This window comes from Microbacterium sp. RU1D, from assembly GCF_900156435.1.
Taxonomy (GTDB): Bacteria; Actinomycetota; Actinomycetes; order Actinomycetales; family Microbacteriaceae; genus Microbacterium.
Genome location: NZ_FTPQ01000001.1, coordinates 856379 through 1087064, shown reverse-complemented (window position 1 = coordinate 1087064; position 230686 = coordinate 856379). Strand labels below are relative to the sequence as shown.

The window sequence follows — 230686 nt, the reverse complement described above, 5'->3', positions numbered from 1 at the left end:
GGCGAGCGGCCTCCGCGTCGAGCTGCAGCGTCGTCACGCCCGGTTCGATGAGCCGGCGCACGGCGTCCAGCGCATCGGCCGTGATGAGTCCCGGCTCGATCATCGAGCGCAGCTGCGCCGGCTTTTTGTAGATGGAAGAACGAAGTCCCACGTCAGCGTGCCGAGATACCGCGTGCCTCGAGCGCCGCGAAGATGCGCGTCGTGACCTCGTCGAGGCTGCCGACGCCGTCGATCTCGTCGACGATGCCGCGCGTGCCGTAGACGTCGAGGATCGGCGCGGTCTCGCGCTCGTAGATGCCCAGGCGCGTGGCGATGGCTTCCTCCGTGTCGTCGGCGCGCCCCTGCTCGGCGGCCCGCGCGGTCAGGCGCGACAGCGACTCCTCGCGGGGCACGACGAGCGCGATGACGGCGTCGAGGGCCTCGTCGCGACCCTCGAGGAACTCGTCGAGGTGCATGACCTGGGCCAGGTTCCGCGGATACCCGTCGAGGAGGAAGCCCTCAGCGGCATCCGGTTGGGCCAGACGGTCACGGACGACGGCGCTCGTGAGCTCGTCGGGCACGAGGTCGCCCCCATCGATGATCGACTTCACCTGCAGCCCGAGCTCGGTGCCGTCCTTCACGTTCGCGCGGAACACGTCGCCCGTCGACACGACGGGGATGCCGAGGGCTTCGCCGATACGGACGCCCTGCGTTCCCTTTCCGGATCCCTGGGGTCCGACGATCAGAAGACGCGCGGTCATCGCAGCAGCCCTTCGTAGTGACGCTGCTGGAGTTGCGCGTCGATCTGCTTCACGGTCTCGAGGCCTACACCCACGATGATGAGGATCGAGGCCCCGCCGAACGGGAAGTTCTGGTTGGCACCGACCGTCGCGAGGGCCACGAGAGGCAGCAGCGCGATGAGGCCGAGGTAGATCGAGCCCGGCAGGGTGATGCGGGTCAGGACGTAGTCCAGGTATTCCGCCGTGGGGCGGCCCGCGCGGATGCCGGGGATGAAACCGCCGTACTTCTTCATGTTGTCGGCGACATCGACCGGGTTGAACGTGATCGCGACGTAGAAGTACGCGAATCCGATGATCAGCAGGAAGTAGATCAGCATGTACAGCGGGTGGTCGCCGCGCGTGAGGTACTGCGAGATCCACGTCACCCACGGGGCCGGCTCCTGGCCCGCCTGCGGCTGGTTGAACTGCGCGATGAGCGCGGGGATGTACAGCAGCGACGAGGCGAAGATGACGGGCACGACGCCGGCCATGTTGACCTTGATGGGGATGTAGGTGTTCGTCCCGCCGTAGGTGCGGCGTCCGACCATGCGCTTGGCGTACTGGACCGGGATGCGGCGCTGCGACTGCTCGACGAAGACGACGAGCGCGACGATCACGATGCTCACGGCGAGCACGAGCAGGAAGACCTCGACGCCGCGGGCGTTGAGGATGGAGATCATCGCGCCGGGGAAGGTCGCGGCGATCGAGGTGAAGATGAGGATCGACATGCCGTTGCCGACACCGCGCTCAGTGACGAGCTCCGCGAACCACATGACCAGGCCCGTACCGGCGGTCATCGTGATGATCATCAGCAGCTGCGCCCACCAGATGTCGTTGGTGAGCAGCTGCTGGCATTCGGGCACACCGGCCGAGCCGAAGAGCTGGCCCGAGCGGGCCACGGTGACGAGCGTGGTCGACTGCAGCAGTGCCAGCGCGATCGTCAGGTAGCGGGTGTACTGGGTGAGCTTGGCCTGACCGGCCTGGCCCTCCTTGTACAGCGTCTCGAAGTGAGGGATCACCACGCGCAGCAGCTGCACGATGATGGTCGCCGTGATGTACGGCATCACGCCGAGAGCGAAGATCGACAGCTGCAGGAGCGCGCCACCCGAGAACAGGTTGACCAGGGAGAGCAGTCCTTCGGTGCCGCCCGACTGGTTCAGACACTGCTGAACGTTGGGGAAGTCCACGAAGGGCGTCGGCACGTGGGCACCCAGCCGGTAGATGGCAATGATGCCCAGCGTGAAGGCGATCTTCCGCCTCAGGTCGGGCGTGCGGAAAACCCGCGCGATGGCGCTGAACAAGGGAGATTCCTCCAGAACGATCTCGGCGCGCGACGGGGCGCACACCAAATCAGACTAACCCAGAAGGGGCCGACGGCCGTAAGGCCGCCGGCCCCTTCGGGGTCGGGCGTCAGTTGACGGAGCCGCCTGCGGCGACGATCTTCTGCTCAGCGGAGCCGGAGACCTTGTCGACCGAAACGGTCAGCGCGACCGAGATGTCGCCGGTGCCGAGCACCTTGACCTTCTCGTTCTTGCGGACGGCGCCCTTGGCCACGAGGTCGGCGACGGTCACGTCGCCACCCTGCGGGTAGAGCTCGGCGAGCTTCTCCAGGTTGACGACCTGGTACTCGACGCGGAACGGGTTCTTGAAGCCGCGGAGCTTCGGGGTGCGCATGTGCAGCGGCATCTGCCCACCCTCGAAGCCGACCTTGACCTGGTAACGGGCCTTGGTTCCCTTGGTACCGCGACCGGCGGTCTTACCCTTGGAGCCCTCACCGCGACCGACACGGGTCTTCGCGGTGTGAGCGCCCGGGACGGGACGCAGGTGGTGGACCTTGAGCACGCCGGGGCGCGCCGCGGGGGCTTCCTTCTTGGCGGCCGCCTTGGCGGCCGTCGACTTCTTCGGGGCGTCGACCGTAGCGGTCTCGTCCTTCTTGGCAGCCATTAGTCGATCTCCTCAACCTTGACGAGGTGGGCGACGGTCTTGACGTAGCCGCGCGTCTGCGCGTCGTCGGGACGGACGACCGAGTCGCCGATCCGCTTGAGACCGAGCGAACGCAGCGTGTCACGCTGGTTCTGCTTCTCGCTCACCTTGGACTTGATCTGCGTGACCTTCAGACGCTCGGCCATCAGGCACCTACCTTCTGAGCGGCGGCCTCGGCGCGCACGAGGCGGGCCGGGGCGACCTGGTCGAACTCCAGGCCACGACGGGCGGCCACGGCGCGGGGCTCCTCGAGCGCCTTCAGAGCCTCGACGGTCGCGTGCACGATGTTGATCGTGTTCGACGAACCGAGCGACTTCGAGAGGACATCGTGGATGCCGGCGCACTCGAGGACGGCGCGGACGGGACCACCGGCGATAACACCGGTACCGGCGGCGGCGGGGCGCAGGAGCACCACACCGGCAGCGGCCTCACCCTGGACGGGGTGCGGGATGGTCGAGCCCGAGCGGGGAACGCGGAAGAAGTTGCGCTTGGCCTCTTCGACACCCTTCGAGATGGCGAGGGGCACTTCGCGGGCCTTGCCGTAGCCGACACCGACCACGCCGTTGCCGTCACCCACGACGACGAGCGCCGTGAAGCTGAAGCGGCGACCGCCCTTGACGACCTTCGACACGCGGTTGATCGTCACGACGCGCTCGAGGAACTGGCTCTCGTTGCGGTCGCGCGAACCACGGTCGCGCTGGTTGGTGTTGCGCTCGCGACCACCGCGACGGGGCTCGCGCTCGCGCTCGGCGGGGGCCTGAGCCGCAGCCGCACCCTCAGCCGGTGCAGTCTGCTCGGTCACTTCGGTCTCCTTGTTGTCACTCACAGGTTCAGCCCTCCTTCGCGAGCTCCGTCGGCGATCGCGGCGACGCGGCCGGCGTAGCGGTTGCCGCCACGGTCGAACACGACGTCGGAGACGCCCACGGCCTTGGCGCGCTCGGCGACGAGCTCGCCGACCTTGCGGGCCTTGGCGGTCTTGTCACCGTCGAAACCGCGCAGGTCGGTCTCGAGGGTCGAGGCGGAGGCCACCGTGTGGCCCTTGCTGTCGTCCACGACCTGGACGAACACGTGGCGCGCGGAACGCGTCACGACGAGACGGGGGCGCAGCTCGGTGCCGACGACCTTCTTGCGAAGGCGCGCGTGGCGACGAGCACGAGCGACAGACTTTGTCTTGACAGCCATGGTCACTTACCACTCTTTCCGGCCTTGCGACGCACGACCTCGCCCGCGTAACGCACACCCTTGCCCTTGTAGGGCTCGGGCTTGCGGATCTTGCGGATGTTGGCGGCGGCCTCGCCGACGGCCTGCTTGTCGATGCCACTCACGGTGACCTTGTTGTTGCCTTCGACCGTGAGGGTGATGCCGGCGGGCGGGTCGATCAGCACGGGGTGCGAGAAGCCGAGGGCGAACTCGATGGAGCTGCCCTTCTGCGCCACGCGGTAACCCGTTCCGACGACCTCGAGGCCCTTGGTGTAGCCCTGGGTGACACCGATGATGTTGTTGTTGATGAGCGTGCGGGTCAGGCCGTGGAGCGACCGCGACTCGCGCTCGTCGTCGGGGCGGGTGACGAGAACCTGGTTCTCCTCGACCGACACCTCGAGGGGCTGTGCGATGGTGAGCGCGAGCTCGCCCTTCGGGCCCTTGACGTTGACCTCCCGGCCGTTCACCGAGACGGTGACTCCGGCGGGGATGTCGATGGGAAGACGTCCAATACGCGACATGTCAGATCACCACACGTAGGCGAGGACTTCCCCGCCGACGCCCTTCTGCTCGGCCTGACGGTCGGTGAGGAGACCGGAGGAGGTGGACAGGATGGCGACGCCGAGCCCGCCGAGGACCGTGGGGACCTCGGTCGACTTCGCGTACACGCGGAGGCCGGGCTTGGAGACGCGCTTGATGCCGGCGATCGACCGCTCGCGGTTCGGGCCGTACTTCAGCGTCATGTTGAGGGTCTGGCCGACGCGGGCGTCTTCGACGCTCCAGTCGGCGATGTAACCCTCCTGCTTGAGGATGGCGGCGATGTTGGTCTTGAGCTTCGAGCTCGGCATCGACACGGAGTCGTGGTGCGCCGAGTTCGCGTTGCGCAGACGGGTCAGCATGTCTGCGACCGGGTCTGTCATCGTCATGTGTTGCTTCTTTCTTTCATGAGGTTTCGGCTGCCGTTACGCGACAGCCGACCTTCGATGACGGGCCCCCGGAAATCCCGGGGGCCCGAGGCGTCAGGCCTGCTGGTCGGCCGACTGGAAGGGGAAGCCGAGCTGGCGGAGCAGCGAGCGGCCTTCGTCGTCGGTCTTGGCGGTGGTGACGATGGTGATGTCGAAACCACGCACGCGGTCGATGCGGTCCTGATCGATCTCGTGGAACACGGACTGCTCCTGGAGACCGAAGGTGTAGTTGCCGTTGCCGTCGAACTGCTTGGCCGACAGACCGCGGAAGTCGCGGATGCGGGGCAGGGCGAGGTTGACGAGGCGGTCGATGAACTCCCACGCACGGTCGCCACGGAGGGTGACGTGCGCGCCGATGGCCTGGCCCTCGCGCAGCTTGAACTGCGCGATGGACTTGCGGGCCTTGGTGACGACGGGCTTCTGACCCGTGATCTTGGTGAGGTCGTCGACCGCACCATCGATCACCTTGCTGTCGCGAGCGGCCTCGCCGACACCGGTGTTCACGACGACCTTGACCAGGCCGGGGATCTGCATGACGTTCTCGTAGCCGAACTCGTCCTGCAGCGCCTTCTTGATCTCGGCGTTGTACTTCTGCTTGAGGCGGGGCTGGATCTTGCCAGTCTCCGCGGCAGTCACGGTGCTCATGTTCAGAGGTCCTTGCCTGACTTCTTCGCGTAGCGCACACGGACGGTGCGCTTGACGCCGTCCTTCACCTGCTCCTCGACACGGTGACCGACACGGGTCGGCTTCTTGGTCGAGGGGTCGACGAGCGCGACGTTGGAGATGTGGATCGGGGCTTCGAACGTCTCGATGCCACCGGTCTTGGTGCCGCGCTGGGACTGGCCCACGCGGTTGTGCTTGGTGACGTAGTTCACGCCCTCGACGATGACGCGGTTCTGCTCGGACAGGACCTCGAGGACCTTGCCCTGCTTGCCGCGGTCGCCGCCGCGCTCGGGCTTGGCGCCCGAGATGACCTGAACCAGGTCGCCCTTCTTGATTTTCGCCATGATCAGATGACCTCCGGGGCGAGCGAGACGATCTTCATGAACTTCTTGTCACGAAGCTCACGACCGACCGGTCCGAAGATACGGGTGCCGCGGGGCTCCCCGTCGTTCTTCAGGATCACGGCGGCGTTCTCGTCGAACTTGATGTACGAGCCGTCGGGACGGCGGGTCTGCTTCACGACGCGGACGACGACGGCCTTGACCACGTCGCCCTTCTTGACGTTTCCACCGGGAATCGCGTCCTTGACCGTGGCGACGATGACGTCACCCAGGCCGGCGTAGCGACGGTTGGAGCCGCCGAGCACGCGAATGGTGAGCAGCTCCTTGGCGCCGGTGTTGTCAGCGACCTTCAGCCGGGATTCGTTCTGAATCACTTTTTACTCCTTGGGTTCCAAGCAAGCCGCGAGGCTTACTTGGCCTTCTCGAGGATCTCGACCAGGCGCCAGCGCTTGGTGGCGCTGAGCGGACGGGTCTCGTTGATGACGACCAGGTCGCCGATGCCCGCCGAGTTGGTCTCGTCGTGCGCCTTGACCTTGGAGGTGCGGCGGATGACCTTGCCGTAGAGCGGGTGCTTCACGCGGTCCTCGACCTCGACGACGATCGTCTTGTCCATCTTGTCGCTGACGACGTAGCCACGACGCGCCTTGCGGTATCCGCGGGCGTTCTCGTCGCGGACGTCGTTCTCGGCGTGCTCGTGACCGGCGACCTGCGCCTCGGCCTTCTTCGCGGTAGCCATTACTCCGCCTCTTCCTTCGCGGCGTCGTCAGCGGCATCCGCCTTCTTCGCCTTGCTCTTCTTCGCCTTCGCCGGAGCCTCGACCGGAGCCGGGGTGGCGCGGATGCCGAGCTCGCGCTCACGGATCACCGTGTACAGACGCGCGATGTCGCGCTTGACTGCACGGATGCGACCGTGGCTCTCGAGCTGGCCGGTAGCCGACTGGAAGCGCAGGTTGAACAGCTCTTCCTTGGCCTTGCGCAGCTCCTCGACGAGGCGCTGGTCTTCGAACGTGTCGAGCTCGCTCGGGGCGAGCTGCTTGGTGCCGATCGCCATTACGCGTCGCCCTCCTCGCGCTTGATGATGCGTGCCTTCAGCGGCAGCTTGTGGATGGCACGGGTGAGTGCTTCACGAGCGAGTTCCTCGTTGACACCCGCGACCTCGAAGAGGACGCGGCCCGGCTTGACGTTGGCAACCCACCACTCGGGGGAACCCTTACCGGAACCCATGCGGGTTTCGGCCGGCTTCTTGGTGAGGGGACGGTCGGGGTAGATGTTGATCCACACCTTTCCACCACGCTTGATGTGACGCGTCATGGCGATACGAGCGGACTCGATCTGACGGTTGGTCACGTAAGCGGGGGTCAGAGCCTGGATGCCGAACTCACCGAACGACACCGTGGTGCCACCGGTGGCCTGACCCGAGCGACCGGGGTGGTGCTGCTTCCGGTACTTGACCTTACGGGGGATGAGCATTACGCCGACGCTCCTTCTGCCACGGGGGCCTCGTTGCGCGGGCCACGACGACGGTCGCCACCGCGGTCGTCACGACCGCGCGACTTGGGCGCGTTGGCCTGCTCGCGGGCGAGCTCCTTGTTGGTGAGGTCGCCCTTGTAGATCCAGACCTTCACGCCGATGCGGCCGAAGGTCGTCTTGGCCTCGTAGAAGCCGTAGTCGATGTTCGCGCGCAGGGTGTGCAGGGGCACACGGCCTTCGCGGTAGAACTCGGAGCGGCTCATCTCGGCGCCGCCGAGGCGGCCCGACACCTGAATGCGGACACCCTTGGCGCCGGCGCGCTGCGCGCCCTGCAGACCCTTGCGCATCGCGCGACGGAACGCCACACGAGCAGAGAGCTGCTCGGCGACACCCTGCGCGACGAGCTGAGCGTCGGCCTCGGGGTTCTTGACCTCGAGGATGTTCAGCTGGATCTGCTTGCCGGTGAGCTTCTCGAGGTCGGCGCGGATGCGCTCGGCCTCGGCGCCGCGGCGACCGATCACGATGCCCGGGCGGGCGGTGTGGATGTCGACGCGGACGCGGTCACGCGTGCGCTCGATCTCGATGTTGCTGACACCGGCGCGGTCGAGCGACGTGGTCAGCAGGCGACGGATCTTAATGTCCTCGGCGAGGTAGTCGGCGTAGCGCTGACCGGCCTTCGTCGAGTCCGAGAACCACCGCGACACGTGGTCGGTGGTGATGCCGAGGCGGAAGCCGTACGGGTTGACCTTCTGTCCCATTACTTGCTCGCCTTCTTGTTGGCGCGAGCCGGGGCCGCGTCAGCGGTCTCGGGCGTCGCGAGCACGACCGTGATGTGGCTCGTGCGCTTCTTGATCTGGAAGGCGCGACCCTGAGCGCGGGGCTGGAAACGCTTCAGCGTCGTGCCCTCGTCGACGTACGCGTTCTTCACGTACAGGTCGGCGTCATCCAGGTATTCGTTCGTCTTGTCGGCGGTGACGCGAGCGTTCGCGATCGCCGAGGCGACGAGCTTGTAGATCGGCTCGCTCGCGCCCTGCGGCGCGAACTTCAGGATGGCGAGGGCCTCTTCGGCCTGCTTTCCCTTGATGAGCGCGACGACACGACGAGCCTTCTGAGGGGTCACGCGGATGTGTCGCACACGTGCGATGGACTCCACCATTTCTCTCTCCTCCTCGGTCGCCTTAGCGGCGACGGCCCTTCTTGTCGTCCTTCACGTGGCCGCGGAAGGTGCGGGTGGGCGAGAACTCGCCCAGCTTGTGGCCGACCATGGTCTCGGTCACGAACACGGGGATGTGCTTGCGACCGTCGTGCACGGCGATGGTGTGTCCCAGCATGGCGGGGATGATCATCGAACGGCGCGACCAGGTCTTGATGACGTTCTTGGAACCGGCTTCGTTCTGCGAGACGACCTTGCGAAGCAGGTGCTCGTCGACGAAGGGGCCCTTCTTAAGGCTGCGAGGCATCTTCCTCTACTCCTACTTGCGCTTCTTGCCGGCGGTGCGACGGCGGACGATGAGCTTGTCGCTCTCCTTGTTCGCGTGGCGGGTGCGGCCCTCGGCCTTACCCCACGGCGAAACAGGGTGACGACCACCGGAGGTCTTACCCTCACCACCACCGTGCGGGTGGTCGACCGGGTTCATGGCGACACCACGCACGGTCGGGCGGACGCCCTTCCAGCGCATGCGGCCGGCCTTGCCCCAGTTGATGTTCGACTGCTCGGCGTTGCCGACCTCGCCGATCGTGGCGCGGCAGCGCACGTCGACGTTGCGGATCTCGCCGGAGGGCAGACGCAGCTGCGCGTAGGGGCCGTCCTTCGCGACCAGACGCACCGAGGCGCCGGCCGAACGGGCCATCTTCGCACCGCCGCCGGGACGCAGCTCGATCGCGTGGATCACGGTACCGGTGGGGATGTTGCGCAGCGGCAGGTTGTTGCCGGGCTTGATGTCAGCGCCGGCACCCGACTCGACGACGTCGCCCTGCGACAGCTTCGCGGGGGCGAGGATGTAGCGCTTCTCGCCGTCCGCGTAGTGCAGCAGCGCGATGCGCGCGGTGCGGTTGGGGTCGTACTCGATGTGAGCGACCTTGGCGTCGATGCCGTCCTTGTCGTTACGACGGAAGTCGATCAGACGGTACTGACGCTTGTGGCCACCACCGATGTGACGCGTGGTGATGCGGCCCTGGTTGTTGCGGCCACCGGTCTTCGACAGCGGGCGCAGCAGCGACTTCTCGGGCGTCGATCGGGTGATCTCGGCGAAGTCGGCCACCGACGAGCCGCGGCGACCGGGGGTCGTGGGCTTGTACTTGCGAATAGCCATTGTTCTTGTCCTCTATCCCGACCGTCAGCCGACAGACGTGAAGATGTCGATGGTGCCGGACTTCAGCGTGACGATGGCACGCTTGGTGTCCTTGCGCTTGCCGATGCCGAAGCGGGTCCGACGGGCCTTGCCCTGACGGTTCAGCGTGTTCACCGAAGCGACCTTGACGCCGAAGATCTTCTCGATCGCGAGCTTGATCTCGGTCTTCGACGAACGGGGGTCCACCAGGAAGGTGTACTTGCCCTCGTCGATGAGCGAGTAGCTCTTCTCGGAGACGACCGGCTTCAGGATGATGTCGCGCGGGTCCTTGTTGACGGTGGTCATGCCGAGACCTCCTCGGTGGCAGCGCTCTTCGACGCGACGAACGCGTCGTAGGCGGCCTTGGTGAAGACGATGTCGTCGGAGACGAGCACGTCGTACGTGTTGAGCTGGCCGACGGTCAGCACGTGGACGTACGCGAGGTTGCGCACGCTCTTGATCGTCAGCTCGTCGTCGCGGTCGATGACCACCAGGACGTTCTTGACGGCACCGAAGGCCTTCAGCGCGGCAGCGGCGGCCTTGGTCGAGGGAGCACCCTCGATGGCGAAGCTGTCGACGATGTGGAGGCGCTGCCCACGAGCACGGTCGCTGAGCGCACCCAGGAGGGCGGCGGCGATCATCTTCTTGGGGGTGCGCTGGCTGTAGTCGCGGGGCTTGGGCCCGTGGACGATGCCACCACCGGTCATGTGCGGCGCGCGGATCGAGCCCTGACGGGCGTTACCCGTGCCCTTCTGCTTGAAGGGCTTGCGGCCGGCACCGGAGACCTCGCCACGACGCTTGGTCGAGTGCGTGCCCTGGCGAGCCGCGGCGCGCTGCGCCACGACGACCTGGTGGATGAGGGGGATGTTCGTCTTGACGTCGAAGAGCGCGGCGGGCAGCTCGACAGAGCCGGCCTTGTTGCCGTCGGCCTTCACGACGTCGAGCGCGAGAGTCGAGTCAGCCATGATCAGGCACCCTTCACTGCGTTGCGGACGTAGACGATGCGGCCACGAGCACCGGGGACGGCGCCCTTGACGAGCATCAGGCCCTTCTCGGCGTCGACGGCGTGCACCGTGAGGTTGAGGACGGTCACGCGCTCGCCACCCATACGGCCGGCCATGCGCATGCCCTTGAAGACGCGGCTCGGGGTCGACGAGGCGCCGATCGAACCGGGCTTGCGGTGGTTGCGGTGCGCACCGTGAGATGCGGAGACACCCTTGAAGTTGTGACGCTTCATGACACCGGCGGTGCCCTTGCCCTTGCTGGTGCCGACGACGTCGACCAGCTGGCCGGCCTCGAACAGGCCGTCGACGGTGAGCTCCTGGCCCAGCGAGTAGTCGGCGGCATCCGCGGTGCGCACCTCGGTGAGGTGGCGGCGCGGGGTGACACCGGCGGCGTCGAAGTGAGCCGTGAGGGGCTTGTTCACCTTGCGGGGGTCGATCTGGCCGTAGCCGATCTGAACGGCGTTGTAGCCGTCCTTCTCGAGCGAGCGCAGCTGGGTCACGACGTTCGGAGCGACCTCGATGACGGTGACGGGAACGAGCTTGCCGTTCTCGTCCCACACCTGGGTCATGCCGAGCTTGGTGCCGAGGAGGCCCTTGGAGATCTTGGAGTTGATGTCAGCCATGTCGAACCTCAGAGCTTGATCTCGATGTTGACATCGGCCGGGAGGTCGAGGCGCATCAGCGAGTCGACGGCCTTGGGCGTCGGGTCGATGATGTCGATGAGGCGCTTGTGGGTGCGCATCTCGAAGTGCTCGCGGCTGTCCTTGTACTTGTGGGGCGACCGGATGACGCACACGACGTTCTTCTCGGTCGGAAGGGGAACCGGGCCCACCACGGTGGCGCCGGCACGGGTCACGGTGTCGACGATCTTGCGCGCCGACGAGTCGAGCCCGGCGTGGTCGTACGACTTCAGGCGAATGCGGATCTTCTGTCCCGCCATTGTCTGCTCTCTCTCTTTCAGCGTCTTACCCGACCTGGGGCATTGGACGCACGGTGGTGCTGACGCACCCTGGCACTTCCCCTCGCTTGCGCGAGAGATGCTGCACCGCTGTTCAGCTGTCAAACCGGATTCCATGTCATGGCATCCGGCCCGCCCCGCGCACGCACGCGTGCGAATCCCGTGAAGGATGAAGGGGTTCGGTGTGGTGTTCTGCTGCCCGCGGCCCAGGACCCTGCGCTTCCGCGCCGCCTGTGCACTGCCGAGACAGTGATCCTGGCGCGCGCCGAGCGCACGCCGGAATGTGGAACTGGACTAGTCTACGGACCCCCGGCACGTGTCGCAAACCCGGGCGTGTCGCGTGCGGCGGATGCTCAGCATCCCTTCCCCAAACGCGATGACGCCGCCCCCGATTCCCGGGGACGGCGCCATATGGAGTCGCGCGTCAGGCGTTGCCGATGTTCTTGTCGACGTTCTGGCGGATCTCGTCGACCTTCCCGTGCTGCTCGGCCGGGACGATCTTCTTGATCGCGTCGGCCGCACCGTCGAGGACCTTGTCGCTGACCTGTTCGGCCTTCTCACTCTTGAGCGCCGCTTCGATCTTGTCGCGGTTCTCATCGAGCAGCTTCTTGCCCTTGTTGATGATGTCGTCCACGCCGCTCATGCGCATCTCCCTCGCTGACCTGTGCCGGCGGGATGCCGACGGGTGAGGTTCATTGTGGTGCGGGCGCCGCGGGGAAGGGAAGACCTTGCTCTCCCCCGCGAGCGCGTCGTCTTATTCCGCGAAGCCCGCCAGAAACGGGTCGCACGACGTATCGATCGTGACCGGGGTGTCGCTTGCGGTCGGCGTGTGGCGCAGATCGAGCGGTCCGAGCGGGCCGGAGGGCAGCTGCACGGTGTACGAGACGGTGCGCGTCTCGTTCTGGCCGAGCGTGACCATGCGACTCTCACCCGTGTTGCCGTTCTCGTTGCCGCTGCGCGAAAGCGAGGGGATGTCGCCCTCGGAGGGGTCCATCGCCGTGATCGTCGCTCCGGGCGGAGCGAAGAACAACGTGTCGAGCATCATCGTGGTGCGCGGCAGACCGTACGTGCCGTTGCGCGCGCCCAGCGTGTAGGCGTTTGTGATGTCATCCGTGATGCTGTTGCGCATGTTCATGCTGACGTTCACGGTGCGATCGGCCGCGTTGCACGAGGCGAAGACCTCGGTCGAGAGGTGGTACTCGAGCTTGCCGACCGAGAAGTCATTCAGATAAATGCCCAGCTGGGTCGACGCGGTGTTGTCGCCGCGCAGACCGCCGTCGAGGCCGACCTCGCTCACCAGGGCTTGAGCCTGCTCGTCGGTGAACCACAGGTTGACGCGCTGCTCCTGGGCGCTGCGGCTCAACTGATCGAACATCGCAATCGGGTTCCACTGTCCGGCAGCAAGGCGCGAGAACACGGTCGACGACACCGTGGCGAAGAACTCGTCAGACGATCGGCCGTTGTCGCCGGCATCCCCGTACCGCTGGTACGCGTCGCTGAGGACGAGCTTGACCGCGTTCTCGGCGGTGATCTGCTCACCGGTCGGCAGGTCGACGGGGCCCAGCACCTCGAGCATGTGGGCGAGAACGACGGGGTCGATCGACATCACACCGTCGAACTGCGAGCCGTCGGTGCGCTTCCAGAGGGATTCGAACAGGCGGGCCGTCGTGGGGAAGTCGGGGGTGAAAGTGAAGTCTTGCGAGTAGCGCGTGAACGTGTCGGGGTAGAGGGCCGTGGTGCTCTCGGGGAGATCGAGCGCAGAACGGCCGGCCTGACCCGCGGCGTAGAACGCCATCGAGTCGGACTGCTCCTTGAGCTCGATGCGCCCGTTGTCGACCACCATCACGCTGGATGCGGCGGGGTTGCCGCCGGTTGCGCGGATCTCCGCGTTGTTCTGGAAGACGACGAGGTAGGTCTTGGGCCCGTCCGCGCCCGCGGCCGCCAAGAGCGACGGAAGGTACTTCTGCACCAACGTGAGCGAGGGAGCGGCCTGGTCGACGATCTGCGCGACCTGGTCGAGCGGCTCGGTGACGAGCGGCAGCAGGTTGGTGCGATCGATGCCGTCGGTGACGACCTTGGCGTCGGTGAAGGCAGCCGTGATCTCGGGCAGCGCGCCCTCGGCGGCACGGAAAGGCTCGAGGTTGATCCCCCCGCCCTCGACGGCGAGAGAGGAGAAATCGGATGCGGACAGCAGGGCGACCGTGGGCGGCAGCGCCCTGCCGGTCAGCTCGCGCGTCATGGCGGTGAGGCTTTGCACCGCCTCGGTGTTGTCCTTGACGAGGGGAATGGAGGATGCCAGGTCCCACAGCGGTCCGGACGAGTTCTCGTCCGCACGATTGGTCTGCTCGAGAACCTCGTTCGAAACCTGGTTGAGGCCCGCGATGTCGCGGTTGGCGACGATCTGCGGCACGAAGGAGAGCTTCGACTGCGCCCCGAGAAGGTCGGTGCGCACGACGCCTGCCTGGTGCGCGAAGGCGAGGGCGACGGCAGCCGCGCCGAAGACGGCGAAGCCGAGGGCGCCGAGGGTCCATCCGGTGATGGTGGCGGCGAGCGAGGCGCGCGTCGAGGATGTGGGCGCGTCGTCGTCGCGAGAGCGTCGGGAGCGGTCGCGACGCGAACTCGAGTCCACGGTCACGAGCTGGTCCCCGTGCCGTCATCGGTGGCCGGAGGATCGACGATGATCGGCGGGAGGCTCGGCTCCGTCGTCGGAGGATCCGTCGGGGTATCGGTGGGCGGATCGGTGGGCTCCGTCGGAGGCGTGGACTCCGAGGGCGACGGGGCGGGAGCGGGCGACGGGTTCGTCGAACCGCCTCCCGTGTTCGACCCACCCGAGCCGGGGTTGCGTGTCGGCTGCTGCGTGGGTGTCCGCTCGCGCTCAGCTTCTTCGAGCGCGAGGACGCGCTGGTTCTCAGCGCGCAGGGCATCCACGGCCGCAGCGTAGACGGGCATCTCGGCGAGACCATCGCCGCCCGCCTGCTGCGCCGCGGTCACACGGCCCGCCGCATCGGTTACCGCCGTGCGGAAGCTTTGGGTCGCGGAGTCGTTCTCGACGACCAGCCTGTCAGCCTCCGCCCTGATCGCCGAACCGAGGTTCGCGAGCTCCGTGCGGAACGCTGACACCGCCCCGGTGACCTGCGACCGTGCATCGCGCGCATCGGTGATCAGCGTGGGGAGCGACTCGCGCGCGAGGCGCACGCCGTCGATCGCCTTGCCCACGTCGGCGAGCGACTCCTCGTCGATCGATGCGCGCTGGTACTCGGGGATGGACACCGAAACCGCCGTAGCAGCCGCCTGAAGAAGCGTCCCTCGTGCGGCTTGCGCCGCCGCCAGCGCGGCCCCATCCACGCGCCCGTCGAGCGCCGCGAGAACCGACTCGCTGGACTGGGCCAGAAGCGTGGCCTCCTCCACCGAGGCGTCATACAGATCGGCCGCCGTCTGCAGGACCTTCGTGTCATTCGCGAGCTCCGCCTCGCGCTCACGGAGGCTCACCATCGCGTCGTCGGCGGGATTCGCCGTTGCGCGTTGCACCACGGCGAAGGACGCTGTGCCGACGATCGCCACAACCGCGAGGACGGCGGCGGCGAGGCTGAGGTAGTTCACAGCTCCGGCCTTGCGGCGGCCGTTGAAGATGGGGCGCTTGCCAACCTGGGCGAGCTCGGGCGCCCGCCAACCGGCATCCTCCGCGGACTTGCCGCCCGCACCGACGAGCGACGAGAGCGCGGCGCGCGAGTCCGGGGAAGACGCAGGGCGGGAACCGCCGACCAGCGCCGACAGCGCGTCCCGGGAATCGGTGGCCGGCGCCCACGCAGAACCGCCGGTCAGGTCGGTGAGCTTCTGCGAGCGCGATGTCGAAGAGCTGGACGCGCCCTCTCCGACGAGAGCACGCAACTGCGATTTCTCCGACGCAATTCGCGGGTCAGCCGAGAGGGCGGCCGAGGCTCCCACGAGGTCGCGCAAAGCGGCCGCGTCCGTCGGCGCCTGTGCCGCCGAACGCGCATTGCCATTCGATTCGGTCGAGGATGCGACGAGCTTTCTGAGATCGTTCATGGCGTCTCCTCGGCGCATCTCCGGCGCCGTTCTGCGAATGTCGTAGGGTAGTCGAGGGGGCGCCGGGTACGGCGCGGATTGTCTCGGGCAACAATAGCCGCAGAAATCCCGCGTATCCGCCGGGCACCCACTCACCTACACGACGGGCGAATGGACGAGGCTTGGAACTGCGCGACTATCTCCGGATCCTGCACCGCAACTGGATTCTCATTCTGGCGCTGACCATTCTCGGTGGCGCGGGCGCATATGGGTACTCGTTGGTCCAGACGCCGACGTATGAAGCAAGTACGCAGTTGTACGTTTCTGTGCGATCGGACAGTTCTGGCGTCAGCGAGCTGGCCCAGGGCACCAACTTCGCTCGTCAGGCCGTGGTGAGCTTCGTCGATGTCGTCGACAGCGCTCTTGTTCTCGATCGCGTCATCGACGACCTGGACCTCGACACGACGGCGCAACAACTCGCCCGTTCCATCGACGCGTCCTCGCCGACCAACTCGGTGATCATCTCGATACGCGTGTCGGACGCGAATGCCGAGCGCTCCGCAGACATCGCGAACTCCGTCGGCACCAATTTCGCCAACGTCGTCGTCAACCAGTTGGAAAAGCCCGACGGCAACGCGGCGAGCCTGGTCAAGGTCGAGACGATCGAACCCGCTCTCGTCCCGGTCACCCCGGCGGCGCCGCACACCCTCCTCAATGTGGTTCTGGGCATCATCATCGGCCTTGCGCTCGGCCTCGGTATAGCCATCCTGCGGTCGATTCTCGACACTCGCATTCACTCGCTGCACGACATCGAAGCCGCTACCGAGGCGCCGGTCCTGGGTGGAATCGCCCTCGACCCGGATGCCAAGAAGCGTCCGCTCATCGTGCACGCCGACCCGCGGAACCCTCGCGCCGAGTCCTTCCGAAGCCTTCGCACCAACCTGCAGTTCATCGATGTCGACGGCTCTTCGCGGTCTTTCGTCGTCTCGAGTGCGGGCCCCGGCGAGGGCAAGTCCACGACGACGGCAAACCTCGCCATCGCTCTCGCGGAGACGGGAGCCCGTGTGGCGCTCGTCGACGGAGACCTCCGTCTGCCCCGCGTGGCCGACTACATGGGCATCGAGGGTGGCGTCGGCCTCACCGACGTCCTCATCGGACGCGCTGAACTCGTCGACGTCCTCCAGCAGTGGGGTACGGGCAAGCTGTTCGTCCTCCCCTCAGGTCGGACGCCCCCCAACCCGTCGGAACTGCTCGGCAGCCAGTCCATGCAGCGGACGCTGGAAGCCCTCGCCGACGCGTTCGACTACGTGCTGGTCGACGCTCCCCCGCTCCTGCTCGTGACGGACGCCGCCGTGATCTCACGCTTCACCAGTGGCGTCCTGATGGTCGCGGCCTCGGGCACCACGAAGAAGCCGCAGCTCACCGCCGCCGTCGAAAAGCTGAACGCCATCGGGAGCCGCCTCTTCGGCGTCATCGTCACGATGCTGCCCTCCAAGGGTCCGGACAGCTACGGCTACGGCGCGTACTCCTACAGCGCCCCGGAGGAGAGCACCACGGCAGGCACCCGGGAGCGTCGGTCGCGCCGCGAGCGAGCGGACGAGAAGTGACCTTCTCGGTGCTCTCGGTCTGCACGGGGAACATCTGTCGCTCACCTGTGGCCGAGCTCATCCTCGCCGACGCGCTGCGCGCCGTCGGCGAGGTGCGGGTCGAGAGCGCCGGAACAGGTGCACTCGCCGGAAGCGGAGTGCCCGAACAGGCGCAGAAGCTTGCGGCGACGCGCGGTGTCGACACGACAGCGCATCGCGCTCGCCAGATCGAAGTCGGGATGATTCGCGGCGCCGACCTGATCGTCGCCATGTCACGCGAGCACCGTCGTCTGATCGTCGAGTCGCTTCCGGCGGCGATGCGCCGCGCCTTCACTCTGCGCGAATTGGCTCGAATCGCCGACGAGTTGGAACCGGGTCTCGCGCAGGCCGTCGCTGCATCGGGCGCGCAGACGCCCGAAGACGGAATGCGCGCCGCAGTGGGTCACGCAGCGGCGCTGCGCGGCACGGTCGCGCCTCCGGCGAGCCCGGATGAGTTCGACATTGTCGACCCCTACCGCCGCTCGGACGAGACGTACGCGCGGTCGTTCTCCGAGCTCTCCCCCGCGGCCGACCGCGTCGCCGCTTATCTGTTGGCCGGCGCCCGCGCCGTCTCGACCCGCTGACCCGCTACGCGGACGAACCTCAGCGCAATGCGCGGACTCTAGGTGACTGAATCGCAACGACGACCCGGAGGGACGTACGGCGGGCCCTTCTGTGAGCTGCAGGCCACCACCTATACTGCGGCGCGCTGCCTCGCCATGTCCGCCAATGTGCGCAGTTATTGAAGAGCTGGCCACAGAGGACCGAATGAGAGACGCGGTCATCAGCTATCGAACGACGCAAATTGGTAGCGGGTGTGCCTTCCAGCCCGACGTACTGTTAGCCTCCTCGTACATACAGGTGGGGGCAACTAGCTGATGCGTGCGGTACTGACATTTACGACTTTGGTTACTGCGGGAGCGCTAGTACTTTCGGCGCAGCCGGCCGTCGCGGAGACACCGACAATCTCTGCGGCATCGGCGACGGGCAGCTCTGCAACCTGGCAACAATCCACAAATACACCTGACTCAACGGCCACCACACCGCCATCGACTACCGGGCCAATAGACGAGGCGCCGAACGCTTCAGCGTCCGTGAGCTACGGCACCGCCGGCTCGCAGACGGCGGCCGCCACTAGCGTGGCCGGGCCGGGCCGGTGGGAGAACGGGAACCCCCTTGTCTCCTTGAACGGAACATGGCAAACAACCACCAATTCTAAAGACAGCGGCGGAAGCACCGCGTTTGCGAAAATCACGGGCGATACAGCGCAAATGACGTTCGATGGCGCTTCGGTCAAGTGGATTGCCCGTACGGGACCGGCACTCGGAATCGCGAGCCTAACGCTTGACGGAAAGACGCTTCCCCAGGTCGATCTTTTCAGCGCGGTGCAAGCCCAGCAACAGGAGGTCTTCGATTCGGGCACCTTGGCGGCCGGAACCCACACGTTGACTGTGACCCGCACCGGGACCCGAAACTCGGCTTCGCGGGGGAACGACATCGTCTTGGACGCCCTCCTCGTCGCTGCCCGCCAGGGGCCCGAAGCCCCGTCAAACGTGAATGTGACGAGTTCCGCGGCGGTAGTCACGACCACATGGTCCCCCTCGACGACATCCAACGTCAATGAGTATCGCGTGTCGCGCACCGTAGACGGTGAGTCAACAGAATCGATTGCGTCCGTGCCCGCGTCAACCCAGTCATTCGATGATCCCGATGCTCGCCTTGATGTCAATGTCGTATACGCCGTGACCGCGATAGACGGTACTGGTTTGGAATCGACTGCCGCCTCGGCAGAACCAATCCTGCTGGCGTCCTCGAGCGCTGCCCCGTCAGGCTTATACGAAGAGACCTCTGCGTTCATTGACCGTGTAGGAACCTGGACCGACCTCGTGCATTCCTCCGATTCTGCGCGCGGTAGCGCGAACGCAAAAGCGATTGGCAATTACGCGCAAATTCTATTCACCGGCACCGGCGCGCAGTGGATCGGCAGAAAGGGCCCATCGCTCGGCAAGGCGGACATCTACATCGACGGCGCCAAGACCGCAACGATCGACCTCTACAGCAAAGACCAGATCCATCAGCAGACTCTCTACTCGGTGTCAGGGCTGTCGGATGCGACACATCGCCTCCGCGTCGTGAGGACGGGAGCGCAGAATTCCGCTTCCAAGGGTAAGGACATCTCCCTCGATGCCATCCGGGTGGTAGACACAACCCCGCCCCCCGTCCCATCCGGTGTGAAGGTCACCGCCCAACGCGAAGGCCTTCTGGTCGAGTGGGCCTCGAGCCCCACTAGCGATCTCGCGGGGTACGTGGTCTACAGAGCCAAAGGATCCGGCTCGTTCGACAAAATCACAGTGGGTAGCCTGCTGACGGAGACGAGCTTCCTTGACATTGGCCTGGATTACGGCGAGTCCTATCGGTTCTCCATCACCGCCGTGGACACGTCCGGGAATGTGTCTGGGCGAAGCACCGCAGTCACGCGCACTCAGCCAGCAGCAGTGGACCCGCCGACGCGTGCGTCCGATTGCCCCTCCGGCGGAAAGACGGTCTCGACGCTGACCGCCCTCCGAAGCGAGATTGCCTCCGCGAAACCCGGAACGGTGATCCGTCTCGCCCCGGGCACTTACAGAGGCGGGGTGACAGTCGCCAGAAGCGGCACCGCGGAAGCTCCGATATGGATCTGCGGCCCGAAGACGGCGATCCTCGACAACGGTAACTTGCAGTCCAAAAACGGGGTCCTGCTCCAGGACGTCTCGAACGTCAACGTCGCTGGGTTCAGCATCCGTAACTTCCGAAAGGGCGTAGTCGTCACCGGCTCCACCTCGACCAGCGTGGCGGATTTGGACATCAGAGAAATAGGCGAGGAAGCGATCAAGGTTCGTTACAACTCGGTCTCCACAGTCGTGCAGTACAACGCCATCCGTAATACGGGCCGGGCGGTCGCCACCTACGGCGAGGGGGTCTACCTGGGCACCTCGCCGCAGAATTGGTGCGAGCTGCTGGATTGCCGGCCTGACGCCACGACGCTCAGTCAGGTGATCGGGAATGACATCAGGGGCACCACCGCCGACCCGATTGAGGCGAAGCCGGGCACAACCTCCGGCATCATCCGCGGGAACATCCTGGACGGCGCCGCCCTGACGGACGTCACCAACGTGCTGGCGGTGAAGGGAAACGACTATCTCGTGACGGACAACGTGGGTAGCAACGCAAAGGGGTCCGGCGTCATCGTGATGGAGGGCGAGGTCTCAGGCAACGGCAGCAACAATTTCCTCGCACGTAACTCGATGCAGGTCCCCTCGGGCCAGTACGCGATTTTTCTCGGCAACGGGTCGGGTAACGTCGTAGATTGCACGAACCTCGCGCCGAGGTCAGGCTCCCTTCGCAGCAACGCATCATCCTGCCAGAAGTGACCATCCTGCTGCTCGGCCCTCTCGATCAGGGACGCATCAATGAGAACGCTCATTTTCACTATCGCCCAGAACGGGTACGCGACGGCATTTTTGCCCTGCATCGCGAGCCAGCGCGCCTACGCCAAGCGGCTCGATGCCCAGTTCGTGGCCATCACCAAGCCCGCTCGAGTGTCGAACACAGCCCTGAGCGCATGGCTCAAGATCCCCGTGATGCTGCACGCACTAGAAGCGGGCTACGACTGGGTGATCTACATAGATGCAGATTGCGAGGTGCGTCGCGACGCACCTGATTTCCGAGAGAATCTCCGTGGCCACATGGGGGATGTGTTCATGGCGGAGGGGCGGAGCGGCCGAGTCAACTCAGGTGTCATGATCGCTCGTCGATCAGACCAGTCCATCGAGTTCTTCCGTCGTGTACTCGACAGCGTGACAGAGCCCGTGCCCGAGGAAGACCGCGCGTCTCTCAAGTACGAGAACGGGAATGTGATCTACGTAAACCGCGTGCACGGTGGCGTTTCGCCCCTGGAGGCCCGGTGGAACAATACGAACGAGCCCGACCTGGACGACTACATCCGGCACTACACCGGTCGGCTCCGCCCGCTTTTAAAGAGGTCCCCCTGGCGCGAGGCGCAATATCAACTTCTGAAGAGGGTAGGAGCGCGTCAGCTTCTGAAATTTCAGAGGCAACCGGAGCGACGGGATGATCAATTCCTGACGGCTCTCGACGAGGTCGAGTCTGCGGCCAGAGCTGCCTTTCCGGCGCTCGCCATCGCGCGATGAGCATGACGGCCCACCGTCAGCAAAAATGGCTCACGGCCGGCGCCGGGACTTTTGTCGCCATCGCCGCTTTGGCCCTCACGTTCGGAGCGTTGATGCTTGCGTCGCGCGTGGGCCATCCCCTCGTTATCGCGCTGACAGTCTTCGCTCTTGCCGGCCTGATGACGTTCCTACTTCCTGTCGACGTGCTGCCCGCGGTCGCGCTCGTCGCGTACATCTTTATTCCGCGGACGTTTCTCGCCCTGCAAAGCATCACGGATGTCTTCACACCTTCCTTCATCGTGCTGCTGGTGTGGGCGATTCGTTCCTACAGTCGGCGCACCCACCCGAAAGAGGTCTTTCGCGCACCCGCGGCGGCCCGAGTGTTGGCCGTTGTCTTCATTGTCTGGCTCATCGTTGTGATGCTGCTCAATCGGGTCATCCCCACATCCTTGGTTTGGATGCTGGACTTCGCCGTTCTCGTCCTGATTCCACTGTTCGTTCCTTTCACCAGGAAAACGGTCGAGAATGTGCAACGCGCCTTCCTGACGTGTGCGGCCATCCTCGCGGCCTACTGCATGATCGAGTTCGCTCTTCAATTCAACCCGGTCCAGCCCATCCTCGCGACCTTCGGCATTCCCGATGTTCAGCACTGGTCCGTCTACCGCTCTTATGCCACCCTCGGGCACCCCCTATACGCTGGCCTGTTCTTCGCAATCGCATTCTCAATCGCCCTCGGTCGCAAGCTAGAATCACGCGGCAGGTTCAACCTCGTCGTCGCGGGTCTCTCGTTGCTCGGGCTCCTCACGACGGTCTCCCGCAACAGCATCGGGGCCGTCGCCATCGCTTCCGGAGTTATGATCATTGCCAGCCTGGTCACCCGCTCCAGACTGAGTGGGGTGACCAGGGTGACGCTGGGTGCGATCGTCGGCGCGGCCGCGATCGGCGTGACCCAGGCCCCGGTTTTTCAGGACCGAATCGATTCTTCCGAAGCCGCAGGCTCGACCGCAGCCCGCGACGCGATCGTTTCGATCGCCATGCGAGCGGCCGAGGCTGATCGCTGGCTCGGCGGCGGGCCGGGAAACTCACTCATCATTGCCAAGCCGTATAACGTGCGCGAGACCATCATTGAGAACGCGTACCTGCAACTCCTCATCAGCGTGGGCCTCCCCGGGCTTTTGATCTTCTGTCTCATCTTTGCTGGCGGCGCTTTCTGGGCATTCCGGACCGGCTCCTTGGTGGGACTCGGAGCGGTCGCCGCCTATGCCTTCTCCATCGGTTTCTTCAACATTTTGGAAACGAGCGGGGGGTCCCTCGTCCTAGGCGGCCTGGTGCTCCTTCTCGCATGGGGGGGCGCAGCCACCAAACCGTCACCGGAAGGCATCGGAGACGCGTCACTCACCGATGCCATCCAGACAAAGGGGCGCTTCGCGTGAGGGACGACGCTGCGTTCAGAAGAAAAGCGGTATCCGGTGCTGGCTGGGTTGCCGCTGACAAATGGAGCAATCGCCTTACTAGTCTCGTCATACTCACGGTGCTCGGTCGGCTACTCACTCCGGCCGACTTCGGCGTCGTCGCAATTGCTACGGCGTTCCTTGCCTTCGTAGCGGTTTTCGCGGATCAAGGGTTCGCGCGTGCCCTTGTTCAGCGCTCCGAATTACCCAACGTCTACCCCACTACCAGCTTCTGGGTCTCTCTCATCTCCTCGCTGATTCTGGGCACGCTGGTCGCACTCACCGCCCCATTCGTCAGCGCTATCTTCAACGGCGGAGACACGCTGACTCAGGTCATTCAGTTGTCCTCCATCGCACTGGTGCTCAACGCAATTGCCTCGACGCCGGCAGCATTGCTCGAACGCAACTTCGATTTTCGCGCACTCGCGATCCGCAGATTTACGGGGACAGTCACCGGAGGCGTTGCCGCGGTCATCGCCGCCTTCGCAGGCCTCGGCGTGTGGAGTCTGGTCCTGCAGACCCTGGTCACGGCCACCGTCTCGCTTGTGACGCTGTGGCTCGCGAGCAGCTGGCGTCCGTCCTTGAGCTTCAGCCTTACTGCTCTGCGACACCTTTGGGCAGTCGGGTCCAGCATCATTGGCATGGAGCTCGTGAGCTTGGTCAACTCGCAGGCGGATCGACTTCTCATTGGCGCCGCCCTGAGCCCGGAAGCAGTTGGCTACTACTACCTCGCCATTCGAGTCGTCGCCATCATGGTCGACCTATTCTCTGCAGTTTTCTCCGGCGCCTCCCTGACGACGTTCTCCCGGTTACAACATGACCGGCCCCGACTCCTGGCGTGGTTCTACAAACTCACGAGCATGAGCAGTACGACAGCCATACCCATTTTCGCGTTGGCGCTTGTCACCGCGCCGGTCATGATTCCGTTTATTTTCGGAAGCCAGTGGGGCCCCAGTGTCATCCTCTTCCAAGTTCTTTCCCTTCTGGGTGCTCTCAATGCCGTCGCCTACTTCGATCGCAGCGTCCTTATCGCAATCGGCAAAGCGAAAGCGGCGTTCCTTCTCACGCTCGGGCAGGCTGTACTGGGCGTCGTGCTCGTGGTTGTAGCAGTACCCTGGGGAGTCATGGCCGTCGCGATCGCCGTTACGACTCGTCAGTACCTGTACTGGCCGATGCGATTGATCACGTTGAAACGGAACGTCGGCGTCTCCCCAAGAAAGTACCTCGGGCAGTGGCTCAGGCCATTCCTTACTTCAGTCATAGCGATTATCCCTTCAGTCATCCTCGCTGTGGTTTGGCCAGATTTCGCGTCGTCGGCTCCCATCGGGTTCGTAGGTCTGAACGTCGCGCTCGTCTCACTCATCTACGGTCTGGGCGTCTGGCTGCTGAACAGGGACTACTTCCACGACGTCCGCAGGATTGTCCAAAGGAAGTTCTGATGCTCAATAAAGGAGGCTCAACGGAATGACTGTGGAGGTTGTCCACTTCAATCCCCGCCGACGTCGACCCGGCTTGCTCGGGAGAATTCTTCCGCGACGCCCCCTCAACAACTTCGGCGACCTCCTCGGCCCACTGATAGTGGACCGGATAGTAGCCGAGCGCGGTCTGATCGAGCCCGCGGAGCACAAGCGTCTCGCCTGCGTCGGGTCGATCATGAGGCTGACCGCGCCTGGAGATGTCGTCTGGGGGTCGGGTATCAATGGAAAGACGATGAGCCTCGGCGCCGCGCCCCACCTTGATGTTCGAGCCGTCCGCGGGCCCCGCACGGCGGAGGCATTGAGAGAGGCCGGGGTTTCGGTGCCGACGGTGTTCGGCGATCCGGCGCTCCTCTGGGCACGTTGGTGGCCACGGGAATCGTATCTAACTGGCGAACTACTGACGCCCGTATCCGTCGTGCCGAACCATAATGAGCGGTCGAGCTACCGTGGCTCCAACGTTATCGACCCCCTCGGCGAGCCGCACGAGATCATCGGGAAGATTGCCCGCAGTGAATTTGTGTGCGGTTCTTCGCTACATGGCATCGTCCTGGCGGAGGCGCTCGGGATCCCTGCAAGACTCGTCCGCTCGACCGCGGAGCCTGCATTCAAGTACGACGACTACTACGGGGGTACAGGGCGTCCTAACTACTCGGCAGCTTCTTCGGTAGAGGAGGCGATGGCAATGGGAGGTGAATCACCACCCGTTTTCGACGACGCGGCGCTTCTCGAAGCGTTCCCCGCCGATCTATGGCATGGAAACACATGACCGACCCCTTCTCAGGAGCGCCGCCGCGCAGAATGCCGAATAGTTCGACCCCCTCGAAGAGAGCGCCCTTAGTGAGCAGATCACCGATCGGCCGTCCTACCATCCGTGTCTACGAAGCGGTACCTGGTCCCGGCGCCACCGTAAAATTCATCGATGAGATCGTTCGATACGCACCGGAAGACATAGCATTTTCTTTCCATTCGTGGTCACGAGCCGTCTTTGGTCGTTATGACGTTGCGCACGTGCATTGGCCGGAATTTTACTTACGAGACCCCTCGCGCGCGCGACGGATCATCAAGAGGTTCTTGTTCCGGGCCTTCCTCGCTCGCATTCGGTTCACTCGCACCCCAGTTGTTCGCACTGTTCACAATGTCAAACCGCACGATGCGGGCGACGCAGGCGAAAAGCGGCTTTTGCAAGCGCTCGACAAGCTTGTGCGTAAGCACGTCGTGATGAGCAACTGCACACCCGTCACCAATCCGTCGACGCGTGAGCTCATTCCCCACGGAGATTTCGTCGAGGTTTTCGCTGACGTAGCACGGGAACAACGCGTCGAGGGCCGGGTGCTACTGTTCGGCCGAATCCATCCCTACAAGGGCGCCCTTGAGCTCATACAGGCGGCTTCAGAAGTCGCTGATGCCGGTGTCGAGGTGCGCATCGTCGGCTCGCCCACGAAGGATATGAGGTCGGCTATTGAGGAAGCGCTCACCGATTACGATGGCACAGCCCAGGTGACAACAGACCTGCGGAGCGTCAGCGACGAGCAGATGGTAGAAGAAATCACGCGAGCAGAAATTGTCGCCCTTCCCTATCAGGACGCGGGCAACGGCAATTCGGGCGTCGCCATGGTCGCGCTATCCCTAGGGCGTCCCGTCCTGGTATATCGCAGCTGCTTGATGGAGGAACTCGCGTCAGAGACAGGGGCGCAGTGGGTGCAAATGATGGACGGCGAGCTCACCGGCGGGGAGCTCGAACGCGCATTGCGCAACGTCCGAGGGTTGGACCCAAGCACTCAGCCGCGACTCATCGACAGAGACTGGCAATCGGTCGCGTCTGCTTATGCCGGTGTATTTCGCGATCTCACAAGGAGCCGATAATGCCCAAGGTTTCAGTCATTACAGGATTTTACAACCGCGCGCATCTTCTCGATCGCACAATCGACTCGATCATGAAGCAGACGCTGACCGATTTCGAATTGATCGTCTTTGACGACGCGTCTCGCGACGGCACCGCGCAGCGTCTGCTGGAGAAAGCCGCAGAACTGAATGATGAGCGGTTCACCTTCGTGACGCACGCGCAGAATCAGGGTTTCGTGCGAGGGCTAATCGATGCGATCTCGCGCTCAAGCGGCGAATACATCGCCATCCAGGGGTCCGGTGACTCCTCGCTGCCGCGTCGGCTGGAGCTTCAGAGCGCGCTTCTTGACGCCCGACCGGAGGTGGGTGTCGTAGGGGGCTGGTATTACAACGTCCAGGATGACCTCGGCACCGAACGACTCCGTCGCCCCGACGCCAACGACATGACGCTGAAGTCACTCCTGCACGGTAACAAGTTCTCGCACGGCGAGGTAATGATCCGGCGCTCCGCTCTCGAGCGTGCCGGCGGGTACCGCGAGGAGTTTACCTTCGCGCAGGATTACGACCTCTGGTTACGAATCGCCCGGGATTTCCGCTTTGCAACGGTGCCCGAGCCTCTCTACCGGCGTCACGTGCAATTCGACGGCGTCTCTTACGACCCAGCAAAAATCATCCGCCACGCAAGCTACTCTCTGTCGGCTCGAAGGCTCGCACTGATGCCCAGTGCACAAATGAACCAGGCTCTCAAATCAATTCGCGAGAATGGGCCCGAGTCGGTGGTTCCTGCCGACGACCCGGATGTGCAGAAGAAAGTCATACAAGCTGTCCTCCGGCTCGTAATCTTTGGTTCGCCTGAAGCGGGGGAACGACTCGCGCGGACCAGCATGACGTCGACACCAAGGCGCATCGTTCTTCAAACGTTCGCGCGAATCTACGGTTCAAAGCCGGCACGCCTATTCACGCCGCTCGTTCGGAGAGCGGTCGGCATGACACGCGCGGCTGGGGCGAGGTAGACACGCCTACGCGTGCGCAGGCAGCGAGTCGCCTCCTGACGTGCCGCCGGGCCAACGCTGTTGCGCGGCTTCGTGGGCCGCGGAAACTTCGCCCTGTTTGTTGACGTATCGAACTTCACAGTCCATCGCGAATCCGGTTGCCTGCATCACATCGCGACGGATCTTTGCGATGAGCCAGAGGACGTCGTCGGAAGTTGCGCCCCCCGTGTTCACGATGAAGTTCGCGTGTTGCTCGGATATCTGCGCGCCACCCCGCCTAAAGCCTTTTAGACCGACGTCTTCGATTGCACGGCCAGGGGGGCCCACGGTGGCATACATCTCCGGGTCGGACAAGAAAGTCGAGCCACAATTCGGAAGGTGCTCCGGAAATCGCGACCGCCGGGACTCGACGACGGCGTCCATTGACCGGTGAACCACCGCGGCATCAGCGCGATCCAGGTTCAGGTCCACCTCGACGACGACGACATTCATTTCCTGGAGTACAGACCTGCGATAGGCAAACCGACACTCTTCCTGGGAAAGCTCGCCTCGACGGCCGTCGGAATCGATGTAGACGACTCGTCCCACGTGCGAGCCAATGCCCCTACGCTGACTACCGCCATTCATAGTGACGAGTCCCCCGAGAGTCCCGGGGATGCCAACTGTGTGCTCGAGCCCGGACAACCCAGCATCCGCGGTCAGCCGCGCCAACTGTGGAATGGATATACCGGCCTCGGCACGTACGGTCGTCTCCTGGATCTCGCAATGGTCAAACCCACGTCCGACTCGCAAAATTACTCCGTCGAAGCCTTCGCTGTCGAAAAGCAGATTCGAAGTCTCGCCCACAACGAGGAACGGGTCTCGACGATCGCGCATCGTTCTTAGTGTCTGCTCGACCCCTTCTGCCGTGACCGCACTCACCACCGCGCGTGCAGGACCTCCGATTGCCCATCGCGAGATCCCGGCGAGTGACACGTCAAATGCGATCTTGACGCCCCGTATGGCCGCCAGATCCATCCGCAGGTCGTCCGTGTCGTCAACCACGTGCAGCGAGCAGGTCGGCAACCTGGGACGGTGTGGGCGCGTCTTCATACACGGCAATCTGCGATCCGAGCCGACGGAGCTTGGCCTCCAGATCGTTGTAGCCCCGCAGCGCCATCTGCGCGTTCTGGATGACCGAACGACCCGGTGCGCACAATGCGGCCATAACGACCGCCATCGAGCCGCGGAGATCCGTGGAGTTGGCGACGCCGGGAATGAACCGCGCTGGCCCTTGAACCGTAATTTTGCCTCGCTCTGCTGCGAGGTGATCGCCGTCAACTAGCTTCGCGAGCTCACCAACGAAGGCGATTCGTTCGGGGTACCGGTAGTCATAGATGCGGGATGTACCCGAGCCCACGAGCCCCAGCATGACGTAGAAAGCCTGCATATCCGAGATGACGCCGGGATGCGCACCACACGCCAACTCGAAAGGTTCAACCCGACCAGATTGCAAGCACTCGGGCGTGACATGGACGGAGTTCGAGTTCCTGAAGAGGTCGATCCCCGCCTGCTCAATGTGAATGAGAGGAACCTCCATGGACTCGAATGGCACGCCCTCGATCGTGAGGTTCCCGCCTGACAGAATCGCGTACACAATCCAGGTCAGCGCCTCAATTCGATCGCTCATCACGTCCATGCGAGCTCCGTTGAGCGCGGATCCCCTACCGTCTACGACGATGTGGCTCGACCCGTATACGGTGATGGACGCTCCCATGCGGCGAAGTAGCGCGATCAGATCGTTGACCTCCGGGGTGATGTACGCATTGAGGATGGAGCTCCGACCTTGCGCTACCGCAGCACAGAGCAGTGCGTTCTCAGTCCCACCCACGGTCGAGCTCGGGAAATTGATCTCACCTCCTACCATGCCCTTGGGCGCGGAAATCTCAATGTGGTCTTCCAATTCACGTACCGACGCACCCATCCGCTCCCACACCATTATGTGGAGGTCGTATCCCCGGGAACCCGACGTCCCGCCACCAATCGGGCATCCGCCCGGATAAGGGATGCGAGCAATCCCCTCACGGAGCAACTGAGCCGCGGCCAGCAAATAGGTTGTACGGATCGGAAGGTCGTACTCGTCTCGCGTCAGCACGCCCGCAGTGAGACTCGCCGCATTGACCGCAACCATTTCGTTGATGTGGTCGACCTCTACCGTCGCCCCCACGTTCCGCGCGAAACTCACCTTGTGGCCTACGTCCACCAGCTTGGTCGGGAAATTACCCAGTTCGACCGTCTCGTCTGACAGCAAAGCTGCGGCCAGCAGTCGAGTCGCAGAGTTCTTTGCACCACTGACCCGCACGTGTCCGGCCGGCGCCGTGCCACCATCTACTACTGCATACATTCGATCCTCATTCCCCCACCAACTTGGGAGCGGTCGTCGACGGCCGCTCAACGTTTGTCAGCTCTGCGGCTGCGAGTAACTGGTCCGCCTGAAGCTCAGGAGCCTCCGCGACCTGCGCAACTCCCAGAGATTGGACGAGATGCCCGATCTGGAGCTGATGGTCATCGACATGCTCATTTCGAATGCGTCGCCGCGGAACCACTACGGGGTGCACTCCCCATTCCAATAGGTTCAGTATTGTTCCCACACCGGCGTGGGTGACGACAACGTCCGCACCAAGCGCCAACGAACGGAACTCATCTGCCGATACCTCGGGCACGGCGCGACCCGGGAGGTCGGACCGCGACGTCTCTCCGAGCTGCCACACGGTCGATGAGTTTGCCAACCCGGTGCGCAACATCGCGTCGATCATTGCATCGAAGCGGTACGGCTTGATCGTGCCGAGAGTGACGAAGATCTTCAGCGGCCCGTCTCCGCTTCGCGTACGAGGTGCGGGCGCGAACTGCGCGAGAACGCTGGGGTGTTGTTTCCAACGCCCGCCAGACCACGTCCGGTGCTGAGTGTTCAGTTCTGTGAGGTGGGACGCGCTCAGAAGTCGCCCTGTTAGGGAGGGTCCCTCCACGCGAGACACGCTCTCGAGGTAACTAGCGGGAACTCCCCGTGCAGCGGCCACGGGAAGCACGCCCATAGCAAGCGCAGCGCCTGTGCTCACCGCGATATCGAAACGCTCCCGCCGAAGAAGCCGCGACATGCCGCGCGCAACGCGACAAGCCCCTGCAATGTCGCGAGGTTTGACGTAAGGCACAAAAATTACTCGCCTCCCCTCCAGCAACGACCTACTTTGAGGGGTATCAAAGGTCACCCACAGCGAATCGCCCGTAGTGTTCCAAGAGCGCTCGAACCTAACGAGCTGCGCCAGGTGGCCCCCGGTCGACGCTGCTAACAAGGCTTTGACTGGCGTGGAAGATTGACGCAGGTCGTTGATCGAGAGCTTTTCCTGCAGCCGAAAACCCACTGTGCACCCTCTCCACGAGCGGGCGATGCCCCACCCACCTTCGTAGACTATCAACCCCTCCACAAATGCCTTCGTCCGATCGCCGCAGAAGGCCCAGGATTCACACGTGACAGACACGCGATCTTCATACAGCGGACATCTCCCAACCGCCTCCGGTGAACCGGGGGCGGGGACGATCGGCCGTATCCTCCTCACACTCACCCGACTCCGACTCGCGCCGATTGCCCTCTTCGCTGCCGCCCTTGTCCTGACAGCAGGCTCCCCAGCTCCAACGTCGTCGCCGGCGACGGCGCCCACATTCACTGTCGATGCGCTGTCCGCGTCCACCGGCCTGCTTTCCGGAGGGCAACGCCTGACAATCACGGGCTCAGGTCTGACTCAGCCCATGTCCGTGTCCTTCGGAAATGCAGCCTCGACCGACGTCGGGCCTGTCGAGAATAGCCCAGCCGTCTACTTCGGGGCGACCGATGGGTCTGGGAATCCTCACTTCCAGAAGATCGCTGGACGGCAGGTTTCTGTAATGAACAAATTCTCGCGATGGTCAGGCGACTCGGCCGCTGACTTCTTAGATTTTCCGCGATCATGGGTGGAGTCGGTGGACGCTCAGGGTGTCATCCCGATGCTCACCTGGAACCCCACCTACATCGACAAAGAAAGTTGCGCGCGTTATCGATCCCTTTGCGGGTACGACCTTAAAAAGATCGCCGAGGGGTCGTACGACGACTACATCAAAAAGTTTGCCGGAGAAGTTAAAGCGGCGGGGATACCTATCTTTCTTCGAACGATGCACGAGGCGAACGGGGACTGGTACCCATGGAATGTGCAGAAAGGGTCGTCGCGCTCTTCCTATATCGCCGCATGGAGGCACATACACGACATCTTCCGGGAGACAGGCGCGAATAATGTCACGTGGGTGTGGTGCCCGAATGTAAAGCGCACGTCGGGCGCAACCGCGAACGTGCCTCTTTCGTCTTTCTATCCGGGAGACGACTATGTCGACTGGATTGGTCTGGACGGGTACAATCGAGGTACGAACATGTCCTTCTCGGCGATATTCGAGACGAGCCTGAAGCAGGTTTCCTCCTTCTCAAAAAAGCCCATTATGATCGCTGAACTAGGAACCGCGAGTTTTCGATCCAGCACGACCAGAAGCAACTTTCTAACCAAAACCTACGCCATCGATTTACCCAAGAAGTTTCCGCAAATCAGGGCAATTCTCTATTTCATGAATACCAAGGACGTTGATCTGTCTCGCGATGTAAAATCCTCCAAGGCGCTTGCGCAGGCAGTCTCGGGCGGTTACTACGCGGGCCCGCATCTGGCAAATATCGTCGATGCGAAGATCGAGCCACTGAGGCACGAGGACGCGATTTCCGTCCTGACCCCACCTCACCCGGAAGGCGTCGTTCGAGTGACGGTGACGAATTCCTCCGGCGAGGCTGTGGTCGCCTCCCAGACCTTCACCTATCGGGACCCCGCCGCGGAGATCGCAAGACTAGTGGGAACCAGCGCTCTTGCGGCGGTGGGTTTCCTCATACTCCTCGCGGTCGCCTCATTCATCCCCATGGTGCGGAGGCGAGCAGAGAAGATAATGGAATGGACGTCCGTCAACCCAAGGGGCGGGACGTTGTGTGATTGAGACTACGCCAGAACCGAAACCCCACCGCCTCCCCATCTAATTCGTAAGACGAAACCACCCACGGCGCCAAGCCCGCGAAGTAAGCCTTCTCTACCGGACATGCGATCGAAATCCCGCAGGACAGCGGAGACTCCACTATCAGCGCCGGGGGGAAGGCCATCACGTCTGCCAGGTACTGCGCCGGGAGACCTCCGTAGCCTTGCTCGACGGGCAGAGAATAGGTGATCGCGGTGGGCGACAGCCGCTGCGAGGCCGCAAGGATCCACGTCTCGGCTCCGTGCACTAGCACACGGTCGTCGGGGCTCGTCTCCGCGAGGACACGGTCGACGATCTGCGCCTGATAGGAGCCTGCGATGAAGACTCCGGCGCCGAGCGTGGTGCGGAGTCCTTGCAGGGCGGTCGCGCCAGAGCTCGACAGCACGAACGCGGCGAGAGCAGCGATCCCGACGACCCGAATCGTACGGCGTCGAGCACGCCTCTCGCGTCGCCACCACTCCCCGACCGCCGGCTGCACCTCGGCTCCGGCTGCCGCAGCCGCGACCGTGAAGCCGGCGACCGCCACGACGAGGTAATGCGGATATGGCCGGCCAGACGCCATCTGCGAGAGCGCGTCAATCGCTCCGACCGCGAAGAAGACGACCAGGACGGACATGGCCGGAGACCACGTGCCCGTCGCGACCGTTCGCGTCATGAAGGCGGCGCTGAACATGACGAGTGCCACGCCGACAATCGCGCCCGCGACGAGCAGCTGGGCCAGCATCGCGAACGAGGCGACGCGTTCGCCCAGGGCCGTGCCCTCGGAGTAGAAGAGGTTGTACCGTACGTACTGGTCCACTGCCGCGCGCAAAGCGTCGCCCGTCCACAGCCACAGGGTGAGCGCGATCCCGACGACCGCGATGACGCCGACGACGGAGGCGGAGAAGACGAGGCGCCGCCGGAAGAAGACGACGCAGATACCCGCCAGCACCAGCAGGCCCGCGACATTGTTCATGCGGGTGAACAGCCCGACGGACACGGCGAGACCGATCGTTAGGCCCGCTCCGACGACGATTCGGGTGGGGGCTTCCCGGCCCGAGCGAAGCGCTGTGTCGGCGATGAAGCTGTAAGCGACGAGCTGGAACGGGAACAACCACGTCTCCGTGAAGTTGCCGCCCTCGAACACGCCGAGATAGGTCACGCCGACGAAGAGGACGAGAACGGGCGCCCACGCGCGGATCCACCGCGACCACATCAGTCCCGCGACGGTGAGCCCCGAGAACAGAACGAGCGCCTCCAGGATCGGAGCACCGACGATGCCGCCCCCGAGACGCCACGCGAGGGTCTCGATCACCGCGAGAAGCGGACCCTTGTGATCCCACGAGTCGACATAGGGCATTCCCCCGCGCGAGACGGCCATTCCCGTGTAAAGGAAGACTCCGGAGTCACGCGTGATGTGACCGCTGACGATCATCGGCACGTAGGCAGCCAGGCTCACGATGAGGGCGGACGCCGCCGTGAGCAGCGCGAGGCGCACGGTCAGGCGCGTCATCCGACGGACTCGCAAACACCGACGACGTTTCGCTGACGCCACTTCTGCAGCACGCGCCGGTCCCGCGCATGAACGGCAGCCACCGTCAGCGCCGCCGCGGCGACTCCCACCCAGCCCCCCACGGTGTTCGCGATCACGTCGTTGACGGTTGCGAAGCGCGCCGGCAGCACGAAGAACTGCAGCGTTTCGAGCGCGACCGACAGGGCGGGCACGAGGGGCAGCGCCAGCCACAAGAATCGCGTCGGGAAGACGAGGGAGAGGAAATACGCCAGGGGGACGAACATGGCAATATTCGCCGAGAACTCGAGCCAGCGGTAGCCGAACCACTCCGGAACACCGTTGCGATGCAGGATCGACAGGACGCGCTCGATGGCGCTCTCGTATCCCTGGTCGATGGGTGTCGGCGACAACGTGGCCGCCAGCACGACGGCGAGGCAGAGCCCCAGACCCGTCCAGGCGAACAGGTGACGCACGATCAGCCGCGCACGGTCGCGTCGTGCGGAACCCCGCGCCGAACGGAGCCGAGGATGTCGACCCGCCACAGTTCACCGAGCGCTCGGGCGGCGAATCGCACGAGACGACGGGGAGGCAGTACGGCACGCGCACGCCCGCCACCCCACATCGTGCCCTGAGCGACCGCGCCGCGACGGGGGATGCTGGCGACGGAGACGTACCGCACCCGCAGCCGTTCGCGTGCTTCGGAGATGGAGAAATGCACGTGAGGGACGAGGGCGTCCGCCGGGACACCGTCGACGAGGCGGCGCAAAGCCGCCTGCCCGTAGGCGCGGAGAGGCGTATTGACGTCGGGGACGGACCTCCCGCACAACAGGAACACCGCGAACCGCACCAGCCCACTCAAGGCGCGCCGGAACCAGGGATCGGTGCGCCCGCGTCGCACGCCGTGCACGACATCGGCCTCGGCGTGGTCGAGAGCCGACGCCACGCGGGCGATGTCGTCTCCGTAGAACTGCCCGTCGCCGTCGACGTGCACGATGATCCCGGCTCCGCTGCGGAGGCCCTGTTCGTACGCGGCGAGCGCCGTGGGGCCGTGACCCTGATTGCGCGGGGAGCGGATGACGTCGGCGAGGGGAGCGGCCGCGTCGCTGGTGGCATCCGTGGACGCATCGTCGACCACGATCACGGAAACGGAGACACCGATGCTCTCGAACGAGGCGTGGATCTCCGCGAGGAAGGACGGCAGGGCCTCGGCCTCGTTGAAGGCCGGTATCACGACCGCAACATGGTCTTGCGCCTGCACCCTGGCATCCCCGCTCTCAGCCGGGACGGATTCACCCGGCAATTCCCCCGAACATGTAGCGTATGACACTCGTGGGGCGCAGCCGGAATCTTCGTCGTGCGGGCGCTCTGTCTGCCCGCTTCCTCATCGTGGGCGCGATCAGCACCGCGATCGAGATCGCCGCCTTCAATCTGCTGCTTCTGACGGGGATGGGTCCCGTCGCGGCAAAGATCGTCGCGTCGCTCATCGCCCTCGTCAACGCTTACATCGGCAACCGCGAATGGGCTTTCCGCTCGCGCGCACGAACGGGTGCCGGGCGGCAGATGGTGAAGTTTCTCCTCGTCAACGCCGCCTGCACGGGTCTCGGTGCGGCTGCCGTCTGGCTCGGAGCACGCGCGCTCGAGACCGTGTTCGGAGCGGCTGACCCCGTGGGTCTCAATGTCGTCAACCTGTTCGCGATCGGCGGGGTGACCGTCATCCGGTTCGTGCTCTATCACTTCGTCGTGTTCCCACCCACGCGGGCGATTCCAGCCGCCGAAAGCCCCTCGGGTAGGCTCGCCCCGTGAAAACCGCCCCCCGCGTGCTCGGCACCTTGTCTCTGCTCGCCGCGCTCGCCTCCATCGGGGTGCAGCTCGCGGTCGTCGCGCGCCTGTGGGCGGCCTTTGTCGAGACACTGTCGCTCATGGGCACCCTCGCCTTGAGCGCCGCGGGTGCGGTGCTCGGCCTGGCCCTCGCCGTCGTCGCGGTGATCCTGCGACGCGGCTCGGTGGGCGTGCTCGCCCTGATTGCGGGACTGATCAACCTCGGCCTTCTCGCGGCATACGCCTACCTCTTCGCGGTGCTCTGAGTCACCCCGCGGACCGGCGTCGCCAGGCTCCTGACAAGCCGCTGTAGCCGATCAGCCGCATGCCGTCTCGGTCACACTGGTGCGCACCGGGTTGACCATGGGGGTGTGCACGAGCGACACCTCGCCGCCGTCTTCGGGCGCGCCCTCGAAGGTCATCGTCAGCGTGTGCGCCTGCTGCAGCCCATTGACGACCCACATGCGACCCACGGGGCGGCCGAGGTGTTCACCATTGGTGATCTCGACGTCGGTTCCGTCGATCGTCGCCTTGACGAAGCGCGAACCGCTGGGGCCGTAGAACTGGATATCGGTCCCGATGGTGCCCTTGGGGTAGTGCCGCGCGCCGTCGACGTACTTCACGAGGCCGTCTGATGTCGCCTGATCGAGCGCATTCACGAAGGTCACCGTCGTCGTGTACGTGGGCACCGCGGAGCAACGGTCGGCAACGACGTCGGCCGACATCCACGTGTAGAAGCTCAGCTTGCCCTCGGTGAGGTCGTTGACGAACACACCGAGCGTCGTTTGATCGGGTCCGTCGCTCTCGGGCAGCGGTCCCGACAGGCGCGACCCGTCGAAGGCGGACTTGATGCCCTCGTCGAAGGAATGGAAGTAGACGCGATTCTCGTCGACCGCCTGCACGATGGCCGTCGCGAACGGGACGGGTTTGAAGTCGCCCGAGGAGACGGCGTCGAACACCTCCACCGCCGCGGAGGCGAAGAAAGCGTCCTGGTCGTCGTTATTCGGGTACCTGGCGTACACATCGCTCAGCAGGATCTTCACCGCGTCGTTCGAGGTCAGCTTGTCGCCGGTGGCCAGCGTGATCGGACCGGTCGCTCGCAGGATGTACGACAACACCACGGGGTCGATGGAGATAACCCCGTCGACCTGCGTGTCGAAGGATTCCGTCCAATACGCCTTCGCCAATTCCGCCGACAGGGTGAAATCGGGCGTCGACGTGATGTCCTGCGAATAGCGGCCGACCTTGTCGTCGTAAAGCTTCACGACTCCGGGGTCGAGCGGGATGATGGGCGACTCGCGTTTGTTCGTGAAATCGCGGCTCGTCGCCTGTGCGGCGATCTCGAGCTTGCCGCCGTCGAAACGGAGCATGACCACGGATGCCGGGATGCCGCCGGTTCCGCGGGCCTCGGCATTGTTCTGCACGAGGAGGAGATAGTTCTTCGGACCGTCAGCGCCCATCATCGTCGACAGGTGCGGCATCACGGCATTCGCGCGCGACAACGCTGGCTGCAACGCATCAACGGCGCCCGTGAGCTGTGAGAGCGGCCCACGCAGCATTCCCGGCGTGTCGGCGAGGTCGACTTCCGAGAGGGCATCTGCAGCCCGCTCCCCGGCATCCGCTGCCGTCGACACCGGTCCGGCGAGCGAGGACAGGGCCGCGACGTCGAACACTCCCCCGGTCGGGCGCAACAGGCTCGGGTCGACGTCGGACAGCGCGGGGAGGACGCCCTGCGCCAGCTCGTCGATCGCGACGGTGGACTCCCGGACCGCGTGGAGGGTGGGACCGACGAAGGGAGCCTGCTCCGCCACCCACCACAGGGGGGTGTCGGCCGCACCGCGCGCCGCGGCGGCGTGCCCCTGGAGCTTTTGCACGGACGCCTGGACGGCCGCGGGGTCTTCGCCGCCGAATTCGTCTTGCAATTGTGAGACGACCGGTACAGCCGCGCGCAATTCCTTCTGCGCGATGAAGGCGCCGATTCCGACCGCCGCGGCGAGGACGACGAGAACAGCGGCCACGACACCGAGCGCGATCCACGCGATTCGCGTCGGGCTCATCCGGCTGAGGGAGATTCGCGACATGACATTCCGTTCCCGCCGCGAGTCGGGTGTCCGGCGTCGTTCGCGACAAGGGCTCGCCGCGCAAATCGGTATGCTAGCGGAGTCGGATGGAAAGACGGTTGATGCGCAAAGCGCTCACCCTGGGGGCTTCATTCGATTCCTGCCCGCCGACAGACGAGGAGCCGCGTGGGATCCGACCGCACGCCATCCGTCGCCATCATCGGCACTCGGGGATATCCGAGCTATTACGGCGGATTTGAAACCGCGGTTCGGCGGCTCTCGCCGTATCTCGTCGACCACGGGTGGGACGTGACGGTCTACGGGCGGCCCGGGGCGATCGAACTCGACGATCCGGAGCGCGATCAGCGCGTCCTCTCGCGGCAGACAAAGGGCGTCGATTCCCGTGCCTTGAGCACTCTGTCGTACGGCTTCACCTCGACCTTCGACGCCGTCCGTCGCCGGCCGGACGTCGCCCTCATTATGAATGTCGCGAACGGCTTCTGGCTGCCGATGCTGCGCGCGCGCGGAATCCCGACGATCGTCAATGTCGACGGTCTCGAATGGGAGCGGGAGAAGTGGAGCGCACTGGGCAAGGCCGTCTTCAAAGCGGGCGCGCACGTCACGGCGAAGTGGTCGACCGAACGGGTCGTCGACGCGCGCACCATCGGTGACGCGTGGCAGACGCGTTTCGGTGTCGGAGGGGAATTCATCCCCTACGGCGCCGATGTACCGGCTCCCCTGCCCGTCGAGCCCGGCTTCACACACCGCGGTTACGCCTTGCTCGTGGCGCGCTTCGTCCCGGAGAACACCGTCGGCCCCTTCTTCGACGCCGCTGAACGTCTCGCCGAGACGCACGACGTCATCGTCGTGGGCTCCGCCGGCTACGGCGGGGAGCTCGACGATCGGGCGGCAGCCCTCGCCGCGCGGCTCCCGCGCCTCCACTGGTTCGGCCACGTGCACGACGACAACCGCCTCAACAGCCTGTGGCAGCACGCGGGCGCCTACTTCCACGGACACAGCGTGGGTGGAACCAACCCCGCTCTCGTGCAGGCGATGGCCGCGGGAGCTCCTATCCTGGCGCGCGACACCGTCCACAGCCGCGAGGTGCTGGGAACCGACGCCGGTGACTTCACCGGGCCGGCTCCCACGGACATTGAGAGCGCGCTCCGTCGTCTGCTCGACGACCCCCAGCGACAGCAGCAGCTCAGTGCGGCGGCCGTGCAGCGCGCCCGCGCGGCCTACTCGTGGGAGAGCGTCAACGCCGCCTACGAGCGACTGCTGCGCTCGCATCTGTCCTCCGCGGGCGACCGCATGAACGAAGCGCAGGAACGGGAACGCTGACGCCATGGGCATCGCCGGCAAGATCATCCACGAGCAGCGCGAACGCCTGCGCGAGGCCGGTAGTGAGCGGTGGCGCATCGTCAGCGCACAGCTGGCGGGGAAAGTCGGTCCCATGGCCGTGCGCGGTGCGCTCCTCGCCCCCCGCCTCGGGACCTCGCACGGTCTCCCCCTGATCGGACGGGGAGTCCGCGTCCGCAACCCGCACCTCGTGCACGCCGGTCGCGATCTCGTCGTTGAGGACTTCGCCGAGATCCAGGGCCTCAGCCGCGATGGCATCCGATTCGGGAACGGCGTGTCCATCGGGACGGGGACGCTCATTCGCCCCAGCAGCTACTACTCGCGCGCCATCGGCGTCGGGCTCGTAATGGGCGACGGCAGCAGCCTCTCACCCGGGTGCTACATCGGATGTTCCGGCGGGGTGACCATCGGCGAGAAGACCATGCTCGGCCCCGGCGTGCGCGTCTTCGCAGAAGACCACGTGATGAGCGATCCCTCGCTCGACGTGAAGTCCCAGGGCGTCGAGTGGTCGCCGATCGCCATCGGATCGGGATGCTGGATCGCCAGCGGCGTGACCATCACTTCCGGCGTGACGATCGGCGATGGCGCCGTGGTGGCCGCCGGCGCGGTCGTGACGCGGGATGTGCCGGCGGGGGCCGTCTACGGCGGCATCCCCGCGAGAGAGCTGAAGTCGCGGGGCGTCGAGTGAGCGTGCGTCGCCGCTGCATCGTCATCCACCCCTCCGACGAGATGTACGGAGCCGACCGTGTGCTCCTCGAGGTGCTGCGGACGGCCCCCGCCGACCTCGACGTCGAGGTCTGGCTCCCTACCGACGTGGACTACCCCGAGCGCGAGCTGTCGCGAGCGCTTCAGGATGCCGGCATTCGAGTGCGTCATCTCGCCCTTCCCATCATGCGCAGGGCCTACCTCCGCCCCGCGCGGCTGCCGGGCCTGGGATGGAGGACGGTGACCACGAGCCTCCGCCTGCTGGCGGCGCGACCCCACCTCGTCTACCTCAACACCGCCGCTGCCGCCCTCGCCGCGCCTGCCGCGCGGGCTTCGCGCGCGCGCGTGGTGCTGCATCTGCATGAACACATCGACGAGCGCTCGCGCGCCGTCGTACCCTTCCTCCGCTTCGCCCACCGCATCATCGCGGTGAGCCGGGCCGTCGCCGATGTGCTCCCCGCACCGTTGCGGGCACGGACCCGTGTGGTGAACAACGGCTTCTCCGCGGCGGCGCCTCGCGACCTGCCCGGCTTCGCCGACGGCATCCGTCTGGTCGTCGCGAGCCGCTGGAACGCCTGGAAGGGCCATGGCGTGCTGCTCGCCGCCTGGAACGAGATGCGGCGCGACGACCTGCATCTGACCGTCTTGGGTGACAAGCCCCCGAGCGGGGAGGCGATCGACGTGCCCGCCCTGGCCGCCGCCTCACCTCGGCCGAGCACCATCACCATCGTCGGGCCGACGTCCGACGTGCGGGCCCACCTCGACGCTGCGCACGTCGTGGTCGTGCCGAGCATCCTCCCCGATCCCCTCCCCACGATCGCAATCGAGGCCCTCGGCGCCGGGCGAGCGCTGCTCGCCAGCGACGGAGGCGGGCTGCGGGAGATCGCGGGAGACAGCCCCCTGCTCGTCACCCCGGGTGACGAGGCCGCCTGGACCCGCGCCCTCGAACAGCTCGACGAGGACGCCGTCCGCGCGGCCGCGGGGGCCGCCCGCGGTCGCTTCGAGCAGCTGTTCTCGCGTGAAACCTTCGACACGCGCATCCAGGAGGAGTTGTGGAGCGAGGTGTCACGGTGAGGTTCTCTCCCGTCGACGCTTTCGCGCGCCCGTCGCTGACGGGCCGGACGCGCCTGATCACACTCGTCCTCATCGCCGCGGTCGTGGTGAGTTCATTCCTGGGGCGGTACGACGCGGAGATCGTCGGATTCCGCGTCCGCGTCGAGCAGGTCGTGCCGCTCGTGCTCGCCGGGTGGATGCTGATCCACCCCGCGCTTCGACCGGCGTTCGTGCGCGCGCTGCGGCATCCCGTGCCGCTCGTCTATTTGACCTTCGTGGCGTGGAACGTCGTGACGACGCTCGTCTTCTCCCCCAGTCTGACCTGGAGCGCGTCGATCCTCGTCTGGCTCGTGATCGATCTGCTGCTGCTGGTGTCGATGATGACCCTCGCCGACGGAGCCGAGCTCGCCGGCCGGATCGGGCGGTTGTCGGTGGCGCCCTGGGCGCTCGTCGGGTTCGCCGCGTACGTCGTCGCCAACCTGACTCGCGGCCAGATCGCGTTCGGCACCGACTTCGACTATCTCTACGAGGTCTACGTCGCCCGTGTCACGGCGATCGAGGCGAACATCTACGCCTCGATCCTCATCTTCTGGACCCTGCTCGCGATCACGCGCCGCGGAATCGGGCGCTGGGAGATCGCGGCGATCGCCGTCTCGGTCCCCATCGGTCTCGTGGCATCCCAGACACGCACGGCCGTCTTCAGTCTCGTGCTCGGTCTGGCCGTTTTCGGGCTGTTCACCGTGTTCTCGCTGCGCTCGAGCTGGCGGGAACGCGTGCGGCGCATCGCCCCTGCACTCGTGCTCATCGGGACGCTCGTGATCACCTACGGCATCGTCGCTGCGCTCGGGGGCACCGAGCCCGCGGACCGCACGCTGCCCGCGACAGCGAGCCCCTCGGCATCCGTCTCCGCGCCGCCGACGGGGACCACGCCGTCACCATCCCCGACCCGCGAACCCGATCCCACCAACCCCGAGCAGCAGAACAAGATCGGTGACGTCGACTTCCAGGGCGGCACGATCGGCTTCCGCCTCGAGGTCGCCGGTCTCGCCGCGCAGGAGATGAAGGGCGTCAACCTGTGGTTCGGCAACGGGACCAACACCTTCGGACTCCGTCACGAGCAGCCCGGCACCCCCGGCGTCAGCGGGCACATCATCATGCTCCCCGTGCAGGTGCTCTACGACGGCGGCATCGTGGGCCTCGGCCTGCTGATCGCCCTGTTCGTCGCGGTCTTCGTGTGCGTGCCCCGACCGCGCAAGCCGGTCGCGGCGGGCCTGCTCGCCTCGTATCTGCTGTCGGCCACCCTCACGAGCATGTTCTGGTTCGCCATCACGTGGATCCTCCTCGCCGTGCTGCTGAGACCCCTCACCGAGGACGAGCGTGACCTCGACCTCGCCTGAAGCGCCCCGACCGCATCGCGCCCGCAGCGTCGCCCTGCTGACCGGGGTGTCGGCCCTCTCGGCCATCTCCCCGCTCATCGCGCTGCCGCTCATCACTCGCGCCGCGGGTCCCGCAGGCTTCGCGGAGATCGCCATCGGGCAGGCGCTCGGCACTCTCGCCGCCACGCTCATCACCTTCGGGTGGGCCGTTCGCGGTCCCGTTGAGGCGGCAAGGTCCTCTCACCCCTCCCGCGTGTTCCGCGCCAGCATCGTCGTCCGTGGCGCGAACAGCGTCGTCATCCTCCCCCTCGTCGCCATCGTCGCCGCCCTCGCGAGCCACACGGATGATCACGCGCTCGCGATCGTCTCGGCCCTCGCGTTCTCGCTGCAGGGACTGTCGCTCAGCTGGTACGCCGTCGGAGTGGGCCGCCCCCTGCTGTCGCTCGTCTTCGACGCGCTCCCCCGTATCGTGCTGAACCTCGCCGGGGCTATCGCGGCGCTGCTCACCGGCATCCCTCTCGTCTACCCCGTCGTGCTGCTCGTCGGCACGCTCGTCGCCTTCCTCACCGCGACGTGGCTCATCGGGCTGCGCGAGCACTTCTCCGCCCGCGCCGCCCTGATGGATGCCGGGACCGCATACCGCCGCGGATGGCGTACCGCCCTCTCCGCGGGACTCCTGACCTTCTCCGAGACAGCGCCCCTGTCGGCCCTCGGCGTCGCCACCTCGCCCGCCGCCATCGGCTTCGCACCCTTCGACCGGGTGCTCAAGTACGGGTACATCGGCGTCTACATGATCACCGGGTCGTTCCAGGGCTGGGTGGCGTCGGCGGACGGAGAGGCAGGGCTGCGCCGCATGCGCCGCGCCGTCGGCATCCACGCGGTGCTCGCTCTGGGGCTCGGGGCCGCTTTCGCGCTCATCGTCCCCTGGGCGACCCCGATCGCGCTCGGCCCCGGATTCGAGCTCGGCGCCCTCACCGCACTGTTCGGCGGCGTCGCTCTCGCCGCGATGACCCTCGCGACGGCACTCGGAATGTGCGTCGTGCTCCCGAGCGGACGCGACGGCGCGTACCTCGCGTCGGTGTGCGTGGGAGCGGTGTTGATCGTGCCGGCGGTGCTCGTCGGAGCGGGGGCTGCGGGAGTGGTCGGGGCCGCCGCGGGGGTCGCCGTCGTCCAGCTCGCCGCTCTCGCTGCGCTGTCCGTCGCCGCGGCGCCGGTGCTGCGCGGCCGCTGACGCCCCTCAGACGTCGTCAGGCGAGGACGTAACCCGCGACCGACATGGCCACCCACACGCCCGTGAACACCATGCCCATCAGCACGGGACCCCACACGCGCCGAGATAGCGCCACGAAGACGGATGCCGCGATCCCCAGACCGATGAGCAGCGCGCGGGGCATGCCGGACACCGTCACGGAGAACACCAGCGGGACGATCGCGAAGGCGACCGCCGAAACGGCGCCGGCCACCACCCGCGACCACACCGGGGACAGGAAGGTGGCTGCGAACGACTCCGCTGCCGGGTAGACGAAGGCGATGGCGAAGAACGTCAGCCCCAGCACGACGACGAAGGGCGCGACGACGCCCAGCAGCAGCCAGCGCGGAGACAGGGCGGCGAGGGCCGGGAAGCCGAGGTTGCTCGCGAACACACCGGTGACGAACGGCAGGACCGCCCCGGCGACGAGCGCCCAGAGCACGTCGAGCCCGCGCAGCGAGAAGAAACCGACGAGTCGCGTGCGCGCCATCAGCGACATCCCCGTCGCGCCCAGGAGAAGCGCGGCGAGCACGCTGCCCACGCTGCGTCCGGTCGCACCGTCGAAAGCGACGGATGCCAGCAGACCGACGGTGACCGCCACGGCGAGAGCACCGACGGCTGCCGCGAGGGGCTTCCACGTGCCGACGAAGCCGGAAGCGGTACGCTCACGCGGCACGGCGGGTCCGGACCGAGCCGGGGCAGGCGTGCGCGGTCGGTCGGCCGCGGCCTCGACACCGCCGGCACGGCGGTCCGACGCGTCGAACGGCCGGGTCGCGGCATCGCCGCTGCGGTCGTCGAACTCGGCGAACACGTCGGGGGCGGTGGAGCTCTCGGAGGTCGCTCGCGCCTCGCGGCGAGAGCGGCGATTGGGCTCGGCGGGGGCGTCACTCACCCGATCAGCTTACGGGCTTCACCCTCCCGGCCCCTTCCGCCCGGCACCGGCGCGGACGCGGACCGTTGGGCGGCGCGACCTCGACGGAACGGCGACGCCGCGGGCCGGCATCCGCGAACAACACGGGCCGGGCCCGACGCCCCGGCATGGACGCGGATCGCCGGGCAGACCGACATCGACGGAACGGCGGCGCCGTGCGCCGGCATCCGGAAACGACAAAGGCCGGGCCCGAAGGCCCGGCCTGTGCCGAGTGAAGTCTGGAAGGACTTACTTGAGGATCTTGGTGACGGTACCGGCACCGACGGTGCGGCCACCCTCACGGATCGCGTAGCCGAGGCCCTCTTCCATGGCGATCGGCTGGATGAGCTCGACCGACATCTCCGTGGTGTCACCGGGCATGACCATCTCGGTGCCCTCGGGCAGCGTGATGACGCCGGTCACGTCGGTGGTGCGGAAGTAGAACTGCGGGCGGTAGTTCGTGAAGAACGGGTTGTGGCGGCCGCCCTCTTCCTTGGACAGGATGTACGCCGTGCCCTCGAAGTTGGTGTGCGGGGTGACCGAACCGGGCTTCACGACGACCTGGCCGCGCTCGACGTCGTCACGCTTGGTGCCGCGGAGGAGCAGACCACAGTTCTCGCCGGCCCAGGCCTCGTCGAGCTGCTTGTGGAACATCTCGATACCCGTGACCGTGGTCTTCTGCGTCGGGCGGATGCCGACGATCTCGACCTCGGAGTTGATCGCGAGGGTACCGCGCTCGGCGCGACCCGTGACGACCGTTCCACGACCGGTGATGGTGAAGACGTCCTCGATGGGCATGAGGAACGGCTTGTCCTTGTCACGCACCGGGTCGGGGATGGAGGAGTCGACGGCCTCCATGAGCTCGACGATCGAGTTGACCCACTGCTCGTCACCCTCGAGAGCCTTGAGGCCCGAGACGCGCACGACGGGGGCGTTGTCGCCGTCGAAGTCCTGCGACGAGAGAAGCTCGCGGACCTCGAGCTCGACGAGCTCCAGGATCTCCTCGTCGTCGACCATGTCGCTCTTGTTCAGCGCGACGAGCAGGTAGGGCACGCCGACCTGCTTGGCGAGCAGGACGTGCTCGCGGGTCTGAGCCATCGGGCCGTCGGTGGCGGCGACCACGAGGATCGCGCCGTCCATCTGAGCGGCACCGGTGATCATGTTCTTGATGTAGTCGGCGTGACCGGGGGCGTCGACGTGAGCGTAGTGACGCTTGGGGGTCTCGTACTCGACGTGCGAGATGTTGATCGTGATACCGCGCTGACGCTCTTCGGGCGCGGAGTCGATCGACGCGAAGTCACGCTGAACGTTGGTGGCCGACGGGAACTTGTCGGCGAGCACCTTCGAGATGGCAGCGGTGAGCGTGGTCTTGCCGTGGTCGACGTGACCGATCGTTCCGATGTTCACGTGCGGCTTGGTCCGCTCGAACTTGGCCTTAGCCACTGGGTCCTCCTCAGGACGTTGGTTGCGAGGTCTCGGGCGCTGGATTGCGACCGATTCTTCGCGGGGATGGTTCTCAGATTACTAGAGAGTCGGTATTCAGTTTGTGCGGATGCCGGGAACCTGAGCAGAACCCGGGGTTCCCGGCATCCGTGAGAGCGGTGTTACTCGCCCTTGTTCTTCTGGACGATCTCGTCGGCCACGGCCTTCGGGACGTCGGCGTAGCTGTCGAACTCCATCGAGTAGACGGCACGGCCCGAGGTCTTCGAGCGCAGGTCGCCGATGTAGCCGAACATCTCGGACAGCGGCACGTTGGCCCGGACGACCTTGACGCCGGCGGCGTCTTCCATCGACTGGATCTGGCCACGACGCGAGTTCAGGTCGCCGATGACGTCGCCCATGTACTCCTCGGGAGTACGCACCTCGACGGCCATGATCGGCTCGAGGATGGTGGGGTTCGCCTTGCGGACGGCCTCCTTGAAGCCCATCGAACCGGCGATCTTGAACGCCATCTCCGACGAGTCGACGTCGTGCGAGGCACCGTCGAGGAGGATCGCCTTGACACCCACCATGGGGTAGCCGGCGAGCACGCCGACGTTCATGGCGTCCTGGAAGCCCTGGTCGGTCGGCGAGATGTACTCGCGCGGGATACGACCACCGGTGACCTTGTTCTCGAACTCGTAGGTCTTGTCGGCCGTGACCTCGAGGGGCTCGATCGCGAACTGGATCTTCGCGAACTGACCCGAACCACCGGTCTGCTTCTTGTGGGTGTAGTCGTGACGCTCGACCGCCTTGCGGATGGTCTCGCGGTACGCCACCTGGGGCTTTCCGACGTTGGCCTCGACCTTGAACTCGCGCTTCATGCGGTCGACCAGGATGTCGAGGTGGAGCTCGCCCATGCCCTTGATGACGGTCTGGCCGGTCTCGGCGTTCTGCTCGACGCGGAACGTCGGGTCTTCTTCGGCGAGCTTCTGGATGGCGACACCCAGCTTCTCCTGGTCGGCCTTGGTCTTCGGCTCGATGGCGACCTCGATGACCGGCTCGGGGAAGGTCATCGACTCGAGGACGACCTGGTTCTGCGGGTCGCAGAGGGTGTCACCGGTGGTGGTGTCCTTCAGACCGATGACGGCGTAGATGTGACCGGCGGTGACCGAGTCGACCGGCATCTCCTTGTTGGCGTGCATCTGGAAGATCTTCCCGATGCGCTCCTTCTTGCCCTTGGTCGCGTTGACGACCTGGGCACCGGAGTCGAGGTGACCCGAGTACACGCGGATGTAGGTGAGGCGACCGAAGAACGGGTGCGTCACGATCTTGAACGCGAGGGCCGCGAAGGGCTCCTCACGGTCGGCGTGGCGCTCGATGACGACCTCTTCGTCCTTGGGGTCGTGCGCCTCGATGGCGGGCACGTCCAGGGGCGAGGGGAGGTAGTCGACCACGGCGTCGAGCATGGGCTGCACGCCGCGGTTCTTGAACGCCGAACCGCACAGCACGGGGTAGACCTCGCTGGCGATCGTCATCTTGCGGATGGCGCCCTTGATCTCCTCGTGGGTGAGCTCTTCGCCACCGAAGTACTTCTCGAGCAGCGCGTCGTCGGACTCGGCGACGGTCTCGAGGAGCTTCTCGCGGTACTCCTGCGCCTTCTCGACGAGGTCGGCCGGGATCTCCTGGATCTCGTACTTGGCGCCCATGGTGACATCACCCTTGGCGTCGCCGGGCCAGACCAGAGCGCGCATGTAGACGAGGTCGACGACGCCGACGAAGTCGTTCTCGGCGCCGATCGGGATCTGGAGCACGAGGGGCTTGGCCTTCAGGCGGTTGACGATGGTGTCGACCGTGAAGTAGAAGTCGGCGCCCAGCTTGTCCATCTTGTTGACGAAGCAGATGCGGGGGACGTCGTACTTGTCAGCCTGACGCCACACGGTCTCGGACTGGGGCTCGACGCCCTCCTTGCCGTCGAAGACGGCGACGGCACCGTCGAGCACGCGGAGCGAGCGCTCCACCTCGACGGTGAAGTCGACGTGACCGGGGGTGTCGATGATGTTGATCTGGTTCTTTTCCCAGAAGCAGGTCACAGCAGCGGAGGTGATCGTGATGCCACGCTCCTGCTCCTGCTCCATCCAGTCGGTGGTCGCCGCACCGTCGTGCGTCTCGCCGATCTTGTGGTTGACGCCCGTGTAGAACAGGATGCGCTCGGTCGTCGTCGTCTTGCCGGCATCGATGTGCGCCATGATGCCGATGTTGCGGACCTTGTGGAGGTCGGTGAGCACGTCTTGTGCCACGGGTGTCTTCCTTACCTGTTGGGAGGTTGATGCCGGGCCCATCGGAGGGTCCGTGACCGGGGTTCGATCACGGACCCTCCGCGGGTTTTACCAGCGGTAGTGCGCGAAGGCGCGGTTCGACTCGGCCATCTTGTGGGTGTCTTCGCGGCGCTTGACCGCGGCACCGAGGCCGTTCGAGGCGTCGAGGATCTCGTTCTGCAGACGCTCGGTCATCGTCTTCTCACGACGACCCTTGGCGTAGCTCACGAGCCAGCGCAGCGCGAGCGTGTTGGCGCGGTGCGGCTTGACCTCGACGGGAACCTGGTAGGTCGAGCCACCGACGCGGCGGCTCTTGACCTCGAGGGTGGGACGGACGTTGTCGAGCGCCTTCTTCAGCGTGGCGACGGCGTCCTGGCTGTTCTTCGCCTCGACACCCTTGAGGGCGTCGTAGACGATCGACTCGGCGATGGACTTCTTGCCGTCGACGAGGATCTTGTTGACCAGCTGGGTGACGACGGGAGCGCCGTACACCGGGTCGTTGACGACGGGACGCTTCGGGGCGGGACCCTTACGAGGCATGGTTCTCAGCCCTTCTTCGCGCCGTAGCGGCTACGAGCCTGCTTACGGTTCTTGACAGCCTGGGTGTCGAGCGCACCGCGGACGATCTTGTAGCGGACACCGGGGAGGTCCTTCACACGACCACCACGGACGAGCACCAGCGAGTGCTCCTGGAGGTTGTGGCCCTCACCGGGGATGTACGCGGTGACCTCGGTGCCGTTGCGCAGCTTGACGCGGGCGACCTTGCGCATGGCCGAGTTCGGCTTCTTGGGGGTCGTCGTGTACACGCGGGTGCACACGCCGGCCTGCTGGGGGTTCGACTTCAGCGCGGGAGCCTTGGTCTTCGAGACCTTCGGCGAGCGGCCCTTGCGAACCAACTGCTGAATGGTTGGCACGTTCTCTCCTTGATTGGCCGGGCGGTTCCTCTCGGTCCGCCCGGGGTGCTGCACGGTGACAGCGGTCGTGTCTCCCCCGCCATGCCGCTCATCTTGCGATTCGTGACGTGTCGGGCTCACGTGTGATCCACCGCGCGTCAGAATGATCGGACGCGATGTGTGGTGGATATGCCGTGGGGGCGACCTGTTCGCAGGCCGATCCCTGAGATGGTGCGAGCGTTGATCCGACGACACGCCCGAAGGCACGACGCACGGCGCGCGTGAACGCACACCCGGTCAATGATACGCGTTCCGAAGAGGTCGGGCAAACGTGCACGGGTCCGTCCGCGCAGAGCGATCAGGATGCCGCCCGCTCAGCCCGGCAACAGCACCGCCGCCCCGGCGGCAGCCGCGAGCAGCAGGACCACCGCGGCTCCGATGAGGAGGGCCCGCCAGGCGCTGCCCCGCGTCGCCCGCGGTCGCACGAGCGCCGCGTCGCGCCGCGGCGCGGACAGTGTGGGGCGTACCGAACGCTCCACGCGGATGGGCGCGTCGACCCGCGGGTCGTAGCTCTCGCGCTGAAGGGCGCTGGGGACGCGTGCCTCGCGCAGCGCACCCGGAACGGCCGGTCCGAGAGCAACGGTCGCCGGTTCTTCGCCGCCGGACGAGGCTTCGCCCGACGCGGCTCGGCGCGCACGACGGGAGCCGGCACGGGTGTCGTCGGTGTCACCGGGGGCGGTGCGGGGACGCGTGCTGTCGTCGGGCTCGACGAGAGCCGAAGGGCGCCGCGTGCGCGATCCGGGTTCGGTGTCGTCGTCGATGGGAGGCGTGGCGACCTCGCCGCGGCGTCGGGTCGGCTCGTCCGCGGGTGCGCGGCGGACGGTGTCGTCGTCGAGCTCGGCGGCGGGGACCGCGCGGTGGGCGACCACGGTCGCGTCATCCGGCTCGTCCGCAGGTGCGGCGCGGCGGGCGATCACCGTCGCGTCATCGGGCTCATCGACGGGCGTTGCGGGGTGGGCGATCGCCGTCGCGTCATCCGGCTCGTCGTCCCCCGACCGGACGGCGGAGTCGTCGACGTCGGCTTCGTCCGCGTCGGCGGGAGGATTGGCCGGCCACGCGCGCAGTCGTCCGGCCCACAGTGTGACCTCGTCGGGGTCGTCGGGCCGGTCGTCCGGGCCGCTCACGCGTTCCTCCGCGTCAGGCGCACCTCCGCGTCGCCGAGGAAGAACCTCTCGCCCGCCTCGATCTCCTCGCCGGGGGGAGCCTCCACCTCCGTGCCCATGAGCGTGGCGAACAGGACGCCGTTGGTCGAGCCCAGGTCGGTGACGTACCAGGTGTCACCGCGCAGCTCGAGGCGCGCGTGCGTCTTCGACACCGTCCGCGTCTCGTCGACGATGCCGACGAGCTGCGCGTCGGGGTGCGCGGCATCCGCGCCGGGACGACGACCGAGGATCACGACCGACGAGGTCAGATCGACGGTCTCGCCGTTGGGGGCGATCAGCGCCCACGGGATGCGCTTGCGCCGTGTCACGACCGTGCGATCGAGCGCGTCGAAGTCGTCGTCGGACGGCACCTCGGGCCGCGTGTAGAGCGCCGACACCGACGTGCGCGCGGAGCGCGGAGCGCCCGCGTCGGGGGCGTCGGGAACCGCCGAGACCGCTTCGGACAGCTCGGGGAATTCGTCGGCGGAGGCGCGGGAGACGCGCGGGGCTGGAACAGGCCCGGCGGCAGGGCGCGTGAGAGGCGCCTCGGCGCTATTCTCTCGCGCGTCATCCGGCGCGTCCGTGCCGCGGCGGGAGGGGCCGGCCCAGGGGGACGGCGCTTCGCCGAGGGGACCGTCGACCGGTCGATCCTGCGGCATAGGCGCGTGATCGTCGACGTGCCCGGGGGCGGACGCCGCATCCCCGTCCGCCGCGCCGGCCCGCGAGGGGCCGCCGCGGCTCGGCGTCCCGGGCAGCAGCAGCGCCCGCGTGGCGAGGGCATCCGCGTGCGGTGCGGGGTCCGACGGCTCCTCCGCGGGACGGGGGACCCAGCCGGACGGCGAGTCCTCGGCATCCGGAGTCTGAACGACGGGGGTGGGGGGCGCGTCCCGTGAGGCCGGCGACGAGGGGGCGACATCGACCGGGGCGGGGCTGCCGTCACGGAGGGCGTCGAGCACGTCGAAGACCGATGCGGAGGCCGCGGGGGCGGGCGTCTCCGCGGGTGCGGGCCGGGCACTCGAGCGGCGGTCGTCGGGGCGAGCAGGCCGAAGGTCCGCCGGAGGCGCCCACCCGCTCCGCGACGGGACGGCGTCGGCCAAAGACCCCGTCGGGGCGGCGAACGGCTGCACGACCGGCTCGGACGCCGGCGGCGCCGCGGCGGCGGGGCGGTCGTCGGCCGCGGGCTGGGCGTCGGGCTCGGGCTCGGGCGTCCACCCGCCGATGAGCGGCACGTACGGTCCGTCGAAGTCGCGTCCGCGGCGGACGGGCGCGGAATCCTCGTCGACACCGCGGGAGGTCTCGCCCTTCCAGCGGGCGGACCCGAAGCCGAGGATGCTGGCCCAGACGACCGGGATGAGGGCGCCCACCACCGTGAGCCCGCCGCCGGCGCCGAACCCGACGTTGATGCGGTGGACCGACACGATGAAGACGACGGCGAAGGCGATGAAGCCGAAGAGGGGCACGAGGTTGATCAGCACGAGCCACGGGGAGAACCCGCCGAGTTTCAGCACGGTGGCGACGTTGACGACGGGCACCCACGCCTTCCAGACCGGCTCGCCGATCTTGCGGAAAATCGCGGCCAAGGCGAGGGCGAACCAGACGTAGAGCACCACGACCAGAGCGAGCGAACTCGCTCCCAACACCAGCGTCGTCGAATCGGTCATGTCGTATCGCGTCGGGCCGTCGTGGCGGGACGCTTCCCCCTCTCGTCGCGATGCGGCGACCCCCGCCGAGGAGGCCGAGGCGCGAGGAACCGCAGGAACGATCTCAACGATACGGCCGCGCGCACCCGGCGCCAGAAGCCGCGCTGACGGGTGAGGACGCGCCGCTCATCGTCGACGATGCGCCAGAACGCGGCGACCTCGTCGGCGGTGACGTCATCGGCGGCGAACACGGCGCGGTCGGCGTCGGCGGCCAGGCGGATGCCGGAGGGTGTCGCGAACGCCTCGGCCACCTCGCGGCGGGTCGGGGCACGCGGCACGGAACGGCCCGCGTCGAGTCCGGCGTCGACGTACTCGTCCCACCCGCCGGCGATGGCGCTGCGGGCGTCGGGGTCGCGTCGACGACCGCGTCGACGGACGGCCTTCGCGATGACGACGGCGAGGAAGGGCCCGAAGAGCACCAGGACCACGAGCAGGCCGATGCCGGCGATGCGCAGCACGGGCCAGAGCCAGGCGAGGTCGAGCCCGTCGTCGGAGCGCGTGCCGTCGTTCTGCGAGTCGTCCTCCTGCACGGGCTCGGGCGGGACGACCTCTTCTACCGTGTCGGGACGCACCTCGGTGACGTTCTCGGGATCGCGCTGCTGCGTGACCTCGAGGCTGGGCGACTGCTCCCACTGGGGCGTGACGTCGATCGTCGCCCACCGGCCGTCGGTGCCCTGGACCTCGGTCCAGGCCGTCAGGTCGCGCGGTCGGCACTCCCCCGCGTCGCACGCCGACAGGGTCGGGTCGGCGGCCACCAGACGCGTTCCGACGACCACCCGGGCAGGGAAGCCCAGCTCGCGCGCTATGAGGGCGGTGGCGACGGCGAACTGCTCGTCGTCGCCGACGGCGGCGACGTAGTTGCCCGTCGACGCCGCACGGGGATCGTCCTCGCGGTCGAGCAGCCGCTCGAACATGCGGTCGATGCGCGCCAGGGAATGCCCCGAGGCGCTCGGCTGCAGCTGGTAACCGGGGAGATCCGCCGCCCACGCCGGAACGGCGGCACCCGCGGGGGCGAGGCTGTGGCTGAGGTATCCGCGCTCGCGCAGCAGCTGCACGAGGGCCTGCAGGGCCACGCCGTCGGAGCCGGTGGCGTGCTCCTCGACCCACCTCTGCAGGTTGTCGCCGCCCGAGACGCCCTGCGGCGCACCCGGGGGCGTCAGCGAGGCGAGATCGACGGGGGCGGGCTCGACGCCCGCGAGCTCGTAGCGGTCTCCCGCACGCAGGCCCCCGTCAGCCGTCTGCACCCCGGCTTCAGCGTCGGCGCTGTAGTAGAAACGGTCGGCCATGGCGCCGCGTCGGTCGCCCTCGAAGCGCGCCGAGGCGAGACGGCCGGCGGTCGGCATCCAGATGCCCTCGAGATCGGCGATCTCGATGTCGGCGGAGATGCTCCGGCCCTCCCCCGCGTCGCGCGTGGACGGGAGCCGGACGAAGCCCGACCCCTCGTCGCCCGAGGCGCGGAAGATCTCGCCGTCGTACGCGTCGAGGGTGGCGAGGCGGATGCGCTCGGGCAGGGTCCCCTCGCCGCTCACCCGGAACAGCACCTCGTCGGCGCGCGCGTCGGAGAACATGGCGCGGTACTGCGCGAGCGGACTCACGGCCTCGGCGATCTGCCTGTCGGGACCGGCGGCGGAGCGGAGGACCTCGCGGTCCGCGCCGCGGGCGACCCACGGCACGACCGCGACCGTGGCGAGAACGGCGGTCGCGATCATCGCCACGCCGAGCGCGCCGCGGCGGCGATCGGTGCGGGAGCGTCCCGGTCCGACCTGCACCGCGGAGACGTCGCTCGCACGCCGGAGGGCGCGGGCGCGCTCGTCGTGCGCACGCCACGCCAGCCACAGCACTGCCGAGAGCAGCGCGGAGATACCCACGAGCGTCTCCACGGGCGCGGACAGGACGAGGGGGCCGACGGGGAGCGGGGCGCTCGTGGACGTGCGCCCGAAGAAGAGGCCGAAGCCGGTCATCCCGAGGCCCGCGACGACGGCCGCGGTCGCCTGGCGGTCGCTCCGGGCGGCGAGCGAGAGGGCGAGAGCGGTGCCGACGAGGAACACCACGAGCGCGGGGATCAGAAGGTTGCGGTAGGCGCCGACCGGAAGGTCGACGGTGACCAGGTCTTTCCAGGCGACGACCACGCCGCCGTACGACTCCCCGAGCCCTCGGAGCACATCCAGCGGCGAGGTCAGGCGCGACGGCACCGCGAGCGGAACGGCCAGCAGCGTGAACGCGGCGACGAGTCCGGCCGCCAGCGCCCACCCGCTCCCCCGGCGCCACGCGACGAGCGCCACCAAACCCGCTCCCGTGACGGATGCCGCGACGACGAGCACGATGAACGACGCAGCCGCGTAGATCGGCCACGCCGCCACCGCGGCGAGCGCCACGGACACGGCGGTGTAGACGACGGCGGCGATCCAGCGCGGCGCCGACGACGCCTCTCGACGGCGCCGCGACGCGCGCTCGCGGGGGCCACTCACGAGGTGGCTCCCCGCACGAGCAGACCGGAGAGGTCGTCGAGCGTGCCAATTGTGAGCACGGTGAGCCCCGCCACGTTCTGCATGCGGGGGTGCGCACGCTCGTCGCAGACGACGGCGGCGACCGCGGTGTCGGCGGGGAACGCGAGGGCCGCCTGCCGCAGGCGCGAGAGCGGCACGACGGAGCCGACGACGACGAAGGCGATCGAGAGACGCTCGTTCGCCTCGGATGCCAGCCGGCAGACGTCTTCGACCGGCATGGTGTTCTCGTGGCGATCGATGGCACTGAATCCGTCGAGCATCGCGCGCGACGAGATCACCGGGATGTGGCGGATCGCGCGCAGCCGGCCCTTCACCACCCGGGGGATCTCCGACCCCGTGACGATGTCGATGTCGCGTGCGTCGCGCACGGCGCGCAGGCCCAGCGAGGCGGCGGCCGACACCGCGAGCTCGTACTCGTCGGCATCCGTGTACTCCTGCGTGGCGGCGCCGAGGACGACCGCCATGCGCGAGCGGCGGGACTCCTCGTACTGGCGGACCATCAGCCGCCCGGTCTTGGCCGTGGACTTCCAGTGCACCTGTCGCTGCGAGTCGCCGGGGGCGTACTCGCGGATCGCGTGGAACGACATGTCGGCGTCGACGAGACGCCGGGTCGCGTTGCCCTCGAGGTCGCGGACGAGCCCGGCGCTCGTGGACGGCAGAGCGACCGTGCGTGGGTGGACGAAGAGGTCGTGCACGTCGTCGAACGCGTGCTCGCGGCGCAGTAGACCCACCGGGTCGCTGCGCACCGTGGTGACCGGACCGACCCTCACGACACCGCGCGGGAGCGGGGGGATCTCGAGCGGCTCGGTGCTGCTCTGCCCGGGCCGGAGGAACGGCACGCCGAACTCCACGAGACCGCGACCGACGGGGATGTCGAGGCGGCCCGGCAGTGCGGGTCGCGCACTGTCGTTGCGCACGACGATCTCGCCGGTCACGCCGTGTCCGGCGGTGACCCGCTCGTGCTCGAGGGCCAGGTCGACCTCGTAGGCGCGCGCGCCGAAAAGGAAGGGGATGCTCATGAGCAGCAGCAGCAGGGCGATCGACCCCGCCACCATCCACTCGACCCAGCCGAAGAGGATGCCGATCCCGAGGCCGAGTGTCGCGGTGATCGCGACGACCGCGCCGGCGGGACGGACGGTGCGACCGGCCCACGACACGGCCGCCGCGACCGCCTCGGTGACGACGCGCCACCACTCCGCCATCTGCACCACAGCGCGCACGATCCGGCGCTGGCGGCGGGTCGCAGTGGAGGTGATGGAGGTGCGCGAGCCCGTAGCCATGGTCGCCGCCGAGGCGCGCGTGAGCCGCGACTCGGTGAGGTGCGGATCAGGCACGGCTCACCCCCCGACCGCTGCGGACACGGAGCACGGGCGTCACGCGCTCTCGCGCTGCGTGGGCGGAAGCGTGTCGAGCAGCACCTGGCCGACGACGGCCTCCTGCGTGACCCCGTCGAACTCGGCCTCGGGATGCAGGATGAGCCGGTGCGACAGCACGGGAACGGCGAGCGCCTTGACGTCGTCGGGCGTCGCGTAGGTGCGGCCCTGCGACGCGGCCCGCGCCCGCGTGGCGCGGGTGAGGGCGAGCGCGCCGCGGATGCTCACGCCGAGGCGGACCTCGTCGGCCGTGCGGGTGGCATCCACGAGACGCGCGATGTAGTCGAGCACGAGAGCGTCGACGTAGACGGATGCCGCGAGGTCGGCCATTCCGACCAGGGCCTGGGGCGTGATGATCGGACGCAGGTCGCCGGTCGCCACGGACGCGCCGTCGAGGATGCGCACCGTCGCCGCGTGATCGGGGTACCCGAGTGAGGTGCGCAAGAGGAAGCGGTCGAGCTGCGCTTCGGGCAGCCGGTAGGTGCCGGCCTGCTCGACCGGGTTCTGCGTGGCGAGGACGAGGAAGGGCACCCCCACCTCGCGCGAGACGCCGTCGATGGTGACCTTGCCCTCTTCCATGACCTCGAGCAGGGCGGACTGGGTCTTGGGGCTCGCGCGGTTGATCTCGTCGGCGAGCACGATGTTGGCGAAGATGGGCCCGCTGTGGAACTCGAAGGCGCCGCTCTTCTGGTCGTACACGGTGATGCCCGTGATGTCGCCGGGAAGGAGGTCGGGCGTGAACTGGATGCGGGTGTTCGTGCCCTGGACCGACTGCGCGACAGCTCGGGCGAGCGAGGTCTTGCCCGTTCCGGGGACGTCCTCGAGCAGCACGTGCCCGTCGCTCAGCATGGCGGTCAGCACCAGCTCGACGACGTGGCGCTTGCCGAGCACGGCGCGCTCGACGTTGTCGGCGATCTGCGAGAAGGTCTGGGAGAACCAGGTGGCCTGCTCCTGGGTGATCGTCATGTCGGTGCGTTCTTCCTGTGGGGGATGGATGGATGCCGGGGGTCAGTCGTCGCCCTGGGGCGGCTGCGAGGGGTCGGCCTTGCCGGGGTCGCAGGCGCCGCCGGTGACGAGGGTGGCGTCGTCGAGACCCCAGCCCTTCGCGGACCAGCTGACCAGGAGCTTCGCGTTCTCGACGCGCACCGCGCCCTTCGGGACGACGGTCGGGTCGCTCGCGTCGAGCTTCTTGCCGCTCTTGTCGTAGTACACGACCCCGGAGCGGTCGGTGGAGGTGCGCGCCTCGCCGTTGCTGGTCTTCCAGCCGAGCTTCAGCTCGCTGCCCGCGACGCAGGAGTCGATGCGAGCCGTCGCCTGCACCTGGTACGGCGCGCTGCCGGATGCCGGCTTCACCTGGCCGCGCTCGGAACGCGTCTGCCAGACGTTGTGCTGGAAGTAGACGCCGATGTCCGGGTCGCTGTCGTAGACCGACGTGCCGTCGTTCCAGTTGTCGTAGACGACTCTGTTGTTGCGCGGGGGCTTGGTCCCCTCCTGGATGCCGCTGATCCTCCATCGGGCCGTGTCGCCGCTCACGTCGGGCTTCGACCCGACGCGGAACGTGTATCCCTGCGGAGCGGTGGTGTCTTGCGCGGCGTCGATGCTCTTCTCGGTCTGGTCGGAACCGAAGCTCGAGCCGGCGTAGACCGAATCGACGCACATGCGGACCGTGTAGGTGACGCCGTCGTCCTTGCCCGGGAACTCGCGGCGCGGCCCGTCGTCGCCGACGCGGCACGAGCCGTCGATGGCGAAGCCGTAGCGCACCTCGGAGCCGTCGCCGTTCTTCGACGCCGAGCCCTCGGCGACGATCGTGACCTTGCCGCCGCCCTCGCGCTCGGAGGTGAGCGTGAGGGAGAGCTGCTGCGGCTTGCCGACGCCGTGCGCCGTGAAGACGAGCGCCTGACCGCTCTGCGAGCCGCCGAGCCCCGGCGGCACGGTGAAGCGCGAGATCGGGGTCACCGTGATCTGGGTGGAGGAGTTGCTGCCCACCGGGAACGCGTCGATCGAGACGTTCTCCTGGTTGCGGCCGATGTCGACGGTGCGCTTCTGTCCCGCGGCGCTGACGATCTCGAGGCTGCCGGTCTCGGCCGCGTCGATGCCGCGGATGGTCAGGTCGGCCACGCCCCCGTCGCCGCCGTTGTCCACGGGCGCGAAGTCGCCGGACTTCGGCTTGTCGGGCGAGGCGTAGGCCCACGCCGTCGTGCGGACGGCGCCGCGGGATTCGCCGACGCTGTTCACGGCGGTCACGACGTACTCGCGCTGCTCGCCGTTCGGGGCGGAGATCACGGGGCACCCGCCGTCGGGTCCGCACTGGGCGACGACCTCCCCGCGAGAGCGGACCGTGAACCCGGCCAGCGCGGGGTACGCGCGGCGGGCCTCGCCCGGGTCGACGCGGAGCGTCAGCGACCCGTCGGCGAAGGCCGTCTGGCGCACGCTCGCGGGGGCGCGCGGGTAGCCGAGGAGGTCGAGCACGACGCGGGCGTCGCGCGTCGACGCGGTCGAGCGGCCCTGGGCGTCGCGGAGGGTCACGCTGGCGCTGCACGTGGCGCCGGGGGCGTCGGCCGTCCACGAGGCGACGACGCTCGAGGTCGACCCGACCGCGAACGACACGCCGGTGCAGGCGGCCGTGGGCCGCACGCCCACGACTTCCAGCGGGGTGCGCGGCAGCGGGTTGACCTCGCCGCTGATGCCGATCACGTCGATAGAGCAGCTCGAGCCCTGCGCCTGCGAGCACTGCGACGAGGTCGTGCCGCCCTGGGGCAGGGTCGAGGGGGCGGCTCCCACGCGGAGCACCAGTCGCGCCGGTGCCACCGCATTGTGGCTGGTGACCGCGATGACCGCGGCGTTGTCGGTTCCGGGAACGGCGCGGTCGCCACCGACCACCGTCACGATCGACCCGTCGAGGGAGACCTGGAAGGCGGATCCGCTGTAGTCGAGCGCGTAGCGGATGCCGGCCCAGTCCTCACGCCCGAGCTGCCACGAGGTCATGTTGCGCAGGTCGAACGTCGCCGTCTCGCCGGGACCGACCGTCAGCGAACCGGGCCGCAGCTCGGGCTGCGGGTCGCGCGCGACGACACCGATGGGCACCGAGAGCACGGTCCAGTCCTGCGTCCCCGCCACGCGCACCGGCACCTGGCACGCATCGGTCCACGGCGAGCCCGCGCCGGCGTCGTACTGCACCACGGACCCGGTTACGGAGCAGCGGCCCTCGGCGCGGACGCCGGTGGTGGAGACGTCGGTACCGACCTCGAGCGTAGCGCGACGGGGGAGGGCGACGAGGGATGCCATGTCGAACTGCACGGACGACAGCTCATCGACCCGCTGCGCCGAACCGGGCCGCAGCGCGAGGCTCAGGTCGTCGTCGCCGGGGACGCGGAGGAACGCGTACGTGGTCACGTCTGTGTCGCCCACTCGTCCGGACACCGCGAACGGGATGACGCGACGTGTCGCCGGCAGCTCGCCCGAGATGCGCCGTCCATCGAGGCGCACATCGGTCGGCTGGCCCCAGAGCGAGACGTCGAGGTCGGCGACCTCTCCCCCGGACCAGGTCGCGCGCCCCGCGACGACGTCGACCCCGGTGGTGAAATCGTCGCGGTTCTCGACGGTGAGCACCGTGTCGGTGACGACCGGGTAATCGGGGACGCTCTCCCGCACGACCTTGACGACGATGAGTCCGCGCCCGGTGTTGCCCGAGTCGGATTCGACGTCGTACAGGAACGACATCGTGCCGGGCTCGTCGCCGGCGCGCAGCACGACGCCCGTGTCGGTCACGGTTTCGACGAACCCGTCGAGGCGCGCGTACTCGGGGTTCGCGCTGCCGTCGACGAGGGTCTCGGGCAGGTCGGGCCGCACACCCGTGAGGGTCAGGCGTCCCTGCGTGGGGTCGATGTCGTTCGCGAGCGGACTGACGCGGATCGTGCGTTCACCGCCGGCCTGCACCTGCACGTAGTCGGTGAAGGTGATGGGGCTCGGGTTGGTCTCGGCATCCAGGATGCCGATGCGCACCGTGCCCTCGCCCGTGGCGCCGTCCGAGTCGGAGACCCGGTACCGGAACGAGACCTGGCCCCGATCGCCGGGCACCGACGAATACACGATCGACGACCCGTCCGGAGAGATGGATGCCGTCCCCCGGTCGGGTTGCGCGACGATGCGGTCGAGCGAAACGGCGTCGCCGTCGGGGTCGACGCCGAAGGCCCGGAAGTCGACGGTCGTCGTGCCCCCGCTCAACACACGGCCCTGCAGGGTCTCGGGCAGGGGCGCGCGGTTCGCCTCGCTGCCGAGGACCGTGATCCGCACGGTCGCCTCGTCCCACAGCGCCGGCGTCCCGGTGGTGTAGACGCGGTAGGTGACCTCGTAGGCCCCCGGCGTGGTGGGCGCGAGGTAGCGCAGCACGCCGCCCGAGGCGAAGGCCAGCGCGTCGCTCGCGGGCTGGGCCTGCACGCTCGAGGGGTCGAGGGTGGGACGGCCACCGGCCGGGGAGATGTCGTTGTCGAGCACCGGGATGTCGATCTGCGCACCCGCGCGCACCGTCACCGTGTCGTCGACGGCGATCGGTGCGATCTCGGGTGCCGGCGGGAGAAGGTAGACGGTCGCCTCGCCGGAGACACGGGAACCCTCGTCGTCGGTTCCGTCGCTCACGGCGTAGCCGACGGTTCCGAGCAGGCCGGCTCCGCCGTCGGCGGTCGACCCCGATACGCGCAGGTCGTTCTGGCCCACGGTGTCGACGGTGAGCGAAGCCCCGTCCTCGGCGGCGGGCGTCACGTCGCTCAGCAGGAGCACGCGTCCGGTGGGGTTCGAGACCGCGGTGAACACGTCGAGGGTCGCGTCTTCCTGGGGACGCACGAAGGCCACGACCGGCGACGTCGACAGCTGCGCCGGTGCGTCGCCGGGCAGCAGCGTGATGCGCGCGGTGCCGGTCGCGTCGCGGCCCCCCGCGTTGACGGTGAAGTCGACCCGGTAGACGCCGGGCTCCGACGCCGCGAAGTCGAACACGGTGCTGCCGCCGACCACCGTCGCTGTCGCCGCCGCGTCGTCGAGCACCCGCACGGAGCCCAGGGTCACCTCTCCCGCGGTCCCCGTCACGTGCGGGCCGACGTCGACGGCGAGCGAGGTGCCGACGGTGTCGATGGTGGCGAACGACTGCACCGAGAGCGTGGGATCCGGCGCGACCCGGATGACGAGGGGCTTGGTCGTGGTGGCCCCGCCGGTGTCGGCGACGGTGACGTCGAGCTGGATGCTCTGCTCGCCGCCCGACCCGTCGTCGGCGTGCTGGTAGACGACGTCGCCGCCGGGGGTCGAGGCGACCGAACCGACGCCGCCGGGGTTGTCGACCGAGAGCAGCAGGAGCGGGTCGCCGTCGGGATCGACCCACCCGGGCAGCACGGGAACCGTGATGGTGCCCCCGCGCGCCACCTCGGGCGTCGGCCACGGCTGCAGGCACGTGTCCGTGCCGCACCACACGGGGGCCGCATTGGACTCGGCCGGCGACACGGTCAGGGTGACCGTCGCCGGCGCCGAGGTGAGTCCGTCGGCCGTCGTGCCGTCGGTCACCGCGTAGGAGAAGGTGGCGGTGCCGGTGGCTCCGGGTTGCACGCGGACCGCCAGACGCTGTCCGGAGTCGGTCAGCGACAGCGTGCCGAAGCCGGGGTCGAGACCGGTGACGCTGTCGGCGACGATGCTCAGCACGTCTTCGTTGGGGTCATGGTCGTTCAGCAGCACCGGGAGCGTGGTGAGACGCCCCGCCCGCACGCCGAAGGCGTCAGGCTCGGCGATGGGGGGCTTCGGGTCGAGGACGACACTCAGCTGCTCCTGGCTCTGGACCGCGGCTTCCTCGGTGCGGTCGTCGAGCGACCAGTTCTGACTGGATGCCACGAGCGCACCGTCGGGGACGGTCCACACCCACCCGGTGCGCGTCTCGTTCAGGATGACGGCGTGGTCGGTCGCGACGAAGACCGGGCGACGCTGGTCGGGCATGGTCGCGCCGCCGTAGTCGAGGTCGGTCTCGCCCTGGTCTGACCGCCAGAGCGCGCCGCGGCTCTCGCCCGGGAGGAGCCACGCGGCGTACGTCACGCCCTGATGGGTGAGGGGGCGGGCCGGCTGCCCCAGGACGTTGCCACCCCCGCCGACCTCGCGACGGGGGCCGGAGCCGTCGGTGGGGATCGTCCACAGCGACTGGTCGTCGGCGAGGAAGACGGCGTCGGCCGTGGCGTCGGCGTCGCCGACCGAGACCTGCTCCCCCATCTCGATGTCGACCGGGTCGGCGCCCCGCGCCCACACGCGGCCCGCCTCGGGGTCGACGAGCACCCAGGTGTCGCCGGCCGCCGAGAGCACCGGAGCGGTCGCGGTGACATCGAGCACATCGCGCGCGCGCACCTCGTCGGCGTCGATGTCGTACCGGATGACGGACTGGTCGACGGACGAGTACGCGAAGAGCATCCCGCGGTCGTCGAGGGCGATGGCATCCGCCGTGTAGGACACGGCCTCGTCGTCGCCGGCCGTGCCGAAGGGGTCGAGTTCGGCGGCGCGCTGCCCGGCCTGGCTCAACCGCCCCGCGAAGAGCGCCCCCGTGTCGGTGCGGTAGACGACGTAGTCGCCGGCGGTCGCGACGGAGGTGGTTCCGGGCGGAGTGTCGGGAGCGGCCTCGAGCTGGTCCTGCTCGAGGTCGACGGGTCTCGCCTCGTCGATGCGGGTGATTTTGCTATAGCTGTCGGTGAAGAGATAGGCGCCGTCGCCCGCTTGCGCCACCTGGCTGGGGTTGCCCGCGGTGCGCACGGTGTCGAGCTCGCCCACCGTGGTGTTGACGCGGGCGTAGCGCTGCCCCTCGCCGGTCTGCAGCGCCCAGACCGAGGTGTCGACCTCGGGGGTCTGCTGCGCATCGAGCCCCGGCCACACGATGCTCGCTGTCACGACGAGCGTCGCGGCCACCAGGGTGGAGGCGAGCCCGACCAGGGTTCGGCGCTTCACCGCAGCACCCCCGTGGCGTAGAGCGCGGCGACCACCACGGCGCCGGCGGTGACCAAGGTCGCCGAGGCGAGCACCCAGGGCAGCGCCCGGGACGCGGTCGAGACCGGCGCCGCGATGTCGGTGTCTTCGTCGCGCACGTACCCGGTGATGCCCGAGGAATCGCGCGTCTTGCGGGAGGTCTCGCGCTCGATGCGGGAGCGGGCGGGGCCGCGGACGGTGCTGTCGGCGAAGTCGATCGAGCGGGCGGCGGGACTCCACTCGGCGGCGGGCACCTCGAGCGGGGTCGCGGGCACGCCCATCTCGGCCTGGACCGCCTGCAGCGCCTCCCCGAAAGCACGAGCGCTCGGGTACCGCTGGGCGGGGTCGCGCGCCATGGACTTCGCCAGGACGTCCTGCACGGCCTCCGGCACGTCGGAGCGCGCGATGGCCGTGTACGAGGCGCGCGCGATGCGCCGACGCAGGTGCTCGCGCGAATTCTGCCCCTTCTCACGCCGCTCGAACGGGCTGTGTCCCGCGAGCAGCGAATACACGGTGGCCCCCAGGCTCCACACCTCGCTCGCGACCGTGCCCGCCGTCTGCTCCGCGACCACTTCGGGGGCGCTCCACGGCACGCTCATCGCGAGCATCTCGTCGGCGCCCTGTCGCACGAGAGACGACGAGATGCCGAAGTCGGCGAGCACCGGGGCGCCGAAGGTCGTGACGAGGATGTTGCTCGGTTTCACGTCGCGGTGGATCAGGCCCGCGTGGTGCGCGGATTCGAGGGCGCCCGCCATGCGCACGCCGATCGACAGCACCTCGTCCACCGGGATGCGCTCGACGCGGTAGCGCTGCGCGAGCGACCCCGGGCAGAACTCCATCACGATGTACGGGCGACCGTCGGCCGAGATCCCGGCCTGATAGACGGTGACGATCGAGGGGTGTGCCGACAGGTGCGCCAGCACGTCGGCCTCGGCGTTGAACATGCGCAGCAGGTCGGTGTCGCGCACGTCGCTCGGCAGGACCTTCACCGCGACGTCGCGGCGCGGCATGTTCTGCCCGTAGAGGAAGACGTCGGCGAAGCCGCCCGACCCCAAAGGACGGATGTACGCCAGCCCGGGCAGGATGGGCGGCGATGACGGCAGTCGCTGCGGCATCGAGCCCCCTCCCCCGAACGACGCGCTCGCGACCCCGCGTGCGCACAACCCGTCGATGCTAACAAAGCAGCCTCCCCTGGCCCTGCGCGTTGTGCACAGGTCACCACCGGTGAGGGCGCGGCCGCTCAGGATGCTGGAGTGTCGGGCTCGCGCGGATCGAACGGTGCGTCGAGGGAACGCGTGAGGTCGTCGAGCAGGGCCGCGATCTGCGGCTCGACGTACTCGGCCACTGCCGCCTGGATGCGCAGGCGATGGTGCAGCAGGATCGTGCACACCTCGCGCCCGATCATGTTGGCGTAATCGTCGGCCAACCCGACCTCTTGCCGCAGCGCCGCCTTCGCCTCGTCGGAGAGGGGCGGCAGGGCCGGGATCTCGGCATCCTCCTGCGCCGCCAGACCCGAGAGGGTGAAGAGGAACGGTGACCCGGGTTCGGGGTCGGGGTCGAGCGGCATCCCGTCGAACTCCGGCTCGAGACCCTCGGCGGGGCGGTACGAACGACGGCGGTTGCGCTCGGCCTGCTGGTCGAGCTCGGCCTGCAGCATTGGGAGGTTGCGGGAGGTGTAGTCGGCGACGGCGTGGTCGACGATCCCCTTCACGCGCGTCGAAAGTCCGTGCTGCACCCCGTGCGGCACGTCGGAGCCCAGACCCGCGGCGGAGAGCACCGGCGACCCGAAGCAGCGACGACACGGGGCGACGCGACCGCGGTGGTTGGCGGGCTCCCAGCGCGGCAACCACCGCAGCCAGGCATCCACCGCCTGGCTGACCTGGCTTTCGAGCGACCGCTCCACGGCCCCTACGCTAGTGCGACACGCCCGAGAGGTGCGGATGCCACGGCGCGAACGCGCCAGGACGGGGCGGTGAGTGCGCCGGGGCGGCGGTCACGGCCGCGCCCGGACCGGAATGCTTGGGCGACAGGGACGCACGACGGCGCCGACGCCCGCCGTCACGGGGCATCTTCGTCGTCCTCCCAGCGCCACCGCGGCCCTTCCGCCCCCGTGCGGCACAGGAACACGCCGAGGAATCCCGCGAGCAGTCCCGCCGCGGCGACGACGGGTCCGGGGAAGCCCAGCGCGACGCTCCCCGCGGCGGCGACGCCCCGCGCCGGATCGGCTCCGCTCACGAGCGCGCCGACCACGATGCCGGCGGCCTCGCCCACGAACGCCGCGATGGCGCAGGGGATCGCCGTGAGGTAGCTCGGCGGGTCCGCCTTGAGGCCCCACATCAGCACGCCGGCGAAAAGGGCGAGAGCGGCCACCTGGCCGATGACGCCGGGGATCGCACCGAGACCGCGTACGGGGATGACATCGGCGTTCAGCACGAGGCTGGCCACCCCGAGGCCGCCGATGGACAGGGCGATGAAGGTGACGGAGGCGAAGACGACCGCGACCGGCGGGGTGACCCCCGCCGGTCGCGGCTCATTCGTCATAGCGACCGGATTCGCATCCGGCTCAGCGCTGCGACAGCTGGGGACCGGCCTCGAGCGTTCGCTCGTACTCGCGCTGCGCCTCGGCGTTGATCTCCGTGACGCGGCGACCGCGCGCCGCGACCCAGGCGCCGAACCAGATGGTCAGCTCGCGGCCGAGCACGAACGCCACGATCGCCAGCGGGGCGAGGACGTTGTTCTGCAGGAGGTCGAGCGACTCGCTCGAGGTGATGCGCCAGAAGGGAGCGGCGAAGAGCACGCCCAGCAGGTGCCCCAGCCAGGCGATGATGCCGACGACCAGACCCCACACGACCCAGTGCCCCCACCGGCCCCGGTTGATGAGGGCGCCGAGGAACCAGAAGCCGAGGAAGAAGGCCACCGTCGGCACCCACAGGCCCGCGGTCGTGAGGGCGGCGAGAGCCTCGCGCCCGAGGTCGGAGACGCCGAAGCCCCCGGTGAGCAGACCGAGACCCAGGGTCGCGGCGAGGTACAGCACCGCGAAGACGACGGCCGCGAGCAGGCCGATCGCACCGGCGGCGCCGCGGTTGCCGCGAGGGCGGGGCGCCTCGGGGGCCTGCACGAAGATGGGCTGCGGTCCTCCGACGGCGCGCGTCGGCTCCTCGGCGACGGGGGCGTGAGGTGGGGTCGCGGCGGCGGCGCCGGCACCGGCGGCCCCTGCGGCGGCAGCCGGTGCGGCCGCGGTCGCCGTGTCGTGGTGACGGGGCGCCTCGGTGTCGGCGGTCGCGTACCGCGCGGTGGAGGTGTCGTGCTCGGGCTCGGCCGAGGCGGCGTAGGCGGCCCAGCGGGCGTCTTCGTCGTCGAGGTCGACCGAGGAGGTGGATGCCGTCTGGGGGGCGACCGGCGACGCGTCGTGCACGATCGGAGCCGTGTGCTCGGTGCGGGCGTTCGCCGCAGCCGCGGCGTCGTGCTCCCCGGCTTCGTGCTCGTCCCACGCGGCCTGCGCCGCCTCGGTGTCGACGGCGTCGCGGCGGGCGGCCTCGGCGTCGGCGAGGCCCTCGTGCGCGCGGCCGACGACGTCGTGGGCGTCGTCCCGCGGCTCGGCGACGGGATCGCCGTATGTGTTCGTCGGCTCGACGACGGGGTCGCCGTGGGTGTTCGTGGGCTCAGCGACGGGGTCGCCGTGCGGCTTGTGGTCGCTCATGGGGTCTCCTCACGCGGTACTTGCGGCCACAGGCTAACCCGAGTCCGGCGTGTCGGTCGGGAGGCGTGCCGCGGATGTGCGTCTCGCCTGGACCCGAAGAGACACATAGGCTGAACACATGTCCGGTCGCCCGACTCGCACGGCCCTCGTCGCCGCTGTCGTCGGTGCGGCCGCTCTCGCGCTGGCGGCGTGCGCCCCCTCCGCTGACGAGTCGGCGCCGCAGGAGACCGCTCCGGTCGTCTCGAGCAGTCCCACCCCGATCCCCACGATCACGCAGACGGCGACCGCGGTGCGCATCCCCGCGGACTGCCGCGCGATGCTGACACCCGATGTGCTCGCGCAACTCGGCACGGTGCCCCTGAACGATCCCGCCCTCGGCCCGTCGGGGGTGCAGTCCGACGGCTCGCTGATCTGCATCTGGCGCGACCCGGCCGCCGACACGACGAGCCTGACGACGACGATCTCGCGCGTGGACCGCGGGCCCGCGCTCGACATGCTCAACGACCTCGTCTCCACGCAGGGCTTCAGCTGCTACACCCCCGACGAGGGCACCCGCTGCGAGAAGACCTGGATCAACGACACCTACCCCGTCAACGACGGGCGGACGCTGTTCTGGCGCGATGACGTCCTGGTCGACACCCAGTACTCCAACCTCGCGCCCACCGGCTACACCGCGAGCATCATCTCCTCGATCTTCGGCTGAACGGCTCCCCGCGTTCACTCCCCGAAGAACGCGTGGGATGCCACCGTCGCGGCGTAGTCGTCCGGCATCCAGCCCGTGAGGGTCGACGACACCCACCGGTCGCCGCGGAGGTCGTGGACCTCGAGCACGTCACCGGACGAGCGCTCGCAATGCACGACGCCGCCGTCGTCGGTGCACGCGAATCCCTGGGACGCGAGAGTCGTCCGGGCCGCGGCGGCGCCCTCGGGCGCGACCGTCGACACGGTCGTCTCGACGAAACGCCCGTTGACGCCGCGCCAGTGGCACGTGACGACGACGGTCGGTGCGGCGGCAGCCACCGCCTCGGGCGTCGACAGCGGGACGGTGCGGCGTTGCCACAGCAGGGCCTCGGGGGACCACACCATCGTCGACCACAGCGGCTGCGAGTAGAGGTGCCGACAGTCCCCCGCGGGCTCGGCAGGAGTGCCGGCGGCGGCCGTCGGCGTATCGGTGCTCGCGCGCAGCGTGTCGCCGACGAAGCTCACGGCGGTCGGGATGCCGGGTGCCGCCAGGACTCCCAACGCCACCACCGCCGCGGCGCAGAAGATCCCCGCCGGCCATGCCAACCACAGGCTGCGTCCACCGATTCGGGCCATGCGTTCCTCCGCATCCACGGTAGGCGCATACCCCCGGCGCACCCTTTCCCCGACACGCCGTCCCGTCCTCAGCACCCGCGCGACACACGGCCGACACGACGAAGGCCCCCGGCGCGAACCGGGGGCCTTCGAGGCGATCAGGATGCCGCACCGGGGTGCGGCATCCGTCGATCAGGGGTGAATCAGTTGTCTTCGCGACTGCGTCGCTCAGCAACTTCAATCGGCGCGGGAGAGCGAGCGAGCTCGCTCTCCTCTCGCCTCAATCAGTTGTAGGTGCCGGGCGTGAAGTCGTCCGTGGAGAAGCTGTCGAAGTCGACGTAGCTCAGGTCGGCGTCGCTGTACGCGCCGTCCGAGGCGAAGATGCGGTTGGGGTACCGCTCGCTCTTGGCCTCCTCCGTCGCCTCGACCGTGACGTTGCGGTACTTCGCAAGTCCGGTTCCGGCGGGGATGAGCTTTCCGATGATGACGTTCTCCTTGAGGCCGACCAGCGGGTCGCTCTTGCCCTCCATGGCCGCCTGCGTCAGGACGCGGGTGGTCTCCTGGAACGACGCGGCCGACAGCCACGACTCGGTCGCGAGCGACGCCTTGGTGATACCCATCAGCTCGGGACGACCCGACGCGGGACGCTTGCCCTCGCCGACCGTCTCGCGGTTGATGTTCTGGTAGCGCTTGAAGTCCACCATCTCACCGGGCAGCAGGTCGGTGTCGCCGTGGTCGACGACGGTGACCTTGCGGAGCATCTGTCGGACGATGACCTCGATGTGCTTGTCGTGGATCGGCACACCCTGCGAGCGGTACACGCCCTGGACGCCGTTGACGAGGTACTTCTGCACCTCGCGGGCACCCTGCACGCGCATGACCTCCTTGGGGTCGAGCGTTCCGACCTGGAGGGGCTCGCCGACCGAGACGTGCTGGCCGTCCTCGACCAGGAGCGTCGCGCGCTTCAGGACGGGGTAGACCACCGGCTCGTCGCCGTTGTCGGGCGTGAGGATGACCTTCTTGGCCTTGTCGGTCTCGTCGATCGTGATGCGACCGTCGGCCTCGGCGATCGGGGACGCGCCCTTGGGGGTACGCGCCTCGAACAGCTCCTGCACGCGGGGCAGACCCTGCGTGATGTCGTCGGCCGACGCGGAACCACCGGTGTGGAAGGTACGCATCGTCAGCTGGGTACCGGGCTCACCGATCGACTGGGCCGCGATGATGCCGACGGCCTCGCCGATGTCGACGATCTTCCCGGTCGCGAGCGAACGGCCGTAGCACTTCGCGCAGACACCGACGGCCGAGTCGCAGGTCAGCACGGAGCGGACCTTGATCGTCTCGACGCCACCGGCGACCAGCTTGTCGATGAGCACGTCGCCCACGTCGTCGCCGGCCTCGGCCAGCACGGTGCCCTGGGCGTCGACGACGGCCGTGGCGAGCGTGCGGGCGAACACCGAGTTCTCGACGTTGGCGTCCTTGACCAGGGTGCCGGTCGAGTCGGCCGCGGCGATCGGGAGCTCGAGGCCCTTCGACGTGCCGCAGTCCTCCTCGCGGATGATGACATCCTGCGAGACGTCGACGAGACGACGCGTCAGGTACCCCGAGTCGGCCGTACGGAGGGCCGTGTCGGCCAGACCCTTACGGGCACCGTGCGTCGCGATGAAGTACTCGGCGACCGACAGACCCTCGCGGTACGAGGAGATGATCGGACGCGGGATGATCTCACCCTTGGGGTTGTTCACCAGGCCTCGCATACCCGCGATGTTGCGGATCTGCAGCCAGTTACCACGGGCGCCCGACGAGACCATGCGGTTGATGGTGTTGTCGGCGGGGAAGTTGTCCCGCATCGCCTTCTGGACCTCGTCGGTGGCCTCGGTCCAGATCTTGATGAGCTCCTGACGACGCTCGGCGTCGGTGGTGAGACCCTTCTCGTACTGGCCCTGGACCTTCGCGGCCTGCTTCTCGTAGCCTGCGACGATCTCCGCCTTGTTCGGCGGGGTGAGGATGTCGCTCAGCGCCACCGTGACACCCGAACGGGTGGCCCAGTAGAAGCCGGCGTCCTTGATGCGGTCGAGCGACGCCGCGACCTCCACCTTGGGGTACTCCTCGGCGAGCTTGTTGACGATCTGCGACAGCTTGCCCTTGTCGGCCTGTTCGCGGACGAACGGGTAGCCCTTGGGGAGCGTGTCGTTGAAGATCGCCTGGCCGAGCGAGGCGTCGACGAGACCGTGGGTCTCGTAGCCCTCCGGTGCCTGGCCCTCGAGGAAGGTCAGGCCGGGGATGCGGATGCGCGCCTTCGCCTGCAGGTCGAGGGTGCCCTCGTCCTTGGCCAGGATCGCCTCGCCCACGGAGCCGAATGCACGGCCCTCGCCCACGGCACCCTCCTTGAGGGTGGTGAGGTGGTGCAGACCGATGATCATGTCCTGCGAGGGCAGGGTCACCGGACGGCCGTCCGACGGCTTGAGGATGTTGTTCGAGGCGAGCATGAGCACGCGCGCCTCGGCCTGGGCCTCGACCGACAGGGGCAGGTGGACGGCCATCTGGTCACCGTCGAAGTCGGCGTTGAACGCCGCGCACACGAGCGGGTGCAGCTGGATCGCCTTGCCCTCGACGAGCTGGGGCTCGAACGCCTGGATGCCGAGACGGTGCAGGGTGGGTGCACGGTTCAGCAGCACGGGGCGCTCGCGGATGATCTCCTCGAGAACGTCCCAGACCTCGGGACGGTAGCGCTCGACGGCGCGCTTGGCGGCCTTGATGTTCTGCGAGTGACCGAGGTCGATCAGGCGCTTGATGACGAACGGCTTGAACAGCTCGAGGGCCATCTGCTTGGGCAGACCGCACTGGTGGAGCTTGAGCTGGGGTCCGACGATGATGACGGAACGGCCCGAGTAGTCCACGCGCTTTCCGAGCAGGTTCTGGCGGAAGCGACCCTGCTTTCCCTTGAGCATGTCGCTCAGGGACTTCAGGGCGCGGTTGCCGGTACCGGTGACGGGGCGACCACGGCGACCGTTGTCGAACAGCGCGTCGACGGCCTCCTGCAGCATGCGCTTCTCGTTGTTGACGATGATCTCGGGGGCACCGAGGTCGATCAGGCGACGGAGGCGGTTGTTGCGGTTGATCACGCGACGGTAGAGGTCGTTCAGGTCACTGGTGGCGAAACGGCCACCGTCGAGCTGAACCATGGGACGAAGCTCCGGCGGGATCACCGGAACGACGTCGAGCACCATCGAGGCCGGCGACATACCGGTCTGCAGGAACGAGTTGACGACCTTCAGGCGCTTGATCGCGCGGATCTTGCGCTGACCCTTGCCCTCGGAGATCTGCAGGTGGAGGCTGTCGGCCTCGGCCTGCAGGTCGAAGGTCTCGAGGCGGCGCTTGATCGACTCCGCGCCCATGTGGGCCTCGAAGTACTGACCGAAGCGGTCCTGGAGCTCGTGGAAGACGTCGTCTTCGGGCTTCAGGGCGCCGACCTCGAGCGTGCGGAAGTCCTCCCACACGCGCTCGAGCTTGGCGATCTGCTCGTCCGCGTTCTTGCGGGCCGCCGTCATGTCCTTCTCGGCGGCGTCCTTGACCTTCTTCTTCTGGTCGGCCTTGGCGCCCTCCGCCTCGAGGGCGGCGAGCTCCTCCTCGAGCTTGGCCAGGCGCGCGGCGATGCGGGCATCGCGGCGGTCGCCGAGCGTCTTCAGCTCGAGACGGATGTTGTTCTCCTGCGTGGCCAGGTCGCGGTGACGAGCATCCTCGTCGACCGAGATGACCATGTAGGCGGCGAAGTAGATGACCTTCTCGAGGTCCTTCGGCGCCATGTCGAGCAGGTAGCCCAGGCGCGAGGGCACGCCCTTGAAGTACCAGATGTGCGTGACGGGCGCGGCGAGCTCGATGTGACCCATGCGCTCGCGGCGGACCGACGACTTGGTGACCTCGACGCCGCAGCGCTCGCAGACGATGCCCTTGAAGCGCACGCGCTTGTACTTGCCGCAGGCGCACTCCCAGTCGCGGGAGGGTCCGAAGATCTGCTCGCCGAAGAGGCCGTCCTTCTCGGGCTTCAGCGTGCGGTAGTTGATCGTCTCGGGCTTCTTGACCTCACCGAAGGACCAACGACGGATGTCGTCGGCGGTGGCCAGACCGATACGGATCTGATCGAAAGTGGTTGATTCGAGCACTGGTTCTCCTGTGTCGGAATTCTCTGAAATCTGAGCTGGGTCGCTGAGCTGGAAGCTCAGATCTCGTCGATCGACGAGGACTCGAAGCGGCTGGAGATGTTGATGCCGAGCTCCTCCGCAGCGCGGAAGGCGTCGTCATCCGTGTCGCGCAGGTTGACAGCCGTGCCGTCGGCCGAGAGGACCTCGACGTTCAGGCAGAGCGACTGCATCTCCTTCATGAGCACCTTGAAGGACTCGGGGATGCCGGGCTCCTGGATGTTCTCGCCCTTGACGATCGCCTCGTACACCTTGACGCGGCCGAGGATGTCGTCGGACTTGATCGTGAGGAGCTCCTGCAGCGCGTACGCGGCACCGTAGGCCTCGAGCGCCCACACCTCCATCTCACCGAAGCGCTGGCCACCGAACTGGGCCTTACCGCCGAGCGGCTGCTGGGTGATCATCGAGTAGGGGCCCGTCGAACGCGCGTGGATCTTGTCGTCGACCAGGTGGTGCAGCTTCAGGATGTACATGTAGCCGACCGAGATGGGCGCCGGGAACGGCTCGCCGGAGCGACCGTCGAACAGCAGCGTCTTGCCGGAGGAGTCGACCATGCGGTCGCCGTCGCGGTTCGGGATCGTCGAGTCGAGCAGACCCGCGATCTCGGCCTCGAACGCGCCGTCGAACACCGGGGTGGCGACCTTCGTGCCGGGGGCGGCCTCGCGAGCCGACTCGGGCAGCTGGGCGGCCCACTCCGGGTTGCCCTCGACCTTCCAGCCCTGCTGGGCGATCCAGCCGAGGTGGAGCTCCAGGACCTGACCGAAGTTCATTCGACCGGGGATGCCGAGCGGGTTGAGGATGATGTCGACCGGCGTGCCATCGGGCAGGAAGGGCATGTCCTCGATCGGGAGGATCTTGGCGATGACACCCTTGTTGCCGTGGCGGCCGGCGAGCTTGTCGCCCTCGGTGATCTTGCGCTTCTGGGCGATGTAGACCACGACGCGGCGGTTGACGCCCGAGCCGAGCTCGTCGTCGCCGTCCTCCGCGTTGAACTCCTTGACCGCGATGATCGTGCCCTGCTCGCCGTGGGGCACCTTCAGCGAGGTGTCACGGACTTCGCGGCTCTTCTCGTTGAAGATCGCGCGGAGCAGGCGCTCCTCGGCGCTGAGCTCGGTCTCGCCCTTGGGCGTGACCTTGCCGACGAGGATGTCGCCGGGACGCACCTCAGCACCGATGCGGATGATGCCGCGGTCGTCGAGGTCCTTCAGCAGATCGGGGCTGACGTTGGGGAGGTCACGGGTGATCTCCTCCTTGCCGAGCTTGGTGTCGCGCGCATCGACCTCGTACTCCTCGATGTGGATCGACGACAGCGTGTCGTCCTTCACGAGGTCCTGGCTGAGGATGATCGCGTCCTCGAAGTTGTGACCCTCCCACGTCATGAACGCCACGAGGAGGTTCTTGCCGAGGGCGAGCTCGCCGTTCTCGGTCGCGGGACCGTCGGCGATGACCTCGCCGGCCTCGATGCGCTCACCGGCGGAGACGACCACACGCTGGTTGTAGGACGTGCCCTGGTTGGAGCGGTCGAACTTGCGCAGGAAGTAGTCCTGCGTTCCGCCCTCGTCGAGCTGGATGGTCACGACGTCGGCCGAGACCTCCAGGACGACACCCGACTTTTCGGCGGTGACGACGTCACCGGCGTCGATCGCGGCGAAGCCCTCCATACCGGTACCGACCACGGGCGACTCGCTGCGCACGAGCGGCACGGCCTGGCGCTGCATGTTCGCACCCATGAGGGCGCGGTTGGCGTCGTCGTGCTCGAGGAACGGGATGAGCGAGGTCGCCACCGACACCATCTGGCGCGGGGAGACGTCCATGTAGCCGATCTCGTCGACGGGGAACAGGTCGACCTCGCCACCCTGACCGCGGCGGGCCAGGATGCGGTCCTCCACGAAGTGGCCGTCGGCCTGCAGGGCCACACCGGCCTGGGCGACGATGTGGTCGCTCTCCTCGCTGGCGGTGAGGTAGTCGATCGTGTCGGTCACGCGACCGTCCACGACGCGGCGGTACGGCGTCTCGATGAAGCCGAACGCGTTGATGCGCGCGAACGAAGCCAGCGAGCCGATCAGACCGATGTTCGGGCCTTCAGGGGTCTCGATGGGGCACATGCGGCCGTAGTGCGACGGGTGGACGTCACGGACCTCGACGCCGGCACGCTCGCGCGACAGACCACCGGGGCCCAGGGCCGACAGGCGGCGCTTGTGGGTCAGACCCGCGAGCGGGTTGTTCTGGTCCATGAACTGCGACAGCTGCGAGGTTCCGAAGAACTCCTTGATCGCGGCGACGACGGGGCGCACGTTGATCAGGGTCTGCGGCGTGATCGCCTCGATGTCCTGCGTGGTCATGCGCTCGCGGACGACGCGCTCCATGCGCGACAGACCGGTGCGGACCTGGTTCTGGATGAGCTCGCCGACGGCGCGGATGCGACGGTTGCCGAAGTTGTCGATGTCGTCGGTGTCGAGACGGATCTCGGCGGCCTGGCCGTTGCGCGTGCCGTCGAAGGTGACGTCACCGCGGTGCAGACGGACGAGGTACTTGATGGTCGCGACGATGTCGTCGACGGTCAGCACCGAGTCGCTCAGCGGCTTGTCGAGGCCGAGCTTCTGGTTGATCTTGTAGCGACCCACCTTGGCCAGGTCGTAGCGCTTGGCGTTGAAGTAGAAGTTGTCGAGCAGCGCACGCGCGGCCTCGGCGGCGACCTGCTCGCCCGGACGGAGCTTGCGGTAGATGTCGCGGAGGGCGTCTTCCTTGGTGAGGATCGTGTCCTTCGACAGCGTCTCCTCGATCGAGTCGAAGCCGCTGAACTCGGCGAGGATGTCTTCGCTGGTCAGGCCGAGGGCCTTGAGGAAGACGGTGACCGACTGCTTGCGCTTGCGGTCGATGCGCACGCCGACCTGGTCGCGCTTGTCGATCTCGAACTCGAGCCACGCACCGCGCGAGGGGATGACGCGGGCCGACACGATGTCCTTGTCGGAGGTCTTGTCGGGCGTCTTGTCGAAGTAGACACCGGGCGAGCGCACGAGCTGCGACACCACGACACGCTCGGTGCCGTTGATGATGAACGTGCCCTTGTCGGTCTGGAGCGGGAAGTCGCCCATGAAGACCGTCTGGGTCTTGATCTCACCGGTCTGGTGGTTCATGAACTCGGCCTCGACGTACAGCGGGGCGGCGTAGGTCTTGCCGCGCTCCTTGCACTCTTCGATCGAGTACTTCTCGGGCTCGAGGTAGGGGTTGGTGAACGAGAGCTGCATGGTCTCGCTCAGGTCTTCGATCGGGGAGATCTCCTCGAAGATCTCCTCCAGACCGCTGATCTCGGGCACGTCGGTGCGACCGGCGGCCTGGGCCTCGGCGACGCGCGCCTTCCAGGCCTCGTTACCGACGAGCCAGTCGAACGACTCGGTCTGCAGCGCGAGCAGATCGGGAACGGTCAGCTTGTCGGAGATCTTCGCGAACGAGAGGCGGGATGCTCCGCGTCCGCTCTTCGGGGTGGTGGTGGTGGATGCGTTGCTCGCAGCAGCCAAGGGAATAACCTCCAGAAGCCCGGGCGAGGGGCTCGTGATTCCTTGTCGTCAGGTGGAGTGCGTTCCTGCCCCGATAACCTGCTCGTCGCACACCGCGGTGAAGCGGGGACGGACAGGCTCAGCCGACCACCATATGAGGGCAGGGGGAATCGAGGAGCGCAAAGTCCAAGCATACGCGGGAGGACTCGCCGTGTCCAGTCCAATTCTTGACGCGTTTGCGGACCTGCGGTATAACCGCGTGCGCCCGTCGCCCATTCCCCTCGGGGCCTGGATCAGACGCGCCGGAAACGCACGCGATCACCGGGTCGTACCTGCGCCAGCGCGTCGAGCGCGGCATCCGTCACCACGGCGATCACGGGATAACCGCCGGTGACCGGACCGTCGGCGAGCAGGACGACGGGGCGCCCATGGGGAGGGACCTGGATCGCCCCCGGCCGCATGCCCTCGCTCGGGAGCTCGTCGTTCCGGATGCGGTCGAGGGCGGGTCCGTCGAGACGGGCCCCCACGCGATCGACGTCGCCCGAGGCGGTCCAGTGCGCGTCGAGGAGGGTGGTCCACGCGTCGGCGGCGAACCAGTCCGCGCGAGGACCCTCGGTGATCGCCACGTCGTGGAGGGCCGGAGGAACCGTCCAGGGGAAGGCGTCGACCACCGGGATCGCGGATGCCGCGACCCCCGCCTCGAGGACGTCGCCGGCGCGCACGGGGGCGGGCCCGAGACCGGCGAGCACGTCGCGCGACCGCGACCCCAGGGCGGACGGGGCGATGATCCCGCCGCGCGTGGCCAGGTAGACGCGGAGTCCCGCGCGAGCGGACCCGATGCGCAGCACCGCCCCCGCGGGAACGAGCTGGGGCGCATAGGCGTCGACCGCGCGGTCGTCGATCACCACGTCGACGAAGGCTCCGGTCACGCAGACCCAGATGGCCGCCTCGGCGCGGACGACGACGCCGCCGAGGGCGATCTCCAGACCCGCCGCCCGCTCGTCGTTGCCCACCAGGCGGTTGGCGACGCGCAGCGCCGCACGGTCGAGGGCTCCCGATCGCGCGACGCCGAGGTCCGCGCGGGCCGGGCGGCCGAGGTCCTGCACGGTGGTGAAGGCGCCGGGGTCGAGGACGCGGAGGGCCGCGCGGGGACGGGCGGGGGCGACGGAGGAGGCCGAGCCCGTCGACGCGTCCGGGAACGGCGGTGGGGCGAGGCTTCCGGTCCCTTCGACGGGCTGAGAAACCTCCGCGGGGACAGCGACCTCCGTGGGCGCGGGGGCGTCGGCGGACGCGGGAACCTCGGTCGACGTGGGGAGCCCGGCGGCGGATGATGCGGCGGAGATGACGCGCTCGCGCTGCGGGGTGAAGCGGACGCGCGCCCGCGGGGGCAGCAGCACCGGGGCGGCGGCATCCGGATCGAAGAGCACAGCGTCGGCCGTGCCGATCAGCCGCCAGCCGCCCGGGGTCTCGCGGGGATAGGCGCCGCTGAACGTGCCGGCGAGCCCGACGGCCCCGGCCGGCACGCGCGTACGCGGCTGCGCCAGACGCGGCACGTCGAACGGCCACTCCGCGCTCACGAGGTAGGCGAACCCCGGGGCGAACCCGGTGAAGGCGACCGTCCACTCCACCCCCGCGTGTCGAGCCGCGAGGTCGACGGCGCGGATGCCGAGGATCGCCGCGGTCTCGTCGAGATCGGCGCCGTCGTAGCGCACGGGCACCTCGACGAGGGGTCCGGGCCGGGCGATGTCGGCGGGCGCGACGGCGGCGCGGTGGATCCACTCCCGCACCGCCGCGCGGCCGATGCGCCGAGGGTCGAAGGCGACGAGGACGGTGCGCGCGGCGGGCACCAGCTCCTCCACGCCCGCGGCCGGTTCCGCGGCGAGCGCGGCGTGCAGCGCCACGACACCGTCGAGGTCGGCGACCTCGGCGAGCACGGCCCGCTCCCCCATCGGCCGCAGGACGACGCGAGACCCCGTGCCGCCCTCGGGCGTCGGGGTGCCGGCATCCACCGGGGTCGTCACCACGGGGCGCGCACCTCGACGCCCGCGTCGTCGAGCGCGGCGCGCACCGCCCTGGCCATCGCGACCGCGGCGGGGCTGTCTCCGTGCAGGCAGAGGGAGGCCGCGTCGACGGGGACCTCGGTGCCGTCGACGGCGTCGACCACGCCATCGCGGACGAGCCGGAGCGCTCGCTCCGCCACGCGGGCCGGGTCGTCGAGGACGGCGCCCGGGGCTCCGCGGGGCACGAGCACGCCGTCGCGCGTGTAGCCGCGGTCGAGGAAGGCCTCTTGCACGAAGGGCAGTCCCGCGGATGCCGCAGCGGCGGCGATCGCGCCCGACAAACCGAGCACCGGGAGGGGGCGGCCGAGGCGGGCGGAGTGGTCGGCGACGGCGGCGACGACCACGGCCGCCTGCCCGGCGTCGTCGATCACGGCGTGGTACAGCGCGCCGTGGGGTTTGACGTACCGGAGGTCGGCGCCCGCCGCGGCGAGCGCGTCGAGCTGCGCGGAGATGCTCGCCCGCAGATCGTCGGGTGCGGGATCGCGACGGACGCGGCCGAAGTTCTCCCGATCCTCGTACGAGGGGTGGGCGCCGACGGCCACGCCGAAGCGGCGGGCGCGCTCGACCGCGGCCCGCATCGAGGCAATGTCGCCCGCGTGCGCGCCGCACGCGACGTTGGCGCTCGAGACGACGGCGAACAGGGCTTCGTCGTCGGCGGTCGGCATCCCGTCGACGGTCTCGCCCAGGTCGGCGTTGAGGTCCACGCGCATGCTGCCACGGTAATCCCGTCGCGGGGCGGCGCGCAGGACTCCGGCACCGCTGCCCCCGGACGGTCCGCCGTGCCTCGGGAAGGCCGGATCGGCAGGAGTCGTGCGCGACGCGGGCGCGTTACGGCCGCATGACGATCCGGCCGCGGGGCTGTGCAACGGCCGCGCCGCACGTGAGGATGGGGGGATGACCTCCGATGTCGCCGGTCCCCCCGCTCCGGCATCCCCCCAGCCCCTGCTCTCCGTCCGCGACCTGGCCGTCGACTTCGCCACCATGGACGGCCCCGTGCGCGCCGTCGACGGGGTGAACCTCGACATCCACGCGGGCGAAACGATCGCGATCGTCGGCGAGTCCGGCTCCGGCAAATCGACGACCGCCATGGCGATCATCGGCCTGCTGGCATCCGGTGGTCGCGTCGCGCGCGGACAGATCCTGCTCGACGGTGACGACCTCACCACCTTCGGTGAGGCCCGCATGCGCCAGGTGCGCGGGCGCCAGATCGGTCTCGTCCCGCAGGACCCCATGTCGAACCTCAACCCGGTCGCCAAGGTCGGTACGCAGGTCGCCGAGACCCTCCTCGCGCACGGCCTCGCCGACCGCTCGAGCGTGAAGGGCAAGGTGGTCGAGGCGCTCGAGGCGGCCGGACTCCCGGATGCCGAGAAGCGCGCGACGCAGTACCCCCACGAGTTCTCCGGCGGTATGCGTCAGCGCGCGCTCATCGCGATCGGCCTCGCCTGCCGGCCGCGCCTGCTCATCGCCGACGAGCCCACCAGCGCGCTCGACGTGACCGTGCAGCAGACGATCCTCGACCAGATCGACAAGCAGACGAACGAGCTGGGCGCAGCCGTCCTGCTCATCACCCACGACCTCGGCCTGGCCGCGGAGCGCGCATCGAAGGTCGTCGTGATGCACCGCGGGCGCGTCGTCGAGCAGGGGCCCGCGCGGCAGATCCTGGAGGACCCGCAGCACGCGTACACGAAGTCGCTCGTGGCGGCGGCGCCGTCGGTGGCGGCGGTGCGCCTGCGTCCCGGGGACTTCCGCAGCGACCGCCCGGTTGAGGCGGCGCGCGACAACATCGTCGAGATCGAGGGACTCACCAAGGTGTACCCCGTGCGCGGCCGCGGCGAGGACTTCCGCGCCGTCGACGACGTGTCACTGGCGATCCCGCGCGGCCAGACCGTCGCAATCGTGGGCGAGTCGGGCTCGGGCAAGACCACGACCGCGCGCATGCTGCTCAAGGTCGTCGACCCCACCAGCGGCTCGATCCGCTTCGACGGTCAGGACGTGTCGGCGCTGAAGGGCAACGCGCTCCGGGAGTTCCGGCAGAAGGTGCAGCCGATCTTCCAGGATCCGTACTCGAGCCTGAACCCCATGTTCACCGTCGAGCGCATCGTCGAAGAGCCCCTCAACGTCTACAAGCGCGGGTCGAAGGCCGACCGCGCGAAGCGGGTGCGTCAGCTGATGGACGACGTGGCGCTGCCGGCATCCATGCTGCGCCGATACCCCTCGGAACTTTCCGGCGGACAGCGGCAGCGCGTCGCGATCGCGCGGGCACTCGCCCTGTCGCCCGAGCTCATCGTGTGCGACGAGCCGGTGTCGGCGCTCGACGTGCTCGTGCAGGCGCAGATCCTCGACCTGCTGGGCGACCTGCAGCGCGAATACGGCCTGAGCTACCTCTTCATCTCGCACGACCTCGCGGTGGTGCGCCTGATCAGCGACTACGTCTGCGTCATGAAGGACGGGCGCCTGGTCGAGGCGGCATCCAGCGAAGAGGTCTTCACCAACCCCCGCGACCCGTACACGCGGCGCCTGCTGTCGTCGATCCCGGGCAACGAGCTGGGCCTCGCGGGCTGAGCGCAGGCCGGGGTGCGACTCCGCCCGACGGCGCATGTCCCCCTTCTCGCGGTGCATGTGGCGAAAACGGTCGCTCCGGCGGGCGCCGGCCGGCCATAAGTGAGACATGGATGCCGGGGCACCGACGCTCCGGCCCCGGCCCGCGCGAGCGGGCCGGGGCCGGGGCCGGAGCAGCGAAGCGAGGCGCTACCGCGCCCGTGTGCGCGGGTCCATCGCCTCGCGGAGCGACTCGCCCAGCAGCGTGAAGCCCAGCGCCGTCACGGCGATGCAGATACCCGGTAGGAACGCGAGCCAGGGGGCGATCGCCAGTTCGGCCTGCGCGTAGGTGAGCATGCGGCCCCACTCGGCGGTCTGCGGCAGCCCGCCGCCGAGACCGAGGAACGACAGGGCCGCCGCGTCGATGACCGCGGTCGCGAGCGTGAGCGTGCCCTGCACGATGACCGGCCCGACGCTGTTGGGCAGCACGTGCGTCATCGTGATCGTGCGGCGGCTCAGCCCGAGGGTCTGCGCGGACAGCACGTAGTCGGCGCCGCGTTGCTGCAGCATCGAGGCGCGGAGCAGTCGCGCGAAGACGGGCACCTGCGATGCGCCGATGGCGATCATGATCGCGAGCTGGCTCTGCCCGAGGATCGCGGCGATCGACACGGCCAGCAGCAGGTTCGGTACCGAGAGGAGGATGTCGACGAAGCGCATGACGAGCGCATCGACCCACCCGCCGAACATGCCCGCCAGCAACCCGAGCGCCATTCCCCCGAGCAGGCCCAGGGCGGTGGAGATCACGCCGATCTGCAGCGACGCCTGCGCGCCCCAGATGAGCTTCGACAGCACGTCGCCGCCGAACCGGTCGAGCCCGAGGGGGAACTCCGCCATGTCGCCGGGGCCGGGGATGTCGGTCGGCGTGATGAAACGCTGACCGGGCAGCGATTCGGCCGGGTACGGCGCGAGCAGCGGCGCGAGAGCGGCGACGAGGAGGAACGCCAGCACGATGATCGCGCCGATCCACGCCACCGGGCTGCGGCGCAGCCGCTGGAACACGTCGTGCCAGAACCCGCCGCGGGCCTGCGCGGCCATCAGCTGCGAATCGACCACCGCATTGTCGTCGACGGGCCCGCCGCTGGGGGCGGGAGGGAGGATGCCGGAGCTCACTGGACTCTCACTCTCGGGTCGATGAGGCTGTACGACAGGTCGACCAGCAGGTTGATGAGGGCGTACGCGATGGCGATGAAGATGATGAAGCCCTGCAGCACCGGGAAGTCGCGCGTGAAGATCGCCCGGGCGAGGAACTGACCGATCCCCGGGAAGGCGAACACCGTCTCGGTGAGCACCGCCCCCGAGATGAGCAGGCCCGCCTGCAGACCCACCGTCGTGACGACGGGGAGCATCGCGTTGCGCAGGATGAAGCGGTTGCGCAGGGTCCCCGTCCCGATGCCCTTCGCGCGGCCGGTGCGGACGTAGTCGGCGTTCTGCACCTCCAGCACCGAGGCGCGCGTGATGCGCACGATGATGGCGAGCGGGATCGTGCCGAGCGCGATGGCCGGCAGGATCAGGTGCAGGATGGCATCCCACGAGGCGTCGAACTCGCCCGTGATCAGGCCGTCGAACACGTAGAGGTTCGTGTAGTGGGTGGCGTCGATCCGCGGGTTCTGGCGCCCGTCGGAGGGCAGCCACCCCAGCTGCACGGCGAAGACGTACTTGAGGATGAACGCGAGGAAGAACACGGGGATCGTGATGCCGATGAGGCTCAGGACGACGGCGGTGTGATCCCAGATCTTCCCGTGGCGGCGCGCGGCCCAATACCCGAGCGGGATGCCGATGCCCACCGCCACGATGAGCGCGCCGATCGAGAGCTCGAGGGTCGCCGGGAAGCGGCGCACGAACTCCTCCAGCACCGGGCGCCCGGTCTGGATGGAGGAGCCGAAGTCACCGGTGGCGAGGCGCCCGAGCCAGGTGAAGTACTGCACGTACAGCGGCTCGTTGAAGCCGTAGAGCTCGTTGATGCGGGCGACGGCCTCGGGGGTCGCGCGCTCGCCGAGGAGGGCGACGGCGGGGCCGCCGGGCAGGGCGCGCACCCAGGCGAAGAGGAGGACGGACAGACCGAACAGGGTCGGGATGAGCAGGAGCAGACGCCTGCCGATGGTGCGGAGCACGGGTTCTCACAGGGGATGGGGAGCGGGGGGACGCGGGATGCCGGAGCCCGCCGCCACAAGGGCGAAGGACACCGGCACCCGTCGGATGCCACGGGCCCGGCCGATGCGACGGCGTGGCACCCGTGGCATCCGGATCACTCGGTGAGCTCGATCTCGTTGTAGACCTCGTCCTGCACGGGGCTGGCCGGGTACGACTTCACCCGCGGCGCGAAGGCGAGCGTCGGCACGGGGTTGGCCAGCGGGACGCCGGGCAGGAACGTCGCGATCTGCTCGTTCACCGCCTGGTAGGCCGGATCCTGCTCGGACTCGGTCGCGAGACCGCGGGCCGAGGTCAGCGCCGAGAACAGCTCGGCGTTGTCGAAGCCCCACTCGTTGGACTTTCCGCCGAAGAACGTACCCACGAAGTTGTCGGGGTCGTTGTAGTCGCCGGTCCAGCCGAGCAGGTGGATGCCGTGCTCGCTGCCGCCCTGGATGAGGTCGAGGTACTCGCCCCACTCGTTCGAGACGGGGTTGACCACGATGCCGACCGCCTGGAGCTGGGACTGCAGGTTCGTGAAGATCTGCTCCGGGTTGGGCATATACGGACGCGAGATGTTGACGGGGTAGTTGAACGTGATCGTCAGCGGGTTCGCGTCGGTGTAGCCGGCCTCGGCGAGGAGAGCCTTGGCGGCTTCCGGGTCGTAATCGAAGGTCGTCACGCCGGAGTTGAAGCCGATCACGCTGTCCGGCATGAACTGCGAGGCGACGGTGGTGCCCTCGGGCAGCACCTGCGACACCAGCTGCTGCTTGTCGATCGACTGCGCGATGGCCTGCCGCACGCGGATGTCGCTCAGCGCGGGGTCGGCCTGGTTCATGCCGAGGTAGAGGATGTTGAACGGGTCGCGGTTGGTGAGCATGTAGCCCGCGCTCTCGAGGGCGCCGAGGTCGGCCGGGGCGACGAGGTCGTAGCCGTCGATCGATCCGGACTCGAGTGCCTGACGACGGGCCGTGGTGTCGCCGATCACGCGGAAGATGACCTGCTGCACCTGGCCCTGCTCGCCCCAGTAGCCGTCGTAGGCGCTGACGGTCGCCTCGGCGCCGGGCTCCCAGGAGTCGAATTTGAAGGGGCCGGTGCCGGTCGGGTGCGCCTGCGCGTACTCGCTCAGCGTGGGGGCCTCGGAGGTGCCGCCGACGTTGTCGGCCTGGTACTCCTCCAGAGCCGTCGGGCTCTGGATGGCGAAGGCCGGGAGCGACAGCGCGGGGATGAAGCCGGCGAACGGCTCGGTGAGGGTGATCGTCACCTCGGAGGCGCTCGTGGCCTCGCACCCGCCGTAGATCGAGGTGCCGGTGTCGGCGTAGCCGCGCATGATCTTGCCCCAGTAGTAGGACAGGCTCTCGGACTGCGCGATGCCGGTGAAGTTGTTCTGCCGGTCGAAGTTGAAGCACACCGCGTCGGCGTCGAACTCGCTGCCGTCGTGGAATGTCACGCCCTGCTTGAGCTCGAACGTGTACGACAGGCCGTCGTCGGACTGCGTCCAGCTCTCGGCGAGCATGGGGGCCGGGTCGGCGGTGCCGGGCTCGACACCCACGAGGCCCTCGAAGATCTGACGCGAGATGCGGAACGATTCGCCGTCGCTCGCGAACGCCGGGTCGAGGCTCGAGGGGTCGCCCGAGGCGCCGAAGACGAAGGTCGAATCGACATCGCCGCCGGCGTCGCCGCCTCCGCCGTTGTCGTCGCGCTGGCTCGTGCAGCCGGAGAGGGCCAGGGCGCCGATGGCGACCGCCGCCCCGCCGACCAGCAGACGGCGTCGTAGGGTACTGAGCATTTTTCGTTGCACCTTCCGGGGGGAAAGGGAGGGAGGACGACGGCGCTGTCACCTCGTCGTGCCGCGCTCCGCTTGCTGTGTTCTGACGACCGTACAGGGCGGGCGGCGTCGTGCCCATTGCCCGTTTGTATCGATCGTGTTTCGCCGGTCCGGCATCCTGATCCGCCCGGGGCGCGCGCACGGTGCAATCCGTCCTCGGCCGCACTCCCGCCCTTCGCACTCTGCCCACCGCCCCGTCGCCACGTGGTGCGGTCGCGCCCGGGCGCGTCGCCGCCGCGGTCCGCGACCCGGTGAGCGGGAGGGGGGCGGGTAGCGTGGAGCGCATGGCCCGCATGCGCATCGAACCCGACGACGCCCCCACCGCGCGCCTGTCGGACGGGACGATCGCGCGCGTCTCGCCCTCGGGGTTCGTCGCGGGCTGGGAGCTCGTCGTGGACGGCACCCCCCAGTCGCACGTCGACCTCGACGACCCGACCCACCTGCACTTCGAATACGTCGCGCGGATGGGGGCGGTCATCGATCGCCTCCGGATGCCGGGACAACCCCTCACCGCCGTCCACCTGGGAGCGGGCGCCCTCACGCTCCCCCGCTACGTCGAGGCCACGCGGCCGGGTTCGCGTCAGCAGGTGATCGAGCTCGAGCCCGCCCTGTGGGACCTCGTGCGCGAGAACCTCCCCCTGCCCCGCGGCGCGTCGGTGCGCGTGCGCATCGGAGACGCCCGCGAGGGCCTCGGCCGCTTGCCCGCGGGCCTGAACGGAGCCGTCGACCTCCTGGTCAGCGACGTGTACTCGGGCGCGCAGACGCCCGCCCACCTGACCACGGTGGAGTTCTACCGCGCGGCCTCGCGCCTGCTCGCCCCCGACGGCGTGCTGCTGGTGAACGTCTCCGACGGGCCGGGCCTGGCCTTCGCCCGCCGACAGGTCGCCACCATCCGCGAGGTGCTGCCCGAGGTGATCGTTCTCGCCGAGGTGCAGGTGCTCAAGGGCCGCCGCTTCGGCAACCTCGTGGTCGCCGCCTCCGCCGCCCCCCTCCCCGTCGAGTGGCTCCCGCGCCTCATGGCGGCCGGGCCCCACCCCGCGAAGGTCGCCCAGGGCGACGAGATCGTCGAATTCACGCGCGGGTCGCGGCCCGCCACGGATGCCGATGCGACGCCGTCGCCGAAGCCCTCGGCATCCATCTTCGAACGGTGAGGGGAGCGCGTTCTCCGCTCGACCGCGTGGCGCGTGCGGTGTCGACGCGAGGTCGGCGCAGACTGGAACTCCTGCCCGACCGAGAGGAGCGACGGTGAGCTACATCCACGGGTACGACCCCGACACGTTGCGCGAGATCACCGACTCCCGCGAGTGCCAGGAGCGTCTCGACGAGATCGGGCCGCAGCGCAGCCTGCACGCCCTCCTCGAGCGGGTGTGGCTGCTGAAGGTGCTCGACCGTTTCGACGAGGCGCTGTCGATCTCGGAGCAGTCCGTGCGGGTCGCCCGCATGGCCGGAACGCGCCGCGACCTGCTGCGCGCGCGCATCCTGCACGCCACGATCATGCAGTGCCGGGGTGCGTACGCCGCCGCGGAGCAGGAGCTCACCATGTGCGCCGAGGAGGCCGAGGGACAGGGCTGGGCGAGCATCGCCGCCTTCGCCCTGCAGCACCGCGGCAAGGTGCACTACGACGGGGGCGACTACGAGGGCGCCCGTCGCGACTTCAAGCAGGCGCTCTTCCTGCGTCAGAACGCCGGCGCCACCGACGCGCAGCTCGAGTCGACGCTCCTGGCGATCGACGCGGCCGAGCGTCGACGCACGCGCGAGGTCGTCGCGAGCTGAATGTCGTAGGCCCCGCCTAACCTTCCGGTCATGTCCGATCTGCAGCGCGTACGCACGTGGGCCGAGGCGTTGATCGCCCTGCACCTCGACGCGTCGTGGACCTTCGCGTTCGACAACGCCAAGCGGCGCGCGGGCCTGTGCGACTACGGCCGCAAGCGCATCAGCGTCTCGCGCTACCTCTCCGCGCGGTACGACGACGACACCAACCACCAGACGCTGCTGCACGAGGTCGCACACGCGCTCGCGGGGCCGTCGGCCGGCCACGGTCCCCGCTGGAAGCGCACGGCGCTCGAGCTCGGGTACGTCGGCGGCACCACCCACGCCGGCGAGACCGCGAACGAACTCGCCCCCTGGGTGGGCACCTGCCCCGCGGGACACGTCGCCTACCGCCACCGCCGCGCGACGCGTCCCACCTCGTGCGCGAAATGCGCGCCGTCGTTCGACCCGCGCTTCGCGCTGTCGTGGGTGCGCCGCGACATCACCCGCGCCGAGCGGCTCGCCGCCGCGACGCCGCGCTGACACGAGCGTTCCCGGCCGGCGGGTGGGCGCACCGCCACCGTCGTTCGCGACGCCGCGCTGACACGCGCGCGGCGCCCTCACGCGGCGATGAAGACCCCGTCGCGCAGGACGGGGACCACGGATGCCGCGTCGCGCGCGGCCGCGGCGAGGACGGCCTCGCGGCGCCCGTCCGCGGCGAGCGCGCGTCCGCCGCCGCTCGCGGTGAGGAGGTGGCGAACGGCCCCGCCCAAGGCGCGGAATCCTTCTCCCGCGACGGCGGCGTCGGGCGAGGCGTGGTCGATGCCGAGGTCGCCCAGGGCGGCCACGATCGCGCCCGCGCCCAGCAGGTCCTCGACCGCGAAACGCAGTCCGGCCTCGTCGGTGTCGCCGGCCGCGATGACGGAGATGCTGGTGCGCTCCGCGCGGGAGCGCTGCACGTCGAGCACATGCGCGGCGACCGCGGCCGCGTTGCGCAAGCTTCCCGCGACGACGTGGGCGCCCGTCTCGTACGCCGCGCGCGCGAGGGCGGCCGCCTCGTCGTCGTCGAGGGAGACGTCCAGGCCGGCGGTGTTCTCGACGGCGCTGAGCGCATGAGCGGTCAGACCGAGCGTCTGAACGACGACCACGACGTGCGCGGGCGCGAGGCGGCGGAGACCTGCGAGGCCCCAGTCGAAGCGCACCTGGTAGTCGGACTGCGTCAGGGCGGGGTCGATCGGCATCCTTCGATGCTAGAACGCGGTGGACACCGCACCGGTCGATGCCCGCTCGCGACGTCGCCGGGCGGCGTGACGGGCCATCCGCCACGCCGCGGGCGTCAACCCTACGCTGGTCCCCAGGGGAATGGGGCAGCATCTCAGCATGCGGATCCTGCTGAAGTTCGTGATCGACTGCGACCCCGACGCCGCGTGGCGTGCCCTGCACTCGCCGCGCGCGGTCGCGGAGCTGTACGGCCCCCTCCTCGCGGTGGACGGTCTGGGCGAGATGCCCACCTCGTTCGAGTCGGGCGACGACGTGCCCGTGCAGATGAGCGTCGCCGGCGTCGTGCCGGTGGGGCGGCAGCTGATCTCGGTGGCGGATCGTGAGACCCGCGATGCGAACGGTCGCGTCCGCGTCTTCCGCGACTGGGGCGTGCCGCTCACGGGTCCGCTCTCCGCGCTGGACGTGTGGGATCACCAGATGGCGGTCTCCGCCGCCCCCGGCGAGCCGGGCCGGACGCTCTGGCGCGAACGCCTCACCATCGGCGGTGCGGCCGCCCCCGCGCTGTGGCCGGGGCTGTGGGCGACGTGGCAATGGCGTGCCGCTCGCATCCGCGCCCTCGCCCCGACGTGGGCGCACGACCCCGAAGACGACGCCGCCCGAGGATGAGCGAGCTGCTCGTGCGCGCGGCGACACCGGCCGACAGCCGGTGCATCGCCGAGGTGCACGTGCAGAGTTGGCGCGAAGCGCACACCGATCAGGTGCCCGCCGCCCTGTCGGCACGACTGGATGTCGAGCTCTCGGCGCGACGGTGGGCGGTGCGATTGCGCGGAGAGACGCCGCGCGGGGCCGAGCGCCTCGGCGACGCATGGGTGGCCGAGATCGACGGGCGGGTCGTCGGTTTCTCGTCCGCGGGCATGACACGCGACGCGGATCGTCCGCGAACGGAGGCTGAGCTGTACGCCCTGTACGTCCTCGCCGGCCACTACGGCACGGGGGTGGGCACGGCACTGCTGCACGCCGCGATCGGCACGGGGCATGCCAGCCTGTGGGTTCTGACCGCCAACAGCCGGGCGATCGCTTTCTACGCGAAGCACGGGTTCACCCCTGACGGGGCGGCGCGCGACGACGACCGGTGGGGCGCCCCGCTTCGGGAGCTCCGCCTGACCAGGTGAGCGGGACCCTCAGACCAGGCCGTGCCGGTAGGCGAAGACGACGAGCTGCACGCGGTCGCGCAACGCCAGCTTCGTGAGGATGCGACTGATGTGCGTCTTCACCGTCGCCTCCGACAGGAACTCGCGCTCGGCGATCTCGGCGTTGCTGAGCCCGGTCGCCGCCAGCGCGAAGATCTCCTGCTCGCGCTCGGTCAACGCCGCGAAGGCAGCGGGCACCGGCTCGGCGCCGGCACCTTCGGCGATGTGTGCGAAGAGCTCGCGGGTGGCCTCCGCCGCGATGACGGCGGAGCCGGCGTGCACGGTGCGCACGGCCGAGAGGAGGAACTCCGGCTCGGCGTCCTTGAGCAGGAAGCCGCTGGCCCCGCGCTGGATCGCCCGGGCCGCGGCTTCGTCGAGGTCGAAGGTCGTGAGCACGACGACGCGGGGCGGGTCGGACTCGCGCAGGATCTCGGCCGTCGCGGTCAGCCCGTCCATCACGGGCATGCGCACGTCCATCAGCACGAGATCCGGACGCGTCGCGCGCACGACCTCGATCCCCTCCCTGCCGTCGGACGCCTCCCCCACCACCTCGAGATCGGGTTGCGAGTCGATGACCATGCGGATGCCGGCGCGGAAGAGGGCCTGATCGTCGACGAGGACGATGCGGACGGGGGCGGTCATGCGAGGGAACCTCTCGGTGGGGACGGGTGAACGGCATCCACGGCGCTCACCGCGGGGGGCCGATCGGCAGGGTGGCTTGCACGACGAATTCGCCGTACTCGGGTCCGGCGGTCAGTCGACCGCCGACCAGCTGCGCGCGCTCGCGCATGCCGATGAGGCCGTGTCCCCCGCCGGGCGCCGCGGACCCGGACGACGACGTGGAGCGGGCGTTGCGCACGGAGAGCTCGACCCGCTCGGCGAACCACCCGAGGCGGACGCGCACGCGCGGATCGACGCCATGGCGAAGGGCGTTGGTGAGGGCCTCCTGCATGATGCGGTAGACCGCCATCTGGATCGCCGCGGGCGGTTCGCCCGGAGGCGCCGGGTCGATGCGCACGTCGAGGTCGACCCCGGCCGCGCGCACGCGGTCGAAGAGCTGATCAAGGTCGGCGAGGGTGGGTTGCGGTCCCTCGCCCTGACTGTGACGCAGCTGACCCAGGAGCAGACGCACATCGGTCAGAGCCGCGCGCGCCGTCGTGGAGATCGTCGCGAGCGCCTCGGAGGCCACCGCGGGATCGGCCCCGGCCGCGTACCGGGCCCCGTCGGCCTGCGCGATCACCACCGCGAGGGAGTGGGCCACCACGTCGTGCATGTCGCGGGCGATGCGCACGCGCTGCTGCTCGGCGATGGTCTCCGCCTCGGCCGCACGCTGCGCGCGGGAGTTCGCGGCGGCGCGCAGGGCCGTGCGGACCAGCGCACCCGACACCCACGCGAGCATGAGCGCGAACCCGGATGCCAGCAGCAGAGCACCCGCCGCGAACCAGTCGTTGACCGTGAGGGGTTCGGACAGGCCCCGGCCGACGAGATACAGGGGGACGATCGCGGCGCCCGCGATGCCGGAGGCGAACCCCCACCAGAACACGCGCCTGCTGCCGTACGCGGCCGTCGTGTAGAGCACGGCGAAGATGGCGAGATCGGTGGGGGACGGTTGGCGTCCGAACCCCATCTGCACGAACGCCCCCACCCAGGCCAGCACGAGGGCGATGCCGGGCTGCAGGCGGCGCATCGCGAGCGCGGCGGTCAGGGCAAGTGCGACGAGGACCGCACCGACGTTCTCGCCGACGACAGCGAGCGGCGCGAGCGCGCCACTGGTGGTCCCGGCCAGTTCGACCGCCAGGGCGAGCAACCCGAAGACGCCGGCGACGCAGAGATCGACGACCAGCTGGTAGCGCTGGAGCGGACGGAGGGGGAACATCGGCCCCACGCTACGCCGGACGGCGGGACCGCGGCATCCGCCTGTGGATGTATCCCGGGATACCGGGGACGGATACGGGCCCGACATGCTCAGGGTGGGCGAGGCGGCCAAACCGGAGTCGGATGGTCCGGTCGATGGCGTGTGACGCGGAGCGTCAGCCGGGGAAGTCGGCGGGCTCGATGGGGCGCGCCTCGAAGAAGGTCTGCAGCACGACGGTCGTGCGGGTGTTGACCTGCGCGGCGGCGCGGATGTCGCGGATGAGCTCCTCGAGGTCGCGCGGCGTGGGCACGCGCACGAACAGCATGTACGCGGCCTCTCCGGCGATCGAGTGGCAGGCCTCGATCGCACTCAGGTGCGCGAGGAGTTCGGGGGCGTTGTCGGGCTGAGCGGGGTCGAGCGGGGTGATCTCGACGAAGGCCGCGAGCGGGCGGCCGAGGGCCTCGGCGTCGAGGATCGGGCGGTAGCCCTGCACGATGCCCCGCGCCTCGAGACGACGCAAACGCGACTGCACGGCGGAGACCGACAGACCGACGCGCTCCGACAGGTGCGACAGCGTCGCGCGCGCGTCGATCGAGATCTCCCGGACGATCGCGGCGTCGACCGCATCGTCCAGTCGGGGGGCGCGAGCGGGGGCCTCGGTCATGCGCTCGACAGTAGCAGTGGGGTCGCGAGGGACTCTGGCGCGTGCCGTAAGTTTTCCGTTAGCATGGCGTTTCGGCAGGAATATTTACAGCCCCGATCGGAGGATGCCATGACCACCGCGACACCCATCCGTGCTGACCAGGATCTGCTCGGCGGTCGCACCGTCGAGGTCGTCGAGCACACCGCCGCCTGGGCGCAGCTGAAGTCCGCAGCCACCGCACTGCAGTCCCTGCAGGCGAAGGATGGCTCGATCGACGACACCTCCGCCGCGGCGCCCCTCATCGACGACATCGTCGAGGCGATCGACGCCCTCGCCCCGCTCTTCCCCCACGACGCCGCCTACCTCGCCGCCTCCGTCGCCGACTTCCGTCGGTGGAGCGCGGAGGGTCTCGGGACGCCCGACTTCCTCGACTCCCTGGTGGCGTTCCAGCCCCAGGAGCACCGGGTCGACGGCATCCGTCACCTGGTCGTGTTCCCCATGTACACGCAGAACGGCTCGAGTCAGCGGCACGTCGAAGCGGTGCTGGTGGAGGCGATCTGGCCCGAGTTCATCGCGCGGCTGGAGACGGAGTACACCAACCGCCTGTTCGTCTCGTTGCGGCTCATCGACTTCACCTCGGGGTACGACACGAACTCCGCCGTGCTGTTCCCCGAGACCGTCGCGATGCGCGAGATCCCGACCTTCACGTGGGGTGCGATCTTCCAGGACCGCGAGGCCGCGCGCTACCGTCGCGTGACCCGCGCGGCCGCCGAGATCACCAAGCTCGAGCTGCCCGAGGCCGCCGCCCGCATGCTCGACGACCAGTCGCTGACCGAGCAGACGTTCGTGACGTGGGACCTCATCCACGACCGCACGCACATGCGCGGCGACCTGCCCTTCGACCCGTTCATGATCAAGCAGCGGATGCCGTTCTTCCTGTACTCGCTCGAAGAGCTGCGGTGCGACCTCACCGCGTTCCGCGAGTGCGTATCGCTGCAGGCGCGCCTCTCCGCCCGCGACGACCTCGACGACGCCGAGCGGGCGATGCTCGAGCACGCCGAGCTCGTGCAGTACGCCGTGATCTTCGACCGCATCTTCCGGTTCGCGATCACCGGGTCGCGCGTGCGCAATTACGACGGACTCGGCGGGCAGCTGCTGTTCGCCTGGCTGCACCAGCGCCGCGTGCTGCACTGGACCGACACCTCCCTCGCTTTCGACTGGGACGAGGTGCCGGCCGCGGTCGTGGCCCTGGCCGACGCGATCGACGAGCTCTACTGGCGCTCGATCGACCGCCCCAAGACGGCGCACTGGCTCGCGGCGTACGACCTCGTGCGCGGCGTCGTGACCCCGCACCCCGCGTCGGTGTGGGCGCGCGGCCTCCCCGACGACGTGCTCGCGGGCCTGCCGAAGGGGTACACCGACGCCGTGCTGGACGACGAGTTCCCGCTGTCGATGTTCTTCGAGGCCCTGGAGAAGAAGATGCGTCCGGTGATCGCCTCGACGGAGGGCATCCGCGGGTCGGACTGACGCCCGGGCTCCGGTCGCGCCCCGACGCCCCCGAGAACCCTGCTCGAGTGTCCGAGACACGCCGCGCTCAGCGCCGAAGCAATGGCGTGTTCTGGACACTCGACGCCGTCGCGGGCGGCCGGGAGACGCGCGGGCGTCACGCGACGAGTGCCCGAGACACGCTGCGTGCAGCGCCGAAGCAATGGCGTGTTCTGGACACTCGACGCCGTCGCGGGCGGCCGGGAGACGCGGGGGGCGTCGCGCGAGGAAGGCCCGTGGGGGACACTCGGATGACCCGGGCACCTGAATTCCCGGACACCCGCATGACCCCCCACCGCTCGACCAGGACGGAGACCGCATGAGCGACACCCAGCAGGCACAGGAACTCGTGCGGGGGCGGCTCGTCCTCCTCGCCGGCGGAACGAGCGCGGTCGGCCGCGCGGCGGCACGCGCACTGCTCGAGGCGGGCGCGCGGGTCGTGATCGTGGGGTCCGATGCGAAGCGACTCGCGGAGGCCGCCGCAGAGGCGCCCGGCGCGGTCATGGAGCGCTGCGACCTCACCGACGCGGATGCCGTTCTCGCGCTGCGCGAGCGCGTGCACGCCGTGCACGGTGACGTGGATGGCGTCCTCCACCTCGTCGGCGGGTGGCGCGGGGGCGGCGGGCTGGCCGGCCAGAGCGACGAGGACTTCGCGTTCCTGCTCCGCTCGTTGACGGCTCTCCGGGTCGTCAGCCGCGTCTTCGACGGTGATCTCACGGCGTCGCCCGCCGGCCGTCTCGCGATCGTGTCGTCGACCTCGGTCACCCGCCCGCTGGCGGGCGGCGCGAACTACGCGGCGGTCAAGGCCGCGAGCGAGGCGTGGACGCGGGCGGTCGCTCACGGATTCGCGAAGAGCGCCCGCGACGCGGACCGCCCGATCTCCGCGGCGGCGGTCGTCTTCCGGGTGAGGAGCCTGGACGGCCTGGAAGACGCCTTGGCCGCCGCGTTCGTCGCGCTCTGGGACGACGACGCGGATGCCTTCAACGACGTCGTCATCGAGGTGGCAGCGGGAGCCTAGAGTTCCCCGTCGGGGCGGGCCGCGGGCACGGCGCCTGCGGTCGCGTTCGGCAACGGTCGCCGTGTCGCGGCATCGTCCGGGTGGGCGTGCTCACCCGGGGCCGACATCGCCGCCGCCGCAGCGGACGCCGCCCCCGCAGCGAGCGTATCGACGGCCTCGGCCCCGCTGGCGTCTGGGGCGGGACTCACCGACGCTTCTCCGACCTGGGCCGAGGGCGATCGGTACTGAGCCGACAGGACGCGGTACGACCGTGTGAAGAACGCGAGCACGCCGACCACGACCATGACGAGACCGGCGATCAGGAACACCAGAGCGATGCCGCGCGACTGCCCGTCGCCGAGCAGCCACCCCCAGGTGGCGCGCCCGCTTTCGGCCTCCATGTACGGGATGACCAGGAACTGCGCGATCGGGGCGATGAGGAACGAGGTGACCGGCGCGGCGGCCGACTCGAAAGCCGCCGCGAAGCCGAACACGCGACCTTGCGTGGCGAACGGCACGACCTTCTGGATGACGGTCTGCTCGGCCGCCTCGACGGGCGGGATCAACGCCATGTACACCCAGATGCCGACCGCGTAGAGCCACCACCAATCGCGGAGGGTGAACACCGCCCCGAGCGCGCCCATGGCGATGACGATCCACAGCATGGTGCGGATCGGGTTCGTGCCGAGGCCGAACTTCGCGACGAGACCGCCGCCGACGATGAAGCCGGTCGCGGTGACCGCGAGGACGATCCCCCAGACTTCCGCGTCGTAGACCCGACCGTCGATCTCGACGCGGAACAGCTCGAGCCCGTAGGGGTCCATCAGCGCCATGTAGACGCCGCCGATGAGGTTGTTGAAGGTCGAGAAGACGATGAGAGCGAAGAGTCCGGGTGCGGCTCGGACCGCGCGCACGGCGCCGCCGAGGTCGACGAGCGGGCCCGCCTCGGATCCCGCTGCCGGACGCTCCTCGGGGATGCGGATCGTGAGGAGGTGGACCAGGGCCACGACGGTGAGCGCCACCGCGATGGCCAGCGTCCATCCCATGCCGAGGAGACCGACCGAGAGCCCGCTGAAGACGCTCGTGACCACAAAGGCGAGGCCCTGGACCGTGCCGACGAGGCCGTTGGCGTTCGCGTGCCGGTCCACCGGCACGAGGAGCGTGACGGTCGTCGACAGCGCGATGTTGCGGAGGTTCTCGATGACCGCGCCGCCGAGGATGATGCCGGAGAACAGCCAGAACCATGGCGCGCCGAGGTCGAGCAGCGCCGCCTCGGGGAGAGCGAGCCAGAGCGCTCCGGCGAGCAGGAACGCTCCGAGGGTGACGACGCCGGACAAGACCATGACGCGGTGCTTGCGGTGCCGATCGACCAGGGAGCCGAACATCATGGCGAAGATCGCCAGCAGCAGCATGTACGCCCCGCCGATGATGCCCGTCGCCAGAACCGAACGCGTCTCGAGGTAGACCCAGAACGTGAGCGCGAACCAGAGGAAGCTCGTCGTGACGTTGGCCGCAGCCGTGTTGACGAGCACCGCGAGGAACGTGCGATGCCCCCGCGCGGGCACGGCTGCTCCGCGTGAGTCGGGAGGCGGATCAGCGGCCATAGGCACACGGTAGACCCGACCTCCGACATCGGCCAGGGCCCCGGGCGGTGCCCCGGGATGGGGACGCTGGACGGCGCCCCGGCCATGGACGCTGGGCGGTGCCCCGAGCCTGGGCGCTGCGCGGCGGCCGGGGCCGGTATGCCGGACGTCGTCGCCGGGCGGCGCTCCGGCCGCGGCGGGTGTCCCGGCGGCGCCCGGCCGCGGCCAGAGACCGGTCGGCGCGTCCCGCCCTCAGTCGAGCAGGCTCCGGATGTCGTCGGCGGTCAGGCTCGGGCCGCCGGCGAAGGCGCCGCCGCCCTCGTCGGCATCCTCGTCGAGCACGCGCGAAAAGAGATCGGCCTTGGCCTGGCGGAGCGCGACGACCTTCTCCTCGACCGTGTCGGAGGAGACCAGCCGGTACACGATCACCGGCCGCGTCTGCCCGATGCGATGGGCGCGGTCGATCGCCTGCTCCTCGACCGCGGGGTTCCACCAGGGGTCGAGCAGTACGACGTAGTCGGCCTCGACCAGGTTGAGCCCCACCCCGCCGGCCTTGAGCGAGACGAAGAACGCCGGGTCACTGCCGTCGCGGAACCGATCGATCTCGGCCTGCCGGTTGACGGTCGTGCCGTCGAGGTAGCCGGATGCCAATCCCGCGTCGGTGCAGCGCTGGCGAGCGGCTCGCAGGAAGCGCGTGAACTGGCTCAGCACGAGCACGCGATGCCCTTCCGCCTCCGCCTCGACCAGCAGGTCTTCGAGAGCGTCGAGCTTCGCCGAGGGCGCGTCTCCCTCGTCGACGAGGGCCGGGTCGAGTGCCAGCTGGCGGAGCATCGTCAGCGAGCGGAAGATGGCGAACCGGTTGCCTTCAGCGTCGTCGTCGAGCAGTCCGAGCAGGCGCTGACGCTCGCGGTGGAAGCGACGGTCGTAGAGCTTTCGGTGCGCGGGATGCAGGGCGACCTCGATGATGGTCTCCTGCTTGGGCGGCAGTTCGGCGGCCACGAGGTCTTTCGTGCGCCGGAGGAGGAACGGCCGGATGCGCCGGCGCAGGAGGTCGAGACGTTCCGCGTCGGCGTGCTTCTCGATCGGGGTGCGGTACAGCTCGGTGAACGACTCGCGCGTCCCCAGGAGGCCCGGCGCCACGAGCGACATGAGCGCCCACAGCTCGAGCAGGTTGTTCTCCATCGGCGTGCCCGTGATGACGAGCGTGAAGGGCACCGCCAGCGCGCGAGCCGCCCGGTAGCCCCGCGACGACGGGTTCTTGATCTGCTGCGCCTCGTCGAGCACGAGACCCGACCAGGCGGCCTCGGCGTACTGCTCCTGCTCGAGGCGGAACAGGGCGTAACTGGTGACGACCACGTGGGCGCCGTCCGCCGCCTCGGCGATCGTGTCCGCGCGCCGCGCGCGGGTGGCCGAGATCGTGCGGACCTCGAGGTCGGGCGCGAACGTCGCGCATTCGCGCGCCCAGTTGCCCACCACGCTCGTGGGCGCGACGATCAGGAACGGCGGCAGGGTGGGGTCGTCGACGCGGGCCGCCTCCATCATCGCGATGGTCTGCACCGTCTTCCCGAGCCCCATGTCGTCGGCGAGGATGCCTCCGAGCCCCTGCGTACGAAGGAAATGCAGCCAGTCCAGCCCGGACCGCTGGTAGTCGCGGAGGGTCGCGCGCAGGCCCGCCGGCGGCTCGATCCGGGTGAGGGCCGCCTCGTCGGTCAAGCCGCGCACGCGCAACCACCACTCGGCCTCGTGCGCCCCGAGCATGCCGAGCTCGGACAGGTCGTCCCACAGGCCCACGTTGTAGCGGTTGATCGTGAGATCGTTGCCCGGCCGGTCGGCGAGGGTGCGGGCTTCGTCGATCACCGCGCGCAGGCGGTCGAATTCCGGGGTGTCGAGCCGCACGTACGCACCGTCGCCGAGGAACAGCACGCGATCGCCGAGCGCCAGCGCGGTGTAGAGCGCGGTGAAGTCGACCTCGACGTCGCCGACCGTGACCCGCGCGTTCAGGTCGAACCAATCACTGCCGTCGTCGGCGCCGGTACTCAGCTGCACCACCGGCGCCTCGGAAGCGGCGCGATAGGCGGGGTCGTCGCCGGTGACGTGCAGCCGCACGTGCTCGAGGCCCCGCAGACGCGGCATCCCCTCTCCGACGAACAGGGCGGCGGCGGCGGGCGCCATCGCGCGAGCCGGGGCCGCGCCCGTCGGGAACGGCGCCGGGACGTCGATGCGCAGCTCCTCGGCGATGGCGGAGACGGCGGCCCACACGGCCCTCTCGTGCTCATCGTGTCGGCGCCCCCGCGTCGACGATCGATCCCAGCGTGTGGCGAGGGCTGTGGCCCCCTCGCGATGCTCGACGATCACCTCGAGCACCGGCCGCGGCGCCTCGGGAACATCGACCGTGCCCCGCGGCGACACGACAGGGGCATCCAGCTGGAGGCGCGGGAGGTAATCGCGCAGGAACGTCTCGGACCCGCGCTCGTCGACCGTGAGCGCACCCGACCGGGCGAGGAGCCCGCGGACCGGTCCCGACGCCGGTGTCGCCAGACGTGCGAGCGTGATGCGCTCGTCGTCTCCGTCGCGATCGTCGACGAAGGCGACCGCGACGGCGGGATCGCCGACGACCCAGCAGGGCAGTGCGGCCGTCTCGGCGTCGACGCCCTGCACCGTCCCGCGCACGTGCAGGGCCGAGCCCCGGCGGTCCAGCGACACCGCCGCCGTCGCCGACTTCTCGACGATGCGAACCGGGTGATGGATGCCGGCACCCGAGACGAGCGGGACACCCGCGGCCACGACGGCCTCGAGCTGCAACCACAGCGAGTGCGGCGGGACCGCGGAGAGCGGCATCCATTCGTCGGAGAGGTAGGCACCGGAGCTGAAGCGCCCCAGCCGCCCCAGGCTGTCGAGCGCGGCGCGCGCGCGGGGATCGGCCGGGAGGGCTGCGAGGGCGGACCAGCCGGCGCGGCCCTTGATCCACGTGCCGCGGGAACCCCGCACCCCGGGCCGCGCGCTCAGCGTCAGCGCCGTGCCGTGACCGCGCCCCCCACCCCGGCGGATCGAGAGGAAAATGCAGAGGTCGAAGGGCGCCTCGTCGTCGACCGCGGTCGCGGTGGAGAACAGCTCGTCGAGCGAACGCTGCCACTCGGGCCGAGGGGGACGGCCCGCGGAGATCAGGCGGTCGAAGAGCACGAGCGCGGCCGCGCAGGAATGCTCGCACTCGGGTCCGCGACCGCACGAGCACCACCCGGACAGGCGGGAGAGATCGTCAGGGACGCGCAGCTCGAGGTGTTCGTAGCCCGACGCCCCGAAGGACTGCGCCGCGACAACGAGCACACCGCTGACGGAACGCGCGTCGCCCACCTCGACGGAACCGTAGACGAGCAGACGGTCGGCACGCGTCATCGCCGACGCCGAGAACATCTCGCCGGCGATACTGAGCGCTTCCGGGTCCAACCGCATCCCCCCATTGTCGTGGCGGCCACCGACACCCCGTCGCGCTAGGCGCACATCGGTGGATGGATGCCCCCTGGGGAGGAGCCGGGAAAAGTTACGCTGGAGGAGTGACTTCCCTCCACGACACGTCGGTACGCGGCTTCGCGTCCGACAACTATTCCGGCATCCACCCCGACGTGCTCGCCGCGATCGCGATGGCCAACGAAGGCCACCAGGTCGCCTACGGCGAAGACGTCTACACCGCGCGCCTGCAGGAGCTGTTCGTGTCGCTCCTGGGCGACGGCGTCGAGGCGTATCCCGTCTTCAACGGCACGGGCGCCAACGTCGTCGGGCTGCAGTCGATGCTCCCCCGCTGGGGCGCCGTGATCTCGGCGTCCACCGCGCACATCAACGTCGACGAGGGAGGTGCACCCGAGCGCGTGGGCGGCATCAAGCTCCTGACGGTCCCCACCGACGACGGAAAGCTCACCCCCGAGCTCGTCGACCGCGAGGCGTGGGGCTGGGGCGACGAGCACCGCGCGCAGCCGCTCGTCGTGTCGATCACGCAGTCGACCGAGCTGGGCACGCTCTACACCGTCGACGAGATCCGCGAGCTCGCCGCGCACGCGCACGGGCACGGCATGCGGCTGCACATGGACGGCGCACGCATCGCGAACGCCGCCGCCGCCCTCGACGTGCCGCTGCGTGCCTTCACCCGCGACGCGGGTGTGGACGTGCTGAGCTTCGGCGGCACGAAGAACGGCGCGATGATCGGCGAGGCGATCGTCGTGCTCGACCCCGAGGCCTCGACCGGTCTGACGTACCTCCGCAAGCTCGACATGCAGCTGTCGAGCAAGATGCGCTTCGTCTCGGCGCAGCTCGTCGCCCTGCTCGACGGCGACCTGTGGCTGCGCAACGCTCGTCATTCCAACGCGATGGCACAGCGCCTGCGTGCGGGTGTCGAGGCGGGACTCGCCGACGGTTCGATCCAGGGCGTCGAGTTCACGCAGCCCACGCAGGCGAACGGCGTCTTCGCGACCTTGCCCGTCGGTGTCGCCGACCGGCTGCGCGCGAGCTTCCGGTTCTACGACTGGGACGAGATCCGCCGCGAGGTGCGGTGGATGTGCTCGTTCGACACCACCGAAGACGACATCGACGCGTTCGTCGCCGCGATCGCGCGCGAGACGAGCGCGTGAGGTGAGGCCCCGTCACCCGCAGAGGGCGGCGGCGTGAGGCCCCGGGCCGTGGCATCCGGAACAGGATGCCGCGGCCCGGGGCGTTTCACGCTCCCGTCAGCCAGTCGCGATAGGCGTCGAACGTGCTCTCGCGCCCGAGGAAGGCCCGGACGAGCTCGCCGGCGTCGCGGGTCCCGCCGGGTTCGAGGATCTCTCGCCGATAGCGCGTGGCCGTGTCGACGTCGAAGAGGTCGTCGCCGAACGCCGACAGCAGGTCTCGCGCGATGACGAGGCTCCACTGGTACGTGTAGTAGCAGGCCCCGTAGCCCGTGAGGTGCCCGAATCCGGCGTACGAGTGCGACCCGTCGAGCGGTGTCACCGGGCTCGCGGCGCGGTAGTAGCCGTCGACGGCAGAACGCAGGTCGGCGGGGCGGTCGACGTGCAGGCGGTACGACGTCGTGGCGTGTCCGAGCTGTCTCGTGACCTCTAGACCTCTTCCGAACGCGTCGGCGGTGCGCATGCGAGCGACGAGGTCGGCGGGGATGGGCTCGCCCTCGTCGTTCCGCGCGAAAACGGCGAGCGCCTCGGCATCCCATGCCCACTCCTCGAGCAGCTGGCTGGGGGCCTCGACGAAGTCCCACTCGGTGGCGACACCCGTCCACCGCGCCCACTTCTGATGTCCGCCGAGGATGTCGTGCACGAGGTGGCCGAACTCGTGGAAGAAGGTCACGACCTCGTCGTGCTCGAGCAGGCCGCGCGAGAAGTTGCACAGCAGCACCGATTCGGGCAGGGAACGACCCGCGATCCCGGGCGCGAGCCCGAAGCACGCGGCGTGGTTGTACTTGCCCTCGCGCGGGTGGAGGTCGAGGTGGATGCGACCGAGACGCTCCCCCGCGCGGACGACGTCGTACGTGCGCACGTCGTCGTGCCACGACGGCGTCTCGACCGGCACGTACTCGACGTCGAGCAGACGTCCGGTCGTGGCGAGCACCCCGTCGAGCACGCGGTCGAAGCGGAAGTACGAGCGCACCCGCTGCGCGTCGACGTCGTACTCCTCGCGCTTGAGCGCTCCGAGGACGTACCAGAAGTCGGCGATCGTGACGGCGTCGGCGTGGGGATCGTCGTGGCGCAGGCGGGCGAGGACCCGCTCGTACTCGGCGGCCGCCGCCGGCGCCGCTGCCGCCGCGACGCGGTCGAGGAACGTCGCCACGGCGGCGCTGGAGCCGATCATGCGCGTCTCTGTCTCGTAGTCTGCCCAGTCGCCGTAGCCCAGGATCTGCGCCCGCTCGGCCCGCACGGCGAGGAGTTCGGCCAGCACGGGCTCGTTGACGGGCCAGGCGAGGTCGTTGTACGCGCCCACCAGCGCATGCCGTACCGATCGGTCGCGGGCGTACTCCCGCACGGGCATGAGGTCGGTGTACTCGGTGGTGAGGGTGATCATGCCCTCGTCGTCGGCCGGATGCTCGTCGAGGAAGTCGGCCGGGAGCCCCTCGAGCGACGACGCCGGGACGCGGATCTCGCGGCGCCCTTCGCGGATGTTGCGCGAGAACGTCAGCGACAGCTCGGTGTCGCGGTCGGTCAGCTCCCGTACGCGCTCGCGGTCGGCATCCTCCAGGTCGACACCACCACGGCGGAAGTCGCGGCGGACGTGCGCGAGGAAGCGCTGCTCGTCGGCGTCGAGCCCGTCGGGGTCCGCGTCGGCGAAGACGCTCCACAGGTCGCGGTCGAGGAGCCGTTTGGACTGCACCGCGTCGACGGCCTGCGCCTGCTTCTCGGCGATGTCTCGGACCTCGGCGTCGGGGTGCGACTCGCTGATCAGGTGGGAGGGGGCGGCGGCCTCGCTGAGGGCGAGATCCGCTTCGTTCCACAGCGCGAGACGCTCGCGCAGGCTCAGGTCGGCCTCGGCCACGAGCTGCGCGTCGATCTCGACGACCCGATCGAGCAGACCGCGGGGGCGCTCCTCGGCGAACACGCGCCACTCGTCGAGGTCGCGGGGCAGGGTCAGGGGTTCCAGGGGAGAAGCCGGCATCCTCCGACCCTAGGCAGGGCCGACGACACCGGGCAATGGGCGGTGGAGAACCGCCCGACCGGCCGCCCCTGGGGAGGAACCGTCAGCGCAGTGCGCCGACCGAGGCGAGGGCGAGGCGGATGAGCGTGCCGCGGCCGCCCTCCATCTCGTCGGAGAGGGCGTCGGATGCCGCCTCCTGCGGCGAGAGCCAGGTGACCTCGAGCGCGTCCTGGCGCGGTTCGCACGTGCCGGTGACCGGCACGACGTACGCGAGGGACACGGCGTGCTGGCGGTCGTCGTGGAAGGCGCTCACACCCGGCAGCGGGAAGTACTCCGCGACCGTGAACGGGGTGGGCTGCGGCGGAAGAAGCGGGAAGGCCATCGGCCCCAGATCGTTCTCGAGGTGGCGGAACAGCGCGTCGCGAACGGTCTCGCCGTAGCGCACCCGCCCCGAGACGAGCGTGCGCGTCATCTCGCCGAGCGGCGTCGCCCGCAGCAGGATGCCGACCTGCGTCACCGCGCCCATGCCGTCGGTGCGCACCGGGAGCGCTTCGACGTAAAGCATCGGCAGGCGCCGACGCGCCTCCGCGAGCTCGACCTCGCTCAGCCAGCCCGGGTTGGGGTTGGGACCTCCCTGCGCGCCTGAGAACGAGGAGGAGAGCGACTCGCGCTCGTCGCCGTTGTCGCCGGGTTCGGGGTCGGGGGTGCGCACGGGCATGCTCCCTGTATATCAACGTCTGCTCCGGATGCCGCGTTTCCCGGTCTCCGACCGGTCGCCGCCGTCCCGCCTCGACCACCCCGCTCGGCCGGTCGGCCGGACCGGCGATGTCGGAGGCCTTTGCCACAATGGCGGCATGAGCGCGCATCCCTCCCTCGATCCGTCCGTCGTGCGGTGGTCCGTCCCGGCCGACGAGCGCGCCGGGCGACCCGTGCTCCTGCTCCTGCACGGCTACGGCTCCGACGAGCACGACCTTCTCGGCCTCGTGCCGCACCTGCCCGAACGGTTCGTGGTCGCGAGCGTGCGCGCGCCGCTGGCGCCGCCATGGCCGATGCCCGGGGCGTCGTGGTACCCGATCGAGGGTCTCGACGGCCGCGATCCCGATGCGGTCACGCTCGCGGCGCACGCGGTGCTGTCCTGGGTGAAGGATGCCGTGGGAGCGGCGCCCGTGGGCCTGCTGGGGTTCTCGCAGGGCGGCGCGGTGGCCCTGCAGACGCTCCGCGTGGCCCCGGATGCCGTGTCGTTCGCCGTGGTGCTCGCCGGGTACGCGCCCGGTGGGGAGCTGCCGGGCGATGAGGTCCTCGCCGAGCGCCGCCCTCCCGTGTTCTGGGGGCGTGGAGCAGCCGACGACGTCATCCCCGCGGCCCTCGTTGATTCGACGGCGCAGTGGCTCCCCGTGCATAGCGAGCTGAGCGGTCGGGTGTACCCGGGTCTCACGCACTCGATCTCGCAGGACGAACTCGACGACGTGCGGGCGTTCCTCGAGGCGCGCCTGCGCGATCGCGATGCCGCGTCGGCGTGAGCGGTGCGGGGCCCGCGCGGCCGCGGCGTTTTGACGCGCGTTCCGCGACCAGCGAACGTCAACCCCGGCCCGATGTCGGAGGTCCGGGAGAGGATGTCGGCATGGCCGACGTGCTGGAGAAATTCGGTCCTGCAACGCAGGATTGGTTCCGCGGCGCGTTCTCCGCGCCCACCAACGCGCAGAAGGGGGCGTGGGAGTCCGTCTCGTCCGGCCGCAACGCACTCGTCGTCGCCCCGACAGGGTCGGGCAAGACACTGTCGGCCTTCCTCTTCGCGATCGACCGCATCTTCCGCGAGAAAGCCCCCGAGGTCCCGGATGCTGCGCCCGCTCGCCGCGACAAGAAGGCGGCAGCGAAGGCCCCGGCGACGAACACCCGCGTCCTGTACATCTCGCCGCTGAAGGCTCTCGGCGTCGACGTCGAGCGCAATCTGCGCTCCCCCCTCGTCGGTATCGGACAGTCGGCGCGACGGCTCGGCATCGACGTCCCGGCCGTGAGCGTGGGCGTGCGATCGGGAGACACGAGTTCGAGCGACCGGCGGAAGCTCGTCACCGATCCGCCCGACATCCTGATCACCACCCCCGAGTCGCTTTACCTGATGCTCACGAGCCAGGCGGCCGAGACCCTGCGCGGCGTGCACACGGTGATCATCGACGAGGTCCACGCTGTCGCCGCCACGAAGCGCGGCGCGCACCTCGCGGTGAGCCTCGAGCGCCTCGACGCCCTTCTGGATTCCCCCGCGCAGCGCATTGGGCTGTCGGCCACGATCCGGCCGATCGACGAGGTCGCCCGCTTCCTCGGCGGGGCCCAGCCCGTCGACATCGTCGCGCCGAAGGCCACGAAGGCGTTCGACCTGTCGGTCGTGGTGCCGGTCGACGACATGCTCAATCCGCCGCCCCCGCCCGGATCTCCCGCCCCCGACGAGGCGGGCGACGGCGAGTGGTTCTCGGAGCGCCCCGAGAGCACAGAGATGGCGGGTTCCGTGTGGCCGCACGTGGAGGAGGCGATCGTCGATCGCATCCTGGAGCGTCGATCGACCATCGTGTTCGCCAACTCCCGCCGGCTCGCGGAACGTCTGACGGGGCGTCTCAACGAGATCTACGCCGAGCGGCAGGGCATCGAGGTGCCCGAGCCGACCGTGCCGGCGGCGCAGATGGCGCAGGCCGGCTCGTCGGCCGGGGTGTCGGCGATCCTCGCCAAGGCGCACCACGGGTCGGTCTCGAAGGAGCAGAGGGCCCAGGTCGAAGACGAGCTCAAGTCCGGCGTCCTCCGCTGCGTGGTGGCGACGAGCAGTCTCGAACTCGGCATCGACATGGGCTCGGTCGACCTCGTCATCCAGGTCGAGTCGCCGCCCAGCGCGGCATCCGGACTCCAACGCGTCGGCCGCGCGGGCCACCAGGTCGGCGAGGTCAGTCGCGCCGCCCTCTTCCCGAAGCACCGCAGCGACGTCCTGCACACCGCGGTGGTGACCGAGCGCATGCTCGGCGGACGCATCGAGGCCATCTCGGTGCCGCAGAACCCTCTCGACATCCTCGCCCAGCAGACCGTCGCCGCTTCCGCCCTCGGCGCGATCGACGTCGAGGAGTGGTTCGACACCGTCAAGCGCAGCGCGCCCTTCCGTTCGCTCCCGCGCTCGGCCTACGAGGCGACGCTCGACCTGCTCGCCGGGCGCTATCCGTCCGACGAGTTCGCCGAACTGCGCCCCCGGCTGGTGTGGGACCGCGATGCGGGCACGCTGACGGGTCGACCGGGCGCGCAGCGCGTGGCCGTGACCAGCGGCGGCACCATCCCCGACCGCGGCCTGTTCGGCGTCTTCGTCGCCGGAGAGTCGCAGAACGCTCGCGTCGGCGAACTCGACGAGGAGATGGTCTACGAGTCGCGCGTCAACGACGTGTTCACACTCGGCACGACCAGTTGGCGCATCGTCGAGATCACCCACGACCGGGTGAACGTCGTACCCGCCTTCGGCCAACCGGGGAAGCTGCCGTTCTGGCACGGCGACGGCATCGGCCGCCCGGCCGAGCTCGGCGAGGCGCTGGGCAAGTTCTCGCGCGACATCGCGGGCGCCGACCGCGCCAAGGCCGAGGAGCGTCTGCGCGAATCCGGACTCGACGACAACGCCATCACCAACCTGCTCGCCTACCTCGCCGAGCAGCGCGAGGCGACCGGAAGCCTTCCCACCGACAAGACGCTCACGGTCGAGCGCAGCCGCGACGAGGTCGGCGACTGGCGCATCATCCTCCATTCCCCATACGGCATGCAGGTGCACTCCCCCTGGGCGCTGGCGGTCAACGCCCGCATCCGCGAGCGACTGGGGGTCGAGGGCGCCGCCGTCGCGAGCGACGACGGCATCATCGCTCGCGTTCCGGATGCCGCGGCCGAACCGCCCGGTGCCGACCTCTTCGTCTTCGAGCCCGACGAACTCGAGCAGATCGTCACCGACGAGGTGGGCGGCTCCGCGCTGTTCGCCTCGCGGTTCCGCGAGTGCGCCGCCCGTGCGCTCCTGCTCCCGCGACTCAACCCCAACCGGCGTTCGCCCCTCTGGCAGCAGCGGCAACGCTCCGCCCAGCTGCTCGAGGTCGCCAAGCGGCATCCGGCCTTCCCGATCATCCTCGAGACGCTGCGCGAGGTGTTGCAGGACGTCTACGACCTCCCCGCCCTCCTGCGCATCACGCGTCAGATCGGCGAGCGACGCATCCGCCTCGTCGAGATCACCACCTCGCAGCCGTCGCCGTACGCCCGCGACCTGCTCTTCGGCTACGTGGGCGCCTTCATGTACGAGGGCGACTCGCCGCTGGCCGAACGCCGTGCCGCGGCCCTCTCGGTCGACCCCGCGCTGCTGAGCGAGCTGCTCGGAAAGGTCGAGATGCGCGAGCTGCTCGACCCCGACGTGATCGCGCAGTTCGAGCGCGAAGCGCAACGCCTCGACCCCGATCGCCGCGCGCGCGGGGTGGAAGGCGTCGCCGATCTGCTCCGCATCCTCGGGCCCCTCGACGCGAGCGAGGTGGCGGCGCGCCTCGACACCGAGGGCGATGCCGTCGCCGAGGCGGAGCAGCACCTCGCGGCGCTCGTGGACGAACGTCGCGCGATCCGCGTCACGATCGCCGGAGTCGCGCGCGTGGCCGGGATCGAAGACGCCGGGCGCCTGCGCGACGCCCTGGGCGCGGCGCTGCCGGTCGGCATCCCGAACGCCTTCCTCGAACCGCTCGCCGATCCGCTCGGCGACCTCGTGGCCCGCTACGCCCGCACGCACGCCCCGTTCACGACGGATGCCGTGGCCGAACGACTCGGGGTCGGCGTCGCCGTGGCCCGTCTCACCCTGCAGCGCCTCGAGGCGCAGGGGCGCCTCTCGAGCGGGTTCTTCCTGCCGGAGGCCTCGGGCGGTGCGCGCGGCGACGACACGGAGTGGTGCGACGTCGAGGTGCTGCGCCGCCTGCGCATGCGCTCCCTCGCCGCGATCCGCGGGAGCGTCGAGCCCGTCCCCCCGGCCGCGTACGCGCGCTTCCTCCCGGTGTGGCAGCACCTCGGCCGCCCCCTCGAGGGCATCGACGGCGTGCTGGCCGTCATCGAGCAGCTGGCCGGGGTGCCGATCCCCGCGAGCGCATGGGAATCGCTCGTGCTCCCCTCGCGCGTCGCGGACTACTCCCCCGCCCTGCTCGACGAGCTGACCGCCACGGGTGAGGTCGTCTGGTCGGGGCACGGCACCCTGCCCGGCCGCGACGGATGGATCGCCCTCCACCCGGCGGAGGCCGCTCCCTTCACGCTGCAGGACCCCGACGACGCCGACGACCCCGCCCCCGATTCCCTCGAGGCGCGCATCCTCGCGGTGCTCGCGGGTGGCGGAGCGTACTTCGCCGCGCAGGTGAAGCAGCTGGCCGGGGCGGAGAACGAGCAATCCGTCAACGACGCCCTGTGGGCCCTCACGTGGGCGGGGCGTGTCACCAACGACACCTTCGCCCCCGTGCGCACCCTCCTCAGCGGCGGCGGTCAATCGCATCGCGTCGCCCGGCGGGCCCCGCGGGCGCGGATGTACCGCGGCGCGACGATGCCCCGCGCCACCTCGGCGCCTCGACCGCCGTCGCTCGGCGGTCGCTGGTCGCTCCTCCCCGAGCGCGAACCCGACCCCGCCGCACGGGCGACCGCCACAGCGAGCCTGCTGCTCGACCGATACGGCGTCGTCACGCGAGGCGCCGTGCAATCGGAGGGCGTTCCCGGCGGCTTCGCGCAGGTCTACCGCATCCTCGCCGGGTTCGAGGAGGCCGGACACTGCCGACGGGGCTACGTCATCGAGAAGCTCGGCGCCGCCCAGTTCGCAGCCTCGGCGACCGTCGACCGCCTGCGCGAGTTCGCCGCGGTCGCCGATCCTCCGCCGCTGCGCACCGTCACGCTCGCGGCGACCGACCCGGCGAACCCCTATGGAGCCGCGCTCGGCTGGCCCGCGATCGAGGGGGTCACGCACCGGCCCGGGCGCAAGGCCGGCGGACTGGTCGTGCTCGTCGACGGCGAGCTCACGCTCTACCTCGAGCGCGGCGGGCGCAGCGCCCTGGCCTTCACCGACGACGAGGCGGCCCTGCAGGCCGCGGCCCGGCACCTGACCGAGACCGCGCGGAAGAGGCGGCTCGACACCCTGACCGTGGAGCAGGTGAACGGCGAGTTCGTGTACGGCACCGGAGTCGGACGCGCCCTGCGCGAGGCCGGCTTCGTCGAGTCGCCGAAGGGCCTCACCCTGCGCAAGCTCACGGCCGGCGACACCCTCCGCGAGGGCGCCCGTGCCTGAGGGCGACACCGTCTACCGCGCCGCCGCGAAGATGAACGCCGCGCTGGCGGGCAGGGTCGTCACGCGGTTCGACATCCGCGTGCCCGGCAGCGCCACCGCCGACCTCCGCGGCGAGACCGTGCACGAGGTCGCCGCCCGCGGCAAGCACCTGCTGCACCGCATGGGCGGCTACACCCTGCACTCGCACCTCAAGATGGAGGGCCGCTGGGACCTCTACCGCCCCGGACAGCGGTGGCGACGCCCCGCGTTCAAGGCCCGAGCCATCGTCGGGGTCGAGGGCATGGATGCCGTCGGCTTCGACCTCGCCATGGTCGAGGTGCTGCGCACCACCGATGAGCACACGGTGATCGGCCACCTCGGTCCCGATCTGCTCGCCGACGACTGGGACGAAGCCGAAGCGGTCCGGCGCGTCTCGCTCGACGACAGGGCGGCCCACGTGGCCCTGCTCGATCAGCGAAACGTCGCGGGGTTCGGCAACGTCTACGCCAATGAACTGCTCTTCGTGCGAGGCATCGCCCCGACGACACCCGCGACCGAGATCGACGCCCGCGCGACGATCGCCCTCGGCGAGCGCATGATCCGCGCGAACCTCCCCCGCCCGGAGCGCACATTCACGGGCGACAATCGCCCCGGCCGTCGGTTCTGGGTCTACGGGCGAGAGGGCGCGCCGTGCCGTCGGTGCGGCACCCCGATCCGCGCCACCACCCTGGGCGCATCGGACACGAGCGAGCGCAACGTGTTCTGGTGCCCGACCTGCCAACCCGGCTGAGCGCAGGAGCCTCGCACCGGCACGCCCGCGGCGCGGCATCCCGACACGGAAACCAACCGTCCGGCGCTTCGCTGTCAACCCGCCCGCGACTGTCGGACGGACATGCGAGAACAAGGGGACAACACAACGCGGGGGGAAGGCGCCGCCGACGATCTCTCGACATCGAGGAAACCGAAAGCGGGAGGGGCGACGAAGAACCATTCGAGGGAATGAAGAGCATTCCCCGCCCGTTATCAGAAATGTCGGCACACCCGAAGGCCGACCGGAGGGGATCGTGGGAAAGAACTACATCGACATCGAGAACGACCACGGCGAGACGCTGCGTTACCGCAAGCACGTCAATGGTCGGGGCCTCGTCGCGCACGGCGCGAAGGTCCACCCGTCGGCGCTCGTGGAGAACGGCGCTTACGTCGAACCCGGCGTTCAGATCGCGGCCGGTGTTCGAGTCGGTCGCGGCGCATGGATCGAGTCCGACGCCGTCATCGGTCCGGAGGCCCGTATCGAGCCGCACGCGCACATCTGCGCGGGCGCGGTCATCGGCGCCGGCGCTCACATCGGCGTCCGCACCCAGGTCGGCCACAACGCGCGCATCGCGGTGGGCTCGCTCATCGGCGACGACGAGATCATCAACGACGGCGAGGCCGTCGCGACCGACCGTCGCGGCCTGCGCCTCGCGGCCTGACCCCCGCCCGCACGGGCATCCATCGACCCGCACGACTCCCCGGAGCGTGCGGGTCTTCGTCATCCCGGACGGGATGCCGGAGCACCCGCGTAGCGCGGGTCGCTGCGACGCCAGGCGTGGCGCGCGATGCGGGAGCATCGTCCTCGGGACGGGTCCCGCGACGCGGAACGCACCGGCGTCACCCGCGTCACGGAACCCCCGGCGCCACCCTCGCCTCGGAACGCCCCGGCATCTCCCCGGGTGCGAAACACCACGACGCCAGCCGCGGCGTGCGCGCTCCCGGGTCGCTCAGGCGAGGATCGTCAGCACGAGGCCGAGAAGCGGAAGCGTCCCCTGGATCGTGGCGGGGCGGAGGTACTTCCGGCCCGAGGTGACGAGCACGAGCGCGGCCGCGAGCATCGAGCCGAGCGAGAAGATCAGCAGCGTCCGCCCGACGACGTCGCCGGTGCCGTTCACGATCCACAGCACCACGCCGATCGCTGCTCCGACCGCGAGGAAGAGGTTGTAGAAACCCTGGTTGTACGCCATCGGCTTGGTGATGTCGGCGGCGCGTTGATCGGCGATGCCGAAGGTCTTCCACGTCTTCGGTCGCGTCCAGCGCACGCTCTCGAGCACGAAGATGTAGACGTGCAGCAGGGCGGCGAGCCCCGCGAAGACGAGTGCGAGGATGCCGATCATGCCCCCACGTTAGCGTCGCGGATAGCCTGGGATCATGGCGAACGACAACGGGTCACGCGGTCGCGGCGGATCACCCCGCCGCACATCCCGTTCGAAAGCCGCGTCCGCGAAGCGCGGTTCCGCTCCGAGAGCGAAGCCGAAGCCCGCCCCGAGCCCTCCCCGCGAGGAGCCGCGCACTTTTGTGCTCGGCGCGGTCCCGGGTGCCACCCCCGGAAAGTGGATCGGTTTGTGGCACGAGCGGATGCCCCGGGTCACGCTCCAACTGCGCGAGATCGCGGTCGACACACAGGTGGCGGCCCTCGACGAGGTCGATGTGGCGCTGGTGCGTCTGCCGCTGACGGCATCCGACGATTTGCACGTCATCGCGCTGTACGAGGAGCGGCCGGTGGTCGTCATGTCGACGAATTCGCACCTGACAGCCGCCGAAGAGATCGATCTCGCCGATCTGGCCGGTGAGATCCAGATCATTCCGGCCGACGACGTGCTGCATCTCGAGATCCCGGATGCCGTGTCGCCCCGCTTCGCGCCACCGGCCGACACCGCCGGGGCGATCGAGACCGTCGCCGCGGGTGTCGGGATCGTCGTGGTACCGATGTCGCTGGCCCGGGCGTACCAGCGGCGCGACGTGGACTACCGCGTGCTCCGAGACGGACCAGTGTCCACCGTCGCCCTCGCCTGGCAGCGCGAGCGGACGACGCCCGACGTCGAGGAGTTCGTCGGCATCGTGCGCGGGCGCACGCCGCGCTCCTCCCGCTGACGCTCCGCCCCGTCCCGTCCCGAGCGGAAAGCGCTTCTCGGCGCACGGACCATCCGCACGGCGAAAAGTGCACCATGCCGCAATTCGTTCGCCCGCAGGACGACCCGAATTCACCCGCCGCGTCCTCGACGGTCACGCCGGCCTCGTAGTTTGCCTCCGTCTCATGTCGGCCGTTCCGGCCGCGCCTCCCGAGAGACCCGAGAGGAAACCATGTCATTCCCGAGCTTCCCCGCCGGCCGCACCATCGCCGGACTCGCCCTCGTCACGGCTGCGACGATCGCGCTCGCCGGCTGCGCAGGCGGCAGCGCCGACTCCTCCGCCGACGGCGGCGTCGACGCCAAGACCGCGACCAGCGTCGCCGCCTTCGGCACTCTCGCCGACCTCGAGACCGCGGCCAAGGCCGAGGGCCAGCTCAACGTGATCGCGCTGCCGCGAACGTGGGCCAACTACGGCGAGATCCTCGACCTGTTCGCTCAGCGCTACCCCGAGATCACGATCAACGAGCAGTCGCCCGACGTCTCCAGCGCCGAGGAGATCCAGGCCGCAACCGCCAACGAGGGCCTCGACACCGCCCCCGATGTGTTCGACCTCGGCCTGGCCGTGGCTCTGCAGAACACCGACAAGTTCGCCGCCTACCAGGTGCAGACCTTCGACGACATCCCCGACGCTCTGAAGGAGTCGTCGGGTCTGTTCGTCGGCGACTACGGCGGGTACATGTCGATCGGCTACGACTCCGCGCGCTTCCCGGCGCCGACCCAGCTCAGCGACCTGCTCAAGCCGGCCTACAAGGGCGCTGTCGCCATCAACGGCGACCCGACCCAGGCGGGGTCCGCTTTCGCCGCGGTGGGCCTCGCGACCGTGCAGAACGACGGCACGCTCGACGACTTCACGCCGGGCGTCGAATTCTTCGGCGAGCTGAACGCGGCCGGCAACTTCCTCAAGGTCGACCCCACCGACGCCACGATCGCGAGCGGCGAGACCCCCGTGGTCTTCGACTGGGACTACCTCAACGCCGCGCAGGCCACGGCTCTGCGGACGTGGAAGACCGTGGTGATTCCGGGCACGGGATACGCCGGCTACTACAACCAGGCGATCAACAAGGACGCCCCGCACCCCGCCGCCGCCCGCCTGTGGCAGGAGTTCCTCTACAGCGACGAGGTGCAGAACCTCTGGCTCAAGGGCGGAGCCCGTCCCGCGCGCATGGAGGCCATGACCACGGCCGGCACGATCGACGAGACGCTCGCCGCAGCGCTGCCGACGGCGCCGAGCGAGACCGTCGTGCCGACCGAGGCCCAGTCGACGACGGCCGGCGACACCCTCGGACAGAAGTGGGCGACGGCGGTCAAGTGACCGTTCTCGACCAGGTCGTCGTCCCCGCGGCGTCGGAGCAGCCCGCTCCGGCGCCGCGGGGCGCGGCGCGTCGCAGCTGGGCGTGGCTCGGACTCGTCCCCTTCGCCGCGTACGTCGTGCTCTTCCTCGCCCTGCCGACCGTCCTCGCGGTGGGCTCGGGCTTCGTCGGACGCGGCGGCGCCTTCACCCTCGACAATGTCGCCGCGCTCGGCGATCCGCTCGTGTTGTCGACGTTCGCCAATTCCGCGTGGGTGTCGCTCGTGACCGCGGTCATCGGCTCCGTCGCGGGAGCCCTCGTGTGCTGGGCCATGCTCGGCCTCGCCGAGACCGGTGCCGTGCGAACCGCCGTGGACGCGGCATCCGGAGTCCTCGCCCAGTTCGGCGGAGTGATGCTCGCGTTCGTGCTCATCGCGGCGATCGGTGCGCAGGGCGTGGTAACGGTGATGCTGCGTCAGCTCACCGGCATCTCGCTGTACGAGAACGGCGTGTGGCTCTACGACCTCCCCGGGGTCGTCGTGGCCTACCTCGTGTTCCAGATCCCGCTCATGGTGCTGACGTTCATGCCGGCGCTCGCCGCCCTCAAACCACAGTGGGTCGAGGCGCACCTGACGCTGGGCGGCACGCGTGGCGGGTTCTGGCGCCACGTCGGCATCCCGGTGCTCGCGCCGTCATTCCTCGCGAGCCTTCTGTTGCTGTTCGCGAACGCGTTCTCGTCGTACGCCACCGCCGCAGCGCTCGCGAGTCAGGGGTCGCAGATCGTTCCCCTGCAGATCCGATCGGCACTGACCAGCGAGACCGTGCTCGGACGGGAGAACCTCGCAGGCGCGCTCGCCCTCGGCATGATCGTCGTGGTCGCCGGCGTCATGGTGGTCTACGCGCTCATCCAGCGACGCGCCGCGAGATGGCAGTCGTGAATCCGCTCGCTCCCCCGCGCCCAGTCCGCTGGATCATCGCGGTCGTCGTCGGCCTCGCCTTCGTCGTGCCCTTCGCCGCGACCGCGTTCTTCACGCTCACGCCCCTGCCCGGCGGTTCAGGACTGTCGTTCGATCGCTGGGCGGGCGTCTTCGACCCGGCCAGCGCCGCGAAGTACCGCCCGATCTGGACGGGACTGGGCAACTCACTGATTCTCGCCGCCGTCACGGTCGCGCTCGTGCTCGGTCTCTTCACCCCGACCCTCGTGCTCGTCGCGCTGGCCTTCCCGCGTCTCCGACGGGTTTTCGAGTTCGTCGCACTGCTGCCCATCTCGGTCCCCGCGATCGTGCTGGTCGTGGGACTCACGCCGATCTACCTGCAGATCGGACGCACGCTCGGCACCGGAGCGTGGACGCTCGCGTTCGCCTACGGCATCCTCGTGCTGCCCTTCGCCTACAGATCGATCCAGGCCTCGATCGACGCAATCGACCTCGCGACTCTTTCCGAAGCCGCCCGCACGCTGGGCGCGGGCTGGGGATCCGTGCTGCTGCGCGTCATCGTGCCCAACCTGCGGCAGGGGCTGCTGTCTGCGGCTCTCATCTCCGTCGCCGTGGTGCTCGGCGAATTCACCATCGCCTCGCTGCTGAACCGTCAGACCCTGCAGACCGCCCTCGTCGTGGTGAACAAGCAGGACGGCTACGTCGCCGCGATCTTCACCCTGCTCGCATTGGCGTTCGCGTTCGTGCTGCTACTCATCATCGGCCGCGTCGGACGCATCGGCGCCGGGTCGGGAAAGAAGACCTCATGACCACCGACACCCCCGCCCGCGCTCTCTCCGACGGCGCCGCGACGGCCTCGATCCCGGGCGCGAGTGCGGGCGTCGAACTGCGCGGTGTCGTGAAGGAGTACGGCTCCACGCGCGTGCTGCACGGCGTCGACCTCGACGTCGCGCCCGGAGAGTTCGTGTCGCTGCTCGGGCCCTCAGGCTGCGGGAAGACGACGGCCCTGCGCGTGCTCGCCGGGCTCGAACAGGCGAGCGGGGGTGAGGTGCGCATCGCCGGCCGCGACGTCTCGGGTGTGCCGACGAACAAGCGCGACATCGGCATGGTGTTCCAGTCCTACTCGTTGTTCCCCCACCTGCGCGCGCTCGAGAACACCGCCTTCGGCCTCCGGCGCCGGGGCATGGGCACGGCCGAAGCCCGCCGCCGGGCCGGCGAGGCGCTCGACCTGGTGGGACTCGGACATCTCGCCGATCGGTACGCGCACCAGATGTCGGGCGGTCAGCAGCAGCGCGTGGCGCTGGCGCGGGCCCTGGTGACCGAGCCGCGCGTGCTGCTGCTCGATGAACCGCTGTCGGCCCTCGACGCTCAGGTTCGCGTGCAACTGCGCGACGAGATCCGCCGTCTTCAGCAGCGCCTCGGCACCACGACCGTCTTCGTCACGCACGACCAGGAGGAGGCCCTGGCCGTGTCGGACCGCGTCGCAGTGATGGGCGCCGGCCGCATCCTGCAGGTCGGCAGTCCCGAAGAGCTCTACACGCGCCCCGCGACCGCGGAGGTCGCGGCCTTCGTCGGGTCGTCGAGCCTCGTCCCCGGCTTCGTCGTCGGCGACGCGGTCGAGGTGTGGGGGCGACGCCTGCCCCTGCTCGCCGCGACCGAGGCGGGCCCGTGCGAGGTGTTCGTGCGCCCCGAGAACGTGCGTCTCGTCGGAGCGGGCGATGAGGGGACGGATGCCGTGGTGGAGCAGACCACGTTCCTCGGCAGCATCCGCCGCTCATTGCTGACCACTGCCGAGGGTGCGCGCGTGCATGTGCAGCACGACGCCGACCTCGGACTCGCGGTCGGAGCGCGCGTGCGCGTGCGCCTCGGTGACGTGGCAGTGCTCACGCGTCCTGTCGCCGGCTGATCCCGCCGCCGCTCGGGCGCCCCCAGGTTCCGTCGCGTTTCCAGCCCTGCTCGGCGTCGCCGCGAGCCGAATAGAATCCCTGGGTGACTCCGCTTCCCCTGCTCTACGTCTGCGCGCGTCCGCAGCGCGATGCGGCTGTGGCGGAGTGGGCCTCCTTCCGCGACGGGTTGGGAGTGCCGGGCGACGACCTCGTGCACCACGACCTGGTGCGCGAGCCGCTGCCGGCCGACCTCGAGCGCTACGCCGCCGTGGTGGTGGGCGGCAGCCCGTTCAACGTCACCGATCCCGACAAGACCGACGAGCAGCGCCGCCTCGAACGCGACCTCGAGCGCCTGGCCGCCGCCGCGATCGAAGGCCGCACGAGCGTCCTTTTCACCTGCTTCGGCATCGGCGTGGTCACGCGCCTACTCGGCGGGGTCGTGACGCTCCAGCATCCGGAAGACACCGGTCCCGCCCAGATCACGCTGACCGAGGCCGGACGCGACGACGAGCTCTTCGGCATCCTGGACCCCCGGTTCCAGGCGTATACCGCGCACAAGGAGGGGACCGCGAGCGTGCCACCCGGTGCCACCCTGCTGGCATGGAACGACGCGTGCCCCGTGCAGGCCTACCGCGCCGGGGCGGGTCTGTGGGCGACGCAATTCCACCCCGAGCCGACGGCCGACGCCTTCGTCGCCCGCATGCGCGTGTACCGCGAGGCCGGATACTTCGACGCCGACGCGTTCGACGAGGTCTCCGCGCTCGTGCGCACCGCGTCGGTCCAGCAGCCGACGCTGCTGCTGCGCTCGTTCGCCGCCCGCGCCGTCGCCGCCTGACGGGCGGTCCGCCGCGCGTGCCGAGGCCTGCGTGCGGCCGTTCTGAGGCCCGGCGTACACGACGGCGACTGGGCGCCGCGGAACCCCGTCCCGCTCGTACCACGCTCCGGGGTGTCGCCGTGTCCTCCCGCCGATGTGCCCGTCGACCTCGACGGCTGCCGTGCCACGAGGGCGACGAGGAAGGCAAAGTCAAGCCCAGTGCCGCCATTTACCTAGCTTTTCTAGTGTTCTCGTATGAACGCAGCAGCACAGTGGCGGGGCGCCGACCTCGCGCGTCAGATCGTCGTCCTCTCCGCGGTGTCGTTCATGCTCATCGCGGCCGTCATCGGGGCGGGCGCCTTCGGCAACTCCGCCGTCGAAGACCAGCAGGGCGGAGCCCTCGACACCGACGGGTCGTACCTCGCCCCGGCCGGTCCCGCCTTCTCGATCTGGTCGGTCATCTACCTCGGCCTCATCGCCTACGCGATCTGGCAGGCCCTCCCCCGCCAACGCACGAACCCGCGTCAGCGCGCCCTCGGCTGGCTCATCGCCCTGACCATGACGCTCAACGGCCTGTGGCTGGTCGCGGCGCGTTTCGGCACCCTGTTCCTCACCGTCGTCGTGATCGTCCTCCTGCTCGCGGCCCTCGGCTGGACCTTCCGCGTCGCCGTGGCCACCCGCGAACCGCGCGGCGGCGCCGTCGATTCCGTCCTCATCGACGGCGTGACGGGCCTGCACCTCGGCTGGGTCACCCTCGCCACCGTCGCAAACACGGCCGCGTGGCTCACAACGGTCGTCCCGCCGTCGTGGGAAGAGGGGGCGGATGCCATCGGCATCGCCGTGCTGATCGTGGTGGCGCTCATCGGCCTGGCGATTGCGTGGCGCAGCTCGTGGCGCGTCGCCCCCGCCCTGGCCCTGGCGTGGGGTCTGAGCTGGCTGGCTGTCGAGCGTTTCGGCGGGGAGCCGCAGAGCACCCCGATCGGGATCACCGCGATCATCGTGGCCGTCGTCGTGCTCCTCCCGCCGCTGGCCGTGAGCGCGCTGCGCCTCATCCGCCCGAGCGTGGACTGAGTCGGAGGTCGCGAGGCCTAATCCCTTCGCATCCGCCGCACAAGAGCATCCGACGCCGGAGGGCGTAGGGATGTAATCGGGGCGTGGACTCACTGCCCTTCTTCCTCCTCGTCGTCATCTTCGTCGCCGCCGCCGCGGTCGTGTGGGTCGCCGGCATCCAGCTTTCGAAGGCGACCGACGTCCTCGACGCGCGCCTGCACCTGGGCAGCGCGCTCGGCGGGCTCATCGTGCTCGCCGTGGCGACGAACCTGCCGGAGATCGCGATCACCGTGTCGGCCGCGATGGCGGGCAATCTCGAGGTCGCCGTCGGCAACATCCTCGGTGGCATCGCCCTGCAGACCGTCGTGCTCGTGATCCTCGATGCCTTCGGCAGACGCGGCCGAGGGGTGAAACCCCTCACCTACCGCGCGGCCTCGCTCACCCTCGTGCTCGAGGGGCTGGTCGTGGTGGCGGTACTGGCGGTGGTCGTCGCCGGGAGTCAGCTCCCCGACGGCCTCGAGGTGCTGCGGCTGACGCCGGATGTGGTGCTCATCGCCGCGATCTGGGTCGTCGGGTTGCTCCTGGTGCAGCGCGCCGGGAAGCACCTGCCGTGGCACGAGGACGGTCGGGCGCCCGACGCGAGCCCGAAGCCCACACGCGCGACGAAGAAGATGAGCACGAAGAAGGCCGCGGTGGTCTTCTCGGTCTCGGCCCTCGCCACGCTCGTCGCCGGTGTCGTCCTGGAACGCGCCGGCGACGCCGCCTCGTCGCAGATCGGCCTCTCGGGAGTGCTGTTCGGCGCGACCGTCCTGGCGCTCGCGACCTCGCTCCCCGAGATCTCGACGGGCCTGCAGGCCATCCGGCAGGGCGACGACAACCTCGCCATCAGCGACATCTTCGGCGGCAATGCCTTCCTGCCCGTGCTGTTCCTGCTCGCCACCGTGATCTCGGGTGCGGCGGTGCTCCCGCAGGCCAACGGCGCCGACATCTACTTGACCGCGCTCGCGGCGCTGCTGACGCTCGTCTACGTCGTCGGCCTCATCTTCCGCCCGCAGCGGCGGATCCTCGGGATGGGCGTCGACTCCTTCGTCGTTCTCGTGCTCTACGCCATGGGCGTCGGCGGCCTGTTCGCGATCTCCGGGTGACCGGGGCCGGTCGCTCAGCGATCGCACGAGCGCGGCCGAGCGCGACGCGTCCCCCGACGCGCGGACGGCCCCGTCCCGAGAGGGAGCGAGGCCGTCGACGCCGGGCTCAAAGCACCGGACCCACGATCGCGCTCGCTCCCGCAGGGACCGTCAACGCCGTACCCTCGAGCACGACGCCGTCCGCGGTGGCCAGCAGCACGCGGGCACCGGAGACGACGGATGCCGTGGCCTCGGCATCCGAGAGGTTCACCACGACGACCAGGTCGCGGCGCCGCAGTTCGTAGACCCGCCCGCCGTCGGTCGCGCGGGCGGCCGCGGACAGCCCCTCGCGCGAGGGGTCGGTGAGCTCCGGGCGCTCTCGACGCAGCTTCGCGAGCTCGCGGTAGAGGCCGAGCAGCTGCGCGTGATCGCCCTCGCCGACCTCATCCCAGTCGAGCTTCGAGTTCTCGAACGTGGAGGGGTCCTGCGGGTCGGGAACCGTGGACTCGTCCCAGCCCATCTTCTCGAACTCCGCGATCCGCCCCTCGGCGGTGGCCTTGCCGAGCTCGGGCTCGGGGTGCGAGGTGAAGAACTGCCAGGGGGTGGTGGCTCCCCACTCCTCGCCCATGAACAGCATCGGCGTTCCCGGAGCGGTGAGGGTCAGCACCGCGGCCGCGGCGAGGTGGTCGTAGTCCAGCGACTGCGACAGACGGTCACCGGCGGCGCGGTTGCCGATCTGGTCGTGGTCCTGCGCGAAGGTCACGAGACGCCAGTTCGGCACGGCATCCGGGATGGGCTTGCCGTGCTTCTCCTCACGGAACGACGAGTAGGTGCCGTCGTGGAAAAAGCCGCTCTCGCTCACCTTGCGGAAGGCGTCGAGGTCGGCGAAGTCCTCGTAGTACCCGATCGTCTCACCGGTCAGGGCGACGTGGGCGGTGTGGTGCCAGTCGTCCGACCACTGCGCGGTCAGCCCGTACCCGCCGGCCTCGCGCGGCAGGATCAGCTTCGGGTCGTTCATGTCGCTCTCGGCGATGGTCGTGAGCGGGATGCCGCGGTGCGCCGAGAGGGCGTCGGTGCGTTCCGCGATCTCCTGCAGCACGTGCGGCTCGCGGTGGTCGAGCAGCGCGTGCACGGCATCCAGGCGCAGGCCGTCGACGTGGTAGTCGCTCATCCACATCAGGGCGTTCTCGACGATGTAGGCGCGGACCGCGTCCTCGTCGAGGTTGACGGAGTCGCCCCACGTGTTGCGGCTGCCCTCGCGGAGGTACTCGCCGAACTCCGGCAGGTAGTTGCCGGAGGGGCCGAGGTGGTTGTAGACCACGTCCTGGATGACGCCGAGCCCCGCGGCGTGGGCGGCGTCGACGAAGCGCTGGTACGCCTCGGGTCCGCCGTACGCCTCGTGCACGGTGTACCAGAGCACCCCGTCGTAGCCCCAGTTCCACGTGCCGTTGAAGCCGTTGACCGGCAGCAGCTCCACGTGGGTCACGCCGAGGTCGACGAGGTGGTCCAGGCGCCCGATCGCGGCATCCAAGGTCCCCTCGGGGGTGAAGGTGCCCAGGTGCAGCTCGTAGATCAGGCCGCCGGCGAGCTGCTTGCCCGTCCACGCGGTGTCGTTCCACGCGTAGACGGAGGAGTCGAACCACGCCGAGGCCTCGTGCACGCCGCCCGGCTGGCGCCGCGAACGCGGGTCGGGACGCAGGTCGTCGCCGTCGCCGAGGACGAAGCCGTACCGCTCGCCGTCGGCGAGGTCGACCGGAGCCGTCCACCACCCGTCCGCGGCCGACTGCATCTCGATGTCTTCGACAACGGCATCCCCGCTGTCATCCAGCCGGCGCAGCCGCACCCGCTCCGCCTTGGGTGCCCAAACGTCGATGCTCATACGGTGCTCCTTTTCGCGTGAGGTGCCGAGAAATGTCGCTTCAGGGGCGCGTGAGGCGACAGTTCCCGGCACCTCACGCGCTCGGGGTCAGAAGATCAGCAGGGCGACCGGAAGGAACGCCAGCAGATCGGCCAGGGGGGTCGGTCCGCCGGCGAACGAGCGACCGGTCAGCACGTCGACGACCGGCGTGTCGGGCAGCAGCACGACCGTGTCGCGCCACCCGCCCGCGGCCTCCAGCCCGTGGGGCAGGCGCGTCGCGACCGTGAACACACCGCCGCGGTCGAACGCCACGACATGGGCGGACGCCGCACCCGCGGCCTCCAGCGGACGGTAGATCTCCAGCGGGTGCTCGCGCCGCAACCGCAGCGCGCGCGAGGTCACGAGCAGCTTCGCCGCGCCCGTGGCATCCACCACCGGGGGACGGGCCCCCGGAGCGTCGATCTCGGCCAGCATCCGACGGCGCTCGGCGAAGTCGACCGCCCGGCGGTTGTCGGGGTCGACCAGCGACTGCTCCCACAGCTCCGAGCCCTGGTAGACGTCGGGGACGCCGGGGCCCATGATCTGCAGCAGCTTCGCCGACAGGCCGTTCGACCAGCCCGCGGGCGAGATCTCGTCGACGAAGGCGCGCACGCGCTCGGCGGCGGGGCCGGTGGCCGCATCGACGACCGCGTGCATACGCTCCTCGAAGGCTGCGTCCTGCTCCCACCAGCCGGTGACCTCGCTCGCCTCGCGCGCCGCCTTCTCGGCGTACGCGTGCAGGCGCTCGCGGTAGACCTTCAGGCCTTCGGGAGTGGATGCCGACTCCGGCCACGCCCCCACGATCGCCTGCCACAGCAGCGCGTCGAAGGGGCCGTGCCCGGTCGAGGCGATCCCCCGGAACTCCTCCAGCACCTCGGCCCAGCGCGCGGGGATCTCGGCGAGCACGGCGATGCGGGCGCGCGTGTCCTCGCCGCGCTTGGTGTCGTGGGTGGACAGCGTCGTCATGGCGGTCGGCCACGACGCGTGCCGCAGGGCCTGCGCGGTGTGGAAGCCGGCGACGTCGAGGGAGAACTCCCCCGGGTCGCCGCCCACCTCGGTGAGCGAGCCCAGGCGCGTGTAACGGTAGAACGCCGTGTCCTCGACGCCCTTGGCCATGACCGGCCCGGTCGTCTGCTGAAAGCGCCAGGCGACCTCGAGGCTCGTGTCGGCGAGCACCGGGACGAGCTTCTCGATCACGTCGCCCAGCTCGGGCCGGCGCACCTCGGCCTCGCCCGCGGCGGCGTCGAGATGGGCGCGGCCGGCGGGGAGGTACGAGCGGTAGACGGGGAAGCACGCGAGGATCTCGGCGAGCGCGTCCTGCAGCACGTCGGCCTCGAACTCGTCCCGCAGCGACGCAGGAAGGCCCCGCACCAGGCGACGGATCTCCGACACCTGGATCGAGTCGGCGATCTTGCGCTTGGTGTCGTGGATGAGATCGTGCCAGCCGGTGAGCGGCGCGAGGTCGCTGTCGACGCGCAGGCGCGCGTCGAGCGCGTCGAGCGCCGCCTCCCCCGCGGGGTCGGTCAGCACGCGGTCGATCTCGGCGAGGGCGTCGTACCCGGTCGTGCCGGCGGTCTTCCACCACGAGGGCAGGGCTTCACCGTGCTCGAGGATCTTCTCGCCCAGCACGTAGCCGACCTCGCCGTCGCCGGCCTCCTCCAGAGCGACCGCGAGCCGGTCGAGGTAGCCGCCCGGGTCGACCAGGCCGTCGGGGTGGTCCACGCGCAGGCCGTCGGCAAGGCCCTCGCGCACCCACCGCAGGATCTCGGCGTGCGTGGCGTCGAACACCTCGGGCAGCTCGACGCGCACGCCCGCGAGGGTCGTCACGGCGAAGAAGCGCCGGTAGTTGAGGTCGTCGGCTTCGTCCTGCCAGAAGCGCAGCTCGAAGTTCTGCGCGTCGAGGAGAGCCACGATCGCAGCGCGCGAGCCCGAGGCCGCGGCATCCGTCCCCGTCCCCGGCGCCACCGGGAACGCGTGGTCGTAGTAGCGGATGAGGCCGTCGGGGGCGTCGTCGGCCGGCGTCGGGTCGTACGTGATCTCGGCGATCACCGCGTCGAGGTGGTCGCCGAGCACGGGCACGCGCACCTTGCCGCCACCGAACTCCCAGTCGATGTCGAACGCGTCCGCGTGCGCCGACGCGCGCCCCTGACGCAGCACGTCCCACCACCACGCGTTGCTGCGCGGCTCAGAGACGCCCATGTGGTTGGGCACGATGTCGATCAGGATGCCGAGCTCATCGGCCCGCGCGGCACGCACGAAGCGGTCGAGCCCCTCCGCGCCCCCGCGCGCGGGGTCGACCCGCTCGACGTCGACGACGTCGTAGCCGTGGTCGGAGCCGGGCGTGGCCTCGAGGATCGGCGAGAGGTACGCCCACGAGACCCCGAGGTCACGGAGGTATCCCGTGACCTCGGCGGCGTCGTCGAGGGTGAACGAATCGCGGATCTGCAGGCGGTAGGTCGAAAGCGGAGTCCGCATGTCGCTCACAGCTCCGGCTTGGGCGCCAGGCCGGGCAGGTCGTCGGTGCCGATCACCTGGATCTGCGCCGTGAGGGAGGCGGCCACCGAGTGGTCCACCTCGGGCTCGGGCAGGTGGTGCTCGCGCAGCACGATGAGCGACTTCGGCTCGAGCGGCAGCGTCTCGCCGGGCTCGAGCGGCTCGGTGTTGGCGCGCTCGCCCGCCGTGTCGACGTACGCGTCCCACTTGGGGGCGTACTCGAAGTCGGGCAGCCGGAAGTCGACCCTGTCGTCGCCGGCATTGAAGAGCACGAGGAAGTGGTCGTCGCTGATCGACTCGCCACGACGGTCGCGCTCGCGGATGCCCTGGCCGTTCAGGAAGACGCCGACGGCGAGGCCGAAGCCGTTGTCCCAGTCCTCGGGCTGCATGAGCGAGCCGTCGGGACGCAGCCAGACCACGTCGGGGATGGGCGCGCCCTCCTCCATCTTGACCGGGCGGCCGTCGAAGAACCGGCTGCGGCGGAAGGTGGGGTGCTGCTTGCGCAGGCGGGCGAGGGCCGCGGTGAACTCGATCAGCGGGGTGTCGATGTTCGACCAGTCCACCCACGTGATCTCGTTGTCCTGCGCGTAGCCGTTGTTGTTGCCGCCCTGCGTGCGGCCGAGCTCGTCGCCGTGCAGCAGCATCGGCACGCCCTGGCTGAGCAGCAGCGTCGCGATGAAGTTGCGCTGCTGCTGCGCGCGGCGCTTCAGCACCTCGGGGTCGTCGGTGGGACCTTCGACGCCCATGTTGCTGGAGCGATTGTGCGATTCGCCGTCGTTGTTGTCTTCGCCGTTGGCGTCGTTGTGCTTCTCGTTGTACGACACGAGGTCGCGCAGCGTGAAGCCGTCGTGCGCGGTGACGAAGTTGATGGATGCCACCGGGAAGCGACCCGAGTGTTCGTACAGATCGGCCGAGCCGGTCAGCCGCGAGGCGAACTCGCCGAGGGCCTGCGGCTCACCGCGCCAGAAGTCGCGGACCGTGTCGCGGTACTTGCCGTTCCACTCCGTCCACTGGGGCGGGAAGTTCCCGACCTGGTAGCCGCCGGGGCCGACGTCCCACGGCTCGGCGATGAGCTTGACCTGCGAGACGATCGGGTCCTGCTGCACGAGTTCGAAGAAGGTCGCGAGCTTGTCCACCTCGTAGAACTCTCGGGCGAGGGTCGAGGCCAGGTCGAAGCGGAATCCGTCGACATGCATCTCGAGAACCCAGTAGCGCAGCGAGTCCATGATCAGCTGCAGCGTGTGGGGGTTGCCCACGTTCATGCTGTTGCCGGTACCGGTGTAGTCGGTGTAGTACCGCTTGTCGTCGTCTTCGAGGCGGTAGTAGGCCTCGTTGTCGATGCCGCGCATCGAGAGGGTGGGGCCCATGTGGTTGCCCTCGGCGGTGTGGTTGTAGACCACGTCGAGGATGACCTCGATGCCGGCGGCGTGCAGGGCCTTGACCATGGCCTTGAACTCCTGCACCTGCTGACCGTGGTCGCCGGTCGAGGAGTAGGTGTTCTGGGGCGCGAGGAAGGCGATGGTGTTGTAGCCCCAGTAGTTCGACAACCCCTTCTCCTCCAGGGTCGAGTCGTTGACGAACTGGTGCACGGGCATGAGCTCGATCGCGGTGATCCCGAGCTTGCGCAGGTGATCGATCACGGCGGGATGGGCGATACCGGCGTAGGTGCCGCGCAGCTCTTCGGGCACGTCGGGGTGCAGCTGGGTGAGACCCTTCACGTGGGCCTCGTAGATGAAGCTCTCGGCGTAGGGGATCTTCGGCTGACGGTCGCCCGCCCAGTCGAAGAACGGGTTCACGACCACGCCCTTCATCATGTGCGCGGCGGAGTCCTCGTCGTTGAACGAGTCGGGGTCGCCGAACTCGTAGCTGAAGACCGCCTGTCCCCAGTCGACCTGACCCTCGACGGCCTTCGCGTACGGGTCGAGGAGCAGCTTCGCGGGGTTGAAGCGCTTGCCGTTGGCGGGGTCGTACTCACCGTGGACGCGATAGCCGTAGCGCTGTCCCGGCTGGATGTTGGGGAGGTAGGCGTGCCAGACGAACGCGTCGACGTCGATCAGCTCGAAGCACGTCTCCGTTCCGTCCTCATCGAAGAGGCAGAGTTCGACCTTCTCTGCCCCCTCACTGAACAGGGCGAAGTTCGTCCCGTTACCGTCATAAGTGGCCCCGAGGGGATAACTGGATCCTGGCCATACCTGCTGCACGTCGCTCACGATAGACCAGCGTCGTTTCCGCGAACCGCCGGGGTCACGACTGTTGACACCCGGGGCGCCCCCGACTATGCGCGCGGGTCTCTGTGCACCCCGCTCGTCAGGCGCGCTCGGGCGGATGCCGCAGCAGCTCGACGCGCTCGTCGAGGTACCGCGCCAGCGGCATCCATCCACCGGCGGCGCTCCACCGCACGAGCGCCTCTCCCCCGCGCACGGCGAGCGGGCTCGAGGCCCCGTCCAGCCGGGCGAGGTCGATCGGATGCCACCCGATGTGCACCGTGTCGCCCTCGGGGACCCCGCCGCGCGCGGCCGCCGCGGCGAGCTCGGCGCGGCGGCGCTGCGACTCCGCCGCGAAACCGCGGCGCACCTCGGCGCGGGCGCGAACGATGTCGCCGGTCGCGAGAACCTCGTCATCGGTCACGAGCAGCACGCCGAGGTGCCACGCCGTCGCGCGCGGCACGATGCGGGGAGCACGCCGGATGCCGAGCAGTCGCCGACCCTCCTGCAGCTCGCCGATCCGCTCGCGCGGCGCGTCGGCGAGACGCGCCCGAGCAGCGTCGAACACAGCGGTGGCGTCGGTCACGCGTCCCCTCCCCCGTCCCGGGCGGCCTCGGCCCGTTCGACCGCGCGCGCGGCGTCGCGGGCGGCCGTGGCGGCATCGCGCTGCGCCTTCTCGTGCCCGCTCACCGCGTCGTCGGCCTCCGCGGCCTCGGCTTCCACGCGGCGCAGATCGGCGCGGAGTCCCTCGACGCGTTCGCGCAGGCGGTCGGCGCGCTCCCGCGCCGCGGCGAGGCGCTTGTCGACCGCGGCCTTCTCGCGGTCGGCGTCCGCCCGCGCTCGTTCGGCCTCGCGCACCGCGCGCTCCGCGGCCTTCCGCGCGCGGCGCGCGGCGAGATCGTCGCGCGGCGCGGGCGCGGGGGCGGCGTCGGGGACCGAGCCCGCGACGGCGGCGCCCAGCTCGGAGGTGTCGAGGTCCGCCAGGTCGATCGCGGAGACGAGCCGGCCGGTGAGCACGACCGCCGCGACGGCCGGGTCGACCACCGCGGCGTTGACGGTCTTCTCGACCGCGTCGGTCGCGGCGGCGCTGAGCGGTGTCCCCGCCTCGGCCGCGAGGTCGGCCGCGCGGCGCGCGAGGGCGGCGACGAGCTGACGGCGCTGGCGTCCGAGGCGCGCCAGTTCCGTGGCATCCAGGTCGTCCTGCGCCTCGTGCAGGGCGCGCGAGAGTTCGACGGCCTCGCCCAGCTGCCCGTCGTCGACGAGGAGGTTCACGGCCCACGCCGCGACGGTGGGCTTGCGCAGTTTCGCGATGCCGCGACCGAGGGCGCCGCCGGCGGAGGCGGCGCGCTCGTTCCGGGCGGCGGTGAAGCGCGCGGGCGGTAGAGCGAGCAGCTCGGCGGCGGCTTCGTCCAGGCGGGCGGCGTCGTCGCTCATCCCTTCATTGTGGTCGCCGAACGCCGCCGCGACCACCCGGGCGGCCACGGTGCGTGTCAGAGGGACACGATGCCCGAGCGGGGACCGCGGATCTCGCGGTGCAGCCGTTCCATGCGGGTGTCGAGTTCCGCGGCGGTGTCGGCGGCGTTCTTCAGCTCGGCGAGCAGCTCGGCCGGCACGAGCCGGTCGTACTTGTAGTAGATCTTGTGCTCGAGGCTCGCCCAGAAGTCCATGGCGATGGTGCGGAACTGCACCTCGACCGGTACGTCGACCCGCCCCGTCGAGAGGTACACCGGGACGTCGACGATCACATGCAGGCTCTTGTACCCGTTCGCCTTCGGCTCCGCGATGTAGTCCTTGACGTCGCGAACGGTGATGTCGTCCTGCCGGGTGAGCAGGTCGGAGAGGCGATAGGCGTCGTCGATGAAGCTGCAGGTGACCCGGATGCCGGCGATGTCGGTGATCGTCGCGCGGATGGAGTCGAAGTCGGTCTCGATGCCCTTGCGACGCACCTTGTCGACGAGACTGTCGGGCGACTTCACCCGGCTCGAGACGTGCTCGATCGGGTTGTAGGCGTGCATCTCCTGGAATTCCTCGCGCAGGATTGAGATCTTCGTCTCGACCTCGGCGAGCCCGAAACGGTACTCCATGAGGAATCGCTGGAACTCATCGCGAAGAGCCCGCAACGCGGCACCGGATACGGTGATCTGCTGATCGTCCAGCGGCTCCGACATGCCTTCGACGCTAACCGGAGCGGCTACGAGGCCGCTGGGAACGTCACGCGGGCGGGGTCGCGCGCGGCGGCTCCGATGCCCGCGGCACCAGCTCGCCGTCGACGACGTCGATGCCGATCAGCCCGTTGAAGACCTCCGGCAGGTCGTCGGGGTCGCCCGCCGGTTCGGGATGCCGAGGGGTGGGGGGATGTGTCACGGCGCCTCCTTCCGTGCAGTCCCTCCACAGTGACAGGCGCCCCTCGCGCCGCCGGTGGTCTTGACAGCCGACGATCGCGGGCGTATCCCCTGGGGCCCCTGGCGTATCGTGAGGGTATGGGGACCATTCACTACGGCGGAAGCGGCACCACGGTGCACATCGAGGACCGCGCTCTGGCCCACCTGAAAGTCGTGATCTCGACGAAGCTCCGCCGCGGCGAGAGCTTCACGCTGTCATGGCGTCACCGCGACGACGAGGAGCGCGGCCGCAGCACCCTGTGGCTGCACCCGGCGATTCCGCTGCGGTTCGTCTTCGATGACGCCGAGCCCACCACCCTCAGCAGGGAGTGGATCGAGCGACTCGCCGACTCGGCGAACTCCTCGGGCGGCATCATGCTCGTCCCCGAGGACGTCACCCCGACGCAGGACGCCGAGAAGCGTTAGAGGTCAGCCCTCTTCGACGTGGGCGTCTTCGCTCGGCTCGGGCGTGATGGCCAGGCCGTTGGGGCCGGATGCCGCGAGCATGAGGTCTTCGACCCACACGCGGTTGATGCGCGGCTGGCGGCTGCCGTAGAAGTGGAACTGGATCGGCACCGACGGGTGCATCCAGAAGCTGCGACGACCACTGCCGTCGCCGACCTCGACGTCGAACATGAACGACTCCGAGCGGCGAAGCTTGTTCATCACCACGATGCGAAGGTGCGCCAGCGTGCGGTCATCGATGTCGACGGCGTTCGCGACGGTGTCGTAGATGAATCGGCCCATGCCGAAAGCCTAGTCGAGGAACGCAGCATCGTCCGAGAACCGCCAAAGCGTCGTCCGGGTGCCACGCGCACCGCCCGCGTCGCAACCCCCGGGAGCACTCCCTCTCGTGGCGACTAACGTGCGGGTGTGGGAACGCTCTACTACGGCGACGTTGCAACGCCGATCGAGATCGAGGACCGCGCGCTCGCGCACGTCAAGGTGGTCATCGCGACCAAGCTGCGTCGGGGGGAGAGCTTCACCCTGTCGTGGACGCACGGGCCGGGGCAGGAGGTGGGGCGCAGCACCGTGTGGCTGCACCCGTCGATCCCGCTGCGGTTCGTCTTCGACGCGCCCGAACCGGCCCTGCTGAGCCGAGCGTGGATCGAGGCCCTCGCCACGTCGGCGAACTCCTCGGGTGGCCTCCTGCTCGTTCCCGAACCCGAACAGCCTGGAGCCTGAGCGAGGCGGGGGGCCGGACGGCGCGTCGGTTCGGCGGCGCCTGACCGTGAACGGAGCGCGTGGCCGAATCGGCGCGTCTGACCGACGGCGCGATCAGACCAGCGGCTGATCGAGGATCTCGCGAGCGCCCTCTTCGACGGCGGTGGGGACGACCAGCGGTCGACCGGCCGAGAAGGCCTCCCACTCGCGCAGGACGATCGCCTCGATGTGCGACGGATCCTCATCCGGGTAGTCCGCGCGGAGGCGCGCGACGACGTCGCCGAACGAGGCGACCTGCACACCGTCGACCACCTGAACGGCGTCGGACGCGTGCGAGGACGCACTCACATCGACCGCGTTCTCGTCCATGACTTCATGGTTTCACGGTCGCGCCGGGCCACCTAATGCTGCGGGGGAAAGAAGGCCGCCTAGCTTCTCAAAATCCGTTCGACCGGCGTCCGTTCAGTGCGCGGCGTCGACCTCGACGGGGTGCAGGTCGACCTGGTCGACGGCATCCTGGAGGCGCGCGAGGCAGGCGATGACGGCCGAGCTCTCGTCGGGGGTCATGTCGAGGACGGCGGCCATCATGCGCGTATGCATCGACCCGAGGGTGGCGCGCACCTCCTCGTCGCTCGCAGCGGTTGCCACGATGAAGATGCTGCGGCGGTCGGTGGGGTGCGGCACGCGGGTGACGTGCCCCGACTTCTCGAGACGGTCGACGATCGCCGTGGTCGAGGCGGTGGAGACGCCGAGGTAGCGCGTGAGCTCGCTGGGCGAGACCTGACGTTCCCGACCCGCCGCCTTCAGCAGGTAGCGCAGGACGAGGAGCTCGTTCTCACCCATCGACATCGATTCGCGCGTGCGCCGGCGCATCGCGACCTCGGCGGCGCGGTAGACGCGGAAGGCCTGCAGCACGTCGACTGCGCGACGGCGGCGGTCTTCTTCGCTCGCGCCGTACCAGTACCGCGACGACTCGGACCCGTTTTCCACCAGGGCATCTTATGACAGGGGAGCTCGTCCAGCCCCCTGCCGATGCGCATGGCGGACAGGTACGATGGTAAGTAGATCAGCTATCTACTCGATAGGCACCTAGCTCAGCACCGAAGACACTAGCGCACCGAGACAGACCGGGGAGGCGAGATGAGAGGCACGGCGACCACGGACGACGTGGTGAAGGCGCTCAACGACCTCACCGACTCGGGAGTCGCCTCGGAGCGCGCGGCTCTCACCTCCCTCGGCATCGGTCCCAACGACGCCAAGGTCCTGCGGTTCCTCCTGCAGCGCCTGCCCGACGACGAACCGGTGACACCGCGCATGCTCGCCGCGATGCTGGGCATCTCGTCGGCGGCGACGACGGCCCTCATCGACCGGCTCGCGGAGGCCGGGTGGGTCGAGCGCGAGCCGTACCCCGGAGACCGGCGTTCCATCGTCGTCCGCGAGACCATCGACCCCTCGTCCCCCGCCCGTCGCATCCTCTCCGTGCGGCGCGCTTCGGCCGCGGCGGCGGCAGCGAAGCTGGGTCCGGCGGAGCGGCGGATCGTCGCCGACTTCCTCGACGACATCGCGCGCGGCGAGCGGCAGGACATCGACGACATGGTCGCAGACGACGAAGCGCCCCGCACGGCCTGAACGGCTCGTACGGGGCGCGGCGCCATGTCATCCGGCTCCGATCACTCGGTGGAGCGGCCGGTCTCGTTCTGCAGGCGGTCGATCTGCTCCGACGCCTCGGCCTTGGTGAGGTCGGCGGGGATCTCCTCGCCCGCCTCGCGGGCCAGGGTGTCGAGGTAGCTGCGCTGGGGAGCGGTCATCGGCTCGTCGCCGGTGACCCAGTCCGACGGGTCCTTCTCGGCGGGGTTGCTGTCGCCCTCGCGCACGGCGCCGAGGGTCTCTTCTTCGCGGGAGGTATCGCTCATTCCGGCAGGTTAAGCGCTGCGGGCCCGCCGACCCCCGGGATTGACAGCCCGCCCAGGCGGGTACGGCATCCTTGATCGATGCCCGTAGATCCACGCCCCACCGACGTCCAGGTCGAGACGTACCAGGGCGACTCCGCCCGCACCCGCGTCACCCGGATGTCGACCGGGGCCGGGACGGGGCGTTCATTCGTCCTCATCGCGGGCATCGGGGTCGCCGCGACCTACTTCGAGTTCCTCGCGCCGCTGCTGGCCCAGGAGGGAGAGGTGTACGCCCTCGATCTGCCGGGGTTCGGAGGCGTCCCGGCGTCGGGCGAGGCGCCGACCCCCGGATTCTTCGCCGATCAGGTCGAGGGGGTCCTCGACCACTACGGGCTCGATGACCCGATCCTCGTCGGTCACTCGATGGGAACCCAGGTGGTCACGGAGGTGCTCGCCCGTCGGCTCACGCTGTCGCACGCCGTGTTGGTGAGCCCTGTCGTCGACGAGGCCGAGGCGAACGCGCTGCTACAGGCGGTGCGCTTCGTGCAGTCGACCGTGCGCGAGTCGCTGCACATCGCCCTGCTCGCCGTGTCGGCCTACCTGCTGTGCGGGGTGCTGTACTTCTTCGAGACGCTGCCGCACATGCTGCGCTATCGCATCTCCGACCGCATCGGCGCCGGTCGCGCACGCCTGCTCCTGCTGCGCGGCGAGTTCGACCGCCCCTCCCCGCGCCGCCTGCATTCGCGCCTCGCGCACCGCGCGGACCACGCACGGCAGTGGGAGATCCGGGGTGCGGCGCACTGCGTCGTCAACAGCCACGCCGTGGGTGTGGCCCAGCTCGTCCTCCGCCACGTCGCTGACGAGCTGCCGATGAAGGGACGGATGCCGGCGGAGGATGCCGCCGTCCCCCCGGCGCGGCGCGCCGACGTGAGCATGGTGCTCGGTGCGATGGCCAGCCGTCTCGCCGAATGGGTGAGCGCCGCGCGCAAGGACGAAGGCGGTGTCGAGAAGGCCAAGGCCCGGCACGCGCGCCTGCTGTGGGACGCGTACCGCCCCGGCCGCTGAGGCGTACCCCGACGCCTGCGAACGAGCAACCCCCGTGGGCGGCTGAGGGCCTGGACGCACCATGGAATGGTGCTGACTCGCCCCTGCACGGTGTGCCCATGACCGTTCCCCCGGCCCTCGACCCCCGGAGGTGGTGGGCCGACGCCGTCACCGCCGACCGCCTGCTGCTGGCGGCGAAGACGGCCGTAGCCGCCGCCCTCGCGTGGTATCTCGCGCCGTTCGTGCCCTTCGCTCAGAGCGAGTACTCGTACTACGCGCCGCTCGGCGTGCTCGTGAGCATGTACCCCACCGTCGCCCGGTCGGCCTCCAGCGGCGTGCAGGCGGTGGTGGGCCTCGCGCTCGGCATCGGGTTGGGCCTCGGCGCGCTCGCCGTGGTGGGCACGGGCCTCCCCCGCATCGTCGCCGTGGCCATCGTCATCCTGGTCGGCGTGCTCCTGGCCGGGGTACGCGCGCTCGGTGTCGGCCGCGACTGGGTGGCCGTCGCGGCCCTGTTCGTCCTCCTGCTCGGCGGGGCGGACCCCGATGGATACTCGTCGTCGTACCTCATGACGATGGCGTTCGGCGTCCTGGTGGGCGTCGTGGTGAACCTCGTCATCGTGCCTCCGCTGCGCGTGCAGCGCGCCGACGATCGCCTGACGCGGCTACGCGACGCGCTGGGCGCGGCCCTGGACCGCATGTCCGACGCACTGGCCGGTCACGCCTTCGATCCCGCGGCCGCAGACGCCGCGACGGAGGGGCTCACGGCGACGTTGGCCGACGTGCGGGAGGAAGTCGACCTGGCAGACGAGAGCCGCCGGTACAACCCCCGCGGACGCCGTCTCCAGGCACCTCGCGACCTCGACCGGCGACGTCTCGACGCTCTGACCGGCACCGCCGACGCGACTCGCGAGCTCGTCGCCGCCCTCACCCGGCTCACGACGGGGCCCGACACCGAAACCCGCCTCCCCGACGACGCGCGACGCACCCTCGCCGCGGCCGTCCGCGCGGTGTCGCGCCTGGTGACCACGCCGCCCGAGCCCGAGGGCACCGCCGCGCAGCTCCAAGAGGCCGAAACCGCACTCACCGCGTACACCCAGCGCCTGCGAGGGCTCGACGCCGACGACGAGCCGCTCGACGGGTGGGAAGCCGCCGTGGCGCTGCGCCGGGTGATCGCGGCGTGCGGGCCGTTCTCCGACCCGGATGCCGACACCGGCGCACGCTGAGGTACAGCGACGACGCCCCGCCCCGCCGCTCAGACCGCCGCGGAGCTGGTCACCGAGCGATGCAGGCCGCGTCGAGCGCCCGTTCGAGGGCCACCGCGGTCGCTCGTCGGGAAGCCGCCGGCACCGCCGCGAGGAACCCGCCGACGAACGTGTCGCCCAGGCCGATCGTGGTGGGGTGCGGGGTGTCGACGACGTGGGCGGCGACGCCGACCGCCGGCAGGCCCGCCGCGGGCAGTCGTTCCTGCGCCGCCGCGACGACCGCCTCGCCGCCACTGTGCCGTGGCAGTCGGGCCGTGTCGTCGAGATCGGCCGCTGTGCAGGCGTCGCCGAGACGGTACCGCGTCGCCGCCGTGCGGACAGCGCTCTCCACCCCCGCCCGGTGCGCCGCGGCCCGGGGGCCCACCGCGATCGCCCAGTACTTCGTGTGCACCACGAGCGCGCGTGCCGGGATGAGCGCGTGCGCCTCCGCGAGCGCGGCCACCACGTCGTCGGGGTCGAGGAGGTCGACATCGCGGTCCAGGTACTCCTGCAGCTCGTCCTCGTTCATGCCGTACACATCGATGCGCTCGAGCAGACGCGCGCGCACGATCGCCGAGAGGTCGCGGTGGTAGAACCCCGCGTCCTCGTAGTAGACGAGGGCCTCCGCGGGAAGACGCTGCATCGCCGCGACGAGGTCGTCGAGGCGACGCGCGAGCAGGTCGGCATCCTGCATCGTGTTGAACCCCGACACCAGGAACGCCGCGGCATCCGCGAGGGCCTCGCCCAGGTCGGCCGCGATCGCCATCTCGCGGTTGGGGGCGTCGTTGGCGAAGATGAGGCGGTTGGACGAGGGGGCCGTCACCTCCGCGTCGACCAGGCGGACGGTCGTCCCCTCGGGGTACTGCACGATGAGGTGCGGATCGAGCGTGTCGTGCGTCGCGGACGACACCACGCGCATCGAGCGCGGGAGCAGGCGCCGCACGTTGTCGTCGATGCTCACCAGATGCTGCACGGTGGGGACCCCGATGCGGTCCAGGGCGATCCCCGCCCGTACGCCCGTTCCGCCGAGGGTGATCTCCGTGGAGAAATGACCCGCGAAGCGCTCGACGATCTCCGACGACAGGACGAAGCGCTCGCCTCCCCCGCCCGTGGCGAGGAAGGCGAGCACCGTCACGACGAGCGCGCGCTCGTCGATGATCGGCGTCGTGGTGGTCAGCTCGTCGCGGTGGATGCCGTACCCCTGCGCGAGGGCCGACAGCACCTCGGCATCCCACCGGATCTCGTAGTCGACGGTGCCGCCGAGTCCGAGGACGAGGTCTTCCCCCATGTCGCCGTTTCCCGTCCGCTCAGTACAGGTCGGCCTTGCCGGCGGCGCCGAACAGGTCGATCTTCTCGGCCGCCGTCACCTTCATCGCCGCGATCGGCTCGGGCTGGATGGCGTTGGGCTCACGCAGGCGCCGGTCGGTGCCGAGCACCTCGCGCATGCGGTCGTGGTACGCGACCTTGATGTCGCTCGAGATGTTGATCTTGTTGATGCCGAGCGACACGGCACGGGCGAGCTCGGCATCCGGGTTGCTGGACCCGCCGTGCAGCACGAGAGGGATGCCGACGGCCGCCTTGATCTGCTCGAGCAGGTCGTGGCGCAGCTCCGGGTTCTTGTCGGAGGGGTAGAGCCCGTGCGAGGTGCCGATGGCGATCGCGAGGCTGTCGACACCCGTCTGCTCGACGAAGCGCACGGCGTCGTCGACGTTGGTGTAGATGATCTCTGCGGCACCCGACTCACCGTAGCTGTCGTTCGCGCCGATGGTGCCGAGCTCACCCTCGACCTGCACGCCGACCGCGTGCGCCGCCTCGACGACCTTGCGGGTGAGCGCGACGTTCTGCTCGAACGGCTCGAGCGAGGCGTCGATCATGACCGAGGTGAATCCGGCCTGGATCGCGGTGATGATCTGCTCGTAGGTGCCGCCGTGGTCCCAGTGGATGGCCACGGGAACGCTCGACCGGTGCGCGCGGGCGTGCATGGCGGGGATGAGGTCGGTCGTGATGTGCGAGACCTCGTCGGGGTGGATGGCGATGATGACCGGAGCGTTCTTCTCCTCGCTGATGTCCATGATCCCGGTGAACATCGCCCAATCGCTGATGTTGAAGGCCGGGATGGCGAAGCTGTGGGCGTTCGCCACGTCGAGGATGGACTTGCCGGTGTAGAGCACGGATTTCTCCTTGTTCGGGGGTGGGTAGGCGGGATCAGCTCTTCACCGAGCCGGCCGTGAGGCCGCTGATGAAGAAGCGTTGGAAGAAGAGGAAGAGCACCAGCACTGGGATCGAGCCGAGGATGCTCATCGCCATGATCTGGTTCCACTCGTAGGAGTGCTGGCCCATGAGCAGCTGGATGCCGATCGGCACCGTGCGCATGTCGATCGTGCGCGTGAGGGTGAGGGCGAAGAGGAACTCGTTCCACGCGATCATGAAGGTGTAGATGCCGACCGACACGATCCCGGGGATGGAGATCGGCACGAGCACGCGCCACAGGGCCGTGAAGGAGCCGGCGCCGTCGACGCGGACGGCCTCGTCGAGCTCCTTCGGCAGGGTGTTGAAGTACCCGGTCATCATGATGATCGCGTACGGCAGCGTGAACACCATGTAGGTGAAGATGAGCCCGGGGTAGGTGTTGTACAGGCCCAGCCCGACCATGAGTCCGAAGTACGGGATGAGCAGGGTGATCGGCGGCACCGCCTGAACGCTCACGATGATGACGTTGACGATGCGCTTGCCCCGGAACTCGAAGCGGCTGAAGGCGTACGCGGCCTGGATGGCGACGAGCAGCGTCAGGATCGTCACCGCTCCCGCCACGACGTAGCTGTTGATGAAGAACCGCACGGTCTCGGGGTTGGTGAAGATCGACACGTAGGCGTCGAACGAGAAGGTGTCGGTGATCAGCCGCGGCGGCAGTTCGAAGATCTGCGTGTTCGACTTGAACGAGCTCGACAGCATCCACAGCACGGGGCCGGCGGCGAAGACGGCGCCCAGGATCAGACCGACCATGACGGCGGTCTTGGCGATGCGTCGCCGGGCGACGGTGCTCGACGGACGCTGACGCGGGCGCGCCGGTGCGGTCGTGGCGCGGGGGCGCGCGGGGGTGGTCAGGGCCATGTCAGTCCCTCGCCTTCTGGTGGCGGACGTAGAGCACCGCGACGATCATCGACATCGCCAGCACCAGCACCGCCGAGGTGGATGCCATGGAGAAGTCGTACTTGGCGAATGCGAGCTTGTAGGTGAAGGTGCTGAGCATCTCGGTGACGTCGATCGGACCGCCTCCCGTGGTCAGCCAGATGAGGGCGAACTGCTGCGAGGTCCAGATGAGGTCGAGCAGCACGAGGCTGACGATGATCGGACGCAGCTGCGGGATGGTGACGTTCCAGAAGCGCTGGGCGGGACTGGCGCCGTCGACGGTCGCCGCCTCGTACAGGTCGCTCGGGATGCCCTGGAGACCGGCGAGCAGGCTGACCATGAAGAACGGGTAGCCGGCCCAGATGTTGATGAAGGTGACCGTGCCCAGCGCCAACTGCGGTGAGGCGAGCCACTCGATGTTCGTGTTGAGCAGGAAGTTGACGATGCCGTTGGGGGCGAGCAGCATCCGCCAGAGCACCGCGATGACGGCGACGGTGAACAGCCACGGCAGCACGTACAGGCCGCGGAAGATCGCCCGGGGGACGGCGCCGATGAGGCGGAAGTTGAGCAGCATCGCGAACGACAACCCCAGCACGAGGTGGGCGGCGACGCTGGTGAGCGTGAAGAAAAGGGTGTTGCCCGTCGCCTTCCAGAAGCCCGGGTCGGTCAGGATCGCGACGTAGTTGTCGGCGCCGACGACCTCGGGGCTCTTGTTCAGGATGACGTTGTCCTGGAACGAATAGCCGATCACCATGACGATCGGCACGATCATCAGGACGAACAGCAGGATCAGCGTGGGCGAGAGGAAAACGTAGGCCTCGCCGGCCTTGCGGAGCTGCCGGGTGCGGCGCGAGACCGGTCGTCCGGTGACGATGACCTCGGTGTCGGGGGGAGTCAGGGTGCGCATTGTCATGGTGTGCGGCTTTCGATGAGCGGGATGCCGCACCACCCGCGACGGCGGTGCGGCATCCCGGATCGGGGTCGGATCAGAACTCCGACGTCCATTCGTCCTGCGTCTTCTTCAGCGCGTCGCTCATGGACTGCTGGCCGTCGAGCGCGGACTGGAACTGCTCGCCGAACTGGCGCATGAGCTCCTCGGCGACGGGGAGACCGGTGAACTCGTTCGCCGGGTAGCCCTCCTTGTAGATGTCGAACGCCGTCTTGAACAGCTCGTCGTCCTCCACGAAGGTGGGGACGCTCTCGGTGTTGCCGGGGAAGGCCTTCGCCATGGTCGACAGTTCGCTGTTGACGTCCGTGCTCATCAGGAACTGCACGAGCTTGAAGGCGGCATCCTTGTGCTCGGAGTTCTCGGCGACGCCGATGCCCCACGAGGCGTAGGGGATGCCGCGCTCGCCCGAGAAGCCGTCCTCGGCGGGGATCGCCGAGATCGAGAACTTCAGATCGGGGTTGGACTCGCGGATGAGGTTGATGTGCGCGAGCGAGTCGATCATCATGCCGACGCGGCCGTTGGTGAACTCCTCGACCTTGTCCTGCTCCTTCATGGTGAAGGATCCCGGAGCGATGACGCCGTCATCCCACAGCTGCTGGATGTAGTCGGTCGCCGACGACACGTCGGAGTTGGTGAGGTCGGGCTGGCCGTCTTTCAGCATCGAGCCGCCGGAGGCCCAGACCCACGACATGACGTCGTTCTGCACGCCGTTGGGGGCCTCGAGCGAGAGCGGGAGCACCCAGCCGGAGACGTCGCCGCCGAGGGCCTTGATCTTCTTCGCCGCGTCGGCGAATTCGGTGCGCGTCGACGGCGGGGCCGAGACTCCCGCCTCCGAGAGCAGACCGTCGTTGGTGAACATCGGGTAGACGAAGTTCACGACCGGAATCATGTAGGTGCTGCCGTCGACCTGGATCTGGCTGGCGAGCTGGCTGTCGTCGTAGCCGGAGTCGCTCATGAGCTGCGACAGGTCGGCGATGACGCCCTGCTTGGCGAAGTCGCTCACCCACGCGCCGTCGAGACCGACGACGTCGGGCATGGTGCCGGAGGCGGCGCCGGCGAAGAGCTGCTCCTTGGTCGAGGCGTAGGGGCCGCTCACCAGGTCGACCTTGATGCCGGGGTTCTCCTGCTCGAACTGGTCCATGAGACCGCGGAACTGGCCGTCGCCGAGCTCCGGCTCCCACCACTGCGCGAACTCGATCGTGACGTCGCCGTCGGCCGAGGTGGCCGAGGTGTTCGACGAGCACCCCGCCATGGCCAGGAGAGTCGTGGCCGCTGCCGCGACTCCGACGAGCTTGATGGCGTTCCGACGCCGGCGCCCGCTGTTGTCCATCGTTTCTCCTCGTTGAGATCTGCTGCATTTCGCGCTGTTCTGCGCGTTATTGCGTCTTTGAGCACGAGTATGCGCCGGTTCACGAGGCGGGTCAAGCGACTGATGCACATTCGTGACAATTGCGGCAGAGAAACGCGCTCAGTTCCCGCACAGACGGGCACATGTCCGCGTTTATGTGCTGTTTTGTCACGGATTCCGCCACAGTTCCTGCCGCACTGTGCTAGACACGACCGCATGGACGCACCCACAGCCACGACGAAGCGGCGACTGCCGGCCGGGCGGAAAGCCGAGCTGGCGGCCTACGTCGCTGATTCCGGGCAGGTGACCGTAGTCGACCTCGCCTCGCACTTCGGCGTCTCGATCGACACCGTGCGCCGCGACCTCGACCAGCTCGATCGCGAGGGCATCGTCGTGCGCACGCACGGTGGAGCGGTCAGCGCCATGTCGGTCCCGGGTCGGGATCGCGGGCTCGACGTGCGCTCGCAGATGCAGATCGCCGAGAAGGAGCGGATCGCGGCCCTCGCCGTCGAGCTCATCGAAGACGGATCCGTGCTGATGCTGAACGCCGGCACCACGACGCTCGCCGTGGCCCGCGCTCTGCGCAACCACCGCGACCTGACGATCGCGACGAACAACCTGCGCATCCCCGCGGAGATCTCGCCGTCCGCGTTCCGCGACCTGTTCATCTTCGGCGGGGCGGTCCGCACGATCACGCAGGCGACGACGGGGCCCGTCACGCTCGCGATGAACTCGCACTCCCCCGACGTCGACATCCGCTGCGACTACGCGCTCATCGCGGTCGGCGCCGTCGACGGCTCCGGCTTCTCCACGAGCAACCTCGGCGACGCCACGATGATGACCGAGATGATCCAGAAGGCCGACCGCACGGCGATTCTCGCCGACTCGTCCAAGCTCGACCGGCGCCTCTTCGCCCAGATCGCGCCGCTCGAGAAGGCCGACTACCTCATCACCGACGCACCGCCGTCCGCGGAACTCGCCGCGGCCCTCGCCGAGGCCGGGGTGACGGTTCTGACGCCCTGAGCATGAGCACCGTCGGCGCGCGCCGCCCACGTGCCGCTCGCGGCCGCGTCATGTCCGGGCCGTGACACGACGACGGCGGGGCCCCGTTTGATGAATGCCATCGGTCCGGAGCCCCGCCGGGTTTCGGCGATCAGCCCAGGGTCACTCGGTGATGAGAAAGAGGCCGTGGAAGCCGAACTTGTTGTGCTGGGAGGCGCGGAGTTTGGTGACCGGTCGGACGGGGGTCACGTAGCCGGCGGTGGAGGTGGTGCCGATGTTCTTCAGGAACGTCTCCCCCCATGCCGCGACGCGGTTGTCCGCCAGCAACGCGAATCCCGACGTGATCGAACCGCTGATCTGGGTGGCGGTGGTGATGTTCTTCACCTGCACCGGCACGTTGCGATCGGTCGTGGTGCCGTCGCCGAGCTGACCGGCGCCGTTCTCACCCCACGCCCACACCGTCCCGTCGGACTTCAACGCATACCCGCTGGCCCAGCCGAAGTCCGATCCCGGGCCACCGGAGACCTGGGTCACACCCGTCAGACCGGGAATCTGCACCGGCGTCGAGCGCGCGGTGGTCGTGCCATCGCACAACTGACCCTTGTCGTTGTTGCCCCAGGCCCACACGGTCCCATCGCTCTTCAACGCCAGACCGCCACCGCCGAAGCCCGATCCGAGCTGCACCACGTCGCTCAGCCCCGCGACCGTCGCCGCTGAACCCCGCGGGTTGCCATCGGCATCACCGCGCTGGAACGCCCACCCGGCACCCCACGACTTCACCGTGCCATCCGACATCAGCGCGAACACCGCGCGCAGCGACGTCGACGCCAGCTGCGTGGCACCCGGCAGCGACTTCACCTTCTGCGGCGACGGCCACTGCGTCCCCCACCTCGACGAATCCTCCTGCCCCAACTGCGCGTTCACACCATCGCCCCACGCCCACACGTCACCGTTCGCCGTCAACGCATGCGAGGCCCCCATGGTCGTGGTGATCGAGATCACATTCGACAGCCCCGGCACGATCCCCCACACATACCGATCCGTCTTCGTCCCATCACCCAGGGAACCCTCACCGTTCGAACCCGTCGACCACACCGTCCCATCCGCCAGCAACGCCAACGCATGCGTCCCCGCCCCACTGATCTCCACCACCGGCGACGGGAACTTCAACGACGTCTGCAGCAGCTCCGCCTGATCATTACCCGACGAACCGATACCCAACTGCCCCGTGTAATTCGACGAACCCACCAACAGATTCGCCCCCACCACGGCGACCGAGTCCGACGCCTGTGACGCCTGGTCAGCGGCCGTGACCGTGACCGACGCACCCGGAGTGGTCCAGACATCGGGCGTCACGGTGGTCTGGAAGGAACCGCTCGAGTCGGTCGTGCCGCTGGTGGCCCCGAGCGTGGCGATGCGGTTGGTCGCGAGCGTCACAGCGGCCCCGGCGACGCCGACGGAACCGCCGGAGACTTTCGCGTTCACGGTCGCGGGCGACCCGGCCGTCACCGTCGACTCCACGATGTCGACGGTGAGGGTGGACTGGCCCGTGATGAGGTAGAGCCCGTGGAAGCCGTTGACGTTGTGCTGGGATGCGCGGATCTTGGTCACAGGGCGGCTGGGGGTGAGGAATCCAGGAGTCGAGGTGTTATCGATCCCGGCGAAGAAGGTCTGCCCCCAGGCGGCGACGCGTCCGTCGTTGAGAAGCGCGAACGCGGCCCCAATGGATCCGGCGATCTCCTTCACGCCCGTCAAATTCTTCACCTGCACCGGCGATCGACGTTCGATGGTCGTCCCATCTCCCAACTGCCCGATCTCGTTCGAGCCCCACGCCCATACGGTTCCGTCATTCTTGAGGGCGTAACCGCTGTAGTGGTTCCAATCGGTGCCCGGGCCCGCGGAAAGCTGAGTGATACCCGTCAGACCGGGAATCTGTTGCGGCGTCTTGCCGGGGTTGGTCGTCCCGTCGCACAGCTGCCCGTTCGCATTGTTCCCCCATGCCCAGACCGTGCCGTCCTTCTTCAGCACCAGCCCACCGTCGAAACCAGAAGCCATCGACACCACGTCCGTCAGACCAGGAATCGGGGCGGGCGTCCCCCGAGTGACCGTAGTGCCGTCACCCAGGTGATAGTTGTACCCGTCGCCCCACGACCAAACGGTTCCATCCGCCTTCAACGCGAACATCGCACGCCCGGTGATACTGGCGATCTGCGTGACACCCGAGATCCCCGCCACCTTCTGCGGACGCGGAGTGATCGTCGACCACTTCGACGAGTCCGCCTGACCCAGCTGACCCGCCTCTCCCTTGCCCCACGACCACACCTCTCCCGCTGACGTCAACGCATGGCATCCCTCGATGGTCGTCGCCACGCCCACCACCCCGGACAAACCAGGAACGATCCCCCAGACGCTCCGATCCGTCGTCGTACCGTCGCCCAGCGCGCCGACGTTGTTCCACCCCGTCGTCCACGCCGTCCCATCCGCAAGAACCGCGATCGCAAACGCCCCCGACGAACTCACCTCGACAACCGGCGACGGAAACACTCGCGAGGTCTGGATGAGGGCATTCTGATCATTACCCGACGAACCGATACCCAACTGCCCCGTGTAATTGGACGAACCGACCAACAGATTCGCCCCCAACACGGTTGCCGTGCCGGACTCGGAGAGGTTGTTCGACAGGGCCGTCACGGTGGTGGTCGACCCGGGCTGCGCCCAGGGTCGGCCCAGGTCGAGGGTCTTGGTGACCTTGCCGGAGCCATCGGTCGTCCCCGTGGCGCTGCTCGTTCCGAGCGTCAGCGAGATCGGCTGGCCCGCGGCGGGGACGCCCGCCTGAGTGGTGAGCACACCGGTGACGTCGGTGCCCCCGGAGGCGAGGGCCGTCGTCACCGGCAGGAGGCTGAGCTTGTAGCGCGTGTTCGAGGCGGCGAAGGCGGGGACCGACGTCATCGCGACGATCGCGGGGGTCGCCCACAGCGCGCTGCCGACGATGGCGCGGCGCGACAGCCCGGCGGGCGTGGAGGAGGACTCGGAGGGCGTCTCGGTCTCAGTCATGAATGGCTCCTTTTCTCGGGGCACGCACGAGCGCGCCTCGGCCATCCTTCGCAGCACGATGAGCCGCGACGGCCCGGCCGGCGCATCCTGCACCTTCGACGTCGGATCGTGTCCTGCAAGCGATGCGAAGGGTGAAAATCGCGCCCCCGCGTCGGCCCGTCATCGACCAGGACGGGAACCCCGCAAGTGGGCATGTAAGCATGCTCGCCAGGAACGGAGGCCGACATGGACCAGGAACCCGCCGCGAGGGCGGCCGTCGCCGCGCCGACAGCGGTTTCGTTCGGACCGACGGTCTGTGGCGGCCCGGTGAGCGGGCGCGCCCCCGCCTCGCCGGAGCGCGGGGCGTCGATCGCGATCGAGAAACAGTTCGCGGGGGTGACGATCCGCGCTGTACGACAGGACGAGATGACGGTGCGGGACACGTCGGGAGGAACGGATGCCGCGACGGGGTCGCTCTGGCTGGTGCAGCGCGGGAGCGGAACGGTTCGGAGCACAACCGACACCGACTTCCGGGCGGGCGATGCCATCGTCGTCCCTCCGGCCACATCGGTGGCGGTGACCGCCGTGTCCCCGCTGGAGATGCTCCACCTCCTCTTCCGCGGGAAGGCCCGATGGTGGCCGACGTCCGTCCGCGTATCCGGACCGACCGCCTCCTCGGTCATCGCCTTCGCCCTGGCCTCGAGCGTGTGGACGGGGACGCCGTCGCCCACGCATCTCGAGGTCGGCCACCTTCGCAGCGCCCTCGAGATCGTCGCGCTGTCGACCGTCATGGCCGCTGCCGGTACACCGCGCACGGACCCCCTGGTCGGCCGAGCCGACGCCGTGATCGCCGAGAACGCACACGACCCCGACTTCACCGTCGAAACGCTCGCGCGGCGACTGTCGGTGAGCAGGCGTCATCTGACGCGCGTCCTCTCCGAGGCGGGTCGTTCACCGGCCCACCGGATCCGGGACGTGCGCGTCGCCCGCGCGAAAGCCGCGTGGGCGGCGCACGGCGACGAACTGTTCCGCGACGATCTGCTCGCCCGATGGTTCGGATTCCGCTCCGCGCGGGCACTGCGCGAGAACCTGTCCCGCGTCGACACCCTCGACCGCTGACAAGCCGCGGACACCGCGGGCGCGCCGCCACGACCGGGCCGAGGTCGACGCGGCAGCGGCGTCAGGGTCGCGCCGCGCACCACTCGCGCATCGCGTACCGTGGTCGGACACCACCGAAAGGCCCCGCCGTGCCCCGGCCGACCCAGCCCAAGCTCTCGCGCGACGCGATCGCCCGCGCGGCCCTCGCCCTCGTCGACCGCGACGGCAGCGAGGGTGCGAGCATCCGCCGCGTCGCCGACCGCCTGAAGGTGCACCCCACGTCGCTGTACAACCACGTGCCGAATCTCTCTGCCCTCATCGAGGATGTGCGCGCGCTCGTGTCGTCGCGCATCGACTCGTCATTCCTGCGCGAGCGGGAGTGGGAGGAGGGCCTGCTGCTCTGGGCGCGCTCTTACCGCGACGCCTTCGGCCGGCATCCGCGGACGATCCCGCTGCTGATGTCGCACCGCTCGTCGGCGCCCCTGCTGATGTCGCAGTACGAGGACTTCGCCGTCGCCGCCGAGCGCGTCGGCTGGACCAGCGACGACATCCTGCCGCTGCTGACGGCGTTCGAGTCGTTCATCCTCGGCAGCGTGCTCGACATGAGCGGGCCGTCGGTGATGTTCGACCCCTCGGGGCAGGAGGAGCAGGTGCCGCGTTTCGCCGCCGCCTACGCCACCCTTTCGCGACACGACCCGATGGACCCGGTCGCCACGCGCGCGTTCGAACTCGGACTCGCCCTGCTCATCGCGGGCGCTCGGCCCGGCGCCGAGTGAGGGGCGACCCTCACATGCGGGCGTAACGGGCGCGGGCGAAGCAGAACAGGCCGTAGACGACGAGACCGGCGCCGACGAGCCAGAGCACCACCTGGCCGAAGGGGAGACCGGCGAGGGAACGCAGCGCCGCGTCGAGTCCGCCCGCGGCGTTCGGATCGTGGGCGAAGGCCGCGACGAGGAACAGAATCCCGGCGACACCGACCGCGATGCCCTTGGCGATGTACCCGACCATGCCGAAGGTGCGGATACCCCGGCCGATCTGGCCGCCCGGGCTCGACAGGTTCTTCATGAACGCCTTCGTCACACCGCGCACCACGAAGGCGACGCCGATCGCCGCGACGGCGAGACCGATCACCACGAGCACCACGAGACCGCCGGGCGACGCCATCAGCTGCGCACTCAGCGTGCGGGACTGTTCGCCCGAGTCCGAGCGCCCGCCCAGGAGGACGGTCAGGGCGGTGACGCCGATCGCCCCGTAGGCGACGGCCGTGCCGACGTACTTGGCGCGGTGCGCCCATCGCTTCTTCGTGTCGGGGTCGCGCTCCGCGACGGCATCCGCGATCTGCCAGACGGCGAGCGCGGCGAGACCGATCACGATGACCCAGAGCAGCAGCATCCCCGCGGGGGCCGCCGCCACCTGCTGGACGGCTCCACTCTGATCCGCGTTCTCCGCGCCGCCGCCGGTCGCGATCGAGATAGCGATGCCGCCGATCAACAGGTGCAGCAGCCCCAAGACGACGTAGCCGATCCGCGCGGCGACACGGAAGGCGGTCGAGTCCTGCGCCTTGTCGGCCGCGGCGGATGCAGAAGCGGAAGCGGAAGTCATCCGAGCACGCTAGCGCTCAGGACTCGTCCGCAGCCACCCGTTGCGCGCGGCGCACCCGCCACACTTCGACCAGCGCCCAGACGAGGGTCGACACGGCGACGCCCTCGAGGAAGCCGGCCACGACGTCGGAGAGCCAGTGCGCGTGCAGGTAGGTGCGGCTCCACATCATCAGCAGCACCCAGACGACGCCCGCGACCCAGATCCATCCGCGTCGGAGGATGAGCGCCAGGGTGATCGCGATGGTCGTGGCCACCGCCGTGTGGCCGGAGGGGAACGAGGTCGCCTGCGTCTCGGCCAGGGAGTCGGTGGGCCGCGCCCGCGCGATGACGGCCGCGAGAGGAGCGCCGATCAGCACCACCAGGGCGATGGCCCCCGCCACGTTCAGGGCGTCCCACGCGCGCTTGACGAGCAGGAAGACGATGGTCGTCGAGATGCCGATGATGATCATGCCGATGGTGCCGCCCACGGTGGCCGGGATCCAGGCGACGATCACGACGACGGGGTTCGCGAGGGAGGCCATCGCGTCGTCCCACCACTGGTCGAACGCGAGGGGCGCTCCCCCGTCGAGCTCGACCGCGAGGCGCAACGCGACGAACAGCACGGTCGCCACGACGCCCACGATCAACGCGACGGGGCGACGCGCGTCGGTCCGCGGGCGGTCGGGCAGGAGTGCGGGTTCGTCGGTGGTGGCATCCATCCTCGAATCGTGCCAGTACGGCGCCCGCGGGAGGTAGCTCTTGCCGAGCGGGGACGGGACACTCCTCTCGAAGAAATCCCCTCTCGAACTCGCAAAACAAACGGTGTAGGTTTTCTGCCATGACCACCGAGGCCTTCACCGTCGTCGAAGCCGACGTCGACCGGCTGCGCGCCGCCCTCGACACCGGCCGCGTCACGAGCGTCGAGCTCGTCGCCCGTTACCTCAACCGCATCGCCGCGTACGACCGGTCGGGCATCCGGCTGAACAGCGTCCCGGTGCTCGACCCGCGCGCGTTCGACGCCGCCCGCGCGAGCGACCGGCGCCGCGCCCGCGGCGAAGGGATCGGCCCCCTCGACGGCATCCCGTTCACCGCGAAGGACAGCTACCGCGTCGAGGGCCTGCCGGTGGCATCCGGCTCCCCCGCCTTCGCCGAGGTCATCGCGGGCGACGACGCCTTCGCCGTGGCGCGTCTGCGCGAGGCCGGAGCGGTGGTCCTGGGGCTGACGAACATGCCGCCGATGGCCGCGGGCGGCATGCAACGCGGGGTGTACGGCCGCGCCGAGTCCCCCTACAACGGCGAGTATCTGGCATCCGCTTTCGGATCGGGCTCGTCCAACGGCTCCGGCACCGCCACTGCGGCGAGCTTCTGCGCCTTCGGGCTCGGCGAGGAGACGTGGTCGTCGGGTCGCGCTCCCGCCTCGCACAACGCCCTCGTCGCGTACACGCCATCGCGCGGGGTCGTCTCGGTGCGCGGCAACTGGCCCCTCGTGCCCACGATGGACGTCGTCGTGCCCCACACCCGCACGATCGGCGACCTGCAGCACGTGCTGGATGCCGTGGTCGCCGACGACCCGCAGACCGGGGGCGATCTGTGGCGTACGCAGCCGTGGATTCCGCTCCCCCGCCCGTCTGAGGTGCGCCCCGACTCCTTCGCCCGGCTGGAGCCCCTGCCGCTCGCGGGCCTGCGCCTCGCGGTGCCCCGTATCTACGTCAACGGCGACCCCGACAACGCCTCGCCGATCGTCACGCGCGAGAGCGTGATGCGGCTCTGGCGCGGTCTGCGGGCCGACCTCGAGGCCGCGGGAGCGGAGGTCGTCGAGACGGACTTCCCCGTCGTCGACCGGTACGAGAAGCTGCACGACGGCGACGAGGACTTCCTCGACCGCGGGTTCGTGACGCGGCGGTTCCTCGACGACGAGGTCGGCGATCTCGCGGTGTGGGCCATGGACACGTTTTTGCGCACGAACGGCGACCCGGCGCTGCGCCGGCTGTCCGACGCCGACCCCGCGCTGATCTTCCCCCACCCGCCGGGGGCGCTTGCCGACCGCTACGGCATCTGGCACTACGACATCTCCTACGACATCGGGGAGTACGTGGCCCGCGCCGCGGAGTGGGAGCCCGACTGGCGCGACGTCGCGAGCCTCGAAGACGGCCTTCGCGGCCTCGAGCACACCCGCCGGGTCGACTACGAGGAGTGGCTCGCCGCAGAGGGCCTCGACGCCGTGATCTTCCCCACGCAGTCCGACGTCGGCCCCGCGGACGCCGACGCGAACCCCGCCTCGGCCGACATCGCCTGGCGCAACGGCGTGTGGGTCTCCAACGGCAACCTCGTGCCCCGCCACCTCGGCATCCCGACCGTCACCGTGCCGATGGGGACCATGGACGACACCGGGATGCCGGTGGGCCTGACCATCGCCGGACCCGCGTACAGCGACACCCGGCTCGTGCAGCTGGGGGCGGCGATCGCCGGCCTCGGCGAGCGCCGCACCGCTCCGCGCCGCACGCCTGCGCTGCCCGACGAGGAGCTCTTCGCCGCTCCCCGACCGGCGGCCGAGGGCGAGCTCGCGGTCGTCGTCGACGAGGTCGGCCGAGAGGGCGATCTCGTGCGGTTCCGCGCGACGGTGCGCGGCGGTACGGCCGTCGAGCACGCGGTGTTCGTCGACGGCGCGCGCGTCGACGTCGACGTCGTGGGCGACCGCATCGAGGGTGTGGTCCAGGTCGCACCCGACGCGTACGGTGAGCCCGTGAGCGCGTGGGTCGCCCCGTACGGCCCGCTCGTCGTCGTGGCCGTGCGCGACGCCGGTGGAGCCGTCGCCGGCGCCGTCGGCACGGCATCCGACTCTCCCCTGTGACGCCCGCATCACCCGAGGAACAGCCCATGACCGAAACAGCACCCGTCCCGGTGTTCGACTACTTCCGCCAGGTCGACCTGCCCACCCCGACGCTCCCCGACGACGAGGTGCGCACCCTCTTCGCCGAGACGTTCGGCGTCGAGATCGACGTGCAGGCGCTCGGGAGCCAGCAGGACCAGAACTTCCGTGTCTTCCGGCGCGGATCGACCGAGCCCCTCGGCGTGCTCAAGCTCAGCAACCCCGTCTTCAGCGAGGCCGAGATCGACATGCAGGATGCCGCCGCGGCCCGGGTGGCCGAGCACAGCCCGCACGTGCGCATCCCACGTCTCGTCGACGGCCCGCACGGGCCGATGTCGACGTGGTGGGACTCGAGCCAGGGCCGCATCCACGCGCGCGTGATCCAGAACATCGCCGGGCGCACCCTCACGGGTTCGGACTACCTCTCCCCCGCGGTCGTCGAGGGTCTCGGCGCCCTGTCGGGTGCGGTGAGCCTCGCGCTGGCCGACTTCACCCACCCCGCCAGCGGCCGCGTGCTGCAATGGGACCTCCGGCACGCCGCGCGCGTGATCGACACCCTCCTCCCCCTCGAACCGGATGCCGAGGTGCGCGGCGTCGTGCAGCGCACCGCCGACGCGGCACGCGCGGCGCTGGCACCGGTCGCCGATGCCCTGCCCGTGCAGGCCGGGCACTTCGACGTGACCGACGACAACGTGCTGCGCGCCCCCGGCGCGATGGTGCCCGACGCCGTGATCGACTTCGGCGACGTCTGCGCATCGTGGCGCGTCGGCGAGATCGCCGTCACCGTCTCCTCCGTCCTGCACCACGACGGCGCGACGCCCGAGAGCGCGTTCCCGGCGATCCGGGCCTTCGACCGGCTGCGCGACCTCACCGACGACGAGATCACGGCGCTCTGGCCCCTCATCGTCCTCCGCGGGGCCGTGCTCGTGCTGAGCGGACGCGCCCAGGTGCGCCTCGACGACGCGAACGACTACGCCTCGGGGGCGCTGGAGCGCGAGTTCCGCATCCTCGAGCGGGCGGCGTCCGTGCCCCTCCCCGTCCTCACGGCAGCGACACGGGCCGCCCTCGGCCGCACGCGGCGGAGCGCGCCCGGATGGGCCGGGACGCCGCTGCTACCGCCCGGGCGGCACGTCGAACTCGACGCCTCGACGGAGTCGCCGCTCAACGACGCCGGGGCCTGGCTCGACGCCGCGACCCTCGACGACGCGGCTCTCGCCGCGCTCGACGCGGGCGCCGAGGTCGTGACCGTGCCCGCCTGGCGCGCGCGCCTCACCGGCACGACCGACCCGCTCCCCTCCACCCCCGAGACCGTGCCCAGCGACGTGCTGGTGTGGCTCGCCCGGCCGCAGCCCTTCGACGGCGACACCCGTGTCGACGGCGACGCGCTCGCGGTGACGGTGGATGCCGAGATCCTGACGATCAGCGGAGTCGCCGCCGATGCGGCATCCGGAACACTCCCCGCGCGCACGCGGGTCTCGGTGCGGCGGACGCTCGACGGACTCGTGCCGCCGTCGCGCACCACGCGCGCCCTCGCCGACGCGTGGCGCGAGGTCGCCGGAGACCCCGGCGAAGCCCTGGGCCTGCCCGCACCCGCGCCCGCGCGCGACGACTCCCTCGAGCGACGCCACGAGGTGCTCGCCGAGGTGCAGGAGCACTACTACGCCACTCCCCCGCGGATCGAACGCGGCTGGCGCGAGCTGCTCGTCGACGTCGACGGACGCGTCTACCTCGACATGGTCAACAACGTCGCCTCGGTCGGCCACGCGCACCCGCACATCGTCGACGCGGGGGCGCGGCAGATGCACCTGCTGAACACGAACTCGCGCTTCCACTATCGCGCGATCGCCGACTTCGCCGACCGGATCGCGGCGACCCTGCCCGACGGCTTCGACACCGTGTTCTTCGTCAACTCCGGTTCCGAGGCGACCGACCTCGCGATCCGCCTCGCGATGGCCGCGACCGGACGCGCCGACATCGTCGCGATGCGCGAGGCGTACCACGGGTGGACGTACGCGAGCGATGCGGTGTCGACCTCGATCGCCGACAACCCCTTCGCCCTCGAGACGCGGCCGGAGTGGGTGCACACGGTCGATGCGGCGAACTCCTACCGCGGCAAGCACCGGGGCCCGGATGCCGTGAACTACGCCCCCGAAGCCGTCGCCGTGATCGACGGACTCGCGGCATCCGGCCGGGCCCCCGCGGGCATGATCGCCGAGACGTACTTCGGCAACGCCGGCGGCGTGGCCCTCCCGGACGGGTATCTGCGCGAGGTGTACGCGGCGATCCGTCGTCACGGCGGGCTCGCCATCGCCGACGAGGTGCAGGTGGGCTACGGCCGCCTCGGCGAGTGGTTCTGGGGCTTCCAGCAGCAGGATGCCGTGCCCGACATCGTCGCTGTTGCCAAGTCCATCGGCGGCGGGCACCCGCTGGGCGCGGTCATCACGCGCCGCGAGATCGCCGACCGCTACCGTACGCAGGGCTACTTCTTCTCCTCCACGGGCGGATCGCCGGTGTCGTCGGCGATCGGGATGGCCGTGCTCGACGTCATCGAGCAGGAGGGGCTGCAGGAGAACGCCCGGGTCGTCGGCGGACACCTCAAGCGCCGCCTCGAGGAACTCGGCGAGCGCCACGATCTCGTCGGTGCCGTGCACGGCTCGGGACTGTACCTGGGGCTCGAGTTCGTCCGCGACCGCGAGACGCTCGAACCCGCCACGGCCGAGACCGCCGCGATCTGCGACCGCCTGCTCGCGCTCGGGGTCATCATGCAGCCGACCGGCGACTTCCAGAACGTGCTGAAGATCAAGCCGCCGCTGGTGGTGACGAGGGCCTCGGTCGACGTCTTCGTCGACGCGCTGGACCGCGTGCTCACGACCGGCTTCTGATCCCGCCCCGACATCCCCGCCGCCGAACCCGAACCGATGAGACCCGAGGAGCCCGCCATGTGGCGCATGCCCATCGAATCCGCCCCGCACGAGCGCACGTGGATGGCGTTCCCGCGGGAGGGCGTCACCCTCGGCGAGGGCGCCGAGACCCGCGAGGAGGGTTACCGCGCGTGGACCGAGGTCGCGCACGCCGTGGCGCAGTTCGAGCCCGTGACGATGGTGGTCGACCCCACCGAGACGACGCGCGCCCGACGCATGCTGTCGGCCGAGGTCGAGATCGTCGAAGCCCCCCTCGACGAGTTCTGGATGCGCGACGTGGGCCCGACCTTCGTGGTCGACCCCGACCGCCCGGGCGTGCTCGGCGCCGTCGACTGGATCTTCAACGGCTGGGGCGCCCCCGACTGGGCCGAATGGCAGAAGTCGGCGCTGCTCGCGCGCGTGGTCGCCGAGCACGTCGGCGCCGAACGCATCGACTCGCTGCTCGTCGCCGAGGGCGGCGGCCTGCACGTCGACGGCCGGGGCACCGTGCTGCTCACCGACACCGTGCAGCTCGACCCGCGGCGCAACCCCTTCGCCGACCGCGCCCGGGTGGAGGCCGAGATGGCGCGCACGATCGGAGCGACCGACGCGATCTGGCTCTCGCGCGGCCTCACCCGCGACTACGACGACCTCGGCACGAACGGCCACGTCGACATCGTCGCGACCTTCGCCTCACCCGACCACGTCCTCGTGCACGAGCAGACGGATGCCGCGCACCCCGACTTCGAGGTCTCGCGCCTCGTGCGCGACGAACTGACCGACGCCTTCGCCGCCCGCGGCCGCGCGGTGACGATCACCGGTGTGCCCGCCCCCTCCACGCTGCGCGACGAGCACGGCTGGGTCGACTGGAGCTACATCAACCACCTCGTCACCAACGACGGCGTCGTGCTCTGCGGGTTCGGCGACGCCGCCGCCGACGCGCACGCCGCGGACGTCATCGCCGACGCCTACCCCGGCCGTCGCGTGGTGACGATCGACGCGCGCCCGATCTTCGACCGCGGCGGCGGCATCCACTGCATCACGCAGCAGCAGCCGGCGGTGAGCTGAGCGGGGACGGCGCCCTCAGCGATCGAGATCGCGCAACGCGGCGTCGACGGCGGCGACCACCGCCGGCGGAGCGGCGACGGCCGCGAGCTCGGCACGCAGGCGACGGCCGGGCACCCACCGGATGTAGGCGTCGAACTCGACCTGCATGTCGCCGTCGTGCGCCGCGAGCGCCGCCGACACGACCGCGCACGCGCCGGGTGTGTCGGCGATCACGGCGAGATCGCTCTCGACGCCGACCGACGCACGCACGGGTGCGGGGGGTGCGTCGACCATCCACCGGTGCCGCCCCGACGCGACCTCGAACACCGCGCGGTCTCCCAGGTCGACGCGCGCGAGCGTGCCATGCGGCACCGTCGCCGTCACGGCGATGGCCTCGCCCGCGCGTTGCCATCGCACGTGCGAACGTCCGTACGGCGTGTCGTGCGTCGCCTCCGCCCAGGTGAGCGCTTCGACGAACCACGGCCGCACGTGCACACGGGCACCCTCGATCCCCAGGCCCGCCACGCGGCGGTGCAGCACGTCGCCGACGGCACCGAGCGCGTAGTGGTTGAGCGAGGTCATGCCCGACGGATGCAACGTCCCGTCGGGGCGGACGGCATCCCATCGTTCCCACATCGTCGTCGCGCCCATCGACAGGGGGTACAACCACGACGGGCACATCGTCTGCAGGAGAAGACTCTCGGCCGCCGCCGCGTGGCCGTTCTCGAGCAGGGCGTCGAGCACGACGGGGGTGCCGAGGAACCCCGTCGCCATGCGATATCCGCCGGCGCGCAGCAGGAAGGCGAGGCGATCGGCCGCCGCCTGTCGACGCGCGGCGGGCACGAGCCCGAAGGCGAGCGCGAGCGCGTAGGCGGTGGGGGCATCGGATGCCAGACGCCCGGCCGGGGTCAGGTAGGCGTCGCAGAAAGCGGTGCGCACCTCCTCCGCCAGCCGCGCATACGCCTCCCCACCGCCCGCGCGCGCGACGAGCTCGGCGGAGCGGAAGAAGTACGCCGTCGCCACGAGCCCGGGGTCGGCCTTGGCCTTGTCCGGTCGCGACACCGTCGGATCGAGCCAATCGCCGTACTGGAACCCCGTCTCCCACAGCCGCCCGGGGCCCGCGGCCGCGGCGACGGCGTCGACCCACGCCCGCATCGCCGGCAGCGTCTCGGCGACGATCGCGTCGTCGCCGTAGCGGGCGGCGAGCACAGCCGGCACGATCGTGACGGCATCTCCCCATCCCGCCGCCATCACGTCCCCCACGGCCGGCAGCGGGTCGGGCACGACCGTGGGCACCCGCCCGGCGCGCGCCTCCTGCTCCGCGCGCAGGTCGCGCAGCCACGATGCGTAGAAGGCGCCGGCGTCGAACAACGTCGTCGCGGTCGCGGCGAACACCTGCGCATCGCCGGTCCAGCCGAGCCGCTCGTCGCGCTGCGGGCAGTCGGTGGGAAGCGACAGCGCGTTGCCCTCGAAGCTGCGCACGAGGTTGGCGTGCAGGTCGTTCAGGCGGTCGTCGGAGCACGAGAACCAGCCCGTGCGCCGCAGGTCGGTGCGCAGCACGTCGATCTCGACGCTCGCGGGGTCGACCGCGCCGCCGGTGATCTCGACGTAACGGAACCCGTGGAACGTGAAAGCGGGTTCGCACACGCGTCGTCCGGCGCCGTCGAGCACGAATTCGTCGACCGAGGCCGCCGCGCGCAGGGGTCGCACGTTCAGGGCGCCGTCCTCGAGCACCTCGGCGTGCCGCACGACCACTCGCGTGCCGGCCGGGCCGTCGGCATCGAACCGCACCCGTCCGACGATGTTCTCGCCCACGTCGAGCAGAAGCGTGTCTCCGGTGGATGCCGTCAGCACCCGGGCCCCGCGGATCGTCCGCACGCGCCGCACCGGCTCGACATCGATCACCGCCGGGGCGGCGATCGGGGGAACGCGCGCGGGGGTCTCCCACCCGGACGCATCGAAACCGGGCTCGCGCCATCCGCTCTGCGCGCGATCGAAGTCGACGCGCTCGCCCGCGTAGAGCCCGCTGGAGACGATCTCGGTGCGGCGACTCAGGCGCCACCCGTCGTCGGGGCCGATCTCGTCGATCCGCCCGTCGCGATGCGTCAGCCGCAGCACGGCCCCCACCGCGGCCTGATCGCCGTAGAAGCGCGCCGCCGTCGCGCCGAAGCCGTACCGCTCGGTGAACCACCCGCCTGCGACGCGCGCCGACAGCACCTGGGTGGCACCGGGCCGCAGCAGGGGCGTCACGTCGGTCGTGGCGAGACCGAGCCGGTCCCGGTAGGCCGTCCACCCCGGCGCGAGCAGGGCGTCGTCGACCGGGATGCCGTCGATCGCCGCATCGAAGACGCCGTGCGCCGTGGCCCACAGGCGTGCTCCGATCACCGTGTCGGCGACCGCGATCTCGCGCCGCACGGCGAAAGGTGCGGCCTCGCGGTCGGGGGCGTCGATGGTGAGCAGCGCCGCCGTCCAGGGGCCGGGGAAGAACGCCGCCTCCACCTCGACCGGCCGGCTCCACGGCATCCATCCGCCGTCGGCGCCGCGCACCCGCGCGCGCAGGGCGTGCCGCGCCCCCGCGGTCAGGTCGGCAAAGGGCCACGGCACGAGCACGCCGTGGGCGGGCACCGCGACCGGCTCGGCGTCGTCGAGACGTAACTCGGCGCCCGCGGCCCGCCATCCGGCCGGCGCCTCGACCGTCCACGACACCGGAGGGCGAGCCTCCGCGGCGACGGAGACGTCGCGGCGGCGACCGACGCGCAGGCCGAGCAGGCGGACGGACGGGAGATTCACGGGAGTCCTTTCGACGGCGATGCCGCCGCCGCTGAGGACGGCGGCATCACGAGTGTCAGCGCCGGGCGAATCGCCGGCGGACGATGAGCGCCCCCGCACCGAGCGTGAGCACGGCGAGGGCGGGGAACAGGATGCCGCGCACATCGGGCGCGCCCGTGCTCGCCAGGGCTCCCGCGGCAGCGGCGCCACCGGCGTCCGGCGCGGTGCCCGTCCCCTCGCCGCCGCCCGGCGCGTCCGGGGTCCCCGGCGCGGCGGGCGTCCCCGGCGCGGCGGGCGTCCCCGGGTCGGCGGGCGTCCCCGGCTCGGCCGGTGTCCCGGGCTCGGCCGGTGTCCCGGGCTCGACCGCCGCGAGCAGGCGCACGGCGTGGAACTGCGCCGAGTCCTTCTCGGCCGCGATCCCCCCGCCCCAGGCCAGGTAGCCGTCGCGGCCCTGGCCGTCGGCCTCGTTGACGATGATCGCGCTGGAGAGCAGGTTCGCGTCGCGCTCGACACCGGCGAGCGCACTCCAGGGCACCGACGCTTCGTACACGGTTCGGTGGGTGTCCTCGTCGCGGGAGATCGCGACCTCGGTGCCGGGGACGACGCCGGCACCCTGACCGACGGAGAGCCAGCGGTAGAGCTGGGGGCCCTCCGACGTCAGCGCCATACCGAACTCGTGCCAGACGCTCGCCGCTCCCGGTGCGCCACCGGCGACGGTGAACTGCACGGAATCGCCCTGCCAGATGTTCGCGCCCGTCGCGGGCTGGTCGTGCACGTCGTCGACGACCTCGGCCGAGACGTACAGCGCGTCGTCGTCCCAGGTGAGCCACGCGCGCGCCGACTGGTCGTCGGCCGAGGGCGGCGCGTCGACCCCCTCCGCCGTGAACGTCGCGGGGACGAGGTCGGCCACCTCGTCGAGCGTGCCGTCGACGGTGACGCGGTGGTGCGTCGCGCCGTAGGCCTCGGCCACGTCGAGGGGAGCGACGGCGCCCTCCGTGCGCACCGGCGTCCCCGCGACGAGGGCCTCGGCGGTGAACGTGGTGCGTGCGGCGAGGTCGCCCAGGGGCACGTCGACGGTCACGGCGCCGGCCGCGGGCACGACGGCGGGAGCCTCCGCTGCGGCATCCGTCCCATCCAGGGTGTACGTCAGCGCGGCGAGGGGAAGGGCGGATGCCGAGGCGTTGCTCACGCGCAGGCGGAGCACGTCGGCGCCGTCCGCCGAGATCGCCTGCGTGCCGGTGAGCGCGACCGGCTCCCCGATCGTCGTGGTCGCCCGCAGCACACCGACGGCGCGATCGCCATCGAAAAGACGCGCGGAGATCTCGTACGTCCCCGTCGACACCGGCGCGGGTGCGGTGACGGCCGTCGTCGCGACCGCGGCGTCGTCGGTGCTCTGCGTGAACGCACGCCCGTCGGAGAGACTCAGGCGCCACGTGGTCGCCGCGCCGTCGGAGCGACCCTCGACGCTCCAGCGGCCGGTCACCTCCGCTCCCACCACACCGGCGTCCAGCGTCACCGTCGTCTCCGACGCCGCGACGGCGGTCACATCGCCGCGCACGTAGAGCGGGTCGCCGTCGACCGTGACGACGACGTCGCCGCCGTCGGCATCCAGGGTGTCCGCCCGGCCGTACGCGTCGGTCGCCGTCAGCGAGCCGGTGCCGCTCAGGCGCAGCGTCTGCGGCGTGTCCGACCAGAGCACGCGCAGCGGCCCGTCCGCAGAATCGAAGAGGAACTGGCGGACTCCGGTCACGGAGTCGTCGCGCCCGACCGGGGTCGCCCCATCGAGCTGCGCGGCGGCCACGGCGTACGACGCGAAGGCGGGCTTGGGCGTGTAGGCGCCGCGGGTGTCGTCGGCGGCGCGGAGCAGACCGAAGTTCTGCTCCGTCTCGGCCGGGTCGACGCCGTCGGAGACCAGGTCGTACACGTAGTAGCGCGCCGCGTCGTGGGCGGCGGCGATCACCGCCGACCGGGCGATGTCGGCCGCCTGCTCGCGCTCCGACACGGCGCGCGCGTTCGTACCGGTGGGCCAGCCGTGCTCGGTGATCCACAGGGGCTTGCTCACGCCGCCGTTGTACCGGCGCACGAGCGCGTCGATGCGCGTGAGGGTGTCGTCGAGCGCATCGGCCGAGACCGGGTAGCTGTAGGGGTGCAGCACGATCCCATCGACGTACGCCAACGCCCCGAGGCGGAACGTCTGCTCGAGCCAGTCGGTGTTCAGGTTCGCCACCGCCGGTCCGATGACGGGCAGGTCGGGCGCCGCCGCCTTGACGGCCGGGGAGGCCGCGGCGAGCAGGTTCACGTAGTCCTCCGGCGAGGTGCGGGTGTTGCCCCCGAGCCCCAGGTCCCACTCGTTCCACAACTCGATACCCGTGGCCTGATCGCCGAACTCGGTCGCCATGGCCGCGGCGTAGGCGGCGTACGCCGACACGGCCTCGTCGCCCGTGGGGCCGTCGCCCCCGTCGTAGAGGGGGTTGCCGTAGCCGGCGAGCAGAAGCGGACGCACGCCCGCCTCCTGCGCAGCGTCGAGGAACTCCGCGCGCGGGCGGTCCCAGTCGTACACGCCCTTCTGCGTCTCGACCTCGCTCCAATACACCTCGTCACGCAGCTGGGCGAACCCGCCGGTGGCCAGCGCGGGCAGGGAGTCGACGCTCCACGATTGTCCGTAATGGGTTGCCGCGCCGAAGCGCGCGGTCCCCGTGTCCGCGGCATCCCGATCGGGCAGCACGGCGAAGCTCGTCTCCGCCCGGGCGGCGCCCTCGTCGACCGAGACGGCGAGCCGGTACCAACCGAGAGCCGATGCCGGCAGCTCGAGCGTGCCGTCGGCATCCTCGACGCCGTCGGAGATCACCGTGCCCGTCTGGTCGGTGACCGTCCACGCCAGTCGGGCGGCGTCGGTGGCGTACGCGATGCGGGCGGTCTCGCCCTGACGGAAGAGGTTGCCGACGGTGATCGGTGCGAGCGCGACGGCTTCAGCGGTGGCGACGGCGGGGGATGCCGGGGTCAGCAGCGCTGCGCACAGCAGCCCCGCCGCGACGGCCACGCCGCCGCGCAGGGGTGCGGGGCGGTTCCTGGGGGTGACGGACACGAATTCTCCTCGTTGAGCGGATTCGATAGGGCAAGCGTTTGCCCTACAGCAGTGTGGGAGAGGCGGAGCCTCCTGTCAACACCGGGATGCGCCGCGGCGCGCCGATGCGAATCGGGCTTTGACGGTCGCGCTCCGAGGTGCTAGACATCTCAGGGCAAGCGATTTCCCTCTTGCTTCCGCTCTTCGCCAAGGAGTTTCAATGACGAAACGCGTCCGTTCCGTCGTCGCCGTGATCGCACTCGGCGGCCTGTCGGCCGCAGCCCTCGCCGGCTGCAGCTCCCCCTCAACGGGGACGACCGACGGCAAGGTCTCGATCCAGATCGGCGACCGGCCCAGCGCCGACCGCCCCGAAGACCGCGCCTACTTCGACAAGCGCGTCGAAGCCTTCGAGCAGTCCAACCCCGACATCGACCTGGAACCCGTCGAGACCGGCTACGACGCGTCGACCTTTCAGGCGCTCGCCGCCGGCGGCAGCCTTCCGACGGTGATGAGCGTGCCGCTCACCGAGCCCGCGGGCCTGATCAAGCGCGGCCAGGCCGCCGATCTCACCGACGCCCTGCAGGCCGAAGGACTGCTCGACACCCTCAACCCCACGGTGCTGGCGCTCGCCGAGAACAGCGAGGGACGCGCTTTCGCCATCCCGACCAACGCCTATTCGTTCGGCCTCGTCTACAACCGCGCGCTGTTCTCGCAGGCCGGCCTCGACCCCGACTCCCCGCCCACGACCTGGGACGAGGTGCGCGCCGCGGCCGAGAAGATCCACGACGCCACCGGTGCCGCGGGCTTCTCCGTGCTCACCACCGCCAACACCGGCGGGTGGCAGTTCACCGGCATGACCTACTCGTTCGGCGGCACCGTCGAGAACGAGGACGGCTCGGAGGCCACCTTCGCCGACGCCCCCTCCACCAAAGCCCTGCAGCTGGTCAGCGACATGCGGTGGAAGGACGGCACCATGCCCGAGAACACGCTGTACGACATCCCGACACAGGGCCAGGACTTCGCCGCCGGCAAGATCGGCATGATCATCGGCGCGAGCGACTCGTACTACAACATCGTGCAGAACCTGAAGCTGCCGGCCGAGGACTTCGGCATCGGGGGGATGCCGCAGGCCAAGGCCGACGAGGGCACCCTCGGCGGCGGCACGGTGCAGATCGTCGACCCCAAGGCGAGCGCCGAGCAGCAGACCGCCGCGGTCAAGTGGGTGAAGTTCTTCTACCTGCAGCGCTACCTCGACGAGGCCACCGCCGTCGACGACGCCAAGGCGTCGAACGAAGCCGGCTCCGTCACGGGTCTGCCGGGCCTGCCCGTGGTCAACTCCGACCAGTACGACACGTACTTCGAGTGGATCAAGGACTCCATCAACGTCCCGAGCGCCAACTTCACCCCCTACCTCGACGCGTCGACATCCATCCCCGTCGTGGCCGAGCCGGTGAACAACGCGCAGGAGGTCTACGGCGCACTCGACACGGTCGTGCAGTCGGTCTTGACCGACCAGAACGCCGACATCTCCTCCCTGCTCAGCACCGCTCAGAGCGACGTGCAGTCGCGCCTGGGGCGCTGACGACCCCACCCGGGGCGGGCCGCCCGTCGGCCCGCCCCCTCTCTCCCCGGAGACACGCATGACCCATCTCGATGAACGCCCGCGCACCGCCGCTCGGGCCGCCTCGACCCCCGCCCTCCCGGTGCGCCGGCGCCGACCGTGGCGTCCCGGCCTCACCGCCCTGCTCATCGCCGCCCCGGCGATCCTCGTCTACGCCTACTTCTCGTGGGGCCCGATCCTCAGCTCCCTCGTCATGAGCGTGCAGCGCGTCGTACTCACCGGCCGCAGCGACTTCGTCGGTCTCGACAACTTCGTCTACGTCCTCAGCGACCCGGGCCTGCCGCAGGCCGCGGGCAACACGGTGCTGTACACGGTGCTCGCCATCGTCTTCGGTTTCCCCGTGCCTCTGGCCCTCGCCGTCTTCATCTCCGAGATGCGCCAGCGCAGCTGGTACTTCAGCGCCCTCGCCTACCTGCCCGTGATGGTGCCGCCGGTCGTGGCGATCCTGCTGTGGAAGTTCTTCTACGCCCCCGACGCCGACGGTCTGTTCAACACGGTGCTGGGCTGGGTCGGCATCGGCCCCCTGCCCTGGCTGAACTCCCCGGCGAGCGCGATGCCCTCGATCGTCCTCGAGACCACGTGGGCCGGCGCGGGCACCGCGGTCATCATCTACATCGCCGCGCTGACCAGCATCCCCGGCGAACTGTACGAGGCCGCCGAGCTCGACGGCGCGGGCATCTGGCGCCGCGTCTGGCACGTGGCCCTCCCGCAGATGCGGGGCATCATCGGCACGATGCTGCTGCTGCAGATCATCGGGACGATGCAGGTGTTCACCGAGCCGTTCCTGTTCACCGGCGGCGGACCGCAGGGCGCCACCAAGACGCTGCTCATGACCATCTACGACTACGCCTTCACGCGCGTGGACTACGGCGCGGCCACCGCGCTGAGCGTGCTGCTCGCCCTCGTCCTCGGCCTGTTCTCCCTGGCCTACTTCCGCCTCACGCGCAGCTGGAGCCGTTCATGAGCCTGCTGACCCTCGGCCGCCGCCGCCCCGCCGCCGCGCCCGAGCCCCTCTCGCGCACCAACATCTCGGATGCCGACCGCGCCCGGCCTTCGGTACGCATCAGCCTGACCGTCGGTCACGTCCTCGTGCTCGCGGCCCTGATCATCGCCGGCCTCGGTCCGATCGTCTGGCTCGCCCTGGCCGCCGTCTCGCCCACGCAGGACCTCATCCGCGGTCCGTTCTCGTTCTTCTCCAGCGGGGTGGTGCAGTGGGAGAACCTCGGCATCGCGTGGGAGCGTGGGCGCATCGGCCACTACCTGACCAACACCGCGATCCTCGCCGCCGGTTCGGTCGTGACCACCCTGCTCGTGTCGACGACCGCGGCCTTCGTCATCACGGTGCTGCGGCCGCGGTGGGGCAAGGTGCTCTCGGGCGCGATCCTCGCGACCCTGTTCATCCCCGGCATCGTCTCACTCGTGCCGCTGTACCTGACGGTGCGCGAGCTGCCCGTGCTGGGCTTCTCCCTCATCGACACCTGGTGGGCCGTGTGGCTGCCGGCGGGGGCGACGGCCTTCAACGTGCTGATCATCTCCCGCTTCCTCGAGGCCATCCCCGCCGACCTGTACGAGGCCGCCCGCATCGACGGCGCCGGCCCCCTCCGCATCCTGTGGAGCATCGTGCTGCCCCTGGCCCGTCCGATCCTGGGCGTGGTGGGTCTGCTCACGGTGGTGGCGTCCTGGAAGGACTACCTCTGGCCCCTGCTCGTGCTCCCCACGCCCGACAAACAGCCGGTGTCGGTGGCGCTGCCGCGCCTGGCCGATCAGACCGAGCTGAGCGTGCAGATGGCGGCGCTGTTCCTGTCGCTCATCATCCCGGTGGCGCTGTTCCTCATCTTCCAACGCCAGTTCCTGCGCGGAGCCAGCATGGCGGGCGGGGTGAAGGGATGAGCCGCGTCCTGGTCACCGGCGCCGACGGCGAGATCGGTCGCGCGGTTAGCGAGAGCCTCGTCGCCGCCGGTCACGCCGTGACGGCCCTGTCGTTGTCGTTCGCGTCGGCCCACCCCGCCGACCGTCTCGTCGAGGGCGACGCCACGTCCCCGGTCGACGTGGCGCGCGCCATGGACGGCGTGGATGCCGTGGCCCACTTCGCCGCGATCCCCCACCCGAGCCTGGGGACCCCCGTCGACGTGTTCCGCGTCAACACCGCCGCCACCTTCACCGTGCTCACCTGCGCGGGCGAGAACGGGGTGCGCCGCGCGGTCATCGCGAGCAGCATCAACGCGATCGGCTACCCGAACAACCCGCACGGGAGCTTCCCCCCGTCGTTCCCGCTCGACGCGCACACGCCGCCCGACATCGCCGACGCGTACTCGCTGTCGAAGCTCGTCGACGAGCGCACGGCGGCCTACGCGCATCGCCGGTACGGTCTCGACGTGGTGGCGCTGCGCTTCCCCCTGGTCAAATGGCCCGACGTGCTGCGCGACGTGGCCCTCGAGGCGGAGGCCGATCCGGGGCGGCTGGCCCGCGAGGGTTGGGCGTACCTCACGATGCACGACGCCACACGCGCCGTGCACCGCGCCCTCGTCGCCGACGTCGTCGGTTCACCGGTGATCCCCCTCAGCGCGACCGACACGCTGCTGGCGACGCCGACGGCCGAGCTGGTCGCCCGGTTCGCGCCGCACACCGTGCTGACCCACCCCCTCCCCGGCAACGCCGCCCTCGTCGACACGAACGCGGCACGGGAAGTGCTCGGCTTCGAACCGAGCGAGTCCATCCACGACGGCACGGCCACCGAACGGGCGACGCTGCTGAGGAGCGAAAGATGACCATCGCCGACACCGCCACCGACTTCCCCCAGCCTTGGGCGCCCCGCGAGAACGTCCGCATCACCGACCTGCGGGCCATCGTCACCGCCCCCGAGGGCATCCCGCTCGTCGTGGTCCGTGTCGACACCGACCAGCCGGGTCTGTACGGCTACGGCTGCGCCACGTTCACCCAGCGCTGGAAGGCCGTGGTCGCCTTCCTCGAGCACGTGCGACCGCTCGTCGTGGGCCGCTATCCCGGCGACATCGACGACCTCACGCGTCTCGTGCGCTTCACCGGGTACTGGCGCGAGGGGCCCGTCGGCAACAACGCCCTGTCGGGCCTCGACATGGCGCTGTGGGACATCGCCGGCAAGAGGGCCGGGATGCCGGTGTACGAGCTGTTCGGCGGCCGCGTGCGCGCCGCGGCCGACACGTACCTGCACGCGGAGGGCGCCGACGCCGCGGCCACCGTCGACCATGCCCGCGAACTCATGGCCGCGGGCCAGCGTCACGTGCGCATCCAGACCGGACAGCAGGGCGCCGGGCACTACGGTGCTCCCCCCATCCCGGGCACCTTCGCCTGGGCGAAGCACGCCGCCGGGTGGCGCGTCGAGGACTACCTCGTCGCCACGCCCCGTCTGTTCGCCGAGGTGCGCGAGGCGCTCGGAGACGGCGTCGAGCTGCTGCACGACGTGCACTCGCGCCTCAGCCCCAGCCAGGCGATCACGCTGACGCGCAGCCTCGAGCCGTACCGGCCCTTCTTCGTCGAGGACGTGCTCGCCCCCGAGCACTGGCACCGTCTGGGCGAGGTGCGCCGGGCCTCGCCCGTGCCGATCGCCGTGGGCGAGCTGGCGACCTCGTTCACGGACGCCGCCCGGCTCGTGCGCGAGCACCAGGTCGATTACCTGCGCGCCCATCTGTCCGACGTCGGCGGCGTGAGCGCCGCGCGACGTCTCGCGGTCCTCGCCGATATCGAGGGCGTGCGTACGGCATGGCACTCCCCCGGCGACGCCTCGCCCTTCGCTGTCGCCGCCGCCGTCGCCCTCGACGTCACCTCGCCCGCCTTCGGCATCCAGGAGGGCCACGTCTACAACGACGCGACCCACGAGGTCTTCCCCGGGATGATCGACATCGTCGACGGCTGGCTCACGCCCAACGACGCCCCCGGCTGGGGCATCGAGGTCGACGAGAGGGCCGCCGCCCGCTTCCCTGCGGGGCTCTCCGGTCACGACGCGTGGGCCGCGAAAGTGCGCGCGCCCGATGGCGCGTTGATCGCCCCCTGACCCTTCCGCCACCCCTCTCAGAGAGATCCCGCATGACCTGGTCCCTCGCGCCCTCGCGGCGCTGGCTGCTCCGCGACGGCGAGCCCGCCTTCCTGCTCGCCGACACCGTCTGGGCCGCCTTCGGCGGCGCCCGCCACGACGAGTGGCTCGACCACCTCGAGCGGCGACGTCGACAGGGCTTCAACGCCCTGCTGTTCAGCATCCTGCCGATCGAGCACGACCGCTCCAGCGGCACGCTCTCGCCGTACGCGATCCGCGACGGGCGCCTCGACTTCGCCGCCGGCGACCCCGCCTACTGGGACGACGCCGAGCGCGTGCTCGCCGCCGCCCGCGCGCACGGTTTCACCCCGATGCTCGTGCTGCTGTGGAACAACTTCGTCCCCGGCACGTGGGGCGCCGGGCTCACCCCCGACCACGTGATGGATGCCGAGCAGACCGCGTCGTACGTGGCCGATGCCGTCGCCCGCTTCTCGCGATTCGACCCGATCTGGATCGTCTCGGGTGACGACGACCTCAATGACGACACCGCGCTCGAGCGCTACAGCGCCGTCGCCGCCCAGGTGCGCAGGCTGGCGCCCGGCCAGCTCATCACCTGGCACGACACGCCCACGGCGCGGATGCCGGCATCCATCGCCGACGGCGATCTGCTCGACTTCCACGGCCTGCAGTCCGGCCACAACGAGGCGTGGGACACCCTGCCGGCCGATCTCACCCGCCACTACCGCGCGATGGAGGTGCCCCGCCCGATCATCAACCTCGAGCCCTGCTACGAGGGGCTGGGACGCTTCGCCGGACGTGCGCGGCACTCGGCCGCCGACGTGCGCCGCGCGAGCTGGACGGGCATCGTCGCGGGAGCCGCCGCCGGCCTCGGCTACGGAGCGCACGGCGTGTGGTCGTGGCACCGGCGCGGCGAGGGCTTCGCCGCGGCCGACGTGCACGGCGATCCCTTCCCGTTCGCGGTGGCCGCGGCCTTCCCCGGCGCCGACGACGTCGCCCTCGCGCGCCGCATCGTGGATGCCGAGCGCCTCTGGGGTCTCGACGGCGACGCCGCCCTGCTGGCCGACGAGCCGTCGGGCGCCGTCGCCGGCCGCACCCCCGACGGTGTCGTCGCGGTGTACGCCCCCGAGGCCTTCGCGCTGACCCTGCGCGGGCGCGCGGGCGCCGATCTCGACGTCCGCGTCTACGACCTCGCCGCCCGCCGCCCCGACGCCGCACGGTGGGACCTCGTCGAGGGCGGTGTCCGGCTCGCGCAGCCCGAGTTCCCCGGCGACGCCCTCTACGTCATCCGCGGGCTCGCACCGGTCGGCCCCTGATGGCGCACGTGTTCACCGTCGGCGAGGCTCTCGCGACCTTTTTCGCCGACGCCTTCGGCGAGCTGTCGACGGTCACCGTCGCCGGGGCCGAGTTGAACACCGCCGTGGGTGTGGCGCGTCTCGGCCACCGCTCGTCGTGGATGTCTCGTCTCGGCGACGACGCCTTCGCGCGCCTCGTCCGGGCCACGCTCGATGCCGAGGGCATCGACGACCGCTTCGTGCGCGCTGCGCCGGGCGAGAAGACCGGCGTCATCGTCAAGCAGCGCCTGAGCGACGACGCCGTGCGCAGCGAGCACTACCGCGTCGGCTCGGCGGCCGCCGGGCTCACCGCCGCGGACTTCGACACCGTCGATCTCGCCGACGTCGACTGGGTGCACGTCTCCTGCATCACGGCCTCCCTCGGCGAGGGACCGCGCGCCCTGTTCGAGCGCACGGTGCGCGAGGCCGCGGGTCGTGGCATCCCGGTCTCGCTCGACACCAACCACCGGCCGCAGCTGATCGACGACGCGGGGCTCCGCGACGCCGTCGACGACGTCGTCGAGCACGTCGACACGCTGCTGTGCAACGAAGACGAGGCGCGCGTGCTCACCGGCCTCGACGACGCCGAAGAGGCGGTCACGACCCTCCTGGCACGCGGACCGCGCACCGTCGTGGTCAAGCTCGGCCGCCACGGCGCGCTCGCCGGCGACGCCACGGGGGTGCGTCACGCCCCCGCCGTGTCGATCCCCCCGCCTCACCATCCGGTCGGCGCGGGCGACGCCTTCGCCGCCGGCTGGATCACCGCGGTGCTCGAACGACTCGGCGTCGAGGCGGCGCTGCAACGCGCGGCCTGGTGCGCCGCTCGCGTTGTCGCCGACCCGGGCGATCACACCGGCTTCCCCACCCGCGACGGCCTCACCGAGGTGTACGCGTGAGCGCCCCGCGGCAGCGCGTGTCGCTGCAGGCGGGCGATCTGCGCGCCGAGGTCGACGCCGAGGGCGCGCGGATCGCCCGCCTGACGCACGTGCCCACCGGCCGGGAGATCCTCGCGACGACGCCGTGGGCCGATGAGGGCCGCGACGCCTTCTCGATCGCGGACTCCAGCGGCGAGTGGCACCGGCGCTACCCCGGCGGGTGGCACGTGCTGCTGCCGCGCGCGGGCGACGCCCCCGCCGGCGTCTCGCCGCCGCAGCCGTTCCACGGCGAAGCGGCCTGGCGCACGTGGACGCTCTCGTCGGAGGGCTCCTCGTGTCGCGCGCGGGTACGCCTGCGCACGGTTCCCCTCGATCTCGACCGCGTCGTCACGCTCGACGAGTCCGGGCTGCGCGTCGCCACCGCCGTGCACAACCACTCCACCGAGACGGTGCGCATCGGGTGGGCCGAGCACCCGGCTTTCGCGGGCGACCTGTTCGACGACGCCACGACATCGACCGGTGGCGGCGTCCTCTCCGTCGCCCCGGCGCCGTCCGCGGGCTTCGACGACGTTTCGGCCGCCGCGGGCTCGCTCACCGTCGCCGGCCCCGACCTCGCCCTGGAACTGGCCTGGGACGCACGGCTGTTCCCGCGCCTGTTCGTGTGGCGCGAGCGCCGCGGGTCATCCGGTTTCCCCTGGTGGCGACAGGTGGATGCCGTCGGCCTCGAGCCCTCGTCCGACCCGTACGCCCAGCCCGGCGATGCCCTCGGCTCCGTCGTCGTCGCGCCGGGAGCGACGGTGCGTTCGGCCGTGACCCTGCGGGTCCGCGGCGTCGACGCCTCGACGGCCTAAGATCGATCCGCAATGGCGAAAGACGCGATCTCCCTCCGCGACGTGGCGGCTCTGGCCGGAGTGTCGGTCCCCACGGCGTCGAAGGTGCTGCGCGGGCAGGGCAAGGTCTCCGAGACCACGCGCGAGCGCATCCTCGCCGTTGCCAAACGCCTCGACTATCAGCCGAACGCGCTCGGGCAGTTCCTCGCGCAAGGGCGCAGCGCCACCGTCGCGGTGCTGACCGTGAACGCCCCCGGCGCCTTCACCATGCCGGTGCTCACCGGGGCCACCACCGCATTCGGCGCCCGTGACCTCTCCGTGCTCGTCTCCGACGCGCACCTCGACCGTGCGCTGTTCGCCGCGACGGCCCGCAAGCTCCGCGCCCGCAGCATCGACGGCCTCCTCGTGATCGGCGACGGCTCGAGCTCCGACATCCACTCCATCAGCGCCGGCTTCACCGTGCCCGTGGTCTACGCCTACGGCCACTCCGACGACGCCGAAGACGCGTCGTTCCTCCACGACGGGTACGGGGCCGGCCGCCTCGCCGGAGAGCACCTGGTCTCGATCGGGTGCCGCCGCATCGCCCACGTCTCGGCCGCCGACCACGACCGCTCCGCCCGCGACCGCTCCGCCGGCCTCTCCGACGCGTTGAGCGACGCGGGCCTGACGCTCGACCCCGCGCTCGTGCTGCGCGGGGACTGGTCGCAGGCGTGGGGCCGCGAGGCCGCCCAGCGCCTCATCGCCTCGGGCGTCGCCTTCGACGGCGTCTGCTGCGGCAATGACACGATCGCCACCGCCGTCGCCGGTGTGCTGGCCGAGGCCGGCATCCGGGTCCCCCACGACGTCGCGATCACCGGCATGGACAACCTCGCCGGCTCCACCGGCCAGGACGACGACAGCCTCACCACGATCGACCTGCGCTTGAGCGCGCTCGGCGACCGCGCGGCGAATTATCTCGCCGATGTGATCGGCGGCACCGCCTATGCGCCCGGCCGCCACGTCGAGCCGGCGCACCTCGTTCTCGGCCGCTCGACGGCGCGCTGAGATCGGCGCTCGACGCTGCGTTCCCGACCCCGGAAAAGCAAGAACCCCCGGGGTCGATCCGGGGGTTCTCGGTGGCGGTGACGGTGGGATTTGAACCCACGGTAGGGGGTTACCCTACACAACTTTTCGAGAGTTGCACCTTCGGCCGCTCGGACACGTCACCGCCGACAAGCTTACGACAGATGGGCGGATGCCGCGAATCGGCGGCGTCGTCGGCATCCGGCATCCATTTCTCCACCGTCGAAGCACTCCTCTGGAGCCGGTTCGCGCCCGCTGCCAGGATCGAGCCATGAGCGTGATCGAGAACTCGAAGCTGACGGTCGTGGGCGCGGGGAGCGTGGGGGCGAGCGTCGCGTACGCGGCTCTGATCCGCGGGTCGGCCCGCCACGTCGCGCTGTACGACATCGCCGCCGAGAAGGTCGAGGCCGAGGTGCTCGACCTCGCCCACGGCACGCAGTTCACTGGCTCGAGCGACATCACCGGCGGCAGCGACGTCTCCGTCGCCGAGGGCTCGCACGTCGTCGTGATCACGGCCGGCGCCAAGCAGAATCCCGGCCAGACCCGCACCGAGCTCGCCGCCACCAATGCCCGCATCATCCGCGACATGATGCCGCAGCTGCTCGAGGTCGCGCCGAACGCGATCTACGTCATCGTCACCAACCCGTGCGACGTCCTCACCGTCCTCGCGCAGGAGGCCACCGGCCTGCCGACGCGACGCATCTTCGCCTCGGGCACGGTGCTCGATACGTCGCGCCTGCGCTGGAAGATCGCGCAGCGCGCCGGCGTCGCCACCTCGAGCGTCCACGCGTGGATCGTCGGCGAGCACGGCGACACCGAGTTCCCGCTGTGGTCGACCGCCACGATCGGCTCGGTCCCGATCACGGAGTTCGAGCTGCCCGACGGCTCGCACTTCGACCAGGACGAGTTGGATGCCATCGCGGTCGACGTCCGCGACGCCGCCTACAAGGTGATCAAGGGCAAGGGCGCCACCAACTACGCCATCGGACTCTCGAGCGCCCGTATCGTCGAGGCGATCCTGCGCGACGAGCACGCGATCCTCCCCGTCAGCACCGTGCTGTCGGACTTCCACGGCGTCGACGGCATGGCCCTGTCGGTGCCCTCGATCGTGTCGGCACGGGGTGCGGTGCCCATCGCCGCGACGCCCTTCTCCGACCACGAAGTCACGCTCCTGCGCCGCTCGGCCGACGCCCTCACGACCGTGGCCGACTCGCTGCGGGGCTGAGCCCGCACCGCCGCGCCGTCGCCTCCACCCCCGCGATAAACGCTCTCCGTGCCGACAAACGCGCTCGCACGCCGTTTCTCAGCACAGGGGGCGTTCATCGGCGCGCTCACCCCACGTGCAGATCCCGGATGCCGTGGACGAGGCGCGAGCGATGTCGGAGGCCCCGCGTAGCCTGAACCCATGGCATCCCGTCGCCCTGCAACCGCCCCCGCTCCCTACCGGTGCACCGAGTGCGGCTGGACGACGCTGAAGTGGGTCGGACGCTGCGGCGAGTGCCAATCGTGGGGCACGGTGGTCGAGGCCGCCGAGCAGACCGGGATCGTCCGATCGATCACGCCGGTCGCGCCGGGAGCCGCCCGTGCCGCGCGGCGCATCACCGAGATCGACACGCAAGACGCCCCGCGTCGCACGAGCGGCGTCGGCGAGTTCGACCGCGTCCTCGGCGGCGGCATCGTTCCCGGTGCCGCCATCCTGCTGAGCGGCGAGCCGGGGGTCGGCAAATCGACGCTGCTGCTCGAGGTCGCGGCGCAGAGCGCCCGCGCCGGGCGCCGCGTGCTCTACGCCAGCGGCGAGGAATCCGCCGCGCAGGTGCGCCTGCGCGCGGAGCGCACCGGAGCACTCCACGACGAGCTTTTCCTCGCGGCCGAGACCGACCTCGCCACGATCCTCGGGCACATCGACGAGGTCGAGCCGGGCCTGCTGATCGTCGACTCCGTGCAGACGGTCTCGTCGGCTCACAGTGACGGGGCGGCGGGGCAGCCCGCGCAAGTGCGAGAGGTGGCATCCGCCCTCATCCGCGTCGCCAAGGAGCGGGGGCTGCCGGTCATCATCGTCGGCCACGTCACCAAAGACGGCTCCATCGCCGGTCCCCGCATCCTGGAGCACCTCGTCGACGTCGTGTGCCACTTCGAGGGCGACCGCCAGACATCGCTGCGCTTCGTGCGGGCGCTGAAGAACCGCTTCGGCCCCACCGACGAGGTCGGCTGCTTCGACATGACCGGCACCGGTATCGCCGAGGTCGCCGACCCCAGCGCCCTCTTTCTCGGCCACGGCGAGCCCGAGCCGGGCACGTGCGTCACGATCGCGATGGAGGGCCGCCGTGCTCTGCCGGTGGAGATCCAGGCCCTGGCCGTGCGTCAGACGGCCCCCAACCCCCGACGCATCGTGAACGGCGTCGACTCCTCACGCGTCGCGATGGTGCTGGCCGTGCTCGAGAGCCGCATGGGCCTCACGCTCTCCGACCGCGACGTGTACGTGTCGACCGTGGGCGGCGTGCGCCTGGTCGAGCCCGCCGCCGACCTCGCGATCGCCATCGCCGTCGCCAACGCGGTGAAGAACCGCAAAGTGTCGAAGCGTCTCGCGGCGATCGGCGAGCTGACGCTCACCGGCGAGATCCGCAACGTCACCCAGGCGGCCCAGCGCGCGTCGGAGGCGAAGCGCCTGGGCTACCACACGGTGCTCGACGCCTCGTCGCGCAAGCTCGCGCAGGCGCTCAACGAGCTGCAGGTGCGCGGGATGCCACGCGACGACAGCGAACCGGGGTTCTGACCGCCTGAGACCGCGGCGACGTCCGTCAGCGCCCGGGAGGAGCGGACCGGCGGCGGCGGTGCGGGGAGGTCATGCCCAGGACGGCGGGGATGACAAGTCCGGCGGCGCACACGGCGCCGGCGATCACGTACTCCATGCCGTCGAGTCTTGCACGCGTCCTTCACCCGCGCGACTCGTGTTCTTCACCCTCGACGCATCGCGCGGCCGGGGTCCAGTCCACGGCCGCCGCACCCGTGCCGCGGCGCCGCGCCGCGCCGCGCGAACATCCGACCCTTCGCCCCGGGCGAGTGTCCAAGACACCCGGACGCTTTCGCGAACACTCCGGGTGTTTCGGACAGTCGACGACCCTGGCCCTGCGTCCGCCTGCCCGCACCACCCCCCGGCCGACGCGACCGCCCCGCGCCCGAGGCCGACGCGACCGCTCCGCGCGAGGTCGACGCGACCGCCTCGCACCCCGGGCCGTCGCGACCGCGCCGCGGCCCCGGCCTCAGGCGTCGAGCGCGGCGATGAGGTCGGCGGGTGCGGCCTGGATCGGGTGGGGCCCCGCGATGTCGATGAACACCGTGGTGATGGCATCCTGGTGCGCTCCGAGGAAGGAGCGGAGCCACTGCGGAGACTGCAGGGCCACGTGCGGCGGCAGCGTCTCGGGCTTGTGCGCGGCATCGCTGAACAGCAGGAGGGCGACCTGGCCGGTGTTCGAGTCGCGGTAGGTCCACACCTCGCCGACGCTGAGCGGATTGTCGGCGTCGCCCGGGGTCATCAGCGGCACGACCGTGGGCCCGTGCCGCAGGGCGAAGGCGATCGCGGCCATGTCCTGCGTCTGAAGGGCGTCGGTGAGCGCGGTGTTCTTGAAGTCCATGTCGTGCTTCTTCCCCTTGCGCTTCTTGCTCCCGGCCATCCTCCGAGCCTATCCGCGGCGTCCTCGCCCCGCCGCTCCGAGCCGGTGCCCGCGCCGACGCCCTACGCGAGGAACCCCCGCAGCAGCGCCTCGGATCCAGCGAGGTGGTCGCGCATGGCCGCGTGGGCGGCATCCGGTCGGCCGGACAGGATCGCCGACACCATCGCGGCGTGCTGAGAGGTGGAGTGGTCGATGTTGCGCGGCAGCAGCGGGAACGTGTCGAGCCACGCGTTGACACGCGCGCGGTTCTCGGCGACGAGGGGCACGAGGGAGGGGATGCCGGCGAGTTCCGCGATCGTCAGGTGCAGCAGCGTGTCGAGTCGGCGGTAGTCCCCTCCCCCGGCGTTCGCTGCGGCCTCGTGGCGCGCCCAGAGCACGTCGCGCTCGTCGGCCGAGAGCGAGCGCCCCGCGGCGGCCCATGCGGCCCCGGGCTCGAGCACGCCGCGCAGGGCGATGACGTCGCTCAGCTCGGCGGGCGACACCGCGGCCGGCTCCGACGGGCGCGGCACGGGATCGACGACGAAGGTTCCGCCGTACCGTCCGCGCCGCGTCTCAAGCCACCCGGCGTCGGCCAGCTCGCGGATGGCCTCGCGCACCGTGTCGCGGCTCACGCCGTACAGGGCCGCGAGCTCGCGCTCGGCGGGGAGCGACTCCCCCGGCGCGACGAGCCCGAGACGCACGGTCTGCACGATGCGGGCCGTGGTGTCCTCGAGCGCGTTGCCGCTGCGCACGGGCCGGTAGACGGCCCGCCGCAGGTCGTCCAGGGGCGCCTCGCTCACCGACTCAGCCTGTCATGTCCGGATCAGAGCGGCGTCACGTAAGCGTTGGTGATACCCCCGTCGACGACGAACGCCGTCGCGGTGATGAACGACGCATCGTCGGATGCCAGGAAGGCCACGGCCGCGGCCATCTCCTCGGGCTCCGCGAACCGGCCCATTGGCACGTGCACGAGGCGGCGCTGCGCCCGCTCGGGGTCCTTCGCGAACAGTTCCTGCAGGAGGGGCGTGTTCACCGGTCCGGGGCACAGGGCGTTGACGCGGATCCCCTGCCGGGCGAACTGCACCCCCAGCTCGCGCGTCATGGCGAGGACGCCGCCCTTCGACGCGGTGTACGAGATCTGCGAGGTGGCCGACCCGAGCAGCGCGACGAACGAGGCGGTGTTGATGATCGAGCCACGACCGGCGGGCACCATGTGCCGCAGCGCCGCGCGCGAGCAGAGGTAGACGCTCTTGAGGTTGACGTCCTGCACGCGGTCCCACGCGGGCAGCTCGGTCGTCTCGATCGAGTCGTCGTCGGCGGGCGAGATCCCGGCGTTGTTGAACGCGACGTCGACGCTGCCGAGCTCGTCCGCGACACCGTCGAAGAGCGCGTTCACGGACGCTTCGTCGGCGACGTTCACCTGCCGGAACACCCCGCCCACCGCGTCGGCGGCGGCGGTGCCGGTGGTCTCGTCGAGGTCGGCGATCACGACCCGCGCGCCCTCGGCGGCGAAACGGCGGGCCGTGGCGAGGCCGATACCGCTCGCGCCGCCGGTGACGATCGCGACGCGGTCGCGCAGACGCTGGGTGAGGTCGATGGTCATGGTGCGGGGGTTCCTTTCGCGCCGGACCTCGTCCCACTCATGGCTGGTGTGGAGCCTCCAGACCGGCCAGAAGTGGGACGAGGACCGTCATCAGTGGGACGAGGGGGTCGAGCGGGCGGGCAATCGGACGAGGGCGGTCACTCGGTGGCGTAGAAGACGTTCTTCGTCTCGGTGAAGTGCTCGGCGGCATCGGGGCCGAGCTCTCGGCCGAGACCCGAGGCCTTCATGCCGCCGAACGGGGTGGAGTACCGCACCGACGAGTGAGAGTTCACCGACAGCACACCGCTGCGCACCCCACGGGAGACCCGGATGCCGCGGCCCAGGTTCTCCGTCCAGATCGAGCCCGCGAGACCGTAGGCGGTGTCGTTGGCGAGGCGGACGGCATCCGCTTCATCGTCGAAGGGCATGACCGCGAGCACGGGTCCGAAGACTTCGTCGCGCGCGATCCGGTCGCTCGGCTGCGCGAGCACGACCGCGGGGGCGAACCAGAAGCCGTCGCCTTCGGGCGCCGATCCGCGGAACGCCACGTCCGCCCCGTCGAGGAAGCTCTGGACGCTGGAGCGGTGGGATGCCGAGATGAGCGGCCCCATCTGCGTGTCGGTGTCGTGGGGGTCGCCGACCTTCCACGCGGCGACGGCGGGCTCGAGCATCTCGAGGAAGCGGTCGTAGACGCTCCGCTCGACGAGCAGGCGGCTGCGGGCGCAGCAGTCCTGGCCGGCGTTGTCGAAGACGGACCCCGGGACCGCAGCCGCGGCCTTTTCGAGGTCGGCATCCGCGAACACGATGTTGGCGCTCTTGCCGCCGAGTTCGAGCGTCACGGGTTTGAGCAGCTGCGCGCACCCGGCGGCGACCTGGGTCCCCACCTCGGTGGACCCGGTGAAGACGACCTTGTGCACGTCGGGGTGCGATACGAAACGCTGGCCGACGACCGAGCCCGATCCTACGATCACCTGGAACAGCCCCTCCGGGAGCCCTGCCTCCCGCGCCAGCTCGCCGAGACGCACCGCGGTGAGGGGCGTGAGCTCGGCGGGCTTGAGCACCACCGCGTTGCCCGCGGCGAGCGCGGGGGCGAACCCCCAGGCGGCGATGGTCATGGGGAAGTTCCAGGGCACGATGATCCCGACGACGCCGTACGGCTCGTGGTACGTCACGTCGAGGCCACCGGCGACCGGGATCTGCGAACCGATCAGGCGTTCCGGCGACCCGGCGTAGTAGTTCAGCACCTGCGCGACGTGCTGCGCCTCCCACCGGGCGGAGCCGATCGGGTGGCCGGAGTTGCGCACCTCCAGCGCCGCCAGCTCCTCGACGTGCGCTTCGACGACGCGCGCGAACGCCCGCAGTGCATCGGCGCGGGCGACGGGGGCGAGCGCGGCCCACGCGCGCTGCGCGCGCACGGCGTCGGCGACGGCGGCATCCACCTGGCCGATCTCGGCACGCTCGAGCGTCGTGATGGGCGATCCCGTGGACGGGTCGATGACGGTGAAGGTGGTCATGCGGGAACTTCCTGGTGGTGATCGGATCGGGAGGCGCGGTACCGCGCGGCAGCGGCCACGAGTCCGAGGAACAGCCGCCGGTCCTCGGCGTTCTCCTCCGGATGCCACTGCACGGCGACGAGGTAGTCGTCGCCCGGCAGTTCGACGGCCTGGACGAGCCCGTCGTCGGTCCGCGCGGTCACGTGGAGTCCCTCGGCGACGTGGTCGACACCCTGGTGGTGGTAGCTGTGGACGGTGAGCGCCCCGGCGCCGACGAGGCCGGCGAGGCGGGTGTCGGCATCCACCTCGACGACGTTCTCGGCGAAGACGCCCCCGCCGATGCGGTACCGCTCGGTGCCGAGCGCCTCGGGCAGGTGCTGGTGCAGCGTCCCGCCCATCGCGACGTTGATGAGCTGGAGCCCGCGGCAGATGCCGAAGACCGGGATGCCGCGCTCCCGCGCCCCCGCGAGCAGCGCGATCTCCCACGCGTCGCGGTCGGCGCGTGCGGGGTCGGTCGTCGGGTGACGCTCGGCGCCGTAGAGCTCGGGCTGCACGTCGAGCCCGCCGGTGAGGATGAGCCCGTCGAGGCCCTCGAGAACGGCGGCGGCGGCCTGCACGGGTCGCGGCTGCGGGGGCAGGAGCACGGCGGAGGCGCCCGAGGCGGTCACCGCGTCGAAGTACTGCTGGGGCAGGAACGACGCCGGGACGTCCCACACCCCCTGCTTCGCCCGCTCGAGGTAGGTCGTGAGACCCACCACCGGGGTCGTGCTCGGATCAGAGGCGCTCGAAACCACGCACCCGCTCCCAATCGGTCACGGCGGCGTCGTAGGCCTCGACCTCGATGCGCGCCTGATTCAGGTAGTGCTCGACGACGTCGTCGCCGAAGGCGGCACGGGCGATCGCGGACTCCGAGAAGAGTCGTGCCGCGTCGCGCAGCGTCGTCGGGAGCGTGTCGACCCCGGCAGCGTAGGCGTTGCCGGTGAGCGGAGCGGGCAGCTCGAGTTCGTTCTCGATGCCGTGCAATCCCCCGGCGATGATGGCCGAGATCGCCAGGTACGGATTGACGTCTCCCCCGGGCACCCGGTTCTCCACGCGCAGGGACTGCCCGTGTCCGACGACCCGCAGCGCGCACGTGCGGTTGTCGACGCCCCAGGCGACGCCGGTCGGGGCGAACGAGCCCTTCGCGTAGCGCTTGTACGAGTTGATCGTGGGCGCGTACAGCAGCGTGAACTCGCGCAGAGTGGCCAGGATGCCGGCGATCCAGTGCTCCATGAGCGGGCTGAAGCCGTGCTCCCCGTCGCCCGCCATGACGGCCTCGCCGCCGTCGCCGCGCACCGAGAGGTGGATGTGGCAGCTGTTGCCCTCGCGCTCGTTGAACTTCGCCATGAAGGTGAGCGACTTGCCGTGGCGGTCGGCGATCTCCTTCGCCCCGTTCTTGTACAGGGTGTGGTTGTCGGCGGTCTCGAGGGCCTCGGCGTAGCGGAACGCGATCTCCTGCTGGCCGAAGTTGCACTCACCCTTGACGCCCTCGCAGTACATGCCCGCGCCGTCCATGCCGAGGCGGATGTCGCGCAGCAGCGGTTCCAGGCGCGTCGTGGCGAGCAGGTTGTAGTCGACGTTGTAGTCGGTCGAGGGGGTGAGGCCGGCGTAGCCCTTGGCCCACGCGTCGCGGAACGAGTCGTCGAAGACGATGAACTCGAGCTCGGTGCCCGCGTAGGCGGTGAGACCGCGTTCCGTCAGCCGCTCGCGCTGGGCGTTCAGGATGCCGCGCGGCGACTGCACGACGCGGGCGCGGTCCTCCCACGCGAGGTCGGCGAAGACGAGCGCCGTTCCCGGCTGCCAGGGGATGAGGCGGAGGGTGTCGAGGTCGGGAACGAGCAGCATGTCGCCGTAGCCCTTCTCCCAGCTCGACATCGCGTAGCCGTCCACGGTGTTGAGGTCGACGTCGACGGAGAGGAGGTAGTTGCACGCCTCGGCGCCGTGCCCCCGCACCTCGTCGCGCCAGAACCGCGCGGCCACGCGCTTTCCGACCAGCCGGCCCTGCGCGTCGGGGAAGGCGACGACGACGGTGTCGATCTCTCCCGCCTCGATCGCGGCATCCAGGTCGTCGGTGGTGAGATTGCCCGCCATGGTGTCGTGTCCCTCTCGCCTCTTCGGCGCCCTCCGGTGCGGAGGACGTAACGAGGAACTTACACGCCAAAGGTAGACAGGTCGACCAATAGAGGGCCATGATCTTCCGCAAAGGCGAGCCCGAAGCCTGCCCGCATCCTTCTGGAGGTCACATGTCCACCTCGAGCAGTTCCCGCAAAAAGGTCGCCGGAGCCACCTATACGGCCACCGACGCCGGGTACTTCGAAAAACGCACCCTGAAACGGTCCGCGGGCGTGTGGGGCCTGTGGGGTCTCGCGGTCGCGGCGGTGATCTCGGGCGACTTCTCGGGCTGGAACTTCGGCATCGGCTTCGCCGGCTTCGGCGGCATGCTGATCGCCTTCGTGATCCTCGTGGTCATGTACTACGGCCTGACCTTCTCGATCGGCGAGATGGCGGCCGCGATGCCCCATACCGGCGGCGCGTACTCGTTCGCCCGCTCGGCGATGGGTCCGTGGGGCGGCCTCGCGACGGGCCTCGCCGAGACGATCGAGTACGTCGCGACCACCGCGGTGGTCGTGTACTTCTCGGGCCAGTACGCCGACTCGGCGCTCGAGCTGCTGACCGGGGTGAGCCTCCCCGCCTTCGTGTGGTGGATCATCCTCTATGCGCTGTTCATTGCCCTGAACGCCGCGGGCGCGAACATCTCGTTCGGCTTCGCCATCGTCGTCTCGATCATCTCGATCGGCATCATCGTCGTCTTCGGGGCGATGTCGCTCATGTCGGGGGCCTTCGACTGGGGCTCACTGTGGAACATCGCGCCCACCGACGGCAACACCGCGTTCCTGCCCTTCGGCGTCGGCTCGATCCTTCTGGCACTCCCCTTCGCGATGTGGTTCTTCCTCGGCATCGAGGAACTTCCCCTCGCGGCCGAGGAGTCGCACGACCCCGCCCGCGACATCCCGCGTGCGGGTCTCTGGGCGCGCGGCACGCTCATCGTGACCGGCCTCATCGTGCTGTTCCTGAACACCGGAGTGCTCGGCGCAGAAGAGACCGGCGGATCGCTCGAGCCCCTGCTCGACGGCTTCCGCGCGATGGTCGGCGATCAGGCCGCGGCCCTGCTCTCGCTCCTCGCGCTGGTCGGGCTGCTGGCATCCCTGATGGGCATCATGTTCGCCTACGGCCGCAACATGTACTCCCTCTCGCGGGCCGGCTACTACCCGCGCTGGCTGTCGCTCACGGGCGCGCGCAAGACGCCCTGGGTCGCCCTCGTGTTCGGAGCAGTGCTCGGCTTCCTCGCGCTGGTGATCGTGCAGGCGGCGGGCGGCGACGCGAGCCCCGCGGGCGCGATCGTGCTGAACATCGCCGTGTGGGGCGCGGTGCTGGCGTACTTCCTGCAGATGGTGGCATTCATCGTGCTGCGGCGGAAGTTCCCGAACGCCGTCCGGCCCTACAAGAGCCCGTGGGGCCTGTTCGGCGCCTACTCGGCCGCGATCATCGCCGCCGTGGTGTTCTTCGGACTGCTGCTGAATCCCGCGTACCTGCTGGCGATCGTCGCGATCATCGTCGTGTACGCCGTGATCTTCATCGCCTTCGCCGTCTACGGCCGCCATCGCCTCGTGCTCTCCCCCGAGGAGGAGTACGCCCTCTCGGGCGGCCTGCACGGCGACCCGCAGGCAGAGGGCTACGACGCGATGGAGGGCGAGGTGTTCGGCGACCGGCGCTCCTGAGCGGGGACGACGGAGGGGCGGATGCCGTGGCATCCGCCCCTCCGTCACGTCTCCCCGGCGACGGCCATCCCGGGTTCGAGGCGCAGTCTCCCTCCGGGGGCGGGAATGCCGCCCGGAGGGAGACTGCCACCCCGAACGGATACCGAGGCCGGGCGTCACTGCAGGACGAACGACGCCGTCCCGGCGGAGGGGATGCCGCCGATCGACACGCTCAGGTGGTACGTCGCGCCATTGCCCGGGGCATAGGGTCGCTCGCTCTCGCACGACCCGACCGAGGAGCGCGTGCGGTCCCACGTGAGCGGAGCGGAGCTGGTGACCACCTGACCGGCGGCGAGCGTCACCTCCATGTCGCTCGGCTCGGTCTGGCAGTCGGTCGAGCGCCACCACACGTCGGATCCGCTCGTGACGGTGAACGACTGGGCGCTGGTGCCGACGTTCATGAAGCACGGGTTCGCCGACGTGTTGGTGAGACGAATCGACAGCTGCGGGTTCTCGCCCTGACCGTACGTTCCCTTGTCGGACAGAGCCTCGACGGTGATGTCGGCCGCACTGCACTCGACGGGCCCCGAGGGGACACTGGCGCTCGGCGTCGCCGAGGGCGTCGAGGAGTCCACGGGGGCGGCCGAGGTGGGGGTGGCGGCGGGAGAGCTCTCGGCGGGGGCGGGGGCGTCGAGGGCTGTCGGGGCGGAGCGCCACGGCGGAGCCGCGACGAGCCACACGACGAGGCCGATCACGACCAGGGCCAGGAGCCCCGCCGCGAGACGACGTCGACGGTAGACCGCCGGGGACTGCCTCCGCCTACGGGGGGCATCGGTCATGGTTCCAGGGTAGGTGCCACGACGAAGGCCGCATTCCACGGCGCGCGCGGAACGGGCACGCTCACAGGCTCCCGTGAGCCGCGCGCCCTTGATCGGCGCGGAGGAGGGCGGGTCAGAGCTGCTTGAGCATCCGGGTGTTGCCCAGGGTGTTGGGCTTCACGTGCGCGAGATCGAGGAATTCGGCGACACCCTCGTCGGGGCTGCGCACGAGCTGCGAGTAGACGTCGGGGTCCACGACCTGCTCGCCGATCGGGGCGAACCCGCGCCGCGTGAAGAAGTCGACCTCGAAGGTCAGGCAGAACAGCCGGGCGACGCCGAGGTCGCGTGCGCGCTGTTCGAGGTTCTCGACGATCGCCCGCCCGACGCCGTGGTGGAGCCAGTCGTCGTGCACGATGAGCGTGCGGATCTCGGCCAGATCGTCCCACATCACGTGCAGCGCACCGCACCCGATGACCACGCCGTCGGCCTCCGCCACGACGAACTGCTGCACCGACCCGTACAGCACGACGAGGTCTTTGCCGAGGAGGATGCGCTTCTGCACGTACGGCTCGAGGAGCTCGTGGATGCGTCGGACGTCGGCGGTTCCGGCGGGGCGGACGACGAACGGCGCGGATGAGGTCATCGAACCAGCGTACGCCGCAACACGAGAAGGGCCCGGATGCCATGGCATCCGGGCCCTTCTTCGGCTATGTCGTCAGCTGCCGACGATCGTGTCGGGGGTGGCGGCGATCTCGCCGGCCGTGCCGACGCCGATCGCGACCTTCTCACCGCGCGGGCTGGTCTCGAACGAGAACTGACCGTTCTCGACGCCGACCTTCACGTGGTCACCCGACTCGAGTTCGCCGTGCAGGATCTTCTCGCTCAGACGGTCCTCGACCTCGCGCTGCATGGCACGGCGCAGCGGACGCGCACCGAGAGTGGGATCGAACCCGATCTCGATGAGCTTGTCCTTCGCGTCGTCCGACAGCTCGACAGTCATGTCGCGGTCGAGCAGACGGTCAGCGAGACGCTTCACGAACAGGCCGACGATCTGACGGAGCTCGTCCTTGCTCAGCTGCGGGAAGACGATGACGTCGTCGACGCGGTTGAGGAACTCGGGCTTGAAGTGGCGCTTGAGCTCCTCGTCGACCTTGCCCTTCATGCGCTCGTACGAGGTCTGGGCGCTGCCCTCGACCTGGAAGCCCACCGGGCCACCGGCGATCGCCGACGAACCGAGGTTCGTCGTCATGATGATCACGGTGTTCTTGAAGTCGATGACGCGGCCCTGACCGTCGGTCAGGCGACCCTCTTCGAGGATCTGCAGCAGCGAGTTGAAGATGTCGGGGTGGGCCTTCTCGATCTCGTCGAAGAGCACGACGGAGAACGGCTTGCGGCGCACCTTCTCGGTGAGCTGGCCGCCTTCTTCGAAGCCGACGAATCCGGGAGGGGCACCGAACAGACGCGAGACGGTGTGCTTCTCACCGAACTCCGACATGTCGAGGGAGATCAGCGCGCCCTCGTCGTCGAAGAGGAACTCGGCGAGCGCCTTGGCGAGCTCGGTCTTTCCGACGCCCGTGGGCCCAGCGAAGATGAACGAGCCCGAGGGGCGCTTGGGGTCCTTGAGTCCCGCGCGCTGGCGACGGATCGTGCGCGAGAGGGCCGCGATCGCCTCTTCCTGGCCGATGACCCGCTGGTGCAGGGCCTTCTCCATGAACATGAGGCGGCTGGACTCCTCCTCGGTGAGCTTGAACACCGGGATGCCGGTCGCCTGGGCGAGCACCTCGGCGATCAGGCCCTCGTCGACCACCGCGTGCGAGGCCACGTCGCCCGAGCGCCACTGCTTCTCGAGGCGCAGGCGCTCCGCGAGAAGCGACTTCTCCTCGTCGCGCAGCGATGCAGCCTTCTCGAAGTCCTGCTCCTCAGAGGCCTGCTCCTTCTGCTCGCGGACCTTGGCGATCTTCTCGTCGAATTCGCGCAGCTCCGGCGGGCTCGACAGGATCGACAGGCGCAGACGGGCGCCGGCCTCGTCGATCAGGTCGATCGCCTTGTCGGGCAGGAACCGGTCGCTGATGTAGCGGTCGGCGAGGTTGGCCGCCGCGACGATCGCACCGTCGGTGATCTGCACCTTGTGGTGCGCCTCGTAGCGGTCGCGCAGGCCCTTCAGGATGTTGATCGCGTGGGGCAGGCTCGGCTCCGCGACCTGAATCGGCTGGAAGCGGCGCTCGAGAGCGGCATCCTTCTCGAAGTGCTTGCGGTACTCGTCGAGCGTGGTGGCACCGATGGTCTGCAGCTCTCCGCGGGCGAGGAGGGGCTTGAGGATGGATGCCGCGTCGATCGCGCCCTCGGCCGCACCGGCTCCGACGAGGGTGTGGATCTCGTCGATGAACACGATGATGTCGCCGCGAGTGCGGATCTCCTTGGTGACCTTCTTCAGGCGCTCTTCGAAGTCACCGCGGTAGCGGGAGCCGGCGACGAGTGAGCCGAGGTCGAGCGAGTAGACCTGCTTGTCCTTCAGCGTCTCGGGCACGTCGCCCTTCACGATCGCCTGGGCGAGGCCCTCGACGACGGCGGTCTTTCCGACACCGGGCTCGCCGATGAGGACGGGGTTGTTCTTCGAGCGGCGCGACAGGATCTGCATCACGCGCTCGATCTCCTTCTCGCGCCCGATGACGGGGTCGAGCTTGTTGTCGCGCGCGGCCTGCGTGAGGTTGCGGCCGAACTGGTCGAGGACGGCCGAGCCGCCCTGAGCGGCTCCCTGGCTCTGCTCGCCGGCACCGGATGCCACGCCCGCGGGCTCCTTGCCCTGATAGCCCGAGAGCAGCTGGATGACCTGCTGGCGCACCTTGTTGAGGTCGGCGCCGAGCTTGACGAGCACCTGGGCGGCGACGCCCTCGCCCTCGCGGATGAGTCCGAGCAGGATGTGCTCGGTGCCGATGTAGTTGTGGCCCAGCTGCAGCGCTTCGCGCAGCGACAGCTCGAGCACCTTCTTCGCACGCGGCGTGAAGGGGATGTGCCCGGTCGGCTGCTGCTGGCCCTGACCGATGATGTCCTGCACCTGCTCGCGGACGGCGTCGAGCGAGATGCCGAGCGACTCGAGCGCCTTCGCAGCGACACCCTCGCCCTCGTGGATCAGTCCGAGCAGGATGTGCTCGGTCCCGATGTAGTTGTGGTTGAGCATCTTCGCCTCTTCTTGGGCGAGGACGACCACACGACGGGCTCGGTCGGTGAATCTCTCGAACATCTCAGTCCCTCCAGAAATGGGCTGACAGGCACGCCTCCGCGCGCCGTACATCGAGAGTAACCAGCGCCCGGATGCCAGAGACCCGTGTTCGCCGTGGGCATACCGCCGCGACACCCGGCGTTGCGAAACCCATCGATCATCGATAACTTATCGACAACCGATAACAACGATCTTCGATAAGGAGCGATCATGGCCTCCCCCCGATCCACCTCGCGCACCCTCTCCCGCGGTGACACCGGCAGCTTCCTGCTCTCCATCGTCGCGGGCGTCGCGATCGCGGCCTGGGCGGTGATCCGCTCCGTGGGTGCCATCGTGGCCGCCGTCGGCAACCGCGACGTGCGCGTCTCCGTCGATTTCCTCGACACCGTCGCTCAGGCGCCGATCGGCCCCGAGGGCGCGGCGGTGCCCGTCGAGCTGACCGGGGCGGTCGTGACCGTCCCATCGCTCCCCCTCGCCTCGCTGTGGGCGCTGTTCCTGTCCGAGGGGATCTTCGCCGCGGCGGTCGTGACCGTGGTGGTCCTGCTCGTGGTGCTGTGCATCGGCATTTTGCGGGGGGAGATCTTCAGCCGCCGGCACACCCGCCTCGTCGTCGCCGTCGGCATCGTGTCGCTCGCCGCCGCCTTCGCGGTGCCCTTCTTCCACAACATGGTCGCGAACGGCGCCCTCGCCTGGCTGTCGGATCGCACGTACGAGCGGGGGCTGACCCAGCAGATCGACCTTCCGATCCTCATCGTGATCGGGTTCGTCGCGGGGCTGTCGAGCACCGTGTTCGCCGTCGGCGACCGCCTGCAGCGCGACACGGAGGGCCTGGTATGACCCCGGCCGTCGCGGACGAGGGGCCCAGCGGCATCCACTGCCGTCTCGACGAACTGCTGGAGGCCCGCGGGATGACCCTCACGCGGCTCAGCGAGCTGGTCGGCGTCTCGGTCGTCAACCTCTCGGTCCTGAAGAACGACCGTGCGCGCGCGATCCGCTACTCCACCCTGTCGGCCATCTGCCGCGTACTGGAGTGCGAGGTCGGGGAGCTGTTGGTCGTCACGCCGTGAGGCCCGGCGGGCGACCGCTCAACGCGCGCCGAGGACCGGGATCGGATCCGTCGCGTCCACGCCGCCGCCCGACAGGACGACCGACGCGTCGCCCTCCGGCGCCTGATCGCCGACATCGGCGAGGGTGACGCGCGGCGCGATGTCCATCGTGCACACCTGGTCGGCGGGCGGCGTGGCGAACTGCACGGCGATGTCGGACCCCGTTGTGGTGACCGACTCGACGGTGGGCGGGCATCCCGAGCTTCCGTAGGTGACGATCGCGATCGAGCGCGCGTCGACCCACCCGGCGCTGGGAGAGAACTCCGTCGCGTCGGGGGGGGGGGGGGGGGGGGGGGGGGGGGGGGGGCGGCCCCCCCCCCCCCCCCCCCCCCCCCACGATCACCTCGAGCGATCGGGTGGGATCCACGCCCGACGGCAGGCCGACCAACGTCGCCCGCGGCGCCATGTCACGGGTGCAGTCCGTGCGGGCGGACTCCCCCAGGGTCACCGTGAGGGCGTCGCCCGCGACGCGCGGTTCCCCGTCGACGACCGGCACGCACGTCGAGCTGCCGTGGGTGACGATGGCGATCGAGCGACCCGCGTCGAGCCAGGCGGCCTCGACCTCGCCCGACGACGCCGACGCCTCCGCATCCGGGGTGGGGGTCACCGTCGCCGCGGTGTCCTCCGGCGAGGATGCCGCGCCTGTGGCGCAGCCGGTGAGGAGACCCGCGGCCAGCAGGCCCGCGCCGAGAGCGGCGATGAGAATCGGACGATGACGCGACATGGGAACCTCCGGGGGCGAGTTCCGCCCATGATGACGGAGATTCCTGGATGCCGGCGGCGAACGCGGGGCGCGTCGCCTTCCGGCGTCACTGCAGGGCCGAGGTCAGGCGCGCGAGGTTGTCGAGGATCGTGGAGCGCAGGGGTTGCCGCTTCCACTCCTCGATGGTGAGCTGACGACTGAGGCGACGGTAGGTGTGCTCGACGGCGCGCATGTCGCGCACGAACTCCTCGCCGCGCACCAGCATCGACACCTCGAGGTTGAGACCGAACGAGCGCATGTCCATGTTGCTCGAGCCGATCACGGCCACCTCGTCGTCGATCGTGACGCTCTTGCTGTGCAGGATGTACGGCTTGCGGTACATCCAGATGACGACGCCTGCGCGGAGGAGTGCCTCGTAGTAGCTGCGCTGGGCGTGGTAGACCATGGCCTGGTCGCCCTCTTCGGACACGAAGAGCTCGACGTGCACGCCGCGCTGGCACGCCGTCGTGATCGCCAGAAGGAGAGCCTCGTCGGGGACGAAGTAGGGGCTCACGATGATGATGCGCTCCCGCGCGGCGAACAGCAGCCCGAGGAACAGCTTGAGGTTGTTCTGGAAGTCGAAGCCCGGACCCGACGGAACGATCTGGCAATCCAGGTCGCCGGGGCCCGAGGTCACGCTGAACAGGTCGATCTCGTGGCGGAGGGTCTCGTCGGTCTCGCTGTACCAGTCGGAGAGGAAGACCGCGTTGATACTGGCCACCACAGGGCCCTCGAAGCGCACCATGAGGTCGACCCAGTGCAGTCCGCGGCGGATGTTCTTGCGCAGGTTGTACGACGAGTCGGTGACGTTCTGCGACCCCATGTAGGCGACGTCGCCGTCGATGACGAGGAGCTTGCGGTGGTTGCGCAGGTCGGGACGCTGGTAGCGCCCGCGCAGCGGCTGCACGGGAAGCATGAGGTGCCAGTGCGCCCCCATCGCGTCGAGGCGGCGGAGGGTCTGCTTGTAGAACGGCTTGCCGCGGTTCGCCCAGTGATCCAGCAGGACGCGCACGACCACTCCGCGCTCGGCCGCTTCTTCGAGCGCCCGGAAGAAGTTGTCGGTCGAGTCGTCGGTCTGCAGGATGTAGAACTCGACGTGCACGTACCGCGTGGCGCGACGGATGGCCTCCGCCATGGCATCCAGGCTCTGCTGGTAGTCGGCGATCAGCGTCGCGGCGTTGTCGCCGGCGATCGGCATGGCCCCGAGGTTGCGGTTCAGCCGGACGAGGGCCCGGAACCAGTCGGGGGCGTTGGGGCGCAGGGTGCCGAACTCGAGCGACGCGCTCGTGTCGTGGATGTACTCGTTGATCGCGGTCTGCTTGCGGCGGCGTTTGCGCGGAAGGCGGGGATTGCCGATCAGCAGGAAAAGGAACACCCCGACGAAGGGGATGAAGTAGATCGCGAGGAGCCACGCCATGGCCGCTGTGGGCCGGCGGTTGCGGGGCACGATGATGATCGCGGCGACGCGCACCACGAGATCGACGACGAACAGCGCGATGACGAGCCAGCTCGCGTCGAACGTGGCGTTGATCACGGGTCCTCCTGGGCGGGTTGTCCACCCAGCGTAGCGACGGCGTCCGACGGACGCCGGAACGTCAGTTCGCGGAACCGTCGCCGGCGGGCGCGACCGGCGGGAGCCCGCGCTTCGCACGCTCCTCGGCCTCGATGCGCGAGTAGACCTTGCGCTCGGTGCGGTCCATGCGGATCACGTTGCGGAGGATGAAGAAGAACACCACCGAGACGACGATCGTGGGCAGGATGGCCCACAACATCGCGACCCAGGTGTTGTCCATACCGTCCAGGATACCCGCGCATCGCTCCTCCCCAGGCGCCTCGTCCGCCGGCTTCTCCACGATCGAGGTTTCGATGCCCGCGCGCGGATGCCGCGACGCGGCACCCTCGTGCACATGACCCCAACCGTCGTCCGAACCGCCTCGTCCGCCTCGTTCCTCGCCCTCGTCCCGCACCTCCTGGAGTGCACCCCGCGTCGCAGCCTCGTCGTCGTCCCGTTCGCGGACGGGCGATCGCTGGGGGCGATGCGCGTCGATCTCCCCCGCGGTGGGCCGGCGGAGGCCGAGAGTATCGCGTCGACCGTCATCGGCATGGCGTGCAAGGTCGCCTCCACCGACGCGATCGTGCCCGTCGTGTACACCGACGAGTCCGTGTCGTCAGACGCCGAACTTCCGGAACGTCGACTGATCGACGAGGTCGTCTCCCGCGCCGGCATCTGCGGCCTGCGCGTGCTCGATGCCCTCGTCGTCGGCCCCGACGCCTGGGCCTGCTATCTCGACCCCACCGAGGTCTCGCCGGGTGCGCTCTCCGAAATCGCCGACGCGGCGACGACGCCGCCCGATCGGCTCCGCCGCACCGACCAGTTCTCCGCCGCGGCACTGCCCGAGGTCGACACCGACGCGTCGGCATCCGTCGCGCAGCTGCTCGCCGACGTCGACGACGTCCTCGATCGTCCGAGAGAGCGTCGTCGCCTCCCCCTCGCACGCCGAGCGCGAGCCGACGAGGTCCTGGCGCTGCTGGCCGACCCGCCGGCGCTGTTCGAGAGGGCGGTCACCACGACCGGGCGGACGCGCCCTCCGGTGATCGCGGCCCTCGCGTTCTGCCTCGAGCGGCCGTCGCTGCGCGATGTCGCCCTCATGCAGTGGGCCGCCGACGTCGCCGCCGGCGATGCGGTACTCCGCGCGCAGACCGCGTTCAGCGCGGGCACCCCCTTCCCCGAAGACCTCGCACGTCCCATGTGGGGGGAGGGCGCGCGGCCCGAGCCCGAGCGTCTGCGGGCAGCGCTGCAGGTGTGCCGGCAGGTCGCCGCGACCGTTCCCGTCGAACGGCGCCCCGGGGCCCTGTCGGCCTGCACGTGGCTGGCATGGGCGCAGGGGCGCTCGTCGCACGCGGGAACCTACGCCGAGGAGGCCCTCCGCATCGACCCGGCGCACGGCCTCAGCGCGATCATGCTGAGCCTGCTCGACGCCGGCCGACTGCCGGAGTGGGTCTTCGAGCGCCCTACTTCACCAGCGGGAAGAGGATCGTCTCGCGGATCCCGAGCCCGGTGATGGCCATGAGCAGACGGTCGATCCCCATCCCCATGCCGCCGGTCGGCGGCATCCCGTGCTCGAGCGCCCGCAGGAACTCCTCGTCGATCGGCATCGCCTCGTCATCGCCCCGCGCGGCGAGCTTCGCCTGCTCGACGAACCGCTGGCGCTGGATGACGGGGTCGACGAGCTCGGAGTACCCCGTCGCGAGCTCGAACCCGCGCACGTACAGGTCCCACTTCTCCACGACGCCCGCGATGGACCGGTGCTCGCGCACGAGCGGACTCGTGTCGACGGGGAAGTCCATGACGAAGGTGGGGCGGGTCAGTCCGCCCTTCACGAAGTGCTCCCACAGCTCTTCGACCCATTTGCCGTGCGTCTCGTGCGGCGGGGCGTCGACACCGGACTTCTCACCCAGCGCGCGCAGCTCGTCGAGCGAGGTCTGGGGGGTGACCGGGTGGCCGGAGGCCTCCGACAACGAGTCGTACATCGAGATGCGCTCCCACTCGCCACCGAGGTCGTACTCGGTGCCGTCGGCCCAGGTGACCGTGGTCGACCCGGCGACCGCGATCGCGGCTTCCTGGATGAGCGTCTGGGTGAGGTCGGCGATGCCGTTGTAGTCGGTGTAGGCCTGGTAGGCCTCGAGCATCGCGAACTCGGGGCTGTGCGTGGAGTCGGACCCCTCGTTGCGGAAGTTGCGGTTGATCTCGTACACCCGGTCGATGCCGCCGACGACGGCCCGCTTCAGGTACAGCTCCGGCGCGATGCGCAGGAAGAGCTCCGTGTCGAACGCATTGGAGTGGGTCGTGAAGGGCCGCGCCGAGGCCCCGCCGTGCTGCACCTGCAGCATCGGGGTCTCGACCTCGACGAAGTCGCGCTCGGTGAAGGTGCGGCGCAGGCTCGCGTTCACCTTGGCGCGGGCGAGCACGGTCTCACGCGCCCGGTCGCGCACGATCAGGTCGAGGAAGCGGCTGCGGACACGGCTCTCCTCGCTGAGCTCGGTGTGCAGGTTGGGCAGCGGCAGCACGGCCTTGGCCGCGATACGCCACTCGGCGACCATGATCGACAGCTCGCCGCGACGGCTCGAGATGACCTCGCCCGACACGAAGACGTGGTCACCGAGGTCGACGAGCTCCTTCCACGCCTGCAGCGACTCCTCGCCGACGACGCCCTGCGAGACCATGGCCTGGACGCGACTGCCGTCGCCGGCCTGCAGCGAGGCGAAGCAGAGCTTCCCGGTGTTGCGGCTGAACACCACGCGCCCGGCCACGCCGACGGTCTCGCCCGTCTCGGCGCCGGCCTCCAGCTCGCCGAAGCGCGCGCGCAGCGCGGTGATGGTGGTCGTGACCGGCACCGACACCGGGTAGGCCCCGCCCGCGGCGTCGCTGCGCTCGGCGAGCAGTCGCTCGCGCTTGGCCAGGCGTACCGCCTTCTGCTCGAAGACCTCGTCTTCGGTGGGTTCGGCGGCGTCGTTCGCGGGCGCGTCGGTCATCGTGGAAGCTCCTCGGGGTCTTCCCCAGTGTATTCGCCCGACCCGGGCGGCTCGGGGCACACCCCTGCTCGACGGACGGCCAGAGTCGCGGCGCGCCGCACGCCCGTGTCCAGGCCGGGCCGCCGGATCGTCAGCGCAGCGAGATCTCGGCGTTGTCGATGAAGCGATGGCCGCCGACGGTCGCCGCGATCAGCGCGAAGGCGCGCCCGCGATGACCCTCGTCCACGGGCAGGAACGTCGCCGGGTCGACCACGCTCAGGTACTCCAGCGAGATGCGCTGCTCCCCCATGAGAGCGGACTGGGCGGCCGCGATGCATGCGTCCACGCCCATGTCCGCGTTGGATGCCGCGGCCTCGAGCGCGCGCGGGAGCTTGGCGACCGCGCGGCGGTCGGCGTCGTCCAGCAGGGCGATGCGGCTCGACACCGGCAGCCCGTCGTCCGTGCGCACGGTGGGCACCGTGTCGATCTCGACGGAGAAGTCGAGGTCGCGCACCATCCGCCGCACGAGGAAGATGCGCTGCAGGTCGCGCTCGCCGTAGACGGCGACGTCCGGGGCCACGAGGTTGAAGAGCTTCGCCTCGACGGTCAGCACGCCGTCGAAGTAGTAGGGGCGCACCCGCCCCTCGTAGCGGAGGCCGATGTCGCCCGCCGATACCCGCGTGGTGGCGGTGCCGGCCGGAAGAAATTCGGCCGCGGTCGGCGCGAACACCACGTCGACGGCGAGATCGCCGAGCACGCGGGCGTCGGCGTCGGGGGAACGCGGGTACGCCGCGGTGTCGTCGGCCGTGCGGAAGCGCAGCGGGTTGACGAACGTCGACACCACGACGATGTCGGCGCGCTCCCCGGCCCGTCTGATCAGGTCGACGTGCCCCTCGTGCAGGGCGCCCAGCGTCGACACGAGCGCGACGCGCGGGCCACCCGCCGTGCCGTCCGTCCCTCGGATCTCGTCGAGTCGGGCGCGCAGATCCTCGAGGGTGGCGATCATCCGTCGATCGTAGCGTCGCCGTCGAGGCGCCCCGCCCCGCTCCCCTCGACCAGGGCCTGGTCGACGCTCGAGCGAACGAGGGCCGAGAGGTACCCGCCGGGATTGTCGACACCCACACGGCTCAGCAGCTCGGACGACTGGCGCACGATCGAGCGGGAGAACTCCGTCGCCGTCGCGATCGCCTCGGCGTACGTGGGCCGGTCGTCCTCGGCGACGACCACGGGCTCGCAGCCGAGCTCGACGGCGAGCGCCTGCGCGATCGGGAGTACGGGGGCGGGTGCGGTCACCGCGGCGTACGCCTGCGCGAGCTGTCGGAGGTCGATCGAGGATGCGCCGGTGAAGACGATCGCCGGGTGGATGGCGAGAGGGATGGCTCCCCGCTGCGCCGCGGGGTCGAGCACGCGCGCGCCGTATGCGGCGTCGGTGTGCAGCACGAGCTGCCCGGGCTGCCATGCGCCGAGCTCGGCGAGGCCCGCGACCAGGCCGGGCAGTTGGTCGTGCGGAACCGCGATCACCACGAGTTCGCTCCGGCGGGCGACCTCGTCGGCCGTGAGCTGCGGCACCCCGGGGAGGATCGCCTCCACCCGGTCGTCGTCGGAGCCCGACGTGATCCCGGTCAATGCGTGCCCCGCCCCGGCGAGGGCCGCGGCGATGACGGGGCCGACCCGTCCCGCCCCGATGACCCCGACGCCGAGGCGTCCGTCGCGCCCGCCGCTCATCCGGCCCACCGGTGCGTGCGGTCGCCCGCGGCCGCCGCCACACCGCCGCGCGCGGTGGCCTCGAACAGGCGCAGCGCTTCGTCGCGGTCGATCGCGCCGAGAGTGGTCTGCACCGAGCCCGTGATCACATGGCCCGAGAGCGTCGCCGTGCGCACGGCACGGGCGATCGGCCCCTGATGCAGACCGATCGACTGCAGCCGGGCGAGCGGCAGGATCGTCAGCGAGCGCCAGACCCAGCCCCGGCGCAGCAGCAGTGCGTCGGCGGTGAGGAGGACGCCGTTGCGGCGCCACGACAGCGGCCGGAGCCACCGCGCGCGTCGCGGGGTCGTCACGTAGGGGTCGTCATCCACCGGACCCAGGATGCCGTCACGGAACACGAGTGTCCATTCGTCGCCCGAAAGCCCGGGGGCCAGGATCCGCAGAACCCGCTCGACGTCGGTACGCGTACCGATGGGCAGGACCGCCGCGAGCTGGTCGGCGGTGGAGTCGGTGGAGGAGCGTCCCGACAGCCGGTTGACCGTGACCGACCACCAGCCGAACGGCCGCCACAGCAGGGGCTGGCGCACCTCGATCGCGTGAACCCGCCCCGGCGGAACCACCTCGGTCACCGTCGTGAAGAGTCCGAACGTCACCCGCACCCCGTCCGGGGTCGGGGCGATCGAGTACCGGAGCCCTCGGGCGATCGAACGCACGTAGTAGGCGCCGAAGGCGAGGAACATGGGCACGACGGTGAAGAGCAGCCACAGCGTCGACACCGACGCCGCGACGACGATCCCGACCACGAAGGCGATCAGCACGAGGGTCGACCCGCTCAGCACGCGCGAGGCGACGAGCCGGCCGAGGGGGATGCGCACGATGCTCTCGAGCTCGGTGTCGGAGAAGTCCTCTCCGTCGACGATGCCCTGCAGCCCGTCGGCGACGGTGTCGGCGGCCGCGGTCACGAGGGAGCGTCTGGCCGCAGGGCCGGCCCCCGCCTCGGCGAGACGACGGCCCGACGCCAGCCGGAGGATGTCGCCGCGGATGGCATCGGCATCCTTCGCGGACAGGTATTCGAGCTTGACGTTGGCGTCGAGGCCGGCGCCCACCACCTCGAGCTTCGCGAGCCCGAGAAGTCGAGCGACCATCGGTCGCGTGAGGTTGACCCCCTGCACACGGTCCAGCGGCGCCCGCCGATGGGTGCGGAAGAGGACGCCGGAGCGCACCTCGACATCGTCGTCACCGATGCGCAGGGTGTGGAAGCGCCACGACAACCGGAACAGGACCAGCAGCACGAGGAGGGTCACCAGGGCCGCACCCGCCGCGATGAGGATGAGGTTGTTCGCGAACAGGAAATCCACGGGGTCGGGCGGGAGCTCTCCGGGCGGCAGGTCGGTGAAGAGGGGGAAGAACAGCTCCAACAGACGCTCGCGGAGATTGGCCACGATGAGGCCGATGATGACGAGCAGCGACAGGCCGCCACGGAGCAACGGCGTCAACGGATGCAGTCGGTGCCACTCTCCATCGCTGTACGGCGACCGCACGAGCGTCCTCGGCGTCCCGGGCGCGGCCGCATCCGGCGTGCGGCCGGTCTCCTCGCCGCCCGGCACAATCTGTTCCTCCCCGCGCGTGAGGCCCGACGGGTCGGCCCGGTCGTCCGGATTGCTCACAGCCCGGTCCGTCGCGTCTCCGCCACGGCGACGAGAGTGTCGCGCAGATGCTCGGCCGCCTCCTGCGTGAGCCCCGGAATGGTCACGCCCGTCGAGGCCGCCGCCGTGACGAGCTTCAGCTGGGCGATGCCGAACCCGCGGTCGAGGGGCCCGTGCGTGATGTCGACGAGCTGCATCCGCCCGTACGGCACCGCGACGACGCGCTGCCACAGGATGCCGCGGCGGAACACGAGGTCGTCCCGGCGCAGCTGATAGCCGAACGAGCGCGCCTGCCGCGGCGTGATGAGCAACCCGATCGCCGTCACCACGAGCACGACCCCGGCGGGGATCCACTGCCAGGGCACACCCGTGAAGGCCTGGATGCCGATGGCCACCGCCAGCACGACGAGGAACACCGCCCCCTGGGAGATGAGCTGCACCCAGACGTACGCGCGCGCCAGCTGGTGCCACGTACCGTCGCCGAGCGGCAGCCGGCCCGCGGCGCGAGGTTCGAGGACGCGGGAGAACGTCCGGGCACCGAGCGGATCGACGCCCGGCGCCTCAGATGCCGACGGGTCCTGCGGGGGTGTTCCCGGGGGTGTCGTCATCGTCGTCCTTCCGGAGGGTGCACAACTGCTCGGCCACGAGGCCCGCGACGACGAGTACGACTGCGCACACGACCGTCGCGATGATCGATCCCATCGAGCCTAGCGACGGGGTCGCCGGTCGGCTCGACAGGAACGCGAGCAGCCCGACGCCGAACCCGAACGCGGCGGCACCGAGGAGCGACGACGCCTTCGCGAGCATCGCGATGCGCAGAGCACGGAACGGGTCGATGCGGCGCTCGCTGCGCCCCCGCGTCGCGCGGAAGACCGGCACCGCCAAGATCACGATGACCGCGCCGAGCAACGCCAGGACCGTCGGCAGGCTCGCCGCGGGGACGAACGTGGCGCGACCCATCGCGGTGAGCATCGTGTCGAGGACGAAGCCGGCCACGCCGCCGATGACGGCGGCGATGAGCAGGATGCCGGCACCCGTGCGCTTCAACGCGTCCCTCCCGGAAGCTCGTCCCCTCGCAGCGCGGCGAGCAGGTCGTCCACGCGTCCGCGGCCGGGGATCACGGCATCCGGGTCCACGTCGAGCCACGGCACGAGGACGAAGTCGCGCTTGTGCGCGCGCGGGTGCGGCACCACGAGATCGTCGCGATCGATGATCTCGTCGCCGTAGGCGATGAGATCGAGGTCGAGCGTGCGGTCGCCCCACCGCTCGCGACGAACGCGACCGTGACGCGCCTCGATGCGGTGGAGGGCGGCGAGCAGCGCGGTCGGGCTCAGTCGGGTGCTCAGCGTCGCGACGGCGTTGAGGTAGCGCGGAGCGTCGTCGTCCGCACCCGTCAGCGTCACCGCCACGGTCTCGATCGGCGTCGACACCGTCACGTCGTCGGTGAGGGGCAGCGCGCGCAGCTCGGAGACGGCGGCCGCGAGGGTCTCGGCCCGCTCCCCCAGGTTCGCGCCCAGAGCGATCACCGCGGCGACGGGCGCCGTCCGCGGCGCCTCACCGATCCCATGGGCCAGCCGCACGCTCACGAGCGCCCGCGCGTGATCGTCACCGACACATCGGCGAAGGGGACGGGGATGGGGGCCGCCGGCTTGTGCACCGTGACGGTCACCGCCTCGACGCGCTCGTCGCGGAGCACCTCGTCGGCGATGCGCGCCGCGAGTCTTTCGAGCAGGTCGACGGGCTCCCCCGAGACGATCGCGGCGATGCGCTCCGCGAGTTCGCCGTAGTGGACGGTGTCGACCACATCGTCCGTCTCGGCGGCGCGTGCCAAGGGCAGGAACACCGTCGCGTCGACGACGAACTCCTGCCCGTCGCGCTTCTCGTCGGGGTAGACCCCGTGGTACCCGAAGGCGCGTACGCCCGTCAGGGTGATGCGGTCGACGGCATCCATCAGGCCTCCCAAGCGCGGGCGACGGCGAGCGCGTCGCGGGTGGTCGGTACGTCGTGCACGCGCACGGCCCACGCCCCGGCGCCGGCGGCGAGGGCACTGGTGACAGCGGTGGCCACATCGCGGCGGGCGAGGTCGGCGTCGTCGCCGAGCGCGTCGGCGAGGAACCGCTTGCGGCTCGTGCCGACGAGCACGCGGCGGCCGCGGGCGACGAGGGCGGGCAGGCCTCGCAGCGTTTGCCAGTTCTGCGCACCGCGCTTGCCGAATCCGATGCCGGGGTCGACGACGATGCGCGACGCCGGGATGCCGGCGGCCTCGGCGGCGGCGACGCGCTCATCGAGCTCGGCGACGACGTCCGCGACCACATCGGCGTAGGAGGCTCGCGCGTACATCTCGCTCGAGGGTCCGCGCCAGTGGCCGATCGCCACTTCCGCGTCGCTCTCGGCGACGGCCGCGAGCATGTCGGGGTCGGCGAGTCCTCCCGAGACATCGTTCACGAGGCGTGCACCGGCCGCGACGGCGGCCGCGGCGGTCGAGGCGTTCATGGTGTCGATGCTGACGTACGCCCCCTCGGATGCCAGGGCGGCGACGACGGGCAGCACGCGCTGCTGCTCGACCCGGGGCGAGACGCGCTCGGCTCCGGGCCGGGTGGACTCGCCGCCGATGTCGAGCATGTCGGCCCCCTGTGCGCGCAGGGCGCGCGCGTGCGCGATCGCCACGTCGGGGTCGAGATATCGTCCTCCGTCGCTGAACGAGTCGGGGGTGACGTTGACGATCGCCATCACGAGGGTCACGCGCGCGCTCCGATCAGAGCGACGAGTTCGGCTCGGGCGCCCGGCTCGACGTACGCACCGCGAGCGGCGATCGTCACGGTCGAGGCGTCGAGCTGTCGGCCGCCGCGCATGGTCACGCACTCGTGGGTGGCATCCAGGACGACGAGCACACCCCGCGCGTCGAGGGCGGATGCGATGGCGTCGGCGATCTGCTCGCCGAGCCGCTCCTGCACCTGCGGACGGGCGGCGAGGACGTCGATGACTCTCGGCAGCGCCCCGAGGCCCACGACCTCCTCGCCCGGTAGGTACGCCACGTGGGCGCGACCGCGGAACGGGAGCAGGTGGTGCTCGCACATCGAGCGGAAAGCGATGTCGCGCAGCATCACGGCGCCCGAGGGCAGCGTGTCGGGCGCAGGTCCCCGCGACACCGAGATGGTGTGCTGCAGCGGGGCGCGGGCATCCTGGTTCACGCCCGAGAAGAACTCGGCCCAGCTGTCGGCGACGCGCGCCGGGGTCTGCCGGAGGCCGGGGCGATCGGGGTCTTCCCCGATCGCCTCCAGCAGCTCGCGGACGAGGTCTGCGACCCGTTCTCGATCGACGGCCACGGCGCCTCAGGCGGTTGCCGGGCGCGTCTGTCCGCTCGGACGGGCCTGCACCTGGGCCTTCGTCTGGGCCTCCGCCTCGACGGACGCGGCGATGCCCGCCGGGGCCTGACGACGGGGCACGTCGACCGGCGGCTGGTTGGAGACGGGACGATCGCCCGACGACAGCCACTGCGGGCGCGGGGTGAGGCGCTTGACGTCCTTGAAGATCTCGGCGAGTTCGATGTGGTCGAGCGTCTCCTTCTCGAGCAGCGCCAGGGCCAGGCGGTCGAGCACCTCGCGGTTGTCGTTGATGACCTGGTACGCCTCGTTGTGCGCCTGCTCGATGAGCGCGCGCACCTGCGCGTCGACGCGCTCGGCGATGCGCTCGGAGAAGTCGCGTCCGTGGCCCATGTCGCGGCCCATGAACACCTCGCCCGACGACGAGCCGAGCTTGACGGGTCCGACCTCGTTGGTCATGCCGTACTCGGTCACCATCTTGCGGGCGATGCTCGTCGCCTTCTCGATGTCGTTCGAAGCGCCGGTGGTGGGGTCGTGGAAGACGATCTCCTCCGCGACGCGGCCGCCCATCGCGTACGTCAACTGGTCCTGCAGCTCGTTGCGGGTGACGGAGTACTTGTCGTCGAGCGGCAGCACCATCGTGTAGCCCAGCGCCTTGCCGCGCGGGAGGATGGTGACCTTCGTCACGGGGTCGGTGTGGTTCATCGCCGCCGCGGCGAGGGCGTGGCCGCCCTCGTGGTAGGCCGTGATGAGCTTCTCCTTGTCCTTCATCACGCGCGTGCGACGCTGTGGACCGGCGATGACGCGGTCGATCGCCTCGTCGAGCGCGCGGTTGTCGATGAGCTGCGCGTTCGAGCGCGCGGTCAGCAGCGCCGCCTCGTTGAGGACGTTCGCCAGGTCGGCACCGGTGAAGCCGGGCGTCTTGCGCGCGACGACCTCGAGGTCGACCGAGTCCGACAGGGGCTTGCCGCGGCCGTGCACCTCGAGGATGCGCTGGCGACCCTTGAGGTCGGGCGCATCGACGCCGATCTGCCGGTCGAAGCGACCGGGGCGCAGCAGCGCGGGGTCGAGGATGTCGGGGCGGTTGGTCGCCGCGATCACGATGACGTTGACCTTGGGGTCGAAGCCGTCCATCTCGACGAGCATCTGGTTCAGCGTCTGCTCGCGCTCATCGTGGCCGCCGCCCATGCCGGCGCCGCGGTGACGACCGACGGCGTCGATCTCGTCGATGAAGATGATGGCGGGCGAGCTCTCCTTGGCCTGGTTGAACAGGTCGCGGACGCGGCTGGCACCGACGCCGACGAACATCTCGACGAAGTCCGAACCCGAGATCGAGTAGAAGGGCACGCCGGCCTCGCCCGCGACCGCGCGGGCGAGCAGGGTCTTACCGGTTCCCGGAGGGCCGTACAGCAGAACGCCCTTGGGGATGCGGGCGCCGACCTCCTCGAACTTCTTGGGGTCCTTCAGGAACTCCTTGATCTCATCGAGCTCCTCGATCGCCTCGTCGGAGCCCGCGACGTCCTGGAAGGTGACGGTGGGCGTCTCCTTGGTCACGAGCTTCGCGCGCGACTTGCCGAACTGCATGACCTTGCTGCCACCGCCCTGGGCGCTGGACAGCAGCCACCAGAACAGCAGACCGAGGAGGATCAGCGGGAGCATCAGACCGATCAGACCGTCGAACCAGCTCGGCTTCGGGACCACGTCGTTGAAGCCGTCGGAGGGCGCCGCCGCGTCGATAGCGCTGGCGACCTCGTCCGCGCGGGCCTGGCTGAAGTAGAACTGCACGTCGTTCGCGCCCTCGAAAGGCTGCGACAGCGTGAGATCGACGCGTTGATCGGGATCGTTGGTGACGACCTGCGTCACGGTGCCGCCCTTGAGCAGGTCCAGGCCCTCCTTGGTGGAGACCTGGCGGGCACCACTGAGGTTGGAGATGAGGGAGAAACCGATGACCAGAAGCAGACCGACCAGCAGAACGTAGACGATCGGATTACGCGTGATCTTCTTGAAATTCATGGTGGGCGAGCCCAGCCCTTTCGTGATCCTCCGCAGAAACGCGGTCGCAACAGGCTAACGCCCGTGGACTATGCCGGGCCTGTGCGTTCGTCGAGGGCGTACGCAGAGCACGCCGCACCCGCTTCAGGAATACACGTGCGGCGCGAGCACCGCGACATCCCGGAGGTTCCGGTACCGCTCGGCGTAGTCGAGGCCGTACCCGATCACGAAATCGTTGGGAATGTCGAAACCGACGTAGCGGCAGTCGACTTCGACCTTCATGGCATCCGGCTTGCGCAGCAGCGCGAGCACCTCGACGGACTCCGCTCCACGCGAGGCGAAATTCTCGAGCAGCCAGCTCAGCGTCAGACCCGAGTCGATGATGTCCTCGACGATCAGCACGTGCTTGCCGGTGATGTCGGTGTCGAGATCTTTCCGAATCTGCACGACACCGCTCGATCGGGTCGAGGCGCCGTACGACGACACCGCCATCCAGTCCATCGACACGTGCATGGGCAGGTGACGGGCGAAGTCCGCCATCACCATGACGGCGCCCTTCAGCACGCCGACGAGCACGACCTCGCGGCCCTCGTAGTCGGCGACGACCTGCGTCGCCAGTTCGGCGAGCTTGCCGTGGATCTGCTCCTCGGTGAGGAGGACTTCGCTGATGTCGTCGGAGATGTCGGCCGCGCGCATTCGAGAAGTCTACGTGGCCCGGATCGAGACGCCGCCCGATTCAGGACGCGGCCCGATTCAGGATGCCGCCCGCGCGACGATCTCGATGCGATCCCCGATCCGCCGGGCGACGCATGCGGGCAGATCGATCGGGCCCTGTCCCCGCCAGTGGACAGCGAGACGGGCGACCTGGAGCGTCTGAGCACGGGTCAGCGAGACGCCGAACTCGCTCTCGACGACGTACCGGACGATCCGGTTCCGCAGCGCCGCGGGATTGGCGGCGAGGGCGGCGACCGAGATCGAGATGCCCGCCTCGGCGTGCTCGACGATGTCCTCGATGGTCTCGTCGATCATGTCCTGGAACGCGGCGGCATCCTCCCGCAGCTGCTCTGCCGTGCGGGCGAGCGCCTCGGCGACGCCGGGACCGAGCTCCGCCTCGAGCACGGGCAGCACCCGCTCGCGCGCCCGCACCCGGGCGTACGACGGGTCGGCGTTGTGCGGGTCGGACCAGGGCTGCAGCCCCTCCGCGGCGCAGGCGGCGACGGTCGTGCGACGACGCACCCCCAGCAGCGGTCGCAGCCACACCGGACCGGTGGCATCCCGCCGCTCCGGCGCCATCCCGGCCAGGCTCGTCGCCCCGGAGCCGCGGGCGAGCCCGAGCAGCACGGTCTCGGCTTGATCGTCGAGGGTGTGCCCCAGCAGCACGGCGTCGGCGCCGGTCTCAGCCGCGGCGCGCGCCAGCCCCGCGTACCGCGCCGCACGCGCGTCGGCTTCGGGGCCGTCCTTCGCGACCACGTCGACCGCGACCACACGGGCGGCGAGCCCCCGCTTCCGCACCGTCTGCGCGGCGCGTTCCGCCACGGCATCCGACCCCTCCTGCAGACCGTGATCGATCACGACGGCCTCGGCCCGGATGCCGAGCCGCTCCGCCTCGAAGGCCGTCGCCGCCGCGAGGGCCAAGGAATCCGGCCCGCCAGACAATGCCACGACGACGGAGCCGGTGCGATCCTCGAGCGCTGCGCGCACAGCCCTGCGCACCTCGGCGACGGCGGGCGAGAGTCCAGGGCGGCGGTCCATCCCTCTACGGTATTGGCCGATCGACACGGCGCCGGATTTCCCCCTCGCGGGGGGTGGATGGATCGGCATCCGACCGGGTCGCACCGCGCCGGTCGTCGGCTTCCTCGCGACGCGTCCCGACCGCGCGGCTCCGCCCGACCGCGCGTCACCGTGGCCGGTCGCACGCGGACCAGACGCGCAACCACGGCCCGGCTAGGCTGGGCCGCGGAAATCCACAGATCTAAGGAGCACGAGTATGGGCGCTTTCGACGCCGTCATCGAGATCCCCCGCGGCAGCCGCGTGAAGTACGAGGTCGACCACGGCACCGGCCGCGTCTACCTCGACCGCATCCTCTACACGGTCTTCGGCTACCCGGCCAACTACGGGTTCTTCGAGAACACCCTCGGCGAAGACGGCGACCCGCTCGACGTGCTCGTGCTGCTCGACCGCGACCTGCACCCCGGCATCCTGGCGAAGGTGCGTCCCGTCGGCGTGCTGAAGATGAGCGACGAGGCCGGTGGAGACGACAAGGTCGTCGCCGTGCTCGCGAAGGACCCGCGCTGGGACCACATCCAGGACGTCGACGACATCGACGAGTGGACCAAGAAGGAGATCTCGCACTTCTTCGAGCACTACAAGGACCTCGAGCCCAACAAGTGGGTCAAGGTCGACGAGTGGGCGAACGCCGCCGAGGCCGAGCGTCTCGTGGCCGAGGCCTTCACGCGCTTCGACGAGCACGACGCGCAGACCCGGACGCAGGGTGAGGGCGAAGCGCCCAACACGCTCTGAGCGCCCGACCGCTCAGAGCGTCCGGCCGCCCAGAGCGGCTGGCCGCGCGGAGCCCCTGGCACGAAGAAACCCCCGGTCGATCGACCGGGGGTTTCCTCGTCGGCGGGGTCAGACCCAGACGCCGCGATCGCGGAGCCAGGGCGCCGGATCGGTGGTCCCGCCCCACGGCGGGTAGACCTCGAAGTGCAGGTGGCAGCCGAAGGAATTGCCGGTCTGACCGGTCGCGGCGATCTGCTGGCCCACGCCGACGCGCTGACCGTAGGAGACGTAGATCCCGCCGTTGACGATGTGCGCGTAGCCGGTGGACGACCCGTCGTCGTGCTGGATGCGGATGTAGTTGCCGTAGCCGCCGTTGTATCCGGCGTAGGTCACGCGCCCGGCCGACGCGGCGTAGATCGGCGAGTAGCAGCCGGCACCGAAGTCGAGCCCGAGGTGCCATGAGCTGGCGCAATAGCTGCCGTTGCACTGGCTGGAGCGCGGGCCGTAGCCCGAGGTGGTCCCGGCCGACGAGGGACGCGCCCAGCCCGAGCCGGTGGCCTGACCGCCGCCTCCGCCGCCACCGCCGCCACCGCTGGAGCCGCCACCGCCGCTGGAGCCGCCTCCACCGCCGCTGTTGTTGTTGTTCGCGGCCTCGCGGTCGCGCTGCTCCTGCTCGCGACGCGCGCGCTCGGCGCGGTCGCGCGCCTCGGCCTCTTCGCGTGCCTTGCGTTCGCGCTCCTCGCGAGCCTTCCGCTCGGCCTCGACACCGGCCTGGTAATCGGCCACGGTCTTCGCGGTGGTGTCCTGCAGGGCGGCGAGCTGGGCCTCGAGCACGACCTGGTTGGCCTGCTGGGCAGCCAGTGCCTCTTGAGCGGCCTGGGCCGCTTGCTGCGCGGCCACCATCTTCTCTTCGGCGATCTTCTGCAGACGGTCGCGCTCCGTGCGGGCGTCGTTCGCCTGGTTGCTCAGCTGGGTCGCGGAATCGCGCGCCGTGACGGCCGCGGCGTACACCGAACGGTTGCGCTCGATGAGCTTGTCCATCGTGCCGAGCTTGGCCAGCAGGTCGTCGGCGCTGGCCGCGGAGCCCGAGAAGAACAGATCGAGCGAGGTGTCGTCGCCACCCGAGCGGTACAGCTGCGCGGCGACCTTGCCGGCCTTGGCGGCGGCGTCGGTGGCCTTGGCAGCCTCCGCGTCGGCCTGCGCCTGGATCTGCTGCGCGCGGTAATCGGCATCGAGATAGGCCTGCTGTGCGGTGTAGTACTCGTCGGATCGGGCGACGACCTCGGCCTGCGTGCGGGCGACCTCGGACTGAAGGCCCTGGATGAGCCCCTGGATGCGGGCGATCTCACCGGCCTTCGCGGACTCGTTCGCGCGGGCCGCCTCGACGTCGGCCCACGACGGGTAGTCGGCGGCCACCGCGGGCGAGGAGAAACCAGAGGCGGCGGCCCCGAAGGCCCCGACCGCGACGGCACCGAGGGCGCCGAACTTCAGCGCGCTGCGTCGATCGAACGTCGGCCACAGCCGCCGCCGCTCACTCGCGGTGGGCGCGCAGCCGCAATCGTCTGACTCGTCGGGGCGCTCGAGCGTCACGGGAATACCTCATCTCACCGGTCGCAACTCGACTCACAGTAGCAACACGAGTCACACACACAACAGGGAGAGTTCCCGCCGGTAGCGCCCATCCTTGCGCCTCCGACACGCGCGAGCCGCGCACGCCACGCCCCGAATTGGCAATCTCGCGAGATGTGAAGTAGGCTCGGTCGTCGGCAAGCGAGAAGGAAATCGCAAGGTTTCAGGCTCATCCGGCCCCATCGTTTAGCGGCCTAGGACGCCGCCCTTTCACGGCGGTAGCACGGGTTCGAATCCCGTTGGGGTCACTTTCCGGTGAAGTACAATTGAAAATGCATGGCCCTGTAGCGCAGTTGGTTAGCGTGCCGCCCTGTCACGGCGGAGGTCGCGGGTTCAAGTCCCGTCAGGGTCGCTCCACAGCGACGGGCCTTCTTTCGAGGAGGCCTTTCGTCTAGGAAGCGGCAGACATGCCGCTCGGCTCTGTAGCTCAGTTGGTAGAGCGCACGACTGAAAATCGTGAGGTCACGGGATCGACGCCCGTCGGAGCCACACGGATCATCATTACAGTGATCCCAGAAACCCTCGCCTAGCTTCTACATGGCGGGGGTTTTGCTTTCCCGACGAGGGACGCCCTTCCCTCTGTCGCGCGCGACTCCGACCACGCGGTCGTCGAGCCGCCGCAGCGCGACGAAACGCCGGTGCTGCCTTCCCCTCCCTGCAACGCCCTTCCTCCCCACCGCCCGTGTCTGACGACAGACGGTCGTTGGAGGACAGGACGGTCGCGGCCACGTCCGTCCTGTCCTCGCACGATCGCCTGTTCTGGCGCGACTCGCGCCCGTGCCCCACTCTCGCGTGCGCAGCCCGCCCGCGCCCCGAACGCCGGACCACTCGAGACCCGTCTCACCCCACGGGGGTATTTCTTCACGCCGGGCCCGGCGGAGACCCGCAGGTGGTTCCCCGACCTCACAAAGCAGCGCTACTATTTGTTGACTTTTAGCAAACACCTGGCGCCCGGCCCCGCCGATCGAGCCGCCCGCCGCCCTTCTCGATGAGGACAGATGTCAGACATCACTCGCACGCGCCGCCCGCACACCGCGGCAACCGACACGGTCATGACCCACCGCATGATCATGTTCGTGATCTTCGGCCTCATGGCCGGCATGTTCCTGTCCGCCCTCGACCAGACCATCGTCGGAACCTCCATCCGCACGATCGGCGACGATCTGCAGGGCCTCAGCCTGCAGGCCTGGGTCACGACCGCGTACCTGATCGTGTCGACGATCTCGACGCCCATCTACGGCAAACTCTCCGACATCTTCGGCCGCCGCCCGCTGTTCCTGCTCGCGATCCTCATCTTCATCGTCGGATCGGTGCTCGCGAGCTTCTCGACCTCCATGGCCGAGCTCGCCGCTTTCCGCGCGATCCAGGGCCTCGGCGCCGGCGGACTGATGTCGATGCCGCTCGCGATCATGGGCGACATCCTCGCCCCGCGCGAGCGCGCGAAGTACCAGGGCTACTTCCTCGCCGTCTTCGGCATCTCCAGCGTCATCGGCCCGCTCGTGGGCGGCCTGTTCGCCGGCGCCGACCAGATCCTCTTCATCACCGGATGGCGCTGGGTGTTCCTCATCAACGTGCCGATCGGCATCGCGGCCCTCGCGATCGTGTGGCGGTTCCTCCACATCCCCAAGCAGCCGCGCCACTCGGTGCGCATCGACTGGTGGGGCGCCACGACCGTGATCGTCGCCCTGGTGCCGCTGCTGCTCGTCGCCGAACAGGGCCGCGAGTGGGGTTGGGGTTCTCCCATCGCCATCGCCTGCTACGCGATCGGGGCGCTCGGCATCCTGGCCTTCGTCATCGCCGAGACGAAAATGAAGGACGACGCGCTCATCCCGCTGAAGCTCTTCCGCTCGCCCACCTTCTCGATGGCGACCGTCATCGGTGTGCTCGTGGGCTTCGGCATGTTCGGCGCCATGCTGACGCTGCCGCTGTACCTGCAGCTCGTGCTGGGCTCCACGCCCACCGAGAGCGGGTTCGAGATGCTGCCGATGATCCTCGGCCTCATGATCGCCTCGATCGCGAGCGGCCAGATCATCGCGCGCACCGGCCGCTACCGCATGTTCCCGATCATCGGCACGGCTCTGATGTCGGTCGGCTTCTTCCTGCTGACGTTCTTGAAGTACGACAGCCCCTACTGGCACGTCGCTGCCGCGATGCTCGTGATCGGCCTGGGCCTCGGCCAGCTGATGCAGACCCTCACGATCGCCAGCCAGAACTCCGTGGGCCTGCGCGACATGGGCGTGGCCACGAGCGGTTCGACGTTCTTCCGCCAGATCGGTGGGACGCTCGGCACGGCCGTGCTGCTCTCTCTGCTGTTCACGCTCATGCCGTCCAACATCATCGGCTCGTTCTCCGACCGCGGCACCCTCACCGACGCGCTCGACGCCGCCTTCGATCCCACGGTCGCCTCGGCACCGGCCAACGAGAAGATCATGTCGGGCATCTACACGCCCATCGTGACCCAGACGACGGATGCCGTGACCCAGCAGGTGCAGCAGGGCGTGCAGCAGGCGACCGATGCCGCCACCCAGGCCGTCGCGGCGCAGGTGGCGGCCGGGCAGATCCCGGCGGCGGCCCAGGCGCAGGCCACCCAGGCCGCGGTGTCGCAGGCGCTGGCCGCGGCGACCACGCAGATCCAGCAGCAGGTGCCGGTCGCGCGCATCGGCTCGGACGGCACGGTGAGCCTCGACTTCTCGAACGCCGCCGATCGCGCGGCGTTCGTCGACACCGTCGCCACGACGCTCGAGGAGCAGTTCGCGGACGGCGGCGAGAACACCTCGATCGGCGACTCGACGCTGGACGACACCTCGTTCCTCGTCGGCGCCGACGCGCGGCTGACGAAGCCGTTCCTGGTGGGCTTCAACTCCTCGGCGACGAGCGTCTACTGGGTGGCGATGGGCGTCGTGCTTCTCGCCTTCGTGCTGTCGCTGTTCTTCCGCACGCCGCCGCTGCGCGCGAAGTCGGCCCTGCAGGAGGCCGCCGATGAGCGCCGCGGCAAGGACGACGAAGAGAAGCGCGCCGAGGAATCCGCGGCGCAGACCGGGGCCCTGCTCGCGCCGTAGTCGCCAACACGAAGGGCGGGGCCGTCGCAAGACGCCCCGCCCTTCGTCGTCCTCACGCCACTTCGCGCGCCCGCAGGTCCTTCCGGAGGATCTTGCCCGACGTCGACTTCGGCACCACGTCGATGAATTCCACTCGCCGCACCTTCTTGTGGGGCGCGACATGACCGGCGACGAAAGCCATGACGTCCTCCGCCGTCAGGCCGGCATCCGGAGCCGCCACGACGAAAGCTTTGGGAATCTCCTCGCCCTCGTCGTCGTGCACGCCGATGACGGCGGCATCCTGGATCTTCGGATGCGACAGCAGGAGCGCCTCGAGCTCGGCCGGGGCGATCTGGTAGCCGTGGTACTTGATGAGCTCCTTCAGCCGGTCGACGATCGTGAAGTACCCGTCGACGTGGTGCACGCCGATGTCGCCGGTGTGCAGGAAGCCGTCGGCGTCGAGGGTCTCGGCGGTGGCGTCCGGGCGGTTGAGGTAGCCGAGCATGACGTTGGGACCGCGCACCCAGATCTCCCCCGGCGCGGTCAGACCGTCGTCGCCGTGCTCCTCGAGCTCCGCCCCGGTTTCGGGATCGACGAGCTTGGCGTCGCAGCCCGGGATGAGCACGCCCACCGAGCTGACCGGGAATCCCGAGTCGACGGGGATGGCATGCGAGACGGGGCTCAGCTCGCTCATGCCGTACCCCTGGAAGAAGCGGGCGCCGATCCGACGCCCGGCCGTCTCGGCGGTCTCGCCGTCGAGCGGGGCGGCGCCGGAGAACACGCTGTGCACGCTCGAGAGGTCGAACCGCTCGACCGCGGGGTGCTTGGCGAGGGCGACCGCGATCGGGGGGGCGATGAAGAGGAAGGTGCAGCGGTGCTGCTGCACGACCCGGAGGAACTCCATCAGATCGAAGCGGGGCATCGTGACCAGCGTCGCCCGCTGTCGCAGCGCGAGGTTGAGCAGCACCGTCATGCCGTAGATGTGGAAGAACGGCAGCACCGCGAGCACCCGGTCGTCGGGTGAGATGTCGATGACCGGTCGGCACTGGTGCACGTTGGCCACGAGGTTGCGGTGGGAGAGCATGACGCCCTTGGGCACGCCGGTCGTTCCGGAGGAGTACGGCAGCACCGCCACGTGGGTGGCGGGATCGAACGAGACCTCGGGCGGCGTTCGGCCCTCGCTCAGCAGCGACCGCAGGTCGAGGTGCCCCTCGGCGCCGTCGAGCACGATCACGTGGTCGTCGGCGATGCCCGCGGCCTCGGCGGCGGCTTTCGCCTGCGGCAGCAGCGGCGAGACGGTCACGAGCCAGGTCGCGGCCGCATCGCGGAGCTGGTTCTCGATCTCGCGGGCCGTGTAGAGGGAGTTGACGGTGGTGATGGCGGCGCCCAGCCTCAGGATGCCGTGGAACACCGTCGCGAAGGCCGGCACGTTCGGGCAGAGCATCGCGACGACCGTGTCGGTGTCGACGCCCCGTGCGGCGAGCGCCCCGGCGAACGCGTCGACCTGGGCGCGCAGAGCGCGATAGGTGGTCTCGGCGCCGCTGGAGGGGTCGACCAGGGCCACGCGATCGAGGTCGTCCTCCCCCAGCGAGGCGAACAGGTAGTCGTAGATGCTCTGCTCGGGAACGTCGATGCTCGGGTACGGACTCTGGAACACGGTTCTCTCCCTCGAAAACAGGCGCGGCGGCCGGGGCCGTGCGCTCATCCTGGCATCGGTGGCACGCGGTGTCACCCCGCCCGGGACCGGCTCTCGGCCGCCGCTCAGCTGAGGGAGAGGAGAACGATGCCGCCCGCGGCCCCCACCAGCACGACCGCCCACGCCGGGATCTTGAAGGCCGTCAGCAGCACGAACCCCAGCACGGCGAGCACGAGCGACCCGGGCCCCGTGATCGCGGTCGTGAACACGGGTGCGTACAGAGCAGCCCCCAGGATGCCGACGACGGCCGCGCTGGCGCCGCGCATCGCCGCGCGCACCCACGGACGCCGGCGCACGGCATCCCAGAAGGGGAGCACCCCGACGAGCACGAGGAACCCCGGGAGGAAGATCGCGGCGAGCGCGATCGCGGCGCCCGCGACGCCGCCGGGCCCGAGGTCGGAGACCGCGCCGAGGTAGGCCGCGAAGGTGAAGAGCGGGCCGGGCACGGCCTGGGCCGCACCGTATCCCGCGAGGAAGGACTCCGGCGAGACCCAGCCCGTCTGCACGACACCCGCCTGCAGGAGCGGCAACACGACATGACCACCGCCGAAGACGAGGGCGCCCGAGCGGAAGAAGGTGTCGACCAGGGAGACGACGCCGGAGCCGGTCCCGGCCGCCAGCAGCGGGAGGATGACGAGGGCGGCGCCGAACAGCACCAGGCACATCACGGCCGCTGCGCGGCGGACACCGAACGGCGGGAGGTCGACCGCAGCCGGTTCTTCGACCCCGCGCAGAAGCAGCACCCCCGCGATGATTCCGACGGCGAGCGCGCCGAGCTGGCCCGGCGCAGCGGGAAGCAGCAGCGCGAGGGCGAGAGCCACCACGGCGATCCCGGCGCGGCGGGCGTCGGGCGTGAGCGTACGGGCCATCCCCCACACCGCGTGGGCGACGATCGCCACCGCGACGATCTTCAGCCCGCTCAGCACCCCTTCGCCGACCGGCCCCCCGATCGCGGACGCTCCGACGGCGAAGGCGACGAGCAGCACGGCCGAGGGGAGGGTGAAGGCCACGAAGGCGGCGAGCGCCCCGCGCACGCCCGCGCGCTGGAGTCCCATCGCGAACCCCACCTGGCTCGAGGCGGGACCGGGGAGGAACTGGCACAGGGCGACGAGGTCGGCGTAAGCCCGGTCGTCCATCCACCGGCGGCGCACCACGAGGTCGTCGCGGAAGTAACCGAGGTGGGCGACGGGGCCGCCGAACGACGTCACGCCCAGCCTGAGGAATGCGAGGAACACCTCGGTCGCGGTCCCGGCTCTTTGCATCCCTCGATCCTTCCGCCGCGGGGGAAACGACAGGTGAACCCTCGTCCGAGGGCGCTAGGCGAGCGGGGTCGCGAGCATCTCGTCGACGAGGCGCAACGTCGTCGACGTGACGTCCTGGTCGTCACTGATGTCAGCGCCCTCGACCGCCTCTCGCAGGCGCTCGACCTCTCCGACCATCGGATTGTCGGGGGCGTCGACCGCGATCCCGTGCGGCGCCTCACTGCGCGGAGTCAGGGTGAGCCGCCGGGGTGCATCGATGGCGTCGATCGCGAGCGAGCCGTCCTCCCCCTGGATCTCGCTGGGCAGGGCGGTGTCGGTGATCTTCGACCAGGCGATGTCGGCGACGAAACCGTCGTACACGGCGAGCGCACTGCCGAGACCGTCGGTCCCGGACGCGATCCCCACACGCGCTGCGTGGATCGCCCGCGGCGCGCCGAAGAGCCGCACGAGGGCGTGCAGCGGATACACGCCGAGGTCGCGCAGCGCGCTCCCGCCCAGCGCGGGGTCGAAGATGTTCGTCTGCTCCCCCGCCAGGACGTGGTCGTACCGCGCCGACCTCTTCTCGTACCGCAGCGACACCCGACGCACCGTGCCGAGTCGGGGCAGGAGCTCCCCCACGGCGGCCAGCCCGGGGTCGTAGGCCGTGCGCATCGCCTCGAGCAGCACGACGCCCCGCTCGCGGGCGTGCCCGACCAAGGCGTCCCACTCGGCGGCCGACAGCACCGCGGGCTTCTCGACGAGCGTCGGGATGCCGGCATCCACCGCCGCGGAGATCTGGACGGCGTGCACGGCGTTGGGGCTGGCGAGGTAGACGGCGTCGACGTCGTCGGCGGCGAGCAGGTCGTCGACTCCGGTGGCGGTGGCGGGAGCGCCCACGGCGTCGGCGAAGGCGCGCGCCCGGTCGGCGTCCCGGGAGGCCACCCGCGACACGACCACGCCGTCGACGAGGTCCACCGCCTCGGCGAAACGCTCGGAGATGCTGCTGGTGCCGACGATGCCGATGCGGATCATGACCCCATCCTCTCGCGTCCACGGATCGCCGTCCCCGCCCGGCCCGGTGCTCCCACACCCGCCCTCCCTCGGCGCGACGGGCCCCGGGTGAGCGGGGATCATCCCGGTACGATCGCGGCGAGCCGCCCACCCGATCCCGAGGCACCCCGCATGACGACCACCCGAGCCGACCGCCGTCGGCGCGCCAGTCGACGCGTCCGCGCTCGACGGATTCTCGTCGCGACGGCCGCCGTCGCCCTGATCGTCGGATCGGTCACGGCCTTCGCGCTCACGCGCGGTCCGGGCGCGCCGGACGGGACCGCCGCGACGACCGAGGCGCCGTCGCGAACACCGGCACCCACCCCCACCCCGACACCGCTCACCCCCGCCGAGCGCCTGCTCGCGGCGACGACCGACCCGTTCGCGTGCGCCGTGTCGTTCGTTGGCGACGGCATCGCCCTCGACCCGGAGCTGCAGACGCAGGGGGTGCGGTACGCGGACCTGCCCCTGCCCCGGGCCGAGGGCCGCGTCTTCGCAGGCTGGTACCCCACCGCCGCCGACGCCCGGGCCCTGACGCCGTCGACCCGTGTCAATGGCGCCGACCTCGTCGCCTGCACGGACCGCGAGCAAGTGCTGCACGCGGGGTGGACGAGCCCCGAGGCGAACGCGGCGGAGGATGCCGGCATCCCGATCCTGATGTACCACCAGTTCACGCGGAAGCCCGAGGGCGAGGACAACTGGCTGCGGGGGAACTACGCCTACATCGGCGACTTCGACGCGCAGATGGCCTACATCCAGGCGTCGGGCTACTACCTGCCGACCTGGGACGAACTCAGCGCGTTCATCGACGGGGAGCTCTTCCTGCCGAAGCATTCGGTCATCATCACCGACGATGACGCCGACTCGTCGTGGCTCGAACTCGCCGCCCCGATCGTCGACGGACGCGGCCTCCTCACGACGTCGTTCGTCATCACCTCCTCGCGCACCGAACCGACGCCCAACAGGTTCGTACACCAGCGCTCGCACACGCACGACATGCACCGGGCGGGTGCCGACGGCAAGGGGCGCATGGTCAACGAGGACGCCGACACGATCGCCGCCGACCTGGAGCGGTCCGCGCAGATCCTCGGGGCGAAGGAGGTCGTCGCCTACCCTTTCGGGCACTACAACGGCACGACGAAGGAGGGGGTGCGTCGAGCCGGTTTCGAGCTCGGCCGGACCATCGAGCACGGATACGTGCGCGTGGGCACCGATAAGCTGGCGCTCCCGGTCATCCGCGTCGACTACGGCATGACGGTCGATGATCTGAGAGCAGAGATCGGCTGACGAGAGCCCGCGACGACGCCCGTGGCGGCCGGTTCCTCACCGGATGCTGGGGTGAACACCCGCTAGCTCCCAGGTAACTCCTCCACAATCCCAATTCGGGCACGCGTCGGCCGGTCTACGCTGTGTACTTCTGGCTTACCGAGAAAACGCGAGCACACATGGATATCTCCGTCATCGTTCCGACCTTCAACGAAGGTCCGAATGTCGCCGAGCTGGTCCGTCGGACGACGGACGCTCTGGTCGGCCGCGATGTGGAGATCATCTTCGTCGACGATTCCCGCGACGACACCCCCGACATCATCCGGTCCGTCGCGGCGGCCTCCACGGTCCCCGTGCGCCTCGTCCACCGCGACGAGCCCGTCGGCGGCCTCGGCGGTGCGGTGGTCGAGGGCATCAAGGCCGCGATCGCCGACTTCTGCGTCGTCATGGACGGCGACCTGCAGCACCCGCCCGAGGTCATCGCCGAACTGCTCGCGCGCGCCGAGGTCGGCGACGCCGATGTCGTCGTGGCATCCCGCTACATCGCCGGCGGCACGTCCGACGGTCTCGCCAACGCCGTGCGCACCACGGTCTCGCGGGCCTCGACGCTGTTGACGAAGGCCATGTTCCCGAAGAAGCTGCACAACTGCTCCGACCCGATGACCGGGTTCTTCCTCGTCGACCGTCGGTCCCTCGAGGTCGAGACGCTGCAGCCGCGCGGCTTCAAGATCCTGCTCGAGATCCTCGCGCGCAAGCAGATGCGCGTCGCCGAGGTGCCCTTCTCCTTCGCTCCCCGCTTCGCCGGCGAGTCCAAGGCGTCGTTCAGCCAGGGCATGCGCTTCCTCACGCAGCTCACGATGCTGCGCTTCGGCCGCATGTCGGCCTTCGCGCTCGTCGGCGGTCTCGGAGCCGTCGCGAACCTGCTGATCATGGGCGCGCTGCAGGCCGTCGGCGTGCAGTACATCATCGCCGCGGTCATCGCGAGCATCGTCACGATCGTGGCGAACTTCCTCGCGCTCGAGTACCTCGTCTTCGCCGACATGCGCGCGGAGTCCGGTCTCATGCGCCACCGGTTCATCAAATCGTTCACGTTCAACGGCATCGAGGCCATCGTGCGCATCCCGGTCATCTGGGTGCTTGTCAGCCAGGCGCACATCCAGAGCGTCGTCGCCGCCGCGCTCACGCTCATCGCCGCCTTCGTCGTGCGCTTCGTCTTCCACGCGCTCGTCGTCTACGCGCCCAAGAAGAGCCGCGTCGGCAAAGTCGTCCACGCCATCGAGCCCCTCGAAGACGAAGTCACCGCCTGACACCGGATCGCCCGTCGCCGGGGGTGCGCTCTCAGCGCCCGCCGAGCGCGGGCGGCGTACGCTGAGAGCATGTCCTCCGACGCATCCATCCGTATGTTCGGCGCCGACTGGTGCCGCGATTGCATCCGCACCAAGAAGCAGCTCGACGAGCTCGGCATCGACTACGAGTACATCGACCTCGTCGCCGACCCCGCCGCCGCCGACGTCGCCAAGGAGATCTCGGGGCGCACCAGCATCCCCGTCGTGGTCTACCCCGACTCCAGCCACCACGTCGAGCCGTCGAACGCCGACGTCGAGTCCAAGCTCCGCGAACTCTCGCTCATCTGACGACCGTGCAGCCGGTCCGGCGTGCGCTGACCGGCGAGAGCGGCACGATGCTGCCCGCCTTCGTCGACCATCACGTGCATCTGCACCTCGTCGACGCCTCCGGCCTCGCGCGGCGCGGGGTGTCCGGCGTCGTCGACCTCGGCGGTGACCCCGTCGCCCTCGCCCGCCGCGGCGACGGCCTCCCCCACGTGCGCTACGCCGGCGCGTTCCTCACCGCTGCGGGCGGGTACCCCGTAGGCCGCGGCTGGGCACCCGAGAGCATCGTCCGTGTCGTGACGAACGGTTCTCGGCATCCGGGGGTCGCGGGGGGAGCGCGCACGGCGGTCGACGCGCAGGCGGATGCCGGAGCCTCGGTGATCAAGGTCGCGCTCCACGCCGACGCCGGTCCCGTCCCCGACGACGACACCCTCGCGGCGATCGTCGCGGCGGCCGGCGAGCGCGGGCTCGCCGTCGTCGCGCACGCGCAGGGCGCCGGCCAGGTCGAACGTGCGATCGAGGCGGGGGTGTCGGCTCTCGCCCACGCCCCCTTCGACGCACCTCTGTCGCGCCGCGTCCTCTCGCGCGCGGTCGCCGCCGGCCAGGCATGGATATCGACGCTCGACATCCACCGCGGCGAGGCCCGCCGGGTGGCGATCGCGAACGTGCGGGCGTTCGCAGCGCGCGGCGGCCGCGTGCTCTACGGCACCGATCTCGGCAACGGCCCCCTACCGGTGGGGCTGAATCGCCGCGAGCTGCTGGCCCTCCACGAGGCGGGGGTCCGCGGAGACGTCCTCATCGCGACGCTTGCCGATCCCTGGCCCGGCTCCGACGCGATCCGGGCCGTCTCGACCTTCATCGCCGGCCCCGCCCCGACCGACCCCGATGACCTGCCCACCTGGCTGAGCCGGGGGACGGTCGTCCCCACCGAGGAGCTCACGCGTGTCGACTGACCCCTCCCCCGACTTCGGATCCGTCGACCGGTTGGAGGTGCCGCACGCCTCCCTCGCGGTCGAGGCGGCGGCTCTCGATGCCGACGACCCGCTCGCGTCGTACCGCGACGCCTTCATCGGGGCCGACACCCCCCTGGTGTACTTCGACGGGAACTCCCTCGGCCGCCCGCCCCGCGCGACCGCCGAGCGCCTCGCGCGCTTCGTCACCGAGGAGTGGGGCGGACGCCTCATCCGCGGCTGGGACGAGGCGTGGATGGAGCTCCCCTTCGCCATCGGCGACCGGATCGGCTCGCTCGCGCTCGGCGCGGCATCCGGGCAGACCGTGATCGGCGACTCGACCACCGTGCTGCTCTACAAGCTCCTGCGCGCCGCTGTCGACGCGCAGAGCGCGGCCGATCCCGAGCGCGTGGAGATCGTCGTGGGACGCGACGACTTCCCCACCGACCGGTACCTCGTCGAGGGCATCGCCGCCGAACGGGGCGCCCGCGTCGTCTGGGTGGACGTCGACACCTCTCGAGGCGTGGATGCCGACCTGCTGCGCGACGCGGTCGGTCCGCAGACCGCGGTGGTGCTGCTGAGCCACGTCTCGTACCGCTCCGGGTACCTCGCCGACGGCGCCGCGCTCACCTCCATCGCGCACGAGGCGGGAGCGCTCGTGCTGTGGGACCTCTGCCATTCGGCCGGCTCGGTGCCGATGGAGCTCGACGCGTGGGGCGCCGATCTCGCCGTCGGATGCACGTACAAGTACCTCAACGGCGGACCCGGCTCCCCGGCGTTCGCCTACGTCGCGGCGCGCCACCAACAACGCCTCACCCAGCCGGTGCAGGGGTGGATGGGCGCGGCCGACGTCTTCTCGATGGGCCCGCAGTACCACCCCGCCGACGGCATGCGCCGGTTCCTGTCGGGGACGCCGCCGGTGCTCGCGATGATCGCGATGCAGGACACGCTCGACCTGCTCGAGGAGGCCGGCATCGCGGCCGTCCGGCGCAAGTCGATCGCCCTGACCGAGTTCGCGGTGCGGGTGGCGGACGGCATCCTGGGCCCTCTCGGCGTGCGCCTCGCCTCGCCCCGCGATTCGGCCGAACGCGGAGGGCACATCACCCTGTCGCACCCCGCCATGCGGGCGGTGACGGCCCGGCTGTGGGAGGGCGACGTCATCCCCGACTACCGCGATCCGCACGGTCTGCGCATCGGGCTGTCGCCGCTGTCGACGAGCTTCAACGAGACGCTGACGGGCATGAACGCCGTCGCGGACGCGCTTCGCGCGGACGGCTGAGCCGCGCGGTCGAGGTCGCATGAGGCGGAGGGCTAGCCTCGGAGGGTGATCGATCCGCTCATCATCGTCGTCGCCGGCGTGGTGGTCGTCGCGCTCGCCACGGTCATCGGGCCGCGCTTCAACATCGCCGGGCCGCTGGTGCTGCTCGCGATCGGCGCGGGCGTCAGCCTGCTGCCCTTCGTCCCCGCCTTCGCGGTGAACCCCGAGGTCATCCTCATCGGGGTGCTGCCCCCGCTGCTGTACTCCGCGGCGGTGCAACTGCCCGCCATCGAGTTCCGCCGCGACTTCGCGCCCATCGCCGGGCTCTCCGTGCTGCTCGTCGTGTTCAGCTCGCTCGTGCTCGGGCTGTTCTTCTGGGCCGTCATCCCGGGGCTCGGGCTCGCCCTCGGAATCGCGCTGGGCGCCATCCTCAGCCCCACGGATGCCGTCGCCACCTCGATCGCCAAGCGCCTGGGCATCTCGCCGCGCGTGGTGACGATGCTGGAGGGCGAGAGCCTGCTCAACGACGCCACCGCCTTGGTGCTCCTGCGCACCGCGGTCGCAGCCGTGGCATCCGGGTTCGCGTTCGGCGACGCGCTGGCCTCGTTCGCGTGGGCCGTGGTGATCGCCCTCGCACTCGGCGCGGTCGTCGGGTGGGGGAACCTCCGGCTGCGCGAACGCGTGAGCAATCCGGCCGCGAACACCGCGCTGAGCTTCACCGTTCCCTTCATCGCCTACCTCCCCACCGAGCACCTGGGCGGTTCGGGACTGGTCGCGGCGGTCGTCGCGGGCATCGTCACCGGACAGGGTGCGGCGCGGCGGTTCACCCCCGAGCAGCGCATCAGCGACCGCCTCAACTGGAGAACCGTGGAGCTCGTGCTCGAGGGCGGCGTCTTCCTCGTGTTCGGACTCGAGCTCAAAGACATCGTCACGGCCAACATCCGCGCCGATGAGGGCCTGTGGCACGGCGCGTGGCTCGCGCTCTCGGCGCTCGGCATCACCCTCGCGGTGCGCGCCGTCTACGTGTCGTGGCTGATCTGGATCCAGGGGCGCCGAAGCCGGCGCGTCGGGCGACACCAGGAACGGGTCGACGACGCGCAGCGCCGCCTCGACCGCTTCGAAGAGGCCTACCGCACCGCCCCCGAGCAATTCGGCGCCCGCGCAGAGGACCCCGCTCGTGCGGCGCGACGTATCGGCTGGATGCGAACCCGCATCTCGCGCACCATGGCCGACCTCGACTACTACCGCGACACCCCGCTGGGCGCGCGCCACGGGAGCGTCATCGTCTGGGCGGGGATGCGCGGCGTGGTCACGCTGGCCGCCGCGCAGACCCTGCCCGTCGACACGACGCAGCGCCCCCTGCTCATCTTCGTCGCGTTCCTCGTCGCCCTCTTCAGCCTCGTGCTGCAGGGACTGACCCTGCCCGCCCTGGTGCGCAGGGTCGGGTTGGCCGGCGACGGCGGCGAGGGTCCCTCGCGGGAGGAGCAGCGGGCCCTGGACGCCGAGCTCCGGGATGCCGCCATCGCGGCCGTGCAATCGGGCTCTCTCGTCCGGCGCGACGGCGAGCCCTTCCCCGCCGAGATGATCGAGCGCGCGGGCGCCCGCCTCGTGCAGCCGCCCGACGAGGAGGCGTCGACGCGCGTGCGCGACTCCCTCGAGCTGCGGCTCGCCTCGATCGAGGCCATGCGCCGACGGCTGCACGACGTCGGCCGCGACGGGCACTACAGCACGGCCGCCCTCCGGCACGCCCTCGCCGAGCTCGACGCCGATCAGCTGAGCCTCGAGCTGCGCATCGACGACGGCGAGGACGACTGAGCGGAATACCGTCGGCGGTGCGGCGGTTTCCATTCACGCGCATGCGGTCACCTCGAGATCCGTGGTGACTCGACGGCGGGAGAGAAGAGCATCCATGAGCAGGTTCGCCCAGAAGGTCGCCCTCGTCACCGGCGGTGGCAGCGGAATCGGAGCCGCGATCGCGCGGGAGCTGGCCGCGGAAGGCGCCTCGGTCGTCGTGACCGACATCAACAAGGATGCCGCCGAGAGCGTCGTGCGGCAGATCACCGACGCCGGCGGAACCGCCGCGGCCTTCGCCCAGAACACCGCGAAGTGGCAGGACTCCGAGGCCGCCGTCGCGTTCGCCCACACCACCTACGGCGGACTCCACCTCGCCGTCAACAACGCCGGGATCGGCGCCCCGCCGCAGAACATCGGCGACTACGACATCGACGCGTGGGACCGCGTGCGCGCCGTCGACCTCGACGGGGTCTTCTACGGGCTGAAGTTCCAGCTCCCGGCGATCGTCGCCTCCGGTGGCGGCGCGGTCGTGAACATGGCATCCGTCCTCGGATCCGTCGGCATCGCGCAGAACGCCGCCTACGTCGCCAGCAAGCACGCGCTGGTCGGCCTGACGAAGGTCGCGGCCCTCGAGTACACCGCGCAGGGCGTGCGCACCAACGCCGTGGGTCCGGGCTTCATCGACACCCCGCTCGTGCGCTCGAGCCTGACCCCCGCGGCCCTGACGCACCTCGAGAACGAGCACGCCACCGGGCGCCTGGGCACCGACTCCGAGGTCGCCGCGCTGACGCTCTTCCTGCTCAGCGACGCCGCCTCGTTCATCTCGGGCAGCTACCACCTCGTCGACGGCGGGTATTCGGCGCACTGAGTCATCGCCTGTCGGGCCCGTCGCACGGAGGCGCGGCGGGCCGTCCGGAAGCGGCGGGCCTTCCGGGTGCGGACGGCGGCGGCGGCGCTGGCGTCGGCTGGTCGGCGCCGGCGCTGCCGGCGCTCATGTCCCATTTATGGCCGGTGCCGGAGCGCTCGAGTGACGCTTTTCGGGACATGCACCGCTATAAGTGGGACGAGGGGGTCTCGGCCGCGACGCGGAGGGCGGTTTCGCAGGGGGGGTGGGGCACAATGGTCGCGGAGGTTTCCATGAGCGATCCGATCCCGACGATGCCGTCATCCGCGGATGCCGCCGGGACCAGCCCGGTGCACGTGATGCACACTGCGGCCGAGTGCCCGAAGTGCTTCACCGAGCTCCAGAGCGACCGTGATTGGTGGCGTGCCCGCCCCTCCGGATCCCGCCTCGTCGGACTCGTCGTGTCGCGTCCCGACATGCCCACCGTCGTGCAGCAGCGCGACGACCTCACGCGGTTCGGGGTGCCTATCGAAGGCTTCCGCCATCCCGCCCCGGAGACGCTCGAGGGCTGGGCCACCCGCCTCGATCGCTTCTTCGGAACCTTGACGCGCGGCGACGTGCTCGTGGTGGCCAGCGTGCACGCCCTGGGCCTGACGCGCGAAGACGAGACGCGCGCCGTCGCCGATCTGCGACGGCGGGGTGTCATCGTCAAGGTGCTGTCACACGGCGATCGCCACCTGCACGACGCGTCGGTTCCCACGCGGGGCTGACGCGCGCCGTCGGCGGATCACGCCGGCGGAGCTCGGCGGCGGAGCTCGGCGGCGGAGCGAGCCGGGACATCGCGGCGCGGCGCGGCGCGCAGAGTCCGGCGTCGAGCGGCCTCTTCTCGGTCGTCGCGCGGGGGTCAGGCGCCGACGTAGCGCGCGAGATGCTCCCCGGTGAGCGTCGAGCGCTGTGCGACGAGGTCGGCGGGCGTCCCCTCGAAGACCACCGTGCCACCGTCGCGCCCCGCTCCCGGTCCCAGGTCGATGATCCAATCGGCATGCGCCATCACCGCCTGATGGTGCTCGATCACGACGACGGTGTTGCCGGCATCCACGAGGTGGTCGAGCAGGCGCAGCAGCGTGTCGACATCGGCGAGGTGCAGTCCCGTCGTCGGTTCGTCGAGGACGTACACCGCGCCCGTCTTCGCCATCGAGATCGCGAGCTTGAGACGCTGGCGTTCCCCGCCCGACAGCGTGCTGAGCGACTGCCCGAGCGTGAGATAGCCCAGACCCACGTCGCGTAGGCGGCCCAGGACGGCCACGGCAGGGCGCGTGACGAGGAACTCCCCCGCCTCGGCGATCGACATCGCCAGCACCTCCGCGATGTTCTTGCCGTCGAGGGTGTACTCGAGCACGTCGTCGGAGAAGCCGCTGCCACCGCACAACTCGCAGACGGTCTCGACCGTCGACTGGAACCCCAGCTGCGTCACGATGACCCCGAGGCCCTTGCAGGCGGCGCAGGCGCCCTCGCTGTTGGCGCTGAACAGCGCGGGCTTGACCCCGTTGGCCTTGGCGAAGGCCGCCCGCACCGCATCGAGGATGCCGGTGTACGTCGCCGGGCTGCTGCGCCGCGACCCCTTGATGGCGGTCTGGTCGACCACGACGACGTCGTCGAACGCGGGGAGGTTGCCGTGGATGAGCGACGATTTGCCCGACCCGGCGACGCCGGTCACCACGGTCAGCACGCCGCGGGGGACATCGACGTCGACACCGCGGAGGTTGTGCTGGGTCGCGCCCCGAATAGACAGCGCACCGGTGGCCGCGCGCACGGTGTCTTTCACCCGCGCGCGGTGGTCGAGGAAACGGCCGGTCAGGGTGTCGGACCCCCGGAGTCCAGCCACATCGCCTTCGAACTGGATGGCGCCGCCCTCGCGGCCGGCACGCGGACCGAGGTCGACCACGTGATCGGCGATGGCGATGACCTCGGGCTTGTGCTCGACGACGAGCACCGTGTTGCCCTTGTCGCGCAGTTGCAGCAGCGTCTCGTTCATCCGCTGGATATCGTGCGGGTGCAGGCCCGCCGTGGGTTCGTCGAAGACGTAGGTGATGTCGCTGAGACTCGACCCCAGGTGCCGGATCATCTTGGTCCGCTGTGCTTCACCGCCTGAGAGCGTGCCGCTGGAACGGTCGAGCGAGAGGTAGCCGAGTCCGATGTGGACGAAGGCGTCGAGCGTGTCGCGAAGGCCCTGGACGAGCGGGGCGACCGAGGGGTCGTCGAGCGTGCGCACCCAGGCAGCGAGGTCGGTGATCTGCATGGCCGCGGCATCCGCGATGTTGACCCCGTCGATGCGGGACGACCGCGCGCCGTCGTTGAGGCGGGTCCCCCCGCACGCGGGGCACGCGACGACCGTGGCGGCCCGGTCGACGAAGGCGCGGACGTGCGGCTGCAGCGCGTCGCGGTCTTTCTGCAGCATGCTCTTCGTGATCTTGGGGACGAGTCCCTCGTAGGTCATGTTGGTGTTCGCGATGCGCACCTTCGTCTGTTCTTTGTAGAAGAAGTCGGCGCGCTCCTGCGGGGTGAACTCGCCCACGGGCTTGTCGGGGTCAAAAAAGCCCGATTCGCTGAAGACGCGGACCATCCACCCGTCGGCGGTATAGCCGGGCACGAGGATGGCACCGGCGTTGAGCGAGAGCGACGGATCGACGAGCTGGTCGAGGTCGAGGTCGCCGACCTGGCCGAGTCCCTCGCACTCGGGGCACATGCCGCCGGTGATCTCGAATGAGCGACGCTGCTTCTGCCCCTTCTTCGCGCCGGTCGCGATGGTGACCGCCCCGGCGCCCGAGATCGAGGGCACGTTGAACGAGAACGCCTGCGAGGAGCCGACGTGCGGCTGACCGATGCGGCTGAAGAGCACCCGCAGCATGGCGTGCACGTCGGTGGCGGTGCCGACGGTCGATCGGGCGTTGGCGGCCATGCGTTCCTGATCGACGCGGATGGTCGCGCTGAGGTTCTCGAGCGCGTCGACGTCGGGGCGCGACAACTCGCCCATGAACTGCTGGACGAAGGTGGGATAGGTCTCGTTGATGAGCCGCTGCGACTCGGCCGCGATGGTGCCGAAGACCAGGGAGGATTTGCCCGACCCGCTGACCCCCGTGAACACCGTCAGGCGGCGCTTGGGCACGTCGAGATCGACGTTCTTGAGGTTGTTCTCGCGGGCGCCCCGCACGCGGATGACGTCGTGGGCGTCGGGATCGGTCATGGGCGCCTCCTCGGGATCGTCCCCAGTGTGGCGCAGACCTCCGACATCGGCCAGGCCGATCCGGCCGCGGGCCTGCCGCGGCGGAGCGGGTGCGCCCGCCGCGGGCACAGCCGCGGGCCGGTGAGGTGACACGCCGCAGCGCCGAGGGCCGGACGCGGCGCGTCGGCCGCGGCATCCGCCGTTGTGCACACGCACGGGGCCGGTCGGGCTGCGGGCGGCGCCAGCCACACGGCCGGGCCGAACGGCCGGACCCCGACCCCCATCGAGCCGAGAGCCCGCGTCGGAACGCGACGGAGCCCCCGCAGACGGATCTGCGGGGGCTCCGGAGAGGGGCTCAGCCCTGGGCGCGACGGTTCGTGCGCGGGGAGCGGGCGCCGACGACCATGCCGGTCGTGGGAGCGCCGGACGCCGATCGGCCCGCGCCCTGCGGACGGGCGGCGCCGGCGCCGGCGCGCTGTGCGCCCCCGCTCGACTGTCCGCGTCCGGCACCTGCGCGCTGGCCCTGGCCACGGCCGCCCTGCGGCGCGTGAGCGGAAGCGGCGGGAGCCTCGGCGCCCTGACCACCGCCACTTCCACCGCGTCCGCGACGACGGCGACCGCCGCCGGCGGCCGGGGCTGCGGCATCCTGACCCGGCGTGCGGGCGGCGCGCTTGCGCTGGGCGTTGGCGCCCTGCGAGCGCCCCCCGCCCTGCGGCTGCGCCACGACGGGCTCGGGCTTGACGTAGGGCGCGACCTCGCCGACGAGCGCCACGACCTCGGGGGAGGTCGGGGTGACGGGCTGCGGGGTGGCGGAGATCTTGGCCTTGCGCAGGATGTCGAGGGTGTCGCGACGCTGCTCGGGCAGCATGATCGTCACCACGTCGCCGGCGGTGCCCGCGCGGGCCGTGCGGCCGGAGCGGTGCAGGTACGCCTTGTGCTCGACGGGCGGGTCGACGTGCACGACCAGCTCGACGCCGTCGACGTGGACGCCGCGGGCGGCGACGTCGGTGGCCACGAGCACCTTGGCGCGCCCGTCGCCGAAGGCGGCGAGGTTGCGGTCGCGCTGCGGCTGCGAGAGGTTGCCGTGCAGGTCGACGGACGGGATGCCGGCGGCAGTCAGTGCCTTGGCCAGCTTCTTGGCCTGGTGCTTGGTGCGCATGAAGAGGATGCGGCGCGCCGTGCCCGAGGCGAGCGTCTGCACGAGCTCCTTCTTCGCGTCGGCGTCGGCGGGGGCGAAGACGTGGTGGGTCATCGCGGCGACGTGCGAGTGCGCCTCGTCGACCGAGTGCAGGACCTCGTTGCGGAGGAAGCGCTTCACGAGCTTGTCCACGCCGTTGTCGAGCGTCGCCGAGAAGAGCAGGCGCTGGCCGTCGGCGGGCGTACGCGACAGCAGGCGCGTGACACCGGGCAGGAAGCCGAGGTCGGCCATGTGGTCGGCCTCGTCGAGCACCGTGATCTCGACGTCGCCGAGGTTCGCAAAGCCCTGACCGATGAGGTCTTCGAGGCGGCCGGGGCACGCGACGAGGATGTCGACGCCCGCGGCGAGCGCGTCGACCTGGCGCTTCTGGTTCACTCCGCCGTAGACGGTGGTGGTGACCAGGCCGTAGGCGGCGGCGAGGGGCTTGATGACCTCGTCGATCTGGTTCGCCAGCTCGCGCGTGGGCGCCAGCACGAGGGCGCGGGGCTTGCGGCCGCGACGGCGGTCGGTCTTCGCGGCCAGGCGCGCGACGAGCGGCAGCGAGAAGGCCAGGGTCTTGCCCGAGCCGGTCTTGCCGCGACCCAGCACGTCGCGACCGGCGAGCGTGTCGGGCAGGGTGTCTGCCTGGATGGGGAAGGGCTCGTTCTTGCCCTGAGCGGCGAGAACGTCGACCAGCGGCGTGGGCACGCCGAGGTCGGTGAAAGTCTGAGACGTCATGAATACTCCTGCCGCGGCGCGAAAGCACGCGGCGGTTCGGGATGCCGCGATGCTGCGGCGGAAATGGGCGAAGGCGCCGGGTGGCGCATCCGTTCGCCGTGAAGGTCAAAGGCCCGAGAAGAAGGGGCCGGTGCGTTCGACGACGCGAGGAGCGAGAGCTCCGTCCACCAGTCTACCGGGTGAGCCGGCGGTCGCCGCGCCGCGGCGGATCGGGCGGAACACGCGCGGGGCTACGTCGCCGCGCGCCAGCACCCCGCGACGTGGTCGTCGACCATGCCCGAGGACTGCATCAGGGCGTACATCGTGGTCGGTCCGACGAAGCGGAAACCGCGGCGACGGAGTTCCTTGCTCATCGCCTCCGACGCGGGCGTCACCGCGGGGACCTCGGCGAACGTCTCCGGAGGCGTGTGTGAGGCCGGCGCGAACGACCAGAGCAGGGCGTCGAGCTCCCCCGCGGTCATCGCCGCCACGAGACGGGCGTTGGCGATGACGGCCTCGATCTTGCCGCGATGGCGGATGATGCCGGCATCCTGGAGCAACCGCTCGACGTCGTCGGAGCCGAACTGCGCCACGACGCTCGGCTCGAAGCCGTGGAAGACCTCGCGGAAGCGAGGACGCTTGCGCAGGATCGTGATCCAGGCGAGGCCCGCCTGGAAGCCCTCGAGGCTCATCTTCTCGAAGAGCGGGCGGTCGCCGCGCAGCTCGGTGCCCCACTCCTCGTCGTGATAGCGCTGGTACTCGGCGTCGGCACCGGCCCATGCGCAACGGGTCACGCCGTCGGTTCCGGTGAGGACGTCGCTCATCCCCTCAGGGTAGGGGCGGGCTCCGACGTCGGCCGACGCGCCGGGGGCGGCGTCGCGTTCCCCGCACGCCGCGGCCGTTGGGGTGAGCACGCGCACCGGGTCACAGCAACCGCGTCGGCAGCGCTTCCTCGACGACGCCGTCGCCGTGGCGGTCGACGCGGTGCACGCGCCCGGTGGGCAGCTCGCTGACGACATCCACCGCACGCGTGCCCTCGTAGAGCACCGCGGCGCCCTCGTCGAGGCCGAACCCGCCGGGGAGCGTGCCGGTGGCGATCGCCCGATGCAGTGCCGGGCGGCGCCCGGGCTGCGAGTCGTAGTGCACGCCCAGCGAGCCGGGGATGAAGCCCAGGCCGTCGGTGATCGTGCGGATCTCGCCGAAGCCGGACGTGGGGCCGCCCTCGTGCCAGCACAAGGCTCCCGCCGAGGTCCCGGCGAGCAGCGTGCCACCCTCTCCGGCGCGACGAAGCGCCGCATCGAGCCCGTGCGCCCGCCACACCGGCAGCAGGTTCACGACGCTGCCGCCGCCGACCCACACGAGGTCGGCGTCGCCGAGGACCTCGTCGAGATCGACGGCCGTGCGTCCGAACAGGCGCAGGTGCACGGCATCCACTCCGGCCGCCATGGCCGCGGCCAGCTCGCGTCCCTCGTCGATGCGCTGGTCGCCGCCGGCGGTGCCGACGAACACGATGCGCGGGCGTCCCTCGGCGCCGGTGAGCTCGAGCGCGAAGCGCAGCAGCGGACCGAATGCCACGTCCGCCCCCGGGGCGTCGGCCCAGCCGCCGCACGTCGCAAGGATGCGCGGGACGCTCACGGGCGCACCGCCACGGCATCCGCGTTCCAAGCCCGCACGCGCGCATCCACCCACTCCGCGCCGGCGAGAGCGAAGGAGATCGCGCGTTCCTCGCCGGGTTCGAGCCCGAAGGCGTTGTCGTCGAGCCACGCACCGGGGGCGGTCGGGAAGCCGTCGATGATCACGATCGGCGCCGGCGCCTCGCCGACGTTGCGCACGCGCACCACGTCGGCGTCCCACCGGGCGTCGAGGCGGGTCCGCGGCTGCTCCCGCAGCGGGGCGGGGCCCGTGGCGTACGGCGCCAGGAGCTCGGCGATGGGGCGATCGACCAGATCGTCGAGCGGCAGTGCCTCGAGGGCGGCGACCTCGGCGCTCTTCGGCTGCGCGTTGAGGGCGTACCAGGCCGACGACACCCGCTCGCCGGCGCCGTCGTCGAGACGCACCATCAGCACGAGCGGCTGCAGATCGGCCGCCGGGACGACGGCGGAGAGCTCGAACGCGCGCACGGGCTCGTCGGGCGGCAGATCGAGGGATGCCGACCGCTCGGCGATGACGCGGAACCGCGCGTCGTACAACCGCGCCGTGACCCGGGCGCCGATCAGGGCGTCGGGGGTGTCGGCGACCGCATGCACGGCGGCCCGGAACACCTCCCCCGCGGCCAGCACCGTGCGGTCGTACACGGCGAAGGCGGAGCGCGCGGCGCCGAACTGCCGCGCGCGGTAGTACGACAGCTTCGCGCGGCCGTAGTAGTCGACGATCGCCCACGACGAGCCGGGGAACAGTTCGCCCACCTTGTAGAACCAGTACGCCGCCGTGCGCTCCCCCGCGTGGGCGCGCAGGCGCTCCGAGGCGAAACGAAGGGCATCGCCCTGGGCCAGCTGCGAGTACTCCACGAACCACTCCCAGTCGGTGAGCGGACCGTAGTGCGCGTAGCGCGCCTGCTTGAACAGGTCGAACAGCGAGAACTGCGCCTGGTGCTGCACGATGGCGCCGTGCGCGGGCGGAGGCCACTCGGCCAGCAGCGCCGGATCGAGGAAGCGGTGCATGCTGTCGAGATCGCACTGGCTCGACAGGCCGTACTCGCCGAACACCGCGGGCACGTGGTCGACGTAGGCCTCGACCGGCATGCCCTCGTGGTAGACCCCGTAGAAGTGCTCGGAGCCGCCCCAGGGGTCGGTGCGGTGGAACGCGCGCGTGGGGTCGAGCTGCCGCACGCGCGTGCCGATCACCGTGAGCAGGTCGTCGCCCGAGATGGTCTCGGGGTTCTCGTTGCCGCCGCCCCACATCACCAGGGAGGCGTGCGAGCGCAACCGGCGGACGATGCGCGAGGCCTGCTCGTCGACGGTCGCGAGGGTCGCGCCCGTGGCATCCAATCCGAAGCTCAGGGGGAACTCCTGCAGCACGAGGATGCCGAGGCGGTCGCACTCGTCGTAGAACGCGTCGCTCTCCACCGTGCCCCCACCCCAGGCGCGGAGCATCTGCAGGTTCGCACGCGCGCACAGGTCGAGGATGTGCCGGTCGATGTCGAACCCGCGGCGCGCCATGGGATCGGTGAAGCACCAGTTGGCGCCCTTGAGGAAAAGAGCGCGACCGTTCACGACGAAACGCCAGTCGTACACGTCGTCGCCCGAGACCGCGGGAAGCGCGCGCATCTCGACCGTGCGGACGCCCATCAGGGCGTCGCGGCCGGAGCCGTCGACCCACGCCTCGACGCGGTACAGCGGCTGCTCGCCGTAGCCGAGGGGCCACCACAGGCGGGCCCGCGGCACGTCGATCTCGATCGCGTGGCGGGAGACGCCGTCGACGGCCTCGATCCGCACGCCCGCGTCGACGACCACGGCACCGTCGGGGTCGGTCACCCGCACGCGCGCCGGCACCGCACCCGGGCCGATGTGCGAGACGAGGTCCCACTGCACGCGCAGACGCGCGCCGGCGTCGGAGATCGAGACGGTCGAGACGAACAGGTCGTCGAGCTCGTGGTCGGGCACGAGTTCGAGGCTCACCCCGCGCCAGATGCCCCTCGAGATGAGGTGCCCGTAGTGCCATCCCCACCCGGGCGAGGGGGCGAGCACCCCGTGCCAGTCGAGCGGAGGCGGATCGAGGCGCACCACGACCTCGTCGGTCCCGTCGCCGCGCAGCAGACCCGTCACGTCGATGTCGGGTCCGCCGTACATGCCCGTGTGGCGGGCCACGGGCTCGCCGTTGAGCCAGAAGGATGCCGCGTCATCCACGCCGTCGAACGACAGGCGCACCCGCCGCTGCAGCCAGGCGCTCGGAACGTCGAACCGACGCGCGTACCACCACTGCTGCTGTTCGACGCGGGTGCGGCGGAAGTGCCACGGCCACTCCCGCGGCTCGCCGTGCGCCACGAGCTCGGCGTGCGTGTGGTCATGCAGCAGAGGGTCGGGGATCTCGCCCGCAGCCGTGAGCGCGCTCTGGACGGTGCCGGGCACGGTGGCGCGGACCCAGCCCGACCGGTCGGTGTCGGGGCGGTGCCAGCCGACCGGCTGCGGCCCGTCCCGCCGTCCGAACCACCGCTCGATCGCGAACTCCCGCGCGGGAGGTGCTCCCGCGAGCAGCCAGTCGCCGTCGAGCGGGATCACCGCGCGCGCGGGCGGCGGGCCGGGGTCCGCTGCGCCGGCCGCCGTCGCCTCGGACGCCGGGGGCACGGCATCCATCCCGGGGCCACCCGGCCCAGCGACGGGCAGGAGCTCCGGGGCCACCTCGCGCACGGGCAGCGTCGCGTGGTCGCGCGTGGCGCGGTCGCCGTACAGCGGCGACGCCAGCGACCGCGCCCGCTCGCGCTCGTCGAGCGACCTCATGCGCTCACTTCACCGCCCCGGCGTACAGGCCGCTGACGAAGAAGCGCTGGGCGAAGACGAACAGCAGCAGGATCGGCAGGCTCATGATGAGCACGGCGGCCATGATGTTGCCCCAGTCGGCGAGGTACTGCGCCTTGAAGTAGAGCACGCCCGTGGTCAGCGTGCGCTTGGACGGATCGGTCAGCAGCAGCTGCGGCACGAGGTAGTCGTTCCACACGCCCACGCCCTGGAGGACCCAGAAGGTCGCGATCGCGGGACGCGCGAGCGGCAGGAAGATGCGACGGAACAGGGTGAAGTAGCCGGCGCCGTCGATGACCGCGGCCTCGACGATCTCTTTCGGGACCTGGCGCATGAACGCCGCCATCAGGAAGACGCCGAAGGGCAGGGCTCCCGCGATGTAGAGGAGGATGACGCCCGCGTAGTTGTTGATGAGGCCCAGGTCGCGCACGACGCGGAACTGCGGCACCAGCGCGAGCTGCATCGGCAGGAAGATGCCGGCGGCCAGCAGCAGGTAGACCCCCGACCCGATGCGCGTGGCCTGACGCACGATCGCGTACGAGGCCAGGGCCGCGACGAAGGTGGCGACGGTCATGCTGACGACGGTCAGCAGCACCGAGTTGAAGAAGAGGTTCGCGAAGCCGGCATCCTGCCACGAGGTGACGAAGTTGTCGAAGGTGGGTGCCTGCGGCAGTCCGGTCGGGTTCGTCAGCACCTCGAGGTTGGGCTTGAACGCCGTGATGACGATGATCACGATCGGGTAGATCATCGCGATGCTGAGCGCGATGAGCAGCAGGTTGATCGGGATGCGGCGGGCCGTGCGGAGCAGGGACCGCGTGTCGACGCGGGTGTTCGCTTGCGTGCTCATCGGTTGCCCTCCTCGGCGGCGACGCGGTTGTTGAGTCTGTTCTGCACGGCGGCGATCGCGATCAGCACGATCAGCACGAGCACGGCCATCGCCGAGGCGTAACCGAAGTTGTTGTTGACCAGGCCCTCCTGGAACACCTGCGTCATGAACAGCTGCGTCGAATTACCCGGTCCGCCTCTGGTCATCAGGTAGACGGTGTCGAAGGCGCGCAGCGCGCCGTTGATCGACAGCACGAGCACCAGGCCGATCGAGGGGATCATCAGCGGAATGGTGATGAAGCGCATGGCCTTCCAGCCGCGCGCGCCGTCGACCTTGGCCGCCTCGAGGATCTCGCCGGGGATCGTCGACAGACCCGCGAGGAAGATGACCACGTTGAAGCCGAGCCCGCTCCAGAGGTCGACGAGGATGACGCTGTACAGCGCCAGGTCGTAGTTGCCGAGCCAGTCCTGAGCGAGGCCCCCCAGCCCGATGCTGCGCAACAGCGTGTTGAAGGTGCCCGAGGTGGGGTCGTACATGAAGCTCCACGTGAACACGATCGCGACGGGCGAGATGACCATGGGGGCGAAGAAGATCGCACGGTAGATGTTGCCGAGCCGCAGCTGGCGGTGCAGCAGCACGGCGATGAGGAAGGCCAGGATCGTCTGGACGACGATCTTGAAGAAGCCGTAGATCGCGGTGTTGCCGATCGCCTCCATGAGCACCGGATCTCCCGAGAAGATGCGCACGAAGTTGTCGGCGCCCACGAATTCCCACGCCCGATTGAAGCCGCGCGCGTCGGTGAAGCTCGCGACGATCACCTGGCCCATCGGGTAGACGGTGAACACGACATAGAGCACGAGCGCCGGGGCGACGGCGATCCAGAACTTGCCCGCCGAACTGCGGCCCGTCCACAGGCGCGTCTTCATCGAGCGCGTGGTCACCGCCTGTGTCGCGGTGGGGTCGTCCAGGGCGAGGACCCGGGGGTCCTCGACGCGTGTGCTGCTCATGGCGTTCCAATCGGGTCGGAGAGGGGGATGACGACCACGGCGCTGCGCGCAGGAACCTCGACGCGGCCGCCGGAGAGGCGGGCGGTGCGTCCGTCGATGTCGTCGGTGTCGGCATCGCCGATCCCGCGCAGGTGCAGGGTCAGGGGGGCGTCGTCGTACGAGGCCACGACGACGAGGCGGCGTCCGTCGGACGCCTCCCACACGGACAGCAGGTCGTGCTCTCCGCCGTCGTCGCCCAGGGCGCGGATGTCGTGATCCGTGACGAGGCGGCCGTTCCACAGGGCGTCGCGATGCCGGTCGCGCAACTGCTCGGCCCGGCGAGCCAGGTCGACCGTCGCGGGCATGTCACCCGGGCGGCCCTTGAAGTTGAAGGGCTCGAGGCTGAGGGCGTAGCCGTACAGCAGGCACTGCGCGATCATCGCGCGGTCGTCGAAGCCGGTGAGAGCGGTGACGATACGTGCGTCCGGACGCAGGGTCCGCCCGAGCGGACGGTGCGTCGGGGACGCGCTGCGGAAGTACGACACGTCGTAGTGCGCGAACTGGTCGTCGTACGCCCCCTCGGCGGCGATCACGAAGCTCTCGCCCCGCTCGCCCAGGGCTGCGCGGATGTCGTCGACGAACGCGGCGTCCCAGGTGAAGGCGCTCTGCCCGACCTCGTGCCCGTGATCGTCGGCGAAGCACAGCAATGCGCGCCCGTGGTACAGCGACTCGTCGGCCAGGATGCCGTCGGCTCCCCATTCCGCCATCTGCACGACCTCGTCGGCGAAGCGTCGGCGCAGCCCCTCGACACCGAAGCACAGGGGTACGTACCAGGGGGTCGCGATGCCGTACCGCTTGCGCGAGGAGTGATAGACCGGCCCGGGCTGGGCGTACGGCTGCCCGTTGACGTCCCGAGCCGCGAACGGCTCGAGCTCGTCCCACAGGGGACCGGGCTTCTCGACCCACACGTACTTCACGTACAGGACGGTGGCGACGTCGAGCTCGCGCGCACGGGCGAGAGCGCGTCGCAGGCCCGCTTCACCTCCGAGCTTCCCGGACGGCCGGTGCTGCGGCACCAGGCCGTCCTGCCCGCCCTCGTTCCACCCGACGATCTGGATCGCGCCGATGCCCTCGCGCGCGCACTCCTCGATGATGTCGACGAGGGCGTCGAAGTCGTAGCGCGGCTCCCCCTCGGTCGACATCAGCTGCACCTGCAACCACGACCGGGGTTCGTCGAGCCACGCCGCGCGCGAGCGCCGCGTGGGGTCCTGCGTGGGGCGGTAGGCGTCGAGGCTGTTCTCCCACCGCCCCGCGAACGGGGCGACGGTCATCTCGGGCAGGCTCAGCGCGCGGCCGTCACCGGTCGGGAAATGGATGGCGTCGAGCGTGATCGCCGCGTCGTCGCCCGCCGTGCGGCGCAGGCTGTCGGCGAAGCCCGGGACGAGGCTCGCCCGCCAGCCGATGAAGTCGAGGGTGCGCGCCGACGGCAGCACGGTCAGACCGCCCGCCTCCCCGGCCAGCACCACGAACGGCGAGGTGGGGGCGCCCACCAGCTCGGGACGCAGATTGCCGCTGGCGTAATCGGGGTACAGCGTGCCCCAGTACGGCGCGTTCGAGTCGAACACCGGCAGCAGCGACACGCGCGTGCCCGTCGAGTAGTCGACGCCGCGCAGCTCGAGCGCGCCATCGAGCGGACGGATGCCGCCGAGGGAGGGGAATCGCACGGCCTCGACGCCACCGTCGTCGAGGTGGGACGAGAGGGTCAGCCGCAGCGCACCCTCCCGCACACGGGCCGCGACGACGATCTCCCCGGAGAGCCGCTCGCCGGCGGAGGTGAGCGGATCGCGCCAGGTGAGGGTCAACGCGGCGTCGCCGTCGCGGCCGACCGAGGTGAGCGCCTGGGGCGCCGTCTCCACCGTCACCGTGCGATCCCCGCCGCGGGGGATCTCCAGCACGAACAGAGACGGACGCCCGGCGCTGAGGGGCGCGAGCCCGGTGGCGGGGCCGTCGAGCGCGACCAGTCCGCCCGTCTCGGCGTCGAACGACGCGGTGAGGCGATCGTCGGTGATCGTCAGCAGGGAGGTCACAAGCACATCCTCGTTCTCGTTGTGTAGCCATACTACACGGAAGGCCCGCGCTGCACCCTCGATAACGGAGATATCTTCGCCGCAGGGGCTGATCGCGTAGCTGCGCTACCCCGGTGGGCCTCCACCGACCGGCGCGTCAGTCCGCGTTCGCGCGGATCTCCACGAGCGCCGCGTCGAGCTCGACGATCACGGCGTCGACGTCGGTGCGGCCGGCGATGAGGTTCTGCATGCCCACCAGCAGCGTCTCCTGCAACCGCGGGTGCGCCGGGATGACGACCGGACGGAACGTGCGGCCCTCCCACGCCGCGACCATGTCGGGGAAGAGCGGGTCGTTCGCCGACACGTCGATGCCAGCCGTCGTGGGGAACGCTTTCACCGCGGTCAGGAACTCGGTGTACACCTCGTCCTGGAAGAAGAAGTCGATGAAGTCCTCGGCGGCGTCGACCCGGTCGTTCCCCGGGTTCACCCCCCACGCGACGAGGTAGCTGCCCCACATGTCGGCCACATCGGCATCCATCGTGGGGAAGTTCATGTAGCCGGGCTCCACGCCCGCGGCCCGGGCGTCGGAGAGGATCCACGTCGCCGGGAACATCGCCGCCTGGCCCGTGAGGAAGGCCGACTTCGCCGCCGACTGGTTCGTGCCCAGCGGGTCGGCCATGTAGAAGGGCACGAGATCCTGCACGACCTCGAGCGCGTCGGCGTATCCGCGGATGTCGGCGAAGGTGCGCTCTCCCTCGAGGAGCTCCTCGATCGCGTCGGGGTCATCGGGGAAGACGTGCTGCGCCATCGCGTAATAGGCGATGAACTGCGGCCACCAGCTGTCCTGCGCACTCATGGCGAAGGGCGTGATGCCGGCCGCGGAGAGCGCCTCGGCCGCCGCTTTCAGCTCCGTGTAGGTCTGCGGAACCTCCGTGATGCCCGCCTGCTCGAAGAGGGCGGCGTTGTAGATGATGCCGTTGCCCGACTGCGAGACCGGCACCGAATAGGCGGCGTCGCCGTCGGCACCGCGGCGGGCCTCTTGCGCGGCGGCCTCGTCGAGGCGACCGAAGAAGGCGGCATCCGAGAGGTCGGCGGCGAAGCCGTCGCGGACGAAGTCGCCGAGGTTCTTCGGGTCGAAGCCGTACACGTCGGGACCCGCCCCGCCCGACAGGCGCGTCTTCAACACGCTGTCGTAGTCGTTGGTGTTGACGAACTCCGCATTCACGGTGATGCCGGGGTTCTCGGCTTCGAAGGCGGCGATGACCTGCTCGTAGGCCTTCTGCGTGTCGCCGCCGTCGCCCCACATGAGGAAGCTCAGGCTGGTCGTGTCCGACGAGCCCCCGGCGCACCCGGTCAGGGAGGACAGGGCGAGGGCCGTCAGGGCGGCCGCGGCGACGGCGGTGCGGACGGAGGGGCGGGGCATGGGAGTGGTCCTTTCGACGGAAGCGCCCCGCCCCGCGAAGGCGGGACGGGGCGCTCGAGGGAGGGGGTCAGCCGTTGTTGGCGCGGTACTGCTCGAGGGCGAGGTCGAGGTCGCCGAGCACCTGCTCGGTCGTCTTCTGCCCGGCGATGATGTTCTGCAGACCCACCAGCAGCGCGTCCTGGATGCTGGGGTCGGTCGGTGAGAAGGCCGCGACGAAGGTCTTGCCCTCCCACGCCGTCTGCATCTCGGGGAACAGCGGGTCGACGTCGGCGCCGATCTCCACGCCGGTCGTCGTGGGGAAGAGCTTCACCTTCGACAGGAACTCCCCGTAGGTGTCGTCCTGCAGGAAGAAGTCGAGGAACTTGTGCGACGCGGCGAGCTTCGCGTCACCGTTGTTGGGGTTGACGCCGAAGCGCACCTGGTAGGTGCCCCACAGGTCGTCGGAGGGCTGGTCGACCGTGGGGAAGTTCATGTACCCGAGGTCGAGGCCCGCGTCACGGGCGTCGGAGAGGATCCACGTGGCGGGGAACATCGCCGCCTCGCCCCCGAGGAAGGCCGACTGCGCCGCGGTCTGGCTCGTGCCGACCGGGTTGGGCATGTAGTAGGGCGTCAGGTCGCGCACCACGTCGAGGGACTCGGCCCAGGCGTCGCTCTCGGAGAACGTCGTCTCGCCCGCCGCCATCTGCTCACCCAGCTCCTCGTTCGCGCCGTGCTCGGCGAGGGCGTAGTAGACGATGAACTGCGGCCACCAGTT

General features: G+C 69.9%; 199 protein-coding genes, 4 tRNA genes and 1 pseudogene (2 of these 204 cut by a window edge). 78 read left to right on the top strand and 126 right to left on the bottom strand.

Features of this window, described 5'->3' with window-relative positions; genetic code table 11:
• The 26 genes from map to B0B15_RS04760 all read right to left on the bottom strand — a co-directional run.
• Positions 1-151, bottom strand: partial view of a type I methionyl aminopeptidase gene (gene map, locus B0B15_RS04885; RefSeq protein ID WP_076673721.1) — the 5' end (the start) only. The gene continues 689 nt to the left of window position 1, outside the view; the window shows 151 of its 840 coding nt (coding positions 1-151); its start codon is at positions 149-151; the stop codon falls past the left edge of the window.
• Position 152: 1 nt separating this feature from the next.
• Complete coding sequence (locus tag B0B15_RS04880) at positions 153-740, bottom strand: adenylate kinase (RefSeq protein WP_076673719.1); 588 nt, start codon at positions 738-740, stop codon at positions 153-155.
• Entirely contained in the window at positions 737-2059 is a 1323-nt protein-coding gene (gene secY / locus B0B15_RS04875; protein ID WP_076673717.1) for a preprotein translocase subunit SecY, read from the bottom strand. The genes B0B15_RS04880 and secY overlap by 4 nt, the downstream gene beginning before the upstream one ends.
• A 109-nt stretch (positions 2060-2168) precedes the next feature.
• The gene (gene rplO, locus B0B15_RS04870; protein WP_076673715.1) at positions 2169-2702 is read right to left on the bottom strand and encodes a 50S ribosomal protein L15; all 534 of its coding nucleotides are present in this window, start codon (positions 2700-2702) and stop codon (positions 2169-2171) included.
• Positions 2702-2887 (bottom strand): 50S ribosomal protein L30, encoded by a 186-nt coding sequence (gene rpmD, locus B0B15_RS04865; protein WP_013583998.1) that lies wholly within the window; start codon positions 2885-2887, stop codon positions 2702-2704. The genes rplO and rpmD overlap by 1 nt, the downstream gene beginning before the upstream one ends.
• On the bottom strand, positions 2887-3567 hold the full coding sequence (gene rpsE, locus B0B15_RS04860; RefSeq protein WP_055959318.1) for a 30S ribosomal protein S5: 681 nt from the start codon (positions 3565-3567) through the stop codon (positions 2887-2889). Before rpsE ends, rpmD begins: the two co-directional genes overlap by 1 nt.
• Positions 3564-3923 carry a 50S ribosomal protein L18 gene (gene rplR / locus B0B15_RS04855; RefSeq protein ID WP_043361012.1) on the bottom strand — a complete coding sequence of 120 codons (360 nt, stop codon included), beginning with the start codon at positions 3921-3923 and terminating at the stop codon, positions 3564-3566. Before rplR ends, rpsE begins: the two co-directional genes overlap by 4 nt.
• A 2-nt stretch (positions 3924-3925) precedes the next feature.
• Complete coding sequence (gene rplF, locus B0B15_RS04850) at positions 3926-4462, bottom strand: 50S ribosomal protein L6 (protein ID WP_076673713.1); 537 nt, start codon at positions 4460-4462, stop codon at positions 3926-3928.
• A gap of 6 nt (positions 4463-4468) precedes the next feature.
• The gene (gene rpsH / locus B0B15_RS04845) at positions 4469-4867 is read right to left on the bottom strand and encodes a 30S ribosomal protein S8 (RefSeq protein ID WP_013584002.1); all 399 of its coding nucleotides are present in this window, start codon (positions 4865-4867) and stop codon (positions 4469-4471) included.
• Between the two features lie 93 nt (positions 4868-4960).
• Positions 4961-5551, bottom strand: coding sequence for a 50S ribosomal protein L5 (gene rplE, locus B0B15_RS04840; RefSeq protein ID WP_076673711.1), 591 nt, complete (start codon positions 5549-5551; stop codon positions 4961-4963).
• 2 nt (positions 5552-5553) lie between these two features.
• Positions 5554-5913: a 50S ribosomal protein L24 gene (gene rplX, locus B0B15_RS04835; protein WP_076673708.1), complete on the bottom strand. Its 360-nt coding sequence runs from the start codon at positions 5911-5913 to the stop codon at positions 5554-5556.
• Between the two features lie 2 nt (positions 5914-5915).
• Positions 5916-6284, bottom strand: coding sequence for a 50S ribosomal protein L14 (rplN, locus tag B0B15_RS04830; protein WP_013584005.1), 369 nt, complete (start codon positions 6282-6284; stop codon positions 5916-5918).
• A gap of 35 nt (positions 6285-6319) precedes the next feature.
• The gene (gene rpsQ / locus B0B15_RS04825; RefSeq protein ID WP_076673706.1) at positions 6320-6646 is read right to left on the bottom strand and encodes a 30S ribosomal protein S17; all 327 of its coding nucleotides are present in this window, start codon (positions 6644-6646) and stop codon (positions 6320-6322) included.
• A complete protein-coding gene (gene rpmC / locus B0B15_RS04820) occupies positions 6646-6960 on the bottom strand; it encodes a 50S ribosomal protein L29 (RefSeq protein ID WP_058623969.1) in 315 nt (104 codons plus the stop codon). The genes rpsQ and rpmC overlap by 1 nt, the downstream gene beginning before the upstream one ends.
• Complete coding sequence (rplP, locus tag B0B15_RS04815; RefSeq protein WP_013584008.1) at positions 6960-7379, bottom strand: 50S ribosomal protein L16; 420 nt, start codon at positions 7377-7379, stop codon at positions 6960-6962. The genes rpmC and rplP overlap by 1 nt, the downstream gene beginning before the upstream one ends.
• Positions 7379-8137 (bottom strand): 30S ribosomal protein S3, encoded by a 759-nt coding sequence (rpsC, locus tag B0B15_RS04810; protein ID WP_076673704.1) that lies wholly within the window; start codon positions 8135-8137, stop codon positions 7379-7381. The genes rplP and rpsC overlap by 1 nt, the downstream gene beginning before the upstream one ends.
• Positions 8137-8535: a 50S ribosomal protein L22 gene (gene rplV, locus B0B15_RS04805; RefSeq protein ID WP_076673702.1), complete on the bottom strand. Its 399-nt coding sequence runs from the start codon at positions 8533-8535 to the stop codon at positions 8137-8139. Before rplV ends, rpsC begins: the two co-directional genes overlap by 1 nt.
• A 22-nt stretch (positions 8536-8557) precedes the next feature.
• Positions 8558-8839: a 30S ribosomal protein S19 gene (gene rpsS, locus B0B15_RS04800; RefSeq protein ID WP_013584011.1), complete on the bottom strand. Its 282-nt coding sequence runs from the start codon at positions 8837-8839 to the stop codon at positions 8558-8560.
• Positions 8840-8851: 12 nt separating this feature from the next.
• Complete coding sequence (gene rplB / locus B0B15_RS04795) at positions 8852-9691, bottom strand: 50S ribosomal protein L2 (protein WP_013584012.1); 840 nt, start codon at positions 9689-9691, stop codon at positions 8852-8854.
• Positions 9692-9715: 24 nt separating this feature from the next.
• The gene (gene rplW, locus B0B15_RS04790) at positions 9716-10015 is read right to left on the bottom strand and encodes a 50S ribosomal protein L23 (protein ID WP_013584013.1); all 300 of its coding nucleotides are present in this window, start codon (positions 10013-10015) and stop codon (positions 9716-9718) included.
• Positions 10012-10674, bottom strand: coding sequence for a 50S ribosomal protein L4 (gene rplD, locus B0B15_RS04785; protein WP_076673700.1), 663 nt, complete (start codon positions 10672-10674; stop codon positions 10012-10014). Before rplD ends, rplW begins: the two co-directional genes overlap by 4 nt.
• A 2-nt stretch (positions 10675-10676) precedes the next feature.
• Positions 10677-11336, bottom strand: coding sequence for a 50S ribosomal protein L3 (gene rplC / locus B0B15_RS04780; protein WP_076673698.1), 660 nt, complete (start codon positions 11334-11336; stop codon positions 10677-10679).
• 8 nt (positions 11337-11344) lie between these two features.
• A complete protein-coding gene (rpsJ, locus tag B0B15_RS04775; protein ID WP_013584016.1) occupies positions 11345-11653 on the bottom strand; it encodes a 30S ribosomal protein S10 in 309 nt (102 codons plus the stop codon).
• Positions 11654-12095: 442 nt separating this feature from the next.
• Positions 12096-12314: a hypothetical protein gene (locus tag B0B15_RS04770; protein WP_076675176.1), complete on the bottom strand. Its 219-nt coding sequence runs from the start codon at positions 12312-12314 to the stop codon at positions 12096-12098.
• 111 nt (positions 12315-12425) lie between these two features.
• Positions 12426-14306 carry a DUF4012 domain-containing protein gene (locus tag B0B15_RS04765; RefSeq protein ID WP_076673695.1) on the bottom strand — a complete coding sequence of 627 codons (1881 nt, stop codon included), beginning with the start codon at positions 14304-14306 and terminating at the stop codon, positions 12426-12428.
• Positions 14303-15718 carry a hypothetical protein gene (locus tag B0B15_RS04760; RefSeq protein WP_076673693.1) on the bottom strand — a complete coding sequence of 472 codons (1416 nt, stop codon included), beginning with the start codon at positions 15716-15718 and terminating at the stop codon, positions 14303-14305. Before B0B15_RS04760 ends, B0B15_RS04765 begins: the two co-directional genes overlap by 4 nt.
• Positions 15719-15879: 161 nt before the next feature.
• On the opposite strand from B0B15_RS04760, the gene B0B15_RS04755 reads away from it, so the two are divergent.
• The 9 genes from B0B15_RS04755 to B0B15_RS04715 all read left to right on the top strand — a co-directional run bounded on the left by B0B15_RS04755 (position 15880) and on the right by B0B15_RS04715 (position 27275).
• Positions 15880-17304: a tyrosine-protein kinase domain-containing protein gene (locus tag B0B15_RS04755; RefSeq protein ID WP_076673691.1), complete on the top strand. Its 1425-nt coding sequence runs from the start codon at positions 15880-15882 to the stop codon at positions 17302-17304.
• A gap of 47 nt (positions 17305-17351) precedes the next feature.
• Positions 17352-17906 carry an arsenate reductase/protein-tyrosine-phosphatase family protein gene (locus B0B15_RS04750; protein ID WP_176776568.1) on the top strand — a complete coding sequence of 185 codons (555 nt, stop codon included), beginning with the start codon at positions 17352-17354 and terminating at the stop codon, positions 17904-17906.
• Positions 17907-18416: 510 nt separating this feature from the next.
• Complete coding sequence (locus B0B15_RS16175; RefSeq protein WP_176776567.1) at positions 18417-20732, top strand: fibronectin type III domain-containing protein; 2316 nt, start codon at positions 18417-18419, stop codon at positions 20730-20732.
• A 39-nt stretch (positions 20733-20771) separates the two neighbouring features.
• Entirely contained in the window at positions 20772-21512 is a 741-nt protein-coding gene (locus tag B0B15_RS04740; RefSeq protein ID WP_076673685.1) for a glycosyltransferase family protein, read from the top strand.
• Positions 21509-22924 (top strand): O-antigen ligase family protein, encoded by a 1416-nt coding sequence (locus B0B15_RS04735; protein WP_083708867.1) that lies wholly within the window; start codon positions 21509-21511, stop codon positions 22922-22924. The genes B0B15_RS04740 and B0B15_RS04735 overlap by 4 nt, the downstream gene beginning before the upstream one ends.
• On the top strand, positions 22921-24381 hold the full coding sequence (locus B0B15_RS04730) for a lipopolysaccharide biosynthesis protein (protein WP_076673681.1): 1461 nt from the start codon (positions 22921-22923) through the stop codon (positions 24379-24381). Before B0B15_RS04735 ends, B0B15_RS04730 begins: the two co-directional genes overlap by 4 nt.
• 25 nt (positions 24382-24406) lie before the next feature.
• Positions 24407-25186 carry a polysaccharide pyruvyl transferase family protein gene (locus B0B15_RS04725; RefSeq protein ID WP_076673679.1) on the top strand — a complete coding sequence of 260 codons (780 nt, stop codon included), beginning with the start codon at positions 24407-24409 and terminating at the stop codon, positions 25184-25186.
• 71 nt (positions 25187-25257) lie between these two features.
• A complete protein-coding gene (locus B0B15_RS15980; protein ID WP_176776566.1) occupies positions 25258-26283 on the top strand; it encodes a glycosyltransferase in 1026 nt (341 codons plus the stop codon).
• Complete coding sequence (locus B0B15_RS04715) at positions 26283-27275, top strand: glycosyltransferase (RefSeq protein ID WP_076673673.1); 993 nt, start codon at positions 26283-26285, stop codon at positions 27273-27275. Before B0B15_RS15980 ends, B0B15_RS04715 begins: the two co-directional genes overlap by 1 nt.
• A gap of 6 nt (positions 27276-27281) precedes the next feature.
• On the opposite strand, the gene murB is transcribed toward B0B15_RS04715, so the two are convergent.
• The 3 genes from murB to B0B15_RS04700 are packed head-to-tail and all read right to left on the bottom strand — an operon-like array spanning position 27282 to position 30652.
• Entirely contained in the window at positions 27282-28271 is a 990-nt protein-coding gene (gene murB / locus B0B15_RS04710) for a UDP-N-acetylmuramate dehydrogenase (RefSeq protein WP_076675174.1), read from the bottom strand.
• 19 nt (positions 28272-28290) lie between these two features.
• On the bottom strand, positions 28291-29637 hold the full coding sequence (locus B0B15_RS04705) for a UDP-N-acetylglucosamine 1-carboxyvinyltransferase (RefSeq protein ID WP_076673672.1): 1347 nt from the start codon (positions 29635-29637) through the stop codon (positions 28291-28293).
• 7 nt (positions 29638-29644) lie between these two features.
• On the bottom strand, positions 29645-30652 hold the full coding sequence (locus tag B0B15_RS04700) for a glycosyltransferase (protein ID WP_218123538.1): 1008 nt from the start codon (positions 30650-30652) through the stop codon (positions 29645-29647).
• Positions 30653-30758: 106 nt separating this feature from the next.
• Here B0B15_RS04700 and B0B15_RS04695 point away from each other — a divergent pair, with 106 nt between their 5' ends.
• Positions 30759-32291, top strand: a complete 1533-nt coding sequence (locus B0B15_RS04695) for a glycosyl hydrolase (RefSeq protein WP_076673667.1) — start codon at positions 30759-30761, stop codon at positions 32289-32291.
• Here the strand turns inward: B0B15_RS04695 and B0B15_RS04690 are convergent.
• The 3 genes from B0B15_RS04690 to B0B15_RS04680 are packed head-to-tail and all read right to left on the bottom strand — an operon-like array spanning position 32260 to position 35077.
• Positions 32260-33819 (bottom strand): hypothetical protein, encoded by a 1560-nt coding sequence (locus B0B15_RS04690; RefSeq protein ID WP_076673665.1) that lies wholly within the window; start codon positions 33817-33819, stop codon positions 32260-32262. The genes B0B15_RS04695 and B0B15_RS04690 overlap by 32 nt on opposite strands.
• Positions 33816-34292: a VanZ family protein gene (locus B0B15_RS04685; RefSeq protein WP_076673664.1), complete on the bottom strand. Its 477-nt coding sequence runs from the start codon at positions 34290-34292 to the stop codon at positions 33816-33818. Before B0B15_RS04685 ends, B0B15_RS04690 begins: the two co-directional genes overlap by 4 nt.
• 2 nt (positions 34293-34294) lie before the next feature.
• Complete coding sequence (locus tag B0B15_RS04680; RefSeq protein WP_176776565.1) at positions 34295-35077, bottom strand: glycosyltransferase family 2 protein; 783 nt, start codon at positions 35075-35077, stop codon at positions 34295-34297.
• Between the two features lie 62 nt (positions 35078-35139).
• Here B0B15_RS04680 and B0B15_RS04675 point away from each other — a divergent pair, with 62 nt between their 5' ends.
• Both B0B15_RS04675 and B0B15_RS04670 read left to right on the top strand, forming a co-directional pair.
• Positions 35140-35622: a GtrA family protein gene (locus tag B0B15_RS04675; protein WP_076673661.1), complete on the top strand. Its 483-nt coding sequence runs from the start codon at positions 35140-35142 to the stop codon at positions 35620-35622.
• Positions 35619-35903, top strand: coding sequence for a hypothetical protein (locus B0B15_RS04670; RefSeq protein ID WP_076673659.1), 285 nt, complete (start codon positions 35619-35621; stop codon positions 35901-35903). Before B0B15_RS04675 ends, B0B15_RS04670 begins: the two co-directional genes overlap by 4 nt.
• A 51-nt stretch (positions 35904-35954) precedes the next feature.
• Here B0B15_RS04670 and B0B15_RS04665 read toward each other — a convergent pair whose 3' ends face one another.
• Positions 35955-37718: a DUF4012 domain-containing protein gene (locus tag B0B15_RS04665; protein ID WP_083708862.1), complete on the bottom strand. Its 1764-nt coding sequence runs from the start codon at positions 37716-37718 to the stop codon at positions 35955-35957.
• A 165-nt stretch (positions 37719-37883) separates the two neighbouring features.
• On the opposite strand from B0B15_RS04665, the gene B0B15_RS04660 reads away from it, so the two are divergent.
• From B0B15_RS04660 to B0B15_RS04640, 5 genes are read left to right on the top strand one after another with little or no spacing between them, the layout of a single operon-like run.
• Entirely contained in the window at positions 37884-39038 is a 1155-nt protein-coding gene (locus tag B0B15_RS04660) for a glycosyltransferase (RefSeq protein WP_076673655.1), read from the top strand.
• A gap of 4 nt (positions 39039-39042) precedes the next feature.
• Positions 39043-39744 carry an acyltransferase gene (locus B0B15_RS16875; RefSeq protein ID WP_083708861.1) on the top strand — a complete coding sequence of 234 codons (702 nt, stop codon included), beginning with the start codon at positions 39043-39045 and terminating at the stop codon, positions 39742-39744.
• Positions 39741-40835 carry a glycosyltransferase family 4 protein gene (locus tag B0B15_RS04650; protein ID WP_179078792.1) on the top strand — a complete coding sequence of 365 codons (1095 nt, stop codon included), beginning with the start codon at positions 39741-39743 and terminating at the stop codon, positions 40833-40835. Before B0B15_RS16875 ends, B0B15_RS04650 begins: the two co-directional genes overlap by 4 nt.
• On the top strand, positions 40832-42211 hold the full coding sequence (locus tag B0B15_RS04645; protein ID WP_076675168.1) for an O-antigen ligase family protein: 1380 nt from the start codon (positions 40832-40834) through the stop codon (positions 42209-42211). The genes B0B15_RS04650 and B0B15_RS04645 overlap by 4 nt, the downstream gene beginning before the upstream one ends.
• Entirely contained in the window at positions 42192-43421 is a 1230-nt protein-coding gene (locus tag B0B15_RS04640; protein WP_076673653.1) for an MATE family efflux transporter, read from the top strand. The genes B0B15_RS04645 and B0B15_RS04640 overlap by 20 nt, the downstream gene beginning before the upstream one ends.
• Before the next feature lie 16 nt (positions 43422-43437).
• Here the strand turns inward: B0B15_RS04640 and B0B15_RS04635 are convergent, their stop codons facing one another.
• The 15 genes from B0B15_RS04635 to B0B15_RS04565 all read right to left on the bottom strand — a co-directional run bounded on the left by B0B15_RS04635 (position 43438) and on the right by B0B15_RS04565 (position 66439).
• Positions 43438-44331: a hypothetical protein gene (locus tag B0B15_RS04635; protein ID WP_076673650.1), complete on the bottom strand. Its 894-nt coding sequence runs from the start codon at positions 44329-44331 to the stop codon at positions 43438-43440.
• A 267-nt stretch (positions 44332-44598) separates the two neighbouring features.
• The gene (gene tuf / locus B0B15_RS04630) at positions 44599-45792 is read right to left on the bottom strand and encodes an elongation factor Tu (protein ID WP_076673648.1); all 1194 of its coding nucleotides are present in this window, start codon (positions 45790-45792) and stop codon (positions 44599-44601) included.
• Between the two features lie 161 nt (positions 45793-45953).
• Entirely contained in the window at positions 45954-48068 is a 2115-nt protein-coding gene (gene fusA, locus B0B15_RS04625) for an elongation factor G (protein ID WP_076673646.1), read from the bottom strand.
• Between the two features lie 87 nt (positions 48069-48155).
• Positions 48156-48626 (bottom strand): 30S ribosomal protein S7, encoded by a 471-nt coding sequence (gene rpsG, locus B0B15_RS04620; protein WP_013584050.1) that lies wholly within the window; start codon positions 48624-48626, stop codon positions 48156-48158.
• Positions 48627-48631: 5 nt separating this feature from the next.
• Entirely contained in the window at positions 48632-49000 is a 369-nt protein-coding gene (rpsL, locus tag B0B15_RS04615; protein ID WP_013584051.1) for a 30S ribosomal protein S12, read from the bottom strand.
• Between the two features lie 353 nt (positions 49001-49353).
• A complete protein-coding gene (locus B0B15_RS04610) occupies positions 49354-50163 on the bottom strand; it encodes a hypothetical protein (RefSeq protein WP_076673643.1) in 810 nt (269 codons plus the stop codon).
• Positions 50160-51842: a DUF5684 domain-containing protein gene (locus B0B15_RS04605; protein WP_076673641.1), complete on the bottom strand. Its 1683-nt coding sequence runs from the start codon at positions 51840-51842 to the stop codon at positions 50160-50162. Before B0B15_RS04605 ends, B0B15_RS04610 begins: the two co-directional genes overlap by 4 nt.
• A complete protein-coding gene (locus tag B0B15_RS04600) occupies positions 51839-54349 on the bottom strand; it encodes a transglutaminase domain-containing protein (RefSeq protein WP_083708860.1) in 2511 nt (836 codons plus the stop codon). Before B0B15_RS04600 ends, B0B15_RS04605 begins: the two co-directional genes overlap by 4 nt.
• Positions 54346-55722, bottom strand: coding sequence for a DUF58 domain-containing protein (locus B0B15_RS04595; protein WP_091366313.1), 1377 nt, complete (start codon positions 55720-55722; stop codon positions 54346-54348). The genes B0B15_RS04600 and B0B15_RS04595 overlap by 4 nt, the downstream gene beginning before the upstream one ends.
• A 39-nt stretch (positions 55723-55761) precedes the next feature.
• Positions 55762-56727: an AAA family ATPase gene (locus B0B15_RS04590; RefSeq protein WP_076673637.1), complete on the bottom strand. Its 966-nt coding sequence runs from the start codon at positions 56725-56727 to the stop codon at positions 55762-55764.
• Positions 56728-56769: 42 nt separating this feature from the next.
• Positions 56770-62721, bottom strand: a complete 5952-nt coding sequence (locus B0B15_RS04585; protein WP_076673635.1) for an Ig-like domain-containing protein — start codon at positions 62719-62721, stop codon at positions 56770-56772.
• Positions 62718-63854, bottom strand: coding sequence for a serine/threonine-protein kinase (locus B0B15_RS04580; RefSeq protein WP_076673633.1), 1137 nt, complete (start codon positions 63852-63854; stop codon positions 62718-62720). The genes B0B15_RS04585 and B0B15_RS04580 overlap by 4 nt, the downstream gene beginning before the upstream one ends.
• 125 nt (positions 63855-63979) lie before the next feature.
• A complete protein-coding gene (locus tag B0B15_RS04575; protein WP_076673631.1) occupies positions 63980-64642 on the bottom strand; it encodes a spermidine/putrescine ABC transporter substrate-binding protein in 663 nt (220 codons plus the stop codon).
• A 155-nt stretch (positions 64643-64797) separates the two neighbouring features.
• Positions 64798-65280 carry a hypothetical protein gene (locus B0B15_RS04570; RefSeq protein ID WP_076673629.1) on the bottom strand — a complete coding sequence of 161 codons (483 nt, stop codon included), beginning with the start codon at positions 65278-65280 and terminating at the stop codon, positions 64798-64800.
• A 22-nt stretch (positions 65281-65302) separates the two neighbouring features.
• The gene (locus B0B15_RS04565; RefSeq protein WP_076673627.1) at positions 65303-66439 is read right to left on the bottom strand and encodes a hypothetical protein; all 1137 of its coding nucleotides are present in this window, start codon (positions 66437-66439) and stop codon (positions 65303-65305) included.
• Between the two features lie 118 nt (positions 66440-66557).
• Here B0B15_RS04565 and B0B15_RS04560 point away from each other — a divergent pair, with 118 nt between their 5' ends.
• A complete protein-coding gene (locus B0B15_RS04560) occupies positions 66558-67142 on the top strand; it encodes a hypothetical protein (RefSeq protein WP_076673625.1) in 585 nt (194 codons plus the stop codon).
• Positions 67143-67156: 14 nt separating this feature from the next.
• Here B0B15_RS04560 and B0B15_RS04555 read toward each other — a convergent pair whose 3' ends face one another.
• From B0B15_RS04555 to pxpA, 5 genes are all read right to left on the bottom strand, one after another.
• Positions 67157-67756, bottom strand: coding sequence for a hypothetical protein (locus tag B0B15_RS04555; protein WP_076673623.1), 600 nt, complete (start codon positions 67754-67756; stop codon positions 67157-67159).
• Between the two features lie 263 nt (positions 67757-68019).
• The gene (gene rpoC, locus B0B15_RS04550) at positions 68020-71895 is read right to left on the bottom strand and encodes a DNA-directed RNA polymerase subunit beta' (protein ID WP_076673621.1); all 3876 of its coding nucleotides are present in this window, start codon (positions 71893-71895) and stop codon (positions 68020-68022) included.
• 56 nt (positions 71896-71951) lie between these two features.
• A complete protein-coding gene (locus B0B15_RS04545; RefSeq protein WP_076673619.1) occupies positions 71952-75449 on the bottom strand; it encodes a DNA-directed RNA polymerase subunit beta in 3498 nt (1165 codons plus the stop codon).
• Positions 75450-75721: 272 nt separating this feature from the next.
• The gene (locus tag B0B15_RS04540; RefSeq protein WP_256334173.1) at positions 75722-77452 is read right to left on the bottom strand and encodes an urea amidolyase family protein; all 1731 of its coding nucleotides are present in this window, start codon (positions 77450-77452) and stop codon (positions 75722-75724) included.
• On the bottom strand, positions 77446-78198 hold the full coding sequence (pxpA, locus tag B0B15_RS04535; RefSeq protein ID WP_076673617.1) for a 5-oxoprolinase subunit PxpA: 753 nt from the start codon (positions 78196-78198) through the stop codon (positions 77446-77448). The genes B0B15_RS04540 and pxpA overlap by 7 nt, the downstream gene beginning before the upstream one ends.
• A gap of 184 nt (positions 78199-78382) precedes the next feature.
• On the opposite strand from pxpA, the gene B0B15_RS04530 reads away from it, so the two are divergent.
• The gene (locus tag B0B15_RS04530; protein WP_076673616.1) at positions 78383-80050 is read left to right on the top strand and encodes an ABC transporter ATP-binding protein; all 1668 of its coding nucleotides are present in this window, start codon (positions 78383-78385) and stop codon (positions 80048-80050) included.
• Between the two features lie 186 nt (positions 80051-80236).
• Here the strand turns inward: B0B15_RS04530 and B0B15_RS04525 are convergent, their stop codons facing one another.
• From B0B15_RS04525 to B0B15_RS04515, 3 genes are all read right to left on the bottom strand, one after another.
• Positions 80237-81121: an ABC transporter permease gene (locus tag B0B15_RS04525; RefSeq protein ID WP_256334254.1), complete on the bottom strand. Its 885-nt coding sequence runs from the start codon at positions 81119-81121 to the stop codon at positions 80237-80239.
• Between the two features lie 71 nt (positions 81122-81192).
• Positions 81193-82197, bottom strand: a complete 1005-nt coding sequence (locus B0B15_RS04520; RefSeq protein WP_076673614.1) for an ABC transporter permease — start codon at positions 82195-82197, stop codon at positions 81193-81195.
• A gap of 134 nt (positions 82198-82331) precedes the next feature.
• The gene (locus B0B15_RS04515; RefSeq protein WP_076673612.1) at positions 82332-84002 is read right to left on the bottom strand and encodes an ABC transporter substrate-binding protein; all 1671 of its coding nucleotides are present in this window, start codon (positions 84000-84002) and stop codon (positions 82332-82334) included.
• A 323-nt stretch (positions 84003-84325) separates the two neighbouring features.
• Between B0B15_RS04515 and B0B15_RS04510 the strand changes: the two genes are divergently transcribed.
• From B0B15_RS04510 to B0B15_RS04500, 3 genes are all read left to right on the top strand, one after another.
• Entirely contained in the window at positions 84326-85192 is an 867-nt protein-coding gene (locus B0B15_RS04510; protein ID WP_076673611.1) for a spermidine synthase, read from the top strand.
• 94 nt (positions 85193-85286) lie between these two features.
• The gene (locus B0B15_RS04505; RefSeq protein WP_076673609.1) at positions 85287-85814 is read left to right on the top strand and encodes a hypothetical protein; all 528 of its coding nucleotides are present in this window, start codon (positions 85287-85289) and stop codon (positions 85812-85814) included.
• 30 nt (positions 85815-85844) lie between these two features.
• Positions 85845-86333 carry a SprT-like domain-containing protein gene (locus B0B15_RS04500; RefSeq protein WP_076673607.1) on the top strand — a complete coding sequence of 163 codons (489 nt, stop codon included), beginning with the start codon at positions 85845-85847 and terminating at the stop codon, positions 86331-86333.
• A 77-nt stretch (positions 86334-86410) separates the two neighbouring features.
• Here the strand turns inward: B0B15_RS04500 and B0B15_RS04495 are convergent, their stop codons facing one another.
• Entirely contained in the window at positions 86411-87031 is a 621-nt protein-coding gene (locus tag B0B15_RS04495) for a 2-phosphosulfolactate phosphatase (RefSeq protein WP_076673606.1), read from the bottom strand.
• Between the two features lie 139 nt (positions 87032-87170).
• On the opposite strand from B0B15_RS04495, the gene B0B15_RS04490 reads away from it, so the two are divergent.
• Together B0B15_RS04490 and B0B15_RS04485 are read left to right on the top strand one after the other, a co-directional pair.
• Complete coding sequence (locus tag B0B15_RS04490) at positions 87171-87677, top strand: hypothetical protein (protein ID WP_076673604.1); 507 nt, start codon at positions 87171-87173, stop codon at positions 87675-87677.
• Positions 87674-88183, top strand: coding sequence for a GNAT family N-acetyltransferase (locus B0B15_RS04485; RefSeq protein ID WP_076673602.1), 510 nt, complete (start codon positions 87674-87676; stop codon positions 88181-88183). The genes B0B15_RS04490 and B0B15_RS04485 overlap by 4 nt, the downstream gene beginning before the upstream one ends.
• Positions 88184-88192: 9 nt before the next feature.
• Here the strand turns inward: B0B15_RS04485 and B0B15_RS04480 are convergent, their stop codons facing one another.
• The 3 genes from B0B15_RS04480 to B0B15_RS04470 form a co-directional block, all read right to left on the bottom strand.
• Positions 88193-88843 carry a response regulator gene (locus tag B0B15_RS04480; RefSeq protein WP_076673601.1) on the bottom strand — a complete coding sequence of 217 codons (651 nt, stop codon included), beginning with the start codon at positions 88841-88843 and terminating at the stop codon, positions 88193-88195.
• Positions 88844-88889: 46 nt separating this feature from the next.
• On the bottom strand, positions 88890-90077 hold the full coding sequence (locus B0B15_RS04475) for a sensor histidine kinase (RefSeq protein ID WP_076673599.1): 1188 nt from the start codon (positions 90075-90077) through the stop codon (positions 88890-88892).
• A gap of 154 nt (positions 90078-90231) precedes the next feature.
• A complete protein-coding gene (locus tag B0B15_RS04470) occupies positions 90232-90720 on the bottom strand; it encodes an Lrp/AsnC family transcriptional regulator (RefSeq protein ID WP_176776563.1) in 489 nt (162 codons plus the stop codon).
• 108 nt (positions 90721-90828) lie between these two features.
• On the opposite strand from B0B15_RS04470, the gene B0B15_RS04465 reads away from it, so the two are divergent.
• Both B0B15_RS04465 and B0B15_RS04460 read left to right on the top strand, forming a co-directional pair.
• The gene (locus B0B15_RS04465) at positions 90829-92226 is read left to right on the top strand and encodes a DUF6421 family protein (RefSeq protein WP_083708859.1); all 1398 of its coding nucleotides are present in this window, start codon (positions 90829-90831) and stop codon (positions 92224-92226) included.
• 337 nt (positions 92227-92563) lie between these two features.
• On the top strand, positions 92564-93262 hold the full coding sequence (locus tag B0B15_RS04460) for an SDR family NAD(P)-dependent oxidoreductase (protein WP_076673595.1): 699 nt from the start codon (positions 92564-92566) through the stop codon (positions 93260-93262).
• On the opposite strand, the gene B0B15_RS04455 is transcribed toward B0B15_RS04460, so the two are convergent.
• Both B0B15_RS04455 and B0B15_RS04450 read right to left on the bottom strand, forming a co-directional pair.
• A complete protein-coding gene (locus B0B15_RS04455; protein ID WP_083708858.1) occupies positions 93259-94845 on the bottom strand; it encodes an MFS transporter in 1587 nt (528 codons plus the stop codon). The two genes, B0B15_RS04460 and B0B15_RS04455, sit on opposite strands and share 4 nt — an antisense overlap.
• A 231-nt stretch (positions 94846-95076) precedes the next feature.
• Complete coding sequence (locus B0B15_RS04450; RefSeq protein ID WP_083708857.1) at positions 95077-98274, bottom strand: DEAD/DEAH box helicase; 3198 nt, start codon at positions 98272-98274, stop codon at positions 95077-95079.
• A gap of 101 nt (positions 98275-98375) precedes the next feature.
• Here B0B15_RS04450 and B0B15_RS04445 point away from each other — a divergent pair, with 101 nt between their 5' ends.
• Entirely contained in the window at positions 98376-99443 is a 1068-nt protein-coding gene (locus tag B0B15_RS04445) for a threonine aldolase family protein (RefSeq protein ID WP_076673593.1), read from the top strand.
• An 85-nt stretch (positions 99444-99528) separates the two neighbouring features.
• On the opposite strand, the gene B0B15_RS04440 is transcribed toward B0B15_RS04445, so the two are convergent.
• Positions 99529-101451: a M3 family metallopeptidase gene (locus B0B15_RS04440; protein WP_076673591.1), complete on the bottom strand. Its 1923-nt coding sequence runs from the start codon at positions 101449-101451 to the stop codon at positions 99529-99531.
• A gap of 82 nt (positions 101452-101533) precedes the next feature.
• A complete protein-coding gene (locus B0B15_RS04435; RefSeq protein ID WP_076673589.1) occupies positions 101534-102148 on the bottom strand; it encodes an NUDIX hydrolase family protein in 615 nt (204 codons plus the stop codon).
• A gap of 136 nt (positions 102149-102284) precedes the next feature.
• Between B0B15_RS04435 and B0B15_RS04430 the strand changes: the two genes are divergently transcribed.
• From B0B15_RS04430 to B0B15_RS04415, 4 genes are all read left to right on the top strand, one after another.
• A complete protein-coding gene (locus tag B0B15_RS04430) occupies positions 102285-102950 on the top strand; it encodes an alpha/beta hydrolase (protein ID WP_076673587.1) in 666 nt (221 codons plus the stop codon).
• Positions 102951-103051: 101 nt separating this feature from the next.
• Entirely contained in the window at positions 103052-107725 is a 4674-nt protein-coding gene (locus B0B15_RS04425) for an ATP-dependent helicase (protein ID WP_076673584.1), read from the top strand.
• Positions 107718-108494, top strand: a complete 777-nt coding sequence (locus tag B0B15_RS04420; protein WP_076673582.1) for a DNA-formamidopyrimidine glycosylase family protein — start codon at positions 107718-107720, stop codon at positions 108492-108494. The genes B0B15_RS04425 and B0B15_RS04420 overlap by 8 nt, the downstream gene beginning before the upstream one ends.
• A 274-nt stretch (positions 108495-108768) precedes the next feature.
• Entirely contained in the window at positions 108769-109176 is a 408-nt protein-coding gene (locus B0B15_RS04415; protein ID WP_076673580.1) for a transferase, read from the top strand.
• A gap of 288 nt (positions 109177-109464) precedes the next feature.
• On the opposite strand, the gene B0B15_RS04410 is transcribed toward B0B15_RS04415, so the two are convergent.
• Positions 109465-109854, bottom strand: a complete 390-nt coding sequence (locus B0B15_RS04410) for a DUF1304 domain-containing protein (RefSeq protein ID WP_076673578.1) — start codon at positions 109852-109854, stop codon at positions 109465-109467.
• Positions 109855-110035: 181 nt separating this feature from the next.
• On the opposite strand from B0B15_RS04410, the gene B0B15_RS04405 reads away from it, so the two are divergent.
• The 8 genes from B0B15_RS04405 to B0B15_RS04370 all read left to right on the top strand — a co-directional run bounded on the left by B0B15_RS04405 (position 110036) and on the right by B0B15_RS04370 (position 117767).
• Positions 110036-110611, top strand: a complete 576-nt coding sequence (locus tag B0B15_RS04405) for a LysR substrate-binding domain-containing protein (protein WP_256334253.1) — start codon at positions 110036-110038, stop codon at positions 110609-110611.
• A gap of 210 nt (positions 110612-110821) precedes the next feature.
• Positions 110822-111961: an ABC transporter substrate-binding protein gene (locus B0B15_RS04400; RefSeq protein WP_076673574.1), complete on the top strand. Its 1140-nt coding sequence runs from the start codon at positions 110822-110824 to the stop codon at positions 111959-111961.
• On the top strand, positions 111958-112875 hold the full coding sequence (locus B0B15_RS04395; protein ID WP_076675159.1) for an ABC transporter permease: 918 nt from the start codon (positions 111958-111960) through the stop codon (positions 112873-112875). Before B0B15_RS04400 ends, B0B15_RS04395 begins: the two co-directional genes overlap by 4 nt.
• Positions 112863-113681 (top strand): ABC transporter permease, encoded by an 819-nt coding sequence (locus B0B15_RS04390; RefSeq protein WP_076673572.1) that lies wholly within the window; start codon positions 112863-112865, stop codon positions 113679-113681. The genes B0B15_RS04395 and B0B15_RS04390 overlap by 13 nt, the downstream gene beginning before the upstream one ends.
• Entirely contained in the window at positions 113678-114778 is a 1101-nt protein-coding gene (locus tag B0B15_RS04385; RefSeq protein WP_076673570.1) for an ABC transporter ATP-binding protein, read from the top strand. The genes B0B15_RS04390 and B0B15_RS04385 overlap by 4 nt, the downstream gene beginning before the upstream one ends.
• A gap of 83 nt (positions 114779-114861) precedes the next feature.
• Complete coding sequence (locus B0B15_RS04380; protein WP_076673568.1) at positions 114862-115593, top strand: glutamine amidotransferase-related protein; 732 nt, start codon at positions 114862-114864, stop codon at positions 115591-115593.
• A 234-nt stretch (positions 115594-115827) separates the two neighbouring features.
• The gene (locus B0B15_RS04375) at positions 115828-116643 is read left to right on the top strand and encodes a tryptophan-rich sensory protein (RefSeq protein WP_076673566.1); all 816 of its coding nucleotides are present in this window, start codon (positions 115828-115830) and stop codon (positions 116641-116643) included.
• Positions 116644-116726: 83 nt separating this feature from the next.
• Complete coding sequence (locus B0B15_RS04370; RefSeq protein WP_076673564.1) at positions 116727-117767, top strand: sodium:calcium antiporter; 1041 nt, start codon at positions 116727-116729, stop codon at positions 117765-117767.
• 106 nt (positions 117768-117873) lie between these two features.
• On the opposite strand, the gene treZ is transcribed toward B0B15_RS04370, so the two are convergent.
• From treZ to B0B15_RS16440, 7 genes are all read right to left on the bottom strand, one after another.
• Positions 117874-119625 carry a malto-oligosyltrehalose trehalohydrolase gene (treZ, locus tag B0B15_RS04365; RefSeq protein WP_076673562.1) on the bottom strand — a complete coding sequence of 584 codons (1752 nt, stop codon included), beginning with the start codon at positions 119623-119625 and terminating at the stop codon, positions 117874-117876.
• An 87-nt stretch (positions 119626-119712) separates the two neighbouring features.
• Positions 119713-122118, bottom strand: a complete 2406-nt coding sequence (gene treY / locus B0B15_RS04360) for a malto-oligosyltrehalose synthase (protein ID WP_076675157.1) — start codon at positions 122116-122118, stop codon at positions 119713-119715.
• Positions 122119-122123: 5 nt separating this feature from the next.
• Positions 122124-124346 (bottom strand): glycogen debranching protein GlgX, encoded by a 2223-nt coding sequence (glgX, locus tag B0B15_RS04355; protein ID WP_256334170.1) that lies wholly within the window; start codon positions 124344-124346, stop codon positions 122124-122126.
• 97 nt (positions 124347-124443) lie between these two features.
• Entirely contained in the window at positions 124444-124926 is a 483-nt protein-coding gene (locus B0B15_RS04350) for a glutaminase (protein ID WP_076673560.1), read from the bottom strand.
• A complete protein-coding gene (locus tag B0B15_RS04345) occupies positions 124923-125774 on the bottom strand; it encodes a transposase (protein ID WP_076673558.1) in 852 nt (283 codons plus the stop codon). The genes B0B15_RS04350 and B0B15_RS04345 overlap by 4 nt, the downstream gene beginning before the upstream one ends.
• 56 nt (positions 125775-125830) lie before the next feature.
• Positions 125831-126508, bottom strand: a complete 678-nt coding sequence (locus tag B0B15_RS04340; RefSeq protein ID WP_076673556.1) for a GTP pyrophosphokinase — start codon at positions 126506-126508, stop codon at positions 125831-125833.
• A 43-nt stretch (positions 126509-126551) separates the two neighbouring features.
• Positions 126552-126704, bottom strand: a complete 153-nt coding sequence (locus tag B0B15_RS16440) for a hypothetical protein (RefSeq protein WP_176776562.1) — start codon at positions 126702-126704, stop codon at positions 126552-126554.
• A gap of 116 nt (positions 126705-126820) precedes the next feature.
• Here B0B15_RS16440 and B0B15_RS04335 point away from each other — a divergent pair, with 116 nt between their 5' ends.
• Positions 126821-127147 (top strand): DUF7882 family protein, encoded by a 327-nt coding sequence (locus B0B15_RS04335; RefSeq protein WP_076673554.1) that lies wholly within the window; start codon positions 126821-126823, stop codon positions 127145-127147.
• A gap of 3 nt (positions 127148-127150) precedes the next feature.
• Here B0B15_RS04335 and B0B15_RS04330 read toward each other — a convergent pair whose 3' ends face one another.
• On the bottom strand, positions 127151-127468 hold the full coding sequence (locus B0B15_RS04330) for a DUF7882 family protein (RefSeq protein WP_055959437.1): 318 nt from the start codon (positions 127466-127468) through the stop codon (positions 127151-127153).
• A 126-nt stretch (positions 127469-127594) separates the two neighbouring features.
• Here B0B15_RS04330 and B0B15_RS04325 point away from each other — a divergent pair, with 126 nt between their 5' ends.
• Positions 127595-127906, top strand: coding sequence for a DUF7882 family protein (locus B0B15_RS04325; protein WP_076673552.1), 312 nt, complete (start codon positions 127595-127597; stop codon positions 127904-127906).
• Positions 127907-127999: 93 nt separating this feature from the next.
• Here the strand turns inward: B0B15_RS04325 and B0B15_RS04320 are convergent, their stop codons facing one another.
• Together B0B15_RS04320 and B0B15_RS04315 are read right to left on the bottom strand one after the other, a co-directional pair.
• Entirely contained in the window at positions 128000-128254 is a 255-nt protein-coding gene (locus B0B15_RS04320) for a three-helix bundle dimerization domain-containing protein (RefSeq protein WP_076673551.1), read from the bottom strand.
• Positions 128255-128347: 93 nt separating this feature from the next.
• The gene (locus tag B0B15_RS04315) at positions 128348-128875 is read right to left on the bottom strand and encodes a MarR family winged helix-turn-helix transcriptional regulator (protein WP_076673549.1); all 528 of its coding nucleotides are present in this window, start codon (positions 128873-128875) and stop codon (positions 128348-128350) included.
• Positions 128876-129025: 150 nt separating this feature from the next.
• On the opposite strand from B0B15_RS04315, the gene B0B15_RS04310 reads away from it, so the two are divergent.
• Positions 129026-129514, top strand: a complete 489-nt coding sequence (locus tag B0B15_RS04310) for a MarR family winged helix-turn-helix transcriptional regulator (protein WP_076673547.1) — start codon at positions 129026-129028, stop codon at positions 129512-129514.
• 41 nt (positions 129515-129555) lie between these two features.
• On the opposite strand, the gene B0B15_RS04305 is transcribed toward B0B15_RS04310, so the two are convergent.
• On the bottom strand, positions 129556-129798 hold the full coding sequence (locus B0B15_RS04305) for a DUF3072 domain-containing protein (protein WP_076673546.1): 243 nt from the start codon (positions 129796-129798) through the stop codon (positions 129556-129558).
• A 78-nt stretch (positions 129799-129876) separates the two neighbouring features.
• On the opposite strand from B0B15_RS04305, the gene B0B15_RS04300 reads away from it, so the two are divergent.
• Entirely contained in the window at positions 129877-130842 is a 966-nt protein-coding gene (locus B0B15_RS04300; protein WP_076673544.1) for an alpha/beta fold hydrolase, read from the top strand.
• A 98-nt stretch (positions 130843-130940) separates the two neighbouring features.
• Positions 130941-132044 (top strand): FUSC family protein, encoded by a 1104-nt coding sequence (locus B0B15_RS04295; protein ID WP_076673542.1) that lies wholly within the window; start codon positions 130941-130943, stop codon positions 132042-132044.
• Positions 132045-132093: 49 nt separating this feature from the next.
• Here B0B15_RS04295 and B0B15_RS04290 read toward each other — a convergent pair whose 3' ends face one another.
• The 5 genes from B0B15_RS04290 to B0B15_RS04270 form a co-directional block, all read right to left on the bottom strand.
• A complete protein-coding gene (locus tag B0B15_RS04290; protein ID WP_076673540.1) occupies positions 132094-133350 on the bottom strand; it encodes an ADP-dependent glucokinase/phosphofructokinase in 1257 nt (418 codons plus the stop codon).
• 19 nt (positions 133351-133369) lie between these two features.
• Positions 133370-134233 carry a ketose-bisphosphate aldolase gene (locus B0B15_RS04285; protein ID WP_076673539.1) on the bottom strand — a complete coding sequence of 288 codons (864 nt, stop codon included), beginning with the start codon at positions 134231-134233 and terminating at the stop codon, positions 133370-133372.
• Positions 134234-134267: 34 nt separating this feature from the next.
• Positions 134268-135173 carry a carbohydrate ABC transporter permease gene (locus B0B15_RS04280; RefSeq protein WP_256334169.1) on the bottom strand — a complete coding sequence of 302 codons (906 nt, stop codon included), beginning with the start codon at positions 135171-135173 and terminating at the stop codon, positions 134268-134270.
• Position 135174: 1 nt separating this feature from the next.
• Positions 135175-136104, bottom strand: a complete 930-nt coding sequence (locus B0B15_RS04275; RefSeq protein WP_076673537.1) for a carbohydrate ABC transporter permease — start codon at positions 136102-136104, stop codon at positions 135175-135177.
• A 73-nt stretch (positions 136105-136177) separates the two neighbouring features.
• Positions 136178-137470, bottom strand: coding sequence for an ABC transporter substrate-binding protein (locus tag B0B15_RS04270; protein WP_076673536.1), 1293 nt, complete (start codon positions 137468-137470; stop codon positions 136178-136180).
• 234 nt (positions 137471-137704) lie between these two features.
• Here B0B15_RS04270 and B0B15_RS04265 point away from each other — a divergent pair, with 234 nt between their 5' ends.
• Positions 137705-138511 (top strand): DeoR/GlpR family DNA-binding transcription regulator, encoded by an 807-nt coding sequence (locus B0B15_RS04265; RefSeq protein ID WP_076673534.1) that lies wholly within the window; start codon positions 137705-137707, stop codon positions 138509-138511.
• Between the two features lie 141 nt (positions 138512-138652).
• On the opposite strand, the gene B0B15_RS04260 is transcribed toward B0B15_RS04265, so the two are convergent.
• Entirely contained in the window at positions 138653-141544 is a 2892-nt protein-coding gene (locus B0B15_RS04260; protein ID WP_076673532.1) for an RCC1 domain-containing protein, read from the bottom strand.
• Positions 141545-141919: 375 nt separating this feature from the next.
• On the opposite strand from B0B15_RS04260, the gene B0B15_RS16435 reads away from it, so the two are divergent.
• Positions 141920-142642, top strand: a complete 723-nt coding sequence (locus B0B15_RS16435; RefSeq protein WP_176776561.1) for a helix-turn-helix domain-containing protein — start codon at positions 141920-141922, stop codon at positions 142640-142642.
• A gap of 128 nt (positions 142643-142770) precedes the next feature.
• Positions 142771-143397 (top strand): TetR/AcrR family transcriptional regulator, encoded by a 627-nt coding sequence (locus B0B15_RS16430; protein WP_076673529.1) that lies wholly within the window; start codon positions 142771-142773, stop codon positions 143395-143397.
• A gap of 10 nt (positions 143398-143407) precedes the next feature.
• Here the strand turns inward: B0B15_RS16430 and B0B15_RS04245 are convergent, their stop codons facing one another.
• Both B0B15_RS04245 and B0B15_RS04240 read right to left on the bottom strand, forming a co-directional pair.
• Positions 143408-144223, bottom strand: a complete 816-nt coding sequence (locus B0B15_RS04245) for a DUF1206 domain-containing protein (protein ID WP_076673527.1) — start codon at positions 144221-144223, stop codon at positions 143408-143410.
• 16 nt (positions 144224-144239) lie between these two features.
• A complete protein-coding gene (locus B0B15_RS04240; protein WP_076673526.1) occupies positions 144240-144920 on the bottom strand; it encodes a phosphatase PAP2 family protein in 681 nt (226 codons plus the stop codon).
• Positions 144921-145039: 119 nt separating this feature from the next.
• Here B0B15_RS04240 and B0B15_RS04235 point away from each other — a divergent pair.
• The 3 genes and pseudogenes from B0B15_RS04235 to B0B15_RS04225 all read left to right on the top strand — a co-directional run.
• A pseudogene (locus B0B15_RS04235) lies at positions 145040-146713 on the top strand (amidase); the annotation flags it as partial.
• 365 nt (positions 146714-147078) lie between these two features.
• Positions 147079-149952, top strand: a complete 2874-nt coding sequence (locus tag B0B15_RS04230) for an aminotransferase (RefSeq protein ID WP_076673522.1) — start codon at positions 147079-147081, stop codon at positions 149950-149952.
• 57 nt (positions 149953-150009) lie between these two features.
• Positions 150010-151038 carry an agmatine deiminase family protein gene (locus B0B15_RS04225; protein ID WP_076673520.1) on the top strand — a complete coding sequence of 343 codons (1029 nt, stop codon included), beginning with the start codon at positions 150010-150012 and terminating at the stop codon, positions 151036-151038.
• 15 nt (positions 151039-151053) lie between these two features.
• Here B0B15_RS04225 and B0B15_RS04220 read toward each other — a convergent pair whose 3' ends face one another.
• Together B0B15_RS04220 and B0B15_RS04215 are read right to left on the bottom strand one after the other, a co-directional pair.
• The gene (locus B0B15_RS04220) at positions 151054-153807 is read right to left on the bottom strand and encodes an alpha-L-rhamnosidase (protein WP_143016329.1); all 2754 of its coding nucleotides are present in this window, start codon (positions 153805-153807) and stop codon (positions 151054-151056) included.
• A gap of 55 nt (positions 153808-153862) precedes the next feature.
• Complete coding sequence (locus B0B15_RS04215; protein WP_143016328.1) at positions 153863-156871, bottom strand: sugar-binding protein; 3009 nt, start codon at positions 156869-156871, stop codon at positions 153863-153865.
• Positions 156872-157070: 199 nt separating this feature from the next.
• On the opposite strand from B0B15_RS04215, the gene B0B15_RS04210 reads away from it, so the two are divergent.
• Genes B0B15_RS04210 through B0B15_RS04170 form a run of 9 tightly spaced genes read left to right on the top strand, consistent with a single transcriptional unit; the run spans position 157071 to position 166581 of the window.
• Positions 157071-158432, top strand: a complete 1362-nt coding sequence (locus B0B15_RS04210; RefSeq protein WP_076673517.1) for an extracellular solute-binding protein — start codon at positions 157071-157073, stop codon at positions 158430-158432.
• A 58-nt stretch (positions 158433-158490) separates the two neighbouring features.
• Positions 158491-159435 carry a carbohydrate ABC transporter permease gene (locus B0B15_RS04205; protein WP_076673516.1) on the top strand — a complete coding sequence of 315 codons (945 nt, stop codon included), beginning with the start codon at positions 158491-158493 and terminating at the stop codon, positions 159433-159435.
• Entirely contained in the window at positions 159432-160361 is a 930-nt protein-coding gene (locus B0B15_RS04200) for a carbohydrate ABC transporter permease (RefSeq protein WP_076673514.1), read from the top strand. The genes B0B15_RS04205 and B0B15_RS04200 overlap by 4 nt, the downstream gene beginning before the upstream one ends.
• Positions 160358-161239 carry an NAD-dependent epimerase/dehydratase family protein gene (locus B0B15_RS04195; protein ID WP_076673512.1) on the top strand — a complete coding sequence of 294 codons (882 nt, stop codon included), beginning with the start codon at positions 160358-160360 and terminating at the stop codon, positions 161237-161239. Before B0B15_RS04200 ends, B0B15_RS04195 begins: the two co-directional genes overlap by 4 nt.
• Complete coding sequence (locus tag B0B15_RS04190; RefSeq protein WP_076673511.1) at positions 161236-162501, top strand: enolase C-terminal domain-like protein; 1266 nt, start codon at positions 161236-161238, stop codon at positions 162499-162501. The genes B0B15_RS04195 and B0B15_RS04190 overlap by 4 nt, the downstream gene beginning before the upstream one ends.
• Positions 162502-162533: 32 nt before the next feature.
• On the top strand, positions 162534-163814 hold the full coding sequence (locus B0B15_RS04185) for an apiosidase-like domain-containing protein (protein WP_076673509.1): 1281 nt from the start codon (positions 162534-162536) through the stop codon (positions 163812-163814).
• Entirely contained in the window at positions 163814-164728 is a 915-nt protein-coding gene (locus B0B15_RS04180) for a sugar kinase (protein WP_076673508.1), read from the top strand. Before B0B15_RS04185 ends, B0B15_RS04180 begins: the two co-directional genes overlap by 1 nt.
• Positions 164725-165558 (top strand): aldose epimerase family protein, encoded by an 834-nt coding sequence (locus B0B15_RS04175; protein ID WP_076673506.1) that lies wholly within the window; start codon positions 164725-164727, stop codon positions 165556-165558. Before B0B15_RS04180 ends, B0B15_RS04175 begins: the two co-directional genes overlap by 4 nt.
• 12 nt (positions 165559-165570) lie before the next feature.
• Positions 165571-166581 carry a LacI family DNA-binding transcriptional regulator gene (locus B0B15_RS04170; protein ID WP_076673505.1) on the top strand — a complete coding sequence of 337 codons (1011 nt, stop codon included), beginning with the start codon at positions 165571-165573 and terminating at the stop codon, positions 166579-166581.
• A 72-nt stretch (positions 166582-166653) separates the two neighbouring features.
• Here the strand turns inward: B0B15_RS04170 and B0B15_RS04165 are convergent.
• A tRNA-Ser gene (locus tag B0B15_RS04165) sits at positions 166654-166744 on the bottom strand.
• 126 nt (positions 166745-166870) lie between these two features.
• Between B0B15_RS04165 and B0B15_RS04160 the strand changes: the two genes are divergently transcribed.
• Both B0B15_RS04160 and radA read left to right on the top strand, forming a co-directional pair.
• Positions 166871-167824 carry an L-lactate dehydrogenase gene (locus tag B0B15_RS04160; RefSeq protein WP_076673503.1) on the top strand — a complete coding sequence of 318 codons (954 nt, stop codon included), beginning with the start codon at positions 166871-166873 and terminating at the stop codon, positions 167822-167824.
• 180 nt (positions 167825-168004) lie between these two features.
• Positions 168005-169372, top strand: coding sequence for a DNA repair protein RadA (gene radA, locus B0B15_RS04155; protein ID WP_076673502.1), 1368 nt, complete (start codon positions 168005-168007; stop codon positions 169370-169372).
• A gap of 487 nt (positions 169373-169859) precedes the next feature.
• Here the strand turns inward: radA and B0B15_RS04150 are convergent, their stop codons facing one another.
• From B0B15_RS04150 to B0B15_RS04125, 6 genes are all read right to left on the bottom strand, one after another.
• On the bottom strand, positions 169860-170270 hold the full coding sequence (locus tag B0B15_RS04150; protein WP_076673500.1) for a dehydrogenase: 411 nt from the start codon (positions 170268-170270) through the stop codon (positions 169860-169862).
• 62 nt (positions 170271-170332) lie between these two features.
• A complete protein-coding gene (locus B0B15_RS04145; RefSeq protein ID WP_076673498.1) occupies positions 170333-171049 on the bottom strand; it encodes a FadR/GntR family transcriptional regulator in 717 nt (238 codons plus the stop codon).
• A 23-nt stretch (positions 171050-171072) separates the two neighbouring features.
• On the bottom strand, positions 171073-171852 hold the full coding sequence (locus B0B15_RS04140; protein WP_076673497.1) for a 3-oxoacyl-ACP reductase: 780 nt from the start codon (positions 171850-171852) through the stop codon (positions 171073-171075).
• A 137-nt stretch (positions 171853-171989) separates the two neighbouring features.
• Complete coding sequence (locus B0B15_RS04135) at positions 171990-173345, bottom strand: aldehyde dehydrogenase family protein (RefSeq protein WP_076673495.1); 1356 nt, start codon at positions 173343-173345, stop codon at positions 171990-171992.
• Positions 173342-174118, bottom strand: coding sequence for a gamma-glutamyl-gamma-aminobutyrate hydrolase family protein (locus B0B15_RS04130; protein WP_076673493.1), 777 nt, complete (start codon positions 174116-174118; stop codon positions 173342-173344). Before B0B15_RS04130 ends, B0B15_RS04135 begins: the two co-directional genes overlap by 4 nt.
• Complete coding sequence (locus tag B0B15_RS04125) at positions 174099-175454, bottom strand: glutamine synthetase family protein (protein WP_076673492.1); 1356 nt, start codon at positions 175452-175454, stop codon at positions 174099-174101. The genes B0B15_RS04130 and B0B15_RS04125 overlap by 20 nt, the downstream gene beginning before the upstream one ends.
• A 152-nt stretch (positions 175455-175606) precedes the next feature.
• Here B0B15_RS04125 and B0B15_RS04120 point away from each other — a divergent pair, with 152 nt between their 5' ends.
• Entirely contained in the window at positions 175607-177142 is a 1536-nt protein-coding gene (locus B0B15_RS04120) for an amino acid permease (protein ID WP_076673490.1), read from the top strand.
• Between the two features lie 155 nt (positions 177143-177297).
• Here B0B15_RS04120 and B0B15_RS04115 read toward each other — a convergent pair whose 3' ends face one another.
• From B0B15_RS04115 to B0B15_RS04105, 3 genes are all read right to left on the bottom strand, one after another.
• A complete protein-coding gene (locus B0B15_RS04115) occupies positions 177298-177960 on the bottom strand; it encodes a hypothetical protein (protein ID WP_176776560.1) in 663 nt (220 codons plus the stop codon).
• 112 nt (positions 177961-178072) lie between these two features.
• Positions 178073-178582, bottom strand: coding sequence for an amino-acid N-acetyltransferase (locus tag B0B15_RS04110; RefSeq protein WP_076673489.1), 510 nt, complete (start codon positions 178580-178582; stop codon positions 178073-178075).
• Positions 178583-178654: 72 nt separating this feature from the next.
• Positions 178655-181180, bottom strand: a complete 2526-nt coding sequence (locus B0B15_RS04105; RefSeq protein ID WP_076673487.1) for an ATP-dependent Clp protease ATP-binding subunit — start codon at positions 181178-181180, stop codon at positions 178655-178657.
• Between the two features lie 189 nt (positions 181181-181369).
• Here B0B15_RS04105 and B0B15_RS04100 point away from each other — a divergent pair, with 189 nt between their 5' ends.
• Together B0B15_RS04100 and B0B15_RS04095 are read left to right on the top strand one after the other, a co-directional pair.
• Positions 181370-181996, top strand: coding sequence for a hypothetical protein (locus tag B0B15_RS04100; RefSeq protein WP_076673485.1), 627 nt, complete (start codon positions 181370-181372; stop codon positions 181994-181996).
• The gene (locus tag B0B15_RS04095) at positions 181993-182226 is read left to right on the top strand and encodes a helix-turn-helix domain-containing protein (RefSeq protein ID WP_076673484.1); all 234 of its coding nucleotides are present in this window, start codon (positions 181993-181995) and stop codon (positions 182224-182226) included. The genes B0B15_RS04100 and B0B15_RS04095 overlap by 4 nt, the downstream gene beginning before the upstream one ends.
• 18 nt (positions 182227-182244) lie before the next feature.
• On the opposite strand, the gene B0B15_RS16425 is transcribed toward B0B15_RS04095, so the two are convergent.
• From B0B15_RS16425 to B0B15_RS04080, 3 genes are all read right to left on the bottom strand, one after another.
• Positions 182245-182412 (bottom strand): hypothetical protein, encoded by a 168-nt coding sequence (locus B0B15_RS16425; protein WP_176776559.1) that lies wholly within the window; start codon positions 182410-182412, stop codon positions 182245-182247.
• 662 nt (positions 182413-183074) lie between these two features.
• Positions 183075-184541: a cardiolipin synthase gene (cls, locus tag B0B15_RS04085; protein ID WP_076673481.1), complete on the bottom strand. Its 1467-nt coding sequence runs from the start codon at positions 184539-184541 to the stop codon at positions 183075-183077.
• Between the two features lie 61 nt (positions 184542-184602).
• Positions 184603-184800 carry a hypothetical protein gene (locus tag B0B15_RS04080; RefSeq protein WP_076675149.1) on the bottom strand — a complete coding sequence of 66 codons (198 nt, stop codon included), beginning with the start codon at positions 184798-184800 and terminating at the stop codon, positions 184603-184605.
• A gap of 114 nt (positions 184801-184914) precedes the next feature.
• Here B0B15_RS04080 and B0B15_RS04075 point away from each other — a divergent pair, with 114 nt between their 5' ends.
• Positions 184915-186069: a DUF4192 family protein gene (locus tag B0B15_RS04075; protein WP_076675147.1), complete on the top strand. Its 1155-nt coding sequence runs from the start codon at positions 184915-184917 to the stop codon at positions 186067-186069.
• Here B0B15_RS04075 and lysS read toward each other — a convergent pair.
• The 13 genes from lysS to tilS all read right to left on the bottom strand — a co-directional run bounded on the left by lysS (position 186020) and on the right by tilS (position 197936).
• Complete coding sequence (gene lysS, locus B0B15_RS04070) at positions 186020-187540, bottom strand: lysine--tRNA ligase (protein WP_076673479.1); 1521 nt, start codon at positions 187538-187540, stop codon at positions 186020-186022. The two genes, B0B15_RS04075 and lysS, sit on opposite strands and share 50 nt — an antisense overlap.
• A 130-nt stretch (positions 187541-187670) precedes the next feature.
• Positions 187671-188525, bottom strand: coding sequence for a pantoate--beta-alanine ligase (panC, locus tag B0B15_RS04065; protein ID WP_076673477.1), 855 nt, complete (start codon positions 188523-188525; stop codon positions 187671-187673).
• Positions 188522-189244, bottom strand: a complete 723-nt coding sequence (locus B0B15_RS04060; RefSeq protein WP_076673476.1) for a DUF2520 domain-containing protein — start codon at positions 189242-189244, stop codon at positions 188522-188524. Before B0B15_RS04060 ends, panC begins: the two co-directional genes overlap by 4 nt.
• Positions 189241-190890 carry a PH domain-containing protein gene (locus tag B0B15_RS04055; protein WP_256334166.1) on the bottom strand — a complete coding sequence of 550 codons (1650 nt, stop codon included), beginning with the start codon at positions 190888-190890 and terminating at the stop codon, positions 189241-189243. The genes B0B15_RS04060 and B0B15_RS04055 overlap by 4 nt, the downstream gene beginning before the upstream one ends.
• Positions 190887-191477 (bottom strand): PH domain-containing protein, encoded by a 591-nt coding sequence (locus B0B15_RS04050; protein WP_076673474.1) that lies wholly within the window; start codon positions 191475-191477, stop codon positions 190887-190889. The genes B0B15_RS04055 and B0B15_RS04050 overlap by 4 nt, the downstream gene beginning before the upstream one ends.
• Complete coding sequence (locus B0B15_RS04045) at positions 191431-191916, bottom strand: DUF3180 domain-containing protein (RefSeq protein ID WP_076673472.1); 486 nt, start codon at positions 191914-191916, stop codon at positions 191431-191433. Before B0B15_RS04045 ends, B0B15_RS04050 begins: the two co-directional genes overlap by 47 nt.
• Positions 191913-192455 carry a 2-amino-4-hydroxy-6-hydroxymethyldihydropteridine diphosphokinase gene (gene folK, locus B0B15_RS04040; protein WP_076673470.1) on the bottom strand — a complete coding sequence of 181 codons (543 nt, stop codon included), beginning with the start codon at positions 192453-192455 and terminating at the stop codon, positions 191913-191915. Before folK ends, B0B15_RS04045 begins: the two co-directional genes overlap by 4 nt.
• Positions 192452-192820 carry a dihydroneopterin aldolase gene (folB, locus tag B0B15_RS04035; protein ID WP_076673469.1) on the bottom strand — a complete coding sequence of 123 codons (369 nt, stop codon included), beginning with the start codon at positions 192818-192820 and terminating at the stop codon, positions 192452-192454. The genes folK and folB overlap by 4 nt, the downstream gene beginning before the upstream one ends.
• Complete coding sequence (gene folP, locus B0B15_RS04030) at positions 192820-193611, bottom strand: dihydropteroate synthase (protein WP_076673467.1); 792 nt, start codon at positions 193609-193611, stop codon at positions 192820-192822. Before folP ends, folB begins: the two co-directional genes overlap by 1 nt.
• Positions 193608-194195: a GTP cyclohydrolase I gene (gene folE, locus B0B15_RS04025; RefSeq protein ID WP_076673465.1), complete on the bottom strand. Its 588-nt coding sequence runs from the start codon at positions 194193-194195 to the stop codon at positions 193608-193610. Before folE ends, folP begins: the two co-directional genes overlap by 4 nt.
• A 6-nt stretch (positions 194196-194201) precedes the next feature.
• Entirely contained in the window at positions 194202-196205 is a 2004-nt protein-coding gene (gene ftsH / locus B0B15_RS04020; protein ID WP_076673464.1) for an ATP-dependent zinc metalloprotease FtsH, read from the bottom strand.
• A gap of 123 nt (positions 196206-196328) precedes the next feature.
• Entirely contained in the window at positions 196329-196880 is a 552-nt protein-coding gene (hpt, locus tag B0B15_RS04015; protein ID WP_076673462.1) for a hypoxanthine phosphoribosyltransferase, read from the bottom strand.
• A gap of 57 nt (positions 196881-196937) precedes the next feature.
• The gene (gene tilS, locus B0B15_RS04010) at positions 196938-197936 is read right to left on the bottom strand and encodes a tRNA lysidine(34) synthetase TilS (RefSeq protein ID WP_076673461.1); all 999 of its coding nucleotides are present in this window, start codon (positions 197934-197936) and stop codon (positions 196938-196940) included.
• Positions 197937-198171: 235 nt separating this feature from the next.
• On the opposite strand from tilS, the gene B0B15_RS04005 reads away from it, so the two are divergent.
• Positions 198172-198705 carry an inorganic diphosphatase gene (locus B0B15_RS04005; RefSeq protein WP_076673459.1) on the top strand — a complete coding sequence of 178 codons (534 nt, stop codon included), beginning with the start codon at positions 198172-198174 and terminating at the stop codon, positions 198703-198705.
• Positions 198706-198813: 108 nt separating this feature from the next.
• Here B0B15_RS04005 and B0B15_RS04000 read toward each other — a convergent pair whose 3' ends face one another.
• A complete protein-coding gene (locus B0B15_RS04000; protein ID WP_076673458.1) occupies positions 198814-200274 on the bottom strand; it encodes a M23 family metallopeptidase in 1461 nt (486 codons plus the stop codon).
• Between the two features lie 214 nt (positions 200275-200488).
• On the opposite strand from B0B15_RS04000, the gene B0B15_RS03995 reads away from it, so the two are divergent.
• The 4 genes from B0B15_RS03995 to B0B15_RS03980 all read left to right on the top strand — a co-directional run bounded on the left by B0B15_RS03995 (position 200489) and on the right by B0B15_RS03980 (position 203372).
• Positions 200489-200561: transfer RNA gene (locus B0B15_RS03995), tRNA-Glu, on the top strand.
• 30 nt (positions 200562-200591) lie between these two features.
• A tRNA-Asp gene (locus tag B0B15_RS03990) sits at positions 200592-200665 on the top strand.
• Positions 200666-200729: 64 nt separating this feature from the next.
• Positions 200730-200802 (top strand) — tRNA-Phe (locus B0B15_RS03985).
• 509 nt (positions 200803-201311) lie between these two features.
• On the top strand, positions 201312-203372 hold the full coding sequence (locus B0B15_RS03980; RefSeq protein WP_076673456.1) for an MDR family MFS transporter: 2061 nt from the start codon (positions 201312-201314) through the stop codon (positions 203370-203372).
• Between the two features lie 52 nt (positions 203373-203424).
• Here B0B15_RS03980 and B0B15_RS03975 read toward each other — a convergent pair whose 3' ends face one another.
• The 3 genes from B0B15_RS03975 to B0B15_RS03965 form a co-directional block, all read right to left on the bottom strand.
• Positions 203425-205008 (bottom strand): AMP-binding protein, encoded by a 1584-nt coding sequence (locus B0B15_RS03975; RefSeq protein ID WP_076673455.1) that lies wholly within the window; start codon positions 205006-205008, stop codon positions 203425-203427.
• 104 nt (positions 205009-205112) lie between these two features.
• Positions 205113-206309, bottom strand: coding sequence for a chromate efflux transporter (gene chrA / locus B0B15_RS03970; RefSeq protein ID WP_076673453.1), 1197 nt, complete (start codon positions 206307-206309; stop codon positions 205113-205115).
• A 54-nt stretch (positions 206310-206363) separates the two neighbouring features.
• Positions 206364-207320, bottom strand: coding sequence for a Gfo/Idh/MocA family protein (locus tag B0B15_RS03965; RefSeq protein WP_076673452.1), 957 nt, complete (start codon positions 207318-207320; stop codon positions 206364-206366).
• Between the two features lie 150 nt (positions 207321-207470).
• Here B0B15_RS03965 and B0B15_RS03960 point away from each other — a divergent pair, with 150 nt between their 5' ends.
• The 8 genes from B0B15_RS03960 to B0B15_RS03925 all read left to right on the top strand — a co-directional run bounded on the left by B0B15_RS03960 (position 207471) and on the right by B0B15_RS03925 (position 215830).
• The gene (locus B0B15_RS03960; RefSeq protein WP_076673450.1) at positions 207471-208625 is read left to right on the top strand and encodes a polysaccharide deacetylase family protein; all 1155 of its coding nucleotides are present in this window, start codon (positions 207471-207473) and stop codon (positions 208623-208625) included.
• A gap of 158 nt (positions 208626-208783) precedes the next feature.
• Complete coding sequence (locus B0B15_RS03955) at positions 208784-209911, top strand: glycosyltransferase (RefSeq protein ID WP_076673449.1); 1128 nt, start codon at positions 208784-208786, stop codon at positions 209909-209911.
• 69 nt (positions 209912-209980) lie between these two features.
• Positions 209981-210238, top strand: a complete 258-nt coding sequence (locus B0B15_RS03950; RefSeq protein WP_076673447.1) for a glutaredoxin family protein — start codon at positions 209981-209983, stop codon at positions 210236-210238.
• A gap of 5 nt (positions 210239-210243) precedes the next feature.
• A complete protein-coding gene (locus B0B15_RS03945; protein WP_256334165.1) occupies positions 210244-211167 on the top strand; it encodes an amidohydrolase family protein in 924 nt (307 codons plus the stop codon).
• A 31-nt stretch (positions 211168-211198) separates the two neighbouring features.
• Positions 211199-212443 (top strand): kynureninase, encoded by a 1245-nt coding sequence (locus B0B15_RS03940; RefSeq protein WP_076675143.1) that lies wholly within the window; start codon positions 211199-211201, stop codon positions 212441-212443.
• A 45-nt stretch (positions 212444-212488) separates the two neighbouring features.
• On the top strand, positions 212489-214237 hold the full coding sequence (locus B0B15_RS03935; protein WP_218123535.1) for a cation:proton antiporter: 1749 nt from the start codon (positions 212489-212491) through the stop codon (positions 214235-214237).
• A 94-nt stretch (positions 214238-214331) separates the two neighbouring features.
• Positions 214332-215084 (top strand): SDR family NAD(P)-dependent oxidoreductase, encoded by a 753-nt coding sequence (locus tag B0B15_RS03930; RefSeq protein WP_076673446.1) that lies wholly within the window; start codon positions 214332-214334, stop codon positions 215082-215084.
• Between the two features lie 269 nt (positions 215085-215353).
• The gene (locus B0B15_RS03925; RefSeq protein ID WP_076673444.1) at positions 215354-215830 is read left to right on the top strand and encodes a dehydrogenase; all 477 of its coding nucleotides are present in this window, start codon (positions 215354-215356) and stop codon (positions 215828-215830) included.
• 134 nt (positions 215831-215964) lie between these two features.
• Here B0B15_RS03925 and B0B15_RS03920 read toward each other — a convergent pair whose 3' ends face one another.
• The 10 genes from B0B15_RS03920 to B0B15_RS03875 all read right to left on the bottom strand — a co-directional run.
• Complete coding sequence (locus tag B0B15_RS03920) at positions 215965-218304, bottom strand: ATP-binding cassette domain-containing protein (protein ID WP_076673443.1); 2340 nt, start codon at positions 218302-218304, stop codon at positions 215965-215967.
• 334 nt (positions 218305-218638) lie between these two features.
• The gene (locus B0B15_RS03915) at positions 218639-220198 is read right to left on the bottom strand and encodes a DEAD/DEAH box helicase (RefSeq protein ID WP_076673441.1); all 1560 of its coding nucleotides are present in this window, start codon (positions 220196-220198) and stop codon (positions 218639-218641) included.
• A 230-nt stretch (positions 220199-220428) separates the two neighbouring features.
• A complete protein-coding gene (locus tag B0B15_RS03910) occupies positions 220429-221001 on the bottom strand; it encodes a DNA-3-methyladenine glycosylase I (protein ID WP_076675140.1) in 573 nt (190 codons plus the stop codon).
• Between the two features lie 100 nt (positions 221002-221101).
• Positions 221102-221812 carry a Type 1 glutamine amidotransferase-like domain-containing protein gene (locus B0B15_RS03905; protein WP_076673439.1) on the bottom strand — a complete coding sequence of 237 codons (711 nt, stop codon included), beginning with the start codon at positions 221810-221812 and terminating at the stop codon, positions 221102-221104.
• Positions 221809-224613: a glycoside hydrolase family 2 protein gene (locus tag B0B15_RS03900; protein ID WP_076673438.1), complete on the bottom strand. Its 2805-nt coding sequence runs from the start codon at positions 224611-224613 to the stop codon at positions 221809-221811. Before B0B15_RS03900 ends, B0B15_RS03905 begins: the two co-directional genes overlap by 4 nt.
• Before the next feature lie 4 nt (positions 224614-224617).
• A complete protein-coding gene (locus B0B15_RS03895) occupies positions 224618-225478 on the bottom strand; it encodes a carbohydrate ABC transporter permease (RefSeq protein ID WP_076673436.1) in 861 nt (286 codons plus the stop codon).
• On the bottom strand, positions 225475-226464 hold the full coding sequence (locus B0B15_RS03890) for a carbohydrate ABC transporter permease (protein ID WP_083708852.1): 990 nt from the start codon (positions 226462-226464) through the stop codon (positions 225475-225477). Before B0B15_RS03890 ends, B0B15_RS03895 begins: the two co-directional genes overlap by 4 nt.
• A complete protein-coding gene (locus B0B15_RS03885; RefSeq protein WP_076673435.1) occupies positions 226461-228530 on the bottom strand; it encodes a DUF6259 domain-containing protein in 2070 nt (689 codons plus the stop codon). Before B0B15_RS03885 ends, B0B15_RS03890 begins: the two co-directional genes overlap by 4 nt.
• A 136-nt stretch (positions 228531-228666) precedes the next feature.
• Positions 228667-229932, bottom strand: a complete 1266-nt coding sequence (locus tag B0B15_RS03880; protein ID WP_076673433.1) for an ABC transporter substrate-binding protein — start codon at positions 229930-229932, stop codon at positions 228667-228669.
• A 67-nt stretch (positions 229933-229999) separates the two neighbouring features.
• Positions 230000-230686: the 3' portion of an ABC transporter substrate-binding protein gene (locus B0B15_RS03875; RefSeq protein ID WP_076673431.1), read on the bottom strand. 576 nt of this gene lie beyond the right edge of the window; 687 of the gene's 1263 nt are visible here — the last part of the coding sequence; its start codon lies off the right edge, out of view; the stop codon is at positions 230000-230002.

Bases quoted from the DNA above. Each gene is read 5' to 3' on its own strand.
- B0B15_RS04880 (WP_076673719.1), bottom strand. From the start codon at position 740: ATGACCGCGCGTCTTCTGATCGTCGGACCCCAGGGATCCGGAAAGGGA.
- rplO (WP_076673715.1), bottom strand. From the start codon at position 2,702: ATGGCTGCCAAGAAGGACGAGACCGCTACGGTCGACGCCCCGAAGAAG.
- rpmD (WP_013583998.1), bottom strand. From the start codon at position 2,887: ATGGCCGAGCGTCTGAAGGTCACGCAGATCAAGTCCAAGGTGAGCGAG.
- rplR (WP_043361012.1), bottom strand. From the start codon at position 3,923: ATGGCTGTCAAGACAAAGTCTGTCGCTCGTGCTCGTCGCCACGCGCGC.
- rplF (WP_076673713.1), bottom strand. From the start codon at position 4,462: ATGTCGCGTATTGGACGTCTTCCCATCGACATCCCCGCCGGAGTCACC.
- rpsH (WP_013584002.1), bottom strand. From the start codon at position 4,867: ATGACGATGACAGACCCGGTCGCAGACATGCTGACCCGTCTGCGCAAC.
- rplE (WP_076673711.1), bottom strand. From the start codon at position 5,551: ATGAGCACCGTGACTGCCGCGGAGACTGGCAAGATCCAGCCCCGCCTC.
- rplX (WP_076673708.1), bottom strand. From the start codon at position 5,913: ATGGCGAAAATCAAGAAGGGCGACCTGGTTCAGGTCATCTCGGGCGCC.
- rpsQ (WP_076673706.1), bottom strand. From the start codon at position 6,646: ATGGCTACCGCGAAGAAGGCCGAGGCGCAGGTCGCCGGTCACGAGCAC.
- rpmC (WP_058623969.1), bottom strand. From the start codon at position 6,960: ATGGCGATCGGCACCAAGCAGCTCGCCCCGAGCGAGCTCGACACGTTC.
- rplP (WP_013584008.1), bottom strand. From the start codon at position 7,379: ATGCTCATCCCCCGTAAGGTCAAGTACCGGAAGCAGCACCACCCCGGT.
- rpsC (WP_076673704.1), bottom strand. From the start codon at position 8,137: ATGGGACAGAAGGTCAACCCGTACGGCTTCCGCCTCGGCATCACCACC.
- rplV (WP_076673702.1), bottom strand. From the start codon at position 8,535: ATGGTGGAGTCCATCGCACGTGTGCGACACATCCGCGTGACCCCTCAG.
- rpsS (WP_013584011.1), bottom strand. From the start codon at position 8,839: ATGCCTCGCAGCCTTAAGAAGGGCCCCTTCGTCGACGAGCACCTGCTT.
- rplB (WP_013584012.1), bottom strand. From the start codon at position 9,691: ATGGCTATTCGCAAGTACAAGCCCACGACCCCCGGTCGCCGCGGCTCG.
- rplW (WP_013584013.1), bottom strand. From the start codon at position 10,015: ATGACCACCGTCAACAAGGACCCGCGCGACATCATCCTGAAGCCGGTC.
- rplD (WP_076673700.1), bottom strand. From the start codon at position 10,674: ATGGCTGACTCGACTCTCGCGCTCGACGTCGTGAAGGCCGACGGCAAC.
- rplC (WP_076673698.1), bottom strand. From the start codon at position 11,336: ATGGCTGACATCAACTCCAAGATCTCCAAGGGCCTCCTCGGCACCAAG.
- rpsJ (WP_013584016.1), bottom strand. From the start codon at position 11,653: ATGGCGGGACAGAAGATCCGCATTCGCCTGAAGTCGTACGACCACGCC.
- B0B15_RS04770 (WP_076675176.1), bottom strand. From the start codon at position 12,314: ATGAGCGGCGTGGACGACATCATCAACAAGGGCAAGAAGCTGCTCGAT.
- B0B15_RS04760 (WP_076673693.1), bottom strand. From the start codon at position 15,718: ATGAACGATCTCAGAAAGCTCGTCGCATCCTCGACCGAATCGAATGGC.
- B0B15_RS04740 (WP_076673685.1), top strand. From the start codon at position 20,772: ATGAGAACGCTCATTTTCACTATCGCCCAGAACGGGTACGCGACGGCA.
- B0B15_RS04735 (WP_083708867.1), top strand. From the start codon at position 21,509: ATGAGCATGACGGCCCACCGTCAGCAAAAATGGCTCACGGCCGGCGCC.
- B0B15_RS04725 (WP_076673679.1), top strand. From the start codon at position 24,407: ATGACTGTGGAGGTTGTCCACTTCAATCCCCGCCGACGTCGACCCGGC.
- B0B15_RS04715 (WP_076673673.1), top strand. From the start codon at position 26,283: ATGCCCAAGGTTTCAGTCATTACAGGATTTTACAACCGCGCGCATCTT.
- murB (WP_076675174.1), bottom strand. From the start codon at position 28,271: ATGGATCTGGCGGCCATACGGGGCGTCAAGATCGCATTTGACGTGTCA.
- B0B15_RS04705 (WP_076673672.1), bottom strand. From the start codon at position 29,637: ATGTATGCAGTAGTAGATGGTGGCACGGCGCCGGCCGGACACGTGCGG.
- B0B15_RS04690 (WP_076673665.1), bottom strand. From the start codon at position 33,819: ATGACGCGCCTGACCGTGCGCCTCGCGCTGCTCACGGCGGCGTCCGCC.
- B0B15_RS04675 (WP_076673661.1), top strand. From the start codon at position 35,140: ATGACACTCGTGGGGCGCAGCCGGAATCTTCGTCGTGCGGGCGCTCTG.
- B0B15_RS04665 (WP_083708862.1), bottom strand. From the start codon at position 37,718: ATGTCGCGAATCTCCCTCAGCCGGATGAGCCCGACGCGAATCGCGTGG.
- B0B15_RS16875 (WP_083708861.1), top strand. From the start codon at position 39,043: ATGGGCATCGCCGGCAAGATCATCCACGAGCAGCGCGAACGCCTGCGC.
- rpsG (WP_013584050.1), bottom strand. From the start codon at position 48,626: ATGCCTCGTAAGGGTCCCGCCCCGAAGCGTCCCGTCGTCAACGACCCG.
- B0B15_RS04605 (WP_076673641.1), bottom strand. From the start codon at position 51,842: ATGACCGATTCGACGACGCTGGTGTTGGGAGCGAGTTCGCTCGCTCTG.
- B0B15_RS04590 (WP_076673637.1), bottom strand. From the start codon at position 56,727: ATGACGATCACCCAGGAGCAGGCCACCTGGTTCTCCCAGACCTTCTCG.
- B0B15_RS04580 (WP_076673633.1), bottom strand. From the start codon at position 63,854: ATGCCGCAGCGACTGCCGTCATCGCCGCCCATCCTGCCCGGGCTGGCG.
- B0B15_RS04570 (WP_076673629.1), bottom strand. From the start codon at position 65,280: ATGACGAATGAGCCGCGACCGGCGGGGGTCACCCCGCCGGTCGCGGTC.
- B0B15_RS04565 (WP_076673627.1), bottom strand. From the start codon at position 66,439: ATGAGCGACCACAAGCCGCACGGCGACCCCGTCGCTGAGCCCACGAAC.
- B0B15_RS04560 (WP_076673625.1), top strand. From the start codon at position 66,558: ATGTCCGGTCGCCCGACTCGCACGGCCCTCGTCGCCGCTGTCGTCGGT.
- B0B15_RS04555 (WP_076673623.1), bottom strand. From the start codon at position 67,756: ATGGCCCGAATCGGTGGACGCAGCCTGTGGTTGGCATGGCCGGCGGGG.
- pxpA (WP_076673617.1), bottom strand. From the start codon at position 78,198: ATGCGCGTGGACCTCAACGCCGACCTGGGCGAGACCGTCGACGGGATG.
- B0B15_RS04530 (WP_076673616.1), top strand. From the start codon at position 78,383: ATGACCTCCGATGTCGCCGGTCCCCCCGCTCCGGCATCCCCCCAGCCC.
- B0B15_RS04525 (WP_256334254.1), bottom strand. From the start codon at position 81,121: ATGGCCGCGCAGGCCCGCGGCGGGTTCTGGCACGACGTGTTCCAGCGG.
- B0B15_RS04515 (WP_076673612.1), bottom strand. From the start codon at position 84,002: ATGCTCAGTACCCTACGACGCCGTCTGCTGGTCGGCGGGGCGGCGGTC.
- B0B15_RS04510 (WP_076673611.1), top strand. From the start codon at position 84,326: ATGGCCCGCATGCGCATCGAACCCGACGACGCCCCCACCGCGCGCCTG.
- B0B15_RS04500 (WP_076673607.1), top strand. From the start codon at position 85,845: ATGTCCGATCTGCAGCGCGTACGCACGTGGGCCGAGGCGTTGATCGCC.
- B0B15_RS04495 (WP_076673606.1), bottom strand. From the start codon at position 87,031: ATGCCGATCGACCCCGCCCTGACGCAGTCCGACTACCAGGTGCGCTTC.
- B0B15_RS04490 (WP_076673604.1), top strand. From the start codon at position 87,171: ATGCGGATCCTGCTGAAGTTCGTGATCGACTGCGACCCCGACGCCGCG.
- B0B15_RS04485 (WP_076673602.1), top strand. From the start codon at position 87,674: ATGAGCGAGCTGCTCGTGCGCGCGGCGACACCGGCCGACAGCCGGTGC.
- B0B15_RS04480 (WP_076673601.1), bottom strand. From the start codon at position 88,843: ATGACCGCCCCCGTCCGCATCGTCCTCGTCGACGATCAGGCCCTCTTC.
- B0B15_RS04475 (WP_076673599.1), bottom strand. From the start codon at position 90,077: ATGTTCCCCCTCCGTCCGCTCCAGCGCTACCAGCTGGTCGTCGATCTC.
- B0B15_RS04470 (WP_176776563.1), bottom strand. From the start codon at position 90,720: ATGACCGAGGCCCCCGCTCGCGCCCCCCGACTGGACGATGCGGTCGAC.
- B0B15_RS04465 (WP_083708859.1), top strand. From the start codon at position 90,829: ATGACCACCGCGACACCCATCCGTGCTGACCAGGATCTGCTCGGCGGT.
- B0B15_RS04460 (WP_076673595.1), top strand. From the start codon at position 92,564: ATGAGCGACACCCAGCAGGCACAGGAACTCGTGCGGGGGCGGCTCGTC.
- B0B15_RS04455 (WP_083708858.1), bottom strand. From the start codon at position 94,845: ATGGCCGCTGATCCGCCTCCCGACTCACGCGGAGCAGCCGTGCCCGCG.
- B0B15_RS04450 (WP_083708857.1), bottom strand. From the start codon at position 98,274: ATGCGGTTGGACCCGGAAGCGCTCAGTATCGCCGGCGAGATGTTCTCG.
- B0B15_RS04440 (WP_076673591.1), bottom strand. From the start codon at position 101,451: ATGCCGGCTTCTCCCCTGGAACCCCTGACCCTGCCCCGCGACCTCGAC.
- B0B15_RS04435 (WP_076673589.1), bottom strand. From the start codon at position 102,148: ATGCCCGTGCGCACCCCCGACCCCGAACCCGGCGACAACGGCGACGAG.
- B0B15_RS04430 (WP_076673587.1), top strand. From the start codon at position 102,285: ATGAGCGCGCATCCCTCCCTCGATCCGTCCGTCGTGCGGTGGTCCGTC.
- B0B15_RS04425 (WP_076673584.1), top strand. From the start codon at position 103,052: ATGGCCGACGTGCTGGAGAAATTCGGTCCTGCAACGCAGGATTGGTTC.
- B0B15_RS04410 (WP_076673578.1), bottom strand. From the start codon at position 109,854: ATGATCGGCATCCTCGCACTCGTCTTCGCGGGGCTCGCCGCCCTGCTG.
- B0B15_RS04400 (WP_076673574.1), top strand. From the start codon at position 110,822: ATGTCATTCCCGAGCTTCCCCGCCGGCCGCACCATCGCCGGACTCGCC.
- B0B15_RS04390 (WP_076673572.1), top strand. From the start codon at position 112,863: ATGGCAGTCGTGAATCCGCTCGCTCCCCCGCGCCCAGTCCGCTGGATC.
- B0B15_RS04385 (WP_076673570.1), top strand. From the start codon at position 113,678: ATGACCACCGACACCCCCGCCCGCGCTCTCTCCGACGGCGCCGCGACG.
- B0B15_RS04375 (WP_076673566.1), top strand. From the start codon at position 115,828: ATGAACGCAGCAGCACAGTGGCGGGGCGCCGACCTCGCGCGTCAGATC.
- treZ (WP_076673562.1), bottom strand. From the start codon at position 119,625: ATGAGCATCGACGTTTGGGCACCCAAGGCGGAGCGGGTGCGGCTGCGC.
- treY (WP_076675157.1), bottom strand. From the start codon at position 122,118: ATGCGGACTCCGCTTTCGACCTACCGCCTGCAGATCCGCGATTCGTTC.
- B0B15_RS04345 (WP_076673558.1), bottom strand. From the start codon at position 125,774: ATGAGCGACGACGCCGCCCGCCTGGACGAAGCCGCCGCCGAGCTGCTC.
- B0B15_RS04340 (WP_076673556.1), bottom strand. From the start codon at position 126,508: ATGTCGGAGCCGCTGGACGATCAGCAGATCACCGTATCCGGTGCCGCG.
- B0B15_RS04335 (WP_076673554.1), top strand. From the start codon at position 126,821: ATGGGGACCATTCACTACGGCGGAAGCGGCACCACGGTGCACATCGAG.
- B0B15_RS04330 (WP_055959437.1), bottom strand. From the start codon at position 127,468: ATGGGCCGATTCATCTACGACACCGTCGCGAACGCCGTCGACATCGAT.
- B0B15_RS04320 (WP_076673551.1), bottom strand. From the start codon at position 128,254: ATGGACGAGAACGCGGTCGATGTGAGTGCGTCCTCGCACGCGTCCGAC.
- B0B15_RS04310 (WP_076673547.1), top strand. From the start codon at position 129,026: ATGAGAGGCACGGCGACCACGGACGACGTGGTGAAGGCGCTCAACGAC.
- B0B15_RS04305 (WP_076673546.1), bottom strand. From the start codon at position 129,798: ATGAGCGATACCTCCCGCGAAGAAGAGACCCTCGGCGCCGTGCGCGAG.
- B0B15_RS04300 (WP_076673544.1), top strand. From the start codon at position 129,877: ATGCCCGTAGATCCACGCCCCACCGACGTCCAGGTCGAGACGTACCAG.
- B0B15_RS04295 (WP_076673542.1), top strand. From the start codon at position 130,941: ATGACCGTTCCCCCGGCCCTCGACCCCCGGAGGTGGTGGGCCGACGCC.
- B0B15_RS04290 (WP_076673540.1), bottom strand. From the start codon at position 133,350: ATGGGGGAAGACCTCGTCCTCGGACTCGGCGGCACCGTCGACTACGAG.
- B0B15_RS04280 (WP_256334169.1), bottom strand. From the start codon at position 135,173: ATGGCCCTGACCACCCCCGCGCGCCCCCGCGCCACGACCGCACCGGCG.
- B0B15_RS04275 (WP_076673537.1), bottom strand. From the start codon at position 136,104: ATGACAATGCGCACCCTGACTCCCCCCGACACCGAGGTCATCGTCACC.
- B0B15_RS04270 (WP_076673536.1), bottom strand. From the start codon at position 137,470: ATGGACAACAGCGGGCGCCGGCGTCGGAACGCCATCAAGCTCGTCGGA.
- B0B15_RS04265 (WP_076673534.1), top strand. From the start codon at position 137,705: ATGGACGCACCCACAGCCACGACGAAGCGGCGACTGCCGGCCGGGCGG.
- B0B15_RS04260 (WP_076673532.1), bottom strand. From the start codon at position 141,544: ATGACTGAGACCGAGACGCCCTCCGAGTCCTCCTCCACGCCCGCCGGG.
- B0B15_RS04245 (WP_076673527.1), bottom strand. From the start codon at position 144,223: ATGACTTCCGCTTCCGCTTCTGCATCCGCCGCGGCCGACAAGGCGCAG.
- B0B15_RS04240 (WP_076673526.1), bottom strand. From the start codon at position 144,920: ATGGATGCCACCACCGACGAACCCGCACTCCTGCCCGACCGCCCGCGG.
- B0B15_RS04230 (WP_076673522.1), top strand. From the start codon at position 147,079: ATGACCGAAACAGCACCCGTCCCGGTGTTCGACTACTTCCGCCAGGTC.
- B0B15_RS04225 (WP_076673520.1), top strand. From the start codon at position 150,010: ATGTGGCGCATGCCCATCGAATCCGCCCCGCACGAGCGCACGTGGATG.
- B0B15_RS04210 (WP_076673517.1), top strand. From the start codon at position 157,071: ATGACGAAACGCGTCCGTTCCGTCGTCGCCGTGATCGCACTCGGCGGC.
- B0B15_RS04205 (WP_076673516.1), top strand. From the start codon at position 158,491: ATGACCCATCTCGATGAACGCCCGCGCACCGCCGCTCGGGCCGCCTCG.
- B0B15_RS04200 (WP_076673514.1), top strand. From the start codon at position 159,432: ATGAGCCTGCTGACCCTCGGCCGCCGCCGCCCCGCCGCCGCGCCCGAG.
- B0B15_RS04195 (WP_076673512.1), top strand. From the start codon at position 160,358: ATGAGCCGCGTCCTGGTCACCGGCGCCGACGGCGAGATCGGTCGCGCG.
- B0B15_RS04190 (WP_076673511.1), top strand. From the start codon at position 161,236: ATGACCATCGCCGACACCGCCACCGACTTCCCCCAGCCTTGGGCGCCC.
- B0B15_RS04185 (WP_076673509.1), top strand. From the start codon at position 162,534: ATGACCTGGTCCCTCGCGCCCTCGCGGCGCTGGCTGCTCCGCGACGGC.
- B0B15_RS04180 (WP_076673508.1), top strand. From the start codon at position 163,814: ATGGCGCACGTGTTCACCGTCGGCGAGGCTCTCGCGACCTTTTTCGCC.
- B0B15_RS04170 (WP_076673505.1), top strand. From the start codon at position 165,571: ATGGCGAAAGACGCGATCTCCCTCCGCGACGTGGCGGCTCTGGCCGGA.
- B0B15_RS04160 (WP_076673503.1), top strand. From the start codon at position 166,871: ATGAGCGTGATCGAGAACTCGAAGCTGACGGTCGTGGGCGCGGGGAGC.
- radA (WP_076673502.1), top strand. From the start codon at position 168,005: ATGGCATCCCGTCGCCCTGCAACCGCCCCCGCTCCCTACCGGTGCACC.
- B0B15_RS04150 (WP_076673500.1), bottom strand. From the start codon at position 170,270: ATGGCCGGGAGCAAGAAGCGCAAGGGGAAGAAGCACGACATGGACTTC.
- B0B15_RS04140 (WP_076673497.1), bottom strand. From the start codon at position 171,852: ATGACCATCGACCTCACCCAGCGTCTGCGCGACCGCGTCGCGATCGTC.
- B0B15_RS04135 (WP_076673495.1), bottom strand. From the start codon at position 173,345: ATGACCACCTTCACCGTCATCGACCCGTCCACGGGATCGCCCATCACG.
- B0B15_RS04125 (WP_076673492.1), bottom strand. From the start codon at position 175,454: ATGGCGGGCAATCTCACCACCGACGACCTGGATGCCGCGATCGAGGCG.
- B0B15_RS04120 (WP_076673490.1), top strand. From the start codon at position 175,607: ATGTCCACCTCGAGCAGTTCCCGCAAAAAGGTCGCCGGAGCCACCTAT.
- B0B15_RS04115 (WP_176776560.1), bottom strand. From the start codon at position 177,960: ATGACCGATGCCCCCCGTAGGCGGAGGCAGTCCCCGGCGGTCTACCGT.
- B0B15_RS04110 (WP_076673489.1), bottom strand. From the start codon at position 178,582: ATGACCTCATCCGCGCCGTTCGTCGTCCGCCCCGCCGGAACCGCCGAC.
- B0B15_RS04105 (WP_076673487.1), bottom strand. From the start codon at position 181,180: ATGTTCGAGAGATTCACCGACCGAGCCCGTCGTGTGGTCGTCCTCGCC.
- B0B15_RS04100 (WP_076673485.1), top strand. From the start codon at position 181,370: ATGGCCTCCCCCCGATCCACCTCGCGCACCCTCTCCCGCGGTGACACC.
- B0B15_RS04095 (WP_076673484.1), top strand. From the start codon at position 181,993: ATGACCCCGGCCGTCGCGGACGAGGGGCCCAGCGGCATCCACTGCCGT.
- B0B15_RS04080 (WP_076675149.1), bottom strand. From the start codon at position 184,800: ATGGACAACACCTGGGTCGCGATGTTGTGGGCCATCCTGCCCACGATC.
- B0B15_RS04075 (WP_076675147.1), top strand. From the start codon at position 184,915: ATGACCCCAACCGTCGTCCGAACCGCCTCGTCCGCCTCGTTCCTCGCC.
- lysS (WP_076673479.1), bottom strand. From the start codon at position 187,540: ATGACCGACGCGCCCGCGAACGACGCCGCCGAACCCACCGAAGACGAG.
- panC (WP_076673477.1), bottom strand. From the start codon at position 188,525: ATGATCGCCACCCTCGAGGATCTGCGCGCCCGACTCGACGAGATCCGA.
- B0B15_RS04060 (WP_076673476.1), bottom strand. From the start codon at position 189,244: ATGAGCGGCGGGCGCGACGGACGCCTCGGCGTCGGGGTCATCGGGGCG.
- B0B15_RS04050 (WP_076673474.1), bottom strand. From the start codon at position 191,477: ATGACGACACCCCCGGGAACACCCCCGCAGGACCCGTCGGCATCTGAG.
- folB (WP_076673469.1), bottom strand. From the start codon at position 192,820: ATGGATGCCGTCGACCGCATCACCCTGACGGGCGTACGCGCCTTCGGG.
- ftsH (WP_076673464.1), bottom strand. From the start codon at position 196,205: ATGAATTTCAAGAAGATCACGCGTAATCCGATCGTCTACGTTCTGCTG.
- hpt (WP_076673462.1), bottom strand. From the start codon at position 196,880: ATGCGCGCGGCCGACATCTCCGACGACATCAGCGAAGTCCTCCTCACC.
- tilS (WP_076673461.1), bottom strand. From the start codon at position 197,936: ATGGACCGCCGCCCTGGACTCTCGCCCGCCGTCGCCGAGGTGCGCAGG.
- B0B15_RS04005 (WP_076673459.1), top strand. From the start codon at position 198,172: ATGGGCGCTTTCGACGCCGTCATCGAGATCCCCCGCGGCAGCCGCGTG.
- B0B15_RS03980 (WP_076673456.1), top strand. From the start codon at position 201,312: ATGTCAGACATCACTCGCACGCGCCGCCCGCACACCGCGGCAACCGAC.
- chrA (WP_076673453.1), bottom strand. From the start codon at position 206,309: ATGCAAAGAGCCGGGACCGCGACCGAGGTGTTCCTCGCATTCCTCAGG.
- B0B15_RS03965 (WP_076673452.1), bottom strand. From the start codon at position 207,320: ATGATCCGCATCGGCATCGTCGGCACCAGCAGCATCTCCGAGCGTTTC.
- B0B15_RS03960 (WP_076673450.1), top strand. From the start codon at position 207,471: ATGACGACCACCCGAGCCGACCGCCGTCGGCGCGCCAGTCGACGCGTC.
- B0B15_RS03955 (WP_076673449.1), top strand. From the start codon at position 208,784: ATGGATATCTCCGTCATCGTTCCGACCTTCAACGAAGGTCCGAATGTC.
- B0B15_RS03950 (WP_076673447.1), top strand. From the start codon at position 209,981: ATGTCCTCCGACGCATCCATCCGTATGTTCGGCGCCGACTGGTGCCGC.
- B0B15_RS03930 (WP_076673446.1), top strand. From the start codon at position 214,332: ATGAGCAGGTTCGCCCAGAAGGTCGCCCTCGTCACCGGCGGTGGCAGC.
- B0B15_RS03925 (WP_076673444.1), top strand. From the start codon at position 215,354: ATGAGCGATCCGATCCCGACGATGCCGTCATCCGCGGATGCCGCCGGG.
- B0B15_RS03920 (WP_076673443.1), bottom strand. From the start codon at position 218,304: ATGACCGATCCCGACGCCCACGACGTCATCCGCGTGCGGGGCGCCCGC.
- B0B15_RS03915 (WP_076673441.1), bottom strand. From the start codon at position 220,198: ATGACGTCTCAGACTTTCACCGACCTCGGCGTGCCCACGCCGCTGGTC.
- B0B15_RS03910 (WP_076675140.1), bottom strand. From the start codon at position 221,001: ATGAGCGACGTCCTCACCGGAACCGACGGCGTGACCCGTTGCGCATGG.
- B0B15_RS03900 (WP_076673438.1), bottom strand. From the start codon at position 224,613: ATGAGGTCGCTCGACGAGCGCGAGCGGGCGCGGTCGCTGGCGTCGCCG.
- B0B15_RS03895 (WP_076673436.1), bottom strand. From the start codon at position 225,478: ATGAGCACGCAAGCGAACACCCGCGTCGACACGCGGTCCCTGCTCCGC.
- B0B15_RS03890 (WP_083708852.1), bottom strand. From the start codon at position 226,464: ATGAGCAGCACACGCGTCGAGGACCCCCGGGTCCTCGCCCTGGACGAC.
- B0B15_RS03880 (WP_076673433.1), bottom strand. From the start codon at position 229,932: ATGCCCCGCCCCTCCGTCCGCACCGCCGTCGCCGCGGCCGCCCTGACG.